Origin of the sequence: Paractinoplanes toevensis, assembly GCF_018332695.1 — a bacterium.
Classification (GTDB): Bacteria; Actinomycetota; Actinomycetes; order Mycobacteriales; family Micromonosporaceae; genus Actinoplanes; species Actinoplanes toevensis.
The window spans coordinates 1-215,539 of sequence record NZ_BOQN01000050.1 but is presented as its reverse complement, the minus strand read 5'-3'; the positions used below and the strand labels follow the sequence as shown (position 1 = coordinate 215,539).

The window sequence follows — 215,539 nt, the reverse complement described above, 5'->3', positions numbered from 1 at the left end:
CGGGTTTCACGTCGCGGTGCACGATGCCGTTCGCGTGCGCGGCCTGCAGCGCGTCGGCGGCCTGGGCGACCAGCGCCATCGTGCGGGCCGGGGTGAGCCGGCCGACCCGGCTCAGCGTGCGGGACAGGGCGTCGCCCTCGACGTGCTCCATCACCAGGAACGCGAGCTGCTGGTCACTGCCGTAGTCGTAGACCTCGACGACCCCGGGGTGGTTGATCGTGGCCATGGTGCGGGCCTCTCCGCGGAACCGCTCGGCGAAGCCGGGCTCGTCCAGCAGGTCCGGGAGCAGGATTTTGACAGCGACCTTCCGGCCCAGCACCTCGTCGGTGCCACGCCACATGTCGCTCATACCGCCCCTGGCGACGAGCTCGTCGAGCCGGTACCGGCCGCCGAGGGTCACTCCTGGGCCGACGACGGCCGGACCACGGGCCGGTCGTTCCGGCGCGGAGATGGCTTGGCGGGCGGCCGCGCCCATGGCCGAGGCGGACGGCCAGCGGTCGGCCGGGTCCTTGGCCAGCGCGCGGTCCACGACCGCGCGTACGGACGGCGGGACGGAGGTGGGCAGCGGAGGCGGTGTCTCCTGCACGTGTTTGATGGCGACCTCCACCGGCGACGAGCCTTCGAACGGTGGGCGCCCGGAAAGGCACTGGTAGGCCACCGTTCCGAGGGCGTAGATGTCGGAGGCGGGTGTCGCCACTCCACCCGAGGCCCGCTCCGGGGACAGGTGGGCGGCCGAGCCGGGCGGCTGTATCCCATTCGGCGGTGTGACCGTGTTGTACAACGTCGCCTGACCGAGGTTGAAGTCGGTCAGCACCAGCACATCGTCCGGGATCACGAAAACCGTTTGGGGATCCAGATCGCCATGCATGACGCCCTTGGCGTGTGCCGCCTGCAGTGCGCTCGCCGCCTGCTCGACCAGGTGCATGGTGCGTTCCGGAGTCAGCTTCCCGCCCTGGCCCAGGGTCTGGGACAGGGTCTCACCCACGGTGTACCTCGTGACCAGGAACGCGACCTGCTGGTCGATGCCGTAGTCGTAGACGGGCACGATGTACGGGTTCTCGATCGTGGACAGGATGCGCGCACCACCGACGAACCGCTCGGCGAAGCCGGGCTCGTCCACCAACCCCGGGGGCATGATCTTGACGGTGACGACCCGGTCCAGCACCAGGTCGGTGCTGCGCCAAAGGTCGCCCGTCCCGCCGCTCGCGAGACGCCACTCGAGGCGATACCGGTCGCCGACGGTCGTCCCGCGACCGATCTGGAGGGGAGCGGAAGAGGCGGCTTCGCCCGGGTCGGGAAGCGACGGCGACTGAGGTCCAGGATCCCGGACGGACGGGGCCAACCGCTGGATCAGCTCCATCGGCATCCAGGCGAACGGGCGGTCCGCGACCGCTACGTCCACGCCGCCGTCGACCGTGGCGATGGCCTCGAACGTCGCGTTGGCCAGGCCCGCGTTCTCGCCCAGGTAGTCGGAGACGGCTCGCAGGACCTGATGCATGTCCGATACCCGCAGCTCGTCCAGCAGCAGGTCGCGGACGCCGGGCCGGAAGTTGAAGCGGTACAGCGCGTTCGACTCGGCGCCGATCCGCAGCAGCAGCCCGGACAGCAGCACCTCGGCGACGTGGGCCGGGCCGGAGGACGGCACCATCGCTCGCTGGACCAGCTGGATCACCTGAAGGTCGATCGGTGTCGCGGCGAGGCACACGGCCAGCCGGCAGGCATCCGGTGAGGCGGTGGCGAAGAACTGCTCGACCAGCTTGTCGGCGCTGTCCGGCAGAAGATCCGGCGCCGGTGCCGGCTCGTCGCGTGACGTGGTGGAGATGATCGCGGCCGCCATCTCGACCCCGCCGTCGGTGGCCCCGGCCACCGACCTCGACCACGACGCGAACCAGGCGGCCTCGATCTCGACCACCGGCACCGGTATCTCGGCCTCGGCGAGTGCGCGTGGCCGCCGGCGCCGCTCGACGAAGGTCTGCTCGCTGGTGAACGTGCCGGGCCGGAACGACAGGAAGGTCCCGTTACGTACGCGGAGGCCGGTGCGGGGCCAGAGCCGCTCCGGCAGTGGCTGGACGATGGCCACGTATCCGCGCATGGCCCACGCGCTCAGCACCTTCGCCGCCGCACCGTTGCGCCAGGCCTCGGCGGTCGCGTCGGTCAGCACCAGGAACACCCGGCGGCCGGAGAAGTCGACCAGTTCACTGGGGCTGCGCAGCCCCTGATCGGACGCCCTTTCCGGGACGATGCCGAGCTCACCCGCCGGTCCCGCGAGCAGGCGCCAGAGCCGGACGTCACGGAACGCGCCGAGCTGCCGCAGGGTCAGCTGAAGCTCGGCGGCGACGTCGGTCCAGAGTCCCATCGACGGGGCCGAGTCGACGATCACCACGGCATCCAGCCAGCGTTCCTGAGCGGGGCGCAGCACCGGGACGAACGGCCCGCCGTCGGCGATCCGCTGCGCGGTCGCGTCCTCGTCGAGCACCTCCGGCCGGCCGGTGTCGATCCGGCGCTTCAAGGGTTTCAACGCCCGTAACAGCGTGCTTCGCGCCGGCAGGGCGGTGGCCCGCCGGACTGCCACGGCGTGGCCGGTCACCTCGAACGTCTCCGGCTCCCCGGCGGACGGAAGGTTGAGGGGTATCCCCTCGAACGCCGGTTCGGCCGCCGGTAGAGGTGCGTCGCCGGGTGGGGTCAGGTCAAGGGTGGGTTCGTCGCCGGGGGAGTCCGGGGGCAGGATCACCGGCGTGACCGGGGGAACGGCTACCAGCCCGTTCGTGCCCAGCGCGGTCAGCCCCTCGACGGTGGCCGCCAACCACAATGCATCGGCGATCTCCAGCGAGTCGACGGCCAGACCGGCGCCGTGCAGGGCCGCGATGAGACCGTCGGTACGCATCGTCACGTCGTGGAGGAGAGGCTGCGCAGGACGCTGTCGATCAGGCCACCGCGGTCCGGAACCTCGATATTCATGGTCAGGAACACGGCGTTCAGCAGCTGGTCGGTGGAGAGCTGGGCCGAGTCGCGCTGCGCCAGGAAATGCTCGATCAGGTCGGCCGAACGCTCCCGGTACGCCGGGCCGAGGTGGGACTCGACGATCTGGGCGAGCCGGTCGGCGGTCGGCACGGCCAGTTCGAGCCGGATGCACCGGCGGAGGAAGGCGGGCGGGAAGTCCCGCTCGCCGTTGCTGGTGAGCACGACGATCGGGAAAGTGCTGCAGCGTACGGTTCCGCCGGCGAGCGGCACCGGTTCCTCCTGGCCGTGCGCGAACACCCGCTCGCCCTGGGCGCCGCCGCGGATCAGCTCCGGAATCGGGTACTCACCTTCCTCCAGCACGTTGAGAAGGTCGTTCGGCAGGTCGATGTCGCTCTTGTCGATTTCATCGATGAGCAGCACCCGGGGCCGGTCGAACGGCAGAAGAGCGGTGCCGAGCGGTCCGAGCCGGATGTACTGCCCGACGGTGGCCGGTGTCTGGCGGGAACCGTCGGGCAGGTTGCTGTCCTGCAGGCGGCCGATGGCGTCGTACCGGTAAAGGCCCTCCTGCAGGGTCGATCGGCTGTTGATCGGCCAGCGCAGGACCGGCCCCAGACCCAGCTCGTAGGCGACGGCGTAGGGCAGCGTCGACTTCCCGGTTCCCGGCGGGCCGGTGATCAGCAGTGGCCGGCGCAGGAAGAACGCGACGTTGAGGGCCTCCAGCTCGCGCGCCTCGGGCTGGTACGTCCGGGCTCGCTCGAGGTCGATGGGGTTGCGGTCCCACCAGCCGTCCTCGTCCAGTTGCAGGCTGGACGCGGCACTGAAGTTCCGCCACGGCGGCGCGGGCGGGAGCTCCCAGTCGTGTGGTGTCCCGGTGCCGCGGAAGACGTGCCAGTCGGTCATCGGTGCTCCATTCCGTCACGCCAGTTCGATGAGGGGTGCATCGGGTTCGGGCCGGCGTTCCGGGTCGTCCCACAGAAGGACCACGTTGGCGCCGGACGGCTCCTTTCCGGCGGCTGCGGCGTTGCGCATCTGCTGGATGACGTCGGGCAGCTCGTCGAGCCGGCTGATCGCGAGAAATCGCGACACCGACTGGCGGAACCGGTCGCCGGAGCACTCGTCGGCGGCCTCACCGGATCGGTGTTCCGGGCAGGTGTCGCGGCTCCACACCGCGGCCGGCACGCCGGCGTAGAGCGCGACGCCCAGCGCGTCCTCGGTGAACTGCCGAGGTTGCTGGGCCAATCCGAGGAGCGCGATCTCGGGGCGCAGCCGCAGGCCGGCGTCGAATTCGTCGGAGGTCGACCGGTCGTCGCAGGTGATCCACTCCGCGCTGCCGGCCCCGTCGTGCAGCCGCCGCCAGCGCTCGTGCCACGAGTGCCAGGTCTCGTCGTCGGACAATCTCTCGAGGTCCCGGATGGCGACCGGATTGGTGCGGCCCAACCGGGAGAACCTGCCGACCAGGAGGTTTTCGAAGTCCTCGTCGAACAGGGCTTCCGGAACCACGAACTCGACGCCGGCGAAACCCTGCAGGCGTTTGAGGAGTGGTCGCAACAGCTGGGCGACGAGCGTGCGGGTGCCGGTCAGGTCGCGACCCTGACCGTCGTCGCAGTAGACCTTCATGCCGCGGTTGCCGTGCTCCTGCACCCAGACGGTGAGCAGGAACCGATGGCGGTCGAGGGCGGTGGGTTTGATCTGGACGATGATCGAGGGACGTTCGATCTCCCGGGGGCGCGTGCCGGCCAGGTCCCGCCGCCATCTTTCGAGATCCTCGTACTCGCCGCGCCGACCGGCTACGCGTACGGCCCACTCGCGCAACGACGCCTGAACCGGATTCCGCTCGCTCTCGGTGAGGCGGTGCACGAGGCGCAGCAGCGGGTGCGGCTGGCCCGGTCGGGCCAGGAGATCGGCCAGCTGATAGCAGAGCTGCCGGGGGTTGTTGATCGGCTCGGGCGGCAGGGCGGTGGACGGCGCCACCGCATCGGAATACAGGGAGAGCAGGTCGGGAGTGCTCTCCAGGTGGGTCATCAGTTCGAGCAGCTCGGCCTCCTCGCCCGCGTCCAGCGTGTTGGTTCTGGTGGTGGCCAGCCCGCGCCGCACGCCGATCCACGAACCCCGCGCGTGGTGCCGGTCGTGCGCACGCCACAGACCCGCCTGGTTCACCTCGGTCAGGCGCCGCAGCCCGCGAAGCGGAACGAGCAGCCCACCGCGTTCGCTGTCCACCTCCCGGCTCGTCTTGATCACCGCGCACACCGCGCCCCGGTCCAGGTCCAGGACCGGTCCACCGGACATGCCGGGCGCGATCTCGTCGCCGGTGAAGCGCCACAGCTCGTCGTCGTCGCCGTGCGGCCCCGCGTAACTTCCGTTCGCGGAGTGCGACTTCAGGTCCGCGCTGTAGATCGAGGAGTGCCCGAGCAGGAAGAGCGGGGTAGCGATCGGGATGCTCTGATCACTGAGCCAGACGCAGTCGTGGACGGTTGCCTGCGGAACCGTGATCAGTGCGAGATCCGGATAGGGCCACGGCTCGTCCGGGTGGCCGGCTTTGGCCGGTGCCGCCTCGCTGACCTCGCCGGGGAGGCGATTGCCCTGCCAGACCACCTCGACCTGTCCGCGTGGGGCCACATGGGCGCAGGTCAGGACCAAGTCGGGCCCGATCCAGAAGCCGCTGCCGATGGTGCCGTCGGCGGCGTCGATGCGAACGAGGGATCGCCGCAACTGCCGGATCGCCTCGCTGCGTGGCTCGATCATGTCGGCGGTTCGATCAGTTCCAGGATGAAGGTGCGGATGTCCATGCCCGGCTCGCTCCGGGGCCGCGCGCCCACATCCTGCGGGCCACCTCGGGCGCCCGGTGCGCCGGCCACCGCGGCCGCGCGTACGGCCTGAAGTTTGGTGTCGGCCTCGGCCGCTGCCACCCGTGCCGCGGCCGCCTGGGTGGCCTCCGTCTGCGCCTCCGTGCGAGCCTGATCGGCCGCCTGGTTGGCGGTGTCGGCTGCGGACTGCGCCGACTGCGCGGCCGAGCGGTGCACCTCGCGGCCGAAGAGCCAGCCGACCGCGGTGAACACGAGGGCCTCCACCGCGCCGAAGACGAAGACTCTTCGCTGCCAGACGGCGTCGTCCCCGTCGGCGATCCAGATCATCGTGACGACCAGGGCGGCAAAGCCGATCAGCAGGCCGGCGGTCACCCCGAACTGCCTGCCCCACCGTTTGGCCTGCTCGGCGACCGACGGATCTGACTGCTCTCCGACCACTGGCTCCTCTTCCTTCAAAGAGGACATGGTCGTCCTCGGAGCGGGAGGGGGCAGTCGGCTTGCCGACAAAGTCCCACAGCGGCTGCGGACCGCGCCTTACGGCGTACCCGAGGGGGGTGCCTGCCGCGACAACGGCAGCGTGACGGTGAAGGTGCTGCCGGCGCCGACCCGGCTGGTCGCGGTGACCCGGCCGTCGTGGGCCTCGGCCAGCTTCCGCACGATCGCCAGGCCGAGTCCGCTGCCACCGGTGGCCCGGCTGCGCGAGGCGTCCGTACGCCAGAAGCGGTCGAAGATCTTTTCCAGGTCTTCGGCCGCGATGCCCTCGCCGGTGTCGATGACCTCGATGACGAAGTCATCGGCGGTCACCGCGGTGCGGACGGTGACCTGGCCGCCCCGGTCGGTGTGCCGGACGGCGTTGGAGAGCAGGTTGCCGACGATCTGGCGCAGCCGGACCGGGTCCACCGACAGCTGCCGGTCGACGGTGAAATCGGCGGTCACCCCGCGGTGTGCCTCGACGACCGGGGCCAGGACGTCGTTGATGTAGACGAACTCGGGATGGATCCGCAGGGTTCCGGTGTCCGCGGCGGCCAGGTCGCGCAGGTCGTCCACGATGTGGTGCAGCACCACCGTCTCGTCGAGCAGCACCTCCAGCAGCCGCGGATCGGTCGGGGTCATCCCGTCCTGGGCGGCCTCGAGCCAGCCGCGGATGTTGGTCAGCGGCGTGCGGAGCTCGTGGGCCAGGTCGCTGACCAGGGCCTGACGCTGCGCCTCCAGGGTTTCCCGCCGTTCGAAGAGGTCGTTGAGGGCCATCGCCAGGTAGCCGATCTCGTCGCGGGTGCCGACCGGGACCCGGCTCTGCTGTTCGACCGGGCGGCGGACGGATTCGGTGAGCCGCCGCAGCGGGCGGACCAGGCGGGTTCCGACCAGGACGGTGACCGCGATCGCGACCACCAGGACGAGGCCGGTTCCGGCGGCGATCCGGAGCACGTTGCCGCGGGTGAGGCTGATCGACGGTGCTGTCGTGCCGCTCCCGGCGTCGGTGATGAAGAGCAGGGCCGGCGGCGCCACGTACGGGGTGAGCTGGGCCTGACGTGCGGAGAGCAGGCATTTCTGGAGGTCGGCCGGGGTGACGTCGCGGGGGAGCAGCCGGTCCAGGGGCGTCACGTCGAACAGCGGCCCGATGCTGACGTACGACGACGTCTTCAGACCGGTGCAGCTGTCCATCATCCCGGTCAGCGCGCTCAGCGCCTTCGCCTCGGTCGGCGTCGGCGCCAGGAGTTCCTTGGCCGCGCACACACCGTTCTCCACCGGCAGCGGGGACACGACGGGACGGCCGTTGGGCAGGTGGGTCAGCCGGATGTTGAGGTTTCCCTTCATGCATTTCAGAGCCTGCTGCGCGTACCCGTCCAGCGCGCGGCGTTCCGCGGTGGTGAGCCGGTACGGCCCGACCGCGCGGGAGTCGATGGCGCCGTTCTCCCGCAGCGGGTCGATGGTGGCGGAGGGCCGGGCGGGGCCGATGTCCGGCCCGGCCGGCGCCGAGTCGGCGATCATCTGCCGGTCCCGGGTCAGCAGGGTCACCCGGTGGCCGGTGCGCCGGCTCAGGTCGGCGACGGTGGGTGCGACGCCGTCCCACCGGGCGTGGGTGGCCGCGTACCCGATCAGGGTGTCGTGGATCAGGGCGTCGTCGGTGATCGAACGGCCCTGCTGCTGCTGGATGGCCTGGGTGGTGGTGTGCGCCGTCAACCAGGTGGCCGCGGTGATCGCCGCGACCGCGATCAGGATCGACGTGGCCAGCAGCCGCATGATCAGGCTGCGGTGGAACGGCAGGTCAGGAACTCTCATGGAGCGGATCCGTCAGCTTGTACCCGAGGCCGTACACCGACAGCAGCCGGCGCGGATGCCGCGGATCGGACTCGATCTTGCGCCGCAGGTTCAGCACGTGGGTGTCGACCGCCCGGTCGGCGGCGTCCCGGTCCAGCTGCTTGCGGGAGAAGACCCGGTCGGGCTGCCCGGCCAGCATCGCCAGGATCGCGAACTCGGCCGGCGTGCAGGCGACGCGGCTCTCCCCGACGGCGACGGTCCGCCGGGACAGGTCCACCGTCAGGTCACCGACGTGCAGGACGGTGTCGTCACCGCGGACCCGGTCCACCCGCCGCAGCAGCGTCCGCACCCGGGCCACCAGCTCCCGCGGGCTGTACGGCTTGGTCAGATAATCGTCGGCGCCGAGGTCCAGGCCCAGCAGCAGGTCCTCCTCGGCGGATCGGGCGGTGAGCATCAGGACCAGGACGGACGACTCCCGGCGCAGGATCCGGCACACGTTCAGCCCGTCCAGGCCCGGCATCATGACGTCGAGAACGACCAGGTCGGGGCGTTGCCGACGGGCCGCGGCGAGCGCCTGCTGCCCGTCGTGGACGACGACGAGGCGGTGGCCTTCCGAGCGCAGGTAGTTGCCCAGGAGCTCGGCCTGCCGGCGGTTGTCCTCCGCGACGAGAATGTGGGCGCACACCCGGCGGACTATAGGCCGCCACCTGCGGCGACCCGCAATTGTTCTTGACAGTTCCCCGACAATCGACCGGCAGCCTTCCGGCCATGCAGTCTTCCCGCCGGGCCGCCGTCGTCGCGGCTGCTCTCGCCGTTCCGGCCGCGGCCCTCGGTCTCCTGCGCTGGACCGGCCGAGCCGAGACTCCCGTCCCGGTTGCCTCTCCGGTCGCGACCACCACGGTCGAGAAAGGCGACATCTCGACGGTACGGACGATGCCGGGCACCCTGGGTCACGGGGCGGTCCGGGTCATCCGCGGTGCCCGGACCGGAGTGATCACCTGGCTGCCGGCCGCCGGGGCCACGATCACCCGCGGTAAACGGGTGTACGCGGTGAACGACCAGCCCGTGCCGCTGTTCTACGGCCGGACGCCGCTCTACCGCGACCTGGCGACGCCGGGCACGGTGGGGCGCGACGTGCGGGTGGTGCGCGACAACCTGCGGGCCCTCGGCTACTCCGTGGGCGCGCAGCCGTCGGTCGTGACCGAACCCGTTCCCGCTGGTTCCGCGGTGCCCGGCCAGACCGTCAAGCGCACGGTCCACGACGGCGAGGCCGCCCTGACCGCGACCCTGCTCAAGGCGATCAGGACATGGCAGGCGGATCTCCAGATTCCGGCCGGCCCGCTCACGGCGGGTTCCGTTCTCGTCCTGCCCGCCGCCGTCCGGGTCAGCGCGTTGTCGGCCCAGGTCGGCGACCCGGCCGCGGCCGAGCTGATGTCGGCCACCTCGACCAGCAAGGTGATCACCGTGCAGGCCGACGAGAGCGAGGCCGCCGCGATCGACAACGGCGACCGCGCCACCGTGGCCCTCTCCGACGGCAGCACCACGCCGGCCCGGGTCACCTCGGTGAGCACGGCGTTGCAGACCCCGGACGGCGGCTCCACCCCGAAACTCGCCATCACGCTCGCCCTCGACCAACCGGCCGTGCTGAAACGCGTCGACTCGGCCGACCTCCAGGTCTCCTTCGCGGCGCAGACGCACAAGCAGGTCCTGATCGTGGCGACCGGCGCGCTGCTCGCCCTGCGCGAGGGCGGATACGCGCTGCAGACCCCGGACGGCACCCTGATCGCCGTCCGGACCGGCATCTTCGCGGGCGGCCGGGTCGAGGTCAGCGGCGCCGGCGTCACCGCCGGCCTGACCGTGGTGACCACCGGATGAGCGTCGTGCTGGCGGTGCGCAACGCCACCATGCGGTACGCCGGGGCGGTCACCGCGCTCGACGACGTGTCCCTCGATATCGAGCGGGGCGAGATGCTGGCCATCGTCGGGCCGTCCGGCTCCGGCAAGTCGACTCTGCTGAACCTCATGGGCACCCTCGACCGGCCCACCTCCGGAACGATCGAGATCCTCGGCCAGGACGTCACCCGGTTGTCCGACCGGCGGCTGTCCGACCTGCGTGGCCGCTGGCTCGGCTTCGTCTTCCAGCAGTTCCACCTGACCGCCGGGTTGAGCGCGGCCGAGAACGTCGGCACCGGCCTGCTCTACGCCGGAGTGCCCCGCCGGCACCGCCGCCGGCTCGCCGAGGAGGCCCTCGACCGGGTCGGGCTCGGCCACCGCCGCACCCACCGGCCGCACCAGCTCTCCGGCGGCGAACGGCAGCGGGTGGCCATCGCCCGCGCCCTGGTCAACGGCCCGGCCCTGGTGCTGGCGGACGAGCCGACCGGCGCCCTGGACACCGCCAACGGCCAGGCCGTGATCGACCTGCTGACCCGGCTGAACGCGGAGGGCACGACCATCGCCGTCATCACCCACGACCGGGACATCGCGGCCCGGGCGCCGCGACAGGTACGGATGCTGGACGGCCGCCTGGTCGGTGCCGGGTGAGCCGCCTCGGCCCCCGCGACCTGCTCGGGGTCGGACTGGTCGGCATCCGGACCCGGAAGATGCGGGCCGCGCTGTCGTCGCTGGGCATCGCGATCGGCATCGCCACCATGCTGGTGGTGACCGGCATTCCGGCGTCCAGCCAGGCCGACCTGCTGCGCACGCTGTCGGCGCTGGGCACCAACACCCTGCAGGCGATGCCCGTACCGGACCGGAACCCGCCGGTGACGCTGCCGGAGGACGCACCGGCCATGGTGGCCCGGATCGGCCCGGTGCTGGCCGCCAGCGCCGTGGCCAACACCCACGCCGTGATCCGCCGCAACGACCGGACCGATCCCGCGGACGGGCTCGGGCTGACCGTGCTGGCCGGCCGGGCCGATCTGCTGACCACGCTGAACGGCCGGGTCCGGGCCGGCCGTTTCCTCGACGCCACCAGCGAGACCCTGCCGATGGTGGTGCTCGGCGCGGTGGCCGCGACCCGGCTCGGCATCACCGGCCTGCCGGTCGGCGGGGCCGGGCCCCAGGTGATGATCGGCGACCGCTGGGTGACCGTGATCGGCATCCTGGACAGCGTCCCGCTGTCGCCCGACATCGACCGGGCCGCGCTGATCGGATGGGAGGCCGCGCGCACCCTGACGCACTTCGACGGCCACCCCACGGTGATCTACCTGCAGGCCGAGGAGGACCAGATCGAGGCGGTCGGCGCCGTCCTGCCGGCCACCATCGATCCCGAGAGGCCGTCGAACGTCCAGGTCACCCGCCCGTCCGACGCCCTCGCCGCCAAGCGGGCCACGCAGAGCAGCTTTTCCGCCCTGTTCCTCGGCCTCGCCGCGATCGCCCTGCTGGTCGGCGGCATCGGCGTGGCCAACACCATGGTGATCTCGGTTCTCGAGCGGCGTTCCGAGATCGGGCTGCGCCGCGCGCTGGGCGCCCACCGCGGCCAGATCCGGGCCCAGTTCATCACCGAGTCCGTCGTGCTGTCCGCGATGGGCGGCCTGGCCGGCACTCTGCTCGGGACCGCAGCCGTCGCCGGTTACGCGTGGTACCAGCGGTGGCCGGTGGTCATCCCGGCCGGCGCGGCCCTGGCCGGCCTGGCCGGAGCGCTGCTGACCGGAGTGATCGCCGGTGCCTACCCGGCGATGCGCGCCGCCCGGCTGATGCCGACCGAGGCCCTCAGTTGAGCGTCGAGTAGTAGTCGGCGAACGCCTCGCGCTCGCAGTCGTCCAGCCAGTGGCCGTCGCTCCGGCCGGGCAGCCCGTTCACCAGAGCCGGCGCGTCGTTCTCGACGACGGCCTCGATGCCGTGCGATTTCAGGCACTTGACGTTTGCCTCGACGTGGTCGGCGTACTGCGGGTCGAGTCGCTTTGCCCGCTGGATCGGGAGTTCGGGTTCCTTGGGTCCGCAATTCTTCTTGATCTTGTCGACGACCCCGGCACTCAGATCGAAGTCCTCGAGGTCGGACGGATATCCGCCGTTCCGGCCCTTGACGGCCCCCTGCTTCGGGAAGCCGTTCGCCCGCAGGCAGTCGATGTAGACGTCCTGCAGCCGGGTTCGCTCCTCCTCGGAGGCGTCGGCCCGGATGAGCGGCCGCTCCGAGGGGGAGGCCGCCGCCGAGGCGGTGGCGGTGGGCTGCGCGATGCTGGCGACGCCGGGGGTGTCGGTCTTCTCGGCGCCGCCGCAGCCACCGAGCAGGCTGACGGTGGTGGCGAGGACCATCGCCCGGTTCTTCGTGATGAACATGCCGGAATCCTCGCCACTCAATGTCAGCGAACTGTCGAGAGCCAACCCCCTTTCGAAAACGTTTTCGGGAGGCATGGTGATAGACAAACATCAATCTCCAGTTCTCGGAGGAAACGATGCGCTCTCGACAAACCCGCAGCCTGCTGGCGTTAGCGACGGCGGCCGTCCTCGGTGCCACGGTCGCCGCCACCGCGACCGGAGCCGATGCTGCCGCGGCCGGTTGCCGGGTGTCCTACACGGTCGGTTCGCAGTGGCAGGGCGGCTTCGGCGCCGCCGTGGCCGTCACCAACCTCGGCGATCCGATCAGCGGTTGGACGCTGCGCTGGTCGTTCGGCGCCGGCCAGTCGGTCACCCAGGCGTGGAACGCCACGGTGGCCCAGAGCGGCGCCGCGGTGACCGCCGTCAACGTCGGTTACAACGGGGCGCTGGCCACCGGCGGCAGTGCCTCGTTCGGCTTCAACGGATCGTGGACCGGCAGCAACCCGGTGCCGTCCGCGTTCACCCTGAACGGCGTCACCTGCACCGGTTCGGTCACCCCGACGACGGCACCCACCACGCCGGCGACGACCGCTCCGACGACCAGCCCGACCCCGGCCCCGACGGCTCGGCGGTCCCCGGGACGGTCCGGGTGCTCTGGCTCAAACCCACCGACGTGGCGTACGACCAGCGTTACCCCGACGGGATCGCGGCCGTCGTGCGCGAGGCCCAGCGCTACTACAAGCAGGAGCTCGGCAAGACCTTCGCGCTCAACAACACCGTCGTCGAGGTGGTCAACGGCGAGCACGACTGGAACTGGTACATCACCACCAACTGCACTGGCAGCGACCACTACTGGTGCGTGGTCAGCAACATGCAGCAGGAACTGATGCGCCGGTTCGGCATCCGCAACCCGGACAGCCGATGGCTGTGCGTGGGTGAGATCAGCGCCGAGGAGCCCAACCAGTCCGGCGGCGGCGCCAGCCCCGGCTGGGTGCTGCTCAGCGGCCACGACGCGGACGGCGCGGCCGGCATCAACGGGGCGATGAACCGCTGGTACGGCGGCATGGTGCACGAGCTGGGCCACGGCTTCGGCCTGCCCGACTCCACGTCGACCGACGGCACCCCGATGTCCGCGTCGTTCTACGACTACCCGAACACCCACTTCGGCCAGGCCCAGAAGAACGCGATCCTGGCCGGCCCGTACGGCAGCTTCCTGTCCTGACCCGCGGACCGCCGGGGCCGGATCGGCCCCGGCGGTCAAGGCCGGTCAGCGCAGGGAGCGGAAAGCGGCGCGCAGTTCGGTGGCGAACAGGGCCGGCTCCTGCCAGGCGGCGAAGTGGTTGCCCCGGTCGAGTTCGTTGAAGTAGATGAGGTTCGGGTACGCCCGCTCGGCCCAACTGCGGGGGACCTGGTAGATCTCGTTCGCGAACGTGCTCACCGCGGCCGGCACGGTCACGTTCTTGACGTCGAAGAAGCCGGACGTGTTCTCCCAGTACAGCCGGGCCGAGGAGACCCCGGTGTTGGTCAGCCAGGTGTAGGTGATGTTGTCCAGCACCTCGTCGAGGGTCAGGCCGCCGACGGGATGACCGGTGACGGCGGCGGCGATGTCCCGGTAGCTGCCGGCGTCATGGTTGATCATCCAGGAGGCCAGGGCGACCGGCGAGTCGGCCAGGCCGTACATGGTCTGTGGGCGGGTCCCCATCTGCACCCCGTACCCGACGCCCTTCGCCATGAAGTAGTTCAGCTGGTCGAACGTACGGCTCTCCTCCTTGGAGAGATCGGCCGGCGGCGGGTCGCCGGCGCCGAGCACGTTGCGGGCCAGCGAGAGCCAGATGTCCGCCGGGACGACGCCGGCCATGTTGGTGTGGATGCCGGCCAGCCCCGGAGGTGCCTGCACACCCAGCAGGTCGGTGACGATCGCGCCCCAGTCGCCGCCCTGCGCCACGTATCGCGGGTAGCCGAGGCGGCCCATCAGCACGTCCCACGCCCGCGCGATCCGGACCGGGCTCCAGCCGAGGTCGCGCGGCTTGCCGGAGTAGCCGTAACCCGGCATCGAGGGGATCACCACGTCGAAGGCGTCGGCCGTGCTCGCGCCGTGGGCGGCCGGGTCGGTCAGTGGCCCGATGATGTTCAGCAGCTCGATGACCGAGCCGGGCCAGCCGTGCGTGATGATGACCGGCAGCGCGTTCGGGTGCGGCGAGCGGACGTGGATGAAGTGGATGTCCACGCCGTCGATCTCGGTGACGAAGTTCGGCAGGGCGCCCAGCCGCTGCTCGTGCCGGCGCAGGTCGTGCTCGGTGGCCCAGTAACGCGCCAGCTCCTGCATCACCGTCTGCTGCACGCCCTGCGAGAAGTCGGGGACGAGTTCGGGGTCGGGCCAGCGGGTGGCCGTGATGCGGGCGCGCAGCCCCTCGATGTCCGCCTCGCCGGCGACCGGGATCGGGAACGGCCGGATGGTGGTGTGTTCCGTCGTAGTCATGGGCGAAGCCTGCGCGCCAGGTCCCGCGCTTCGCCCCCGTGCGGCACGCGGGGTTGGCTACCGGGTTCACCGACCGGGTAGGACACCCGCCAGATCGCGCCGGGACCGGATGCCGAGCTTGGTGAACACGTTGCGCAGGTGCCACTCCACGGTCCGGGAGCTGAGGAAGAGCCGGGTGCCGATCTCCGGATTGGAGAGTCCGTCCCGGGCCAGCTGGGCGATCTGCCGCTCCTGGGCGGTCAGCTCGTCGTGGGTGCCCGCCGACCGCTTGCGCACGTGCTCACCGGTCGCCGCGAGCTCGGCGCGAGCGCGTTCCGCGAAGGCCTCCATCCCGATCGCGGTCAGCATCTCGTGGGCCGTGCGCAGCTGGTCGCGGGCGTCCGCCGGGCGGTTCTCGCGGCGCAGCCACTCGCCGTACAGCAGGCGCGCCCGGGCGGCCTCCGGGCGTAACGGGGTGCGGCTCAGCCGTTCGATCGCCTCGCGGTACAGCCCGTCGGCGGACGGCCCGCCGAGCAGAGCCCGGGACCGCGCCCGGATGCCGAGCGGGAAGTCGCCGTCGAAGGGCCGAGTCGCCTCGTCCAGCCGGCGGTAGGCGTCCCGGGCCAGGCCCAGGTCGCCGGCCCGGACGGCGGCCTCGACGAGCTCCGGCAGCATCCAGCCGAAGACCCAGTGGTTGAGGGCGGCCGCCGAGGCAGCCGGGCGGGCGGCCGACACCGCCTGCGGGTACCGGGCGAGGCCGTTGTTCAGGACGGCGATCGCCCACCGCACCCGGACGGCATCCCCGCCGAAGCCTTCGACCGCGGCGGCGACCTCGTCGTCCCGGCCCTGGAGGGCGCGCAGCCGCAGCAGGGCGTAGGGCGGCAGGCGGGCGCCGGTGGCGGCGGTCACGCCGTCGAGCTCGGCGATGAGCGACTCGGTGGCCGCGAAATCGCCGTTCCACGCGACCGCCATCGCCAGGTAGGTCAGGTGGCTGGGCAGGGCGGCCAGTTCGCCGGCATCGCGGGCGACCCGGAGATTACGCTCGGCGATCCGGTACCAGCCGTCGCCGTCCCACAGCGCCGCGCGGGCGCCGACGGCCATCCAGCCCCAGCGCAGGATGTCCTCCGCCGGCATGCCGGTGAGCGCGTCCGCCGCTCGCCGCAGCGCCGGTGCGGCGACCGTACAACCCTCGATGATCAGCTGGGCGAAACCGTCGAGGAGCAGGTCCCGCGGGTGCGCGGTGCCGGTCGGCGGGGGCAGCGATCGTACGCCCTGGCAGATCTCCACGATGACGTCCCGGGCGGCCAGGTCGTCGGCCATCCCGGCCGCGCCCCAGGCGGTCAGGTAGATCTCCCGCGCGAGTTCCACGTCGATCGGTGCCAGTCGCGCGGCGGCCTCCCGCAACAGCGGGAGCGCGTCGGTCCAACGGCCGGCGCTCAGCGCGACGTGGGCCCGGATCCGGCAGGCCACGGCGCTCTGGACGTCGGTGAGCGGTCCGGCCTCCGCCAGGGCGACCAGCCCGAGAGCCGCGTCGAGCTCATCGGCCTGGCAGCCCGCCTGCGCCGCGGCGAGAGCGCGATCCGCCCGCCGGTCCGGCTCGTTCGTCATCGCCACGGCGCGTACCAGGAACATCGCGGCGGCGGCGAGCCCGCCGCGCTCCCGGGCCCGGCCGGCGGCGCGTTCGAGTTCCGTCGCGACCTTCTCGTCCGGTCCGGCGGCCGCCGCGGCCAGGTGCCAGGCCCGGCGGTCCGGATCGACGTCGGGATCGGTCACCTCCGCCAGCACCCGATGGGCCGCGCGGCGATCCGCCGCCGCGGCCGACCGGTAGATCGCGGAGCGGGCCAGCGGGTGATGGAACGTCACCCGCTCACCGATCGTCAGCAGGCCTTCGGCCTGGGCGGTGTCCGCCGCGGCCGGTGCGATGCCGAGCCGCTCGGCCGCGCGCCACAGCAGCAGCGGATCGCCAGCCGGTTCCGCCGCCGCCACCAGCAGCAGGCGCCGCCCGGCATCGGACAGCAGTTCCAGGCGCCGGACGAAGCTCTCCTGGATGCGCCAGGTGAGCGCCTGCCCGCCCAGCACGTCGAAGCCACCGGCCAACTGGGCGGCGCTCAGCCCCTGCGGCAGCTGGAGCAGGGCCAGCGGATTTCCGCCGGTCTCGGCCACGATCCGGTCCTGGACGGCCTCGTCCAGCTTGACCCGCACCGCGGACCTGAGCAGCGCACGGGCGTCCGCGTCGCCGATGCCCCGCACCGCCAGCTCGGGCAGGTGCCCGAGCACGTCGCCGGACTCCCGGGCCGCGAACACCATCCCGACCGGCTCCGCCAGCAGTCGGCGGGCGACGAAGGCCAGGGTCAGTCCCGATGTCACGTCCAGCCATTGGGCGTCGTCGACGACGCACAGCAGCGGGCGCTGCTCGGCTACCGCCGTGAACAGGCTCAGCACCGCGAGCCCGATGAGGAACCGGTCGGGGGCCGGACCGGGCCGGAGGCCGAACACGATCTCCAGGGACTGCCGCTGCGGGTCGGGCAGCCGGTCGAGCCGGTCGAGCAGCGGCCCGCACAGCTGGTGCAGCCCGGCGTAGGCGAGTTCCATCTCCGACTCGACGCCGGCCGCCCGGACCACCAGCAGGTCGGACGCGGACTCGACCAGATGGCCCAGCAGGGCCGTCTTCCCGATGCCGGCCTCGCCGCGGACCACCAGGGACCGGCTCTCGCCACGGCGGGTCGACGAGACGAGGTCGTCGAGCACCGCGCACTCGTCCGCCCGGCCGCGAAGCCGCGTGCGCCTGCCCGCTCGCGAGCTCATCAGTGCCCCCTCACCGCAAGGGGGACCCTACGCTCCCGGCCCGGCCGGGGGAACGGCGTCAGACGGCGTCGGCCACCCGGCGGCCGGGGATGGCGTCGATCAGTTCGCGGGTGTACGCGCTCTTCGGGTCGGTGAAGACCTCGGCCACCGGGCCCTGCTCGACGACCCGGCCGTGGCTCATCACCGAGACGGTGTGCGCGAGTTCGGCGACGACGCCCAGGTCGTGCGAGACGAACAGGTAGGACAGGCCGAGCGCCGCCTGCAGGTCGGCCAAGAGTTGCAGGATCTGCTCCTGGACCAGCACGTCCAGGGCGGACACCGGCTCGTCCAGCATGATCAGGTCGGGGCGCAGGGCCAGGGCCCGGGCGATCGCGACCCGCTGCCGCTGCCCGCCGGACAGCTCGCTGGGCAACCGGTCCAGGTAGGACGCCGGCAGTGCGACCTGGTCGAGCAGTTCGCGGGCCCGTTCCAGGCGAGTTCTGCGGTTGCCGATCCGGAACGACACCAGCGGCTCGGTGATGGACTGGGCGATGGTGAACTTCGGGTCGAGGGTGGCGAACGGGTCCTGGTGCACGAGTTGGGCCTTGCGGCGCAGCGGCCGCAGCCGGTTCCAGGAGCGGCCGACGATCTCGTCGCCGTCCAGCTTGACCGAGCCGCTGGTGGCGGTCTCCAGGCCGAGCGCGATGCGCAGGGTGGTGGTCTTGCCGCAGCCGGACTCGCCGACCAGCGCGTGCGTCTGCCCGCGCGGCACGGTGACGCTGACCTTGTCGAGGGCGTTGAAGCCGCGTGCGCCGCGCCGCAGATCGCTGACCGCGAACGTCTTGCTGACGTCGGTGAGGGTGAGGATGGGTTCGGGCGGCTTCTGATCGCGGACGTCGAAACGCGGGGCGAGTCGCGGCACCGCGGCGATCAGCCGGCGGGTGTAGGTCTCCCGCGGCGTGCCCAGGATGGTCGCCGGGTCGCCCTCCTCGATCTTGCGGCCGTTCTGCATGACCACGATCCGGTCGGCCCGGTCGGCGGCGACGGCCAGATCGTGCGTGATGATCAGCAGCGAGATGCCCTGCTCGCGGACGAGGCCGCCGAGGTGGTCGAGGATCCGTTTCTGCACGGTGACGTCGAGGGCGCTGGTCGGCTCGTCCGCGATGATCAGCTTGGGCTTGCCGGCCAGGGCGATCGCGATGAGCACCCGCTGGCGCAGGCCGCCGGAGAGCTCGTGCGGGTATTGCCGGGCGCGCAGCTCGGGGTCGGGGACGCCGGCCTCCGCGAGGTGTTCGAAGACCTCGTCGGGAGATCCGCCGCGCAGCCGGACCGCCTCGGCGATCTGGGCGCCGACCCGCTTGGTCGGGTTGAGACCGACCATCGGGTCCTGCGGGATGAGCCCGACCACCGAACCGCGCAGCCGGCGCAGGGTGCGCTCGTTCGCCCCGGCGGTCTCGATGCCGTCCACCACGGCCGAGCCGGCGGTGATCCGCCCGTTGGCCGGGAGCAGGCCGATGATGGCGTTGGCGGTGGTGGTCTTGCCCGAGCCGGACTCGCCGACGATCGCGACGACCTCGGCCGGCGCGACGGTCAGGTCGAGGCCGGCGACGGCGGGCTGCACCCGGCGGTGCCGGAGGTAACCGACGTCGAGGCCCTTGATGTCGACGATCATCGGGTCAGCTCCTGGAGGGTCTTGGAGATGTGGTTGAGTCCGAGCACGAGCAGCGCCACGAACAGGCCGGGCAGCAGGCTCAGCCACCAGGCGGTGACCAGGTAGTTGCGGCCGTCGGCGATCAGGGTTCCCCACTCGGCGGCCGGTGGCGCGGCGCCGAAGCCGAGGAAGCTCAGCGACGCGATCGCGATGATCGCCACCCCGGCGTCGAGGACGGCCAGGACGGCGACCGGGCCCCACGAGTTGGGCAGGATGTGCCGCAGCAGCACCCGGCCCCAGGAGGCGCCGCCGGCGCGTGCGGCCTCGACGTACGGCAAGGTCTTGACCCTCAGCACTTCGGCCCGGGTGGTCCGGGCGAAGCCGGGGACGATGGCGACGCCGACGGCCACCGCGACCGGCACGGTGCCGTAGCCGAGCGCGGTGACGATCGACAGGGCGAGCAGCAGGCCGGGGATGGCCAGCAGCACGTCGATGCCGCGCATCAGCACCGCGTCGACGATGCCGCCGAAGAAGCCGGCGACGATGCCCAGCCCGAGCCCGGCGACCAGCGCGATGGCCAGGGCGATGAGGGTGGCCTTGATGGTCAGCGGGGAGCCGTAGAGCACCCGGGTCCACAGGTCGCGGCCGTAGATGTCGGTGCCGAACAGATGGTGCACGCCGGGCGCCTGCGCCGCCGCCTCGGGGTGCGTCTCGTACGGGTCCTGCGCGGTGAACAGCTTCGGCCGGAAGGCCGAGACGACCACGAACAGCACGTAGAGGCCGGCCAGCAGGAACACCGGTTTGCGGGCCAGCTGCACGAGGTTGGCGGCCAGGTTGGCCCGTCGCCCGCCGGGCTCGTCGGCCGGCAGCGCGTCCTCGACGACAACGTCGGCAACAGCTGTGCTCATGTCGCGGTCACCACTTCCGGTGCGGGGCGCACCCGGCCACGGGTGTGCGAGATCCTCGGATCGAGCAGGGGATACAAAAGATCGACAATCAGATTCACGAGTACGAACATGGCCGCCGCCACGGTCACCACGGCGAGCACGACGGGTACGTCCTGGGACAGCACCGACTCCTGGGCGAGCTTGCCGACGCCTTCCCGGGTGAAGACCGTCTCGACCACGATCGAGCTGGTCACGGTGAGCCCGACCAGGACACCGAGGATGGTCATGGCGGGCAGCGCCGCGTTGCGGAACGCGTGTTTCAGATGGACCGCGGACCGCGACAGGCCCTTGGCCCGTGCCGTGGCGATGTACGGCTGGCTGAGCGTCTCGTCAAAGCTCTTGATCAAGACCTGAGCGAGTACGGACGAGGTGAGCACGCTGATCGTGACCACCGGCATCACCAGCGACTTGCCGCCCTGGTTGCCGGTGGCCGGGAACCAGCCGAGCTGGAACGAGAAGAACTGGATGAGGAACAGCGCCACGAAGAACTGCGGGAACGAGGCGCCCAGGGCCGGCACCCGGGTCAAGAACACCCGCAGCGGGTTCCACCGGGCGAACGTGGCCAGGTAGGCGAGGGTCGAGCCGGCCACCAGCGACAGCAGCGCCGCGCTCACGCTGAGCGTCAGGGTCCCGCCGATCCGGGCGGTGATCAGGTCGCTGACCGGCACCTGCTGGCTGAGCGAGGTCCCGAAGTCGCCGTGCAGGACACCGGTCAGGTGATGCCAGTACTGGGCCCAGATCGACTGGTCGAGGCCGAACCGCTGCTTCATCGCGGCGAGCTGGTCCGGCGTCAGGCTGTCCTCCTGCACCCCGGCGGCGGCGAGCTGAAGTTCCATCGGGTCGCTCGGCAGCAGGTAGAGGATCGCGAAGGTGAGGGTGAACGCCGCCCACAGGACGGCGACCGCCTGGATGACGCGACCCACGATGTAGCGGGTCATGTCAGTCCTTCCAGACGTCGTTGAGCTTGAGGAAGCTCTCCGACGTGAACGCGAATCCGTGCACCTTGCTGGAGACGCCGACCTTCTGCACCCGCTCGGCGAGCGGGAACGTGATGCCCTCGTCGATCAGGTAGTCCTGCAGTTCGCCGTACGTCTTCTCGGCCTGCGCGGCGTCGGTGGTCTGCAGGGCCTTCTGGAACAGGGCCTTGATCTGGTCGGTCTGGGCCGGGGCCGCGGCCTGGGTGGCGAGTGCCTTCGAGTTGGCGACGTCCGGGTTGAGGATGAACTGGAGGGCGCCGGGGTCGGCCCGGGTGAAGTACGTCGAGGTGATGTCGTAGCTGCCCTCCTTGAGGTACGTCGCCGACTGGGCGGTGGTGAGCTGGCGCAGGGTGAGCGCGATGCCGACCTTCTTCAGCTGCGCCTGCAGCAGTTCGGCGCCGGAGTTGAAGCTGGTGAGCGGGTACTCGATGGTCAGCTTGGCGCCGTTCTTGGTGCGGATGCCGTCGGCCCCGAGGGTCCAGCCGGCCGCGTCGAGGAGCTTCCCGGCGCCGTCCGGGTCGTAGGCGAGCTTCGCGGCCTCCGACTTGAAGTACGGCGTGGTCGAGTTGAACGCGCCCTGCACGGCCGGGTAGTTCGCGCCGTACAGCGTGGTCGCGTACGTCTTGCCGTCGATCGCCTTGTAGAGCGCCTTGCGGATCTGCGGGTCGGCCAGCGGCCGGCCGGCGGTGGTGTTCGCGAACAGGGTGAGCGAGACGCCGGGCAGCGACCGGGCCTCGACCTTGTCACCGGACTTGGTGATCAGCTGCTCGTCCTGCGGGCTGAACGGGTTACGCGGCCAGGCGATGTCGGTGGCCCCGCTGATCAGGTTGCCGGTGCGGACGCTGTCCTCGGCGACGTAGTTGAAGATCACCTTCGCGAGCTTGGCCTCGCCGGTGTTGGTCGACAGCGACGAGCCCCACGCGTAGCCGGTCCGCCTGGTCAGCACCGTCTCCACCTTGGCGGTGTAGTGGTCGAGCACGAACAGGCCGGAGCCGACCACGCCCTTGCCGGTGCACCGGTCGGCCGGGCTGAGCGCGAACTCGGCCGGGTCGGTGATGGCCAGGTTGGTGGTCGAGGTGGCCTGCAGGAACGAGGAGTTCGGCTTGCTCAGGTGGAACACCACGGTGGCCGGGTCGGTCACCGTCGCGCCGGTCAGCCCCTGGATGTACGAGGACCCGTACGCCGCGCCGTTGGTGTCCTTGACCGTGGCGATCCAGCCGGTGGCGTTGTCGGCGACAGCTTGGGCGTCCAGCTTCTTGCCGTTCGCGAAGGTCACGTCGTCGCGCAGGTGGAACGTGTAGCTGAGGCCGTCCGGGCTGATCTCCCAGCTCTTCGCGAGCCACGGCACGATCTTGCCGGTCTGCGGGTCCTGGTCGGTGAGCGAGTCGGCGTAGTTGCGGATGATCGACCGGCTCTCGATCCAGTAGACCTGGAACGGGTCGATGCAGGAGAACGTCGGGTTGTCCGGCCAATAGGACACCTTCAGCGTGCCGCCGGCCTTGGCCGAGGCGTCGCCGCCGGAGTCGCCGTTGCCACCGCAGGCGGCCAGAGTGAGCAGGGCGGCCGCGGCGGCCACGATCGGGGTGAATCGCATGTCGAGGTTCCTTCGTTATCGGGGGGTCAGGACTCGGCGGCCGCCGGCCAGGAGGACGGCGTCCTCCTGCGGCGGGTGTACGCGGATGCAGAGGGCGTCCCGCAGGTGCCGTTCCAGCGGGTTGTGCCGGGTCAGGCCGGGGTTGCCGAGGGCGGCCACGGCGGTCTGGGTGGCGGCGATGACCGAGCGGGCGATGGCCACCTTGACGGCGGACAGCTCGGGGAGGAACGCGGTGTCGCCGGCTTCGAGGCGCAGCAGTGCGCCGTGCAGCAACGTCTCGGCCTGCACGATCTGCAGGTCGATCTCGCCGGCCACCGCCTGGATACGTTCGGTCTCGGCGATCGGCTTACCCAGCGACGACGGGATCCGGCTGCGGGCGAACGCGGCGAACGCCGCGCGGGCCGCCCGGGCGACCCCGACGTACTGCGCCGGGTGCCCGAAGCTGGCCGGACCGGCCATCGCGGCCGGGTCGCGGTAGACGCCGTCCGGGCCGCGCGGGATCTCGACGAACGCGTCGGCCGGCAGCCGAACGTCCTCATAGACCACGTCGTGCGTGTTGGAGGCGCGGAGTCCCAGGTGATCCCAGGTGTCGATCCAGGTGATGCCGGGCAGGTCAGCGGGCACGATGACGTGACCCACGCGTTCGTCCGCCACCGCCCACACCACGTGGTAGGCGAGGCCGGTGCCGCCGGTGGCGTACGCCTTGCGGCCGTTGAGCACCCAGCCGTCACCGGTCCGGGTGAGGGTGGTCTTCGGCAGCCCGCCGCGGGCCGGGGCACCCAGTTCGGGCTCGGCCCGGATCGCGTTGACCAGCGCCGGACCGTTCTTCGACCGCTCCAGCAGGTCGTCGTAGTAGGCCTTCGGCCAGTGCAGGCGGGCGGCCTGACCGGCGTGCGACATCAGCGAGTTCGAGGCGAGCAGGCCGACCGAGGCATCACCCTCGCCGATCGCGGTGAGGATCCGGACGACGTCGCGCGGGCCGAGGCCCGGTCCGCCGTACTGCTTGCCGACCGTGGCCGTGAGCAGGCCGGCCCGGTGCGCGACGTGCAGGCCCTTCCAGGGCAGGTCGCCGGACCGGTCGTACTCGGCGGCGGTCGACGCGATCTCGGCGGTCACCTCGGCCAGGGCGCCGGGGGAGAGGTCGGGGGTGCTCATTTCAGCGCTCCCAGGTGCGTGTCCTGCAGGGCGCCGCGCTGCCCGGTGGCCTCGCGATGGGCGAGTTCCTGGCGGACCAGCGGAAGAAGGTAGCGGCCGTAGTCGATCAGGTCGTTGAGGTTGTCGTAGCCGCGGATGGACACCAGGTCGGCGCCGAGGTCGACGTAGTCGAGGATCGCGGCGGCCACCGTCTCCGGGGTGCCGACCAGGGCGGTCGAGGCGCCGGCGGCGCCGGTGGCGGTGGCGGTCGGAGTCCACAGTGCCCGGTCGTGCACGTCCTTGCGGGCGGCGATCTCCAGCAGCCGCTGGGAGCCGACGTTCTGCGGGTTGCCGCCGCCGAGGGCGCCGCGCCACCAGCCCGCCCCGCTGCCCAGGACGTCGAGGATGCGGTGCGCCTTCTCCCAGGCCAGCTCCTCGGTGGCGGCGATGATCGGGCGGAACGTCACCCAGATCCGCGGGCGGTCGGTGCGTCCGGCCTTCGCGGCCTGGGCGTTCACCGCCTCGATCTGGTCCTTGGTGTCGGCGAGCGGCTCGCCCCACAGCCCGAAGATGTCGCCCTTGGCGCCGCCGACCCGGTAGGCCTCCGCGGACGAGCCGCCGACCGACACCGGGATGGTGCCGTGGGTGGGCCGGACCAGGCTGACGAAGTTGTCGAACTGGTAGAACTCGCCCTCGTGGTCGAACGGCTCGGTGTTCTGCCAGACCTTGCGGACGATGTCGATGTACTCGGCGGTCCGGGCGTACCGCTGCTGTTTGGTCAGGTAGTCACCCTCGCGGGCCTGTTCGGCATCGCTGCCGCCGGAGATGAAGTGGACCACCGCCCGCCCGCCGCCGAACTGGTCGAGCGTGGCGAGGGCCTTGCCCGCGACCGTTGGGTAGATCGTGTTCGGCCGCAGCGCGACGATCGGCGCGACCCGCTCGCTGCGGGCCACGATCTGGTTGGCGATCGCGAACTGGTCCTGGAACGCCGAGCCATAGGCGCAGAGGGTGTAATCGAAGCCGGCGTCCTCCAGCGCGTTCACGTAGCGGGTGAAGAACGGCACGTCGATGTCGGCGCGGCCGAGCCGGTTGAGCTCGTTGGCCGGGTTGACGTTGACGGCGCTGATGAACTCGACGGTCATGATGGGCCTTCCATACTCCTATAGTGCCTATCAAGTTAGTAGGTTATTGGCCGGCGGGTCCAAGGCGAATTCGTGATCGGCACCGATCGCGACGGCTTATCGATGCGGTCCGGGCCGTCTTGACTTGAAGAATTCTTCAAGTGCTAAATTCTTCGCATCCGCAACGAGACGACGGGATGTTGCCGTGGGTGCCCCCCTCCACCAGGTCAAGGCCGAGCTGTTCCGCACGCTCGGCCATCCCGTGCGCGTGCGGGTGCTCGAACTGCTCCAGGACGGACCACGGGCGGTCCGTGACCTGCTCACCGAGATCGACGTCGAACCGTCGAACCTGTCCCAGCAGCTCGCCGTGCTGCGCCGGGCCGGCCTGGTCGCCTCGAGCCGGGACGGCGCCCTGGTCATCTACATGCTCAGCACCCCCGACGTGGCCGATCTGCTCGCCGCGGGCCGCCGCATCCTCGCGTCCGTGCTCGACGACCGGGACGGCCTGCGTGAGCAGCTACGTCTCGAGGGCACCTCCCGGTGAGCCCATCGGCCACCCGTCTCCTCGAGTTGCTGCCCCAACGCTCCGACTGGACCGCGGCCCGTCGCTCGCCGCGCCGCGACATCCTGGCCGGCGTGACCGTCGCGATCGTGGCGCTGCCGCTGGCGCTGGCCTTCGGTGTCGCCTCCGGGATGGGCGCCCAGGCCGGTCTGATCACGGCCGTGGTCGCCGGTGCTCTCGCCGCCCTGTTCGGCGGGTCCAACCTGCAGGTCTCCGGCCCGACGGGGGCGATGACCGTCGTGCTGCTCCCGATCGTGCACCGCTTCGGCGGACCGGGCGTGCTGATGGTCGGCGCCATGGCCGGCCTCCTGCTGATCGCCCTGGCCGTCGCCCGCCTCGGCCGCTACGTGCGATATCTGCCCACCCCGGTCGTGGAGGGCTTCACCGCCGGTATCGCGGTGGTGATCGCCCTGCAGCAGGTGCCCGCGGCCTTGGGCGTCGGCGACGCACACGGTGACAAGGTGTGGGCCGTCGCCGGCGACGCGGCAGTCCGTTTCGTCCAGCAGCCGCACCCGGCCCCCGCCGTGCTGGCCGTTGTGGTCGCCGGCGTGATCCTCGCCGGTGCCCGGTGGCGCCCGGCCCTGCCGTTCTCGCTGTTCACGGTGGCCGCCGGCACCCTCGTCGCCGAACTGGCCCCGCTGCACCTGGCCCGCATCGGTGCCCTGCCATCCGGATTCCTGGCCCCGTCGGTGAGCTTCTGGCACTGGAACGCCGTGCCGGAGCTGTTCACCGCCGCGCTGGCGGTGACCGCGCTCGCCGCCCTGGAGAGTCTTCTGTCGGCCACGGTCGCGGACGGCATGACCGTCAACGAACGCCATCACCCCGACCGGGAGCTGTTCGGCCAGGGTCTGGCCAACATCGCCACTCCGATCATGGGTGGCGTTCCCGCCACCGCGGCGATCGCGCGCACCGCGGTGAACGTCCGGGCCGGCGCTCGCTCGAAGCTGGCCGCACTCACCCACGCCGTCGTCCTGGCCGGAGTCGTGCTGGCCGCCGCCCCGCTGGTCTCGCGGATCCCGCTCGCGGCGCTGGCCGGCGTCCTGATCGCCACCACGGTGCGGATGGTCGAGGCGGCATCCGTCCTCGCGTTGCTGCGCGCCACCCGCCGCGACGCCGTCGTGCTGGTCCTGACCTTCGCCGTCACCGTCGTCTTCGATCTGGTCACCGCCGTGGCGCTCGGCCTCGGCGTGGCCGTCCTGCTCGCTCTGCGGGCGGTGGCCCGGTCGGTCCGGATCGAACAGGTGCCGCTGGAGACCGGCGACTTCACCGCCGAGGAACAGGCCCTTCTCGCCCAGCACATCGTCGCGTACCGCCTCGACGGGCCGCTCTTCTTCGCCGCCGCACACGACTTCCTGATCCAGCTGACCGACGTCGCCGACATCAAGATCGTCATCCTGCGCATGTCCAGGGTCTCCACCATCGACGCCACCGGAGCCCACATCCTCGGCGACGCCATCACCCGCCTGCGGCACCGGGGAATCACCGTCCTGCTGTCCGGCATCGACCCGCGCCACGAGAAGGTGATGACAACGGTCACCGCCACCGCGTACCTGTACCGGAACGGGCTCGTCTTCCCCGACACCCCCACCGCGATCGACTTCGCCCGGCACACCACTGCCGGTGGAGCACTACCCGTGCAGGCGGTTTCCTGATGCGGCGCGACGGCACCGACTCGAATGGCTCGTTCGTCTCGGAGGATCTGACCGAGATCGTCGATCGGTACGCCAAGGAGGTCAGGATCAACCTCTCCGCCCCCGCCGTCGCACCCGCCGGGCCGGCCGGGTTGCGCCTCGACCATCGCCGCGTCGGCCAGGTCCGCATCTCCCGCTCCAGCGTCGCGGACAACCTGACCGTGACCGCCAGCAGCGCCGAGGTGTACGCGGTGACGACCGTCAGCGCCGGGGCGTTGCACGTCGACGAGGATCGACGGCGGTGGACACTCGGTCCCGGGGTCGGCGGACTGTACCGGCCTCCGCGTGCCCCACGGCGAAACCGGATCGCCGCCCACACCGCGATGACCTACCTGCATATCGGCCGCCACGAGCTGGAACGCCAGCTGGAAGTGCTGATCGAACAGTATGTCCAGGGCCCGGTCGACTTCAGCCCGCTGCTGCCGCTCGACGGTTCACCGGCGTGGCTGCGGATCTTCCGCGTGTTCACCGACGTCTTCGACGACCCGCACAGCGCGGTGCACCAGCCGATCGTCAACGAGCCGCTGCGCGAGGCGATGATCAACGCGTTGCTCTTCGCCGCCGACCATCCGTACCGGAAACTGTTGCGCCGGGAGGCCGCACCGGCCCGGCCCCGGCACATCCGGCTGGTCATCGATGCCGTTCGCGCCGAACCGGAACACGTTTACACCGTCGCGCTGCTCGCCGCCATCGCCGGGGTCAGCGTGCGGACATTGCAGCAGGGCTTCCGCGAACACGTCGGCATGACCCCGCTCGCCTTCCTGCGCCGCGTGCGCCTCGAACGCGCGCACGCCGACCTGCTCGCCGACCGCAGCGGCACCGTGGCGCAGGTGGCGCACCGATGGGGTTTCACCCATCTCGGCCGGTTCGCCGCCGCCTACGCCGCCGTCTACGGCGTCGCACCATCCCTCACCCGCTCGGCCCGGGCCGAACCGAACTAGGTCAGCGGGTGGCCGAAGCGGGCTGCGAGAGTGGCCAGGTCGGGCTCGCCGTACTCCTGAACCATGGCGGCGAAGCGGGCCGCGTGCCCGGGGCCGAAGCGCGCCACCCGGGTGGCGTAGGTGGCGGCGGTCAGGAAGACCGGGGGTGTGGTCTTGCTGTGGAACTTGTCGGCGTACATCACCAGGCGTTCCTCCGGTGTCTCGGCCAGGTAGTCGCCGGGCGGGATCGGCAGCTGCTGCCGTTCGACGTCGTCGCGGGTCAGGCCGACGCCGGTGTGGTGGCCGCAGAACCGGGCGATCGCCTCGGGGAAACCGCGCTCGCGCAGCAGTTGCTCGCCGAGCACGCCGTGCCGGATGTAGGCCGTGCCGTCGAGCAGGTGGACGCCGATGTCGTGCGCCAGGCAGCCGGCTCGCACCAGATCGGCGTCGACCGCAAGACGGCGATCGCGGATCAGTTGTTCCGCGATCGCCCAGACGATCTCGCAGTGGGTGTGGACGAATTCGAACGCCGCATCGTCCGGCGCGAGTTCCCGGTGCAGCGCCCGGATCCGCGTGATCATGCCGCTAGGATCTCAGTCGGAGCCGAGGCCGTGGCAGATTCACCGTTCGGCGTTGCGCTATGTTTCCGCTCATGCCGCCAACCGCCGTCGAGGAGCGTCACGCCTCCTGGCTCGAGCTCTTCTTCGACCTGGTCATCGTCGTGGCCGTGGCCCAGCTGGCCGGTCTCCTGCACGACGGCCCAGGGCTGCACGAGGTGTTCCTCTTCGTCGTCTGCTACTACGCGATGTGGAGCGTGTGGACGTCGTTCACCCTCTACGCCAACGTCTCCGGCGATCTCACCCGGGTCCGGTCGATGCTGCTGGCCATGTTCGGCATCGCCATCATGGCGGCGGCCGTGCCGCACGTGGCGCGGGGCGAGCCGAACTGGTTCATCCTGGCCTACGTCTACTGCCGCCTGATGGGCGCCGGTTCCTGGAAGCGCACCAGCCGCATCATGACCGAGTGGCCGGGCGTCCAGCAGGCGGCCGGCGTGATCCCGTGGATCGCGTCGCTGGGTTTCGAGCCGCCGGTGCGCTACTACCTGTGGGCGGCCGGCATCGTGCTCGACGTCGTGATCTCGCTGGTCGGCTCCCGCCACCCGGACCGGATGCTGGCCGAGGAGCAGCAGGAACGCGAGGAGACCCAGCGCAACCGAGAACGGCGACGGCGGATCCTGCACCGCCTGGTGCCGGTGCGGGACACTCCCGCCGATCCGGCCCTGACGCCGCTCCAGGAGGCCCGCCCCGACCGGCCGCACCTCGGCGAGCGACTCGGCCTCTTCGTGATCATCGTGCTGGGCGAGGCGGTGGCCCAGCTGATCGACGCCGCGGCCGAGGTCGAGCACTGGGCGCGGCCCCTGATGGCCACGCTGGTGGCGGGCTTCGGCCTGCTGGTCGCGCTGTGGTGGCTCACCCTCCGGTACGGCGCGGACGGCGCACCGACCTTCGGCACCCGGGTGTTCGCGCTACGCCTCACGATGCCCGCGCACTACCTGATGACCGGCTCGATCGTGCTGATCGCGGCCGGCCTGGGCGTGCTCGCCGACCACGGCGGGGAACCGGTGCCGACGGCCAACCGCTGGGTCCTGTGCAGCGGCGCCGCCCTCTACTTCCTGACCGTCAGCCTGCTCGGCGCCCGAGGCGGCGCACCGATCGCCTGGCTGGCCGGCTGGGGCCTGCCCGCCGTCCTGGCCTCGCTCCTGCTGGGCCTGTTCGGCGGCCCGCTCGAGGGCTGGGCGCTGGCCGCGATCCTGTTCGCCGTCGCGATGTGGCACGTCCTCTACCGCCGCCGAACCGACCAGCCGGTGCCGGCCCCGTCCACCGCGGAGGCTTGACCACGACTTCGGGCCGCGTTCACGGCTTGCCGGCCGGAACGAGGTCGGCCAGCAGCGCCTCGATCCGGGTCTTGATCTCGTCCCGGATCGGGCGGACGGCCTCGACGCCCTTACCGGCCGGGTCGTCCAGCTTCCAGTCCTCGTACCGCTTGCCGGGGAAGACCGGGCAGGCGTCACCGCAGCCCATGGTGACGATGACGTCGGAGTCCTGCGCGGTCTCGTACTCGAGCAGTTTCGGGGTTTGATCGGTGATGTCGATGCCGACCTCGGCCATCGCCTCGACCGCGGCGGGGTTGATGGTCCGGCCGGGGGCGGAGCCGGCCGAGCGGACCTCGACCCGGTCGCCGGCGAGGTGGCGCAGCCAGCCGGCGGCCATCTGGGAGCGGCCGGCGTTGTGCACGCAGACGAACAGGACGCTGGGCTTGTCACTCATGAGCTGAGCCTTTCGGTGGGGACGACGATGTCGTCGGCGCTCCGGCCGACGGTCGGGTAGAGGGCGAGCAGCAGCCCGACCCCGAGGATCAGGCCGAAGATCTGCGCGGCGACGAAGCCGGGGACCGAGCCGGGCGCGATGCCGGCGAAGGTGTCGGTGAAGGCGCGGCCGATGGTGACGGCCGGGTTCGCGAAGCTGGTCGACGAGGTGAACCAGTAGGCGGCACCGATGTACGCACCGACCGCGGCCGGGGCGACCGTGGCCCGGCCGGAGCGGGCCAGGGCGAAGATCAGCAGGAGCAGCCCGGCGGTGGCGATGGTCTCGCCGAGCCATAGGTGCCCGGCGGAGCGTTCCTTGGTGGAGAAGGTCACCGGCGCGAGGTCGAACATCAGGTTGGCCAGGATCGAGCCGAGGATCGCCCCGCCGGTCTGCGCGAAGGCGTAGCCGGCGAGTTGGGTGCCGGTCAGGCCGGTTCCGGTGCGCCGGCCGAGGAACCAGTCGGCGGCCGAGACGACGGGGTTGAAGTGTGCGCCGGAGACGGGGCCGAAGGTCAGGATCAGCGCGCCGAGGGCGAAGGCGGTGGCGACCGAGTTTTCCAGGAGCTGCAGGCCGATGTCGTCCGGCGACAGGGTGGTGGCCATGATGCCGGAGCCGACGACGGCGGTGACGAGCAGCGCGGTGCCGACGAACTCGGCCAGCAGGCGTCGCCATGCTGCGATGGGTTGCATGGGTGCGGTACTCCGGTCGTTGGCGGTCGGAACGTAGGTCAGGCGTCGCGGGAGATCGCCGGGGCGATGCGCTCGATCCGGCCGGCGATGTCGGTGTAGGCGGCCTCGAACGCGGCGTCGGTGCCGATCCGGACCGGATCGGGCACGGACCAGTGCAACCGGGGGCGGACCGGGCCGGTGAGGTCTTCGTGGGCGTTGTCGCAGACGGCGATCACCAGGTCTCCGTCGTGCACGACGTCGGAGACGTTCGCGGTGCCGGTGGGGTCGAGGTCGAGGCCGTGCCGGTGGGCGATCTTGATCGCGCGCGGGTGGACGCGGGCGGCCGGCTCGGTACCGGCCGAGGCCACCGGGCCGCCGACCCGGTCGCGCCACAGCGCCGCGGCCAGCTGCGAGCGGGCGGAGTTGTGCGTGCAGACGAACACCACGCGTTCCGCGTCCCGCAGTTGCGGCGGTGTCAGCGACGCCAGGACGTCCGGCTGCAGGCGCAGGTAGGTGCGGCGGCGGTCGCCCTCGGATCGGGTGCGGACGATGAGGCCGGCCTCTTGCAGGACCTTGAGGTGGTGCGCGACCAGATTCGTCGGCATCCCGAGCTCCTGGCCGATCTCGCCGGGCGAGGCATCGCCCAGAGTCAGCGCGTCGACGATCGCCAGTCGCGCCGGGTCGCCCAGGGCGGCATGGACCCGCGCCCGAGCCTGCAGAGAAGAACTGTCACCGCTCATTGAGTCAATAATTGCTGACCTTTATTGCGAGGTCAAGCCGCGCCGTCGCTCAGGCGTCGGGGTCGAGCAGGGCAGAGAGTTGGCGCATCAGGTCCGGCCGGGCGCGGTAGTAGACCCAGCTGGCCCGCCGTTCCGCGGTGACCAGGCCGGACTCCTTCAGCACCTTCAGGTGGTGGGAGATGGTCGTCCCGGAGATCTCGAACGCCGGTGTCAGGTCGCAGACGCAGATCTCCCCACCATCCGCAGAAGCGATCATCGACATCAGCTGCAGGCGGATCGGGTCACCCAGCGCTTTGAAAGCCTGCGACAGGCCGCTAACCGCCTCCTTGGGGATCCGGCTCTGCGCCAGCGGTGCGCAGCATGCCGCCGCATTCCTGTCGGCGACGGCGACCGGCGAACCTGATTTCGACATGCTTCGAGGTTGACAGATGTCGAAGCCGCGTGCAACTGTCGGCTTCGACACCGATCGAGTTCGACATTCGTCGAAACCGTTTCGCTTTCCCGGCCTGCATCGAGGAGGAACCATGAACGGTCAGCAGACGGGCGGCTTCGCCGGCGACCCGGCCGACGCCCTCGCCGTTGCCGGCACCGGTGGCTGTTGCGGCAATCCGCCGTCCAGCACGCTGCAACTCCCGCAGGCCGCGTCGTCGCCCTGCTGCGGCACCTCCACCGACGCGGCCGCGGCAAGTTCCTGCTGCGGCAATGCCGCCAAGTCCGAGGCCGTCACCTCCGGTCAGGGTTGCTGCGGATGACAACGCCCACGCTTCCGCGCGACGGCCTGCAAGAACTACTGGCCGCAGTCGACGGCCAGCGGATGACGGCCACCGTCGCCGCCCTGGCGGGTGAGTCGTTCGCCGGGCGGCGGACCGGCTCGGCGGGCGGCGCTGCCGCCCGCGCCTGGCTCGGTCGCCGCCTCGCGGAGTTGGGCGCCGAAGTACGGTTCGACGGCTTCACGGCACACTCGGTGCCCGAGACGTACGCGGCGCCCGAGGTGTGCTGGCACGACGAGACCGAGGCCCACGGATTGCGGTTCGGCCGGCAGGTGCTGCCGCACATGGCCTCCGCCGAGCAGCCGCTCGTCCGGCAAGGCGCCCTGGCCGTCGCGGGCGACGGCGATCCGAGTGGCCGATGGCTCGTGGTCCCTCAGCAGATGTCGTTGTTCGAGGCGTGCGGGCATGGCGACGGCGCCCTGGGCCTACTGATCCGCCGAGCCCCGGACGACGACGGCTGGCACTACACGATGCTCGCGGGCTCAGCCCCCGGCCCGGTTCCGGTTCTGACCATCGATCCCGCCACCCACGAGGCCCTCCGACGAGCCGCGGAGGACCGCCAAGGGTGGCTGGCCGGCAACGTGCCCATCCGGCGACTCGACGTGCCCGCCGCCAACGTGCACGCCCGGTGGAGGCCGCCCGGCATCCTGTTGACCGCCCACTACGACGGCGTCGGTGACCTGCCCGGCCTGCGCCAGCCGTCGGCGTCCGACAACGCCACCGGCGTTGCCGTCGTCCTGGAGGCCGCCCGGATCCTCGCCCCAGTGCTACCCGGCTTCGCGGTGACGCTGCTGGACGCCGAGGAGGTCGGTGCGCTCGGCTCCGCCCACGACGCCCGCCAACTCCGCACCGGCGGCGTCACGCCGCAGGTCATCAACGTCGACGGCGTCGGCGTCCTGCACGACGCCGTCTCCGTCGAGGCCGGCGGCCCGGCACACGCCCTGCTCGCCGCGCTCGATCAAGCGGGACGGCACACCGGCGTGCCGCTGAAGGCGGGCCCGGTCGCCTCGGACAACCGCCGCTACGCCGCCGCCGGGTTCGCGTCGATCGGCATCGGCGCCGGCATGGCCGGCTATCACAGCCCGGCCGACGCCCCGGACCGCGTCCAGACCGGCGCGTTCACGACCGTTACGCAGCTCGTCGTCGCGACCGTCTGGCTGGCGGCGGGTAAGCTTTCATCGTTGATCGGCGATTGACGATGAGGGTGAGAGATGAGCGAGTTGCTCGACCGCGGTACCGCGGAGGAGTACGCGTCCTGGTTCCGGGCCCTCGCGGATCCGAGCCGGGTACAGATCGTGGAGTACCTGGCCCGGCAAGCCCGGCCGATGAGCGTCGGCGAGATTGTGGCCGTCGCCGGACTGGCCCAGTCGACCGTCTCGCAGCACCTCAAGATCCTCACCGAGGTGCGGTTCGTGTTGGTCGAGCCGGTCGGCAATGCCCGGCACTACCGCATCAACACCCGCTGCATCGAGTGTTTCCCGTCGGCGGCCGACGTCGTGATGGGCCGGCCCGCACCCGGCATGACCGTGAGCTGCGGATGAGCACCGTCGCCGTCCGACCGATGCAGGCCACCGACGCCGAGGCGGTCCTGGCGATCTACCAGGCCGGAATGGACGGCGGCCAGGCCAGCTTCGAACACACCGCACCCGACTGGGCGGCGTTCGACGCCGGAAAACTGCCCGATCACCGGTTCGTCGCCGTCGACGACGACGGCACCGTCCTGGGCTGGGTGGCGATCTCCGCGGTGTCCGCCCGTGCCGTCTACGCCGGCGTGGTCGAGCACTCCGTCTACGTCGACCCCGCCGCTCGCCGCCGCGGCGTCGGCCGGGCCCTGCTCGACGCGCTGATCGCCGCTACCGAGGCGGCCGGCATCTGGACCATCCAATCCGGGATCTTCCCGGAGAACACCGCCAGCCTCGCCCTGCACCGCGCCGCCGGATTCCGCGCCGTCGGCGTCCGCGAACGGGTCGGCCGGCACCTGACCCAAGGCAACCGCTGGCGCGACGTCGTCCTCATCGAACGCCGCAGCCCGAAAATCACTTAGGAGCCCCACATGACGCAGCACGACGAGCTGCCCGTCGCCGTGATCGGCGCCGGCCCCGTAGGCCTGGCCGCCGCCGCCCACCTCGCCGAGCGTGGCATCGCCTTCACCGTCCTGGAGGCCGGGGACCATCCGGCCGCGGCCGTGCGTCGGTGGGGCCACATCCGGCTGTTCTCCCCGTGGCGGTACAACATCGATCCCGCCGCCGCCCGCCTGCTGACCGCCGCCGGCTGGGTGCGCCCGCAGGATGACAAGCTGCCGACCGGCGCCGAACTCGCCGCCGACTACCTCCAGCCGCTGGCCGACCTGCCCGCCCTCAAACCTCACGTCCGCTACGGAGCACGGGTCGCCGCCGTCACCCGGCTCGGCCTCGATCGCCTCCGCAGCGCCGGCCGCGCCGAAGCGCCGTACCTGATCCGCCTCGACAGCGGCGAGGACGTGCTCGCCCGCGCGGTGATCGACGCCTCCGGCACCTGGGACACTCCCAACGTGCTCGGCGCCGCGGGCATCCCCGCCCACGGCGAGACGGCCGCCCGGGCATACGTGGAAAGCGCCCTGCCCGACGTCCTGGGCCGCGACCGTGACCGGTTCGAAGGGCAGCGGGTCCTCGTGGTCGGCGCCGGCCACTCCGCCGCCAACACCCTGTTGAACCTCACCGAGCTGCCCGGCGCCACCGTCACCTGGGCCATCCGGGCCGATTCACCCGCACGCACCTACGGCGGCGAGTCCGCCGACGCCCTGCCCGCCCGCGGAGCGATCGGCACCCGGCTGCGCGAACACGTCGAGTCCGGCGCGATCACCCTGCTCACCGGCTTCAGCGTGCAGGCGGTCACGCCCGGCCCCGACGGCGCCCGAGTCTCCGACGGCACCCGGACGGTCACGGTGGACCGGATCGTGTCGGCCACCGGCTTCCGGCCCGACCACACGATCGTCTCCGAGCTGCGCCTCGACCTCGACCCGATCATGGGATCGACCCGAGCCCTCGCGCCGCTGATCGACCCGAACGAGCACTCCTGCGGCACCGTCCCGCCGCACGGCGTCGACGAACTCACCCACCCCGAGATCGGCTACTACGCCATCGGCGCCAAGTCCTACGGCCGCGCTCCGACCTTCCTGATGGCCACCGGATCCGAGCAGGCCCGCTCGGTCGTCGCCGCCCTCGCCGGCGACTGGCAGGCGGCCCGCGACGTCCAGCTCGACCTGCCCGAGACCGGAGTCTGCTCCAGCAACGTGCCGCCGGACGCCGACAGCATCACCGCCGAGACCACCGGCGGCTGCTGCGGCAGTCCGGCCGCCGTCGCCGAACCGATCGTGGTCGGCCTGGGCCTGGCGACCGGCATCGAGGGAGGCCTGCTGCGCACCCCGCTGACGGTGATCACCGCGCCATCCCAATCCGGCCAGCAGGGCGGCAGTTGCTGCAGCTGACCATGGCGACCGATCGCGCGGTGGCTGCCGACCAGACCGTCGGCAGCGCCAAGGCGATCGTCGCCGCCCTCGCGGTCACCCAGACCGTCGGCTACGGCACCCTGTACTACGCGTTCGCGGTCTTCCTCATCCCCCTCGCCCGGGACCTGAACACCTCCACCACCGCGGTCACCGGCAGCTTCACCGCCTCGGTGCTCGCCTCCGCCGCCCTCGCCGTGCCCGTCGGCCGATGGCTCGACCGGCACGGCGGCCGGGCCCTGATGACCACCGGATCCGCCACCGGCGCACTGCTGCTGGTCGCCTGGTCCCAGGTGCACAGCCTCGGGCAGCTCTACGCGGTGCAGATCGGCATCGGCATCGCCTCGGCCGCCTGCCTCTACGAGGCGGCCTTCGCCGTCATCATCGCCTGGCACACCCCGAAACAGCGATCGTCGGCCCTGCTGGCACTGACGGTCGTCGCCGGTTTCGCCAGCTCCATCTTCCTGCCGCTCACCGGCTGGCTCGTCGACCGCTACGACTGGCGCACCACCCTGATCGTCCTGGCGATCATCAACGCGCTGCTCACCGTCCCGCTGCACGCGACCGTCCTGCGCCCAAGCCCACGCCCGCACGCCGAAGAGGCCAAATCCCAAGAACACATCCTTCCCGTACGCCTGAGAGCGGTCCTCGCCGACCGCGGGTTCTGGCTCCTCACGCTCAGCTTCACCGCCCACACCGCCGCTGTCGCCGCCGTCGCCGTGCATCTGGTCGCGGCGCTGATCAGCTGGGGCCACCCGCCCGGATTCGCCGCGACCGTGGCGGGCCTGTTCGGGATCCTGTCCGTCACCGGCCGGCTGGTCACGACCGGGCTGCAACGACGCTTCCGCACCGCCACCGTGGTGGCCTGCATCTTCGCCCTGCAAGGCGTGGCCGTGGCCACGCTCGCCGCGGTGGGGCACGAGGCGATCCCCGCCGTGGCCGCCGTGATCGGCTTCGGGCTGGGCTTCGGCGTCGGCAGCATCGCCAAGCCGATGCTGCTGGCGGAACGCTACGACGTCCGCCGCTACGCCACCATCGCCGGCGTCATGGTCGTCCCGATGACCATCGCGAAGGCGGCCGCCCCGCTGGCCGTTGCCGCCCTGCACACCGCGACCGGCGGCTACGCACGGCCGTTCCTGGCCGTCGCCGCCACCTGCGCCGTCGCCGCCGTAGCGCTCGCCCGCGTCTCGCGCGGTCGATGATTCTCCGGCAGCCGGCGGAGGCTGTGCCGCCTCAGCGGATCGCGGTCGTCGAGTCCTGGATCAGGCGGGCCGCGTCGGCCTCGGGGACCGGGCGGGAGTAGAAGAAGCCCTGAGCCCGGTCGCACCCCAGGTCGCGGAGCAGGACCACCTGCTCGGCGGTCTCCACGCCCTCGGCGATGGTGCCCAGGTGCAGCCCGGCGGCCAGGTCGATGATCGTCTTGATCAGGGTCTGCGCGGCCGGGTCGGGGGAGCCGGGGGTGGGCATGAACGAGCGGTCGATCTTGAGGTTGTCGATCGGGAGGTCGCGCAGGTAGGCCAGCGACGAGTAACCGGTGCCGAAGTCGTCGATCGCCACCTTGATGCCGTGCGAGCGCAGCATGCCCAGGTGGCTGATCGCCTGCTCGGTGACCTTGCCCGAATTGACCAGCACGCCCTCGGTGATCTCCAGGATCAGGGCCTCAGGCGGCAGCCCGGAGGTGCGCAGCACGTCCAGCACCAGCAGCCCGAAGTCCGGTTCGCGCAGTTGCCGGGGCGACACGTTCACCGAGACCACGGTGCCGTGCCGGCGGTGCCAGCCGGACACCACCCGGCACGATTCGCGCAGCACCCAGGCGCCGATCGGGACGATCAGCCCGCTGTCCTCGGCGATGCCGATGAACCGGTCCGGCGGCACCATCGACTCCCCGGCCGGCTGCCACCGGATCAGCGCCTCCACGCCGATGATCCGTTCGTCGGCCAGCCGCACCAGGGGCTGGAAGTACACCAGGAACTCATCCCGGGTGATCGCCTCCCGCAGCCGGTGCACGGTCCGCGCGGCGGCCAGCCGTTTCGCCCGCAGCTCCTCGTCGAACAGGATCATCTGGTTGCGCCCGGCCTCCTTGGCCGCGTGCAGGGCGAGATAGGCGTCCCGGATGACGTCCGCCGGTTCGTCGTCGCCCAGATCGCGCAGGCCGATGCTGACCGTCGCGAACAGTTCGTGACCCTGCACCGGCAACGGGCGCCGCATCGCGGTGAGCAGCCGCTCGGTGGTGGCCCAGGCGTCGGTCAGGGCGACGCCCTCCAGCAGTACGGCGAACTCGTCGCTGTGCAGCCGGGCCACCAGGCCGTCGTCGACCAGGTCGCGCAGCCGCGTCGCCGCCTCCACCAGCAGGTCGTCGCCGACGGCGTGGCCGAACCGGTCGTTGATCTCCTTGAACTCGTCCAGGTCGAGCAGCAGCAACACACCGCCGCCGGCGTCCAGACATTCGGTGAGCCGATCGTGCAGCACCGACCGGTCGGGCAGCCCGGTGAGCATGTCGTGCGAGGCGCGGAACAGCACCTCCTGCTGGAGCTCCGCCTCGTGACCGAGGGCTTCCTCGAGGTCGGCGGCCCGTCGGGCGGAGATCCGGTTGAGCAGCCGCATCCGTTCGACGACCAGCGCCGAGGTGACCGCGGTGGCGGTCACCGGAACGGCCACGTCGAGGGTGTTCAGGGTGTCGGCCAGGCCTTCGCGGAGCAGGAAGGCGCCGGTGAGCACCGGGGTGGCCACCACGGTGCCGACCGAGAGCGGCGTCGAGGCCAGCCGGCCCCGGTCGTACTCGCCGGCCGGCAGCGGAACGGCCCGCTTCATCGACGGGTGCAGGGCGGCGACCGCGATCAGGCTGTTGCAGACCACCCAGCCGAGGATGCTGACCCGGGTCGGGTAGCCGGCGCCGGCGCCGACGGTCAGGTAGGCGGTGTCGGCCACGAGACGGGCGCCGCAGGACGCCGCGACCAGCCGGTAGGACACCGAGCCGGCGTCGCCGATCAACAGCAGGCGAACACCGAGACCGAACAGGATCAGATCGAGGAACGGTTCGACCAGCAGGTACGCGTGGGTGTGGATTTGGCCGGTGTCGATCAGGCTCGGGTCGACGAACGCCATCCACCAGATCACCGCGACGCACGACGTGATGATCGCGCAGTCCAGCATGCCGGCCCGCAGGGCACCCGGCCGGCCGTGGTTGGGCAGCAGCGCCACACCGACGCAGAGGATCGGATACGTGATCCCGTAGATGATGTTGATCGCGGCCGGGTCCTTCCCGACCGTCGTGGACAGCACCGTCGCCGCGATGACGTTGCCGGCCAGGGCCAGCCCGACCGAGGTGAAGATCAGCCACCAGGCGCGGGTGAACCGGGGCCGGTGCAGTCGGATCCCGGCGGCGATCGCGGCCATGACCAGGGTCGCGCTGCCCAGCATGAGCGTGGCCAGCCCGCCGAGCGTGGACACCGTGAACGCGAACGGGAGGAGCAGGATCGCAGCGGCCACACCGGCCCACAGAACGACTGCTGTCCGGTTTCGCACAGGCCTACGGTCCCATGACCGGCCCGGCGAAAAACCACGAACAACCAGGAAACGCATTGCCCGGGTACGGGCCGGGAGCGCACTTCCGGCTCCGGTCCCTCGAACTCGCCGGTTACCCGTGCCCGGTGCTCGACCCGCGGTAGAAGACGTAGTGGCCGAGCGCTCCGCGCCGGTGGCCACGGCCGTTCTCGGCGGCGTCGAGGCCGGCGTCCCGCATCAGCCCGACGATCCGGTCCGGTGCGTTGTCGGCGAGCCGCGGGTGCGCGCGACCGCCGGTGCTGTGCGCGTCGACCAGGTGCAGCTCGCCGCCCGGGCGCAGAACGCGACGGATCTCCTCCATCGCCCGTGGCTTATCGGGGCCGTCCAGGTGATGCAGCATGTAGGAGGACAGCACCCGATCCACGCTCGCGTCCGGCACCGGAAGGTCGTCGGCGAAGGCGAGCTCGAAACTGACCGGCAGGCCCCGGCGGGCGGCCTTCCGGCGGCCCCGGCGCAGGGCCGCCGGGTCCGGGTCGGTGCCCAGCACCTCGGCCCCGGGCGTGCGCCGGGCGAGCCTCAGCACCAGGTTCCCGGTGCCGCAGCCGATCTCCAGCACCCGGTGGCCGGGGCGGACGGCCGCCCGGTCCAGCAACTCGTCGTGCAGCCGGCCCACACCGGCCAGCCGGGTGCACGGGTCGTACAGGAACAGCAGCGAGTGCCGGCCCATCGCCGGCAGGTAGTCCCGTTCGGTCATCTCGATCGCCTCCGGATGCGACGAAGTTTCGGTCGTACCATCAGCTTCATGCCGCACGAGAGAAGGGGCATCGGTCGATCTGTGGGAGGGATACGACAATCTTCGGATCCACTGCTGGTCGGCTTCCCCCGGGTTCCGGGCGGTGTGCCGGTGATCGTCGCGCACCTGCCCGAGCAGGCCCGGCCGGCGGGAGGGCCGACCCTGCCGCCCGACGGGGCGCACAGCCACGACTTCCTCATCCTCGTCTACGCGCATCGGGCCGAGGGGACGTTCCGGCTCGACGGCCGCGAGTGGACGGTGCGCGACGGCGACCTGTTCGTCATCGCGCCGGGCCAGGTCGTGTCCTTCACCGGCCCGGCGCACGACTTCCTCCGGGACGCCTGGACGGTGTATTTCCCGGCCGACGTGATCCGCCCGGGTGCCCCCGGTGCGTACTCGTCCTGGCGGGCCCACCCGCTGCTGTTCCCGTTCGCCCGGGGTGCTGACCGGGCCCAGCGCCTGCGCGTCCCGGCGGCGGAGCGGGACGAGTGGGTCGCGCGCTACCGGGCCCTCGACGCCGAGCTGACCGGCCGCCGCGACGGTCACCCCGAGGCCGTTCTCGCTCACCTCACCCTGCTGCTGGTGGCCGTGGCCCGGCTGCCCACCGACGTCGCCGGCGAACTACGGGCGGCGCGGGAGCCGCTGCTGGCCGCGGTCTTCGACGTGATCGAGCGCCGCTACGCCGAGCCGATCTCGCTGGCCGACATCGCGGCCGAACTCGCGCTGACCACCGGCCACCTGACCACGGTGGTGCGCCGGCGCACCGGCCGCACCGCGCAGCAGTGGCTGACCGAGCGGCGCATGCAGCAGGCCCGCCTGCTGCTGACCCACACCGACCTGACCGTGGCCGCGATCAGCCGCCGTGTCGGTTACCCCGACGTCAGTTACTTCATCAAGCGCTTCCGGGCCGCCCACGGCCACACCCCGGCCCGGTGGCGAGACCCCGCGAGCACCGCGGGCCGGCGGTCACTCGAGCCCTTCGCGGGAGATCGGGTCGCCGATTTGGAGGTCCCGGAAGGTGACCTCGAGGCCGGCCCGTTCCGGTGAGCAGCACATGACGCCCACGTCGATCGTCTCCGGCAGGTCGAGGTGGCCCAGGCGGACCAACTCCCAGGAACCGGCTCCGTCGCCTCGGTGCACGCACACCGCGGAGCCGAAGCGGGTCAGCCGGAGCGTCAGCTCGCCCTGGTAGCCGGGCACCGGCACCACCGACAGGTCGGAGTGGTCCCTGGTCAGCACGGTGCTGAGCTGCACGGCGCCGGACGTGACCTCGAGGCCGGTCTTCAACCAGGTGCGCTCGTCGGCCCGCAGCATCAGGCCGGCCTGGTCGAACAGCGCCGAGTGGCCGGCCGACACCACCACCTCGGCGGTGAAGTCGCCGGTGACCGGGCGGTGGTAGAAGTGGCCGTTGTCGGTGATGTAGCCGTAGAACGTCCGGCGCCAGAAGTCGGTCTTCAAGCCGGTGCTGACCCGGATCACGCCCGCGTCGTCCGACCACTGGGGAGGCTCGTTGAGCCACGACATCGTCTGGGCCATCGCGTCAGCCTAAGGCAGGTTGTCCCATTTCTGCTGGGTCGAACATCTCAGGACCCCGTATCGCTGTCGCGGGCCGCGATGGCCAGCGCGATGAACTCGCGGAACTCGGCGAACTGGGCCGCGGTCATCTTCCACCGGCGGCCGCCGACGATGTCGTTCTCGCCGGATGCCCGGCCCAGGCGGACCTTGAAGCCGTCGCCGTGCGGCTGCCCGTCGATCCGGAGGAACGTCACGTGGTAGCGCACGCTCTCCTCGGTGTCCCGGTGGAAGATCTCCAGCACCCGGCCGTCCAGCACCAGGATCTGATTGTCGAACGCGAACTCCGTCGTCATGGCCTGCAATCCGGATCTTGGCGGTGGTGGCGCCTCCAGTCTTGATCCGGCCCGGTCGTCGCACCAGCGGACGTACGGCTGATGGTGCCCGTACGGAAAAGGGTCAAGGACGGCCGCGGTCGCGTGGGGGGACCGGGTCGTCGTAGGCGCCGATGGCGCCGCGATGGCGTTCGCCGTTCAGCATCGGCCACGGGTTGGCGGTGCAGCCGTGCAGGCCGAGGGTCTGCTGCTGCATGACCGGGGCGGGCTCGCCCTGGCCGGGGCAGAGTTCGTGGGCCTGGCCGAGGCGATGCCCGACTTCGTGGTTGACGACGTACTGCCGGTAGACGTCGAGGCTCGCGCCGTACCCGGGAACGCCCTTGACCCACCGGGCCACGTTGATCACGACGTCGTCGTGGCTGCGGCAGGAGGTGTAGCCGTCGGCGGCGCCGTCGCAGAGGTGGTCGCGGGTCTTCGGGGTGACCAGGCGGACCGTGAAGTCGGCGTGGTCGCCGGGGCCGACGCGCTGCAGGCGCCGGTCGCCGCTTCCGGTCCAGCTGCGGGCATCCCGCAGGGTGGCGGTGACGGCGGTGGCGAACTGGGCGGCGGTGATGCCGTGGATGTCCCGTTCCACCGCGACGTGGTAGCGCAGCAGGGTGCCCTTCCGGCCGGCCGGGGCGGCGGTCTCACCGGCGGCGACCGCGAACTGCCGGCGGCCGGCGGCGGGGTAGGTGATCCGGGCCGGTGGTTTCCGCGCCGGCGTCGGCGGGGTGGAAACCGCCGTGGTCGCCGGCGCGGGCGGGGTGCCCCGCGGCTCCGCCCGGACCGCCGTGCCGCAGCCGCCCAGGAGAACCAGGATCGCGGCGGCCAGTCGAGTTGATCTCACGTTCCCTGACGTCCGCGGCCCGGCCCGGGTTGCATCAGGCGGCCAGGCCCAGCTGCTGGATCCGCTGGATCTCGCTGCCCTGTTCGACCGCCATCTCGCCGGCCACCTCGCGCAGCCGCTCGTCGCTCCCGCCACCCAGGACGTCGCCGGCCATCCGGACGGCACCGCGGTGGTGGTCGGTCATCATCGCCGCGAACCGGCGGTCGAAGGCCGGCCCGCTCAGCCCGGCCAGGGCGGCCATGTCGGCGGCGCTCTGCATGCCCGGCATGGCGGCGTGGTCGTGCGCCGGGTCGCTCTCGGGCAGGCCGCGGTCGCGCAGCCAGCCGCGCAGCCACGCCACCTCGGGGGCCTGGCTCGCACCGATCCGGCCGGCGAGCGCGCGTAGTTGATCGTCGGCGGCGCGTTCGCCGGCCAGCGAGGCCATCGCGATCGCCTGCCCGTGGTGGACGATCATCATCTGCACGAACGTGGTGTCGATCGAGTTGTAGGTCGACCCATCCGGCGCCGCCACCTGGTCGGAGTCGCTCACCCGCGCCGATTCGCCGGGCCGGCCGGGCAGCACGACGCGTACGGCCGGACTTTTCTCGGCCCGCGGAGCCGCCGCCGATCCGCCTGAGCCGGCCCGCGCCGCGACCGCCAGGCCGGCGGCCGCCGCGACGACAAGACCGGCCAAGATGATCGATGATCTTCTAATCATTCCGCTACTGTATCGACTGGAGTGAATACTTACCGTATCCGGAAGGAGCTGTATGAAGCACACCGCCTCACGAGGGTGGATGCTCACCGGCGCAGCCATGCTGGTCGCGGCGCTGCTGTCGGCACCGGCGAACGGAGCAACCCCGACCATCCCGGGCGTCGACGAGATCGTCAGCAGCCCGAACCTGACCCAGGTCGCCCACCTCGACAAGACCGGCCCCTTCGCCGCCACCACCAACTCGGACTGGGCGTTCCAGGGCCACTACGCGTACGGCGGGAACTACAACGGCTTCGCCGTCTACGACATCCTGAACCCGAAGGCGCCGACCGTCGCGACCCAGGTGCTCTGCCCCGGCTCGCAGAACGACATCTCGATCAGCGGCAACCTGCTCTTCCTCGGCACCGACTCGCAGCGCACCAACGACTCCTGCGACAACGTGGCCTCGACCACGTCCGAGCCCGGCGAGCGCTGGGAAGGCATCAAGATCTTCGACATCAGTGACCCGCTGACCCCGCGGTACCTGAAGTCGGTCAAGACGGACTGCGGCTCGCACACCCAGACGCTGGTGCCCGGCAAACGGCACGACCCCAACCTGTACCTGTACATCTCGTCGTACAACCTGGCCGGGGCCGACCAGCCGAACTGCGCGCTCCCGCACGACAAGATCTCGATCATCAAGGTGCCCCGGCGGAACCCGGCCGCCGCGACGGTGGTCGCCGCGCCCGTGCTGTTCCCGGACGGCGGTTACGGCGGCGGCACCGGCCAGGCGCCGACGACCGGCTGCCACGACATCACCGTGTACGCCGAGAAGGACCTCGCGGCCGGCGCCTGCATGGGTGACGGCGTGCTCTTCGACATCTCGAAACGCACGGCGCCGCGGGTCGTCACGACCGTCCGGGACACCGTCAACTTCTCGTTCTGGCACTCCGCGACGTTCAACAACAGCGGCACGAAGGTGGTCTTCACCGACGAGCTGGGCGGCGGCGGGGCGGCGACCTGCAACCCGACCATCGGCCCCGAGCGCGGTGCCGACGCCGTCTACGACATCGTTCGCGGCAAGCTCGTCTTCGGCAGCTACTTCAAGATCCCGCGGACCAACGCGGACACCGAGAACTGCGTGGCCCACAACGGCTCGCTGATCCCGGTGCCGGGCCGCGACATCATGGTGCAGGCTTGGTACCAGGGCGGCATCTCGGTGTGGGACTTCACCAACTCGCGGCACCCGCGCGAGCTCGCCTACTGGGAACGCGGCCCGATCTCGGCGACCCAGTTCATCGGCGGCGGTTCCTGGTCGGCGTACTGGTACAACGGCTTCATCTACTCCAACGACATCGCCAAGGGCGTCGACGTGCTCGAGCTCAAGGACCCGCGCACGGCGGTCGCGAAATTCTTCCGGACGGACGTCTTCAACGCCCAGACCCAGGACAATTTCCTGCGCTGGTGACATGGCCGGGGGCCCGGTTTCCCGTACGGCGGGGGCCGGGCCTCAGGATTTGGCGGCCAGCGACATGACGTGCCGGCCGACGTTGACGGCACGATCGGCGTACCGCTCGTAGTAGCGGCCCAGCAGCGCGCCGTCGACGGCGGCCTCGACCCCCAGCGGCCAGTCCGAGCTGAGCATGACCTGGAACAGTTGCCGGTGCAGCTGGTCCATGGCGTCATCGTCGCCGTCGAGCTGACCGGCGAGAGCCTCGTCGCCGTGCGACAGCGCCACGACGATCTTCGCGGCCAGCTGGTCCGCCACCGTACTCATCGCCCGGAACAGATCGGCCAGCTCCGGGGCGGCCGCGGTGGCCGGGTACCGCCGCAGCGTGGCGCGGGCCACGTGCACGGCCAGGTCGCCCATCCGCTCGAGATCGGTGGCCGCCTGCAGCGCGGACAGCGCCGACCGCAGATCGCCGGTGATGGGCTGCCGGCGCAGGACGAGGTTGAAGACCCGGTCATCGACGACGCGATAGAGCACGTCGACCTGGGCGTCGTTGTCGGTCACCTGCTGGGCCAGGGTGTAATCGGCGGTCAGCAGGGCGGTGCTGGCCTGCCGCATCGCATCGCGCACGGCCTTGGCCATGGTGACCAGGGAACTGCTGACCGAGGCGAACTCGCTCTGGAAGTCCTGCCGCACGGTCGTTCCCACCTTCATCGATATCGGTCCGGCGATGCTATGCCGCCTATGTTGCGGCGGGGTTCAGCCGAGGTCCAGCAGGGGCAGGAACTCGGCCCGGCGGCACTCGGCCAGCAGCCGCCCCAGCCGGCCGTCGTCGTCGCGGTCGCCGCCCTCCAGCCGCGCGAAGTAGCGCACCAGGAAACCCTCGACGATCTCGCTCCGGATCCGGTCCCGGGCCGGGCTGACCACGTCGTCCGACTCGACCACCAGGAGCAGCAGGCCGGGCTGCCGCCCCGCGCCCGGCGCCAACTCGGGCATCAGGTAGGGGATCGGCAGGCGGCGGGCGCCGAACCCGGCGTAGAGCCGCAGCCGCGCGTCATCGTCGCCGTAGTCACCACCGTCGTCGTCCGCGACGGGCGCATCGGGGTCCTCGGCCTCGGCCAGCACGACGTGCGGCTTGAGCGTGGCCCGCCAGTGCGGCGCGGCGGCGGCGACCAGCCGGCGGCCGAGGCCCTGGCCACGCAGGTCGGGCCGGATGGCGAAGTAGCAGAGCAGCGCGGCCCCGATGTCGGCGAACCACTCCAGGAAGAGCGCACCCACCGGCTCGCCGTCCGGCGTCACCGCGATCGCCCCGCGCAGTTCGTCGGCGGCCAGCACCCGGCTGAGCTTCTCGACGGGTTCGCGCTCGGCGGGCAGGAAGCTCGGCGCGATCACCGTGTCGTAGAGCCGGCGTAGCGTGCCGGCGTCCGCCGCACCCTCGAGAAACCGCACCGAGACGTCATCCACGCGAGAACTCTACTGTGGACCATGCAGCAAGTTGACTACTGCCTACTAGGCATACGACAATAAAGAATGCCTTCCGCCAAGCACAGAAGGAGTAACCCATGAGCGGCCAGGTCCCCTCCGCCCGGCCGGCACCGCCCCGCGATTTCGACGGCATCTTCAAGGCGTTGCTGGACGCCGGTGGGAGGTTCCCTGGCGACCCAGCTGGTAGAAGCACTGCGAAGGAGAGGTATGAACAACATCCTTGAGCAGACCGAAACCGGCCGCGAGATCGCCCGCAAAAACCGCGAGGAAGGGCGCGAGGAGGGGCGCGAAGAAGGTCACGTCGACTTGATGCGGGCCGCCCTCCGAGCGGCATACGGCGACATCACCGACCTCGACGAGCTAGCCCGGCGCCTGGCCGACCGCGACCACAGCGGAAACATCGCCCGCATCGTCGCCGGCGCGACACTGGACGACCTACGCGCCTGACCAGCGGGGCTGCCGTGCGCCTGCCCTCGTGTCTCGCCGAGGGCAGGTCCCCGGAGCCTGCTGCATTTCGACTCACCGTGGTCAACGCCGGCCTTCCCTCCCCGAGGACCGCCCGGCCGCAGGTTGCCGCAGCTCTGTCGTCCTGGCCGTGGACAGACGTTCGGTCCCGGCTGTTGGCAATGACTCGATGATGGCCGGCGGTGCCGGCGGGCGCGGATCCCGGACGCTGCAGCTGCGGTTGCGCGGCCGGTGGCCGGCGATCGTGATCATCGCCCTCTTTCGTGGGCCGCGGCTCGAGCGACAGGCGGCGGCCAGGTTGGCACACCCGTCTATATAGATGTCTGTTGATATTAGGACACATGGGTGTAATGCTGCATGGGAGCGCTCCCATCCCCCGATGCGAAGAATGGAGGGCGAACCGTGCATCCCCACGAGTCCCATCGAGCCGCCCGGCCGCACCGCGCAGCCGGCCGACGCCCGGTCCTAGTGCTCGCCACGCTGCTCGCTATGGCGGTCAGCCTGCTGCCCGGAGCCGGCCCGGCCCAGGCACACGGCACCATCGTCAGCCCGGCAACCCGCGCCTACCACTGCTGGCAGGCCTGGGGCACCCAGCACACCAACCCGGCCATGCAGCAAGAGGACCCCATGTGCTGGCAGGCGTTCCAGGCCAACCCCGACACCATGTGGAACTGGATGAGTGCCCTACGGGACGGCCTCGCCGGTCAGTTCCAGGCCAAGACCCCCGACGGGCAGCTCTGCAGCAACGGGCTCACCCGCAACGACAGCCTGAACCAGCCCGGCGCCTGGAAGACCAGCACGATCGGCGGCAACTTCGCCGTCCAGCTGTACGACCAGGCGAGTCACGGCGCCGACTACTTCCGCGTCTACGTGAGCAAGCAGGGGTATGACCCGGCCACCCAGAAACTGGGCTGGGGCAACCTCGATTTCATCACGCAGACCGGCAAGTACGCGCCGGCACAGAACATCTCGTTCAACGTCTCGACCTCCGGCTACACCGGGAACCACATCGTCTTTGTCATCTGGCAGGCCTCACACCAGGACCAGACCTACATGTGGTGCAGCGACGTGACCTTCGCCTGACCGGCCCGATCGGCCACCGCTCCGGCCCGGGACCGACGTCCCGGGCCGGGGCCTCGACAGCGAGGTGAGAAGCGATCATGAGGGACCGTAGCCGCTACCTGTGGGCGGCGGTGATCCTGGCGGTGTCGGCCGGCGCGGCCGCGCTGATCCACTCCGACGACGGCCGAGCCGAGGCCGCGGGCGTGCCGGCCCGGATCGAGGCCCGGATGCGCAGCACGCTCGAACAGTCGGACCCGGGACAACACAACCACTCCGGGCATCAGCCGGCCGCTTCGGCCGCGGTGATCTGCGGGGTTCGCGTTTACGGGTACGAGCCGGCCCAGGCGACCACCGTGGCCGAGGTGCGCACGGTCTACGGCTTCCACCTCTGCGGCGTCGCCGAGCCCGGCAGCCCGTGGGACGTGGCCGTCAAGCTGGCCGGTCCGGTGATCCTGGACCTGTCCACCGATCCGCCCGGCATCCGCGTAGTGGAGGCCACCGAGGACGTCCGGTTCGTCGACCGGTTGCGGCAGATGTTCCCGGAGCGGTACGCGGAGATGGCCCTCAAGGAAGGCCTGACCCAGTCGGAGATGGCAGACCTGCGCCGTCGCTACGCCGCGGCCGCCCGCTAGCGTGGCGTGCCCGCTACCTCGGTGCTTATGGCCCTGCCGATGCCCTCGGCCAGCGTCGGCCGCCCGGAGCTCATCTCAGGCCGTCGAGCAGGAGGGTGCAGATGACGTCGAGCTCGTGCTCGATGCCCGGCTCCGTCCAGGCGCCGGCCAGGCCGGGGTGGTGGAAGCGGGTGGTGGCGGTGAAGACGGCTCGGGCGGTCTCGGTCAGGTCGGCCCGCCGGAACGAGCCGTCGGCCATGCCGTCGGTGAGGATCACTTTCAGCTGACCCAGGAGGTCGGCCACGTGGTCGATCGCCGCGACGCTGTTCTCGGTGACCAGGATTTTGTAGGCGGCGAAGAGTTCCGGATCGTCGTGGGCCTTCGCCCGCTTCGCGGCCAGCAGGGCCGCTAGCCAGGAGCGCAGCCGCTGCGGCGGCGGGATCCGCGTGTCGTTCGCGATGGCCGCCAAGGCATCACGATCGCGGTTCAGCCAGCGCCGGGAAACCGCTTCGCGTAGCGCGGCCTTGGAGGGGAAGTGTTTGTAGACGGCGGCATGGCTGACGCCGAGCTCCTTGCCCACATCGACCACCGTTGCCTTGGCCGGCCCGTAACGACGCAGGACATCCTCGGTGGCCGACAGGATCGACTCGGCATCCAGCGGACCGCTTGCCCGCATCAGGGGGTGCGGTTCGGCGAGGCGAGCATCGTCTGAGCGTACCGGTTCTCCCGACCGTATTACAGGTTTCAGATTATGTACTCTGTAACCGCAGGAGTACCTCCGACGGAAAGAGACCAGACGTGACCATTTTGGTGACCGGCGCCCGGGGGCATGTGGGAGCTGCGGTACTGGGCGAACTGGTGGCCGCCGGGGTGCGGGTCCGCGCGTCCAGCCGCGCCCCGCGTCCAGGCGACTTCCCGCAGGACGTCGACGTGGTGCGGGCGGATCTGACCGATCGGACGACGTGGCGGGATGCTCTGACCGGCGTACGCAAGATCTTTCTCTATGCCCACCCGGAGACGGCGGCGGAGTTCGCGGCGGCGGCCCGCAGTGCCGGCGTTGAGCATGTGGTCCTGCTGTCGTCCTACACGGTGATGGCTCCGGACGCCGCCTCCAATCCGATCGCGCTGCGGCACATCGCTGCGGAACGGGCGCTGACCGACGCCGGTTTCGCCCGGACCTTCGTGCGGCCGGGCTACTTCGCCACGAACTCGTTGCGCTGGCAGTCGATCCGGACGGACCGCGTGCTGCGCACCGCTTTCCCGGACGCGACGACCGCGCCGGTCCACGAACGCGACATCGCCGCGGTGGCAGCCCGAGCGTTGCTGGACGACGCGAGGGACGCCGCCCATCCGGTGCTGGGACCAGGCCCGGTGACCATTCGTGACCAGGTCACCGCGATAGCCGAGGCGCTCGGTGAGCCCGTCCGGTTGCAGGAGGTGGACGTCGACACCTACCGCGCCGACCTGCTGACCCAGCTCCCACCGCCGCTGGTCGACCTCTTGCTCCGGGCCGGCGGCAGCGTGCATCAGCTGCCGGCGGAGGTGGCCACGGACGTCGTGCCGGAGATGCTGGGGCGGCCCGCCCGGACATTCGCCGAGTGGGCGCGCGACCACGCCGCCGACTTCCGTTGAGGAAGCGTCGAGGCCGACCCGGACGGCAACAAGGTCTAGGGAACCGGCTGTGCGGCGGTGAAGGCCACGCTCAGCAGGCCCGCCCGGGTCTGCACCTGGTAGCGGGTGCGTCCCCGTTTCACCACGGTGCCGGCCAGCCCGGCGTACTTGCCGGTGCCGGTCAGCCGGATCCGCTCGCCGACCTGGACCGGCACGGGTGCGGGCGCCGGGGTCAGGTGGCCGGCCCGGATGCGGGCCAGCTCGGCGTCGTAGCGGGGGTCCATCGGCGCCGGCCGGCCGAGGTGTGACCAGGTGTAGATCGCGGCCGGGTCGAAGCCGCGGGAGCAGCTGCGGCACGATTTGACCCGGATCGGCCGGCGGTGGGCGGTGGTGCGGTGCCCGGCCGGGCAGACACCCACCCACGGCCCGTCGACGCTGGGTGCGTCGGCCGGCATGCATCGCTCGCCGGAGCAGCCGATCCGCCGCGCGGTGGCCCGCCAGACCCGGTCGTGGCCGTGCCGCGGCCCGGCCAGGGCGTGCGCGATCTCGTGCAGCACGATGTCGGTGACCTGGTCGGGCTCGTAGAGGGCGATGAGCGGGCGGGACAGCCCGATCTCCTTGCGGTCGTAGCGGCACACCCCGGCCCGGGTCTTGGCGTTGTCGAACACCAGGTGCCACCCGGTCAGCCGGTGCCGGGCCATCAGGCCGGCGGCGAGCTGCCTCGCTGTCGTCAGATCCAACCCCGCCGCTCCCCGTTGCCTCGCACCCGCCCGACAATGGTAAGCGGCGCCGCTCAGAAGCCGATGACCTGGCGGATCAGCACCAGGTGGACGCGGCCCGGCAGGTCGCCGTGCCGTGCGCCTCGAGCGGACGAGGGGGAGGAGAGCGAGGTCGCCGGCCGGCTGGCGCGCGGCTGGGAGGACCTCATCCGGCGAGTGTGCCGCTGAACCTGATCTCGGTGATCCGGGTGCCGGCGTCCAGGATCAGGTAGAGGTCGTGCACGCCGTCCGCCGTGGCCGTGCGCACCCCGGCTTCGCCGGGCGGTACGGTGGCCAGCGCGGGGCCGGCGTACGGGTCGTCCAGGCGCAGCACCACCGGCGGGCCGTCGCCGCCGACCGCCACCTCGCGGGCACCGGTCAGGTCGAGCCCGGCCATGCAGCACCAGGCGCCGTCCTCGGCCGCCCGCACCGCCTCACCGCGCACCGGATCGCCGGTGGCGACCAGGGTGATCCCGCTGTACTCGTCGTGGTCGACCGCGGCGATCGGGCGTTCCAGCGCGGGCCGCGACCCGATCCGGCTGCCGCGCACCGACAGCGTCGCGGTGAGCCGGATGTCGCTGGCCGACCGCCCCACCATGACCTTGTGCCGGGCCGTCTCGACCACGAACCGGTTCGACGTGACGTCCCAGAACCGGAGTTCGTCGACGGGCAACGAGAAGGAGACGAGGGACGATTGGCCGGGTTCCAGGGTGATCTTCTCGAAGCCGCGCAGCTGCCGCAGCGGCTGCTTCACCCGGGACAGCTGCTGGTGGGTGTAGAGCTGCACGACCTCGCTGCCCGGCCGGCTCCCGGTATTGGTCACCCAGACGGTGACGGTGACGGTGTCGCCCGGCGCGGCCGACGAGTGCGAGACGTCGAGGTTCGAGTAGTCGAACGTCGCGTAGGACAGGCCGTGCCCGAACGGGTAGAGCGGGGTGCCGCGGTAGTACTGATAGGTCGCGTCGTTGGTGATGATGTCGTAGTCGAGCAGGTCCGGCAGTTCGCAGGCGCTGCGGTACCAGGTCTGGGTGAGCCGCCCGCCCGGGTCGGCCCGGCCGGTGAGCACGTCGGTGAGCGCGTGCCCGAGTTCCTGGCCGCCGTGCGACATCCAGAGCACCGCGGGCAGGTGCACGTCGGCCCACTCCACCGCGTACGGATAGCTGGAGACCAGCACCAACGCGGTGTTGCGGTTGGCCGCGTACACCTCGCGCAGCAGCCGGTCCTGCGCCGGGGGCAGCTTGAGGTCGGCACGGTCCTCGGTCTCCCGGCCGTTGACCAGCGGGTGATTCCCGGCCACCACGATCACCGCGTCGGCGGTGGCGGCCAGGTCGGCGGCGTCCGCGACCCCGTCCACCAGGGTTTCCAGGCGAAGCCGGGCGGCCCGGGGGCCGAGGTCGAGCTGGGCGGTCAGCGAGCCGGGCTCGGTGTTGCCGGGGGAGGAGTGGGTGCGCAGCGCCACCGTGCCGTCGGCCCGGCGGTCGAGGCGGAACATCTCCCGCACCACCCACTCGGACGGGCCGTCCGAGTCGGCCACCAGGCCGGCGGCGCCGGCCCGCAGGAACTTCCCGTTCACCGTGGACCGGAGGGTGACGACGCCGCCGCCCCAGTCGAAAACATCAAAACCGGCAACCTCACCGACCAGGCGTACGCCGTCGGCGTCGGCCGCCAGATAGCGGTCGCCGAGCCGCAGCGCGATCCGGTCGACCCCTTCGACGTGCAGGATTCGGTCGGCGCCGAAGATCTCGGCGAGGCCGTCGCGCAGGGTGCAGGAGTAGGGGAGTGAGCCGGAGTACCAGTCGGTGTAGTTGCGCGCCGCGTGCGGGCCGACCACGGCCACCGTGCGGTGCCGGGCCGGGTCGAGGGGCAGCAGGCAGCACTCCGACTTGAGCAGCGTGATCGACTCCCGGGCGGCCTCCCGGGCCAGTTCCTGGTGCTCGGCGCAGTTGATCACTTCGGCGGACACGTTCGCGTACGGGTTGGCCTCGTCCGGGTCGAACTCGCCGAGCCGTACCCGTACGGTCAAAGCCCTTCGGACGGCCCGGTCGATGTCCGCCTCGGTGACCAGGCCCCGGCGCATCGCTTCGTCGATGCGCTCGATGGTCACCTCGGAGCGGTCGTCGGCGTCGGTGAAGCTGTCGATGCCGGCGCGCAGCGCGGCGGCGTGGCTCTCCGCGTGGTCCGGGAACCAGGCCTGCTGCTGCGGGTCGGCCAGGTTGCTCGGCGCGTACGCGTCGGACACCACGAAGATCTCGTCGTCGGTCCAGGTGCGCAGCTCGTCGTTCAGGTACGGCGTGACGTGCGCGGGCCGGCCGTTGACCAGGTTGTAGCTGGCCATCACGGCCACCGCCGAACCGCGCTCGATCGGCCCCCGGAAGGCGGGCAGTTCGTACTCGCGGAGCACCCGGGGGCTCAGGTTGCTCGACATCGTGCACCGGTCGGTCTCGCTGCTGTAGCCGAGGAAGTGCTTGAGGGTCGGCGCGGTCCGCAGCACGCGCGGGTGGTCACCGGCCAGCCCCCGCGCGTACGCGTCTCCGGCCAGCGCGGTGAGCAGCGGATCCTCGGCGTACCCCTCCTCGTTGCGCCCCCACCGGGGGTCGCGCAGCGGGTTGACCACCGGCGCCCAGACGTTGAGGCCGCAGCGCGTCGGGTCCTTGTGGTGCAGCCCGCGCACCTCGGTGCCGACGGCGGTGCCGACCCGGCCGATCAGCTCGAGGTTCCAGCTGGTGGCCAGGCCGACGGCCTGCGGGAAGACGGTGGCGTCGCCGAGCCAGGCGAGCCCGTGCAGCGCCTCGGTGCCGGTGCGGAACGCGGCGATGCCCAGCCGGTCGACGGCCGGTTGGTGCTGGTGCAGCATCGCCACCTTCTCGGGCAGCGTGAGCCGGCCCAGCAGGTCGTCGACGCGTTCGGCGAGGGGTGCTTCGGGCTGGCGGAAGAGCATGATCACATCCGTGTGAGGCGAGGCCGAAGCGGATGGTCAGTCGAAGCGCTTCGACGTGGGGCTGCGCATATGTCGAACGTGTTTCTGGGAATTGACGAGATGTCTACCGCAGGGCGATCAGGTCAGTCAAGCGAAGATGATCTATAAAGGTCAGAGATTTGGGAGCGCTCCCGCGTCGATCGCGTCCAGCACCTGGGTCGCGCCGCCGGCCGCCGCCGCGCTGGAGTCGAGGTCCGAGGCGATGATCCGGGTGCCGCCGCCGGCGCCGGCCACCGAACGGGCGAACAGCTCCCGCTCGGCGTCCGGGATCAGCCACGGCGCGAGCACGGTGAAGTAGCCGCCCAGCGCCACGAACTCCGGGTTGATCAGATTCGTCAGGATCGAGATGCCGTGGCCGAGATAGCGGCCGGTCGCGGCCAGCGCGCCCAGCACGTGGGCGTCGCCGCCCTTGGCCAGCCGGTGGATCTCGTCGACGTGCGGACCGAACTCGGCCGGCGAGACGACCGCCTCCGGCAACGCCCGGCGGATGACCGCGCCCAGCCCGGCGAGGGACTCGACGCAGCCGCGCCGGCCACAGGCGCACAGTGGCCCGGCGTCGTCGATCGGCAGGTGGCCGAACTCGCCGGCGAAGCCCTGGCCGCCCCGCAGCAGCCGGCCGTCGCAGATGATGCCGGCCCCGATGCCGGCCCCGCCGGACAGGTAGACCAGGTTGGCGGCACCGCCCTCGCCGCCGAACCGCTGCTCGGCCAGCACCGCGAGGTTGGCGTCGTTCTCCACCAGCACCGGATAGGCCGGTTCCTGCAGCGCGCTGAGCAGCGACTTGCGCAGATCGACCCGGTGCCAGCCGAGGTGCGGCGCCAGCTCGACCACGCCGTCCGGGTCGACCAGTCCGGGCACGCCCACGGTCAGGCCGAGCACCCGGCGTTCCTCGTGGGCCATCTTGGCGATCGCCCGCTTGGCCAGCGCGGCCAGCGAGGCGATCGCCGCGCCGGGGGCGGTGGAGGCGCCGGTGAACGAGCGGCGCCAGGACAGCAGGCGCTCGCCGGAGAGGTCCAGGGCCACCGCGGTGAGGTAGTCGGAGTTCACCTCGAGGCCGATCGCGGCGTACGGCGAGCCGTCCAGCACGAGCATCATCGCCGGGCGGCCGATGCGGTTCTCGGTCATCCCGACCTCGCGCACCAGGCGGCGCTCGATCAGGTCGGTGACCAGGCTCGACACGGTCGCCTTGTTCAGGCCGGTGGCGGCGGCGATCTCGGCGCGCGAGCAGGGCGCGTGCACCCGCAGATGACGCAGCACGACCTGCAGGTTGGTCGCGCGTACGTCCGCGAAATCCGAACGCTGCGGCCCGCCGTCCTTGGTGAACACCAATGGCTCCTGCCCCCGGTCCCATGCCCTCGCCGCCCATCATTCCGCACCCCCGCCGGGGGTTGTGAGGCCGGATGGCAGCGGCTACTTTGTTTGTTTAGCGACCCAACTAAAGTTTATCGATATCTTAGCGATCCCGGAAGGGAGTGAAGATAGTGACTTCTCTCGATCGCCGCCGCTTTCTCGAACTGGCCGGCCTCGGCGCCGTCTCCATTGCTGGAGGTGGTCTGCTCGCGGCCTGCGGTGACGCCAAAACCGGCGGCGGGCCGGGCACGACCGACCAGAGTCAGCTCAGCAAGATCCTGCCCGCCTTCGTCCCGTCCACCGCTCTCACCCCGGACATCCCCGGCGTCGCGGGCGCGAACGGCTTCACGTCGACCCCGGTCTTCCTCAAGTACCCGGCCAGCCCGGTCACCACCGTGACCGGCGTTCCGGGCAAGGGCGGCTCGTACACGACGATGACCCCGCTGTGGGGTTCCATCCCGTCGTCGAAGGGCAACAGCTACTACGAGACGGTCAACGCCGCGCTCGGCGCCGACATGAAGATGCAGCCGGCCGACGGGGTCAACTACGACAAGATCCTGCCGCCGCTGTTCGCCGGCAACAAGCTGCCCGACTGGCTGATGATCCCCAGCTGGAACATGGGCAACCTCGGCTTCGCCGACGCGGTCAACAAGTTCGTCGACCTCGGGCCCTACCTGTCCGGCGACGCCATCAAGGCGTACCCGAACCTCGCCGCGATCCCGACCGCCGCCTGGCAGTCCTGCATCTGGAACGGCAAGCTGTTCGGCCTGCCGACCTTCTACAGCGGCGCCACGGCCGGCGGTGCGCTCTTCTACCGCAAGGACATCTTCGACAGAGAAGGCATCAACGCCGACAGCATCAAGTCGCCGGCCGACCTCGAGGCGCTCGGCAAGCAGCTCACCAACCCCAAGGCGGGCCAGTGGGCGTTCGGCGACTTCTTCGACTACATGGCCCACGTCTTCCACTACCCGGGCGACCCGTACCGGTGGACCGTCGACGCGAGCGGCAAGGTCGTCAACCGGTACGAGATGCCCGAGTACCTCGAGGCCCTCAACTGGTTTGCCAAGCAGGCCAAGGCGGGTTACGTGCACCCGGACGCCCTGGCCGGCAAGAAGGAGGAGGGCAAGCAGCGCTTCTGGAGCGGCAAGGAGGTCATCACCGGCGACGGCACCGGCGCCTGGACCGGCGCGGACGAGGAGTCCGGCCGCGCGGCCAACCCCGCCTACGTCAAGGCCGCGTTCAAGATCCTGGCCAGCGACGGCAAGCCGGCCATGCCGATGAACCCGGCCGCCAGCATGTACTCCTTCCTCAACGGCAAGCTCAGCGCCGACCAGATCAAGGAATGCCTGGCGATCGCCAACTACCTGGCCGCGCCGTACGGCTCGACCGAGTGGCTCACGGTCAACTTCGGCAAGGAGGGCGTCGACTACACCATGAAGGACAGCAACCCCCAGCTGACCGAGAAGGGCAGCAAGGAGGTCGCCCAGACCTACCAGTTCCTGGTCACGCCGATCACCCCGGTCCCGGTCAACCCCGGGCACGAGCAGGTGGCCAAGGACTACGCGGCCTGGGAGGCCGACATGGTGCAGCACGCGGTGAAGCCGCCGTTCTACGGCATGAACATCACCGAGCCGGCCCAGTACGCGAACCTCAACCAGCCGATGGTCGACGTCTCCCAGGACGTGCGCTACGGCCGTAAGCCGATCTCCGCCTTCACCGATGCACTCGCCACCTGGAAGTCCTCCGGCGGTGAGGAACTGCGCAAGTTCTACGAGGACGTCAAGAACAAGTACGGGACCGGTCAGTGACAGCTCTTCGCGACGCACCAACCGCGGCCTCGGCGCGCCCCACCCGCGCCGAGGCCCGCACCCTGAAGAAAGCGGACCGGCGCCGCCGCTTCCTGCGCGACCGGGCCCTGGTCGTCATGACGCTGCCGGCGATCCTGCTGGTGCTCGTCTTCAACTACGCACCGATGTTCGGCACCCTCACCGCGTTCCAGACCTACAGCATCTACGCCGGCTTCTGGCACAGCCCGTGGAGCGGCCTGACCACGTTCCGGCGGCTCTTCAGCGACCCGCTGTTCTGGTCGGCGCTGGAGAACACCCTCACGCTCAGCCTCGTCCAGCTGGTGCTGTTCTTCCCGGTCCCGATCCTGCTGGCCCTGCTGCTGAACTCGGTGCTGAGCACCAAGGTGCGCACGTTCGTGCAGTCGATCGTCTACCTGCCGCACTTCTTCTCCTGGGTGCTGGCCATCACGATCTTCCAGCAGATGCTCGGCGGGGCCGGCGCGCTGAACCAGTTCCTGCGCTCGCACGACATCGGCACGTGGGACATCATGACCAACCCGGACACCTTCAAGCTCCTGGTCACGGCGCAGGTGGTCTGGAAGGAGGCGGGCTGGGGGATCATCGTCTTCCTGGCCGCCCTCGCCGCGATCGACCAGCAGCTCTACGAGGCGGCCGCGGCGGACGGGGCCGGCCGGTGGCGCCGGATGTGGCACATCACCCTGCCCGGCATCCGCAGCATCGTCGTGCTCATGCTGGTGCTCCAGCTCGGCAACGTGCTCACCGTCGGCTTCGAGCAGATGCTGATCCAGCGCTTCGCGGTCGGCCGGGACGCCTCGGAAGTGCTCGACACGTACGCCTATTACTACGGCGTCGTCAACGCGAACTTCAGCATCGGCGCGGCCGCGTCGCTGTTCAAGGGCGTACTCTCCCTGATCCTCATCTTGACCGCCAACAAGGTCGCCCACCTGTTCGGCGAGGACGGACTGTACCGACGATGACCGCTACCGCACTGGCCAAAGCGGCCGAGAAAACCCGCCGCAACCGCAACCGGCCCAGCTGGGAGGAGCCGCCGACCCCGGCCGGGCAGGCCGGCAAGGGCGCGGTCCTGGTCTTCATCTGCCTGGTCGTCCTCATCCCGATCTACATGGTCGTGCTGACCAGCCTCTCGACCCAGGGCTCGATCAACCTGGCCGGTGGGATGGTGCTGGTGCCGCACGGCATCACCATCGAGGCGTACCGGCAGATCTTCACCAACAACCTGGTGATCAGCTCGCTGATCGCGAGCCTCGGCATCACCGCCGTCGGCACGTTCATCTCGGTGGTGGTCACGGTCCTCTGCGCGTACGGCTTGTCGCGCTACCGCTCGTGGGGGCACCGGCCGCTCCTGATGCTGCTGGTCGTCACGATGTTCTTCAACGGCGGCCTGATCCCCACCTTCATGGTCGTCGCCGGACTCGGCGGTTACGACAACTTCTGGGCGCTGATCCTGCCCAGCGCGGTGAGCGTGTTCAACATCCTGGTGATGCGCGGATTCTTCGCCAACACGTCACGGGACCTGATCGACGCGGCCTACGTGGACGGCGCCGGCGAATGGCGGATCCTCACCCGGATCGTCCTGCCCACCTCACGGGCGGTCGTCGCGGTGATCGGGTTGTTCTACGCGGTCGGTTACTGGAACACCTTCTTCAACGCCCTGCTCTACCTGCCGGACAACCAGAAGTGGCCGCTGCAACTGGTCATCTACACCTACACGCTGCAGGGCAACCCGATGCCCGGCATGGGCGTGACCCAGACCGGCACGTACCTGGGTGCCCAGCAGATCGCGCCGCTGTCCATCCAGATGGCGGTGGTAACCCTGACCCTGATCCCGATCCTGATCATCTACCCGTTCGTGCAGCGGCACTTCGCCAAGGGCATGCTGCTCGGCGCGGTCAAGGGATGATCCACTTCGGCGGCGACTACAACCCGGAGCAATGGCCGCCGTCGGTCTGGGAGTCCGACGTCTCGCTCATGCTTCAGGCCGGGGTCAACCTGGTCACGGTCGGGGTGTTCAGCTGGTCGCGACTGCAGCCCGCGCCCGACCGGTTCGATTTCGGCTGGCTCGACCGGGCGCTCGACCTGCTGCAAGCAGCCGGGATCGGGGTCTGCCTGGCCACCCCGACGGCTTCGCCGCCGCCCTGGTTCACGCTTCAGAACCCCGATCAAATGCCGATCAACCAGGATGGCGTACGGCTGACGCACGGTTCCCGCGACACGTACTGCGTGAACGCCCCGGCCTACCGGGCTGCCTGTCTTTCGGTGGTGGGTGAGCTGGCCGCGCGCTACACCCCCCAGTTGTGGCACGTCCACAACGAATACGGCACGACCTGCTACTGCGATTTCTGCGCGGCGGCCTTCCGCCGCTGGCTTTCCGCACGGTACGGCGATGTGGCGACCCTCAACGACGCCTGGAGTACCGATTTCTGGTCCCAGCGGGTCACCTCGTTCGAGGAGGTGTTGCCGCCGCGCGCCACCCAGTACCTGGGCAACCCGGCCCACCTGCTGGACTACCGCCGGTTCGTCTCCGACGCGATGCTGGAGCACTACCGTTCGCAGCGCGCGCTGCTCACCGGCGCGCCGGTGACCACGAACTTCGCGCTGGGCGGCTGGGTGCCGGTCGACCACGCCCGCTGGGCCCGCGAGGTCGACATCGTGGCGATCGACGACTACCCCGCCACCCTGGAGGACCGCGCTTTCGCCGCCGACCTCGCCCGCGGCTGGTCCACCGACGGCCGGTGGATGCTGATCGAACACGCGCCCTCCGACCAGGCTCGCGTCGTCGCACAGCCCTACCTCTCCCGGGGCGCCACCGGCATCCTCTACTTCCAGTGGCGGGCGAGCCGGGGCGGCGCCGAGCAGTGGCACCCGGCGATGGTGCCGCACGAGGGCCCCGACACCCCCGTCTTCCGCGAGATCGCCGCACTCGGTTCCGCGCTGCGCGGCCGCGAACCGGTGACCGTGACGGCGTCGACCGCGCTGATCTACGACGAACAGACCATGTGGGCGCTGCAGGCACCCCACCTGCCGCCGCGCGACTCCGACTACGACGCCACCGCCCGCCGCTGGCACCGTGCCCTCGACGGCCCGGTCGACGTCGTGCCGCCCACCGCCCCGCTGGACGGATACGACCTGGTCGTGGCGCCGATGCTCTACCTGATGCCGGCGGCCGTGCACCGGGCGCTGCGCGACTACGCACGGGCCGGCGGCCGACTGGTGCTGACCGCCGGCAGCGGCCTGGTCGACGAGCACTGCCGGGTAACGCCCGGCGCCCTCGACGACCTGATCGGCGCCCGCCGCATCGGCTCCGAACTGCACGACGTGACGGCCACCGTGCTGCACCGCGGCCCCGACGGACTCCCGGCCCTGACCGAGAACCGCTACGGCACCGGCATCGTGCGCTATGCCACCACCGACGACGTGACCCAGACCGCATTCGAAGGCCTGGCTCGGGTCGCGGCCGGTGACCCGGCGGGAGATCTGGCGTAAGCCGCCGTCGGCGGCCGGGTTCTGGCCGTGGCTGGCGGTCTGGTTGGGGCCGTGGCTGGCGGTCCGGTTGGGGCCGTGGCCGGCGGTCTGGCTCGGGCCGTGGCCGGTGCCGGCTCAGGCCGTTGCCGATGACCCGGCTCAGGTCGTCGGTGCCACGGCGAAGCTCATGCCCGGTGCCTCCGCGTCCGGGGCGCAGCGCAGCGTGTAGGTGCCGGCCGCCGGGGCGGTGAAGGTGTCCGTCCAGGTGTAGACGGCGTCGTCCTCCTCCTTGGCGGTGTAGGTGACGGTCTCGTCCGGCACCGACATCGGCACGATGGCGCCGCCGGTGCCGGTGACGGCGCAGCGGTTCGCGCCGACCGTCGGGAAGCCGGTCGCCCAGATCGCGTACTCACCGGCGGCCGGGATCTCCACCGTGCCCGGCAGCGCGTAGGAGCCCGGAAAGTGGACCTCGAGGAAGCGCGGCGCCGCCGCGGGCGTGGAACAGGCGGCGAGCCCGAGGACCATCAGCGAGGCGGCCAGCCGCCGGGACACGCGGCCCGATGTGAGCATCCACCCATGATCGCGCGGCCCCGCCACCTCCAAGCCCGGCGTCGGTACGGTGTCCGGGTGCGCCTGAGCGATGCGACTCTGCTCGTGCTCGGGGGTGTCGGTGGCGGACTGACCGGGTCGATGGCCGGTCTCGCTTCCCTGGTGAGTTACCCGGCGCTGCTGGCGGTCGGCCTGGCCCCGGTCGCCGCCAACGTCACCAACACCGTGGCGCTGCTGTCCAACACCGTCGGCACCGCCGCCGGCGCCCGGCCGGAGTTGCGGGGCCACGGCCGCCGGCTGGCAAAGTTGTCCGCGGTGGCCGGGACCGGCGGGCTGGCCGGCGCGGTGCTGCTGCTGGCCACGCCGTCGTCGGCGTTCGAGCGGATCGTGCCGGTGCTGGTCGCACTGGGCGCGGCCCTGCTACTGCTGCGCGACCGGTTGCGACACTGGGCCGGCCACCGGACGCTGCCGTCGCCGATACTGGGCGGCGCGATCTTCCTGGTCGGCGTGTACGGCGGCTATTTCGGCGCGGCGGCCGGCGTACTCATGCTCGCAATCCTTTCGGCGGCCGCGACCGAACCGCTCCCGGTGACCAACGCCGTCAAGAGCATCGCCCTGGGCGCCGCCAACCTGGCAGCAGCCGTGATCTACGCCGCCGTGGCCCCGGTGAACTGGGCCGCCGCGGGCCTGATGGCGATCGGCTGCCTGCTCGGCAGCTGGCTGGGCCCGACGCTGGTGCGCCGCACCCCGGAGCGCTCTCTGCGAGTGGCAATCGCCGTGGCGTCCCTGGGGCTCGCCGCCTACCTGTGGTGGCGCGCCGGCCGCTAGTTCCACTTGGCGCAGCAGCATGATCGGCGTCCCACGGCCGGCCTCTGCCACCTGTCCGGATGTAGGTGCCCCGAAGGCGGTCGCGGATCCTTGGGCCGGCCGATGCCGCTTCGAGCAGCGGAATTCACAGCGTGGGCGCGGCCTACGCCACCGGCAATCCTCGCGGCTGTCCGGGTGGGTGCGGCTTTCCGGGTGCGCGCGGCTTCCCGGGTGCGTGCGGCGTTCCGGGTGCGCCCTGCTTTTCGGGGTAGGTGCGGCGTTCTGGGTGCGTGCGGCTTTCGGGGTGGGTGCGGGCTTCCGAGGTGCGTGCGGCTTTCGGGGTCCGTGCGGCTTTCCGGATGCTTGTGGCTTCCGGATAGTGGTCGCTGGTCTCGGATCCTGGGCCGGCGTCCCGCATCGCGGCGGCTGGTCCTGTCCCATGGACAGTGCTCCCACATCATGAGTTGCGCCTCGGCTGAAAGGCAGGACATGCCGCATAGGTCGGGCGAAGGCGCCTCGGCTCGGCCCGACCTTGCGGAGTTTCTGTGCGGACCGCGCAGCAAGTCCACAAGCTCTGTGGCGGAGGCGGCGAGACCCGTCATTTGGAACGGTATCGAGCAGCGTGGAAGGGCCGAAGCTTGCAAAACGCCCTCCCGGACGCGGCGGCCCGAGATCACGCGGACAGTCTTCGTGGCGGCGAAGATGAAGGGCTGGACCTGGGCGGCGGGAGTGGGCGCGCTTATTTCAGGGCGTTTGCGGACAATCTCAGGTCGGTGAAGGCCCTGTCCAGGTGGGTGTGCAGGTCGTCGGTGCGGTCGGTGGCCCAGCGGTGGATGGCGGCCGCGTACGTGTCTGTGCCTATCTGGGCGCACAGGGGCGCCAGCTGATCGGTGACGCCGCGGGCTCGCAGTGCGTCGGTCAGCGCGTCGATCAGCGCGGCGTTCTTGGCCAGTGCCCGCTCGCGCAGTGCCGGCGTCGCGGCGATCACCGGGTGGCGGCGCTCGGTGACCGGCAGGTTCTGCTCGATCAGCGGCACCGCCTGGTGGAAGGCGGCGCGCAGGGCGGGCAGCGGCCTGGTGCCGGCCGGCACCGCGGCGAGGGCTCCGGTCAGCAGCTCGATCAGCTCTGCCTGGCCGTCGAAGAAGACCTCGCGCTTGTCGGTGAAGTGGCGGAAGAACGTGCGCTCGGTGACGCCGGCGCGGGCGGCGATGTCGCCGGTGGTGGTCTTGTCGTAGCCGCGCTCCAGGTACAGCTCGAGGGCGGCCTCCTGCAGGCGCAATCTGACCTGTTCTCCGCTCCGGGGCACGGTTCGGAGCCTATCATGACTGTCAGTGACTGACGGAACATTGCGTCAGTTACTGACACACAATAACGTCAGTTACTGACGCCGGGCGTGCGGCCGGCCCACCTCTTCTGAAGGGAAATCCGATGCCAGGAATCACCGATGGGCTCGACCCGGAGCTCGCCGCCGCGTTCGCGGCCGTGCCGAAAGCCGCGAACGGCACCCTGCTCGACCTCTCCGACATCCCGGGGCTGCGCGCGCAGATGCGCGCGGCGGTGTCGACCAGTGCCCCGGATCCCCGGGTCGAGATCGAGACCCGGCACATCCCCCGGGAGGACGGGACCGAGCTCGAGGTGGTTCTCTATCGGCCGGCCGGCGCCACCCAGGTGCTCCCGGTCCTGCTCTGGTTCCACGCCGGTGCTCAGGTTCTCGGCGAGGACGCGCGCGCTGACGACGCGTACCACACGGGTCTGGCTCTTGATCTTGGTTGTGTTCTGGCGGCGGTCGTCTACCGGCTCGCCCCGGAGACTCCGGCCCCCGGTGCCGCCGAGGACGGCTATCTCGCGTACACCCATCTTGTCGCGCGGGCCGGCGCGTACCGGATCGACCCGGACCGGATCGGCCTGGCCGGCGCCAGCGGCGGTGGCGCGCCCGCCGCCGCCACCGCGCTGATGGTGCGTGACCGGAACGACCCGCGGCCCTGCCTGCTGGGCCTGCTCTATCCGATGCTGGACGACCGGCTCGAGACGCCGTCCAGTTTCGAGATCACCGCCGAGGTGGTCCTGGCCCGGCCGGACATCCAGCTCGCCTGGGCCGCGGTGCTGGGCGACCGGGTCGGCAAGGACGTGCACCCGTACGCCGCGCCCGGTCGCGCCACCGATCTGGCCGGGCTGCCGGACACCTTCGTCGCGGTCGCCCAGTTCGACGTGCTGCGGGACGAGGGCATGGAGTTCGCGCGCAGCCTGAACGCGGCGGGCGTACCGGCCGACCTGCACCTGTACGCCCGCGCCTTCCACGCCTGGGACCGCTTCGCGCCGGCGTCGGCGCTGTCCCGCGCGTTCGAGCAGACCTGGCGCGACTTCCTCCGCCGCAACCTGCACCGGTCCTAGGAGCAGGCCGGCTCGCCGTTCTGGGCCGGCACCGACACCGCGTCCCAGGCCGCCTTGACCGTGTCGAACTCGGCGCAGCTGCCCGCGAAGAGGGTCTTGGCCGCCTGCAGCGTCAGGACCCGGTACTGGGGGTACGACGAGTTCGAGTTCTTCAGCAGCATCGCGTTGAACATGATCTTGATGGCGTTCTCGATGCCCACGCCGGTCACCGTGCTGTTGTTGCAGGTCGGGCTCGCGCCCTGGCCATTGCCGCCGGTGCCCTGGGACAGCAGGAAGAACCAGTGGTTGCCCGGCCCGGCCGCGGCGTGCACCTCGTCCCGCTCGGTCTGGGCGGAGAAGCAGTTGTCGGCGCCGAGCGACGACGGGTCGCGCATGTCGCGGATCGGCCCGTCGCCGACCAGGTCGACCTCCTCGCCGACGGTGAAGTCGGGTGTGTCGTTCGGGCTGTTGATGAACGCCTCGGTGGCCGCGCCGATGGTGTCCGCGACGAACTCCGAGGTGTTGCCGCCCGAGATGCCGCCGGGCGTGGTGGCGTCGATGGCGTGCCCCAGCTCGTGGCCGACCACGTCGGCCGAGCCGAGGAACTCGCGCCGGGTGTTGAAGCCGATCTGCACCTGGCGGCCGTCGAAGAACGCGTTCTGGTCCTGCAGGCCGACCCGCAGCGGGAAGGAACCGCCCCGGCCGTCCTGGCCGTCCCGGTCGAGCCACTGGGCCAGCATCTCGTTCTGCTTCTGGGCCACGAAGAAGGAGTCGACGCAGCCGGTCTCCCGGTCGGTCCCGTCGCCGTTGCCGAACGTGTTGTCCGCGCTGGTGAACGTCTGGTTGTTCGCCGCGTCCTGGCAGACCAGCCGGGAGATCCGCGGGTCCTGCAGTGCGGACTGGGTGTTCTCGAACCGCACGTCGCCGTAGATGGCGCCCTGCCCGGACGCGGTGGCCTCGGTGATGTGCTCGGTGCGGCCCAGGACCTTGCCGGTGAAGGCGTCGACGATCACGGTGAGCCGGCTGCGGCCGTCGGCACCGGTGCCGTCCACGGTGGCCGACCAAGCCAGGCGCGCGGACTCGCCGGTCGCGTCCACCACCAGTGTGGTGTCCTCGACCTCGGTCACGGTCGTCAGCTGCGCCTTCGCGATCCGGGTCGCCTTCGCGGCGGTCAGCTTCGGGGTCACCGACAGTTCGCCGATCGGCGCCGACTGCGCCACCGAGGTCCAGATCGCCTGCCCCGCGGCGTCCGTCTGCACGACGAAGTCACCGCCCTTGACCGCCACGCCCTTGTAGGTGCGGGCGTAGGGCACGTAGTTCAGGCTGTTGTAGCTCACCACCGCCTGCTGCTGGAAGGCGTCGTATTTACCGGCGTGCAGCACCTGGGGCCGGCCCGCGACGACCCGTGCGGCGGTACTCCGGGCCAGATCGACCGGGTCGGCCGTCTGCTCGGCCGAGGCCGAGTGGGAGAGTACGGCCATGGTCAGCGACCCTGCCGTGGCGGTCGCCAGCACGACGATCAGGGGAATCTTCCGTTTCACGGTGGTGCTCCGTTCCCCGCCCCCGTGGGGAGAAGGCAGGATCGGAGCCCGGCGGCGGGCGATTTCCACCGGGCTGATCAGGCGCCAACGGTAGACATCGACAAACCTCGACGACCATAAAGAATCCCTTAAGTCGCCCGACGGGCCATTTGCTCTACAGCGTGTAGTCGCGCGGGTCGGCTACGTGACTGCCCCGACCTCGATCAGCGTGCGACGTTGTCCACCATGCACCGTCGACTGTGGTTGGTCCTTGTCCTCCTCCTGCTCCCCTTCGCCTTACCCAGCCCCGCGCACGCCGCGGTCACCGCCCTTGCCAAGGTCAACTTTCAGCCGGCCGCCAGCGCGGTCCCGAGCGGCTGGACCGCCGACACCGGCGCGGCCTTCTCCGACGCTCGCGGCTCCGGCTGGGTGCAACTGGGCACGGCCACCCCGCTCGACCTGACCCGCAACACCCGCGACCGGGCCCGCTCCGGCGTCGACCCGCGCCTCAACACGATGATCCACCTTCAGTACGGCGACACCGGCGGCACCAACGGCGTGCCGACCGCGGGCGCCTGGGAGTACGCCGTCGCCGCCGGGACTTACCAGGTCACGGTCTCCGCCGGCGACCAGGCGCCGTACGACAGCCGGAACACGGTCAACGTCGAGGGCATCCGGGCGATCGACGGCTTCGTGTCCACCGCCGCGGCCGAGTACCGAGCGGCCACCGTCACCGTCACGGTCACCGACGGGCGGCTCACCGTCGACCCGGCCGGCGGCACCAACACCAAGCTGAACTACGTGGAGATCAGCCGGGTCACCGCCGACTTCGCGCTGAAGGTCGACTTCTCCGACGCGGCCACCGCGCCGGCCGCCGGTTACGTCCGCGACTCCGGCGGGGCCTTCACCGCCGCCCGCGGCTACGGCTGGGTGGACCTCGGCGAGGGCACCCCGGTCGACCTGACCGGCAACGGCCGCAACCGCAACCCGGCCGCCGGGCAGGCCGACGCGCGGCTGGCCACGTTCATACACGCGCAACTGCCGGCCGGGTCGGCCGGTGTGGTCACCCCGGGCCGCTGGGAGGCCGCCGTGCCGGTCGGTCTCTACACCGTGACGGTCGCGGTGGGGGACGCGGGCACCGCCGTCGACAGTGTCAACTGGGTCAGCATCGAGGATCAGAACGCGATCGCCGCGTTCCGGCCGACCGCGTCCACCAGGTTCGCCACCGCCACCCGCACGGTCCGGGTGACCGACGGCCGGCTGACGATCAGCCCGGCCGGCGGCACCAACACCAAATTCGCGTACGCCGACATCGTCGAGGTGCCCGGCGGTGCCACGATCCCGGCGGTGCGCACCAGCACGCCGGCCAACGGCGCCACCGGCGTACCGCTGACGACGAGCATCGTGGAGGACCTGGTCCTGCCGAACGGCGGCGTCCGGACCGCCTCGCTCACCGGCTCCACGGTCACACTGACCCGGCTCGACACCGGCGCGGCGGTCCCGGCCACGGTGATCACCAGCGGCGGCGGGGACGTCATCAACCTTTCCCCGACCGCAGCCCTGGCCGCGAACACGGCGTACCGGTTCACCGTGACCGACGGCGTCACCGACGTGACCGACAAGCCGTTCGCGCCGTACTCGATGGTCTTCACCACCGGCAGCGGCGGCGGCACCGGGGGACCGGCGGCGTTCGACAAGGTGGTCGGTGTGGCCACCGGCGCGTCGTTCACCACCGTGGTCAAGGGACCGGACGGCCGGCTCTATGCGGGCACCCTGGACGGCCGGATCTTCCGCTTCCCGATCAACACCGACGGCACGCTCGGCACCGCGACGATCATCAACACCGTACGGTCCGACGCCACCGCCCTCGGCCTGCCCGGCGCCCCGGCCCGCACCGTCATCGGCATGGCGTTCGACCCGGCGTCGACCGCGGCCGCGCCGATCCTCTGGATCACCGACAACTACGAGTACGTCGGGCCGCTCGACGTACCCGACTGGTCCGGCCGGATCGGGCGGCTGTCCGGGCCCGACCTGAACACGTACACCTCGGTGGTGGTGAACCTGCCCCGCTCGGTGAAGGACCACGAGACCAACTCGCTGGCCTTCGGCCCGGACGGCGCGCTCTACCTCTCGCAGGGTGCCAACAACGCGATGGGCGGCGCCGACTCCACCTGGGGGAACCGCCCGGAACGGCTGCTCAGCGCGGCCGTCCTGCGCCTCGACCCGGCCCGGTTGCCGGCCACCCTGCCGCTGAACGTCAAGACCGAGGACGGCGGCACCTACGACCCGTACGCCGGGAGCGCCCCGCTGACGTTGTACGCCACCGGCGTACGCAATGCGTTTGATCTGGTCTGGCATCGCAACGGTCATCTCTATGCGCCGACCAACGGCTCGGCGGCGGGCGGCAACACCCCGGCCACCCCGGCCTCGCTGCCGGCGGCGTGCGCGCGCCGCGGTTGGACCGGACCGGCGGCGCCGGGCCTGACCGGCGTGCCGACCGCGGAGACCGACTACGTCTTCGACGTGAAGGCCGGTCGCTACTACGGCCATCCCAACCCGACGCGCTGCGAGTGGGTCCTGGCCGGCGGAAACCCAACCACCGGAATTGATCCGTACGAGGTGAGCGCCTACCCGGCCGGCACGCTCCCGGACGCCAACTTCGACCTGGCCGGCACCTACGACGCGGGCCTGCACGCCTCGGCCAACGGCGCGATCGAATACCGCGGCGGGGCATTGGACGGCAAGCTGCTGGTGGTCCGCTACTCGGCCGGCCAGGACATCGAGACCTTCGACGTCGCGGCGTCCGGCGCGCTGACCAACCGGACCACCGGCATCACCGGCCTGACCGGCTTCAGCCAGCCGCTCGACGTCACCGAGGATCAAAACACCGGTTTCCTGTACGTGACCGAGCTGGGCGCCTCCCGCATCACCCTGCTCAAGCCACGGCCATGACCGGGGGCGGGGCTGACGAGGTCAGCCCCGCCTCTCCGGCCTAGCAGCCCAACCGGTGGGTGGAGAGCGCGATGTCGTCCATCCAGAGGTCGAACTGGCTCGGGGTGGGGCCGGCCTGATACAGCTGCCAGCCGATCTTCACGGTGTCCACGGCCGGCAGGACGAACGGCACCGCGTTGCCGCCGTGCTCGGTGGTGGAGGCGGTCAGCTCCGGGTTGGCGACCCCGTCGATCCACACCGAGACGCGGTTGCCGGCCGGGTCGAGCGCCCACTCGAAGCACTGCCAGGCGTCCTCGGTGACCGGGGCGGACTCCCGCCAGTTCGTCCAGTCACCGGTCGGCCCGCCGTCGGCCCCGACACCCCAGAAAGTCCCCGGGACGGTCGGCGCGTACTGCCCGCCGATCGGCCGGACGACCTCGGCGCTGCCGCTGCCGGTGGCCTCGACCAGCGTGAAGTGCGCCCAGTCCGGCGCGGTGGGGAAGGCGTCGACGCGCAGCCGCAACCGGCCGTAGAAGCGGTTGCCCGGCGCGGCGAAGTCGTCGACCCGCAGGAAGGCACGCCCGTTGCCGACCGTGTGCAGGTGCAGGACCTTGCCGCGGCGGGCGCGCTCGACGGAGAGGGTGCCGTTCCGCGTGTCGACACCCCAGTCCAAGGTGCTGGGCCCGCCGGTGGGCAGCCGTTCGAAGTTCTCGCAGAAGAGCAGGTCACCCGCGCAGGAGTCGCGATGGGTGGTGGTGGCGGCGGCCGGCCCGGCCATCCCGAGCAGCAGGGCGGTGGTGAGAGCGGCGACGAGGCGCATGATTCTCCTTTGCATGTGGGAGCGCTCCCATTCTTGTATCGGCAGGCATCGATGTCCATGCTGCTTAGATGTGGCCTATGAGCGACCCATGGGACTTCACCCCCACGAGCGAAACCCGGAACACCCTGCGCTGGGCGGAGGCGCGGGGCGCGGCCACGCTGGGCGAGGCGTACGACATGCTCGAAGAGCTGGAGCTCAGCAACGACGTCCCCGAGGTGCTGGGCCACGACGGCAGAGTCGAGGACGTCCGCGACGAGCTGGAGTTCGCCATCGAGACCGCCGGCCCGGACACGCCGCTGAACGCCCTCTGAGATCATGCCGGTTGCGTGGCGAGGGTGCTCGAGTACCTGTTACGGCTCAGGACTTGCTGACCTGCCGGGGTTTCAACGGATGGTCGGTCCGAACATCTTGTTCCGCAGGATCGGTAGGCGGCTTCCGATGCGGAGCAGGGCGCGAAATGCCATTCGGTTGGCGGTGGTAGCGAGCGTGGCGTTGCGGGCGTTGCGGGTGGAGAGTCTGAGGGCCTCGTTGGCGTATTGGCGCATGGCGTTCTCGTAGCGCTCAACGGCGGGGAGGGTGCGGTGGTCGGTGCTGAGGGCTTGGCGGAGTTGGTCGGCGTCGCGTAGCGCGGTGTTGGCGCCGATGCCGGCCATGGGTGTCATGTTGTGGATGGCGTCGCCGAGCATGGTGACGGTTGAGGGTGTCCAGTGCGGCAGTTGAGGCATGGTGCGTAGTGGAACGGTGTTGACCGCCGCGGGGTCGGTGGCGGCGACGATCGCGCGCAGCGGGTCGGACCAGGTGCTGACCCGGTCGGTGACCAGACTCTTGAGATGGTTGCCGTCGTAGTCGTTGATGTCGGCCGGGTAGGAGGGTGTTGCGGCGGCCCAGGCCCAGACGATGTAGCGGTCGGCACCGTTGCTGAGGTCGGTGTTGTCGGGGTCGCCGGTAGCCCAGGTGGACAGGAACATCCATCCTTTGCCGGCGGGTACGACGTTGTTGATGCCGCCGTCGGTCAGGTCGGCCGGGAGGACGGCGGCGAGTTCACGGGTGAGGGGGGTCCGGCCGGCGATGTTGGTGATGCCGAGGTCGTGGCGTTGCAGTTCGGGTAGCCGTTGGCGGCGTACGCGGGAGTTGCTGCCGTCGGCGCCGACGAGGAGGTCGCCGTCGGCGTGGGTGCCGTCGGTGAAGTAGGCGCGCACACCTGTGCTGTTCTGTTCGTAGTGGTCGAAGGTTCTCTCCCAGTGCGTGATCGGCTCGGTAGTGGTGTCGGTGCCGAGCAGGAGGGCCTCACGGAGTTTGCCGCGGCTGATGGCGCGGCGTTTGGTGACCGGGTCGGTGGCGTGTTCGGGGAATCGTTTGTCGACGGTGGCCAGGATGCCGTGACGCGGGTCGCGAAAGCGAATGATCATCGGGGCGGTCACGGCGTCGGCGTCGATCTGTTTGAAGTTCTCGTCGGGCAGGCTGTTGTGCAGAGCGCGCAAGCCGTCGGCGTCGAGGTGAATTCCGTAACTGGCGGGCTGGCCGCCGTGACGCGGTGAGCGTTCGTAGACGTGGGCGTCGACGCCGGCGGTGCGCAGGCCGTGCAGCAAGGTGAGGCCACCGAGGCCGGCGCCGATGATCAGGACACGCATGAGAAGACCTTCCAGAGCTGATGAGGGCGCGCGGTACCCGCGGCCGGCACGGCTCGGCGCGGTCAGCGGGATGTTACGAACGCCGGGGAGGGGACGCTCAGCTTTCGGCCAGCAGGCGCAGCAGCAGATGCAACTGCTCGGCCTGCTGCGTGGTGAGCGATGAGGTGGCAGCGGCAGCGGCGGGCTTGGCGGCCTCGTAGGCGCGGGTGAACACGTCTCGGCCGTGCTCGGTCAACGTCACCGCCCGAAGCCGGCGGTCGCCGGGCACCAGCTGGCGGGAGGCCAGGTCGAGGCGCTCCAGGTCGTCGACGATCCGCACGATCGACGCCTTGTCGTGCTCGGTCCGGGCCACCAGGTCGCGCTGGGTGAGAGGCCCGTGAGCGTTCAGCAGCATCAGCGCCACCAAGTGGCGTCGTTCGAGACCGAACGGGGCCAGCGCCTGATCCATCGCGGAAGCCACGTGCTCGTGGGCCCGGCGCAGCAGCAGACCCAGGGCGAACGGTGATCCGTCGCGGGGATTGTCGGGCGTCTCCCCCGCCGACTGCGTCATGGACGGCACTGTATCAGTAGGCATGCCGCAATATTATCTCTCCAGAAACAGACTTGCAAGAGACAGTTTCGCGTGAAACCATTTCTCGCATGACTGACCGAGGAGCACTTCTCGCATCGGATGTACCCCTGTCTTCCCGCGCCGTTCCGCCGGGCGGTCAAGAAGCGTCGCATGCTCGGCCGCAGACCGGCTGGGCGGCGGTCAGGCAGACCTGGAGCGATCCGCGACGGTGGATCGGCGTGCTGCTGGCGGCCGCTCCGAGCCTGGTGTTCGTGGCGGGCAACGCCGTGGCTTCGCTGTATCCGGCGATCATCGCGGCCGCGGTGACGGCGGTGGCCGGTCTGGGCTACCACCTGGTGCGCCGGCAATCGCCGCGCTCGTCCCTGGTCGGTGTCCTGGTGGTGGCGGTCTGCGCCGCCGTCGCCGCCATCACCGGGCAGGCCCGCGGGTTCTTCCTGGTGCCGGCGATGATCCCGTTCGCCGTGATCCTGATCTGTGCGGCGACGATCGTCGCGCGGCGCCCGCTGACCGGGTTGATCCTCAATCGGGTCACCGGCGGCCCCGCCGACTGGTATCGCCACCGCGGTCTCCGGAGGGTCCACCTGATCGCTACCGGCACGGCGATCGGCATCAACGTGGTCAACGCCATCGTGCAGGTGATCTTCTACGGTCGCGGTGACACGGTGGTCCTGGCGGTGGCGCACGCCGCGACCGGACCGATCTTCGCCACGCTGGTCGCAGTCACCGTCGTCGCCGTCCGGCGCACCCTGACCCGGCAGCGATGAGCGCCGTCGGGCCCGGCCACGCATCGGTCGGCCAGTCGATGATCGTGACCAGCGTATTCGCCGCAACGACCGAACTGAGCCGGCCGACCCCGCCACCCAGGAACATCGGGCCGCCGCGCACAAGCTGGCCACCGCGCAGGTCTTCCGTTCGCACCACTTCGAAGGGTTCGAGGCGTCGTGAGTCTGACCCAGCAGCCGGCAGCCCCGACCGACCGCCCGTGCGGCAGCGGCGTCGGTGGCCGATCAGGCTGTTCCGGCTCACCACCACCGGCGCAGCCGTCCTGGCGTTCAACCAGGCGGTCTTCGCCGGGCAGTTCCTGGCCGGCACCTACGGCGCCCTGCGCCTGCATCGGGACATGGCCAACTACGTCGTCGCTGCGACCATGGCCGGCATCATCGCCGCACTCCTGTGGCGGCGGGCCGGCAGCGGGCCACGCTGGCCCATCCCGGCCACCATCGCCTTGTTCGCGCTGACCGCACTGCAGACCTACCTCGGCTACGCGCTGAACCTGGCCGCCCACATCCCGCTCGGCGTCGCCGTGATCATGCTGCTGACCGCCTTGACCATCACCGCGTGGAGGCGCCTCCGATGAGCACCCTCAGCCGCCGCGCCCTGCTGGGCGCCGCCGGACTCAGCGCCGCCGCCGGCATCGTGGTCCCCTTCGCCACCGGGATCCGCGGCTCCCACTCCACCGGGCAGCTGCTGCCGCGCGACGATCCGGCCCGGCCCGACCACAGCACTCTGGACATACAACGGCAGCTTCCCCGGCCCGACAATTCGCAGCACCCGCGGCCGCACCGTGAAGATCCGCCACACCCTTTGGTACCACGACCATCGCATGGACTTCACCGGCCCCAGCGTGTGGCGCGGCCTCGCCGGCTTCCACCTGCACCACGACGACCAGGAGGCCGCCCTGCAGCTGCCCGGCGCTGCCGCTGATGATCACCGACCGCAGTTTCGACACCGACGGCGCCCTGCTCTACCCAGCACCGATCTCACCCTGATCAATGAGCCTGGCGTCACCGGCGATTACGTCGCCGGAGTGCTGGGCGACGTGATGCTGGTCAACGGCGTCCCCTGGCCCGTCACCACCGTCGAGCGCGCCACCTACCGGCTACGACTGCTCAATGCCTGCAACGCCCGCCGTCTATCGCTACACCTCGACCCGCCACCCTCGCCCGGCATCGTGCAGATCGGCACGGACGGCGGCTTGCTTGCCGCCTGTACCACACGACCATCTCGAACTCGCGCCCGCGCAACGCTTCGACGTCCTCATCGACTTCTCGACCTACCCGCCGGGCACGCGCATCACCATGGCCAACGGCTTCGACACCGGAGCAATGGGCCAGGTCATGCAGTTTGTCGTTGCCGACAGCGGGCCCGAACCGTTCACCGTCCCCGCCGAACTCTCCACCATCACCGAGCTGCACGAACGCGACGCCGTCACCACCCGCAAATTCGACTTCCGCATCGGTGACGTGAACAACCACGACGGCTGGCTCATCTCCCACATGGCGTTCGACCCCGACACCATCGCCGCCCACGTCAGACTCGGCACCACCGAGATCTGGTAACTGCACTCCGACTTCCACCACCCCGTACACATCCATCTGAGCCCTTTCCAAGTCCTCGCCCGCGGCAGCGAAGGACCCGGCCCTTACGACACCGGCTGGAAAGACACCATCGACCTACGCCCCGGCGAACAAGCCGAAATCCTCATCAGGTTCGACGGATATCCCGGCAAATACGTCGTCCACTGCCACAATCTCGAACACGAAGACATGGCCATGATGGCCAACTTCGTCACCACCTGAGAACCGCTGACCGAGCTGGGGCGTTGGTGGCCGAGGCCCGGGAGCGGGGCTTGGAGCTGACCGGCCGGACGGGCGACCGCTACTGCCTGATGCCAGAAACACCGTTCGCGTTACGGACCCGAGTCGACACACCTCGCATAACCGGACAACTCGGTCGGCGAGTGGGTCCTGGCGAGCGGGTAGCGTTGTTTGGGTAACCGGCTCACGGGAGGACCGCGGCTATGGCATTGAGTGCGGACATGTTGTCTCCGGCCATGATCGGCGTGGCGGCGGGGATGGTGGGTGCGGTGGGCTTGGCCGCGCGGGCGCTGAAGGCTCGGGTGGTTCGGGTCGTGATGGTCGTCGACAAGAACGGCCGGGTGCATGAGCTGCCTGAGGACGATCCGCGAATTTCGTCGCGGCTCTAGTCAGGCTGGGGTCAGCAGGCAGAACTCGTTGCCTTCCGGGTCGGCCAGGACCGTCCACGGGATGTCGGCCCGGCGCAGGTCGACCGTGGTGGCGCCGAGCGTCTGCAGTCTGGTCGCCTCGGCCGCACGCCCGGTCCTTCGTTGGAGATTGCCCAGCCGAGCGCCTCCGCCCGGAAAGCGCCCAGCGCTGCGTCGTCCCTGGCCTTCATGTTGATCTGCACCAGCCGCGTTGCCATGCCGGCGATGCTAGACGGGGTTGGTGGTGGGCCGGCCGCCCAGCAGCAGGCCGAGCAGGGCGCCCACTGCGCAGAGGGCGGCCGTGACCAGGAAGATCTCTCGGTATTCGGTTTGCAGGGCGGCCTTCAGCGCCACCTCGTAGACGGCCAGCCGGTCGCGGTATTCGGCCGGGTCCACGCCGAACGGCAGCGGGGTGTTCAGGGTTGCGGTCAGTGCCTGGAAGCGGTGCAGGCCCCACGCGGTCAGCGCGGCGACGCCCAGCAGCATGCCGACCATCCGGGCGACGACCGCGGCCGCCGAGGCCACGCCGTGCCGGTCGGGGGGCGTCACGCGCAGCACCGCCGCGGCCAGCGGTGCGATGACCAGGCCCAGGCCGAGGCCGGCTATCGCCAGGTCGGTGTCGAGGCGGGGCAGGATTCCGGCGTAGCGGGCCGCGAGCACGTCGGCCGGCCAGTAGGCGATCAGCCCGTACCCGCAAGCGGCCGTCAGCAGGCCGATCAGGGTGACCAGACGCTCGCCCAGGCGGGCGAGCACCGCGCCGCCGAGCACGGCGCCGACCGGCAGGGCGATCAGGAAGCGGGTGAGCAGCAGCGTGCCGCCGAACGCGTCCCGGCCGAGCAGTGTCTGCGCGACCAGCTGGACGTCGACGAGCGTCACCATCAGGGCCGCGCCGGTGCAGAAACTCGCGCCGAGCGCGGCGACGAAAGGCACCATGCGTACGCCCGCCGGGTCGAACAGCTTGGTGCGGGACCGGCTTTCCCACAAACCAAAAATTACGAGTACGGCTACCGCCGCGCCGAGGGTCGAGGGGCCCCACGTCGGCAGCACCGCGCGTGCCGGATCCGGGTTGTAGAGGCCGACTACCAGCAGGGCCAGACCGGTGGCGAGCAGGATGCCGCCGAGGACGTCGACGCCGGGCCGGTGCGGTCGGGCGGCGGTTTCCCGGGGGAGCGCGAACAGCACGGCGACGGCGGCCAGCGCGGCCAGCGGAATGTTGATCCAGAAGATGCCCCGCCAGCCGATCAGCGCGGCCACCGCACCGCCGTAGATCGGGCCGAGCACGCTGCCCAACTCCTGCGCGGCGCCGACCGCGCCGAGGACGACCGCGCGGCGGTGCTGCGCCGTCCAGAGGTCGCCGGCCAGGGCCATCGTCACCGGCAGCAGCGCGCCGCCGACCAGCCCCTGCAACCCGCGGCCGACCACCAGCCAGTGGATCGACTCACCCGAGCCGGCCGTCATCGCCGAACCCGCGGCGAAGCCGCCCAGGCAGACCACGATGACCGTACGGCGGCCGAACCGATCGGAGAGCGAACCGAGCAGCGGCATGCCGGCCACGTAACCGAGCAGATAGCCGGTCACGATCGGGGTGGCGCGCTCGAGCCGGTTGAGCGGGATGTGCACGTCGGCCAGGATGTCGGTCAGAACGGTCACCACGACGTACGCGTCAAGCGCCGCAAGCAGGACGGTGGCGCCACCGACGCTGATCGCCAGGCGCCGCCGGGCCGAGGCCGGCGCGGCGGCCGTGGCGCTAGGGCGCACTGATCGTCACCGGTGCGTCGAACTCCTTGAACGTCACCGTGGCCGTGCCGCCGGACAGCGTGAAGGCGGCCTTGAGCAGGCGCTTGTCGGCATCGGCGATCCACAGTTTCGCCGGGATGCTGCCGGTCAGGCCGGGGATCAGCCCGGCCAGGTCGGTGCCGGTCGTGGTCACCGCGACGCGCCAGGCGTCCTTGCCGTCGACCTGTTCGGACGCCTCGGTGGTGGCGCCGGTGGCCGAGCCGAGCACCTTGGCGATGCCACGCTCGGGGTCGAGGATCGCCGACGGGTCGTAGACGTTGGCGGCGAGGGTGAGCGGCAGCGCCTGGTAACCGCCGGTCGGTCCCTTCAGGTAGAGCTTGTCGCCGACGATCACGAACTCCAGCTCGACGGCCGCGCCGGACTGCTCGACCTGCGCGGTGCCCTTCGCGCTGCCCTCCTTGGTCAGCGTGCCCTCGGCGCGGCGCAGGCTGAGCCCGGCGACCTCGCCCTCGGCGGTGATCAGGAACTGCGCGGTCCTGATCTCACGCATCGCCGTGGCGGACTCCTTCACCAGCGCGTCGCCCGCCGGCAGGTTCGCCGCCGGCGCCGTACTTCCGCTGGTCGTGGCCTTGTCAGGGGTGCACGCGACCAGCACGAACAGAACGGCGGACAGCGCGAGGACGGGGCGGAGTCGGGACATACCGCGAATGCTAGACCGGCACGCAAGTCGGCCATCCGCTCCCCGTCAGGCAGCGCCGAAGTGGTCCAGGGCGTCGATGACCACGTCGCCGACGCCGCGGGCGGTACCGTGGCCGGCCTCGTCGATCAGCTCCAACCGCACCCCGGGCCAGAGCTGGGCGAGCCGCCACGGGATGTCGGCGGGGCTGCCGAGGTCCAGCCGGCCGTGCACGAGCACGCCGGGAATGCCGGCGAGCCGGTGTGCGCCCGCCATCAGCTCGCCGTCGGCGAACCAGCCGTCGTGCGCCCAGTAGTGGGTGACCAGGCGGGTGAAGGTCATCCGGAACGCCGGGTCCTCGTACCGGGGGTCGGGCCGGCTGCCCGGCACGTTGGAGACCAGCGCGTCCTCCCAGGCGCACCAGGCTCGCGCGGCCCGGTCCCGTACGGTCTCGTCGGGGTCGGCCAGCAGCCGGGCGTAGGCGGCCGGCAGGTTGCCGTCGCGGTCCGCCGCCGGCACCGCGTCGCGGAACCGTTCCCACTGCTCGGGGAAGATCCGCCCGAGGTCGCGGGTGAGCCAGCGATGCTCGGCCGGGGTGCTCGTGACGACGCTGAACAGCACCACCTCGCTCACCCGGTCGGGGTGCCGCTGGGCGTAGCCGAGGCCGAGCGCGCTGCCCCACGACCCGCCGAGCAGCAACCAGCGGTCGATCTCCAGGTGAGTGCGCAACTTTTCGATGTCGGCCAGCAGATGCGGCATCGTGTTGGTCGACAGGTCGGTGCGCACGTCGCCCGCGTCGGGCGTGCTGCGCTCGCAGCCGCGCTGGTCGAACAGGACCACCCGGTAGATCGCCGGGTCGAAGAACCGCCGCCAAAAGGCACCGGCTCCCGAGCCGGGGCCACCATGCAGCACCAGCGCCGGTTTGCCGAGCGGGTTGCCGCAGCTCTCCCAGTAGACGGAGTGCCCGTCGCCGACGTCGAGCATGCCGTGCGCGAATGGTTCGATCTCGGGATAGAGGCGGCTCATTCCGATGATTCAACCGTAGATCACGGTCAGAGTCAGGGGTGCCAGTGCGCCTTCCGTGTTGCCGATGACCATCAGCATCAGCAGCAGACTGGCGACGGCCGACAGGACACCGGCGCACAGCATCAGCCGGACCGGTCGGCCGGTGGTGGACCGGCGGATGAGCGTTCGCCAGAGATACCCGGTGAGCGTCACGAATGCCACGAGCAGAACAGCGCAGATGACGGCCTTCGGTCGCTGCCACGCGAGACGGTCGTCGATCGCCAGCTGGAGCTGCGGTGAGATCTGAGCGCTGCCGGCCCGGATCCAGGCCTCGCCGAGCGGGGAGAAGGTCGTTCCGGAAAGCGTCTTACGAGGGTTGGCGACGCTGGTCACATTGGCCCAGAGGGCGACGGCCATAAACAGCAGCAGAAACAGGCTTGCCGTTCCGAAGGAGAGATAGGTGCGCCGCTCGAAGGTGCGGCGAGGAGCCCGTTTGAATCGCTTCCAGGAAAATACGCAGAGGAGCAGCAGAAGGAGTGTGAAAAGGCCGCCTACGACGAGGAATACGATGTGGTAATTCCGATCGTCGGCCAGGACCCGATCATAGGCGGCGTTCGCGGTGAATGGCATGAATACGAACGTACGGAAAGCGGATCGGGAAAACCTCGGGCCTCGGGATGGTCTCCTGCGGCGGAGTCTCCTCATAAAGGGGGAGACGAAGTTCAGCCCGGGGTCGGACGGATTCCGGCGGCCGGTTACCTAGGCTGGCCCACATGACGCTTCGGCACGTGCTGGCGTGGTGGCACGCCTGGTTGTCGGACGGTCCGCGCCCCACCGCGCCGAGCCGGGCCGCGAGCCGGGCCGCCGCGATGATCGGCCGGCACCCCCTGGCGGCCGATGTGGTGCTGGCGGTGGTCGCCGCGGCCGGGACGCTGCCTCAGATCTACTATCACGCCACCCACCCGGACCCGCAGTTCGGCCTGTTGGTGCTGTTCAGCGCCCTGCTGGTGGTCCCGCTGAGCTGGCGCCGCCGATTCCCGGTCACGACGTTCGCCTTCGCGGCGGCCGTCGCGCTGGCTCATTGGCTGGCCGGGGTGCAGGTGGCGGCCGACCTGACCCTGTTGATCTACCTCTACACCGTGGCGAGCCGTTGTCCGATGCGGGTGGCGATCGTCGCGGCCGGCGTGATCGAGGTGGGTGCTCTGCTGGTCGCCGTCCGCCGGCCGGAGACCGGGCTGTGGGCCGGGACCGCCTCGTGGGCCGGGACGTTCGTGCTGCTGTCCGCTCCGGTGGTCGCCGTCCTGACGCTGGGGCTCAGCGTGCGGTACAGGCGCAGTGCCCTGCACGCCCTCACCCAGCGGGCGGCCCAGCAGGCCATGATCGCCGCGGCCGCCGAGCGGGCCCGCATCGCCCGGGAGATGCACGACGTGGTCGCCCACAGCCTGTCGGTCATGGTGACGCTGTCCGAGGGGGCCGTCCGCAAGCAGGCGGCCGAACCGCACCGGGCCGGCGAGGCGATGCGCCAGGTGGCGGTCACCGGGCGCCAGGCCCTCGGCGAGATGCGCCGGCTGCTCGGCGTGCTGCACACCGAGGAGGCCCTGGCCGACCGCCGGCCGCAGCCCGGCCTCGCGCAGCTCGACGACCTGCTCGATCAGGTTCGGTCGACCGGCCTGACCGTCACATCGGCCGTCACCGGCGTGCCCACCGCCATGCCGCCGGGCGCCGAGTTGGCGGTCTACCGCATCGTGCAGGAAGCCCTGACCAACACGCTCAAGCACGCGATCGGCCCCCGCCGGGTCGGTGTCGCCATCGCCCACCGGCCCGGCTCGGTGACCGTCGAGGTGCATGACGACGGGGCTCCCGCGGTGGGCCGCCCGAACACCGGGCACGGGCTGGCCGGCATGCGCGAACGGGCCGCGGTCTACGCCGGCACGGTCAGCGCCGGACCGGATCCCAGCGGCGGATGGCGCGTCCGCGCCGACCTGGCCCTGCCGGTCGAGGCCGTGGCGGGCGGGACCGCCCGATGACGATCCGCCTGCTCCTGGCCGACGACCAGGCCCTGATCAGGACCGGTTTCCGGATGATTCTCGAGGAGACCGACGACATCGACATCGTCGGCGAGGCCCCGGACGGCGCCGAGGCGGTCCGGCTGGCCGCCGAACTACGCCCGGACGTGACGCTCATGGACGTCCGGATGCCCGGCGTCGACGGGATCGAGGCCACCCGCCGGATCGTGGCCCGCGAGCCGGCCGCCCGCGTGCTCATCCTGACCACCTTCGACCTCGACGAGTACGCCTTCGCGGCACTGCGGGCCGGCGCCAGCGGGTTCGTCCTCAAGGACGTGCCGGTCGACGAGCTGGCCCGGGCCATCCGCGCGGTGGCCGACGGCGACGCGGTCGTCTCACCGCGTATCACCCGGCGCCTGCTCGACGTCCACGCCGCCCACCTGCCGGGCCCGTCCACCGAGCATGTGCGCGCGGCTCTCGACCAGCTCACCCCGCGCGAGCGGGAGGTGCTGCGGGCGGTGGCGGCCGGATTGTCCAACGCCGAGATCGCCGACCAACTGGTGGTGTCGGACGCGACGGTCAAGACGCACGTCGGCAGCGTCCTGGCCAAACTGAACCTGCGTAACCGCGTGCACGCCGTCATTTTCGCGTACGACATCGGCCTCGTCCGATAAGGGTGTCAGCGTCATTGCTTCCCTGAGTCGATGCGGCCGGCCGCTCCGGCGGTGGCGATCGCGGCGTCCCACGCGGTGGTGTCGATGCCGAGCTCCGTCCGCAGGAACGCCGTCGAGGTGCGGCGGACCAGGTCGACGCGCTCCGGGCTCTCGTCGGTGGTGTCGGCGGCCTGATAGGCGTGGATGCCGCCGAGCGAGTGCCGGCCGCCGAACACCGTGACCAGGCTCCGCGCGCCGGGGCTGAGCCGGTAGACGTCGGTGAACCAGTCCGGGCCGCGGGTGGAGAGCGCCGACTGGTCGTCGTCGCCCGCGATGACCAGGGTCGGCGTCTTCAGCTGGGTGAAGTCCGGGCTCATGAACGCGAAGTTCTCCTTCGCGAACGGGACGAGATCGTCCCCGCCGAGCCCGGTCGTGGCCAGCAGGACGCCGGCCTTCACCCGGTGGTCGGTGCGGTCCTCGCCGGGCTGCCCGTCCGGGCCGATGACGCGGGCGCCGAGCAGCATGCCGACGGACTGGCCGCCCCAGGAGTGGCCGGCGACCGCGAGGCGTTCCGGGTCGACCCGGCCGGCCAGCCCAGGCACCGCGGCGACGATCGTGCCGAGGTCCTCAATGACGCGCTCGAGGTCGTCGATCCGGGTCCGCCAGATGGTGGGGTAACGCGGGTCGGCGGGGGTGAGGCCGAGCGTCGCGGAATCGAGGAAGGTCGGCTGGACGACGACGAAACCGTTCGCCGCCCAGTGGTCGACGAGCGGATCGTAGGAGTCCATCGCCTGGCCGTAGCCGTGCGCGAAGACGATGACCGGCAGACCGGAGCCGGCCGCCGGGGCGGAGACGCGGACCTGGAGGTCGTCACCACGGCCGGGCACGGCCAGGACAACGGGCTTGAGGGACAGGATCTGATCAGGCATGGGGTGTCCTCAGGGATTCGGAGCGGTGCTCCACTTCAACGTACGGAGCGCTGTTCCGTTTTTCAAGGGCGGATCGGAGCCTTGCTCCGTTTTTGACTGTGACGTGGCACAATCCCCGGATGGAGCCGAAGCGCCGGGCGGACGTCGAGCGGAACGAGCGGGCGCTGCTGGACGCCGCCGCCAGGGTGTTCGCCACCTCCGGGGTCGGTGCCACGGTCCGCGAGGTGGCCGCGGCCGCCGGGGTGGGCATGGGCACTCTCTACCGGCACTTCCCGACCCGGGCGGACCTGATGGTCGCGGTCTACCGGCATCAGATCGACGCGTGTGCGGAAGCCGGCCCCGCCCTGCTGGCCGCGGCGCCGTCGCCGTTCGCCGCGCTGCTCGACTGGGTCCACCTCTTCGTCGACTTCCTCGCCACCAAGCACGGCGTGGCCAAGGTGTGGCAGGGCGACGCCGCCGGTTACACCGCGCTGCATCAACTCTTCCTCGATCGCCTGGTCCCGGTCCTGTCCGATCTGCTGGCCGCGGCCACCGAATCCGGCGAGGTGGTGGCGGACATCCGGGCCTATGAGCTGATCCGGGCCGTCGGCGACCTGGTCGCCTGGGCTGTCCAGGACCCCAATTACGACGTACGCCGGATCGTCACGCTTTTGATCTCGGGTCTGCGTCAGCCTCAGCCCGAACGGCCGGCGGGCTAGGGCCGGTATTGTGCGGCGCCTAATAGCGCGACTATTATGTGTCACATGATAGACGGCGGGGAGGCGGACCGGCAGGCTCAGCTGCTGCGCGGTGCGCTCGACATGTGCCTGCTGGCGCTGCTCTCGGAGCGGCCGGCCCACGGCTATGAGCTGGTGCAGCGGGTCGGCGAGGCGGGCTTTCCGTCGGTCGGTTACGGCACGATCTATCCGCTGCTGACCCGCATGCGGCGGCTCGGCCTGGTCGCCCAGGAAGTGCAGGACAGCCCGCACGGCCCGGCCCGCAAGGTCTACGCGGTCTCCGACGCCGGGCATGCGCGGCTCACCGATTGGACCGCGCAATGGAACGAATTCGTCGACGTCGTGGGCAGCGTGCTGGCCGGCGGCGTTCCCAGCGAGGCGAGGAGCCAGCAATGACCATCGACGAGGCCATCACCGCCGCCGGCCAGGAGTGGCGCCGGCTGGGCGTGCCCGCGCGGGACCGTCAGGCACTCGCCGCCGACCTGCGGCTCGACCTCGAAGCCGCGGTGGCCGACGGCGTGCCCGCCGACCAGCTGATCGACGGTGACGTCACCGTCTTCGCCCGCCGGCTGGTCGAGGAGTCCGGGGTGCGGCATGTGCCGGCGCGCTACGGCCAGATCGCCGCGACCGCGCTGGCCGGTGCGGTGGTCGGAGTGCTTGTCGGGGTGCTCGTCGTGGCCGGGCTCTACATGATCCTGGTGCGGCTGTTCAACCTGCCGGGCGACTTCAACGCGCCCGTGGCGGTCGCGGCCGGCATCTACTACGGCGGCATCGGGCTGGTCGCCCTGGCCGGCGCGGTCATCGGCGTACTGATCCTGCTCCGCCACGTCCCCGCCATCGGCCGCACCGCGGCGGCGATCACCGTGCTGGTCCCGCTGAGCGCGATCGTCATGGTCCCGCTTCTCATGCTGTTCGCCCGCGCGACCGGCTACAGCACCGCGATCTCCATCGTCCTGATCGAGATCGCACTGTCGATCGCCGGCTTCGCCGCCGTGACCACCCTGGCCCGCCGCTGGTCACTCACCCGCCTTTTGAAAGGCTAGGAGGGCCTTCGGAGATCGCCCGCCGGTGAAACACCAGAGGGCGATCACCGGGTCACAGATGGCGCATCCGAATGACGAGTCGTGCACTGACGGGATCAACGGGTCGCCACGCCGGTGATGCAGGACGTCCCAGACGGTGTGCAGGAGCCAGCCGATACCGATGAAAGCCCACGATCGCAGTCCGATGTAGGCGACGGCGGTCATCAGCGCGGTGAAGGCGAGCTCGCCCAGACCAAAACTGCCACCACTGATGTACGCGGCTCCGGCACCCCCGACGACAACCGCGTTGAATCGGCGGCGATGCGGCTCGGGAATGAGCGAGCAGGCTCCGGCCCAGATGAGCCCAATGACTACCGGTACGACGTAACGCAACATGTCCACTCATCATCTCGCCGACGGGACGGTGCGCCTTGAACCTAGGAGCGCTGCGGAGCCGTCGACATGGGCGCGGGTGCCATGTTCCAACGGAATATCGCCAAGGCGGCGGGACATGCCTCATGCGGTTCAAGTACGACAGCGAGGCGAACGTCGCCCACATCGCCATCGAAGAGGACATGCCCGATGGATCGGCCGTCGAGAATCTCGTCGTAGAGCACCCGGGCCGCGGCGATATCGTTCTCGAATTCGACATCGAGGGACGGCTGCTGGGCGTGGAGATAGTGCGGCTGCCATGGCAGCAGCGGATCAGCCTCAGCGCTTACTTTGCCGTCGTCGCAACGAACGGACGATCATGTTCGAAGGGCGTTTCCTGGGCCCGGCTCGCTCCCCACGCCGCAAGCTATTTCCTGGCCGCTGTGATCGCCGACTTTGGTCATGGCGCACCACGGGCGGCACAAGCGTCACGAAACGCCACGGCCCGGCCGCTCAGTCGGTTGGCGGCGGTGCGGTGTGGGTGTTGACCGGAGTGCCGAGCTCGACCGTTCGCGAGACGGTGCAGAGCCGGTCGTGCGACATTTGCACCGCGCGCGGCAGCGCCTGCCGGGCCGCGTCGCCGGCGGCGCCTTCCGGGAACGTGATGCCTAGCTCGATGGCCAGGTTGATCAGCCGATTGCCGGCGGTCTCGTCGCGGATTTTGTCGCCGGTGACGTGGACGGAGAAGCTGTCCGGCTCCGCGCGCTTACTGGTGATGTAGTCGACATCGGCGCCGGTGCAGCCACCGAGCGCCGCGAGCAGCAGCTCGACCGGGGTGAAGTCGCTGCCGTCGCCGGTGCCGATCGTTATCGTGCCGCCGCGGGTGTTGCTTACCTCGTACTGGCCGAGGCCGGTGCGCTGCAGGGCCACGGAGCGCTGCGTCTTGTCCGCCATGCCGTTGAACCTATCTCACCATGATCGCGGCGCCCCTGGCTACTTGCTCGGCGGCGGTCATCGAATTCCCGGTATTGGCATGATCATCTGTTGGCGAATGGTCGTCCGGGTGCGGGATAATTTATTCATGAGGCAGCTGGAGTTCTTCACCAGAACTGAAGTTGCCGCTATGCGCGACCGCACAAAAGCACGTAATTATTGGGCGGGCAGAGAAGAATTTCGTTGTGAACATGAACGCCATCGGCGGTGGGGTCTATTACGGCGCCATGCGCGGAAACTGTGCCGGTCGCACGGCTGTTCCCGCGCCTGCGGAGAGTTGGGCCTGCACGATTCGGACGACCGTGTCCCACCGCTGATCTGGCCGGACCAGGCCACCCGCGAGCGCTCGCCGTCTCCCTCGGCAGCCGGCCTCGAAATCTCGACCGGCCAAGATCGGCCGCCGGGTCACGAGCGACCGTCCGGCCACACCCCGGGCCCGGGTGAGATCGAAGGCCCAGGCTTAGTTGAGGGCCCGGGTCGGACCGAAGGCCCAAGTTGGGCTGAGGGCCTAGGTCGGGCTGAGGGCCCAGGCCGGACCGGAGGCCCGGGTCGGGTTGAGGGCCCGGGCCGGGTTGAAGGCCCAGGCCGGGTTGAGGGCCTGGGTCGGGTTGAAGGCCCGGGCAGGGTTGAGGGCCTGGGTCGGGTTGAGGGCCCAGGTCGGGTTGAAGGCCCGGGCGGGGTTGAGGGCCCGGGTCGGACCGAAGGTCGAAGTCGAGCTGAGGGCCCGGGGCGGGCTGAGCGCCCAGGTCGGATCCAAGGCCCTGGCCGCAGCGATCTGGGCGGTCTGGCTGTGTCTGCGCTTCAGGCCACACCCACCGGTAGTCAGGGCGTCGACGACCACGCTGATCTCGCGGGCTGTCACCAAGGATTCCGCGAACCGGGCGGACTATGTCAACCCGTTCGAAGCCGTCGCGCAGCCGACCCCCGACGGCGATCTGAAGGCAACCTCGACCGGCATGCGCCGCCGGCCTCATCCGTTGCGGCGGCCCAGCGCCGGCGGCGGCTCCGGGCACGCCACGACAGAACAGCCATGGTCGGGAGCCGGCCGACACGCGCGAAGAACAGGCGCCGAGCCCCGAGTAATCGCCTTGGAAATAATGCCGTGACCCTCGCGCAATTGACCAGACCGAGCGTTGTCGGAATGCGCGGACCGCCCGTATCGGAAACAAAGTCGGGCGCCGCGAAAGCGTCCTCGACGACAGCGAAAACAAGCGCGGCCGCCTCCCGGCCTGCCCGAATTCGCTGCCCGTCGCAGTGCGGCAGGTGGGCCCTGCCGGATCATGGGCTCGTCAGGGACGGACCGAGTGGCTCGCGGCAGGATTTCGGGGCCTGAAGACCGGGCAGCAATCGTGCCCGGCCGGCCTGGGCGAGATCGGCCCACGCTGCGGAGCTGCGTCAGTCGAGTGGGGCTGTGGACTCCCGGGTGATCAGGCGGGGTGCGACGGTCTCTACGCCGGAGCCCAGGGTGCCGTCGATGGCTGCGAAAAGGCGTTGGGCGGCCAGTCGGCCCAGTGCCTCCAGGTTCATGTCGATGGTGGTCAGTGGTGGGCGGGCGTTGACGGCGAGGATGTTCCAGTTGTCGAAGCCGATCACCGCTACCTGGGTGGGGACCGCTAGTTTTTCCTGGTGCAGTACGTCCAGGACGCCTCGGGCTATCTCGTCGGAGCCGGCGAAGATGGCGTCGATGTCGGGGTCTCGTTGTAGCAGCATGCGGGTCGCGCCTCGGCCCCACGCCTCGGACCATGCGCCGAACCACACCTGGTCGCCGGCCAGCGGCAAGCCTTCCTCGGCCAGCCGGTCCAGGGCGCCCCTGGCCCTGTCCTGCGCGGCCCCGTAGGACGGGTCGCCGGTGATGTGGGCGATTCGCCGCCGGCCGTGCCGGATCAGGTGGTCTACGGCCATTCTGCCGCCGCCGACGTTGTCGGTTACCAGGGACAGGTCGGCCGGGTCGTCGGAGGGGGAGTAGGCGTAGATGACCGGCACCGGCAGGTCGCGGCCCAGGGAGGGCCGGGCGTCGGGGCGGGCGCCTACGACGATCAGCCCGTCGACCCGGCGGGACAGCAGCGCGCGCAGATGATGCCGTTCGCGCAGATTGTCGCCTCGCGCGTCGCAGAGGAACACTGACGTCTGGTCGGAGCCGAACGCGTCCTCGGCGCCCATCAGGATCGGAATCGAGAATCGGCCTTCCAGGTCGGAGGTCAGCAGGCCGACCGTTCCGCTGCGCTGTGTGATCAACCCCTGGGCGAGGGTGTTGGGCGAGAACGACAGCTGCTCCGCGGCCTGAAGGACCCTGGTCCGGGTCTCGGCGCGGACCTGCGGCTGGTTGTTGAGCGCCTTCGACGCGGTGGCGATGGAGACGCCGGCGAGCTTGGCGACGTCACGCAGCGTGGCCCGGCCGGTCTGTCGTGGACCGTCCGCGGTGGAGGGCTGCTCAGTCGAGCCTCTTGACAACGGTTTTTCCTCCGTATTACGTTCCTGAAAACCTTTTCGGTCTTCCGCAAACTCCCCCGGAAAACGCCCTTCAGCTGCTTTGTACTGCGCGGCACCGCAGGATCAGAGTACCTGGCGCGACGTCAACACCGAAACGGCCCGAAAATCTTCTTTCGGAGGACATCGTGCGGTTCGACATATCCACCACCATTCGTAGGGCGATCGCCGGGATCGCCGTGTCGGCACTTTCTCTGACCGCACTCACCGCCTGCGGCGGCGACGACGGCGACAAGGGCTCGGGCGCCGCCCCGGCCGCGGCCGGCGTCGATGGCGTCGACGACGGCTCGGAGCTGGCGCTGTGGACCCGTGCACCGCTGGAGCTGCAGGCCAAGGCTCTGGTCGAGGCGTACAACGCCAGTCACAAGAACCAGGTGAAGCTCACCATCGTGCCTAATGACGACTATGTCGCCAAGGTGGGTGCGGCGGCCGGCAGCGGTGATCTGCCCGACCTGTTCGCGGCGGACATCGTCTACGTGCCCAACTGGGCGAAGGCCGGACTGTTCGCCGACCTGACCGACAGCATCGCGGCGCTGCCGTACGCCGACAAAATCAACAAGGCCCATCTGGACGCCGGCACGTACGAGAGCAAGAAGTATGTCCTGCCCTTCGTTCTTGATCTTTCGGTGATGTTCTGGAACAAGGACCTCTACAAGCAGGCCGGCCTCGACCCGGAGAAGGGTCCGACGACCCTCGCGGAGTTCAAGGACCAGGCCATCGCCGTCCAGAAGCTCAACAAGCCGGGCGTCAACGGCACCTACTTCGGCGGCAACTGCGGCGGTTGCGGCGTCTTCACCTGGTTCCCGATGGTCTGGGCCAGTGGCGAGGAGGTCATGAACCCCGAGGGCACCACTTCGCTGCTCAACGGCACCGCGGCGAAGGAGGTCTACCGCACCTGGCACGAACTGCAGGCGGCCGGCGCGATCGCCCCGGGCTCCAAGGACGACACCGGCGCCACCTGGGTCGCGGCGTTCCAGCAGGGCAAGATCGGCGTGATGCCGTACCCGGCGACGCTGCTGCCCACCGCGGACAAGACCGTCAAGGTCGGCGTGACCGCGATCCCGGGGGTCAGCGGCGGTGCCTCCACCTTCGTCGGTGGCGACGGCATCGGCGTCTCCAAGGACTCGAAGAAGGGCCAGCAGGCCTGGAACTTCCTCTCCTGGATGATGTCCGAGAAGGGCCAGGTCGACGTGCTGGCCGCGAACAACACCTCGGTGGCGCGCAGCGACCTGACCAAGAACACCTACTCGGCCAAGGACCCGCGGGTGGCGCTGGTCAACGAGGTCGCCGCCAACCCGGCCAGCAAGGTCCCGGTGGCGATCAACTTCCAGCAGGCATTCAACGCGCCGGGCAGCCCGTGGGTCACCCTGTTCCGCAACCAGGTGTACGGCGACGGCGCCAACCTGGACAAGGACAACGAGGCCATCACCAAGGTTCTCGGCCAGCAGTGACCGTGCGCAGCCTCCCCGCGATCGCGGCGGAGTCCCACCCCAGCCGGCGGCGGCGCTGGACGTCGTCGCTGGCGGGGTGGGGGTACGCCGCCCCCACCGCCCTCTTCGTCCTGATCTTCTTCGTCGTCCCGATCGGGATCGTGGCCCGGATGTCGGTCTCCGACTGGAAGCTGTTCACCGGTGACCAGGGCTGGAACTCCGGGAAGAACTTCCGGTCCGCGCTGGACGACGGGCTGTTGTGGCCGGCGGTGTGGTTCACCGTCAAGTACACCGTGGTCACCACGGTCATCCTGCTGGTGCTGGCCCTCGGACTGGCGCTGCTGGTGCAGGAGTCGAGCCGCTGGACCGGTTTCCTGCGGACGTCGTTCCTGGTGCCGTCGGCCCTCGGCCTGGCCTCCGCGTCGCTGCTGTTCTACGCCCTCTACTCGCCGCAGAGCAGCCCGCTGCTCGGCTTCACCGACAAACCAATCTCCTTCCTGGGTACGCCGATATCGGCGCTCTGGTCCACGGTGGTGCTGATCGTCTGGCGGTACGCCGGCTTCTACATGCTCCTGCTGCTGGTCGGGCTGCAGAGCATCTCCGGCGACGTGTACGAGGCGGCGCTGCTGGACGGCGCCAACCGGTGGCAGACGTTCCGCCGGATCACCCTGCCGCTGCTGCGGCCGTCCCTGGCGCTCAGCACGATCATGTGCGTCACCGGTTCGCTGCTGGCCTTCGACCAGTTCTACATCCTCACCAAGGGCGGCCCGGACAACAGCACCATCACCATCGTCCAGCTGGTCTACAACTCCGCGTTCCAGGGCCGCAACGACCTCGGCCGGGCGGCCGCGCTGTCGATCCTGGTGCTGGGCGCCCTGCTGATCATCAATGTCGTGCAGTTCCGAGGCCTTCGCGGCAAGGAGAACTGATGCTGCGCACTGGATCGCGCGTCCTGACCGGCGCGCTGGCTCTGCTGTTCCTTTTTCCGCTCGTCTGGGCCGCGGTGGCGTCGGTCAGCCCGCAGGCCGGCACCGCCCAGGTGCACGGCTGGGGCTTCGGCAACTACCAGACCCTGGCCAACTACCAGGCCGGCATCGGGCAGTACCTGCTGAACTCGACCGCGGTGTCGCTGATGACCGTCGTGTTCACCCTCGCGGTGTCCGCGTTCGGTGGCTACGCGTTCGCGATGTTCACCTTCCCCGGCCGCAACGCGCTGTTCCTGGTCACCCTGGCCATCCTGATGGTTCCGTACGCGACCCTGCTGATTCCGCTGTACGTGCTGCTCAACGACCTCGGGCTGCAGAACTCGCTGGTCGGGCTGTCGCTGGTGCTGACCATGTTCCAGCTGCCGTTCGCGGTGTTCATGATGCGGATCTCGTTCGAGGCGATCCCGGGGGAGCTGCGCGAGTCGGCGCTGATCGACGGCTGCGGCAACTTCCGGGCCCTGCTGCACATCCTGCTGCCGGCCGTACGCCCGGGCCTGGTGACCGTGGGCATCTTCGCCTTCCTGGCCGCCTGGAACGACTTCATCACCCCGCTCGTGCTGATCAGCGACTCGGAGAAGGTGCCCTTGCCGCTGGCCGTGGCCAACATGCGCCAGCAGGTGATGGGGATCGTCGACTACGGCGCCACCGAGGCCGGTGTGGTCGTGCTGGCGCTGCCCTGCATCGTGCTCTTCCTCGCCCTCCAGCGGCATTACGTCCGCGGGTTCATGTCCGGCGCACTCAAGGGTTGACACACGTGAATGAGATTGCCACCCCCGCTGCCCCCAGTGCCGGCCGGCTGCGTCCGCTCGGACTGCGTGAGGTCAGCCTGAAGCCCGGTTTCTGGCAGCAGCGTCAGGAGACCAACCGGACGGCGTCCCTCGCCCACATCGAACAGTGGCTGGAGCGCGCCGGCTGGCTGCCCAACTTCGAGGTCGGCCCGCAGGACCGCCGCGGCCGCGAGTTCTCCGACACCGAGGTCTACAAGCTGCTCGAGGCGATGGCCTGGGAGTGCGGCCGCACCGGCGACGCCGACCTCGAGGTGCGGTTCAAGGGCATCGTTCGTCGGGTCGCCGCCGCCCAGGAGGCCGACGGTTACCTGAACACCAACTTCGGCCGGCCCGGCCAGGCCCCGCGCTACAGCGACCTGGAGTGGGGGCATGAGCTCTACTCGTTCGGCCACCTGATCCAGGCCGGCGTGGCCCGGGCCCGGGTCGCCGGCCTCGACGACGAGCTGGTCCGGGTGGCGACGCGCGCCGCCGACCACGTCTGCGCGACGTTCGGCCCGGACGGGATCACGTCGGTGTGCGGGCACCCGGAGATCGAGCCCGCGCTGGTCGAGCTGTACCGGGTCACCGGCGAGCGCCGGTACCTGGAGCAGGCCCGCCTGTTCGTGGAGCGCCGCGGCCACCAGGTGCTCGCCGACATCGAGTTCGGGCGCGCCTACTTCCAGGACGACGTACCCGTGCGGGAGGCGGAGGTTCTGCGCGGGCACGCCGTGCGGGCCACCTATCTGGCGGCCGGCGCGGTGGACGTGGCCGTGGAGACCGGGGACACCGAGCTGCTCGACGCCGTGACCCGGCAATGGCACGCGACGGTGGCCCGGCGCACGTACCTGACCGGCGGCATGGGGTCGCGGCATCAGGACGAGGCGTTCGGCGAGGACTTCATGCTGCCGCCCGACCGGGCGTACTCGGAGACCTGCGCCGCCATCGGGTCGGTGATGCTGAGCTGGCGGCTGCTGCTGGCAAACGGCGATGCAGCATACGGCGACCTGATCGAGCGGACCCTGTTCAACGTCATCGCCACCTCCCCGGCCGACGACGGCCGCGGCTTCTTCTACACCAACACCCTGCACCAGCGGACCCCCGGCACCGAACCGGAACCGGACGTGCTGGTCCCGCGGGCCGCCTCCAGCCTGCGCGCACCCTGGTTCGCGGTGTCCTGCTGCCCGACCAACCTGGCCCGCACCTACGCGAGCCTGGCCGCCTACCTGGCCACCGTCGACGACGACGGGCTCCAGATCCATCAGTACGCCCCCGCCTCGATCAGCACCGGCCGGTTCGGCTGCGAGATCGAAACCCAATACCCCGATCAAGGGCGCGTTTCCGTACGCATCACCGAAGCGCCCGCCGACCCGTGGACCCTCAGCCTCCGGGTCCCGCACTGGGCCACCGGTGCGACCCTCGACGGCCGGCCGGTCGAACCCGGCTGGGCCCGCCTGCACCGCCGGTTCGCACCGGGCGACGTGGTGGTGCTCGACCTTCCCGTGCAACCCCGCATCACCGCGCCCGACCCGCGCATCGATGCCATCCGCGGCTGTGTCGCCGTCGAACGCGGACCGATCGTGCTCTGCGCCGAGTCCGTGGACCTGCCCGAGGGCGTCGACCTGAACGCCCTGCGGGTACTCCCGCACCCCGAGGAACGCGACGGTGCCGTCGTCGTCACCGGCCGTACCGTCCAGCCGCCGGCACACGGCTGGCCGTACGGCATCGCGCTCGAACCCGCCATCACCGGGACCGTCGACGTCCCGCTGCGTCCTTACCACCGCTGGGCCCGCCGCGGCCCATCGACCATGCGCGTCTGGCTCCCTCTCGCCGACGGAAGGACCGAGTAAGTGAGATTCGCTCCCGTAGGGATCGTCGCGACCGTCCTCGCGACATTCCTGTTACCCCCGGCCGCCCAGGCCGCCCCCACCGCCGACACCCCGTACCCGACGTTCAAGGGCGACACCGACCCGGTGCCCGCCGAAGGCACCGGTTACCACGTCCGCAACCAGCTCCAGGCCATCTTCGACGCCGACGTCGCGGCCGGCGCCGGCTCGGGCACCGACAAGGACTTCTGGTTCGACAAGATGCTGGCCCGCACCGGCAACCAGCCGGGCGGCTCGAACGGCGACGCCAACCAGTACCTGTTCAGCCGGGGCCGGGCCGTGTTCATGAAGACGCACAGTCCCGGCGTGCTCGGCTTCGGCGGCGAGGTCGCCTACATCGAGTCGATCTCCGGCGGGCAGGGCGCCTACACGGTGACCGCCTCGGTCAACGGCGCGGACGTCACCCTCACCGAGGACGCCGCGTCCCGCAAGCAGACCCCCAGCTACTTCCGCGGGGTCTTCAACAACACGTCGGCCGGCCTGCGGATCGTCGAGACGAAGTTCATCACCGACGCCAACGTGGCGGTGACCAACCTCGACGTGTCCAGCACCAACGGCGCGGCCAAGAACGTCACGCTGACCGCCACCTCGGCGTTCGCCCGGACGGTGGCCGACGACAGCGGCGAGCTGACCGGTTCGGTGCGCGCGTTCAACCAGCTCACCACGATCTTCCCGCGCTTCTCCGGCGACGGCTTCGCACCGGTCGACGGCACCCTCAAGCAGACGATAGCGGTGCCGGCCACCGGAGCCGCGAAGACCAAGCTGCAGCTGGGCTTCACCACCAAGGAGCAGCCGGCCTCGACCACCGAGTACGCGGCGGTGAAGGGAAAGACGCCGGCGACGGCCTACACCGAGCACGTCACGGCGTACAACAAGTGGTGGGCCGACAACGTGCCCTACCTGGACACGCCCGAGAACAACATCGACAAGACGCTGTTCTACCGCTGGTGGCTGATGCGGTACAACTTCCTCGACGCCGACCTGCCGGGCAACGACTACCAGTTCCCGACGTCGATGGAGGGCGTGCTCGGCTACAACAACGCGATCGTGCTGACCGTCGGCATGTTCGTCGACGACCTCAAGTACTTCCGCGACCCGGTCTACTCCTACGGCCCGTGGGTGTCCGCCGGTGAGGTGGCCAAGAGCTCGAAGTACGTCGACAACCCGGGCGACCCGGCCAACTGGTCGAACAGCTACACCGAGTACATCTCCGAGGCGGCCTGGCGCTCCTACCAGCTGCACGGCGGGCCGGCGGCGATCGCGTCCAATTTGGCGACTTACGCGGAGCGCGACGTCAAGGGCCTCCAGCAGGCGTACGACACCAACGGCAACGGCCTCATCGAGTACAACTGGGGCGCGATGACCGGCAACGACGCCGACGCGGTCTCGTTCGACTGGAAGCCCGGCAACATGGACCGCGCCGAGAACGCGTACCTGTACTCCAACGCGAAGGCGTCGGCCGCTGCCTACCGGACGGCCGGCAACACCGCCAAGGCCGCCGAGATGGAGCAGTTCGCCGCGAACATCAAGGCCGCCGTGCTGCAGTACCTATGGGAGCCGGCCCAGCCCACACCGGACGCCATGGGCCTCAAGGGCAACCTGCTCAAGCACAGCCTCGTCAACGGCAACGAGAAGGTGCCGTGGAAAGAGATCAACAACTATTACCCGTACGCCGTGGGCCTGATGCCGAAGCCCGGCGACCCGGACTACACGCAGCCGTACGTCGAGGCCCTGCGCCTGTTCGCCGACGACACCCAGTACCCGATCTTCCCGTTCACCACGGCCAACCAGGCCGACAAGGCCGCGGCCGCGGCGGCGGGTGACCCGGGCAGCAACAACTTCTCGGTCATCAACTCGACGGTGACGTTCCGGATGCTCTCCTCGGCACTGCGGAACTATCCGTCGCCGTACCTCAACGCCGACTACTACAAGAAACTGCTGTACTGGAACGCCTTCGCGCACTACCAGGGCGGCGACAACCGCTACCCCGACCAGAACGAGTTCTGGGCCGACGGCACCACCGCCGGCGGCGGTGCGATCAACTACCGCTCGTGGATCCACCACACGATCCTCGGCGCCACCAACTTCACCGTCATCGAGGACGCGATGGGCCTGCGCCCCCGCGACGACGCGAAGGTGGAGCTCGACCCGATCGACATCGGCTGGGACCACTTCACCGCCAACAACATCCGTTACCGCGACAAGGACCTGACGGTCGTCTGGGACGCCCCGGGCGGCACGAAGTACTACGGCGCCGATGTGCCCGAGGGCTACTCGGTCTACCTCGACGGGCAGCTCGCGTTCACCGCGAACAAGCTCGGCAAGCTGGTGTACGACCCGGCGACCGGAACCGTCGATGCGGCGGCCGGCGTCACGGTCAGCACGGTCAACCCGGCGTCGCTCGACGCGCCGCAGGACGTCCGCTTCCCGGCCGACGCCCGGATCGTCGACGTGATGGCCAAGGCCGGCGCCGAGATCGTCACCGGCCGGCCCAACCTGGCGCAGGGCAAGGCCGCTACGGCGAGCTTCTCGGCGTCGGGCCGCGGCCCGGCCGGCGCGGTCGACGGCACCACCGTCAACGAGCCCTTCTGGGGTACGGCGGGGTCGCCCAACGCGTCCGACTCGATCGACATCGACCTCGGCGGTCAACGGAAGATCGATGACGTACGGGTGTATTTCTACAAGTCCTCGACGACCGCGACCGTCGCCGGTTACTCGGCACCGTCGCAGTTCACCGTCCAGTACGACAACGGGGACGGCTGGAAGACGATCCCGAGCCAGACCCGCGTGCCGGCCTACCCGCGCGGCAACCTCAACCAGGTGCGGTTCCCTTCGCTTGACGCCACCAAGCTGCGCGTCACGGTGCAGCACGCCCCGGGCTTCAAGACCGCCGTCAAGGAGGTCCAGGCCTTCGACACCGGCGTCGCCGCGCCGCCGGCCGTCAACGCCCCGCCGCTGGCCGACGCGTGGCTGGACTCGTCGTACAGCCAGGCCGGATCGGCCCGGCTGCTCGGCACCGCGCAGGACGACGGCAACCCGGGCACCGCGCTCACCTCGGCGTGGACCGTGGTGGACGCGCCGGACGGCGGTTCGGCCGCCTTCGACCCGGCCAACGCGCCGACCACCGTGGCCCGGTTCACCAAGTCGGGCCGGTACACGCTGCGGCTGACCGTCAGCAACGGCACCGCGACCGCGACCAAGGACGTCGTGGTGCAGGCGACCGCGCTGAGCGAGGGCGAGATCAACGTCGCCTCGACGGCGACCCCGACGGCCAGCTTCACGGCCGGCTGGAACGCGGTGGCCGCGGTCAACGACGGCAAGCCGCCGTTGTTCACCGGCGGTGCCCAGACCGACCTCTGGGGGACCTGGACCGGCAACGAGCCGGCCACCCGCTGGCTGCAATACGACTTCCCCTCGGCCGTACGGGTGGACAAGGCGTCGATCGATTTCTGGTCGGACTCCACCACCGGCGGCAGCGGGGTAGCCGTACCGAAATCCTGGAAGTTGCAGTACTGGGACGGGACCGCGTTCAAGGACGTGACCGGGGCTTCCGGTTTCGACCCGGCGGTTCGCGGGCGCACCAACCAGGTGACGTTCGACGCGGTCACCACGACCCGGCTGCGGGCCACCTTCAACGCGCTGCCCAACGCGGCCGGCACGGCGTACTCGGCAATGGGGGTTTCCGAATGGCGGGTTTTCGCCGCCGCGGCGAGCTCGATCCAGAGCGTGGACGCCCGCACCCAGGTCGGTGTTGCTCCGGCCCTGCCGGCGACGGTTCAGGTCACCTACGCGGACGGCAGCACGCTGCCGGTCGCGGTGGCCTGGGGCCAGATCGACCCGGCCAAGCTGGCGGCGGTCGGTGACTTCACGGTCTCCGGCTTCGTCAACGGCACCACGCTGAACGCGACCGCCCACGTGTGGGTCCGGGGCAGCGATCCGGTGCAGATCAACACGATCGACCCGGTCACCGTCACCACCAAGGTCGGCGTCGCACCGGCGCTGCCGGCCGGGGTCACGGTCGGCTACAACGACGGTTCCCGGCAGAGCGGCGTCGCCGTGACCTGGGCCGCCATCGACCCGGCGTCCCTCGAGAAAGCCGGCACGTTCGACGTGACCGGCCAGGTGGCCGGCACCGACAAGACCGCCACGGCCACCGTCGTGGTCGGCGACGGCGGTCCGAAGGACGAGGTCGCCCCGGTCCCGGTGCTGTCCACCGACCCAGCTCTGCCGACCGGCTGGACGTTCACCGACGTCAAGGTGACCGCCGCGGCCACCGACAACCAGGACGACCACCCGAAGATCGAGATCGCGGTCGGGCCGGGCGCGTTCGCGGCGTACACCGCACCGATCACCGTCTCGGCCGAGGGCGTCACCGTGGTCAAGGCCCGGGCCACCGACAAGGCCGGCAACGTCTCGCCGGTCACGTCGGTGGAGGTCGGCATCGACAGGACCGTGCCGACGGCGGCCGCGTCGCTCGTCGCGGCCAACCGTGAAGTGGTGATCACCGGGGCGGACACCGGATCCGGCGTGGCGGCGGTGCAGTACCGCCTCACCGTCGGCGGCGCCGTCACCCAGGACTGGACCACCGCCGCCGGCCCGGTGCCGATCGGATCGTCGGCCACCACGGTCGACTACCGATCGGTCGACAAGGCCGGCAACACGTCGGTGATCGGGACCCTCGAGGTCGCGGCCGGGCAGGCGCCGGTCAACGTGGCCCGCACCGGCACGGCGTCCGCGTCGTACACGCCGGGCTGGCTCACCGCCGACAACATCGCCGACGGGGTGCAGCCGACCGGGCCGGTCGGGCCGAACACCGACGTGTGGAACACCTGGCCGCAGGTCGGTGAGCAGTGGATCCAGCTGGACTGGCAGTCGCCGGTCACGGTCGACCGCAGTCGCGTCTGGTTCAGCCAGGACCTCGACGAATCCGGTGCCGGGGTTGCCCCGCCCGCGTCCTGGAAGCTGCAGTACTGGGACGGCAGTGCTTTCCAGGACGTGCGGAACCCCGGCGCTTACGGCACCTCGGCGACCGCGTGGAACACGGTGACCTTCGACAAGGTGACCACCACGAAATTGCGGGCGCTGCTCACCTCCAGCGGCACCGAGGAGGGCAAGGGCGCACCCGGTGTGCAGGAGTGGGAGGTCTACGACGTCCCGGGCACCCCGGAACCGGCCTTCGACGTCCAGGTCCAGGCCAAGACCCAGTGCGTCGGCGGCAAGGTCTACGTCGCCGTCAACGCGGTCAACGCCGACACCGTCCCGCTGGATCTCGAGCTCGTCACGCCGTACGGCTCGAAGAAGGTTTTGGCAGTTGCCCCTGGAAAGACCGCCTATCAGCAGTTCAACTCGCGGGCCACGCTCGTGGCCGCCGGCAGCGCGACCGTGAAGGTCACCGGCGGTTCGGTCACCACCGAGATCGAAGCGCCGTACGGCGCGGCCACCTGTAGCTGACCCGCCCCTGGTGGGGGTGCCCATGGCGGGGCACCCCCACCCCCCTTCTCGGTATTTAGGAGAACGGCACCTTGAGACTGCTCCGCTTCGCGGCGGTCTGCGGGATGGTCGTGGCCGGGCTGCTTGCTGTGCCCGCCTCGCCCGCCCTGGCTGCTGACCCGTACACCTTCACGCACGCCGGCAACCCGATCCTGGCCGACGGCACCTACTACTCGGCCGACCCGGCGCCGCTGGTCGCCGGCGACCAGCTGTACATCTACACCGGCCACGACGAGGCCGGGCCGACCACCAACGACTTCCAGATGAACGAGTGGGGCGCGTTCCGTACGTCGGACGTCGCCGCCGGCACCTGGACCCACTACCCGTCCCTGGCCCGGCCGGAGACCCTGTTCAGCTGGGCCACCGCCGGTCGCGCCTACGCCGGTCAGGTCGTCCAGGGCCCGGACGGCCGCTACTACTGGTACCTGCCGGTCAGCGAGCGGACCAGCACCGCCGCCGACAGGTTCGCCATCGGGCTGGCCGTCGCCGACAGCCCGACCGGACCGTGGACCGACTACCTCGGCGGGCCGCTGATCTCGCAGCGGGTCCCGAGCACCAACGACATCCAGAACATCGACCCGACCATCCTGGTCTCCGGCGACCGGGTGTTCGTCTACTGGGGAACGTTCGGCCAGCTGCGCTGGCTCGAGTACCAGCCGGACATGAAGACCCCGGTCGGCACCCAGAAGGCCATCACCGGGCTGACCGGGTTCTTCGAGGCTCCCTGGATCTTCGAAAGAAACGGCACCTACTACCTGGCGTACGCCGGTAACAACGCCGGCCCGGCCTCGGCGTGCACTCCCGCGAACTACCACGCCTGCATCGCGTACGCGACGGCGTCCGCGCCCGAGGGGCCGTGGACGTATCGCGGCACCGTGCTCACGCCGGTCTCGTCGACCACCTCGCACCCGGGAATCATCCAGTTCAAGGGCCAGTGGTACCTCACCTATCACACGGCCGATGCCGCCGGTGGCGGGCACTTCCGGCGGTCGGTGGCGATCGACCGGGTGGAGTGGGACGACACCCTGTCGCCGCCGCGGATGAAGCAGGTCGTGCAGACACCGGTCAAGCAGCGGGATCGCACGCCGCGAGCCAACATCGCCCAGGAAGCCAAGGTCACGGTCTCCAACGACCCGGTGCCCACGCAGTACTGGGTGAAGTCGTTGAACGACGAGATCGTCCGCGGCAACCCGCTGCCGCCGGACATGTGGGGCACCTGGACCGGCAGCAACCCGCCGCAGCAGTGGGTCCAGTACACCTGGGACCAGCCGATGCGTCTTTCCGGTTCGCAGATCGACTTCTGGAACGACCAGGCCCAGGGGACCGGTGTCGGGGTCGCTGCCCCGGCCAAGTGGAAGATCCAGTACTGGAACCTGGCCACCGGGCAGTGGGCCGACGTCGCCAATCCGAGCGGCTATCCGACCTCGACCTCCGGTTTCCAGAACACGACGTTCGACGCGGTGACGACCACCCAGGTCCGAGCCACGTTCGACGCGTCGACCAACGGCAGCACCTACTCGGCCGTCGCGGTCGAGGAGTGGAAGATCCTGGCCGCCCAGCCGGCCACCGTCGCCGCGCCCTCGCTGGTGGTGGAGACCGGCGAGACCGAGCTGCCAGGCACGATTCCGGTTGCCTTCGGCTCCGAGAGCTTGCAGGTGCCGGTCTACTGGGATCCGGTCGTCACCGACTCCCCGGGAACGTTCCAGGTGCAGGGGAGTGTGCTCGGTTACGCGGCCGGGAAGGTCACCGCGACCGTCACGGTCATCTCGCCCGGTGACACCGCGGGCGACGTGACGGCGCCGACGCTGACGCTCACCCCGAGCGGCAGCGCCGGGACCGGTGGTTGGTATCGGTCTTCGGTGAAGGTGCGGGCGGCGGCCGTGGACGATCGCGGCGGCCGGATGACTATCGCCGCTGCTGTTGATGGGGGTGCGGCCACCTCGGTGGATTCGGTGCGCTACACCGACGTGACCGTCAGCGGCGACGGGCAGCACACCGTTACCGCGACCGCCACCGACCGGGCCGGCAACAGGTCGGCCGTGGCCTCGCTGCCGGTAAAGATCGACGCCACCGTGCCGGTCAGTGCCGGGACCGTCGCGAACCGGGCCGTCTCGGTGGCCGCCACCGATGCCACCTCGGGCGTTCTCAAGATCGAGTTTTCGGTCGACGGTGGAGCCTGGACCGTTTACACCGGGCCGATCGCGGCGGCCGACTCGAACAAGCACACCGTGTCGTTCCGGGCCACCGACAACGCCGGCAACCTGGAGACCGCCAAGTCGGCGACCATCCCGGCCGACCTGTCCGGGCCGCTGACCGGCAACGTCGGGCCGATCGCGGTGCCGACCGCGTCGTACACCGCGGGGTGGAACAGCGTCACCGCGCTCAACGACAACGCCGACGCCGCCAACCCGGGCCAGGCCCAGCTCTGGGGCACCTGGTCGGGCACCCGGCCGGCCACCCAGTGGATCCAGTACGACTGGGCCCGGCCGATCCGGCTGACCGGGGCCGAGCTGAAGTTCTGGCGCGACTCCGCCAAGGGCACCGGCGACGGTGTCGCCGAACCGGACGGCTGGAAACTCCAGTACTGGGACGGCAGCGCGTTCCAGGACGTGCCGAATGCCAGCGCCTACGGCACCAGCTCAACCGCGTTCAACACGGTCACCTTCACGCCGGTCACCACGTCGCGGCTGCGCGCGACGATCACCGCGAACTCCAACGGGACCACCTACTCGGCGGTCGCGGTCACCGAATGGCGGGTCTTCGCCGACGACCCCGGAACGGTCGTCGTCCCGGTCACCGTCACCGTGGCGCCCCGGTGCATCGCGGGAAAGGCGTACCTCGCGGTGAACGCCCACAACTCCGGCGCGACCGCCGTGGACATCGCGGTCGGCACCCCGTACGGAAATCGGGTCTTCGTCGGGGTCACCGCCGACGCCTATCAGTCCTTTCCGGTGCGCGGCACCGCCATCCCGGCCGGCACGGTCACCGCGACCGTGTCCGGCGCGACCATCAACGCCCCCTACGGCGCTCTCACCTGCAATTGACTAGGAGTACGCATGAACATCCCGAAACGGCTGGTTGCCGTCGCGGCGCTGGCCGGCGTGGCCGCCTTCCCGACCGCGGCGATGGCCGACCCGGGCGACTCGGCCGACGTCGACGTCACCGTCGAGATCGCCCCGATCGTCGAACCCGGCGTGCTGGCCCTGACCGTGGCCGCCAGCGCGGCGACCCTGACCGAGAACGGCTCCACGCTGCTCGTCCGGCAGTTCACCGGCACCCTGCCGACGGTGACCGTCACCGACACCCGCACCGCCGCCGAGATCCCGGCCGGGTCGAGCTGGGCGGTGGTGGGTTCGTCGAGCGACTTCACCGGCAGCGCCGGCCAGGCCCCGATCACCGCCGACCACCTCGGCTGGAAGCCGCGCCTGGTCGACGCGGGCAACAGCGAGGGCCAGGTCAGCGAGGGTGAGGAGGTCGTCACCTCGCTCGACGAGCCGACCCAGCCCGGCAACAACGTCGGTCTGACCGACCAGGAACTGCTGGTGTCCACGTACGACTCGGCGTCGGTCACCGGCGACGCGTACTCGGTGAACGCCGACCTCTTCCTGCGCACCCCGGCCGACGTCGCGGCCGGTAGCTACCACGCCAAGCTGACGCTCTCCCTGTTCGAGTAGTCACGGTCCCGGCGGGCCGGTTGCGCAACCGGCCCGCCGCCCATTCGGAAAGGACCCCCCATGGTCTTTCGGGCACTCGCCGCCGCGCTCCTGGCCGTCCCGCTGCTTCCCGCCACCGCCGCGCACGCCGACGCGAGCGGCCCGAAGGTCACCTGGACGGTCCAGCCCGCCAACGCCACGGCCGCGGACGGGCGCCGATGGGTCGAGCGCACGGTCGACCCCGGCACTACCGTCACCGAGCACCTCGCGGTCCGCAACCTCGGCACCGTGTCCGCGGTGTTCGCGCTGACCGCGGCCGACGGCTACCTCACCGACAACGGGCATTTCAACATGCTGGCGTCGGACAAGAAGTCCAGCGACGCCGGCACCTGGATCGCCGTGCAGCCCAGCGTCACCGTCGGCCCGAACGAGACCCGGGTCCTCCCGTTCACCATCACCGTCCCGGCCGGTGCGACCCCGGGCGACCACCCGGCCGGGATCGCCGCGTCGGTGCTCAGCCGGTCCGGCACTCTGCAGGTGGAGAGCAGGGTCGGCTTCCGGGTCATGCTCCGCGCCAGCGGGGCCGCCCGGTCCTCGCTCGCCGCCCGGGGGGTGACCGTCCACTACGAACAGTCCTGGAACCCCTTCCGGGCCGGCACGATCCACGCCGGTTACACCGTCGCCAACACCGGAAACGTACGCGCCGACGCCCGCACCTCGCTCTCGGTGCGGGAGTTCTTCGGCCTGCACCACCGGGACGGCGGTGCGGCGACCGGCGAGCTGCTGCCCGGCGGCAACCGGCCGGCCGACGCCCGCGTCCACGGCGTCTGGGGTCTCGGCCCGGTCCACACGAAGATCCTGCTCACCCCGGCCGATCCGGCCGGTCCCACCGAGGTGACGGTCTGGATCGTTCCCTGGCCGCAGCTCATCGCGGTGGCCCTGCTCGTCGCTCTCCTCTTCGTCCTCCGCACGACTCGCCGCGCCTCCCGGCGCCGTCTGGCCCGACTGCTCGACGACGCCCGGCGGGAAGGGCAAGCCCTGAGAAAGGACAACCACCCGTGAACCGCCGCCACCTCCTGCAGCTCTCCGCACTCGGCGCCGCCTCCGCCGGCGTCTTCCCGCTGCTGCCCACCGGCACCGCCCTCGCCGCCGTCCCGCCCGGCCTCGGACCCGGCTCCACCGCGCCGGTCCGGCCGTTCCCGCTCAAGGACGTGCGCCTGGGCACCGGTGTGCTGCAGGCCAAGCGTGACCGCACCAAGGCGTTCCTGCGCGCCTACGACGAGCGCCGCTTCCTCGTGCTGTTCAACAACCAGGCCGGCCGCACCAACCCGGCCGGTGTCGCCGTGCCGGGCGGCTGGGAGGACGGCGGGCTGCTCAGCGGCCACTGGGCCGGGCACTACCTGACCGCCCTCGCACAGGCGTACGCCGACCAGGGCGAGGCCGTCTACAAGACCAAGCTCGACTGGATGGTCACCGAGCTGGCCGCGTGTCAGGCCGCTATCACGGCCCGGCTCGGTGGCGATGGCGGCGGCGGGGAGCAGCCGGCCCCGGTCATCGGCCGGGTGGCGGGCAAATTCGGCAGCGCCCTGCGGTTGAACGGCACGAGCACGGCGCAGTACTGCACGCTGCCCCAGGAGGCGATCAACCAGCTCACCAACTTCACCATCGCCACGTGGATCAACCTGGCCACCACCGCGAGCTGGACCCGGCTGTTCGACTTCGGGCAGTCCACCGGCATCAACATGTTCCTCACCCCGCGGGCCGGCGTGACCGGCAACGTGCCGCGGTTCGCCATCACCGTCGGCGGCTCCGGCGCCGAGCAGCGGATCGACGGCTCGTCGGCGCTGCCGGTCGGCCAGTGGGTGCACATCGCGGTGACGCTGTCCGGCAGCACCGGCACCCTGTACGTCAACGGGCAGCCGGCCGGCACCAACACCGCCATGACGCTGAACCCGTCGAACCTCGGCAACCCCGGCAACCGGTGGATCGGCCGCTCCCAGTACGGCGACCCGTTCCTGGACGCGACGATCGACGAGTTCCACATCTTCGACCGGGCGCTGTCCTCGGCGGAACTTTCCGCGCTGATCAACGGCGGCCCGGACGGTGGCAACATCGCCTGGTACCGGTTCGACGAGGAGGGCGGAACCGCGCTCAAGGACTCCTCGCCCAACGGCCGGGACGCCGGTGTGGTGGCCGCATCGACGGCCGGGCCGGCCGACTGGATCCCCACCCACCCCGGCTACCTCGGCGCCATTCCGGAGGACGCGGTGCTGCGCCTCGGGCCACCGCGCTGGGCGGTCTACGGCGGCAACGCCGACACCAACACGTGGGCGCCCTGGTACACCCAGCACAAGATCATGCGCGGGCTGCTCGACGCGTATTACCACACCGGCAACGCCCAGGCCCTCGACGTCGTCACCAAGATGGCCGACTGGGCGCACCTGGCGCTGACCGTCGGCGACAAGAACCACCCCGACTATCCCGGCCCGCTCACCCGCGACGACCTCAACTACATGTGGGACCTCTACATCGGCGGCGAGTTCGGCGGCGCCAACGAGAACTTCCCGGAGATCTACGCGCTCACCGGCGACCCGAAACACCTGGAGACCGCGAAGGCCTTCGACAACCGCGAGTCGCTGTTCGGCGCCACCGTCCAGAACCGCGACATCCTGGTGGTCACACCGGCCAACCGGCCCGGCCGCCGCCGCGCCGAACGGCTGCACGCCAACACCCATGTGCCGCAGTTCATCGGCTACCTGCGCATCTTCGAGCACGGCGGAGCCCAGGAGTACTTCACCGCGGCCAAGAACTTCTACGGCATGGTGGTGCCGCACCGGATGTTCGCCAACGGCGGCACCAGCGGCAACTACCCCGGCTCGAACAACAACCTCGAGCTGTTCCAGAACCGCGACAACATCGCCAACACGGTCGCCACCAGCGGTGCCGAGACCTGCACGACGTACAACCTGATGAAGTTGGCCTTGAATCTGTTCCTGCACGAGCACGATCCGGCCTACCTGGACTACTACGAGCGCGGCCTGCTCAACATGATCGCCGGCTCGCGGGCCGACACCACCTCGACCGGCGACCCGCAGGTCACCTACTTCCAGCCGCTCGGATCCGGCACCGTGCGCGGCTACGGGAACACCGGCACCTGCTGCGGTGGCACCGGCCTGGAGAACCACACGAAATACCAGGAGAGCATCTACCTTCATGCGGCCGACGACGGCACGCTCTGGGTCAATCTCTACGCGCCGTCCACGCTGACCTGGGCCGCGAAGGACTTCACCGTCACGCAGGAGACGTCGTTCCCGCGCGCGGACACCGTTTCGCTCAAGGTGGACGGCAGCGGGCCGCTCGACCTCAAACTGCGGGTGCCCGGCTGGGCGGTGCGCGGCTTCACCGTCACCGTCAACGGGGTCGCGCAGAACCTGCCGGCCCAGCCGTCCTCCTACGTCACGCTCAGCCGCACCTGGAGCCCCGGTGACGTGGTGGAGATCCGGATGCCGTTCAGCATCCGCATCGAACGGGCCATCGACCGCCCCGACACCCAGGCCATCTTCTGGGGCCCGGTGCTGCTGCAGATCCTCGGGACCGGCACCGCGTGGCGCGAGCTGACGCTCTATCGCCACCTCAAGCGCGACGGCGACTACTCGCGGGCCGCGATCGTCCCCGGCCCGGTCACCGCGGCCGGCGACCCGACCTTCACCGCCGGCGGGCTCACCCTGCGGCCGTACTACATCGGCGACAACCAGCCCACGACGTCGTACTTCCGCCGCACCGAACCGGCCGTGGTGTTCGGCTCCATCGACGCCGGGGTGCCCAACCGCAAACGCAACGATGGCCTGCCGCACTACGACGTGCCCGTCACCGGCGTCACCTCGCCCGGCACCGACGGCCCGACCTTCCTCGACCTGGTCTGGGACCGGGCGCCCTTCGCCACCCACGACCAGTTCGTCACGGCCGTCACCGGCATCGCCACCGATTTCGTCACGGCGGGCGTGTTCACCGCGGCGGAGAAGAACGCCATCGTCACGGCCGCCGTCGCGGCCCGCGCCGACCTGGCACCCCCGGCGACGTTGAAGGTCGAGGTCACGGCGAAGACCCAACGGATCGGCACGACGATGTACGTCGCGGTCAGCGCCCGCAACACCGACAGCGTCCCGCTGACGATCGAGCTGACCACGGCGTACGGCTCGAAGTCGGTCCCGGACGTGGCCCCCGGCCACACGGCCTACCAGTCCTTCAACACCCGAGCCGCCTCCATCCCGGCCGGCACCGCAACCGTCAAGGCCACCGCAACCATCGACGGCCAGACCGCAACCGCCACCTTCGACGCCGCGTACGGCTGATCGAGCGGCCGCCCTTCCCGATCGACCTATTCGATCGGGAAGGGTGGCAGTGTCTTGAGCCGGGGCGGGGGGACCCAGCGGACCGGTCCGCCGTCCCCGAGCGAGACGGTGATCTGGACCCAGAGGCCCGGGTCGAGCAGGGTGCCGCCCGGTGGGCTGACGGTGATCACCTTGCCCTCGGCGACGTGCACGTCGTAGAACTTGCTGACGCCGACGTTGTAGCCGGCGCTGTGGATGGCGTCGATCGCGCTCTGCTCGTCCCAGCCGGCCACGTCGGGCACGGTCGGCGGTGGGGGATCCGGCACCGGTGTCACCGGGTCGGCCCAGAACAGTGTCACCGGCTGTCCGACGATCGCCAGCTGGCCGACGGCCGGGATGCTGCCCTGGACGGTCGCCCCGGGCTGGGGTGGCGGGAAGTCCGGCAGCAGCACCGCGCCGAGGCCGAGCAGGGCCAGGGCGGCGGCCGCGTCCTCGAGCAGCGATCCGAACAGCGGCGGGACCTCGACGGCTTCTACGGTGCCCATGTCATGTCCTTTCCGATGGGAGGCCGGGGGCGTAGACCACGAACGGGCAGACCCGGCAGGCGTCCCGGCCGTTCTGCGCGTACCAGCGGCAGGTCGCCCGGATCGCGCAGTGCGGCAGGTGGGCCTCGGGCACGGATGCCTTGACCAGGTGGTCGGCCAGGCCGCACCGGCTGCCGGTCCACTGGTCGCAACCGGTCGTGATGCAGCGGTCGGCGAAGCGGACGCGGCGCAGCGGGTCGCCGCGCTCGTCCAGCTCGCGCTTCAGGGCGGCGTCGACCGGGATCGTCGGCCGCAGGTAGCCGAGCCGCCCGTCCGGGCCGATCAGTCCGATGACGACGGCGCCCTCCTGGCATGTCCAGCTGGGACAGGTCAGGTCGGCGCCGTCGCTCATTGCCCGATCACCCGCACGCCGATGCCGAAGCCGGGCTGCGTGAGGTCCTCGGGGCTGACCAGAACGACCCGGTAGTCCGGCACCTCCAGCTCGACCAGCTCGCGCAGGACGGCCGCCCGCACCGCGGCGTTGACCCGGTGGGCCTGCTCCTCGCTGAGCTCGATGCCGTCGAGCTGAACCTTGAACTCGTGCTTGCTGGAACCCATCTCGCGCCTCCGGAATGGTGTTTCCGTAAGTCCGGCATCGCAGAGCGTAATTGTCCGGGTGGGACGGTGAACCACCCGAGCGGGTCGTCTTCCCCGCCGATCTACCTGGATTCGAGCCGGGCGAGTGAACCGTCGACGATCTCCCGCGCGGCCGGCCAACTCTCCTCGTCGATGCCCAGCGTGGTGCGCAGATAGGCGGTCGTGAGCCGCTGGATCAGGGCGACGTGCGCGGGGTTCTCGTCGGTGGTCTCCGCGGCCTCGTAACCGGGGATGCCGCCGAGCGAGTGTTCCGCTCCGATCAGGGTGAGCAGGCTCTTGGCGCCGGGACTCAGGTGGTACGGCTCGGTCATCCAGTCCGGTCCGCGTACGGTCAGCTGGTGTTTGCGGGGGGTGTCGTCCTGATCCCCGACGACCACGAGGGCCGGCGTGCTCATGTGCGCGAAGGTCGGGTTCATGAACGGGAAGTGTTCGGCCGCGAAGGGCGTCAGGTTGGCGCCGCCCTCGCCCGCCGTGGCCAACAGGATGCCCGCCCGGACCCGTGGGTCGGACAGGTCGGCTTCCTCGCCGGTCTGCGGGTCGCGGACGCGCAGACCGAGCAGGGCGCCGGTGGTCTGGCCGCCGAACGAGTGACCGGCCGCGGCGATCCGGCTCCGGTCCAGCCGTCCGCCGAGGCCCGGCACCGCGGCTTCGAGCAGGTCGAGCTGGTCCAGGGTGCGCTTGGCGTCCTCGATGCGAAAACGCCAGATCCGGGGCGTACGCGGATCGTCGGCCGGAAGACGCACCGTCCGCGAGTCGAGGTAGGTGGGCTGGAGGACCACGAAGCCGTGCGCGGCCCAGTAGTCGGCCAGCGGGCCGTAGCCGTCCATCGACGAACCGAATCCGTGCGAGAGGACGATGATCGGCAGGTCCTGCCCGATCGCCGGCGCGGACACCTTCACCCGAAGGTCCTCGCCGCGGCCCGGCGCGGGCAGCACCACCGGCTTGACCGAGACAATCGCTGAAGTGGCCATGAGGTACCCGTTTCTGTCATGCTGATTAAGCGGGACGCTGTCCCGTTTGACGATATGGGACGTTGTCCCGTTTAGCCAGGGTGAAGGAGTGTGAGGTGACCCGGCCCCAGCGAGCGGACGCGCGCCGCAACCAGGAGGCGCTGCTCGACGCGGCCGCCGCGGTCTTCGTCGCGTCCGGCGTCGAGGCGCCGATCCGGGACATCGCGGCCCGCGCCGGCGTCGGGACGGCCACCATCTACCGGCATTTCCCGACCCGGGCCGACCTCATCGTCGCCGTCTACCGGCACCAGGTCGAAGAGTTGGCCGAGGCCGAATTCGCCCTCACCCCCTATGCGGCCCTGGCGCGGTGGTTCGACGACTTCGTCGACTTCGTCGTCACCAAGCAGGGGCTGGCCGCGGTGCTCCAGTCGGACGACCCGTGCTACGACCCGCTGCACTCCTACTTCGTCGAGCGGCTCGTGCCGGTGTGCACCCGCCTGCTCGAGGCGGCGGCCGAGTCCGGCGAGATCCAGCCCGGCCTGGACGCCTACGAGCTCATGCGCGGTGTCGGTGGCATCTGCGCGGGCGCCGGCAAGAACCTTCGCTACGACGCCCGCCGGCTGGTCGGTTTCCTGATCGCCGGGCTGCGCCGGCCGGGCTAGACCGCTCTTGAGGTCGATGCCACGTCGTGGCGCCCGGCATCGCAGATCTTGTGGAGTTGCCGCTCTGTCCGCGCGGTAGGTCCACAAGGTCGGGCGTAGCCAGGGGCGGGCCGGGCCCGCCCGTAGCGGGCGCGCGGAGGGTGAGATGCACCCGCGGGACCGCGTGCCACGGGACTGCGCCGGTCCGTACGGAAAAGATTTCGCTTGCGGTTGCTAATGTCCAAGGTCATCGACGGCTCCCGATATGTCGGGGTTTTGGCCGCGGTGACGAAACGGGGAGAAGCATGCGGAGAATTCTGAGTTTGTGGCGGTAGTCGTGGCCTTGGTGACGGGCGCGGCCACCCCGGCGTTCGCCGAGATCCCGAGCTACAGCCGCTGGTACCCGCTATGGGGGATCGGGCTCGCCTTCGTCCGACCATCTGTGTCTGGCTCTACTACGACGGCGGCCTGCCCACCCAGAGCAAGTGCCAGGGCGACGGCGTGTGGTTCATCCACAACGAAAAGTAGGCCCTAGCCGGCGAACAGGTTGACCAGCGCGTCCGGGGCGCCGTCGCCGAAGATCATTTCGACGGTCTCCCGGGCGGCGGGCGCCTCGGCCTCGCTGCGGCGGAACATCGCCTCCTCGAAGGCGGCCAGCGCGGCCTCGGTGTCGCCGGGGTGCGCGGCGATCGCCAGGCCGAGTTCGGCGCCGTCGAGCATCGCGTTGTTCGCTCCCTCGCCGCCGGGGACGGTCACGTGGGCGGCGTCGCCGAGCAGGGTGACGCCGGGCACCCGGGGCCACCGGTGGGTGTCGGGCAGTCGGTAGATGCTGCGCAGGACCGGTGCCTGGTCGCTGTCGGTGATCAGGGCGGTGAGTTCGGGCGCCCAGCCCTCGAACTCGGCGGCGATGCGCGCCTTCGTGACGCCCCCGGCGGCGAACCATTCGACCGGGCGGTTCAGCACGACGTAGGTGTGGATGATGTCGCCCGCCTCCCGGTGGGCGAGAAAACCCCGGCCGGGGATCAGGGCGTACATCGCGCCGTCGCCGACCGCCTTGGCCGAGGCCGGATGGCGTACGTCCACGTCGTGCAGGTAGGTGTCGAGGTAGCTCAGGCCGGCGTAGACCGGTGTCTCGTCCGAGAGCAGCGGCCGCACCCTGGACCAGGTGCCGTCGGCGCCCACCAGCACGTCGGTGGTGACCGTCGAGCCGTCCGCGAAGGTCAGCTCGTGCCGGCCCCGGCCGAGCGGGACGGCCGAGGTCAACTTCCGGCCCCACCGCACGGTGCCGGCCGGCAGGGACTCCAGCAGGATGCGCCGGATGTCCCCGCGAAGCGCCTCGGGACGGGTGAGGGAGCCATCGTCGGGAAGCTCGGCGAGCACCGTGCCCTGCCGGTCGAGGACCCGCTGCGCCCCGCCGCCCCGATGGATGATCGAGCGGAACTCGCCGGTCAGGCCGGCGATCTCCAGGGCGCGCTGGCCGTTGTGCTCGTGCAGGTCGAGCTGGCCGCCCTGGGTGCGGGCGTCGGCGGAGACCTCCGCGTCGTAGACGGTGACGGGAACGCCGTGCCGGTGCAGGACCCGAGCCAGGGTGAGCCCGCCGAGGCCCGCGCCGACGATGCTGATGGGAGTGGTCATGGTGTTCCTTCCGAAGTCGCTTGGACCGCTGGTCCATTCCTAGGTTGGACCGGCGGTCCAGCTGTGTCAAGATGGTGTGCATGACAAGGCGGACCGACGCGCTCTCCCGGGAGCGGATCGTCGAGGCGACCATCGAGATCCTCGACACGGCCGGCGAGAGCGCCCTGACCCTCCGCGCGCTGACCGCCCACCTGTCGACCGGTCGCGGCGCGCTCTACCACCACGTCGCCACCAAGGACGATCTGCTGGCCGCGGCGTCGGACGGCGTGATCGGCCGGGTGCTGGCCGAGGTCGGCGGCCACGAAGATCCGGCGTACGCCATCCGCGCGCTCGCGCTCGGCATCTTCACCGCGATCGACGGCCATCCGTGGGTCGGGTCCCAGCTCGCCCGGGACCCGGGCCAACCCGCCGTGCTGCAGATCTGGACGAGCGTCGGGTCGCAGCTCACCCGGCTCGGCGTCACCGGCCGGGCGCGGTCGGACGCCGGTTCGGCGCTGGTCAACTACGTTCTCGGCGCCGCCGCCCAGCACGCCGCGGGGGCTCGGCGCGCCCCCGACCAGGCGGCCCGGCAGGAATACCTCCAGGCCCTGGCCACGAAGTGGGCCGGCGAGGACCCCGACGCGGCGGAACTGCTGCGCGACCACGACGATCGCGCGCAGTTCCTCGCCGGCGTGGACATCTTCCTGGCCGGCGTCAGCGCCCTCCGAAAGCCTGCAGGATCAGGCTGACGATCAGGCTGCCGAGGATGTTGTAACCGCCCGAGATCGCCGCGTAGAGCAGCGGCCGCGGGAAGTTCGGGTTGATCGCGATGTTGACCGTGTTCGCCGCCAGATAGCCGGCGCCGACGGTCAGGCCGAACAGCAGGGCGTTGCCGTAGCCGGCGATGTTCTCAGCGTCCATCAGGATCGCGCTGGTGATCGTGATGACCAGGCAGGTGAGCGCCGGTCCGGCGAAGAACAGCGGCGAGGGCTCCGGCTTGGCGTCGGGGTCGCGGCCCAGAGAGCGGTTGTACGCCTTCGGGAAGAGCACCGCGAACCACACGCCACCGAGCACGGTGAAGGCGAGGAAGCCGACCAAGATTCCGATCCAGTTCATGGTGAGAGGCTCGCAGGGGTAGGTGCCAGGTTGTGGCACCTACTCCAGGCAGAATCAGGCCCATGCCGAAGACTTCCGCGCGCCTGCTGGCCCTGCTCTCGCTGCTGCAGACGCGCCGGGATTGGTCCGGCACGGCCCTTGCCGACCGGTTGGAGATCAGCCTGCGCACCGTGCGCCGCGACGTCGACCGGCTGCGCGAGCTCGGCTACCCGATCGCCGCCGCCAAAGGCCCCGACGGCGGTTACCGGCTCGGTGCCGGGACCGATCTGCCGCCGCTGCTCTTCGACGACGAGCAGGCCATCGCCCTGACCGTGGCCCTGCAGATCGCCGCCGGGCGAGACGAGGCCGCGGCCCGCGCCCTCAACACCATCCGGCAGGTCCTGCCGAGCCGGCTGCGACACCGGGTCGACGCCATCGACGTCACCGCGGTGGAACGACCCGCCACCCGGACACCCGCGCCGGTCGACGGCCGGCTGCTGCTGGCCGTCAGCGCCGCCGTGCGCGCCCGCGAGGTGCTGCGGTTCGACTACCCGACCGGCCCGTCCCGGCGGGCCGAACCGCACCACCTGATCACCTGGGACGGCCGCTGGTACGTCGTCGCCTGGGACCTCGACCGGGCCGACTGGCGCACCTTCCGCGCCGACCGGATGACGCTGCGGACACCCAACGGCCCCCGCTTCACCCCGCGCGAGCTGCCCGGGGGAGACGTCGCGGCCTTCGTGACCGGCACGTTCCAGGGCATCGCCTGCCGGGGCACGGTGATCCTCGGCAAGCCGGCCGCCACGGTGGCGCAATACACCCGGGACGGGCTGGTCGAGGAGCTCGACGCCGAACGCTGCAGACTGACCCTCGGCTCCTGGTCGTGGCCGAGCCTGGCCGCCGCGATCGCCCGCTACGACGCCGACATCGAGGTCGTCGAACCGGCCGAGCTGACCGCGGCCTTCGCGCAGCTGGCCGACCGTTTCCACCGGATCGCGGCGGCCCGGTGAATTCCGGTCGACCCGGCCGACGCGGCCGAGGCCCGGCAGAAGATTCGCCTGGCCTTCGTCGCCGCGCTGCAGCACCTGCCGGCCCGGCAGCGGGCCGTGCTGATCCTCCGGGACGTCGCCGACCTGCCGGCCTGACCGCGGAGCAGTTCCGGGCCGGCCTGCCGGACGCCCCGACGCCGGAGGCCGTCGGCCGGAGCATCGTTGCCGGATGAATCCTCAGTGGCCGTATTTCTCGTAGGCGACCGTCCAGTCGCCCAGGCCGTCCGAGACCGGCAGGGATTTCGGGCTGTTCTTGACCTCGACGACGTCGCCGACCAGGAAGTTCTCGTAGACCCACTTCGCGTCGGCGACGCCGAGGTTGACGCAGCCGTGCGAGATGTTCGCCGTGCCCAACGAGTGGTTCCACGGCGCCGCGTGCAGGAACTCGCCGGAGTACGAGATGCGGGTGCAGTACTCGACGATCTCGGGCGCGTAGTAGTTCGGGTTGGCCGGGTCACTCAGGCCGTAACTGGCCGAGCTCATCGAGTGCGTCCGCTCCTTGGAGAGCACCACGTGCGGGCCGTTCTGCGTCCAGAAGTGGATCTGGGTGCCGTCCGAGATCGTGGTGTAACCGCCCCGGCCGTTGCTGGAGGCCATGTCCCGCACCATCTTGCCGTCGACGTACACCTTGGTGCGGTGCGTGCTGTTGTCGCTGATCGCCACCAGCGCGCGGCCCACGGTGAAGTGCGTCGTCGCGTCGGTCCGGCCGTAGACGCCGTTGCCGAGATGCACGCCGAGGGCATTGACGCCGACCTTGACCGTGGTGCCCTTCGCCCAGTACTTCGCCGGCCGCCAGTGCACGATGGTCTTGCTGACCCAAAAGAATTTGCCGGGTACGGACGGGGAGGTCTCGACGGTGATCGCCTTCTCCGCCGCCGCTCTGTCCGTGACCGCCTTGCTGAAGGCCACGATGACCGGCTGACCCACTCCGTAGGTGCCTCCGGTCTGGAGAACGCCCATGCCGTTGGCCTGAAAGGTGATGCCGGCGGTCGCGCGCGGCTTGACCGTGGAGAACGTGGACGTCTTCTCGGTCGTCGCGCCCAGACTGTCGGCCACCGAGGCGGTCACCTGGTAAGTCGTGCCGTAGGCCAGGTTGCCGGTGGACCGCCAGGACAGCCCGTCGGCCTCCACCGCGCCGCTGATCTTCTTCGACCCGGCGACCACGGTGACCGACTTGAGGGTGCCGCCCTGGACGGCGACGACGACCGGCTCGGTCGGCAACACCTTGGCGGCACCAGCCCTGGGCGTCACGGTGAGGCTGACCGGCGCCGCGGACGGGGTGCTCCAGGTGCCGAGCGCCTTGCTGCGGGCGTGACCGGCCGTGGACCAGCCGGCCACCGCAAGACCGGCGGCACCGACGCCCACCGCGCCGAGAATGACATTACGTCGCCGAACCATAGCTCTCTCTCGGCTCGAGTGATGAGGGGTGCCGCGGGAAGAAGTACGACCCGGCGCACCCTATGGATCAATGGCCCGCCTGTCGACTCTTGACCTTGCCCTTGGGGCAGGGTCCAAGCTGGCCCACATGTCATCGAAGTTGATGCGGTCCGGCGAGTTCGGCGCGGCGGCCCGGCTGTCCCCCAAGGCCCTCCGGCTCTATGCCGAGCAGGGCCTGCTGCTGCCCGCAGAGGTCGACCCGGCCACCGGTTATCGGCTCTACGACCCGGCCCAGCTGCGCCGGGCGCGGCTGATCGGGCGGCTGCGTGCGTTGGGGCTGCCGCTCGCCCGGATCGGCTACCTGGCCGAGCTGAGCCCGGCCGCCCGCGCGCTGGAGCTGCGCGGCTGGTTGCGCGCCGAGCGGGACCGCCTCGACGAGCGGGCGGCGGTGGCCGAGGCGGTCGGCGACGTTCCGGAGCCGGGCCTGGTCGCGGCGGTCCGGCTGCGCGACGTGCCGGAGCGCAAGGCGATGAGCCGCTCCCGCCGGATCGACTCGACCGGGCTGCGCGAGCACGTGAGCACGGCCCAGCGTGACATCCGTGCCCACCTCGGCCCGTCCGGCGAGCCGCGCCTGGTCTTCTTCGAAGACCTGATCACTCCCGACTCCGACGGGGTGGTCGAGGTGGCCATCCCTTTCTCCGGAACCATCGATCCCGTCGCCGACCTGCACGTGCGGCTGATCCCGGCGCACACGGCGGCCTGGCTCGCGGTCCCGCCGGAGTTCGAGGACATGCCGTTGATCCTGCGGGTCTACGACGCCATCGAGGCCTGGATCGACAACCAACCCGGGCTGCGCGCGTGCGGCCACCCTTACGAGACCGGACCGGGCACCGGGGCGCTGTTCGACGTCTCGTACCCGATTGTGGAGGTGAAGTGATGCACGTTCCCTATGTCGGCAACGGGCCCTACTGCTACGCGAACTCGTTCGCCATGCTGCTGGGCACGCGATCCCCGTCGACCGCGGTCATCGAGGTGGCCACCGGCGGACCGTTCGGGATGCAACTCATCGGTGGCGAGACGGTCTTCTTCGACGCCTACGGCTGGAACCCGGAAATGGGCTTCGACAGTGTCCTGACCGCCATCGGCTGGACGTCGACGGCGACGAGCGGCGGCAGCCCGGCCGAAGCGCTCGACCGCTTGCGCACCGCGGTGGCGCGCGGCCCGGTCTGGGTGGGTCCGCTGGAGATGGGCTATCTGCGGCACCATCCGGAGATGACCGGCCCGATCGGCGCCGACCACTTCGTCGTGGCCCTCGACGTGAACGACGAGCGGGTGCTGGTCCACGATCCGCACGGATACCCGTACGCGGAGGTGCCGGTCGCCGACTTCCTGACCGCCTGGCGGGCCGACACGCTGACCTACGGCACCCCCTACACGATGCGCACCGGCTTCGAACAGGTCGCCGAGGTGTCCGACGCCGACGCGATCCGCTCGATCGTCCCCGCCGCACGCGACTACCTGGCCATGGTGACCGACGAGAAGATGCCGCCCGGCAGTCTGGGTAACGCCGACGCCGCGCACCGGGTGGCCGAGATGGTGGAGGCGGGCGCGGAGAAAGGGTTGCGCGAGCATTTCATCTACTTCGCCGTGCGGGTCGGCGCGCGCCGCCTCGACGACACCGCCACCTGCCTCGAGCTGGCCGGCTATCCGCACGCGGCGGCGATCGCGGCCGAACAGGCGCGGCTGGTCGGTTCCCTGCAGCATCCGCTGGTGACCCGGGACTTTCCGAGGGCGGCGGCCGCGCTGCGTGAGCTGGCACCGACCTACGAGCGGCTGCGCGCGGCGCTGACCTGACCAGCACGGCGCGGCGCGGTTGCGGGCGGCTGGTTAGATCTGGCGATGGATACGTGGGAAGCGGTTCTTCTCGTCATCGCCACGATCGGGTCGGTCGCGGCGGCGGCCGGGGCCTGGTTTCAGGAGCGGCGCAGCTCGGCGATCCAGCTGGCGGCGATCCAGCGCAAGCTCGACCTGGTGATGGACCATCTGGGTCTGGCCGCGCCCGAGCAGCCGGAGGTGGTCCGGCACCTCGAGAACGGACGGATGGTCGAGGCCGTCCGTGCCTACCGCGAGCAGACCGGCGCGAGTCTCCTCGAGGCCAAGCAGGCAGTGGACCGCATCGCCGCCGAGCGCCGCTAGACACCCTTGCCGGTACGGGCAACACCGTCAACAACCGCAACCACCCCCGACCGCCGCCACCCCGCCACCAGCGCGCAACACCGGCACGTGCCGCGACTCTCGCGCAACCACAGCCCTACGCGGCCGCGCTTTGCCCCGCTCACCCCTCTGCGCTGTTCTGCCCGGGTATCCGGCCCGTGGTGACGCGGTCGATGCCCTGCCGTGGCGCCGGGCATCGCAGATCTTGGGGACTTGCCGCTCTGTGCGCACGTGAAGTCCACAAGGTCGGGCGTGGGCAGGGCCGCGCGGCAGATCTTGGGGACTTGCCGCTCTGTGCGCACGTCAAGTCCACAAGGTCGGGTGTGGGCAGGGCCGCGCGGGTCCGCCCGTGGCGGGCGCGCGGAGGGTGAGGTGCGCCTGCCAGGACGGCGTGCCACGGGACTGAGCCGCCCGTACGGAAAGATTGGAAGCGCGAGGAAATCTGGGTCCCGTTCTGGGGAAGGGCGGGACCCGACTCGGAAGATGTCTAGTTTACCGGGGGTGCCCAGGACGGGCGTCTGATCAGGCAGAACGGGTGACCGGCGGGATCGGCGTACACGTGGTCGCCGGGCAGCTGACGCGCGCCTAGGGCGAGCACCTGGCGGCCGGCTGCCTCCTGGTCGTCGACCATCACGTCGAGATGCATCTGCTGTGGTATCGCCGGCTCCGGCCAGGTGGGGGCGGTCAGCCCGGGCGCGCGCTGGAACGCCAGCCCGGACGTCGTCGCGTCGGCCGCGACGACCACGAAGTCGTCGTCGGCGTAGGTGATCGGGTCGCCTAGAACCGCGCTCCAGAATCGCGCCTCGTCCATCGGCTCCGGGCAGTCGACGATCAGATGGTGCAACCGGCCGACCGGCATCTCGCGCCGGCCCTCTAGGCCGTCGTCCAGAAGGGATCGCGGCCGATGAAGCCGAGCAATCTCGTCTGGGCGTCGGCGCCGGCCGGGACGGGCACCCGCGGGCCGTACTGGCCCGAGGACCGGATGATGTCCTCCATCGGTTCCATGCCGCCCACCAGCGCGGCGCTGAAGCCCTCGTCGAGGCGGTCGTCCTGGCCGGTGGCCCGGGACAGGTCCCAGGTGTGCATGAAGACGTCGGACGTGTAGAACTGGTCGATCGCCCGGTCCAGCGGCACCTCGCCGAGGTGCGGGTTGCTCAGCACCAACTGCTCGGTGGCCGGGTCGTCCAGCAGTGCCTGCACGGTGTCGTACTGGTTCTGCCAGGCGGCCACCGGGTCGTCGTCGGCGGTCGGGCCGGTGGGCAGCGTGATGCCGGTGCCGCCGGCCAGGAAACCGGGGAACCACTCGACGAGGTGGCGCACCACGTCGCGAGCCGTCCAGCCGGCCACCGGGGCGGGCGCCTCCCAGTCCTTCGTGCCGCGGACCCGGTCGGCGAACGTCGCCCCGACGGTGCGGTGCCGCTCGGCGGGGGTGAGGTCAGACAGTGCCATCGGTGAGCATCCTTTCGAGCTTTGCGTAGCCGTCCTCGAGGCCGGTCTCCATGCCGCTCTTCAGCCATGCGTCGCGGGCCTCGAAGCTTTCCACCAGCGACTGCGTGTGCAGCCGGGTGCGACCGTCGCCGAGGTCTTCGAACCGGAGGGTCTCCAGCAGCACGTCGTCGGGGCTGCCCTCGTAGGTGAAGGTCTGCACGATGCGGTCCGGCCGGATCTCGTGGAAGCAGCCGTGGAAGGCGAACTCCTCGCCGTCGCGGACCGAAACGTACCGGTAGCTGCCGCCGGAGCGGGCATCCCACTCGTCGATGCGGGTCCGCAGGGAGTCGGGGCCGATCCACCGGGCGAAGAGCTCCGGGTCGGTGTGCGCCCGCAGGAGCTGGGTGGGCGTGGCCCGGAAGTCGCGGCTGACCCGGATGATCGGAACGGCCGGATCCGCTTCCACTGTGGTCATGTCGGCTGCTCCTCGTTCATCTCGGCCAGCACCCGGTCGAGACGCTGGTAGCGGTCGTCGGCCTGGCGGCGGTAGCGCTCGATCCACTCGTCCATGCCGTCCAGTGAGCCGGCCTCGAAGTGCACCGGCCGCGGCTGGGGCCCGGCGGCTCGGCTCACCACGCCCGCCTCCTCCAGGACCCGCAGGTGTTTGTAGACCGCTTGCAGGCTCATCCCGTACGGCTCGGCGAGCTGGTTGACGGTGGCGTCGGCGAGCGAGAGCCGGGCCACGATGTCGCGGCGGGTCGGGTCGGCGAGCGCCGCGAAGACCTTCGACAGGGTGTCGACCGGCATCGCCGTCCTCGTTTCAACTTATCGGTTGAAAGCCAAGCTAGTCGCCCTGCGTGTGGCCCGTCAAGGAGACACTCCGGGCCACCCGGCGCGATTCGAGCGCCAGCTGCCGGAGCATTCCGCCCAGGGTCACGTCGTACCCCATGAAGAACAGGCCCGGTCGGGCCGGCGCACCCCCATGGACCAGCGGTACGCCGGTGTCGTCGAACAAGGACGGGTCGTCGAACAGTTCGCCCAGGCCGGTTCCGTACCCGGTGGCGGCGATGACCGCGTCCGGCTGGATGCTCGTGCCGTCCGCCAGCAGTACCGACGTCGCGGTGAAGCCTTGCACGGCGGCGACCGGCCGGACCCGCCCGGACACGACGTCCCGGACGATCCCGACGTCCTGCAACGGCACGTAGCGCCGGGTCCGCAGGCGCGTCATCAGTCCCTCGGCCGGGCGCGCGATGCCGTACGGCCGGAGGTCCGGCATCTCCACCCGGGCCATCGTGGCGGCCATCGTGTTGAAGGCCCGCTCCGGCAGACGGCCGAGCAGCAGGCCGTTCAACTGGGCCGGCCAGCCCGCTGTCTCCCGCCGGACGATGTGCGGCGGGGTGCGGATGGCGAGACTCACCGCCGCGGCGCCGCCCTCGGCCAGGTCGGTGGCGATCTCGGCGCCGCTGTTGCCGGGGCCGACCACGAGGACGTCCTGACCGCGGAACGGCTCCGCGTTGCGGTAGGACGCCGAGTGGATCAGCGTGCCGGTCCACGTCTGGAGGCCGGGCCACTGCGGCACCACCGGCGTGTGGAGATAGCCGGTGGCGACGATCAGGGTGCGGGCCGACTGCTCGGAACCGTCACCCAGTCGCAGCGACCAGCCGTCGGCGCCGGGCTTGACCCGCTCCACGGTCGTCCCGGTCCGGACGTCGAGGGCGAAGCGCTCCGCGTAGGCCTCCAGGTAGCGGACCAGGTCGTCGCGTCGGACCCAGCGGCCGTACTCGCGGGGGATGGGGAAACCCGGCAGTCCGGACAGGCTGCGGATGGTGTGCAGGCGCAGCCGGTCGTACCGGCCGCGCCAACTGGTGGCCACCCCGGGACCGCGCTCCAGGACGACACAGTCCACGCCGTTCGCCTTGAGTCGAGCCGCCACGGCGAGTCCGGCCGCACCGGCGCCGAGCACCGTTACATCCCGCGTCGGGAGAGTCATGCCGAGAGTGTGCCGGATGGAGTCGCATCCGTGGCCGCCGAGTCTGGGGGCAGCGGCCACGGATGCCGCCTCTCGGTGCAGGGCAGGTCGCCCGTCGCTCAAGGTTTCACCCTCGCGTCCCGATTCCCCCGTTACGCTGCGCCAACCGGGCGAGGGCGACCTGTTCCCTGCAACGAGATCAATGGTCGTCGTCGTACCTTGCGGGAAGCATGCAACACTTGGCGCGCTCCTTGTGGATATCTTGAATGTCCTGGTGAGCACGTCTGGCGATGAGTGTGCGGAGGTCCGTTGACGGCGCGGTTCGGGGTGCTCGGCGCGGTGGAGGCCCAGATCAGCGGCCACCCGGTCGGCCTCGGGCATGCCCGGCAGTGCAGCGTCCTGGCGGTGCTTCTGGTCGAGGCCGGGCGCCCGGTCTCGATCGATCAACTGATCGACCGGGTCTGGGGTGACGAGGCCCCCCAGCGGGCCGACGGCGCGCTCTACAGCTACCTGTCGCGGTTGCGGCGGGCGGTCGCCGAGGCCGCCGAGGTGGGCATCGAGCGCCGGCCCGGCGGTTACGTCCTGACCGTCGACCCGCAGACGGTGGATCTGCACCTTTTCCGCAGGCTCATCTCGCAGGCGCGGTCGGCCGAGGACCGGTCCGCCGCCGAACTGCTCACCCAGGCTCTCGGCCTGTGGCGCGGCGAGCCGTTCGCCGGCCTGGACACCCCGTGGCTCGTGTCGATGCGGCAGTCGCTGCTCAGCGAACGGTTCGCCGCCGAGCTGGACCACCACGACGTGCTGCTGCGGCTCGGCCGGCACGCCGAGCTGCTGCCGTCGCTGTCCGCCGCGGTGGCCGAGCACCCGCTCGACGAACGGCTGACCGAGCAGCTGATGCTCGCCCTCTACCGGTGCGGCCGGCAGGCCGACGCCGACGAGCAGTACCGGCGGATCCGCCGCAGCCTCGCCGACGAGCTCGGTAGCGACCCGGGCGCCGGGCTGCGCCGGATCCACGAGCGGATCCTGGCCGCCGATCCCACCCTGGTCGCGACGAAGCCGGCCGCACCGCTGGCCCGGCCGAACGTGCCCACCCAACTGCCGGCCGACGTGCGCGCCTTCACCGGGCGGGACCGGGAGCTCGACGCGCTGGACCGGTCGCTGGCACCACCCGACGGCGACGAGCCGCCGCTGACCGTGGTGCTGCTGTCCGGCACGGCCGGGGTGGGCAAGTCCGCCCTCGCGGTGCGCTGGGCGCACCGCGTCCGGGAGGCGTTTCCCGACGGCCAGCTGTACGTGAACCTGCGCGGCTACGACACCGAGCAGCCGGTGGCGGTCGGTGACGCCCTGGCCGGCTTCCTGACCGCGCTGGGGGTGGGCGGGCCGGAGATCCCGCCGGGCGTCGAGGAGCGCGCCGGGCGGTACCGGTCCGAGCTGACCGGCCGCCGGATGCTCGTGCTGCTGGACAACGCGTCCTCGGTGGAACAGGTCCGGCCGCTGCTGCCCGGCACCGGGTCCTGCCTGGTGCTGATCACCAGCCGCGACTCGCTGCCCGGCATGGTGGCGATCCACGGCGCCGAACGGATCAACCTGGATCTGCTGCCGCTGGCCGACGCCGTGGTGCTGCTGCGCCGCCTGATCGGTGGCCGGGTGGACCGCGAGACGTCGGTCGCCGAGGACCTGGCCGCGGCGTGCGCCCGGCTGCCGCTCGCGCTGCGGATCGCCGCCGAGCTGGCCGCGGCCCGCACCGATGTCTCGCTCGCCGAGCTGGTCGACGAGCTGGGTGACCACCGGATGCGGCTGGACCTGCTCGACGCGGGCGACCCGCGGGCCGAGGTCCGGGCCGTGTTCTCCTGGTCCTACCAGAACCTGCCCGCCGACGCGGCCCGGATGTTCCGGCTGCTCGGCCTGCACCCGGGCGACAGCGTGCACGTCGAGGCCGTGGCGGCGCTGACCGGCACCGATGTCGGCGAGGCCCGGCGGCTGCTCGCCGTCCTGGTCCGGGCCAGCCTGGTGCACGCCGGCCGGGGCGGCCGGTACGGCATGCACGACCTGCTCCGGGCGTACGCCGCGGAGCTCGCCGCCGCGCAGGACCCGGCACCGGAGCGGAAGGCCGCGCTGACCCGGCTTTTCGACCACTACCTGGCCGGTTCGGTCGCGGCGATGAGCACGCTGTACCCGGACGGGACGGAAGGCGCCGGCGATCCGGACGCGGCCCGGAGCTGGATCGAGGCGGAGCGGCCCAACCTGGCCGCCGCCTGCATCTACGGTGCCGCGCACGGCTGGTACCGGTTCGCGATCGCGCTGGCCGGCACCCTGTTCCGCTACCTCGACGCCGGTGGGCCGGTGGCCGAGGCGGTCACCGTCACCGCGTCCGCCGTGTCGGCCGCCCGGGCCGTCGGCGACCGGGAGGCGCAGGCCCGCGCTCTGTCCGATCTGGGCAGATTGCACCGGCGGCAGGGCCGCCTCGACGAGGCCGCCGACACCTACCAGCAGGCCCTTATCCTGTACGCGGACCTGGGTGAACACGCGGCCGAGGCGGTGGCGTTGCGCAACCTGGGAAGCGTCCACTGGCGACTGGGCGACTACCGGCAGGCCGCGGATCACTACCGGCGGGCCTCGGCGCACTACGAGCGGCTGGGCGACATCGCCGGGCAGGCCGACGCGTCGGTCCAGCTCGGCCGGGTCGATGCCCGGCTCGGCGACGAGGCGCAGGCCGTGACCCGCCTCCGATCGGCCCTCGAACTGGTCACCAAGCTCGGCGACTGGTACAGCGAGGCGTACGTTTTGTCGCTTCTGGCCAGGCTCTCGCACGAGCCGGCCGACCTCGAACAGGCCGGCATCCACCTGGAGCGGAGCCTCGCCGCGATCCGGCAGGCCGGCGACCGGACCGCCGAGGCGTACGCGCTGACCGATCTCGCCGCGGTGTACGCGCACGGCGGCCGGCTCACCGAGGCGGCCGGTCACCTGGGCCGCGCGCTGCTGCTGCACCGGCGGATCGGGGACCGCGCCAGCGAGGCCGAGGCCCTCAACGACCTCGGTCAGGTGCTGCGGGCCGCGGGCGACGCGACCGAGGCCCGCGCCCAGCACGAGCAGGCGCTGATCCTGGCCCGGGAGATCGGCGACCGGTACGAACAGGCACGCGCCCACGACGGCATCGCCGCCACGCTCGACCGCGACGACGGCGGCCCGCACCGGGACCTCGCCCGGCGGCTCTTCGCCGACCTCGCCGTACCCTCCGCGCCGGACCTCGCGGCACGGTGATCAGGTCCGGAGTACGCCCTCCACCCACAGCACGGTGACCGGGCGACCGCGGGCTCTCGCGTACGCGACGATGTCCGCGGTGCCGCCCAGTCCGCGGGCCGGACGGCCGTCCCACACCGCGAACAGATGGTCGCAGCGATCCACCAGGGCCTGGCCGGCGGCGAGGAACGCCTGATCGCTCGGCTCGGGGTAGGGCATGGTGATCACCTTTGCCGCGGCCCGCCGGAGGTCCTCGAACCGGCTCCGGCTCTCGTCCGCGTGCAGCGAGCCGGTGAAGCCCTCGTACGGCAGCACCGCCTCCAGCGTGCCGCCGGCCGCCAGCACGTGCGAGGCGAACAGTTGGTCGGCGCCGTCGGCGAGGTTCGACACCCCGTGCGGCTGCGAACCGACCGGTAACACTCTGCTCCAATGCCGCACCGCACAGTCGACGATGCTCGGCGGGAGGATCTGATGACCAGTGACACCGAACCGCACATCGACCTCCGTACCGGGCCTGTCAAGGTGGCAACGATCAGAGACGATACGATCTCTCGCCTTTTCTCGTGGGGCGCAGGCATGCACAATCTGACGTCGCGGGACGTGCCGACTGCCGGGGGACATGCCATGAACTTCGATGGGTTCATTTCGTACAGCCATGCTGCCGACGGGCGTCTCGCGCCCGCCGTACAGCGTGGTCTGCACCGTCTCGCGAAGCCCTGGCACCGGCGGCGCGCCCTGTGGATCTTCCGGGATCAGACCGGCCTGGCGGTGACCCCGGGGCTCTGGTCCTCGATCCAGACCGCGATGGACGGATCGGAATACTTCGTGCTGCTCGCCTCGCCCGAGGCGGCCGAATCACCATGGGTGAATCGGGAGATCGAGCACTGGATCGCCACGAAGTCCGCGAATCGGATCCTCCCGGTGGTGACCGATGGGGAGTGGACCTGGGACGAGGCCCGCGGGGACTTCTCCGAGGGATCGACGGCGGTGCCGGCAGCGCTCCGCGGAGTGTTCGCCGAGGAGCCGTTCTTCCTCGATCTGCGGTGGGCGCGCGGCAGCGAGCACCTGAGCCTGCACCACTCCCGCTTCCGGGACGCGATCGCCCAGCTGGCCGCCCCGATGCACGGGATGAGCAAGGACGACCTGGAGGGCGAGGACGTCCGGCAGCACCGCCGGGCGAAGCGGCTGCGTTCCGGCGCCGTGGTGACCCTGGTGGTCCTGGCGCTGCTGGCGTCGTTCACCGGGATGTCGGCGGTCCGCAACGCCGAGCGGGCGAAGGCCGCGGCGGCGGAGGCCCTCCGGCAGAAGGCGGTGGCGGACGACCAGCGCGACAACGCCGAACGGTCCGCCGAGGAGGCGCGCCGGCAACAGGAGCTGGCCGACCAGCAGCAGGCTCGGGCGACCCTGGCGCAGCAGCGGGCGGATCAGGCGAAGACCAAGGCGGAGCAGGCCGAGAAGCAGGCGGGTCAGGCCCGGACCAAGGCGGAGCAGGCCGAGCAGGACGCCCGGGAGCAGCAGCGGCTCGCCGACAAGGCGGCGGCCGAGGCGAAACGCCAGCGCGGGCTCGCCGACGAGGCGACGGCCCGCAAGCGGGAACAGCAGCGGCTGGCGAAGGAGGCGGCCGAGCGGGCCGAGAAGCTGCAGCAGGAGGCGGAGCGGCAGGAACAGATCGCGGCCGAGCAGCGCCGGCTCGCCGACGAGGCGGCTGCGGAGGCCGCGAAGCAGCAGGCCAAGGCCGACCAGCAGCAGCGCATCGCGGTCAGCCGGCGCTTGATGAACCAGGCCAACGCGGCGCTCGTCGACAATCCGCAGACCGCCCTGATGCTGGGGTCGGCGGCGCAGAGCATCAACCCCGACGCGACCACCCTCCGCCAGCTCACCGGGGTCGTCGCCGCGACCCACTACGCCGGCGCGGTGGAGGGCGTGATCGAGGCGACCTATGCGCGGGACGGCGTCATGGCGGTGATCGGCAGCGATCGCAGCGTCGCGCTGTGGAACGTGGCCGACCCGCGCGAACCGGTACGGCTGGCCGTGCTCCCGGTGAAGGCCACCGCCACCGGCACCGGCTTCCTGGAGAGCACCCTGGTGTTCAGCCCGGACGCGACGACCCTGGCCTACGTGAACGCGCAGGGCGCGGCGGTCCTGTGGGACGTCGCCGTCCGCTCCCGGCCGGCCCTGATCGCCACCCTGCCGAGCGACAGCGCCATCAACGCGGTCGCGTTCAGCGGGGACGGGAGAACCTTCGTCACCGGTGACGCGACGCCGCTGTCGATCCTGTACGACCTCACCGACCGCACGCATCCCGCCCAGCTCACCCGGATCGAGGGCGACGAATACCATCCGGTGGAGCGGTTCGCCTTCAGCCCGGACGGCAGCATGCTGGTCGTGGACGAGGGGCGGTACGCCCCGGTCTACGACCTGACCGACCGGCGGAACCCGGCGATGATGAACGACATCCTCAGCAAAGGCGGCGGCCCGATCACGTTCAGCCCGGACGGCCAGGTGCTGGCGGTCGGGCGCACCGACGGGATCCTGGACTTCTACTCGATGGAGGGCCGCTACCCCGGTGAGGCCCCGATGCCCACGGCCTCGCCGACGCGGGAGGAGCCGGTGCCGCCGGGAAATCCGCCCGCACCGGCCGCGACGACGGCGGGCCTGGCGGCCAAGGCGCTGGCGGACGGCGACGACACGTTGAGCCCGCCGCCGATGCCGTCCTTCCCCCCGGACGAGGATTTTCCGGACGATGACCCGACCGACGACGACCACACGCCGAGCCCGCCGCCGACGATGCCCGACCTGCCGGACGAAGTCGGGTTCTGGCAGATCGAGGGCCTGACCGGCCGGGTCCGCGCGCTCGCCTACAGCCCGGACGGAACGATGGTGGCGGCCGGCGACTCGACCGGGACGGTGCTGGTCTGGGACACGACGGCGACCGCGAGTCCCGACCCGATCGCCACCCTGAAGACGCGCGGCCTGGTCAGCACGTTGTCCTTCCGGAACGCCACGACGCTGGTCACCACCGACACGTCGGCCACCGCGACGACATGGAATCTGGCCCAGGCCGGGGCCGGCACCAGCCTGGCCACGGTCGGCCTATCCGGCGGGAGCGCCGAGGACACCCTGTTCAGCCCGGACGGCAACGCGCTGATCGCCGCCGCCTCGGACGGCGTGGCGCGCACCTGGAACGTCCAGGACCCCAGCCACCCCGTCCGCGGTGCCGATCTGGACCTGGGCCACGGCGTCCTGCAGGCGGTGGCGTTCAGCCGGGACCGCCGCACGGTGGCGACCGCCGTCACCGGGCGGGCGATGGTGACGCTGGCGGACGGCGCGCAGCCGGCCCGGACGACGAACCTCGACGTGCAGGCCCGGGCGCGGGCGCTGGAGTTCAGCCCGGACGGGCGCACCCTGGCCGTCGTCACCGACAATGGGCTGATGCTGTGGGACGTGGCCAACCGGTTGCGTCCCGTCCTGCTCGGCAAGTTCAGCGGAAGCTTCAGCGGGGCGGTGGCCTTCAGCGCCGACGGGCGCACCGTCGCCACGGGTGGTTACGGCGAACCCACGGTCACGCTGTGGAACCTGGCCGACCGGGCCGCCCCGGCCCGGCTCGCCGTGCTGACCGGGCACAGCGACGACGTGGGCGCACTGGCCTTCAGCCCCGACGGTCACATCCTGGCCAGCGGAAGCGACGACCACGCCGTGGTGCTGTGGAACGTCACGAACCGGGTCCGGCCGGTTCGGCTCGCCACGCTCTACGGCCACAGCCTGAAGCTGACCTCGGTGGCCTTCAGCGCCGACAGCCACACCCTGGCCACCGGCGGGGACGACTACGCGACGATCCTGTGGGACATCACCAGCCCGGCCGAACCGGTCCGGATGGTCCGGCTGCGAACCGACAACGGCAAGGCGGTGAAGTCGGTGGTGTTCCGGCCGGACGGGCGCACGCTCGCGGTCACCGCGGTGATCGGTTACGGCGTGCCGTCCGTCACGATGTGGAGCTACAGCCAGCTCAACAACCTGCGCGCGAACCCGGCGAAGTACGCCTGCGCCATCACCGGCCGTGGACTCGACGCCGACGAGTGGGCCGGCTTCATCCCGGAGCTGAAGTATCGACGCACCTGCCCCAAGTGACCGGAACCGGCCGGGCCGCCGGTCTCAGCTCGCCAGCCGGCGGCTGAACTCGGCCCGGCCGGTCTGCACGATCTCGTCGAACTGCCGCGCCTCGTCCTCGGTCAGCACCCGCTGAAGCTCGAAATCGACGGTGAAGTCGCCGCCACCGACCCGCACGTCGAACCGTTCGAGCAGGCCGTCCGGCATCCGGGACAGCACGAAGTCCTGGAACCCCCGCTCGACCTCGGCCCGCAGCCGGGCGCAGTCACACTCCCGCTCGTCGAGGAGCGCCACCAGGTGGGCGCGCGCCGCACCCGCGGCGTCGTCGCGTGGCTCCAGGACGGACAGGCTCTCCTCGAGGGCCGCGCGGGCCTCGGCCGGCCGGCCCAGATGCTGCAGACAGATCCCGTGCACGGCGGAGATGTGCCCGATCAGGACCGGGTCGTCGCCGCCCCGGGCCGCGGCGGCCGCCTCGCCGAGCCGGTCGGCGGCCTCCTCCGGCTGGTCCACGGCCTGCAGGGCGAGGCCCCAGTCGAACAGCGCCTGGCTGACCAGATCGGCCCGCCCGATCCGCTCGGCCCGGGCGGCGGCATCCGCGTACCGCAGAAGGCTTTTCGGGGTTTCCCCGGCCGCACCGAGGGCCTCGGCGATGGCGAGCGCGGCGGCCAGGCCCTCCTCGGCCCGATCCTGGCGGTCGTAGGCGGCGAGGATCCGGCGCAGGGCCGCGATGCGGCCGTTGTGATCGCCGCGGTCGACGGCCTGGACGGCCATGGCGGTGTATGCCTCGATCGTGGCCGGATGGTCCGGTCCGAGCCGTTCCCGCAGGGCGTTGGCCAGGTGGGCGACGAGAAGGTAGGCGGAATCCGGGCCGAGACCCTGCCGGGCCCGGGTCGCTGCGATCGTGGCGACCTGCTCCACGACGTGGTCGGGCAGCTCCTTCAGCCCCGGGAAGAGCGGCCCGGTGTGCCCGCGGGCCTGCAGGATCACCCCGCGCAGAGCGACCGAACTGGCGACCCGCTGGTGCCCGGCGGCCTGGAAGATCGGCAGAGCTTCCTCGATCGCCGCGAGCGCGCCCTCGATGTCGCCCAGCCGCAGCAGGATGTCGGCGACCGGTTCCAGCCCGGCGGCGTAGCCCACGTGCTCGGCGCCGTAGTGCTCGAGCCGGCCGGCCCGCGACTCCCACAGCACCTTGGCGGCCTCGTCGAGCCGGTCGGTCAGCGCCAGCGCGATCCCGAGGTTGAGCTGATAGCCCAGCCAGCGCGCCCGATCGTCGCCGGGCGGCACGGACGCCGCGGCCCGGAAGCACTCGGCCGCCCAGGCCGGCTGCTGCGCGCGCAGCAGCAGGTTGCCCATGTCCGACTGGGCGTCCGCCCAGGCGGCACTCTGCTCACCGTGCTGCTCGGCGGCCCGCCGCACGGCCCGTTTCATCAGCTCCTCGGCGCCGGCCGTTCGGCCGTCCCGCAGCAGCGCCAGGGCCTCGTCGAGCAGGCCGGCGGAGGCGGAGGAAGCGTTCATGGCCGCGGAGTGTAGCCGCAGTCGTCATGGCGACACATCAGCCGCCGGTCGCCGTCCGGCGGCAAGGATGGCAACGGATGCGAAGGAGTCGCCGCATGACCGTGCATGTCCGGGGGCACACCGCGGTCGCCGAGCGGACGGGTGACGGGCCGCTGGACCATCTGCGCACGCTCATCCGGGCGCTGCCGGTGCCCACCGCGCCGATGACGTTCCCCAGCCGGGAGGCGGCGCTCGGACTGGCGCTGATGGACCTGTCGTTCCGGCTCGACCATCTGGCGCGGCTGTCGGAGCACCTCACGCTGATGGACCGCGGGCACATGAGCCGGGCGATCAGCGTCGACGTCGACCTCGACCTGATCTCCGGGCGGCTGCGGGACACGCTCATCGTGCCGGGCGACACGGCGCTGTGGGTGCCGGTGTCCCGGTACAGCCGGCGGGACCTGGCGCCGGTGGTCATCCGCGACTCGAACGGCGAGGTGGTGCCGCGGCTGTCGCACCGCGACGCCAACCGGGTCACCGCCGCCGCGTTCGTGAAGCTGCTCTTCATGCTGATCAACGCCCACGACGACGTGTCCGCGCCGGCCGGCCCGATCCATCAGCTGCGGCACACCCACCAGCGGTCGCGGTGGCTGATCGAGGCGGCGATCACCGAGCTCATCATGGTCGGGTCACCGGTGGGGCAGCCGCTGCACACCCCGCTCGACCACGCCGAGCTGCCGGTGCGGGAGGGCAACTCCCAGTCCGTACGGGATCTGGCGCTTCTCGGTCTTGACGCTCTTTTCCCGGCCGAGGGCGGGGACCGGTTGCTGATCCCGTTCGCCCGTCTCCTGCAGCTGGCCACCCGGCAGTACATCCTGGTCGCCCAGCTCGGCCTCGATCGGCCGCGGCGGTTCCTGACCTGGGACGCTCCGCTGCTGCCGGCCCAGCATCGCCCGTCGCCGCTGCAGACCCTGGCCAAGAACGTGCTGCCGGTGAACCGCGAGTTCGTGGTGGAGTACGAGACCGAGATCCCGCGCTCGGTCAAGGCGTACCACCTGACCCTGGAGGTCCGGCAGGAGATCAGCGTCCGGCGGTTCCTGATGGCCAGCGACGCCGACGAGGAGTTCGTCGAGGTGCTCGCCCAGGACCTGGAGTCGGTGGCCCGGCGCGCGGCCCGGCTGGGTGACCACCACAAGCTGCTCGAGCTGGAGATGCAGGGCATCGCGTCGCGGCTGGCCGAACTGGGCCGGCGCCGGCTGGTCGACCTGGCGAGTTACGAGGCCTACCTGGCCCGACTGCCGATTCCGGTCGGCCCCGGCTCGGCGCCCCCGCCACCCCGGCTGACCGCCGACGAGGTCATCGCGGCGCTGTCGGCGGGGGACTGCTCGCTCGACGTGCTCGCGGCGTTCTGCGCGCACTACGCCGCCGACGGCATGCAGCACCTCGCCCGAAGCGGGCTGCCCGGGCCGGCCCTGCTGAACATCGCCGCCGGGCTGCGGGCCACACAGGTGGGCCGGGACGTCACCACCGACAACGACCCCCGCGAACACGGTGCCCACGCGCACTGGCGGCGGCCCTCGGTGGAGCTGAGCCCGAAGTCCACCGAGCCGGTCCGGGTCTTCGCCTTCATGGCCCTCGCCGACGAGGCGCCGGCCCTGATCGAGAGCATCACCCGGATGGTGGCCGGCCTGGCCCTGGTGGTGCTGGGCATCGGGACGCTGCTGTCCGGCGGGATCGCCTGGCTGTACTCGTCGGCGGTGTCCGAGGACTTCGCGCCCGACCAGGCCGATGCCGTCGTCGCGGTGCTGCTGCTGGTGCCCGGCTTGCTGCTGGCCCGGCTCGACCTGCCGAGCACCAAATCGGTGCTGGGCCAGCTGCACAAGTTCCAGCGCACGCTGGCCGCGGCCTCGGTGGTGGTGACCACCGCCCTGGCGATCGTGGTCGGCACCGTGCACTCCGACCGCGAGATGACCCGGTTGTTCCAGCTCGCTCTCGGCGTACTGATCCTGATCCTGATCTGTTGTCTGTGTGAGTTCTACGCCCGGCGGATCCATCGCAGCAGCTCGGTGCCCCGGTCGGCGCGGGTGCCACGCTGGCTGCGGGACGCGCGCGGGGCCGCCCGGCGCACCGTCGAGCCGGACGATTTCTTCGACGCACGCGGTGAGGTGTGAGGTGACGTCACCGGCGAACTCCACGAAGTCCTCCGAGCTGGCCCGGATCGCGGCGGAGGCGGCCGGCACGTACTTCTCCTCGGTGCGGTTCAGCCTGACCCACGGGTCGTCCGCGGCCGGGGTCATCACCGGGTCCGACCCGGACGTCGGCCTGGACAAGGAGGATCCGAGCGCCTGGCCGACCGACTTCTGCCACTTCTCCGCCGCCGGTCTGTCGGTGTCGACGTCGACGTGGCCGTCGGCGATGTCGGCGTTCAGCGGCCGGGTGCAGATCGGCCCGGTGGAGCCGGCCGGGCGGGACACGTACTCGTACACCGGGTACGCCGTGCCCAATCCCGGCTTCCTCAACCAGTCCACCCGCAAGGTCGAGGTGCTCATCACGCTGGGCAACACCCACTGGTCCCCGACCTACCGGGAATCGCTCATGCAGGCGCTGGTCATCGAGAAGCTCACCGCGCTGGCCGCCGAGCGCGGCGCGCCGGTGCTGCACCTGCACACCCCGGTCGCGCCGGTCCCGCGGACCCACCGGTCCGAGCGCGGCGACGGCTCCAACGAGCGGTTGCGCGACGCGATCGGGCCGTGCCTGCGGTTCTCGATCGGGGTGGACCCCAAGATGTCCGAGGCCCGGCTGGACTTCGAGACGGAATTGGCCGCGCTCGCCGAGGAGTACGGTTTCGGCCTCAAATTGGACGATCAACGGCTCAATCGGGTACGCGGTGAATGGTTCACCATCCGCGGGTTCGACCGGGAGCGCTACCGGCAGGCCCGGAACCGCTTGTTTCCGGACGCACCCGCGCTGACCCCGCGGACCGCGGTCATCGCGAGCATCATCGGCCCGTCCCGGACCGGGACGACCGCGGCGGCCGTGGCGGCGCTGCGGGCCCGGGGCATCGGGGTGCTGGCCGCCTCCATCTCCAGCATGCACCGCACCACATTCATCAACCTCGTGCTGCCGGTGGCCGCCGACGCCCCGGAGGCATCCCAGCAGTGGACCGGCGGCTGGCTCGACGCGCTGTCCCGGCTGGGCGGCGATGCCGACGCCGAACCCGACGACAGCCTGATCGCCGACTGGAAGGTGGCGGTGAGCCCGGCGATGCGCTGCACCTATCCGCCGTCGAGCCAGCAGACCGGGGCCACCACGACCGGCCGGGTGCCGTACCCGATCTGGTTGTGGTGGCAGCTTCCGCACCGCACGGTCGACACCCCGGCGCTGCTGACCGAGGTGCAGGCCGCGCTGCGGCCGTACGCCCGGCGCTGCGAGGTCGCCTACGCCCAGTCCCGGCTGTGCCGGGGCGACCTGGTCCGCGGCCGGGCCAAGCTGATCGTGATGCTGTCCCAGGAGCACCGCGACCACGAGACGGTGCAGCGCCTACTGGCCGACGCCACCGAGGCGGCCCAGCTGCGCATCCGGGAGTGGCTGCCGGCCCTCGGCCGGGTCGACCCGAGCAAGGTGCGGCTGCGGTTGTCACCCCGCGAGCGCTGGCTGACCTACGCGGACATCTCCGGCTGATGCGCGCCGCCGCCTGAGGCGCCGGTGCCGCCGGATCTACCGAACCAGGAGCAGCACGTCGCGCGGTGCCACCAGGAGCGGGTCACCCTCACGCACGGGTACGCCGGTGAGCAGGTTCCGGGCGTCGGCGTGCGCGGCCACCGAGACCGGCTCGGCTCCGTGGTTCAGCAGGAACGTCACCCGCCCGCGGTGGGCGGCCTCCAGACCGGGCACCCCGGCGTACGGGCCGCGCAGCCCGTGCCGGTCCAGCACCCGGCCCACCACCCGTTCGACGCCGGCCCGGTCGAGCGCGGTCGCCACGTACCAGCCCTCGCCGGCGCCGAACGCGTTGCGGGTCACCGCGGGCGTCCCGGCGTAGAAGTCGTCCCGGTAGGTCGCGATCGGCTCCGCCCCGCACGGAACGACGATCTCGAACACCAGGCGGCCGGCCGTCTGCAGGTCGCCGAAGTCCACCGGGTTGACCACGTCGGCCGCTCGGGCGTCCCACTCGTCGACGCGGACGCCCATCAGATCGCCGAGCGGCCCCGGCACGTCGGTGCGGAACGCGTTGTCGTCCTCGTCGACCCGGCCGGACAGGAACGTCGTCAGCACCGTGCCGCCGCGCCGCGCGACCTCCTCGAGCCGGCCGGCCAGCTCACCCTTGACCATGTGCAGGACCGGTGCGAGCACCACGTCGTACGGCGAGAGGTCGGCCGTCACCGGCACCACGTCGACGCCGGCCCCGGCCGCCCAGACCGCGCGGTGGTATTCGCGCACCACCTCCTGGTAGCGCACCAGGCGGGACGGCCCGTCCGAGATCTCCAGGGCCCACCAGCTGTCCCAGTCGAACAGGATCGCCACCCGGGCCGCCGTCCGGCCGCCGAGCACCGCGTCGCCGGCCCGCTCCAGTTCCGCGCCGAGCTCGGCCACCTCGCGGAACACCCGGGTATCGGCGCGCCCTGCGTGCCCGATGACCGCGCCGTGGTATTTCTCGCTCGCGCCGCGTCCGGCCCGCATCTGGAAGAACAGCACCGCGTCCGCGCCGTGCGCCACCGCCTGCCAGCTCCACAGCCGCAGGATCCCGGGCCGCTTCAGCGGGTTGACGTCCCGGCAGGCGGTCACGCTGGGCGTCTGTTCCATCAGCCAGAACGGCTGCCCGCCCCGGATGCCGCGCATCAGGTCGTGGGTGAACGCCATCCAGTCCGGATGCTCGTCGTCGGGCGGGTAGCAGTCCCAGGAGACGAGGTCGAGGTCGGCGGCCCAGCGGTGGTAGTCGATCGGCCGGTACGCGCCCATGAAGTTGGTGGTCACCGGCGTACCCGGATCGGATTCTCGGATTGCGGCTTTCTCGTCGCGGAAGTTGGCGAGCATGGCGTCCGACATGAACCGCAGGTAGTCGAGGGTGATGCCCTGGAAGGCGGTGTGGTCGGGCCCGCGCCAGTGCTCGGTCAGCGCGGACGGCGGCTCGATCTCGTCCCACGCGGTGAAGGTGTGCGACCAGAACGTGGTGTACCAGGCGTCGTTGAGCCGATCCAGGGTGCCGTACCGGTCCCGCAGCCAGTGCCGGAAGCCGGCCGCGCGGTGGTCGCAGTAACAGGCTCCGCCGTACTCGTTGCCGACGTGCCAGGCGACGATCGCCGGGTTGCCCGCGTAACGCCGGCCCAGCCGGCCGGCCATCTCGGTGGACAGCCGCCGGAAGACCGGGGAACTGGGGCAGGAGTTGTGCCGCTGGCCGAATCGGTGCCGGCGGCCCTCGAAGTCGACCCGGGTCACCTCGGGATGCTTGCGGGCCAGCCAGGCCGGGTGCGCGGCGGTGCCGGTGGCCAGGCAGATCGCCCGGCCCTCGGCGGCGGCCCGCTCGACGATCCGGTCGAGCACGGCGAAGTCGTAGGTGTCCTCGGCGGGCTGGGTGAGCGCCCAGGTGAAGACGCCGACGGTGAGCGTGTCGATCCGGGCCGCGTCGAACAGCCGGTAGTCGTCGTCCCACACCTTCTCCGGCCACTGCTCCGGGTTGTAGTCACCGCCGTACCGCAGCTTGGTCATTGAATGAATTTCTCCTCGATCTCGGCGCGCAACGGCCCGGCGGTCCGTAGCAACGCCGCGGCGAAGCCCACGGCCGCCAGGGCCAGCACGGCCTCGGACCAGAGCACGACGACCAGTACGGCGAGCGCCACCAGCCCGGCCGTCCCGAGCGCCGTGCGCACCAGGAAGTAGGCGGCCAGCCGGGCCGTGTCCCGGGTCCGGAACGCGAACAGCGACGCGATCACCAGCGCGTTCGCCTGCCACAGCGTGGCCACCACGGCCACCACGGCCACCGGGATCGGCCACCAGCCGTGCCCGAAGTTCAATCCGAGCACGGTCATCCAGGCCAGCCACGGCACCCACAGCTTCAGAACCCCGGCCGCGTTCGACCGGTAGCCGCGGAGGAACGCCCGGGCCGGTTCGAGGTCGGCCAGGTCGTCGCTGCGCCACCGCAGCGCGTAGAGCGCGGCGGACAGCGCCGGCCCGACCGGGATCGCGCAGGCCGCGGCGAGCGGTATGTTGCTGGCGTCCCGGTCGAGCAGCACCAGCAGCACGAGGCCGGGCGCGCCGGTGAGCAGCAGGAGCACTTCGACCACGAGCAGGGTGTGTACTCCGGAGGCGACCCGGCCGAGCGTCGCGATCAATTCACTTCTTCTCCTTGAACCGGTCGTAAGCCTTGTTGGCCAGGTCGATGTACTTGTCGCCGCCCTTGGCCTTCAACTCGGCGACGTACGCGTCCCACTCGCTCAGCGGCCGCTTGCCCAGGATGAAGGCCAGCGTCGACTGGTTGACGTGGTCGGCGATGGCGGCCTCCCAGAGGCCGGCCTGCTCGCGTTCCTCCGGGCTGAACGGGTGCGGCGGGCCCACCTCGCGGGTCGTCCGCTTGTTCATCTCGGCCTGGAACGCCTTCTCCTCGTCCGAGAACTGCGAATTCAAAATCTTGGTGCTTCCGCCGTACGCGAAGACGCCGTTGAAGTAGCCGTAGTCGACCTGGAGGTTCTTGGGCGCCGACGGGTTGAGGCCGGCCCACTTGATCTGCGGGTTGAGCTTGAACGAGCCGTCGTCGAGGCTGCCGGTGTAGGTCTCGCCCTCGATGCCCCACTTGCTGAACATCAGCCCGGCGTCCGAATACCAGAGCCAGTCGATGAACTGGAGCATCGCGACGAAATTCTTGCTCTCCAGGGCCTTCTTGCCGAGCATGATGCCGTTCTCCAGCCGCGCCTCGCCGGACAGCGTCGCGCCCATCGGCCCGGTCGGCAGCGGGATCTTCGCGACCTTCGCGCCGGGGACCTTCGCGATGTCCAGCCGGGCCTCGTTGACCACGGTCTGCGCGTTGACGCTGAGCACGAACGACTTGCCGGAGGCGAACTTCTGCCGGGCCGCGTCGTCGGTCTGGGTGAAGCTCTCCGGGTCCATCAGCTTCTCGCTGACCAGGATCTGCAGGTACTGCACGACCTGCTTGTACTGCTCCATCGCGCCGCTGAGGACGAACTTTCCGGCGCCGCCGTCCCAGTAGGCGGTCTGGTAGGTCCAGCCGGCGTACGTGCCGTAGGACGCGGCGAGCAGGCCGAGAAGGTTGTTGGCGCCCGGGCCGGGTTTCTGCGTGCTCCACCGGTCCGAGAACGGATAGCGGTCCGGGTACGCCTTCCGCAGCCCGCGCAGCGTGGTGGTCAGGTCGTCCCAGGTGGCCGGCACGGCCAGGCCGTGCTTCTCCAGGATGTCGGTGCGCATGCCCAGCGAGTAGTCCTGCCAGACCGCCTCGTGCAGGCCGGGCAGCAGGTAGTACTTCCCGTCCTGCTGGCTGATCGCCGCGAGGTTGCCCTGCAGGTTCCAGCGCTGCACCTTCTCGGTGAAGTGCGGCATGAGGTGGACGTAGTCGCTCACCGGGAGGATCGCGCCGCCGGCGATGAACGCCTCCTCGGCCGGATGGTAGGTCTTCGGGATGATCTGCGGGGCGTTGCCCGCGCTCACCACCACGCTGACCTTCTGGTTGTAGTCGCTGCCCGGCACCGCGGTCGGCTCGAACGAGACGTTGGTGCGCTTGGTGAGCTCGGTCAGCATCGGCCAGTCCGGCTTGAACGGGTAGTTCTGGTTGCTGAGCATCATTATCGAGAACTTGAGCGGCTCGGTTGCCTTGAACTGGTCGCCGACCTTGAAGCCGTCCATCGAGCCGGCCTTCTTGTCGTTCACATCGGCGGAGTCGGCACCGTCGCCGCTGTCGCAGCCGGCGAGCGAGGCGACCGTGGCGGCACCGGCCGCGGCCAGTAGCTGTCGTCGGGAGAGCTGAACCATGGGGGAACTCCAATGTGGGGGACGGGCCTAGCCCTTCACGGCGCCGAGCATCACGCCGGAGACGAAATACCGCTGGATGAAGGGGTAGACGAGCAGGATCGGGAGCATGGTGAGCACGATGGTGACGGCCTGGATGCTGGCCGCGATCTGCAGCGCGGAGTCGCTGGCCGCGGTCTGGTCGACGCCGGCGGTGGCACCGGCGATCAGGTTGCGCAGGTAGACGGTGACCGGGAAGAGCTCCTGCCGGTCCATGTAGAGGAAGCCGGCGAACCACGAGTTCCAGAACGACACCGCGTAGAACAGCAGCATCGTGGCCAGGATCGCCTTGGACAGCGGCAGCACGATCCGCCACAGCGTGCCGTACTGGGAGGCGCCGTCGACCGCGGCCGCCTCCTCCAGCTCGACCGGCAGGCTCTCGAAGAACGCCTTCATCACCAGCAGGTTGAAGACGCTGATCGCGTTCGGCAGCACGATCGCCCACAGCGTGTTGCGCAGTCCGAGCGAGCTGACCAGCACGTAGTTGGGGATCAGGCCGCCGTTGAAGAACATCGTGAAAATCGCGATGCCGACCAGCACGCCGCGGCCCTTCAGCCGGCGCTTCGAGAGGACGTACGCGTAGCAGGTGGTCAGCACGATCGAGATGAGCGTCGCCACGACCGTGTAGACCACGGTGTTGCGATAGTTCGTCCAGAACATCGAGTCGGACATGACGTGCCGGTACGTCTCGGCGGTGAAGCCCCGCGGGATCAGGCTGACCTGGCCCGACCGGATCTCCCGCTCACCGCTGAACGAGCGGGCCAGGATGTTGACGAACGGGAAGAGGGTGACCACCACGACCACGGTGAGGACGGCCGCGTTGACCGCCTGGAACGCGCGGTAACCGCGGGTCACCACAGGCTCGTCCCGACCAGGCGGCGGGAGAGCCGGTTCGCGCCGAGCACCAGGGTCAGCCCGATGACCGATTCGAACAGGCCGATCGCGGCGGCGTAGCTGAAGCTGCCCGAGACGATGCCGACCCGGTACAGGTACGTCGAGATGACGTCCGCGGTCGGGTAGGTCAGCGGGTTGGCGAGCAGCAGGATCTTCTCGAACCCGACCGCCAGGAACGTGCCGATGTTGAGCACCAGCAGCGTCATCATCGTCGGCCGGATGCCGGGCAGGGTCACGTGCCAGGTCTGCCGCCACCGGTTCGCGCCGTCCACCCGGGCCGCCTGGTAGAGGTCGTCGTCGATGGTGGTGAGCGCGGCCAGGTAGAGGATCGTGCCCCAGCCGACCGTCTGCCACACCTCGGACGAGACGTAGATGGTGCGGAACCAGCCGGGCTCCTGGATGAACGAGATCGCGTCGTGCCCCACCGCGCGCAGGCCCTGATTGACCACCCCGTCGACCGAGACGACCTGTAGGACGATGCCGGCCACCACCACGATCGACAGGAAGTGCGGCAGGTAGGAGATGGTCTGGACGAAGCCCTTGAGCCAGCGGGTGCGCACCTCGTTGAGCAGCAGGGCGAGCACGATCGGCAGCGGGAAGCAGAACAGCAGGGTGAGCCCGCCGATGATCAGGGTGTTCGTGAAGACCTGCCAGAACGAGGGATCGTTCAGGAACATCTTGAAATAGCGCAGCCCGACCCAGTACTCGCCGAACAGGTCACCGCCGGGGGAGTACCGCCGGAAGGCGATCACGTTGCCGAGCATCGGCAGGTAGCGGAAGACCACGAAGAACAGCAGCGGAAGTACGGCCAGCGAGTAGAGCTGCCAGTCCCGGCGAAGTGCGGCCCGCCAGGTGCGCCGGCGCGGGACGGGAGACGTCAACGCCATTCCTCCCGCTGCTCGGCCCCGGAAGTTTCGGTGGCATCGGCTATGTTTTCGAAAACTAGATGTAACATTGACGCATGTCAACCCCTCAATGTGATCGACTTCCCTCGATCGATCGAGGCGCTGATGAGGCCGCGGGTTTCCGGAAACTTGCCGGGTGATGCCGGAACTTGCGGGCCACCTGGCCAGATGGTTCGACCTGGTCGCCCGTTCGGCCGATGTGGCATAGCCCGAAAGGCCCAGTGACCGTCCGTGAGTACGCCGTCGGGCCTGGGGTTCCTTCTTCGGCACCCAGGTAAGCGCCGTCCTATGCGGATCGTCAGAGCGGGTGGCGGTGAAGATCCACGGGATTGACCGTTGAATCGAACGCGATCTAATTTCATCTCGCTCGATCAGAGTTTCGAGATCACGGGGGAAACGTGGCGTCTCGTCGTCGATTCATGCTGTCCAAAATCGGTTTGGTGGTCGCCGTCGTCGGGGCCGCCTTCGTCGTGGTTCCCGCCGCCGAGCCCGCCGTCGCGGCGCCCGTCGCGAAGGTGCCCTGCGTGGCCGAGAAACCCGACCTGGCCGCCGCCGTCGCCGCGCAGAAGACCTGCGACGGCCCGATCGAGCTTCTCGATCAGCGCGACGAGATGACCCAGACGTTCCTCAACGACGACGGCTCGCAGACCCTCGAGGTCTCGATGGAGCCGGAGCGCGTGCGCAAGGGCAAGGGCTGGACCCCGGTCGACACCAACCTGGTGGCCGGCCAGGACGGCGTCGCGCCGCGCGCCGCGGTCCTGCCGGTGCGGCTGTCGGCCGGCGGCACCGGGCCGCTGCTCGAGCTGAAGCAGGGCGCGCACGAGCTGCGCCTGACCTGGCCGGGCACGCTGCCCAAGCCGCTGATCGACGGCGACACCGCGGTCTACCGCGAGGTGCTGCCCGGCGTCGACCTGCGGGTCACCGCCGCGGCGCTCGGCTTCTCCGAGGTGCTGGTGGTCAAGACGCCGGCCGCCGCGAAGAACCCGAAGCTGGCGGCGCTGAAGTTCGGCGTCGACACCGACAAACTGAAGATGACCAAGCAGGCCGGTGGCGGCGTGGTCGCGGCCGACGCCGGCGACGGCTCGCCGGTCTTCACCGCGCCGGCCCCGATGATGTGGGACTCGTCGGAGTCGCTGGAGTCGACCGTCGCGGAGAAGAAGCAGGCCCCCGAGGTCAAGAACGGCGACGAGCCGGAGCGCGGCGCCCGCCAGGCCGTCATGGGTGTGAAGGTCGCCAAGGACGCCCTGACGCTGTCCCCGGACCGGAAGCTGCTGGCCGACCCGACCGCGAAGTTCCCGCTCTACATCGACCCCTCGTTCACCGGTGCCATCTCCGGCAACGCCTGGGCGATCGTGATGAGCAAGCACCCCGGCTCCTCGTTCTGGCAGAACTCGGGCGCGCTCACCGACGGCAAGGTGTTCGGCTCGGCCGGCGCCGGCCGCACCGAGGACTGCAGCAGCTGTGCCGACCACATCGTCCGCTCGTTCTTCCGGATGGACGTGGCCAAGGCCAAGGGCAAGATCGTCACGGACGCGAAGTTCCGCATCGAGCAGCGGCACTCCTGGACGTGCAGCCCCAAGTCGAACGCCAAGGTCTGGCTGACCGGCGCGATCACCAACAAGACCACCTGGAACAAGCAGCCGGCCTGGAACAGCGGCAAGACCGCGACCACCGCGGCGAACCGCAAGAACGGCGCCGTACACGGCTGCAGCGGTCCCGGCACCGACGAGTTCAACGTCACCTCGATCATCAAGTACGTCGTGGAGACGCAGAAGTCGACGACGGCCACCCTGGGCCTGCGCGCCATCGACGAGGGCACCAAGAACCAGTGGAAGCGGTTCAACCACGCCTCCCCGAAGCTCTCGGTCACGTACAACTCGAAGCCGAACGCCCCCACCGACCGCAAGTCGGACGGCAAGGTCTGCGCCACCGGAGCGTCCCGCCCGTACGTGCTGAGCGCGACGCCGTTCCTCGCCGCCAAGCACTCCGACCCGGACACCGACCAGCAGTCGCTGACCACCAGCTTCTACTGGTGGCAGCTGGGTGGCGCGAAGTCAGAGAGCAACAAGATCACGTTCGCCAGCGGCAACCCGGCCAGCGCGTCCAAGGCCATCCCGAGCGGCCGGCTCACCGATGGTGCCACGTACGCCTGGAACGCCGTGACCAGCGACGGGAAGGTCTCCGGCCCATCGTCGGGCACCTGCGAGTTCACCGTCGACGCGACCCCACCGGCACCACCCTCGAAAGTGCTGTCCACCGACTATCCGGCCGGTAGCACCCCGTCCGGCGGGGTCGGCATCAACGGCAAGTTCGTGGTCTCGGCGCCGACCACCCGGCCGCACGAGGTGAAGTCGTACGCCTACAGCCTCGACTCCGGCGTGCTCACCAACTCGCGCACCCAGACCGCGAAGGCCGACTACAGCGCCGAGATCACCGTGCCGCCGCTGCACGACGGCAGCAACGTGCTCTACGTCTGGTCGCGGGACGCGGCCGGCCGGTACTCGACGCCGGTTCTCTACACGTTCACGGTGAAGACCGGTGACGGGCCGGCCGCCGAGTGGAACTTCGACGAGGAGTCGGGCAACCCCGCCGACGTCAGCACGCACGGCAACACCGCGACGCTGACCGGCACGACGGCCCGGGTCGCCGGTCGCTCGAACGTCGGCAAGGCGCTCAACCTGACCGGGACCGGCGCCGCCACCCGCACCGGCGCGCTGACCGTGCCGCACCCGACCACCGGCGTGGCCACCCCGATCCGCACCGACGCGTCGTTCACCGTCTCGGCCCGGGTGAAGCTCAGCGCGCTGGGCGGCACCGGCAAGCCGACGGCGGTCGCCGCCAACGGCACCCGCACCTCCGCGTACCAGCTCGGCTACTCGCGCGAGGACAACAAGTGGCGGTTCACGCTCGGCGGCTCGGACATCGACAACGCCGCGCAGTACTCGGTGCTGTCCAACGCCGCGCCGACGGTCAACAAGTGGACCTACGTCACCGGCGTCTACAACGCCACGACCAAGGCCATGACGCTGTACGTGGACGGGGTCCTGCAGACCGCCACCACCACCGCCACGGCGACCTTCAACGCCACCAACACGGTCACCATCGGTAAGCGGCTGTGGAACGGCGCCGACGCCGACTTCTGGACCGGTGGCATCGACGACGTGCGGGTCACCGCGTTCGGTGAGGCCGCCGCGAAGATCTTTGACCAGGCCAAGCCGCTGCCGGCGACGGTCACGCTCGGCGCGACCGAGATCGCCGCCGGGGGCAAGCTGCCGGTCACCTTCAGCTCGGGCACCGACCTGAACGTCACCAAGTTCAAGTACAGCGTGGACAGCCAGGCCTTCGACAAGGAGGTCGCGGTCGCGGCCGGCGCGAACGCCGCGTTCGACGTCACCGTCGGCACCTCGGCCGGCGACCACATCCTCTATGTGGTGGCGGTCGACACCGGCAGCCGGGTCAGCATCGTGAGCCAGGAGGCGTTCGAGATCTCCTCGCCCGCCGGGGTCGCCGGTACCGCGATCGACCTGGACCTGTTCGAGGGGGTCGCCGGGGTGACGGTCACCCTCAACCCGGGCGGTCTCACCCAGACCACCGGCACCGACGGCGGATTCAGCTTCACCGGCCTCGCCGCCGGCATCTACACGGTCAAGGGCGCCAAGGGCGGACCTTGCGGCATCTCCGACTCGTTCGAGATCGAGATCGGGACCGTCCTGATCCGCCGTGACCTCTATCTGATGAAGCGGTCCGACGACATCGGGCACACCTGCACCGCGGCCACCGCGGCGCTGACCGCCGGCACCACCGCCCTGTCGCTGACCGGCGACGACGCGGTCACCGCGGTCGACCTGCCGTTCGCCTTCCCGTACTACGGCCAGACCTACCGCAAGGCCTGGGTGGACACCAACGGCGTGGTCAGCTTCGACGACCCGGCCGGCTCGCACCCGGACAACGGCGGCGCGCTGCCCGCCCCTCTCGACCCGAATGCGCTGGTCGCGCCGTTCTGGGACGACCTGGTGGTGGACTCGTCGGCGAGCGTCAAGACCAAGACGGCCACCGGTGCCTTCACGATCCAGTGGAACAACGTGGCCCTGAAGGCCGACACCAGCAAGCGCGTCTCGTTCGAGGCCGTCCTGGCCGAGGCCGGCGACGTGACCTTCAACTACGACGGCCTGGACACCGACGCCGAGAAGGGCTCCGGTGCGGCGATCGGCATCGAGGCGCCGGACGGCGGCGACGGCCTGCCCTACTCGGTGGACAGCCCGCAGCTCGCCAGCGGCATGTCGATCGTGTTCGCGCTGCCGGTCGAGACCGACCCGCTGCAGAAGTTCGACCTCTCCGGCACGTTGAAGAACGCCGCCGGTGCGGTCGCCGCCAACGTCACGGTCACCCTCGACCCGTCCGGGCTGACCACGAAGACCGCGGCCGACGGCACCTGGAGCTTCGCCGACCTGGTCGGCGACGCCTACACGGTGTCGGCGGCGCCGGCCGGCCGCTGCGTGCACGCCGCCTCGGCCCAGGTGGAGCTCTTCGCCGACACGGTGAAGGACCTCCAGCTCGGGCCGGACTACGGCGCGCTCGGCTACGCCTGCAGCATCGGCACCGGCGGGTTCGAGGCCGCTGACACGGCGGTCGCGCTGACCGGCGACGACTTCTCCACCGCGGTGACCACGCCGTTCCCGATCCAGCTGCACGGCCTGTCGTTCAGCTCGGTCTACGTCAGCACCAACGGCTACCTCACCTTCGGCACCAACTCCACCGGCACCACCAAGTCGGTGAACCCGGCGATGCCCACCGCGGACCTGCCCAACTCGGTGGTCGCCCCGTTCTGGGACGACCTCGAGGTGGACGCCTCGGCGAGCGTGCTGACCAAGGTCACCGGCACGGCACCGAACCGGACCTGGATCGTCGAGTGGCGCAACGTCAAGTTCCGCCCGAGCGGCCCGGACCGGATCACCTTCGAGGCGAAGTTCGCCGAGAGCGGGCCGATCAGCTTCCACTACGGCACCCTGACCACCTCGCTGCAGCAGGGCGCGGCGGCCACGGTCGGCATCGAGAGCGCCTCCGGCACGGTGGCGAACCAGTACTCGTACCTGACCGCCGCGGTGGGCAGCAACAGCTCGATCACCTGGACGCCGGCTCCGCTCGGCACGATCAGCGGCACCGTCTCGGTCGCGGTGACCGGCACGGCCGCGGCCGGCCTCACGGTCACGCTGAACCCGGGCAACAAGACGGCGGTCGCCGCGGCCGACGGCTCCTACCAGTTCACCGGCCTGCCGGTCGGTGAGTACACGGTGGCCGCCCTGACCGGCGACAACCGGTGCGCGGGGCAGTCGGCCAAGGAGGTCGTCCCGTACGCCGGCGGGGTCGCCGACATCGACCTGTCGGTGATGACCGAGGGCGACGAGTTCGGCTACAAGTGCACCACCGGAACCACGACGTTCGTGCCCGGCACGGTCACCGAGGACTGGACCGGTGACGAGGTCACCTGGCAGAAGAACCCGCCGTTCCCGATCAAGCTGTACGGCGAGTCCTACACCTCGGCGTGGATCAACTCGAACGGCCTGATCAGCTTCAAGGACCCGATGTACTTCGGCTGGATCGGGTCGGCGTCCAGCCCGCTGCCGTCGCTCGCGGCCGAGGGCATCCCGAACGCCGCGGTCTACGTCCAGTGGAGTGACTGGGTCCTCGACGCCAACTCGAAGATCGCCACCAAGACCAGCGGCACGGCCCCGAACCGGCAGTGGGTGGTCGAGTGGCGCAACGTGGTCCAGTTCGGTTACCCGAACTCCCGGGCCAGCTTCGAGGTCATCTTCAACGAGTCCGGTGAGATCACCCTGGCGTACGCCGACATCACCGGCACCGAGCCGCGTGAGCGGGGCAGCACGGCGACGATCGGCATCGAGAACGCGTCCGGGACGATCGCCTTCCAGTACTCGGCCAAGGAGCAGGTGCTCAGCTCCGGCACGGGCATCACGTTCAAGCCCAACCCGCCCGGCCAGGGCGTGGTGACCGGCACGGTGTCCTGCGCCGGCACCCCGGTCGCCGGGGCGGGCGTCAAGGTGGCCGGGCTCAGCGCGACCACCGCGGCGGACGGCACCTACCGGATCGAGGCGGTCCCGGCCGGCAACTACGCGGTCATCGCCACCCAGGCGAGCGGCGACTGCGCCGGCTCGGCGGTCAACCAGGTCACGGTCGGCACCAACACCACCGGGGTGATCGACTTCGCGGCCACCGCGACGCCGGCCAACTCCGGTTACCGGATCACCGAACAAGCCGTGGCCTACACCCCGGCCGACACCACGGTGTTGCCGGTCACCGGCGACGAGGCGATCACCCAGATCACCCTGCCGTTCGCAGTGAAGCACTACGGCAACACGTACACCTCGGCCTGGATCGACAGCAACGGCCTGCTCACCTACGAGAACCCGGGCACGCCGTCCTCGGACGCCTGGCCGATCCCGTCGCTGAAGTTCCCCGAGGAGCCGAACAACGCGGTCTACCCGTTCTGGCACGACTGGGTCGTGGACTCCTCGGCCAGCGTGCGGACGGCGACCCGGGGCACGGCACCCAACCGGCAGTTCGTCGTCGAGTGGCGCAACGTCTCCTCCTACGAGGACCCGAACACCCGGGTGACGTTCCAGGCCATCCTCGACGAGGCCGGCGGCTACAGCTTCGCCTACACCGACATCGACGGCACGTTCCTGGAGAAGGGCGGCGCCGCCACCATCGGCATCGAGAACGCCGAGGGGACCGTCGCGCTCCAGTACACGTACCGGCAGCCGGTACTCCGCCCCGGAATCGGATTGCGCCTCGACGCGCCGACCAGCTGACCCCGCCCCCTGTCTGTCCTTCTCCGGAGGTACCCGGTGCACTTGACCCTGCCCAGAAAACTTCTGGCACTGACCATCACGGCCGTCACGGGGGCGGCGCTGCTCAGCGCCCCCGCGTACGCCGGACCCGACGGCGGCGCGCCCAAACCCGGCAAGCCGGCCACCGAGAAGATCAAGGACGTGCCCACCAAGCTGGTCGACGTGGCCGCCCGGGTGGCCACGAAGGTGCCGTCCGCCCTGGACAAGCCGGCGCCGGTATGGCCGGCTGCGGGCGCAAGCTACCTCGACCTGAAGCCGGCCGAGACGGCCGTTGGCGGGCTTTCCGTCCAGGCGGAGAAGAAGGTCGCGAACGACCCCGGCCGGGTGCGGCTCGAGGTCTTCGATCGCGCGGCCACCGAGAAGGCAGCCGTGCGTGGCGTGCTGATGCGGATGGATCGGGCCGACGGGCGGGCCGGCGCCGGCAACGTCCAGCTCACGGTCGACTACGCGCCGTACGCCACGGCGTACGGCGCCGACTGGGCCTCCCGGCTGAGGTTGGTGCAGCTGCCGACCTGTGCGCTGGATCGGCCGGAAGCGGCCGAGTGCGCCGGAAAACCGCTGGCCACGAAGAACGACACCAAGGCCAAGACGGTGTCCGCACTGGCCACCACCGGAAGCCTGGTGGCGGTCGCCGCCGGCAAGTCCGGCCCGGCCGGTGACTACTCGGCGACCTCGCTGCAGGCGTCGTCGACCTGGACGGCCGGCGGCAACACCGGCGCGTTCACCTGGTCGTACCCGATGCGGGTGCCGCCGTCGCTGGGCGGGCCGACCCCGACGGTCGACCTGAGCTACTCGTCGCAGTCGGTGGACGGGCGGCACGCGGCCAGCAACAACCAGCCGTCCTGGGTCGGCGAGGGCTTCGAGGCCTGGCCGGGCGGGTACATCGAGCGCACCTACACGTCCTGCGGCGACGACCGGGACGGCGACCAGAACAACAACGACGACGAGACCGGCGACAACTGCTGGGAGACCGACAACGCCACGCTGTCGCTCAACGGCAGCTCCGGTGAGTTGCTCTACAACTCCACCGAGAAGCGCTGGCACCTGCGCTCCGAGGACGGCTCGAAGATCGAGCGGCGCACCGGCGCCACCAACGGCGACAACGACGGGGAATGGTGGGTCGTCACCACCACCGACGGCACCGAGTACTGGTTCGGCCGCAACCGGCTGCCGGGCTGGACCACCAACGCCGCCGAGACCAACTCGGCGTGGACCGTGCCGGTCTTCGGCAACGAGCCGAACGAGCCCTGCCACGCCACCAAGTTCGCCGACTCCGACTGCCTGCAGGCCTGGCGGTGGAACCTCGACTACGTCGTCGACCTGCACGGCAACTCGATGTCGTACTGGTACCAGAACGAGCAGAACCGCTACCTGCGCAACGTCGACAAGGACGACAAAGCGGTCTACGACCGGGGCGGCTGGCTCGACCACGTCGACTACGGCACCCGCCGGATCTCCGGGGCCGACAACTACTTCAGCGGCACCCCGCCGATGCGGGTCGACTTCGCGGTCGCCGACCGCTGCCTGTCGAGCTGCACGACCAAGGACGAGACGCACTGGCCGGACGTGCCCTGGGACCAGGAGTGCACGGCGGCCCAGACCGACTGCGACAACTACGCGCCGACGTTCTGGTCGACCAAGCGGCTGTCCACCATCACCACCCAGGTCCGCAAGAGCGGCGCGTTGTCCAACGTCGACCGCTGGACGCTGACCCAGAGCTTCCCCGACCCGGGTGACACCACCCGCGCCGGTCTGTGGCTCGACAAGATCCAGCAGGCCGGCCTGGTCGGCGGCACCGCGACGCTGCCCGAGGTCACCTTCACCGGAGTACAGCTGGCCAACCGGGTCGACACCATCGACTTCGCGGCCGCGATGAACTGGTGGCGGATCGCGAAGATCGAGAACGAGTCGGGCGGCACGGTCAACGTCACCTACAAGCCGCAGGACTGCAAGGCCAACGACAAGCCGTCGCCGGCCACCAACACCCGGCTCTGCTACCCGGTGCTGTGGAAGCCCGAGGGCTACGCCAACTACGTCACCGACTGGTTCAACAAGTGGGTCGTCGACACCGTCTACAACGACGACCACACCGGCGGCGTCCAGCCGCAGGGCAGCCCCCGCGTCGTCTACAAGTACAGCTACCTCGACGGCGCGGCCTGGCACTACGCCGACGACGACGGCCTGGTCAAGGCGAAGGTCAAGACCTGGTCGGGCTTCCGCGGCTTCGCCCGGGTGGGCGTCACCGTCGGCGACCCCGGCGAGCAGACCTACTCGGAGACCCGCTACTTCCGCGGCATGCACGGTGACCGGCTCAATGCCTCCGGCGGCACCCGCAGCGTCCAGATCGACGGGATCAACGACGAGGACTGGTACGGGGGGATGGAGCGCGAGTCGAAGACGTTCAACGGGCCGGGCGGCGCGGTGGTCTCCCGCCACGTCAGCGATCCGTGGGCGTCCGCGGCGACGGCCACCCGCACGTTCAACGGCGACACCGTCACCGCCCGCTTCGTCCGCACGGCGACCACGCGCGACTACACCACCCTCGACAACAACCGGGGCGAGCGGGTCACCCGCAGCACGACCACGTACGACAAGTACGGCCTCGCCGAGAAGATCGACGACTACGGCGTGGAGAGCATCACCGGTGACGAGCGGTGCACGGTCAACGACTACACCCCGCGCAACGAGGACAAATGGCTCCTCGCGAACCTGCACCGGGTGCAGAACTACGCCGTGAAGTGTGCCGATACCGGCGGGACACTCACCGACGCGGATGTGATCGGCGAGACCCGCACGTCCTTCGACGGGCTCGCGTTCGAGGCCACGCCCACGGTCGGCGACCCGACCAAGATCGAGACCATGTCGGCCTGGAACGCCGGCGCACCCACTTTCGTCACCACCGGCACCAGCACCTTCGACGAGCATGGCCGCACCCTCGTCAGCACCGTCGAGGGCGGCGCGACCACCACCACCGAATATCTGCCGAAGCTGGACGGCCCGGTCACCCAGAGCACGATCACCAACGCGCTCGGCCACCAGACGGTCAGCATCCTCGACCCGGCCTGGGGTCACGCGACGGCGACCATCGACCCCAACCTCAAGCGCACCGACCTGCAGCACGACCCGATGGGCCGACTCACCTCGGTGTGGGGGCCCGGCTCGGTCAAGGGCACTGATCCGGCCGAGGCCAAGTTCGCCTACTACGTACGCAAGGACGCGGCCACCGCGATCTCCACCTCGAAGCTCAACATCGACGGCACGTACACGACCGCCTGGGCGCTCAGCGACGGACTGATGCGCACCCGGCAGACCCAGGCATCGTCGCCGTCCGGGGGGCGCCTGGTCACCGAGATGTTCTACGACTCAGCCGGGCGGGCCAGCAAGACGTTCGCCGCCTACCACACCGGCGGCACGCCGAGCGGCGATCTGATCACCACCACCGAGCGGGCCTTCGTGCCGGACCAGACCCGGACGGTGTTTGATGGCGCCGGCCGCAAGGTCGCCGAGATCTTCCAGCCGTACGACAAGGAACGGTGGCGGACCAGCACCTACTACGCCGGTGACCGCACTGACACCACCCCAGCCAACGGCGGCACCGCCACCTCGACCGTGATCAACGCCCGAGGGGACAACACCGAGCTGCGGGAGTACACGGCCGGCGGCACGCCCACCCCGGGTACGGCCGGCAGCTGGCAGACCACCCTCTACAAGCGGGACCGCAAGGGGCAGCTCACCGACGTCGTCGACGCGTCCGGCAACACGTGGACCTACCAGTACGACATCCGCGGCCGGGAGACCACCTTCACCGACCCGGACAAGGGCAAGGTGACGACCACCTACGACGACGCGAACCGAATCAAGACCAAGACCGACGCCCGGCAGAAGACGCTGGCCTTCTCCTACGACGCGCTCAACCGCAAGCGGGTGATGTTCGAGGGGGCGATCGGCGGCACCGTGCGCGCGAGCTGGACCTACGACACTCTCGCGAAGGGTCAGCTGACCCAGAGCAGCCGGATGGTCGGCTCGGCGCCGTACGTCATCAAGCAGCTCGGCTACACCGACGGCTACCAGAGCCTCGGCTCTGAATACACCATCCCGGTCAGCGAGACCGGCGTCGCCGGCACCTACACCTTCCGGAACAGCTACAACAAGGACGACTCGCTCGCTACCAGCAGCTACGCTCCGGCCGGCGGCCTGCCGCTGGAGACCATGAAGTACGGGTGGAGCAAGTTCGACCGGGCCACGTCGCTGACCTCGACGTACGGCGAGAACACGGCGCTGACGTACGTGGGCGAGACCGTCTACAACGCGCTCAACCTGCTCGACCAGTACAAGCTGACCACCGGCACCGGCAACGTGGTGTGGCAGTCGTTCCGGCGCGAGCTGGAGACCGGCCGCCTGACCGGGGTGCGGATCCAGCGTGACAAGGCGGCGCCCTACCTGCTGGCCGACAAGACCTTCACCTACGACGACTACGGCAACGTCACCAGCGCCACCGACGTCAGCGACGCGGCCGTCACCGACACCCAGTGCTTCACCTACGACCGGCTGCAGCGCCTCACCGAGGCGTGGACGCCGAACACGGCCGGGAACTGCTCGGCCGCCCCGGCGGCCAACACTCTCGGCGGGCCGGCGGCGTACTGGAACAGCTGGACGTTCGACGCGGTCGGCAACCGCAAGACGATGACCGCGCACTCGGCGTTCGGCGACTCGACCACCAACTACGCCTACCCGGCGGCCGGGACGGCCCGGCCGCACGCGATCACCGGCACCACCGGCGCCACCACCGGGTCGTACACCTACGACGAAATGGGCAACACGCTCACCCGGCCCACCTCGGCGTCCGGCACTCAGACCCTCACCTGGGATATCGAGGGCGAGGTGGAGTCGGCCTCGGACACCACCGGCAAGACCACCTTCCTGTACGACGCGGACGGCAACCGGCTGATCCGGGTCGACCCCAAGGGCAAGACGCTGTACCTGCCGGGCCAGGAGGTCCGGTACGACAGCACCACCAAGCAGACGTCCTGCACGCGCTACTACACGTTCGGCAACTCGACCGTGGCGTCACGCACCGAGAAGGGCCTGACCTGGCTGGGCGTCGACCACCAGGGCACCGCACAGGTGCAGATCGACGCGGCCACCCAGGACTACAGCATCCGGCGGCAGAACCCGTACGGTTCGCCGCGCGGCACCAACCCGGCGTGGGCCAATGACAAGGGCTTCGTCGGCGGCACGAACGACAACACTGGCCTGACCCACCTGGGCGCCCGGCTCTACGACCAGCTGCACGGGGTGTTCCTCTCGGTCGACCCGCTGATCGAGATGAACGAGCCACGGTCGCTCAACCCGTACACCTATTCGTGGAGCAACCCGCTCACCTTCTCCGATCCGGACGGCCAGTGGCCGGGCTGGATGAAGAAGGCGTCCAACGCGGTCACCGGCGCGGTCAAGGCGACTGGCAACTACCTCTACAAGAACGCGGGCACGATCTCGACGATCACCGGTGTGCTCGCCATCGTGACCGCGCCGATCCCCGGCGTCGGTGCCGGTCTTGGCCTGATCTCAGCGGGATTCGGTGCCCTGGAAACCGGTAAGAGCTGCTACGGCGGGCAGCTGGTCGACTGCGGTCTCGGTGTCGCCGGTCTGGTTCCCGGCATCGGGACCGCCGCCCGGAGTGGCAAGGCGGTCCTCAGCGCTCTCAAGACGACCGCTTCCTTGAAGAAAGCCAAGCGCGCGTTCAACACGTTCGACGCGGGGGCGAGCAAGCTTGCCGACGGTGCTTGGAACAGCCTCATGAAATCGAGTGACCCCGGCGACTACAAGAGGCTCGTCGACAAGTTCAACATGGCGGACGGGTTCCGGCAGTCCAACATCGACTACTACCGGCAAATCACGAGCAGATACAAGGGCCTCTATCCGACAACCGGACCTCAGTTCTGGCAGATCAAACAGATGGACCAGTTCGACCGTTGGGGCAACATGCTTCAACTGGAGAACGCCAGCTGGAACACCGTCGCCTGCTTCAAATACAACGACTGCGGCAAGAACCGGCACGAAGTGATCTTCGGGGGCGGCGGCGGCAGCAGCGGCCCGAGCAACCGCGGCGGCGGCAGCGGCAGCGGTGGCGGCAACAACCGCGGCAACGGCGGCGACGGCGGGAGTTCGAGCCCCGGTTCGCCACCGTCCACGGCACCCAGCTACAACTTCCCGATCCCCGGATCCCCGGGGTACGGCGGGTGCCAGAACATCAAGGTGCCGGGCGGGACGCTAGTGTGCTGACACCTACGGACAGGAGCGTGGCGGTGGTACAGCGACGGATGCACGATCTCGGGGCGTTCGCCCTGCTGGCCGTCGCCCCGCTCCTGGCCGGGGGCTTCCGGTCCCGCAGATACTCGTACGCCAAGGCCGTGCGTGAGTTGCGGTCCTGGGCGCGGGACTTCCCGGACCTGTCGGAGACCGTCTCCATCATGAACATCACGCGGGCCTTCGCCTGGCTGACGCTGATGCTCGGCACGCTGTTGGTCTACGTCGGTGCGTCGCTCGCCCGGGCGGCCACCTCCGCCCCGGCGGCGTTCGCCGTCCTGGAGGGCGTGATGACCGTCTTCGCGCTGCTCTGGACGGCTTGCCTGGGCATGATGGCGACGAGTGTGTGGCGGTTCGGGCTGTCCCGGGCGCTCGACCGCCTGGTGGCCGCCCGACTCGACTTCAAGACCGACCCGAAGCTGGGCCTGGTCGGCTGGCTGACCCTGCCGAACAGCATCGACCTGCTGCCCGCGTTGCTGTTCGTGGCCTGCTTCGCACCGCCGGTGATTCCCTGACCGCACGCCTGTCGAAACCCGACTGACACGGCCGATCGTCCGGAGTGGACTGACCAGGTCCGCTTCGGACGGGAGGAGAAACCGTGCACCGACGTACGTTTCTATCCGTTCTCGGCACCGGCCTGGCCGTAACCGCCGCCGGCAGCCCCGCCGCCGCGGCGGAGGCCGAGCAGTACCCGCCGACCATCACGATGCCGCCCGGTGTGCAACCGGACGGCATCGTCATGAGCGGCCAGTCCCCGCACGCCTTCGTCAGCTCCCGGCACGACGGCGCCATCTACCAGGCCGACCTGCAGTTCGGCACGGTGACCCCGGTCCGGCCCGGGCGGTTCGGCCAACAGGCGCGCGGCCTGGCGCTGGGCCGGCACGGACCGCTCTTCGTCGCCGGCGGCACCGGCCATCACATGATCGAGGTGCTCGACTACTCGACCGGCGAGCTGCTGGCGTCCTACCCGAGATTCCACCACCGGTCCGACGTCAACGACGTCGTGGCCGGCACCAGCGCCGCGTACTTCATCGACGCGATCAACCCGGAGCTCTACCGCCTCCAGCTCGGCCACGACGACCCGCTTCCCGTTGCCGCCACCCGGGTGCCGATCACCGGCGACCTCCGATACCGCTGGGGCACCAACGCGAACGGCATCACCGGCACCCCGGACGGATCAGCGTTCCTGGTGGTCCAGGCCGTGACCGGCAACCTCTACCGGGTGACCACCGACGGCGCGAGCACGCGGGTCGACCTGGGCGGCGAGCGAATTCCCGGCGGCGATGGTCTGCACCTGCGATACAGCACCCTGTACGTGGCGCAGTCCCGCACCGGCACGGTAACGAAGATCGAACTCAACGAGGCGGGCACCACCGGCCAGGTCGCGGCCCACATCACCGACCCACGCTTCGTCGCCCCCACCGCCCTGACGGAACACCACAACATCCTTTACCTGACCAACGGCGGCCGGCCGTTCCATCCCGGCACGATCGAGAACATCGGCCTGCCCTGACACCTCACCGGCGGGCCCGGCTGACGAGCCGGCCGGTCAGTGCCGCGGCGCCGACGGCGGTTGTGAGCAACGCGGCGGTGCCGGCCACGTCGAGCACGTAGTGGTTGCCGGTGGTGAGCACGACGGCCGTCATCAGCAGTGGGAATCCCCAGGCCAGCACGGCCGCCCGGGGGTGGGTGGCACGTAGCGCGGCCCATACCGCGTAGGCGCACCAGGCCGACCAGCCCACGTGCATGCTGGGCATGGCGGTGAAGTTCTGGCCGGCGCCGATGTCGCGCGACGCGGTGCTGCCGAACAGGTCGTGCTCGGCGATGATGTCGACGATGCCGGGCAGCGCGAACCGGGGCGGCGACATCGGCACCGCCCAGTAGATCGGCAGCACCAGCAAGGCCATGGCCAGCAGGGTCCGGCGGGCCTGGCGGTAGACCTCCGGGTGCCGGAGGTAGACCCATCCGAGTACGCCGAGCAGCACGACGTAGTACAACCGGTAGCAGTACACCGCGGGCGGGATGAGCAGTGGATGCTCGACCAGCCACCGGTTGGCCGCCAGTTCGACGTTCAGGTGCAGGGCGTTCTCCGCGGACTGCAGGTGCTGCGCGTTGGCGGTGGCGACCGAGCGGCTCGTGGCCACCACCGCGTGCAGCCGGGAGAAGAGCAGGAACCCGGCCGCCAGCACGACCACCTCGACCAGCACGGCTGGACGTTTGACCGGGTCTGCCATCGTGTCGGGGTGCATACGTCCATTGTCGAACTTCTCCGCCGGCATGCCGCTGAGCGACCCGGCCACATCGCGTTCGCGGCCGGTGGGCAGCAGGTCACCTTCGCCGAGTTGGAGGAGCGGACGCGGCGTTTCGCCTCGGGGCTCGCGGCGCTCGGCGTCGGGCGCGGTGAAGCGGTGCTCGTGTGTCTGCCGGCGGGGCTCGACGCGGTGGTGGCGGTGCTGGGGGCCGTGCGGGCCGCGGCGATCGGCGTACCCGTCAATCCCCGGTCCTCGACCGCGGAGCTGGCGGCGTTCGTCGCGGACTGCCGGCCCGCGCTGGTGGTGACCGACGACGCGCACGTCGTCGCGGACGCGGCGGTGGCCGGCGTCGGCGCCGTCCTCGGCGCCGCGACCGGGCCGGCCCGCGACGACCTCGGCCCGGACCAGGACGCCTGGATCCACTACACGTCGGGCAGCACCGGCCGGCCGAAGGGTGTCGTGTCGAGTCAGGCCCGCTGGCTCGGCCCGCTGGCCGCGGTGCTGGACCGGCTGGGCCTGGGTGCGGACGACCGGCTGCTGTGGCCGCTGCCGCTGCACCACGCGCTCGGTCACGCCCGCTGCGTCCTGGGTGTGCTGCTGACCGGGGCGACCGCGACGATCCTGGACCACCCGTCGGACGCCGAGCTGATCGAGGCTCTGGAGGGGACCGCACCGACCGTCCTCACCGGCGTGCCGACCACCTACCACCGCCTGCTGGCCACGCTCGGCGAGCGGCGGCCGCACGTGCCGTCGCTGCGGGTGTGTGTCACCGGTGGCGCGCCCTGCCCGGCCGAGATGCGGCGCGGTGTGCGGGCGGCGCTCGGCGTCCCGCTGGTGAACAGTTACGGCAGCACCGAGACGTGCGGTGCGATCGCGGTGGAGACCCCGGGCGCCGACCCGGTCGAGGGATCGGTCGGCCGGATCACCGCGTTCGAGGCGCGGATCGTCCGGCCACGCACCGGTGAGCCGCTGCCGCCCGGCGCCGAGGGCGAGCTGTGGCTGCGCGGTCCCGGCGTGATGCGCGGCTACCACAACCAGCCCGGGGCGACCGCCGAGGTGCTCACCGACGGCTGGTACCACACCGGCGACCTGGCTCGCCTGGTCGACGGTGACCTGCTCGTGCTGACCGGGCGGGCCGGTGACCTGATCATCCGGGGCGGTGCCAACGTGCACCCGGCCGAGATCGAGAAGGTGCTGCTCGGGCTGCCCGGCGTGGCCGACGCCATGGTGGCCGGCCGCCCGCACCACCGGCTCGGGCAGGTGGCCGTCGGCTACGTGGTCCCGGCCGGCGCGGACGTGGATCCGGTGGCGCTGCTGGCCGCCTGCCGCAGCCGCCTGTCGGCCGGCCGGGCACCGGACGAGATCCGCCTCGTCACCGCCATCCCACGCACCGACACCGGCAAGGTGATCCGGAACGCCCCGGTGGAGACGCCGGGCGACGACGACCCGATCGCCATCGTGGCCATGGCCTGTCGTTACCCCGGGGGCGTCCGCTCACCGGAGGACCTGTGGGATCTGGTCGTCCGGGAGACCGACGCGATCACCGGCTTCCCGGACGACCGCGGCTGGGATCCCGGCCTGTACGACCCGGACCCGGACCGGGCCGGCCGCTCGTACGCCCGGGACGGCGGCTTCCTGCACGACGCGACCGGCTTCGACCCGGCGCCGTTCGGCATCGGCCCGGCCGAGGCGCTGGCCATGGACCCGCAGCAGCGAATTCTGCTGGAGACCGCCTGGGAGCTGTGGGAACGGGCCGGCATCGATCCGGCCATCGTGCGGGGCAGCGACACCGGCACCTACGTGGGCCTGATGTACCGCGACTACGCCAGCTCCGCCGCGGACCCGTCGGCCGAGCTGGAGGCCCATCTGGGGCTGGGCTCGGCGGGCAGCGTCGCGTCCGGCCGGATCGCCTACACGTTCGGGCTCACCGGCCCGGCCGTCACCGTCGACACCGCCTGCTCGTCGTCGCTGGTCGCGCTGCACTGGGCGGCGAAGGCGCTGCGCTCCGGCGAGTGCGCGCTGGCGATCGCGGGCGGCGCCACGGTGATGTCCACCCCCGGCCCGTTCGTGGGCTTCAGCCGGTTGCGCGGGCTCGCCCCCGACGGCCGGGTCAAGGCGTTCGCGGCCGGCGCCGACGGCACCAGCTGGGCCGAGGGGGCGGGCCTGCTGCTGCTGGAACGGCTCGCCGACGCGCGCCGCCACGGTCACCCCGTGGTCGGCCTGCTCCGCGGCTCGGCGGTCGGGTCGGACGGCGCCTCCAACGGGCTCGCCGCCCCGCACGGCCCGGCCCAGCAGCGGGTCCTGCGGGCCGCCCTGGCCGACGCGCGGCTGGCCCCGGCCGACGTCGACCTGGCCGAGGCGCACGGCACCGGCACCCCGCTCGGCGACCCGATCGAGGCGCAGGCGCTGCTCGCCGTGTACGGGCGGGACCGCCCGGCCGGCCGCCCCCTGTGGCTGGGCACGGTGAAGTCGAACATCGGCCACTCCCAGGCGGCGGCCGGCGTGGCCGGCGTCATCAAGATGGTCGAGGCGATGCGGCACGGCCGGATGCCCCGGACCCTGCACGCCGACCAGCCCACCGACAAGGTCGACTGGAGCGCCGGCGACGTCACGCTGCTCACCGCCGCCCGCGACTGGCCGGACACCGGCCGCCCACGCCGGTCCGCGGTCTCGTCGTTCGGCATCTCCGGCACGAACGCCCACGTCATCCTCGAACAGGCGCCACCGCTGCCACCGGCGCCTTCGTCTTCCGAGGCCGGGACCGGGCTTCCGCTGCTGCTATCGGCGGCGGACGAGCCGGCCTTGCGCGCCCAGGCCGCGCGGTTGCTGGAACACGGCCCGCTGGACGCGGCCGCGCTCGGCACCCGCGCGGTCCAGCGCCGCCGCGCCGCGGTCCTCGGCGACGGCGCCCTGGCCGCCCTCGCCGCCGGCGACGCACATCCGCGTCTGGTGCTGGGCGACGGCCGCCCGGCCGGCAAGGTCGCCTTCCTCTTCCCCGGCCAGGGCGCGCAACGGCCGGGCATGGCGGAGGCGCTGCCGGATCCGCTGTTCCGTGCGGCGTACGACGAGGTGCTGGCGGAGTTCGACGTGCCCGCCGACGCCGATCTCGACCGCACCGAATACGCCCAGCCGTCGCTGTTCGCGTTCGGCGTGGCCGCGTACCGTTTGCTGCGGTCCTGGGGTGTCCGCCCTGACGTCCTCATCGGACACTCGGTCGGCGAGCTGGCCGCCGCCCACGTCGCCGGCATCCTGTCGCTGCCCGACGCGGTCCGCCTGGTGGCCGCCCGGGCCCGGCTGATGGGTGCGCTGCCGCCCGGCGGCGCTATGGTCGCCGTCGACGCCGCCGAGGACGAGGTGCGGCCGCTGCTGAGGGAGCGGGCCGGCCTGGCCGCCGTCAACGGGCCGCGCTCGGTCACCCTCTCCGGCGATGATTCCGCCGTCGCGGCCATCGCCGCGACGCTGCGCGACCGCGGCCACCGGACGACGGCACTGCGGGTCAGTCACGCTTTCCATTCCGTACGGATGGAGCCGATGCTCGCGGAGTTCGCCGAGGTCGCCCGCTCGGTGACGTATCAGGCCCCGGCGATCCCGATCGTCTCCACCCTCACCGGCCGGCCCGCCACCGGGGACGACCTGCGCAGCGCCGGCTACTGGGTGCGGCAGGTCCGCGAGCCGGTGCGGTTCGCCGCCGCGGCCGGCACCCTGACCGGGGTAACCGTCGAGCTGGGACCCCGCCCCGCGCTGACCCACCTGGTCCCCGGCCACGCCGTGCCGATGTCCGGCGACACGGCCGCGCTGCTCTGGGCGGCCGGCGTCCGCCTGGACCGCACCGCGGTGCTCGGCCGAGCCGACCCGCGGCGGGCCGCGACCCTGCCCACGTACGCGTTCCAGCACCGCCGGTTCTGGCTCACCGACACCGTCCGAGCGCCCCGCATCCTGACCACGGCCACCGCGGGCCGGCTGTCCCTGCGCTCCCACCCGTGGCTGCGCGACCACGCGCTGGGCGGCACCCCGCTGGTGCCGGGAACGCTCCTCGCCGAGCTGGCGGTCACGGCCGGGGAGCAGGCCGGCGTCCCGGTGATCGCGGAACTGGTCGCCGAGCGCCCCCTCGAACTACCCGACGACGAGCCGGTCGACGTGCGCGTGCTGCTGGGCGAACCGGCCGCCGACGGCGCCCGCCCCCTGGAGATCCAGGCCGGCCGCGACGGCACCTGGACCCGGCACGCGACCGGCACCGCCTACCCAGCGCCGTCGGTTGCTTCGCCGTCGGCTGGTGAGCGTCTTGGGGCCGGGTCTCCTGTTGGACCTTCGGCGGCCGGGCCGTGGTCCTGGGCGCAGACCTGGCCACCGCCGGGCGCCGAATCGGCCGACATCGGCGACCTCTACGTGGCCGGCGATTACGGACCCGCCTTCCGCGGCGTTACCGCTGCCTGGCGGGCCGGCGACACCGTCTACGCCGAACTGCGCCTGCCCGTCTCCGTGGCCGGCGCCGGCACCGACCTGCACGCGGCCCTGACCGACGCCGCGCTGCATCCGGCGCGGCTGTTCGAGGCGGGCGCGCGGGATCCGCGCCTGCCGTTCGTCTTCACCGGTGTCCGCCGGTGGGCCGGCGGTACCGGCCGAGCTCGGGTCCGCCTCACCCGAGATCCGCATCGCCGCGACCGGATCGCGGTGCAGATGTCCGGCGAGGACGGCACTCCGCTGCTGGAGATCGAGTCGCTGACCTTGCGAGCGGTGCCGCGCGCCCTGTTCATCCCAACCGTGGTGCCCGTGCCGATCCCAGCCGCCGGCTCATTCCCAGCCGCCGGCTCGTCCCCGGCCGCCGGCTCGTCCCCGGCCGCCGGCTCGTCCCCGGCCGTTGGCCTGGCCCCAGCCGCCGGAGCGGGCCCGGCCGCCGGAGCGGGCCCGGCTGTGCTCGACCTCGACGCTGTGGATCCGGTCGGGCCGGCGGACGTTCGCGAGCAGGTGTGGAACGCGGTTGTCGCCCTGCGCGGGCGGCTTCCGGGACCGGATCGGCTCGTCGTCACCACCGGCTCGGCGGCCGTGGCCGGGCTGGTGCGGGTCGCCGCCGCCGAATATCCCGGCCGGGTGGGGCTGGTCGCGCATGACGGCACTCCGGAGTCGCGGCGTGTTCTGCCCGGCGCGATCCGGGTGGCCGGCACCGAGGTCGAAATCGCCGTTCGCCGGGGTGAGGTCGGCGTGCCCCGGCTCGTCCGCGCCGCTGTCGCCGAGCCGCGGGCTGACCGGGGCGAGACCTCGTTCGGCTCGGGCAGCGTGCTGATCACCGGCGGGACCGGGGCGCTGGCCGGGGTGATCGCGCGGCATCTCGTCGCGGTGCACGGCGTTCGGCATCTGCTGCTGGTCAGCCGCCAGGGTGAGCGGGCGGCGCGGGCGGCGGGGCTGCGCGCGGAACTGGGCTCCGCCGTCACGATCGTGGCCGCCGACGTCACCCACCGGCCCGACGTCGCCGAGCTGCTGGCCAAGGCCGATCCGCCGGTCTCCGCGGTGGTGCACGCGGCCGGGGTGCTCAGCGACGGCACCATCGAGGGACTCACCCGGGACCGGGTCGACGACGTGCTGCGGCCCAAGGTCGACGCCGCCTGGCACCTGCACGATCTGACCGGCGACCTGGCCGCGTTCGTGCTGTTCTCGTCGGCGTCCGGGCTGCTCGGCAATGCCGGGCAGGGGCCGTACGCGGCCGGCAACTCCTTCCTCGACGATCTGGCCCGACGCCGCCATGCTGCCGGTCAGCCGGCGCTGTCGGTGGCCTGGGGCCCGCTCGACCTGGACGGCGGTATGCCGGTGACGGCCCGCTCCCGGCTGCGCCCGCTGAGCCCGGCCGAGGTGACGGCCGCGTTCGACGCCGCGCTGCGGACCGCCGAGCCGGTGGTCGCCCCGCTGCCGCCCGGTAGCCCGCGGCCCGCCGCCACCGAGGAGCCCCCGCCGAGCGGGCCGGCCGGTGTGCTGAACGGCCTCACCGGCGAGGAACTGGTCATCGCCGCCGAGACGCTGATCCGCACCGAGGTGGCCGGCGAACTGGGCTACCCGGACGCGGCCATGGTGGACCTCGGCGCCGCCTTCACCGACCAGGGCCTGGACTCGGTCGGCTCCATCCAGCTGCGCACCCGGCTGGTGGCCGCGACCGGGATCACCATGCCGGCCACGGTGGTCTTCGACCACCCCACCCCGGCCGCGCTGGCCCGCTGGATCGCCGCGGAACACAACGCCGGTCCAGCCCGGCCGGGCGCTCAAGCCACGCCGGCCGAGCCGACCGCGCCAGCCGTGCCGACCACCCCAACCGCGCCAACCGCGCCGACCACCCCAACCGCGCCGACCGAGTCGGCCGCACCGACCGCGCCCGCCGCGGATGTGGCCGCGGGCGTTCCGGCGCTGTTCTACGCGGTCCTCGGCGCCGGCCGGCCCGAGCTGGCCGTGAACCTGCTGATCAGCGCCTCCGCCGCGCCGCTGGGGGAATGCGACGCACCGGGGCCCGATCCGATCCCGCTGGCCGTGGCGGACGACGGGCCGGTGCTGGTGTGCCTGCCCTCGTACGGTCCGTTTCCACATCTCGAGTTCCAGGCGTTCGCGCGGGCCGCCGGGGGCGCCGTCACGGTCGTACCGTTGCCGGGCTTCGAATCTTTGGCCTCTCGCCCCTCCTCGCTGTCGGCGCTGGTCGCCGCCCTGGCCGAGCGGACCGTCCAGGCCGCCGGCCAACGACCGTTCGTCCTGGTCGGACGGTCCAGCGGCGGCCATCTGGCCCATCTGGTCGCCGAGCGCCTGGAGCACGACGGAAACCCGGCGGCCGCCGTCGTGCTGCTGGACACCTACGAGAACGACCGCGGCCACGACGATCTGCGGGCCGTCCTGGTGGCGACCGGCCTGACCCGGATGCGGGCGCGGCTGGAGCCGGACGCCGAGCGGAACCTGATGCTCTCCGCCGGCACCTACATCCGGCTGCTGCACGACTGGCGACCCGAGCCGCTGGCCACCCCCAGCCTGCTGGTCGCCGCGGCCGACCCGCTACCGGAGCTGCCCGCCACCTGGCGTGCGGCCCGCTCGGTGCCGCACACCCGGATCGAGGTCCCCGGCGACCACTTCAGCATGCTCAACGTCCACGCCCGGACCACCGCCGCCACGATGCGCTCGTGGCTGCGCGGCGAGGGCCAGCCGGGTGGCGCTGCGGGTGGCCCGCTCGGCGGCCACGTCGTCGGGCAGCTCGAACGGTGAGCGGAACGGGAAGTAGCGCGGCAGGAAATCGGCCATGATGGCCAGCTGCTCGGCCTGGGCGACGGTGGCGGAGTCGGTGTCGTTCAGGCAGAAGACGTCGGTGCCGCGCCGGGCCAGCAGGAACGCCAGTCGCGCGGGCGTGGAGGGATGGGCCAGATCGGCGTACGTGTATTTGATGGTTCCGGGCACCGCCCGGCCGGTCAGATAGGCCCAATAGTGCTGGAGTGAGGACGGGATGGACAGGTCCTCGGGATGCCGGAACGGGTGCTGCGCGGTGCGCAGCACCTCCTCCGGGATGGTCCGTTCGATCTCCGCCAGCACGCTGCGCTGCAGGGGGTACGGCACGTGCTGCATCTTCTGGGTGATGCCGCGGCCGAATCGGGCGAGGACGTGCTGCCGGTTGTTCTTGCCGGCCGCGGTGACCGGCGCGTCGAAAGCGGTGGCCGGGCCGGCTTCGAGCTGTGCCGACGACAGGAAGAACTTGGCGATCCCGTTGGCGTGGAAGAAGGCGGTCGGCGGCACCGGCCGGCCGAGGAACATGTCGTCGTTGAAATAGATGAAGTGCTCGGCCAGTCCGGGGATCAGGTGCAGCCGGGACTCGATCGCGTGCGAGTTGAAGGTGGGCAACGCGCCGGTGCCGCCGAACAGTTCGCGATGGCTGATCACGGTGAGCCGCGGGTGCGAGTCGTCCAGCCACGGCGGGAGCTGGTCGTCGGTGACCACGTGGATCCGCCGGATCCAGGGGGCGAACGCGACGATCGAGCGCAGCGCGTACTTGAGCTCGTCGCGGCTGGTGAACCGGGACTGGTTGGCGGCGACCGCGTTGATCTGCTGCGCCCCGATCGCGGCCAGGGTCGCGTTCTTGCGTTCGAGCCAGTCCGGGTCGTCGCCGTCGACCCAGGTGAAGACCGCGTCGATGGGGAAGCGGACGTCGTCGGGCGCGTCGTCGGCGAACTCGGACCGGGTGCGGTAGCGGGGTTCGTCGCCGGTCGGCGGCATCATCCGGTTGATCGCCGCGGCGCCGACCCGGACGACCGAGCCCTCGGCCGGCAGCGCGGCGGCGACCCGGTTCCGGCGCGGGCCGACCAGCATCGCCGGCGCGCCGTCCTCGCCCGGCATCTCGTGCCAGAACTCGATCTCGCAGGCCGAACCGCTGCCCAGGACGGTGGTGCCGCGCGGATCGGTCAGCGGGAAGAAGACCTGCGCGCCGGTGGTCGCCCGGCCGGCCCGGAACCCGGCCTCGGCGATTCGTCCGATTCGGACCTGCGCCCCGGCCAGCTCGGCGGCCGACCGGAGCGCGTCCACCGTGCGCGCCCGATCCCGGCGGTGCACGGCGACCACGCTGTGCGCGTCGTCGACCGGGCGGACGCAGAAGTAGTCGACGCCCGCCCGGTCGAGCACGGCGGTCACCGCGTCGAGGTTCTGCTGCCAGGCCCGCGCCGCGGTCATCTCGGTCACGACCCGGGCCCGCAGGGAACGTCCCCGGTCCCGTACCCGGATCAGCGTGCCCGGCTCGGCCGCCCGGGGCAGCGACCGCTGCCGGGTGAGCTGCCGGACCAGCCACAGCTGCCGGTGCGGCGGCAGCAGCTGGATCAGCCGCAGCCGATAGCGTTTGGGAAGTAGTCGGTACAGCCGGACGGCGATCACACGGTGCTCCTGCCAGGGGTTGTCTTCCCTACTCAGCAGCGTGGGACCGTAGTGAGCACTTCTATGTTTGAGCTGTGCTCAAGCCATGATCATGCCGCCTGCCCGCCGGGATTCGGGCCGAGCGGGTGGGTTCCCGCATCGGGCGGCCGGTCCGGAACACGGCGAGTGCCGATTCGCCGGGTTTCAGATTCAAACGGCCTTCGAGGGTACGGGCGGTCGCCGCGCAGTCCAGGATCTGGCTGAGCGGGTGGACGGCGAGACCGCGCTCGGACAGGCTCAGCCACACTCGCAGCAACTCGCGGCCCTGCTCGACCACCCGGTCGGCGGTGGCCGCGCGGCCGACCAGCACCAGCACGCTGCCGTCGTAGCGGAGCAGACTCCGGGAACTCGCCGCGAGCATTGCCGGCAGGCCGAGCGGGCGGGCGATGGCGTACGCGGTGGGGGAGAGCGCGGCGGCGAGCCCGGCCGCCTCGATCCGGCCCAGCCCGAGCGCGCGGTCGGTCAGGCCGTCCATCTCGTACCGCGGATGGCGGGGCGAAAGGCGTAGCCATTGCCGCAGCTCGCGGGCGACGGCCGGGGTGCCGAACATCCGGCGGTCGGCGGCCGACAGCATCGCGGCCAGCTCGCGACCGGGCAGGTGGCGGAGCCCGGCACCCAGCTCGGCGACGGTCTGCCGGGACAGGCGGCCGGGCCGGTAGCGGCCGCGCGCGCAGCGGCGACGCTCGACGGCCCCGGCGGAGAACGGCGTGCGGTACGGGGTGTCCGCCGCGACGATCCGGGCCGCCCGGTGGTCGGCCTCGTCGACCGTGACGTCCGCGCGCACGGCGAGCCCGGCGTCGGTGGCGACGATGAGGCACGTCTCGACGAAGGCACCGAGCGACAGGAACAGGTCACGTCCGGTCGGGTCGGAGTCCGGCAGGGCGCGATCCGGATCCCAGTGGACGGTGACCTCGTCCTCGGCGTACCGCAGAAGCCAGGGTTGGGTGTTGTGGGCGCTCGGCGCCCGGCGGCAGAGGTCCTCGCGGCGGCGCAGCTCGTCGACCCAGCTCATCGTGTCTCCCGCTGGTAGAAGGTGTAGCCGTGCAGCGGGCGGCCGCCCATCCGCGGGTACTGCGCCGCCGAGGCCGGGTTGTCCCGTTCCACGAACGTGCTGCGCAACGTGCGGTAGCCGCCGGCGGCGAGGTTGCGGAAGAGTTCGCGGGAGAGCAGCGTCAGGTAGCCCTTGCCCTGCTCGCCGGGGACGGTCCCCTTGATGATCAGCACCGCCTCGTCGCGGTAGCGGGCCCGGGTCGCGAGCAGGCGGAGCTGGTTGACCAGGCCGAGGTCGCCCCGTCGGGCCATCAGGAAACGGGAGACGTCGGGGACGGCGACCACGAAGGCGACTGGGCGGCCGTCCTTCTCCAGCCACATCAGCAGCTTCTCGTCGAGGAGGTGGGCCAGGCCGTCGGTCTGCGCCGCGAGCTCGGCGGCGTCGATCTCGGTGTAATACCTTCGCTGGGCGAAGCTGGCGTTCAGCATGCTCCGCAGGATCGGCAGCTGCTCGGCGAAGCGGCGGCGCGAGCCGTACCGCAGCACCAGGCGCTCGGCGGCCAGGCGCTCGTCGTCGAACGGGAACAGGACGTCCGGGTCGGCCGTGGCGGGCAGGTCGCACCGCCAGGTGTCCGCCTCGAAACGGCGTACAAAATCATGGTTTTCGAAAATCTTGGGGTAGTAAGCGGGGTTCCACGCCGAGTCGATGAAGCCACGCTCGCCGAAGCCCGACGTGATGACGCCGCCGGTCTGGTTCGGCAGCAGGCCGACCGGCCCGAACAGCGCGTCGGTGTCCCGGCCGCGCTCGCCGATCAGCCGGAAGAGGGCGCCGGCCACCGCGTCGTCGTCGGTGAACTCGGTGAGACCGAACAGCTGCAGGCGCCGGCCGAGCTTGGCGTCCAGCCGGGGATCGCGGTGCACGCAGGTCCGGCCCACCACCGCACCGGTGGCGTCGCGCGCGAGGTACAGCTCGACGCCCGCCTGCCACCAGCCGGTGATCATCGCGTCGGCCGGCGGCACGTAGCGGTCGGCCGGGTGCAGCCGCAGCGGCAGCGCGCGGAACTCCCGCAGCTCCGCGCGGTTCGAGACCCGGTCCAGGCGGATGGTCATCGCGCCGGCTTCCGGTGTACGGGCGGGCCGGCCTGCTCGGATGGCAGTGGAGAAAAGTTGTCGATGTGGGCCATGGCGTCGTCCTCGGCCCGCCACACCCCGTTGGTGTAGCCGTTCGGGTCGGCGGTGTAGAGCCGGATGTACCCGCCGGTGGCGTGCCGGGTGCCGTGGTCGGTGACCCAGCACATGAGGGCGCGATGATGCTTGCTGCGGGCGAACTTCAGCATCGCGTCGCGGTCGGCGAAGAACGCGATCGTGCCGAGGGTGAACGGCCATTGCCAATAGACCCGGTGCCAGCAGTAACCCCGCATCCGCCGCATCTGCCGGACCAGGCGGAACCAGGTCAAACTCAGAACGAAGATGGAGTACGGGCTCCGATAGCGGGTCGCGCCCACGAACATGGCGGTGGCCCGGCCCAGCGGTGGCGTGCTGGTGAAGTCGTCGGTCCTCATACGGCGTCGCTCCTGGCGAGGTAGACGTTCTTGATCTTTCCGGTGGCGCCGGCGAACGGCCCGCTTTGGTGCCGGTGGATGCGGATCCGCAGATCGGCGGCGGACGGATCCTCGGCCAGCGACTCGGCGAAGTCCCGGCTCACCTGGGCAAGGTGTCGCAGCACCCCGTCCCGGCAGCGGTCGGCCAACTCCTCGCGCTCGGCCTCGGACAGCCGGGCCTCGGCGCGCAGTTGCACGTCGACGGTGGGCCGGGCCTCCAGGTCGGCGCGCTCCTCCAGCGACAACCGGAAGCTCTCGATGAGATGCGCGGACGGGTTGCCGGTGTACAGGCCGTACTCGACGTCCTGCGGATAGAGGTTCGCGCCCATGTAGGAGACCGTGCTGTCCCTGCGGCCGAACAGGAACAGCAGCGGCAGCCGCATCCGGTCGACCCGCCACGCCGCCTCGGCCGCCGGGCCCGCGGCCAGCATCACCGTGTCGAACGACATCAGCCGGCCCTCGTCGCCGATGTTGTAGCGGACCTTCGGGTTCAGTACGGCGGTGGTGTTGAGGGTGCAGAGGATCTCCTGGTCCGGGGTGGTCTCCAGGTAGGTTTCCAGCGGGTTGTACTGGAAGATCATCGGCAGCCGCTGCTCGTCCGGCCCGAGCAGTGCGGCCCGCAGCCCGGCGTCCGTCCGCAGCCGGCGCCGCAGCCAGACGGTGAGGTCGGTCTCCCCGGCCATGCCGATCGTCAGATCGCTCGCGCCGTAACCCGACCGCACCTTGACGAACCGCTGCTCCAGATAGTCGCGCAGCGCCTCGGTCATCCCCTCGCCGCCGACCAGCGCCGACAACCGGTACTCCGGCCACGGGAAGCCGTCCGCGTCCATCCGGTCCAGCAGATGCTTCAGAAACGGCGGGTACGCCGTGATCACGTAGTCGAAGCCCGGCCCGAAGTGCCGCAACGTGTCGATGATCTTGTCGAGGTCGGGCCCGGTGTTCTTCACCATCGCCACCCGGGCCATCGCGATGCCGGTGTTGGTGCCGGTCGCCCACGCACCCATCGAGTACGCGTTGATGACGAACCGCCGCCGGGACGGGAAGACCAGCGTGGTGTAGCCGGCCAGGTTCTTGTGGACGGTCCGCAGCTCCCGGCGGCTCCGGACCCAGTTGAACGGCCGTCCCGACGAGCCGGAGGACTCGTCGACCACACTGCCCGCGATCGCCAGCCGGCCGTTCCAGCACCGTTCCGCCTCCGGGTAGGCCGCGACGTACGACGACTTGTCGGTCGGCGGGTAGGAGGACAGCGCGAACCAGCGGAACCGCCAGTCGTGCCGGCGCAGGAAATCGGCGTACGCGGGCACGTCGATCGCCGCGAACTGGCAGGTCATCCACGCGTGCAGCCGCCCGAACGAGGCCATCCAGGGCCGGTAGTTGCGGGCCATGACCCGCCAGGCGACCGGGTGCACACGGTAGAGGCCGTAGATCCAGCTCAATGTCGTGCTGGCGAAGCGCAGCAGCCATTGCCGCACGAAAGTCATCGGGTCCCACCCTTCCGCTTGAGTTCCTCCACTCTTGCGGCTCGGCGGTGGGCGGGAATGAGTACCGATACTCGACTGCCCCGGGGCGAGCGGCTCAGTCGCGCGGCAGGGTGCCCATGATCGCCGTGATGATGGCCAGCCGCAGCGAAGGTTGCAGGTCCAGGTGGATCGCGGCCAGCGCGGGCTCGGCCTGGTAGGCGGCGAGCACGCTGGGCGGCGGCGAGCAGTACGCCGACAGCGCACCCGCCATGATCGTGGCCTGCAGGCAGACCGTCTGGGCGCCGTCGCCGACCTCCGGCAGGTAGCGCCGGACGAGGCCGACCATCTCCGCGAGGCTGCCGAGCACGGCGTGCTTGTGCCGCATGACAACCTCGACCGAGACGTTGTGCTCCAGGACGCCGCCTTGTGCCCCGAGCAGATCGCACAGCGCCACCCGGCCGGCCAGCGAACGACTGAAGACCTCGGCCAGTTGCTCGGCCCGCTCGGCCGCGGGCCGTTCGGCGTCGACGCCGGCGGCGAGCTCACCGGTCAGCTCGGCCAGCCAGTTGTCGAGGAAGTAGTCGAGCAGTTCGAGCAGCACCGCCTCGCGGGACTCGAAATAGCGCAGCACGTTCGACTTGGCCAGGCCGACGCGCCGGCTGAGCTCGTTGAGGCTCAGGTCGGCCACCGGCATCTCGTCGAGCATTGCCGCCGCTGTGTCCAGGATCGCCCGGCGACGGAGTTCCCGCTGCTCATCACTGCGGGCTCGCTGGAAGGTCATGCCGCCAGCCTAGCTTAAAGACCGTCGGTCTCTTGACAAAAGACCACCGGTCTCTTAGCGTTCTCGCCATAACAGACCGGCGGTACTTTAGGAGGACGACATGAGCGAGAAGTGGACCGAGCAGGACACCCCCGACCAGCGGGGCCGAGTGGCGATCGTGACCGGCGCCAACACCGGCCTGGGCTTCGCGACGGCTCAGGCGCTGGCCGGGCGCGGCGCGACGGTGGTGCTGGCGGTGCGAAACGTGGCGAAGGGCAAACAGGCCGCCGCCCGGATCGCCGGCGACGTGGCCGTGCAGGAACTGGATCTGACCTCACTGGAGTCGATCCGGGCCGCGGCGGCCGACCTGCGCGCCGCCCACCCGCGCATCGACCTGCTGATCAACAACGCCGGGGTGATGTACACGCCGAAGCAGACCACCCGGGACGGCTTCGAGATGCAGTTCGGCACCAACCATCTCGGCCACTTCGCGCTCACCGGCCTGCTGCTCGACCGGCTCCTGCCGGTGCCCGGTTCCCGGGTGGTGACGGTCAGCAGTGTCGGCCACCGCATCCGGGCCGCGATCCACTTCGACGACCTGCAGTGGGAGCACTCGTACGGGCGGGTCGCCGCCTACGGCCAGTCCAAGCTGGCCAACCTCATGTTCACCTACGAACTGCAGCGCCGCCTGACGGCACACGGCACGACGGTCGCCGTGGCCGCACACCCCGGCGTGTCCAACACCGAACTGGCCCGCAACTCACCGGCGTTCCTCCGCCTGCCGCTCACCTGGCTCGCGCCCCTGATCACCCAGAACCCGGCGATGGGCGCCCTGCCCACCCTGCGAGCCGCCACCGACCCGGCCGTCCAGGGCGGGCAGTACTACGGCCCCGGCGGCGTCGGCGAGGTTCGCGGCCACCCCCGGCTGGTCTCCTCCAGCCCTCAGTCGCACGACGTGGCTGTCCAGCAGCGCCTGTGGACGGTCTCCGAGCAGCTCACGGGCGTCGAGTTCCCGATCGGAGCGCAGCCGCGGCAGCCCGCCGCGCGACCGTAACCCCGTGCCGCCCGCGTGGCGCGGTCCCGCGTTGTGCCTGAGGGCAGCTCTCTCGCCCGCTGGTGGGAGAGGGCGCCGGCGGGGCGAGCCGGCGCCGACGCGCGCCTACGTCGTCCGGCCACGCCCCGCCATAGGTGATCTCCGGTTGGCGGTCATGGCGATTGCTTCGACTTGCCGGACCTGAGGGCGCGTGCCACTTCGGCCATTGCCTTGATCGCCTCAACGCACTTTTCTCTCGGCGCGCGGATCAATGCAACAACGAACATGATCACTATTGCTGTGAGCGGGGCACAGACGACCAAAACGATGGTCAACTGAGCGTTTTCCGCGAGGGGCTGTAGGACCGCAGGGACCATTGCGAGAGGCCTCGTCTAAGGTGCGGGTCACGGTCAGCGCCGCGGCAGTACTGACGGTATCAGCTTCGTCGCTCCGTGTGAGCAATGTGGACGAAGGGCGTAGTCATATCCGCAGGCCAAATGGCTGAATTCAGCCGTTGACCGCAGGTACGGCGACGACGTTCCGTACACAAGCTCGGGTGGCGCCCCCTCCGGAGAGGTCGTGCGTGACGACGTGCTCCGCAAGAAGGTGACCCGCGCTTGGGCGACAGGCTAGCCCATGAGCCCAAGTTTCTCGGTCCGACGTGAACATCGACGTTCGGGCCGGGAAATCCGCCACGTGGTGGTGAAGGCCACGCTGATGCGGGGCCAGCCCAGTCTCGATGTGGTAGCTGTACGGCTCCGTTTGACGACGGTGTGGCCAGACTCGCGGCGGTGGGCTCCGGCACCCGCCAACTCGCAAACGCCGCGCGATCCGGCCATTTCCGCCGCTTCGGCGAGCCGGCCGACACCGGCTCTCAGGCGTCCCGTGAGTGGAAGGCGGCGGCCGCGACCGACGTGATCAGTGCGGTCCAGATGAGTAGGACGGCGGCGCCGGTGGCCGGTCCGAGCACCGGGTCGGCGCCCGGGCGGTAGAGGAGGCTTCCGGCGCGGTCGGGCAGCCAGCGGGCGTGCTCGGTGAAGCCGGACAGCAGCGGTGAGACGACGAGCACGAGAGCGAGCATGCCCGCCAGTGACGGGACGAGTGATCGGAGAAGGACGGCCAAACCGAGGGCGAGCAGGCCGATCAGGACGAGATAGACCACCGCACCGGCCGCCGCCCACCCGCCGCCGGCCGCCGCCCACCCGTCGAGCTCCCGTGCCGGGCCGTCGCCTCGGACCGCGCGGGTCAGCCAGGCCGCCGCGAGCCCGGCACCGATTGTCGCGACGCTGGTGGCCGCGGCCACCAGCAGGTAGGCGACGGCCTTCCCGGCCAGGAGCCGGAGCCGATTCGGCGTCGCGGCCAGCGTGGTGGCGATCTGGCGGCCGGCGTACTCGCTGGCGGCGGTGAGGATGCCGATGAGGATTGGTCCGGCCTGGAGCAACGGGACCGCTTGGGTCACCACCCGCCCGGCGTCCGGGCCGGCCGGGGCGGAGGATGCGAGGGCCGCGGCGAGGAGGGCTCCGGCGGCAACCGTGCCGGCCACGGCGCCGCGCGCTGCGGGAAGACCGCCGAGTTTGATGAGTTCGGCGGTGGCCGTGCGGGCGAGGGTCCTGGTCATGCGTCGCGCCGGGTGAAGACGGTGGCCGACACCGCGAGGAGTCCGAGCGTCCAGGCGGCCATGACCAGTCCGCCGGGGAGCGGGTCGAGTGCGCCGGGGAACATGTCCAGCGGGTCGTCGCCGTGCAGGCGCAGGCCGGCCAGGTCGGGGAGGTAGTAGGCCAGCGACGTGAGGTGCGTCAGCAGGATCGAGACCGACACCACGGAGCTGTTCACGATGCCGGCGATGAGCGGGATGATGCCGCTGCGGGTCAGGACCGTGATCGCCAGGACGATGAGCCCGGTCAGCATCCAGTAGAGAGCCGTGCCCGCGGCGCGGGCCGCCGTTTCGCCGAGCGTGGCGGCGGGGAACGGGGTGCCGATGATGAGGTGCGCCAGGGCGAGGCACGCGGGGATCGTGATCGCGGCCGTGGCCAGGACGAGGACCGCGGCGGCGGCGACCTTCGCGGTGAGCAGGGCGAGCCGGCCGGGTGTCGCCGTGAGGGTCGCGGTGATCTGCCGGCCGCCGCCCGCGTCGGGGCTGTTCGCGGTGTATTCACTGCTGATCACGACGACGCCGAGGATGACCGCGCCGACCGTGCCGAGCGGGAAGGCGGAGAACGCCGCCTCGACCGGGGAGGTGTAGCCGACCTGCTCCGGCTGCCCAGACCGGAGGGCGTTGCGGACGCTGACGGCGTTGAGCACGGTGATGCCGAGCGAGCCGAGCATCGCGACCGCCAGTGCGCCGCGGCTGGCCGGGAGGGTGGCGGTCTTGCGCAGCTCGGCGGCGACCGCGCGGACGAGGGTCGTCGCGGGCTCGTGGGAGCCGGTCGTCGCGGGCTCGCGGGAGCCGGTCATTGCGCGCCCGTGAGAGCGAAGAAGGCCTCCTCGAGCGAGGCGTGCCCCGCGATCACCCGGTCGAGCGGGCCCGCTGCCACGACGCGCCCGCCGGCGATGACCACCAGGTCGTCGGAGATCTCGGCGACCTCGCTCATCAGGTGACTGGAGAGCAGGACGGTGCCGCCCGCGTCCGCGTGCCCGCGCAGCAGGCCGCGCATCCACCGGATGCCCTCCGGGTCGAGGCCGTTCACCGGCTCGTCGAGCACCAGGGCCGCCGGCTCGCCCAGGAGCGCGGCGGCGAGCCCGAGCCGCTGCCCCATGCCGAGGGAGAACCGGCCGACCCGGGTGCGCCCGGCGCCCGCGAGGCCCACCTGGTCGAGCACCTCGCGCACGCGATGCCGGGGGATGCCGGCCGCGCGGGCGACCCAGGCGAGATGGTTGCGGGCGGTGCGGGAGCGGTGGGCTCCGGAGCCGTCGAGCGTGGACCCCACCGTCCGCATCGGGTCGGGCAGGTCCCGATAGTGCTTTCCGTCGATCAGCGCGGTGCCGGAGGTGGGCCGGTCCAGCCCGAGCAGGATGCGCAGGGTCGAGGACTTGCCCGCCCCGTTGGGCCCGACGAACCCGGTGACGCGGCCGGGCAGCGCCTGGAACGTGACGTCGGAGAGCACGGTGCGGGAGCCGTGGCGCTTGCTGAGGCGGGTGATGGAAAGCATGGATCCATGCCACCAGGCGGCCGCGCCGAATTCATCGGACCGTGGGCCGGTCCTCGGCCGGCTTCCTCCGTCCCTGGTCCCTCCGACCCAGGTCGGATCCGCCCGGACGCCGGCGAATCTAGACTCGCCCGATGGAAACCGACCGGCCGGCCTGGCGCTCACGAGTGTGGATCGTCGCCGTCACCGTGCTGGTTCTCCTCGGGCTCGCCCTCACCACCACCGGCTTCGCCACGCCCGCGTCCGCCTGGGCGACGCTCGCGGCCGTCGCCGGCTTCACCGTCGCGGTGGTCGGCTGGGCCCTCATCCGCACCAATGCGCAGCGCCGCCGCTATGAGGACGAGTTGGCGGCCTGGGCGGCGGAGCGGGCGGCGCAGGGTGAGCGGCTGCGCATCGCCCGCGAGCTGCACGACCTCGCCTCGCACGGCCTCGGCCTGATCACCGTCCGGGCCGCCGCCGCGGGCGCCGTGACCGGGCCGGCCGGCGAGGCCGAGCGGGTGGCCGCGCTGTCCGACATCGAGCGGGTCAGCCGGCAGGCCACCACCGAGCTGCGGCGCATGCTCGCCGTCCTGCGCACCTCCGGCCCCGCACCGCTGCGGCCCGGCGACACCCTCGACGATCTGCCGGCGATCGTCGAGGCCGCGGGGATGACCGCCACCCTCGAGGTCGAGAAGCTGGGTGACGTGTCGCCCGGCGTGCAGCTCACGGTCTGTGCCATCGTCCGCGAGGCTCTGCACAACACTCTCCGGCACGCCGGCCCGGTCGGCGCCCGCGTCGCGGTCCACCGCGACGGCGACACCATCATCGTGAGCGCCCGGGACGACGGCCCCCGCCCCGGGTGGCGGCCACAACCGGGGGCCGGCCACGGCCTGCACGGGTTGCGTGAGCGCGTGCAGGCCCTCGACGGCACCCTCCGGGCCGGGCCGGCCGACGACGGCTGGCTGCTCGCCGCGCGCATCCCCGACCGGGGCACGGCATGATCCGGGTGATCATCGCGGACGATCTGGCCCTCCTGCGGCACAGCCTCGCCGTCCTCATCGACGAGGCCCCCGACCTGGCGATGGTCGGGGAGGCCGCCACCGGTGACGAGGCGGTGGCTCTCACCCGGACGCTGAAACCGGATGTCGTGCTGATGGACATCCGCATGCCGAGCATGGACGGCATCGAGGCCACCCGCCGCATCCTGGCCGGCGACGAGGCGCCCCGGGTGCTGGTGCTGAGCATGTTCGAGCTCGACGAGTACGTCTACGGGGCCCTCCGCGCCGGAGCGTCCGGTTTCCTGCTCAAGGACGCCCGCCCCGATCAGCTGCTCGACGCGATCCGCCGCACCCACGCCGGTGAGTCGTTGTTCGCCCCGGCGATCCTGGCTCGCCTCGTCGAGCACTACGTGCAGCGGCCCGCCGTCGGGCCGGCCCGCGGGCCGGACGTCCTCACCGATCGGGAGACCGAGGTGCTCACCCTCGTCGGGCGGGGACTGTCCAACGACGAGATCGCCGCCGACCTGATCATCGCCGTCCGGACCGTCAAGACCCACATCGGCAACCTGCTCGCCAAGCTCCCGGCCCGCGACCGCGCCCACCTGGTCATCGCGGCCTACGAGCACGGGCTGGTGGCGCCGAAGCCCGGCGAGTTCAGGAGGGGGTGACGAGGCGGGTCTCGTAAGCGACGACCACGGCCTGGACCCGGTCGCGGAGGCCGAGCTTGGCCAGCACCCGGGCCACGTGCGTCTTCACGGTCGCCTCGGACAGGAAGAGCCGGCCGGCGATCTCGACGTTGCTCAGGCCCTGGGCGATCAGGGTCAGCACCTCGCGTTCACGGGGTGTCAGCGTGGCGAGGTCGCGGTGCAGGGGCGATTCGCGCGGCTGGGCCGTGGTGAAGCGCTCGACCAGGCGGCGGGTGATGCTCGGGGCGAGCAGGGCGTCGCCGTCGCGGACGATGCGGACGGCGGCGACCAGATATTCCGGGGTGACGTCCTTGAGCAGGAAGCCGCTGGCGCCCAGCCCGAGGGCCGCGTAGACGTAGTTGTCCAGGTCGAACGTGGTCAGCATGATGACGCGGGGCGGTTCGGTGCCGGCCAGGATGCGGCGGGTGGCCTCGATGCCGTCCATGTTCGGCATGCGGATGTCCATCAGCACCACGTCGGGGGCGGTGCGCCGGACCGCGTCGACCGCCTCGGCGCCGCTCTCGGCCTCGCCGACCACGTCGATGCCGTCGGCCATGAGGATCATCCGGAAACCGGCGCGCACCAGCGCCTGATCGTCGGCGATCACGACCCGCACCGCAGGCACGCCGTTCATCGGGTCTCCAGGGGAAGCTGGGCCTGGACCCGGTAGCCGCCGGTGAGGCGCGCGGCGGCCTGCAGGGTCCCGCCGTAGACGGCGATTCTCTCGCGCAGGCCGGCCAGGCCGCGGCCCGTCGAGGTGGCGGAGTCCGGGGTCGGCAGGCCGCCGGTGTCGGTGACGGTGATGCGCAGCCCGTCCGGCGAGTATGCGACGTCGACCGTGGCCCGGGCGCCGGAGGCGTGTTTCACGGTGTTGGTGAGGGCCTCCTGCACCACCCGGTAGGCGGCGAGTTCCAGGCCGGCCGGCAGGGGGTACCGCTCGCCGCTCGTGGTGACGGTGACGTCGATGCCGGCGTCGCGGACCCGGTCGACCAGTGGGGGCAGCTGGGCCAGGCCGGGTTGCGGGGCGAGTGTGTCGTCCTCCGCCGCGGCCAGCAGGCCCATCACGCCGCGTAGCTCGCCGAGGGCCGCCCGGCCGCCCTCCTCGACCGCCAGCAGGGCGTCGCGGGCGGCTTCGGGCGCGGTGTCGAGGACCTTGCGGGCGGCGCCGGCCTGGATGACCATCATGGACACGTTGTGGGTGACGATGTCGTGCAGTTCGCGGGCGATCCGGGCGCGTTCCTGCCGGGTGGCGTCGCGCAGGGCGTCGGCCCGTTCGGAGCGGAGCCGGTCGGCCCGCTGGCGCCAGGTGCGCATGCCGTTGACGGCCAGCCCGATCGGCAGCAGCACCAGGAACGGCACCCAGGCGACCGGCACGATCGGAACGGCCAGGTCGGGGAAGGAGCTGAACAGCAGCGCGGCCAGCGGCAGCGCGGCCAGGGCCCACATCCGGTAGGGGCTGTACGCGGCGGCGCTGTACCCGGCGATCACGCAGGCGTAGAAGGAGACGCGCAGGATGTCGGTGCTCGGTTCCACGCCGTGCAGCGACAGCACCGTGATGCCGAGGATGCCCATCAGGGTGGCGAGGGGATAGCGGCGTCGCAGCAGCAGCGGGAGGATCGCGGCGATGGCGATCCAGCCCGGCCCCTGCGGATCGCTGAGATCGTTCTGGTAGCGGTCGATGGGCGTCGGCAGGCGGGGGAGATCAGGGCCTCCCGGCGGATCCGGCATATCGGGGAGATCGGGCAGATCGGGGAGCTGCACGATCGTCACCGCGTCGTTGGTGGTGTCGAACAGGTGGTCGGTGATGTCGGTGCCGCTGAGCGCCACCACGATGAACACCGCGACGAGCAGCGCGTCGAAGGCCCAGTTGCGGCGGGTCATCCGCGGCTGCGGCCCGGAGCGGCGCAGCGCCCGCCCGACCGGTGGCAGCGCCCGGAAGCGGCGCCACCGGGTGAGCGGCGGATCAGCGGTCATCGGCTCATTGTGTCCGGCCGGGCAAACCGCACGCATCCATCGCTCGACTACGCCGCAAGGATGACCCCGGCCGGCGAAGGCGCTCTCCCGGCCGACGACGGGGGTGCCCGGGTGTCCCTAGCGTCCCCAACCATGATTGACGTCGTAGATGTGAGCCGCCGCTACGAGGGTGACCAGGCCGCCCTCGACCATCTGAGCCTGCATGTCGCCGAAGGTGAATGCCTGGCGCTGCTCGGCCCGTCCGGCAGCGGCAAGTCGACCCTGCTCAACCTCATCGCCGGCCTGGATCGCCCGACCGAGGGCACCGTCACGGTCGGCGGCACCCGGGTGGACCGGCTGGGTGAGGCCGCCGCGGCCCGCTACCGTCGCGCCACCATCGGCCTGGTCTTCCAGTTCTTCAACCTGCTCGACGACCTGACCGTCGCGGACAACGTGCTGCTGCCCGCGCAGATCGCCGGCCGCCCGGCCGCCGGTTCGCGCCGCCGCGCCGCCGAACTTCTGGAGACGCTCGGCATCGACCGGCACGCTCAGGCCTACCCGGGCCGGCTCTCCGGCGGGGAACGGCAGCGGGTCGCGGTGGCGCGGGCGCTGATGAACCGGCCGCCGCTGCTGCTGGCGGACGAGCCGACCGGCGCGCTCGACACGGCGTCCGGCGCGGAGGTGCGCAAACTGCTGGTCGACCTGCACGCCGAGGGCCAGACCATCGTCCTGGTCACCCACGACGAGGTCCTCGCGGCCGCGGTCGCCACCCGGACCGTACGCCTGGTCGACGGGCAGGTGGCGGCGTGAGCGCCATCCGGACCGTGGTGCGCGGTGCGCAGCGCCGCCGCGTCTCCACGATCGTGATCGTCGCGGCGACGGCGATGGCGGTCACCGCGACCGTCCTCGCCGGCCTGTTGCTGGCCGCATCGTCGGCGCCGTTCGCCAACGCGTTCGCCGCGCAGCACGGTGCCCACCTGACCGCGCTCTTCGACGCCGCGAAGACCACCGAGCAGCAGGTCGCGGCCACCGCCTCGCAGGCCGGGCAGGCGGCCGGCCCGTTCCCGGTGGCCACTGTCGCCCCGAAGCAGGACGGCGGCCCCGGCCCCGGCCTCCCACCGCTGACGGTGGCCGGCCGGGCGGACCCGGGCAGCGGCCCGATCGACCGGGTCACCCTGCTGTCCGGGCGCTGGGCCCGCGCCGCGGACGAGATCGTGATCGCCCGGACCAATCTGCGGCTCCCGGCCGGGACCACCCTGACGGTGGCGAACGGGTCCACGCTGAAGGTCGTCGGCGAGGGCCGGTCGATCAGCCGGACCGCGCAGGGCTGGATGACCCCGGGCGGGGTCGCCGCGCTGGGTCAGACCGGCTGGCAGATGCTCTACCGCTATGCCGACGCGGGCACCGAGGCCGCGATGACCGCCCACCGGACCGCGCTCGGTGGGGGCGCGCAGACCCAGAGCTGGCTGGGCGTACGCGATGACGCCGCGCACCGCACCCAGCTGTTCGTGCCGTTGCTGAGCGCGTTCGGGCTGATCGGCCTGGCCCTGGCCGCGCTGGTCATCGGGAACGTCACGGCGGGCACGGTCGCCTCGGCCACCCGCCGTATCGGTGTCATGAAGGCGCTCGGCCTGACCCCGGCGCAGGTGGTGCGGGCCTGCCTGGCCCAGGCCCTGATCCCGGGCCTGATCGGCGCGGTCCTCGGCATCGTCGCCGGCGATCTGCTCGCGGTGCCGTTGACGGCGGACGTCGCCGAGCTGTTCGGCACCGTCCCGATGTCGGTCACCCCGTGGGTCGACGCCGCCGCGATCGTCGCCGCGGTGCTGGTCATCGCCGCGACCGCGGCACCGGCCGGGTGGCGGGCGGCCCGGCTGCGCACGGTCGACGCACTCGCCGTCGGCCGCACCCCGGCCCACGGCCGGGGCCGCCTCGCCGCCCGCCTGGCCGCCCGTTCCCGGCTGCCGAGGCCGTTCAGCCTCGGGCTCGCCCAGCCGTTCACCCGGCCGGCCCGGCTGCTGGCCATGCTGGTGACGATCGGACTCGGGACGGCGGCCGCGACGTTCGCGATCGGCCTGGCCGTCTCGCTGCGGCACGTGCAGGCCGCCGACCAGAAACCGAACACCTCGGCCGACGTGCTGGTCCTGCCGCCGATGGACGCCGCCGACCGCACCGACCCGCGCGCCGTCCTCGACGCCACGCCGGGGACCGGGAGCTACTACGGTCGCGGACCGGCCGAGGTCGCCGTGGACGGGCTGCGCGAGACGGCCCGCGGCACGGTCACCACGGGCGACGCCCGGGCGGCCGGGTACGAGATGCTCGACGGCCGCTGGTACACCGCACCGGGCGAGGCGGTCGTGACGACCGGTTTCCTCACCGCGACCGGCAAGCACGTCGGCGACACCGTCACCGGGACCGGCCACGGGCCGCTGACCCTGGTCGGCGAGGTGTTCGACGGCAGCGCCAACAACCACCTCTACACCGATGCCGCCAGCCTGCCCGGCCCGCAACCGGCGCTGGAGTGGTACATCAAGCTCGCCCCCGGGACCGATCGCACCGCCTACCTGGTGGCGCTGCAGGGCCGGAACCTGCAGGCCGAGGCCACCCAGGCCGAGGGCGCCGACGGGACGCTGGTCATCCTCGACTCGCTGACCGCCCTGCTCACCGCACTGCTGGTGTCGGTGGCCGGGCTCGGCGTACTCAACGCGGTCGTCCTCGAATCGCGTGACCGGGTGCATGACATCGGCGTACACAAGTCGGTGGGAATGACCCCGAAGCAGACCGCCGTGATGGTCGTCGCGTCCGTCGGCATTCCCGGCCTGGTCGGCGGCGTAGCCGGCGTCCCGGCCGGCTGGCTGCTGCACCACTGGGCGGTGCCGGCCATGGCGCACGGCGCCGGCATCCGGCTTCCGCAGAGCACCATCGACGTGTACGCGCCGGGCCTGCTCGCCGTGCTGGCGCTGGCCGGCCTGGTGCTCGCGGCCGGCGGTGCCCTGCTGCCGGCCGGGTGGGCCGCCCGGACCCGGACGGCGGTGGCGCTGCGCACCGAATGACGGTCAGAGCCAGCCGGCGCGGCGCAACACCCAATAGAGGACGCCGGCGCTGACCAGCATGACCAACATGATGGCCGGGTAGCCGTAGCGCCAGGTCAACTCGGGCATGTGTGCGAAGTTCATGCCGTAGACGCCGGCGATCGCGGTGGTCAGCGCCGCGATCGCCGCCCACGAGGCGATCTTGCGCAGGTCGTTGTTCTGGTCCACGGTCAGCTGGGTGAGCCGGGCCTGCAGGAGGGTGTTGACCACGTCGTCGAAAGCGATGACCTGCTCCACGGCGGCGGCGTGGTGATCGGCGGCGTCGCTGAAGTAGCGGCGGATCTCCTTGGGCAGGTCGGCGAACTGCTTGCCGGACAGGGCGGCGAGCGGGCGCTGGAGCGGCAGCACGGCCGCCTTGAACTTCATCAGCTGGCGTTTGAGCTGGTAGATCTGCTCGACCGTGACCGGTGTCCCGGGCGCGAACACGGCCGCCTCGGTCAGGTCGAGGTCGGTCTGCATGGCGGCCGCGATGTCGACGTAGCCGTCGACGAGCCGGTCCAGGATCCCGTGCACCACCGCCCACGGGCCCTGGGCCAGCATCTCCGGATCCGCGCTCAGATCGGTGCGCAGCGTGCTGAGCTCCATCACGGTGCCCTGCCGCACGGTGATGACGAACTGCGGGCCGATCAGGATGCGGACGAAACCGGTGCTGACCATCTCGCTGGTGGCGGTGATCCGCTCGTGCTCGACGTACTGGGCGGCCCGGACGACGAGGAACACCATGTCCTCGTAGCGTTCGATCTTCACCCGCTGCTCGCGGTGCAGGATGTCCTCGACCACCAGCGGGTGCAGGGCGAACACCTCGGCGACGCGGGTGAGCGCGGCCTCGGTGGGCTCGTGCAGGCCGAGCCACACGAACGCGCCGTCCTGAGCGCGGGCCCGCTCGTGCAGCCGGGCCAGGTCGGCGGCCGAGCCGGGGCTCTCGACGGCGACCCCGTCGACGAACAGGTCGCAACCCACGATCGCGGTGTGATCGGCCCGGCGCCGGACGGCGGGCCGGGGCGGCTCCCAAGCCGGTCGAACATCCACCGGGTCAGCGCCAGCTGTGCTGCGGTTCGTAGCCGAGAAGCCGCCGGGCCTTGTCGATCGAGAGCAGGGTCTCGTGCTCGCCGAGCTCCCTGGTCACCGGCACGCCCGGATAGACCTCGGCGGCGAGGCTCGCCGACGAGCGACTCATCACGGTGTCCGCGTTCGCGATGATGAAGATCTCCACGCCGGGCACATCAAAGGCCAGCGCTTTGCGTACGGCCTGAGCACCGTCCCGGGCATCGATGTAACCCCACAGGTTCCATTTACGCAGGGTCGCGTCGGCGTCGAACGAGGGGAACTCGGCGTAGTCGGCCGGCTCCATGACGTTGGAGAACCGCAGCCCGACCATCTTGAGCGCCGGGTCCCACCGGCAGAACTCCGCCGCCATGGTCTCCTCGAGGTGCTTGACCAGCGCGTACCGGGACTCGGGGCGGGCTGGGTACTCCTCGTCGAGCGGGATGTACGGCGGCGGGGTGTCGAACGGGATGCCGAGCAGCGTCTCGCTGGAGGCCCAGACGACGTTGGTGATCCGGGCCGCCTTCGCCGCCGCGAAGACGTTGTAGGTGGCGGTGATGTTGTTGTGGAAGGTGGCGGCGTTGGCCGTCACGCCCGGCGCGGGGATCGCCGCGAGGTGCACCACCGCGTCGATCCGGTCGTACCGGTCGTCGATCGCGGTGAGCGCCTCGAGCGTCTGCCCGTAGTCGGTGAGGTCGATCCGGATGTCCGGTCGCTGCGCGGCCGCGTCCAGGTTGATCACCTCGTGGCCGTGGTCCCGGAGATCGGTGACCACGGCCCGGCCGAGCTTGCCAGTGCCTCCGGTGACGGCAATTCGCATCCTGACCTCCTGTGAAGTGATCTCACCAAGAGTCTGCTCTACGGTGCCGGCAGCGGCGCGAGCACCCAGGTCACGGTAACGGTGGCGGTCAGCCGCTGGCGGCCCGGTTCGATCGGGACCCGGGCGTACGCCGCCGCGGCCATGCTGTCCATGGCGACCGGCACCGGGTAGTACCCGCCCGACGCCTCGGTCACCGTGACGACCCGGCCGACCTGCCGGTCCGCCTCCCGGGCGTACAGCACCGCCTTGGTGCGGGCGTCGGCGAACGCCTTCTTCCGGGCCTCGGCCAGCAGCGCGGTGTTGTCCTCGATCGCGAACGACACGCCGTTCAGCCGGGCCGCGTCGCCGCCGGCGGCGATGGCCGCGGACAGTACCGCCCCGGCGCGCGGCAGCTTCCGGATCTTCGCGGTGAGCCCCTGGTTCACCGTGTAGCCGGTGATCTGCTGCTTGTCGTCGGTGCGCGAGCTGATGCCGACGTTCGACGTCTGGAGGTCGGCGCGGGCGATGCCGGCCCGGACGAGCGCGTCGCGCATCCGGGTGGCCGCCGTCCCGGCGCTGTCGAGGGCTTCGCCGACGGTGGCCGCGGTGGTCTCCACCGCGAAGTCGGCGGTGAGGGTGTCGGGTTCACCGAACACCTCACCGGTGCCGGTGACCTGCACGCTGTCGCGGAGTGGATCGCCGGGCGGGAAGGGCGTCGTGGCGGCCGCCGGCCGGGCGCTGACCAGCGTGGCGAAGGTGGCCAGCACGGCGAGTACGGGCGTGGTGCGGCGTAACGCGTTCATGTTTCCCCTTAAACAGACATTTCCCCTATTCAAGGCGGTGGGTCGCCGGACGGTGCGGCATGCCCGTACATCTAGATCGTCAGAGTGAAAGGCCCCGCAGGGGGCCGAACGCGGCCCGCAACTCCGCCGCGAACAGCTCCGGCTCCTCCAAGGCCGCGAAGTGGCCGCCCCGGGCGGCCTCGCCGAAGTAACTGAGCGTGGGGTAGGCCTGCTCGGCCCAGCTGCGCGGCGTCCGCCAGATCTCGCCCGGGAACGCGCTGAAACCGACCGGGATCCGCGGCGGCGGGAGCGGTTGACCACCGGCGGCGGGCGCATCCGGTCCGTAGGCCTCCCAGTACGAGCGGGCCGCGGACGCGCCGGTGCCGGTCAGCCAGTAGGCCGTGATGTTGTCGAGGATGTGGTCGCGGGTGAGGTTGCCCGAGGGCTGCCCGTCGACGAACGCACGGGCGATCTTGTAGTACGCGTCGGTGTCGTGGTCGATCATCCAGGCGGCCAGAGCGGACGGCGAGTCCAGCAACGCGTACCCGATCGTCTGCGGCCGGGTGGCCATCTCCACGAAGTAGCCGTTCCCGCTGGTCTGAAAGGTCTTGATGGCGGCCAGTGCCGCGCGCTCCGCCTCGGTGGCGCTCGGCAGCGTCGCCGGATCGTTGAGGGCCGGCACGAGCAGGTTGGTGTGGATGCCGGCCAGCCCGTCCGGACCCAGCCGCCCCATCGTGTCGGTGACGCCGGCGCCGACGTCACCGCCCTGCGCCACGTACCGGTCGTAGCCGAGCCGGCGCATCAGCTCCGCCCACGCCTTCGCGGTGCGGGCGAGATCCCACCCGACCTCGGCCGGCTCGCCGGAGAAGCCGTACCCCGGCAGGGACGGCAGGACAAGGTGGAAGGCGTCCGCGGCGGTACCGCCGTGCGCGGTGGGGTCGGTCAGCGGGCCGACCGAGTCGAGCATCTCGATGACCGAGCCCGGCCAGCCATGCGTCATGATCAGTGGCAGGGCGTCGTCGTGCCCGGACCGGACGTGCACGAAGTGGATGTCGACACCGTCGATCTCGGTGGTGAACTGCGGCAGCGCGTTCAGCCGGGACTCGACCCGCCGCCCGTCGTACTCCGTCGCCCAGTACCGGCTCAACTCCCGCATGGTGGCCAGCTGCACGCCCTGCGAACGGTCGCCGACGATCTCCCGCGTGGGCCAGCGGGTCGCCGCCAGCCGGCGCCGCAGGTCGTCGAGCGCGTCCTTGTCGATCTGCACGGTGAACGGTCGGATGTCGCTGCCGGCCTGCTGCTCATGGATGGTCATGTCAGGCACTGCCTCTCGGTCGAACCGGTTCGGCTTTCCGGACATTCATCAGCCTGGTCCGCCCGGGCGCGGCTCGCGCCCGTCAGACACCCTGGTGTCGCGCGCTCAGGAGAGCCGGCTGACGACCCTCGGGGAACGTGGAGCGACCGGCCGCTGGCACGCCAGCAGGCGGGACACGCCGTCCGGGGTCATCGGCTCGGCCAGGTAGAAGCCCTGGCCGACGGTGTAGCCGAGCTCCCGGAGCACGGCCACCTGCTCGGCGCTCTCCACCCCCTCGGCCACCGTGGCCAGGCCGAGGGCCTGGGCGAGCTGGCTCACCGCGCGGGCCACCGCCTGCCGGGCGTCGGCGGCGGCGGGCTGACCATCGTCGATCTCGATGCCGTCCACGAACGACTTGTCCAGCTTGATGATCGCGGCCGGGAAGGCCCGCAGCAGGCTCAGCGACGACTCGCCGGTGCCGAAGTCGTCCAGGGCCAGGCGGATGCCCATCCGGTCGAGTTCGTACAGTGCCCGGGAGACCTGCTGGCCGCGCAGCACCGCCGACTCGGTCACCTCGAGCACCAGCCGCTCGCACGGCAGGCCGCTGTCGGCGAGCGCGGTGGTCACGTCGGACACGAAGTCGGGATCGTGCAGCTGCCGCGCGGACACGTTCAGCCCGGCCTCCTGCAGCGCGTCCGGCCCGAACTCGGCCAGCCACGCCGCCGCCTGGCGGCAGGTCTCGCGCAGCACGAACCGGCCCAGCGGCACGATCAGGCCGGTCCGCTCGGCGGCCGGGATGAACTCGGCCGGGCCGACCAGGCCGCGGGTCGGGTGATGCCACCGGACCAGCGCCTCCACGCCGATCAGGCGGTTGTCGTCCAGCCCGATGAGCGGCTGGTAGACCACCCGGAACTCGTCGTTCTCCAGGGCCCGCCGCAGCTCGCCGCCGAGCTGCATGTGCGCCAGCACCGGTTCCCGCATGCCGTCCGCGTAACGCACGAAGCCGGCCTTGCCGCGCTGCTTGGCGGTGTACATCGCGACGTCGGCGTTCAGCAGCACCGAGTCGACGGTGGCGCCGGGCGCGGCGACGGCGATCCCGATGCTGGCCTGCACCAGCAGGCGGTGCTCGCTGATCGGGTGGGTGAGGGCGGTCAGCAACCGCTCGGCCAGTTCCTCGGGATCCGGGCCGGCGGTCAGCAGAACGGCGAACTCGTCGCCACCGACCCGCACCGGCAGAGCCCCGTCACCTACCTCGGCGTGCAGCAGCCGCGCGACCGAGACCAGCAACCGGTCGCCGACCTCGTGGCCGAGCAGGTCGTTGACGGTCTTGAAGTCGTCCAGGTCGACCAGCAGCACGGCCGCCGGACCGGGGCCGGCCAGGGCGGCGGCGAGCCGGTCGCGGAGCAGCGCCCGGTTGGCCAGCCCGGTCAGGCCGTCGTGGCTGACCTCGTACTGCAGCCGCTCCTCCTGGGCGCGGGTGTTCCGCAACAGCCGGGCGTTCTCCCGGTGCGCGATGTACTGCCGGAGCGTGACCAGCGCGGTCACCGCGACCGTGGCGATCAGGGCGACCCGGACCGGCCAGCGCAGGGGCGCGCCGACCGCGACCGCGATCAGCGGCACGTCGGCCGCCACCATGGCCAGGTAGGGCAGCAGGACGCCGGTGCGGGCCGGATTGCGCAGCAGCCCGCGGTCGGCGCGGCCCTGAGCCGCGACGCCGAGCGTGATCAGCACCGGGGCCAGCGGCATCACGATCGCCTGGGCCGGCACCGTCGCGATGTACCCGAAGTGCACCGCGAGCACGGCGACGGCCCCGGCCGGGACCCCGCCACTGGCCGCGATCAGCCGCATCGCCAGGCGGTCGACCGGGCCGCCCACGACGTACGACACCTTCGTCGCGGCGCCGGCCGCGACCAGGAAACCCAGCCCGACCAGCAGCGTCGCCTGCGTGCTCCACGGCTCACGGGCGGACAGCATCGGGGCCAGCCCCAAATACCACAACAGGGCCGCGCAGCCGAGGAACGCGATCGTCCGGTCCAGCAGCGCGCGCCACCGCTCGACCCCGTCGGTGGCGGCGACCGGCACCCGGGCCAGGGCCCGGATGGCGATCAGGAAGCCGACGGCCACCAAGGCCGCCGCCGGGATCGGCATGCTGCGGGTGCGGGCCAGGGCCGCGTGGGTCAGCATGTCCACGGCCAGCCAGGCGTAACCGATCGTCATCACGCCGACGGAGAGCAGGACATCGCGCCAGAACCGCCGGGCGACCGGATCGAGGGCGGCGCGGTAGACGTCGTGGACGGCGGCGGCCGTGAGCGCGCCACCGACCGGGACGAAGACGTACGCGAACGCCTCGGTCCCGGCGCCGGTCGTCAGGTAGGCCACGCACCAGGCGCTGCCGAGCACGGCGACGACGGTGGTGGCCTGCACGTACCACCGGGCCGTCCACCGCTGCGCTGTCCGCGTCACGGCCCGACACTATCGACCTTGATATCCAGCCGATCTCCCCCGAACGTCCAGTGGAGACACGGCCTCAGTTCAGCCGGAGCGCGGCCGTCATCCTCGACCGGAACTCGTCGAGCGTGACGACCGAGGTGTTGCGCTCCTCGACCGGGAAGATCGAGATGCCGGCGTCATCGTCCGCGAGCTGCGGCAACCACTCCGCCAGGAACACCTCGAGCGGGATCCGGATGGCGTGCTCGCCGTCGACCTCACCCTCGTTCTCCAACCGGGCCACCGTCGCGTAGGGCCAGATCGGCAGCAGCGTGGTGCGCCGGGCGTCCTCGGTGAACAGGATCTCGTCCTCGTCGCCCCAGACCCACAGGGCGCCGCGGTCGGCGAGCACCTCGAAAGTCCTGGCCACCCGGGCATCCTCGGCCAGCCCGCGAAGGCGTTCCGCCTCCCGGCGCGAGATGTCGTCCGGTGCCACGCGACCTCCATGTGTCCGACTACCTGGTTGCGTGGCGATGGTATCCGCCGTCAGGGTGCATCTGCCGGCCGGACTCGCAGCGAACAACGGTCAGGACCGGTTTGGAAAGGAGGTCGATGGACTCCGACGACGAGCTCGCCGAACGCCTGCGCGACGGCGACGAGAAGGCCCTCCGGGTGGCCTACGACCGGCACGGCGCGACGGTGCTGTACCTGGCTCAACGCCTGCTGGGCAACCGGGCCGACGCCGAGGACGTCACCCAGTTGACGTTCGTGGCGGCCTGGACCGGGCGCGACGGTTACGACCCGCAGCGCGGCACGATGCTGGGCTGGCTGCTCGGCATCGCGAAGCGCAAGGCCGTCGACCGGCTGCGGTCGGCCGCCCGCGACCAGCGGGTGGCCGAGACGGTCCGCGCCCAGGTGCCCGCGCCGGACGAGGCCGAGCCTCCGGAGCGGATCATCGACCGGCTGATCGTCGCCGACGAGCTGAGCCGCCTGCCCACCGAGCAGCGCCGCACGCTGGAGCTGGCCTTCTTCGACGACCTCACGCATCCCCAGATAGCGGCGGTCACCGGGCTGCCGCTCGGCACGGTCAAGAGCCATATCCGCCGCGGAATGGCTAATCTGCGACGTCGTTGGGAGGTGGACGGTGCAGCATCTGGATCCCGATCGGCTCGTGCTTCTCGCGCTCTCTGAACCGCAGGACCCGGCCGAGGCCGACCACCTGGCGGAATGCCCCGCCTGCCGGCAGGACCTCGACGCGCTGCGGCACGTCGCCGAGCTCGGCGCCGAGGGGCAGGACCTCGGCCGGCTGCCGGCCCCGCCCGAGCGGGTCTGGCTGGGCATCGAGGCGCACCTGGCCGCCGCGGAAAGCCCCGCACCGGTACGGCCGATCCGATCGGGCCGGACCCGGCCGCGGTGGCTGACGCCCGTGCTGGCCGCGGCCGCCGCCGCGGTCCTGGCGGTGGCCGGCACCGTCGTGGCCGACCGGATCGGGCAGCGCGCCCCGGCCGAGACGGTGACCGCGCGGGCCACGCTCCGGCCCCTGGCCACGGTGCCGGCCGATGCGAACGGCACCGTCCGGGTGCTGTCCGACGGGCTGATGCGGGTCGACGTCCGCAACCTGCCGCTGACCACCGGTTTCCACGAGGTGTGGCTGATCGACCCGGACCATCCCACCCGGATGATCGCGATCGGCAACCTGGCCGACGTGCCGGACGCGACGCTGCCGGTGCCGCCCGGCGTCGACATGAACCGGTACCGGCTGGTCGACATCAGCGACGAACCGCACGACGGCGACGCCACCCACTCCGGCCGCAGCCTGCTCCGCGGAACCCTGACGTCCTGACTGCATCCATCGAGGGCGATGCGGTCGAAGTACGGGGTGGTGGCACCGACGCCACCACCCCGTACCCGGAAGGACACGCCACGATGAGGTTCATCCGAACCGTCGCCGTCACGGCCACCGCTGTGGTGCTCTCCGCGCTGGCCTCGGCGCCGGCCGAAGCGCACACCAAGCCGCTGGGCACCCGGTCGCTGGCTGCGGTGCTCACCGCCCACGGCAGCGGCTTCGACCGCAACGGCCGCGACTACGACATCCTGACCGCCGCGGTGCTCGCCGTGCTCAAGGCCAAGCCGGCCAGCCCGGTCGGCGTCCTCACCGACGGCCGGACGGCGCTGACCGCGTTCCTGCCGAACGACCGCGCGTTCGAGACGCTGGTCGCCGACCTGCAGCACACCCGGCGGCTGCCGGGCGAGAAGGCCGCCTTCACCGCGGTGGCCGGCCTCGGCATCGACACCGTCGAAGCCGTCCTGCTCTACCACGTCGTGCCGGGCGCCACCGTGACCCGCACGGCGGCGTTCAAGTCCGACGGCGCCCGCCTCACCACGGCCGCCGGATCGAAGATCAAGGTCGATGTGTACGGCTACCGCCACCGGAAGATCCGGCTGATCGACGCCGACACCAGCGACCGCAACCCGCGAGTCATCTCCTTCAACATCAACAAGGGCAACCGGCAGATCGCCCACGGCATCGATCGCGTCCTGCGCCCGATCGACCTGCCCTGATCTCATTCGGTGCGCGGCCCTGCTGCGGCCAGTGGTGGCAGCAGGGCCGCGATCGCCGCGTGCCCGGCCGCGTCGGGATGGTCGCCGTCCGGGGCCAGCAGGCCGGTCGGATCCCGGTCGCCGCCGGGCCCGTGGAAAGCGGCGAGCGTGGCGACGAACCTGGCGCCGGACGCGTCGGCCGCGGCTTGCAACGCCCGGTTGAGCTCGGCGGTCGCCCGCGCCGCCGCGGCGACACCGGCCGGACCGTACGCGGCGGCACCGACCCGGCCGTCGCGCACCACGTTCCAGTAACCCAGGATGATCACCGGGACCCGGTGGATCCGCTCGATCGCGGCCACCGCCGCGACCACGTCCGCCTCGACGCCCGCCGTCACCGGTCCGTATCGCGCCGGGTCGTCGAAGGAGCCGGCCAGGTCGTTGGCGCCGGTCATGATGACCACCTCGGTGGCGGCCGCCAGCACGTCCCGCTCGCCCGGTACTGCCGCGCGCAGGTCGGCGGCCGTCGAACCGGGTTCGGCCAGGTTGACGTCGATCGCGTGCTGGGCCTGGGCGTACCGGGCGGGGAAGGGATCGCAGCCGCAGGCGGTGCCGGCCGGAACCGAGTCGCCCAGGGTGACCACCGACGGCCGGGGAATCGGGGCGCAGCCGGTGAGAAGCAGCGCCACCAGCGCCGGCAGGCATCTCACGACAGCGGCCGGGCCAGGTGGGCGGAGAGCCAGTCGAAGGCGGGCGGCTCCATCCGGGTCCAGACCGCGTCGCTGTGGCCGCCGTGCGCCACCACCGCCGTGGTCACCGCCAGCGGCGGGCGCCGCAGGGCGGCCAGGCGCCGGGAGTCGCGGGCGGACTGCCGGTCGTCGCCGGCCCAGCCCAGCCACAGGGCGATGGCCGGCTGGGGCAGGTGGCGCAACCGCCAGCCGGGGTTGTTCAGGGTCTTCTCCGAGCCGTCGCCGATGGTGATGCCGGGCGAGGAGTACCCGGAGAGCGAGGCGGCCGCGGCGAACTGGCCGGGGTGCCGCAGCGCCAGGTTGATCGCGCAGAACGCGCCGGCCGAGTAGCCGGTCAGGCCCCACCCGGCCCGGTCGGTGCGGACGCGGTAGTGGGCGCGGGCGAAGGCCGGCACGTCGACCGTCAGGAACGTCTCGGCCTGGGGGCCGCCGCGCAGGTTGGTGCATTCGGTGTCGAGCAGCCGCCTCGGGGTCTGCCAGGGGAACAGCACCACGGTGGGTGCCATCCGGCCGGCCGCGATCTCCTGGTCCAGATAGGACTGGACGTCCAGCCGGCGCAGCCACGTCTGCGGCGAGCCGGGATAGCCGTGCAGCGCCTCGATCACCGGGAACCGGCCCCGCCCGGTGCGGTAGGCGGCCGGCAGATAGACGTACATCCCAAGAGTGAGACGGCCCGGCACCAGCACGCTGAGCATGCGGCTCCCGGTGGCCGCGGTGGCGGCCGGCGTGCCGCCGGTGGGATAGGCCTGGACCAGCCGGTTGACCTGGACGGCAGTGGCCGCGACGACGCTGAGCGCGGCGGCGACGAGCAGGGCGGAGCGGCCGAGCGCGCGCAGCCGGTCCCAGCGGACGGCGAGCAGCCCGGCGGTCCCGGCCACCGCGGCGAGGGCGAGTCCGAGGATCATGACGTGGGCAGCCGGAGCGGAGCGGCCAGCGCGGGCGGCAGGTCGGCGGGGGAGTGGTCGCGGGTGCCGACGCCGGCCGCGACGAGGGCGTCACCGAGCGGGCCGCCACCGACGATGTCCCACCCGGTGGCGGTTACCCGCAGGTCCCGCCGGAGCGAGGCCGGCAGATCGGACAACACCGAGCGGGCGGTGGGTGCGATGGTCACGGTCACCGCCGCCGAGACGTGCGGAGCCGCCGCACCGAACGTCAGCACCACCGGAAACTCCACGTCCGGCCGGGACCGGTAGTCGGCCGGAAGGGAGATCAGGGGCGGCTCGGCCAGATGCCACTGCGCGAGCCCGGCCGGCCGCCAGCGAAACGTGGTGGCCGGCCGGTCGTCGAGCCGGCCGGCGACGACCGGCGCGGCCACCGCGACGGTGCCGGTGTCGCCGCGCAGCGCCCGCCAGGACGGATAGAACTGCTCGTGCCGGTTGACGGCCAGCCCGGCCGTGCCCACGACGAGCGCTTCGAGGAGCAGCACCCCGGCGACGCGGGCGGCGATCCCGGCGCGCGACCACCGCCGCACGGTGACCGCGCCGGCCGCGACGCAAGCGACCGCCACGAGCCCGATCAGCGGCAGGCCGGTGAGTGTCATGCCCGCACCTCGACCGCCCGGCGCACACGCGGCAACCGCGGCTCGGGCAGGAACGCCTCGGCGGTCAGTGCCGCGACCGCGATCCGCGGCAGGTCCCGGGCGGTCGGGAAGCACAGGTAGCGCGGTTGCCAGGCCGGCTGGTACTTCGCGTTCGACCGGTACAGCGACTCGATCTGCCACAGCCGCGACGCCGCCTTCAGCAGCCGGTGCCACAGCCGCAGGACCGGACCGGCGCCGAGTTCCTCGGCGCGCGCGAAGACCGACCGCAACACCGCGAAATTCAACGAGACCCGGCGTACGCCCAGCGCGCCGGCCTCCTCGAGAACCGTGGCGATCATCAACTCGGTGAGTCCGTTGTCGGCGGTGCGGTCACCCCGCATCAGATCGAGCGACAGCCCGTCGGTGCCCCACGGCACGAACTGCAGCAGCCCGCGCAGCGTCGCGTGCTCGTCGTGGCAGAGCACGAGCAGGCAGTCGGCGTCCCCGGGCTCGCCGAGCCGGGACAGCGCCATCGAGAAGCCGCGCTCCACCGGCCCGTCGCGGAACAGATCGGCGGCCGCGACCGCGCCGGCCAGCTCGCCGGCGCTGAGGTCGCGCTGCCGGGCGACCCGGCAGGTGTACCCCGCCCGCCGCATCCGGTTGACCGCCTGCCGCACGCCCCGCATCGGCCGCCCGGTCAGCGAGAACGCGGCGGTGTCGACCACCGCCTCGTCACCGAGTTCGACAACGTCCAAACCCGTTTTCCGGTACGCCCGGCCCGCCGCGTTTCCACAGCCCAACACCGCCGGGGTCCAGCCGTGCCGCTCGGCGTCGGCCAGCCATCCGCCGATCGCCTCGGGCCAGGCCGACTCCGGTCCGATCGGGTCGCCGGCCGCCAGACTCACCCCGTTGACCACCCGGTAGGCGACCGCCGCGGCCCGGTTCGGCGCCCAGAACAGCGACTTGTCGGCCCGTAACGCGAAGTAGCCGAGCGAGTCGGCACCGCCGTACCGTCCGAGGAGCTCACGCAGGCGCACCTCGCCGTCGCCGTCGCGCTGTGGCCGGCGGGATCCCGGCCGCAGCAGGATCACCAGCGCCACCCCGGCCGCGAGCAGCCCGCAGGCGCCGGTGGTCCAGGCGACCGCCTCGGCGCCGAAGCGGTAGCGGAACTCGACCGGCCCGTCCAGGCCGACCAGGCCGAGCGCCGCCTCCCGCGCCCAGTCGGCCACCCCCGGCGCCCCGACCAGCCGGTTCGCCCGGATTGCGATCTCCAGAAAGCCGAGCAGGAACCCGGCACCGGCGAACCCGGCCAGCGCGGTCAGGGCCCGCCAGCGGTTCTCCGGGTCGGCGACCGCGGTGAACCGGTCCCGGGTGACCAGCAGCATCACCAGCAGCACCGCGGCAACCGCGGCGGCACCGAAGTCGAGGCCCTTGACCAGGTGCAACGCGATGGAGAGCGCGGCCAGGGCGACGGTCACCTGCCAGGCTCGGCGCTTGCCGCGGCGCAGGCCGGCCCCGAGGTAGATCAGCAGGAGCCCGACCAGGAGGGTGCCGGCGCGGGCCGAGAGCACCCCGGCGGCCGGCACGAACTCCATCAGGGTGACCATCCGGCCGTGGCGGGGTGGTGCGATCGCGGTGACGACGTCGAACAGGCCGGTCAACTGGACCAGCCGGGCGATCGTCCGCCGGGAGAGCGGCGGCCGGGCGGGCCGGGAGTGCATCATCCGGCCATCTTCTGTGCGCCGGCTTTGGATAACCGGACAACTTGCTGCTGACTTCCTGTGGCCTTCTTTGCTGCGGGGCCTAGACGCGGAACGCGCCGACCAGGCTCTGCAGGTCGCTGGACATGCGGGCCAGCTCGGCGGCGGCTCGCTGCGAGTCGTTGACGCTCTCGGTGGTCAGCTGGGCAGTGGAGGCCAGGGTGTCGACGCCGGTGGCGATCTCGCCGACCCCGGCGGCGGCCTGGCCGACCCCGCGGTTCATCTCGCCGGTGGTGGCGGTCTGCTCCTCGACCGCGGCGGCGATCGTGGTCTGGAAGTCGCTGATCCGGCCGATGATCTCGCCGATCTCCCCGATCGCGGTGATGGCGGTGTCGGTGTCGGCCTGAATGGCGCTGACCCGGTTGCTGATGTCCTCGGTGGCCTTCGCCGTCTCCTGCGCGAGGTCCTTGACCTCGGAGGCGACCACTGCGAAGCCCTTGCCGGCGTCGCCCGCCCGGGCTGCCTCGATGGTGGCGTTCAGGGCGAGCAGGTTGGTCTGCTCGGCGATCGCGGTGATCAGCTTGATGACGTCGCCGATCTCCGCCGACGACTCGCCCAGCTTGGTGACCGTCCGGTTGGTGCTGGTCGCCATGGCGACCGCCTGGCCGGCGACCTGGGCGGCCTGGTTGGCGTTCTCGGCGATCTCGCGGATCGAGGCGCCCATCTCCTCGGAGCCGGCCGAGACCGTGTCGACGTTGCTGCGGATCTGCTCGGTGGCCGCGGCGACCGCGGCGGCCTGGCTGCTGGCCTCCTCGGCGCTGCCGGCGATCTGATTGCTGGTGGCCGACAGTTCCTCCGCGGCGGCGGCCAGCGAGTGGGAGGCGGTGCCGAGAGTCTGCACCGTGTCCCGCATCGTCGTGGTGGCCAGGTTCAGCGAGGCCGCCATGGTGCCGACCTCGTCGCGGGACCGGGCGGTCACCGTCACGGTGAGGTCCTTGTCGGCCATCCGGGCCAGGCTCTGGTTGACCTCACCGAGCGGCACGGTGATCTTCCGTACCGTCATCAGCCCGGTCCCCCCGGCGATCAGGATGCCGGCGGCCAGGCAGGACAGCATGATGACCCGGCTGGTGTCGTAACTGTGCCGGGTCTGCGCGGCGGCGGTCGCGGCGCTGGCCGTCTCGAACGCGGTCAGCTCGTCGAAGGCGCTGTTGACCTGGTCGACCAGCGGTTCCGCGGCAGCGGTGTAAGCGTCTTCGAAGGCGCCGCTGTCGCTGCCGGTGGCGGCCGGGATGAGCTGTTTGTCGCGCACTGTGGCCAACGCGGTCAGACCGTTCCGCAGCTGCGTCACCGGTTCCTGCTGGGCGGCCTCCAGGCCGAGAGCCTCGTACCCGCTGAGGCCGGAGTCGACCAGGTCGGCGGCCGCCAGCACGGCGGTGCGGCGCTGCTCGGTCGCCGACGGGGTGTCGGCGATCTCCATCATCGTCAGGTTGAAGACCTCGTCGTCGAACGAGCCCTGCGCGCTGGCCAGCGCCCCGGCCGGCTTGAGGTTCTCCTCGTAGATGGCGGTGGCGTTGGCGTTCGCCGTGCGCAACGCGAGCATCCCCGCGACGGCCACCACCGCCCCCGCGAGCAACGCCAGACTCAGTGCCAACCCGATCTTGACGCCCACCCGGAGATTGTCGAACCATGCCATCTGCGCAGTCTGGCGCACACCGATTACCCCACGAGGCGGTTTCGCCGCAAGCTGACATGCCGGGATGATGGGGCCGTGCTGATCTCCGTCGTGGTACCGGTCTACAACGAGGAACAGTTCATCCGGCCCTGTCTCGACGCGGTGTTCGGCCAGGACGAGCCGGTGCACGAGGTCATCGTGGTCGACAACGGCTCCGGCGACGGCACCCTCCGGGTGCTGGACGACTACGCGGACCGGGTGACGCTGCTGCACGAGTCCCGGCGGGGTGTCCAGCACGCGCGGAACCGGGGTCTGGACGCGGCGAGCGGTGACGTGATCGGCCGGATCGACGCCGACACCCGGCTCGCGCCGGGCTGGTCGCGAGGGGTGCGGGAGACGTTCGAGGACCCGGTGGTGCAGGCCGCGACCGGCCCGGTGGGGTACTACGACGTGGCGCTGGCCCGGCTGATCGACGGCGGCGACGCGCTCTTCCGGCGGGTGTGGGGCGGCGGGCGGCTCGACTGGCTGCTCGGCGCCAACATGGCGATCCGCGGGTCGGCGTGGCGGCGGGTCCGGCCGGCCCTGTGCACCGACGCGGGCGTGCACGAGGACATCGACCTCGGCATCCACCTGCACGGTGAAGGGTCGGCGGCGGTGTTCGCGGCCGGGATGCGCGCGGGCACGTCGGCCCGGCGGATCGCCAACCGGTTCGGCGACTACCGCGCGTACGTCCTGATGACCGAGCAGACCTACCGGCGGCATCCCGGCCGGCCACGCCGGCACGCGTACGCCCGGGCCTGGCTCACCGGCCGCGTCCAGCTTCTGCTGTTTCCATCGCTGCGCCTGGTGTACGCCCTGGCCCAGCCCCGCCGGTGGGCGACCCTGCGCGGTGGCGGCGGCCGAAAGAATCCCATGCTGCCCGGCCGCTGAACCAGCCGATCCAGCCCAGCCCGGCGAACAACGCGACCCGTTCGAGCAGCCCGCTCGGGTTGTCCGGGAGCACCCCGCCGGCGTCGAGCACCACCAGCACGCTGGCCGCCACGAACGTCACCGTCATGACCGCCGCGAGCGGCCACGCCACCCGTCGCGGCCCGATCCGGGCCACCGCCCCGATCCCGGCGATGCCCAGCGTGATGGCGATCAGCTGATGGATCAGCCCGCGGGTGGTGTGCTCGGTCGGCACGCCCGGCGGGAAGCCCAGCCCGGCGTCGGTCCGGATGACGGCCAGGGCCACGAGGCAGAGCCCGCACCAGAAAACCAGGACGGCCGCCCGCCGGTGCAGCCCGAGCGCGGCGAGGATCAGCCAGAGGCCGCAGGTGGCCAGGTTGACGGTGCCGTGCCAGCCGCCCGGCCCGAGCGACAGCTGGCTGATCCAGTTGCGCGCCTGGTCGTAGCCGGGCCGGGTCAGACCGTCCACTGTGCTCGCTACGATCATCTGAACCGCGGCGAGCACACCGAAGGCCGGCAGCAGACGCGTCGCCCCGTTCATCCGTCAAGCTTAGGAGTCGCCATGCTGAGGGTGTTCTCGGTGGCGTTCTGGGCGTTCATCGTGCTGACCTGCCCGGTGTTCTTCGCCGGTGCGGTGCTGGTGTGGCTGGTGACACTGCCGTTCGACCGCCGCCGGGTGGTGCTGCACCTCTACTCGTCGGCCTGGGCGGCGTTCTACGTCTACGTCAATCCGCTGTGGCGGCTGCGGATCACCGGCCGCGACCGGTTGCCCTGGCGCGGCGCCGCGGTGCTGGTCGCCAACCACGCCTCGCTGATCGACATCCTGGTGCTGTTCGCGCTGTTCCGGCCGTTCAAATGGGTCTCCAAACAGGAGATCTTCCGGGTGCCGGTGATCGGCTGGAACATGCGGCTCAACGGGTACGTGCCGGTGGTCCGGGGCAGCGGGGCGTCGGTGCGGCGGATGATGGACCGCTGCGACCGGCTGCTCGCCGCCGGATCGCCGCTGATGATGTTCCCGGAGGGCCGGCGCACCTCGGACGGCGAGTTGCAGCCGTTCAAGGACGGCGCGTTCGACCTGGCGGTCCGGCACGACGTGCCGATCTTCCCGATCGCGGTGCACGGCACCCGGGCGGCCCTGCCCCGAAAGGGCCTCATCCTGCGGGAACACATCCGGGCGCGGATCGAGGTGCTGCCACCGCTCGCGCCGGGTGATTTCCCCGACGCGTACGCCCTCCGGGACGCGGCGCGGGCCTCGATCGCGAAGGCGCTGTGAGGATCGCCCACTTCTGCGACAGCCAGCCCGGCCGGCCGGACGGTGTCGCCCGGTCGGTGGAGATGACCGTGCGGCTGCTGCGCGCGGCCGGGCACGAGGTCGACCTGTACCGCCCCGGCCCGCTGCTGGGCCCCGACGTGCGCTCGGTGCCGGTGCCGTTCCGCCAGGTCCGGGTCGGGCTGCCGTTCACACCCCGGCTGGCCGACGTGGTCCACGTGCACAGCACCGGCCCGATCGGGATGACCGGGTTCCGGGCGGCCGCAGACTGGGCGGTGCCGCTCGTGGCGACCTGGCACACCGACGTGGTGGCGTACGCCGACATGTGGGTCGAGGTCCCGATCGGAGCCGCCTGGTGCGCCCTCCAGTTGAAGCTGGGCTGGTCGCCGCGTGAGTTCCTGGAGCTGACCCGGCCCGGTGCGGTTCGCCGCGGCCGGCTGATCGAGCTGGGCAAGGGCATGTTCGCGCGGATGGCGGTGGCCATCGCGCCGTCGGAGAAGACGGCGGCGGGTTTCGCCGAGTTCGAGCCGGCCGCCGAGATCTGCGTGCTGCCCACCCCCGTCCCCGCCGCCGCGCCCGCCCCGTCGCGCACCGGCGGGAACGTGGTGCTGTCGGTCGGCCGGGCCACCGCCGAGAAGAACCCGGAACTGCTGCTGCGGGCATTCGCCCAGGTGCGCACGGCCCGCCCGGACGCCCGGCTGGTCCTGCTCGGGGTCGTGCAGCAGCGCCGCCACCTGATCCGCCGGATCGCCGAGCTCGGCCTCGCCGGGTACGTCCGGATCCACCCACCCGTCCCGCACGACCAGGTCCCCGGCTTCTACCGGGCCGCCGACGTGCTCGCGTTCGCCTCCACCACCGACACCCAGAGCCTGGTGCTGGCCGAGGCGGAGGCGGCCGGCCTGCCGGTGGTGGTCGCCGATCCGGGCCTCGCCGCCCGGCCCGGTGCCGCCGGGGCCGGCCGGTTCACCTGCGAGCCGACGCCGGACGCGTTCGCGGCCGCGCTGCTGCGGATGCTGGACGACGATGCCTTGCGGGCCCGGGTGACGGAGGAGGGGCGGGCGGCCGTGGCGGCGTACACCCCGGAGGTTTTCCGGCGCCGCCTGGAGGAGGTCTACGACCGGGCCGGGAAGGTACGCCACCCCTCCGGGTGATCGCGGTGGAGGCCGTCGGGGCGGGAGCATGGTGGCGATGGCGGAGAGATACGACGCGTTCATCTCGTACAGCCAGTCGGCCGACGGGCGGATGGCGCCCGCCGTGCAGCGCGGGCTCCAGCAGCTCGCCAGGCCCTGGTACGGGCGGCGGGCCCTGTGGATCTTCCGGGACGACACCGGGCTGGCGGTCAACGCCGCGCTCTGGCCCGCCATCCAGGACGCGCTCGACCAGTCCGCGTACTTCATCCTGCTCGTCTCGCCGGCGGCCGCCCGCTCGCAGTGGGTCAACAAGGAGATCGCCCACTGGCGGGCGACGAAGGACCCGCGGCGGATCCTGCCGGTGCTGACCGAGGGCGAGTGGCGCTGGGACGAGTCGGCGGCCGACTTCGGCGAGTCCTCGGCGATGCCGCCGGCGCTGCGTGGCGCCTTCGTAACCGAGCCCCGCTACCTGGACCTGCGGTGGGCGCGCAGCGAGACCGACCTCAACCTGCGCAACGGCCGTTTCCGCCTGGCGATCGCCTCGCTGGCCGCACCGCTGCACGGCAAGCCAACGGAGGATCTGGAGAGCGAGGACATCCGGCAGTTCCGTCGCTTCGCCCGGATCCGGGCGACCGTGCTGGCCGGGCTGACGATCCTGGCCGTGGTCGCGTCGACACTGGGCGTGGCGGCCTACGCCAACGGACGGCGCGCCCGGCAGGAGGCCGACCGGGCCGTCCGCGAGGCGCGGGTGGCCGTCTCCCGCCAGCTGGCCGCCGACGCCAAGAGCCTGGCCGGCACCGACCTCGACCTGGCGTTGCTGCTGAGTGCCGAGGCCTACCGCACCGAGCCCACCCTGCAGGCGGTGGACGGCCTGGTGTCGGTGTCGATGAACGAACCCCAGCTGGCTTCCTACCTGCACGGTCACCGGTCCGCGGTCCTCGCTCTGCACTTCACCGGCCCGGCCACGCTGCTCTCGGCCGACGCCGACGGCGTGGTCATGTCGTGGGACGTCCGGAGCGGCCGCGGCCGTCGCCTCGCGCAGCTGAGGGAGGCGGCCGAGGTGGTCGCCTTCAGCAATGACGGCACGCTGCTGGCCGCCGACGAGACGGACACCGCCCAGGTGCGGATCCTCCCGGTGAACGGCGGCCCGGAACGCGGCTTCACCGGCGACGACGAGGGGGCGAGGGCGCTCGTTTTCGGTCCTGGCGACGACGTTCTCTTCAGCGGAGGAGCGTCCGGCTCGCTCCGGGAGTGGAACGTCAGGACGGGGTCGAGCACGTCGACCGCGCTGGGTGACAACGGCATCCACGGCCTGGCGGTGACCCCCGACGGCCGATACCTGGCGGCGGGCGACATCGACGGGCATGTCCGAGGGTACGACCGGGAGCGCCGCCGCCGGGAGGACATCCAGTCGGTGCGGGGTGCTTCGAACGGGCTCGCCTTCGACCGGACCGGCACCAGACTCGCCATCCGCGACTCGGTCAACAGCCTCTGGCTGTGGGATCGCAAGCAGCACAAGATCTCCGCCGTCGCGCCCGGCGAGAAGGTGCTGGACGCCGAGACGCGCGAATACCTGACCGCCACGGCAGCGGTCGTCTTCAGCCCGGACGGACGTTCCGTCGCGGCGACCGCCGGTCGGGACGCCGCCCTTTACCAGTTGGGTTCGCCACGGGTGTTCCCGGGACAGAACGGCCGTTCGCGGAGCATCACGTTCGATCCGACCGGCCGGACGGTGGCCGTCGGTAGCGAGGACGGCACGATCACCCTTTGGTCGGGCACCGGAGACCCGCCGCTGGCCCGGCGGATGCCGGGTGCCGTCTCGCACCTGCGGGCCATCGCGGCGTCGAGCGACGGGCGGGTCGTCGCGGCGACCGGATGCTCGCCCGCCGCCTTCGAGGATCTGGACGAGCAGGGCTTCGAATGCGGCGCCGGAACGGTGACGGTGTGGTCGGACGGCAAGCCCCGCTCGCTGCCCTCACCCCATCGCAACTTTGTCGATGCACTGAGCGTCTCACCGGACGGCCGCTTCCTCACCTCCGGTGACAGCGACGGCCTGATGGTCCGCTGGGATCTCGGCACGGGCCGGTACGAAAGACTCGACCTCGGAACCGACGGTGTGGAGAGCCTCGCGACCGCACCGGATGGCCTCGCGATCGTGGCGGGAGACCTGAACGGTGGTGTCCTTGTCTGGGACACACAGCGCCGCGTACGACAGGTGATACGAGCCGGGATCGACATCTCCGACCCGTCCGCGTCGGTCGACGCCACGTTTTCCTTTTCCATGACCCTGTCCGGTGACGGATCCAAGGTGTTCACCGCCGAGAGCGACGGCCTCCTGCACGCCTGGGATCGCCGGACCGGGGCCGAACGCTCGATCGAGCCCGGCCTGTCCGAGGACGTCTTCAGCATCGCGGCCGATCCGACCCGCCCCCGCGTCTACGCCGGCTTCCGGGGCGGGCGGGTGCAGCTCTGGGAAGGCCTGCTGGACCGGCTGGTGTCGACGATCATCGTGCCCGACTCGACCGGCTACATCGCGGTGAGCGGGGACGGCACCATCCTTGCCGTCGGCACCGAGGCCGGTGTCCAGCTCTGGGAGATCGCCACCGGACGCCGGCTCGGCACCCGGGCGACGATGGACGACTCCGCCATCGAGGCCGTCACGTTCGCCGGCCCCCGGGCGCCCCAGCAGCTCTTCACCGCCTCCAGCGATCGCCTGCTCGCCTGGGATCTGACCCCCGAGTCGCTGATCGCGCACGCCTGCGGCACCGCGAACCGCAATCTGACGCCCGCCGAACGCGCCGCCTACCTGCCGGCGACCAGCACCCTGCCGACCTGCCCCGGGCGATGACCACGAATTGTCGTACCGGGGCCGTAGGTTGTGGGCATGACCGACGCCGCCCTCACCGAGACCGGTTTCGCCGCCGCCGTCGACCAGGCGCAGGCCGCCGCGAAGTCGTATTACGACACCGGCGACGTGCTGATGACCGACGCCGACTACGACGTGCTGCTCGACCGCATCGCCGAGGCGAAGCGGGTGCACCCGGAGTGGGACGACCGGGGGGTCACCACCCGGGTCGCGGCGGGGGTGTCCGGCGGCGGCGACGTGCGGCACCCGGTGCCGATGATGTCGCTCGGCAAGGTCACCGGCCAGGACGAGGTCCGGGCGTTCGTGACGAGTCTCGGCGGCGACCCCTGCCTGGTCGAGGTCAAGCTGGACGGGCTCGCGATCCGGGTGGAATACGTGTCGGGCCGGCTCGTCCTGGCCGCGTTGCGGGGCGACGGCAGCACCGGGGAGAACGTCACCGCCCAGGTGCTGCGGGGCATCGCCGGCCTGCCCGCCCGGCTCGGCACCCCGTGGACGGGTGAGGTTCGCGGCGAGGTCTACATGACCGTCGCCGACTTCGAGGCGGCCGGGGCCAACCGGGTCGCCGCCGGTGGCAAGGCCTTCATCAACTCGCGCGGCGCGGTCGCCGGGTCGATCCGCAGCGTCGACCGCACCTACGAGACGCCGATGACCTTCGCGGCGTACGACATCTCCGGCGAGTTCACCGCCCACCGCGAGCGGATGGCCCGCGCGGCCGAGCTCGGGTTCCCGGTGGCCGGTCGGCTCGCCGCCGGCGAGATCCAGGTCGCCGCCGACGCCGAGACGGCGCTCGCCGCCATCGCCCGCATCGGCGAGTTGCGCCGCGACCTGGAGTTCCCGATCGACGGCGCGGTGCTCACCGCCGACCTGGAGTCGACGCGCCGGCGGCTCGGCTCCGGCAGCCGCACGCCGCACTGGGCCGCCGCGTTCAAATACCCCGCCGACACCGGGTCGACGGTGCTGCGCGACATCGAGGTCCGGGTCGGGCGCACCGGCCGCATCACGTTGCGCGCGGTGCTCGACCCGGTCTTCGTCGACGGCACCACGATCACCTACGCGACGCTGCACAACCCCAAGTTCGTCGAGGACCAGGGGCTCGCCATCGGCCAGACCGTCGCCGTGTGGCGGGCCGGTGACGTCATTCCGCGGGTCACCGCGCCGATCGGCGAGCAGCCGCACGGCCTCACCCCGTGGACGGCGCCCGAGACCTGCCCGCAGTGCGGCGAGCCGTGGGACAAGTCCAGCCTGCTCTGGCGCTGCCACACCGCGTCGTGCAGCGCCACCAACGCGCTCGAGTACTGGTGCAGCCGCGAGGCGATGGACGTCGAGGGCGCGGGCGAGGCGCTCTGCGTCGCCCTGGTCAACGCGGGCCTGGCCAACGACGTGGCCGATCTTTATTCGCTCACCGCGGAACAGCTGGCCGAGCTGCCGGTCGGCAACACCAAGGCCGGCGGCGTCGTCCTGCTCGGGAAGCTCAACGCGGCCAAGGTCGTCGCGTCGCTGGAGCACAGCAAGACCCAGCCGTTCAACCGGGTCATCACCGGCCTCGGCATCCGGATGACCGGCCGGAGTGTGGGCCGCTGGCTCGCCGCCCGCTTCAAGACCATGGACGCGTTGCGCGCCGCCACGGTCGAGGAGATCGCCGAGATCGACAAGATGGGCCTGATCAAGGCGCAGCACGTCGTCGACGGCCTCGCCGCCATGGCCGGCGTGATCGACCGGCTCGCCGCGGCCGGCGTCACCATGAGCGTTCCGGAGACCACCGGCGACAAGCCGCTGGACGGCAAGACGTACGTGGTCAGCGGCAGCGTCCCCGGCTACACGCGCACCACGGTGAGCGAGCGCATCGAGGAGTTGGGCGGCCGGGCTAGCGGCAGCGTCTCGGCGAACACCACGGCCCTCGTCACGTCCGAGACGACGACGGCCAAGGCAACAAAAGCCGCCAAGCTCGGCATCCCGATCATCGACCCGGCCGAGTTCGCGGAACTGCTCGCGGATTGATCGCCGAATCTGTCCAAGAACGTTTCATGGAAGCCGACGTGGACGATCCCGACATGCGCATCAGCTGTCTGGATGACGCGCGCCAGAAATAGCCGCGCAGTGGTTTCTGCCGACCGGAGGGCGTGCTAAACCGGCAAAGAATGCACCACCCGGGAGGTGGCATGCGGATCGAGTACTACGCCGGTGGCCGGAAGCGTCGCGTCGCGCTCGAAGCCGGCCCGCTCGCGGTCTCCGGGCGGCGTTCGCTGCGCGATGATGATCCGATCCGGATGGTGCGGGCGGAGGCCGGGGAAACGTCGGTCATCGCCACCGGCACGTTGTCCGTCAGCGACGCGCCCGCCGAGGAGATCGTCTGGTTGCGCCGCCGGTTCGGCATGACGCCGGTGGCCGAGGGCAGCCACGGCAAGGTGCTCCTGAGCGCGCCGCTGGACGCCGGTGATCCGGTCCGGCTGGTCGCCCGGGCCGCCGTCGCGATATTCGAGCGGGGCACGGTCGGGTCGGCCCAGCCGAACTTCCTCCGGCTGATGGCCGAGCCCGAACCCGAGCCGGTCGAGGCGGCCGAGTCGACCGAGGGGGAGGCGGACGGCCAGTGGGCGCTCGACAACCTCGGCCGGCCCGGCGTGATCGGCGCCGACGTCGCGGCCCGGGCGGCGTGGACGATCACGAGGGGCGACCCGGACGTCCGGGTCGCGGTGCTCGACGACGGCGTCGACACCGCCCACCCCTACCTGAAATCCGGGGTCGTGGCCGAGCGCGACTTCCGCGATGCCGACGACGTGGCGGCGCCGCGGGGCAACGACGCCCACGGCACGGCCTGCGCCGGGATCATCTGCAGCCGGGACGACGACCTGCGCGGGCTCGCACCGGACGTGTCCCTGGTGGTGTGTCGGATCGGCGGGCGGTCGCCGGCCGGGTGGCTGGCCGACGACTTCGCGGTCGCGGACGCCGTCGACTGGTGCTGGGACACCGCCGGGTCGGCCGTCCTGTCCAACTCGTGGGGCGGCGGACCGCCGAGCGACCTGGTCCTGCTGGCCTTCGACCGGGCCCGCACCAGGGGCCGCGGTGGCCTGGGATCGGTCGTCGTGGCGGCCGCCGGCAACAGCCAGGCCTCGTCGGTCCTCTACCCGGGCGACGCCGCGGACGTGCTGACCGTCGGCGCCTCGAACCAGTGGGACGAGCGCAAGACGCGCAGCTCGCGGGACGGCGAGACGAACTGGGGCAGCAACTCCGGTCCGGGCCTCGACCTGATGGCTCCCGGTGTGCGGATCCGCACCACCGACGTGGCCGGCCCGGCCGGATCGTCGCCGGGACTCTCGACCGGCCGGTTCAACGGCACCTCGGCGGCCACGCCGTTCGTCGCCGCGGCGGCGGCCATGGTGCTGTCGGTCGCCCCGGAGCTGACCGAGGCGGCGGTCCGGACCACGCTGACCGGCACGGCCGACAGCATGGGTCCCTCCGGATGGGACCCGGCGGTCGGCTTCGGCCGGCTGAACGTGTTCCGTGCGCTGCGTGCGGCCCGGCGGGGATGATCCGCATGGCCTATTACTGGGCCCGGCAGCGGAGGGTGCCGCTCGACGACACCGCGCTGGTCGCGGTGGACGTCGCCGTGGCGCGGCGTGCCCGGCTCTGGGACGGCGCCCCGGCCGGGACGCCGGCCGGCGCCGGAATGGTCCTGGTCCCGGCCGCCGATCTGTCCCCGGAGTTGCACGAGCGGCTGCGAGCCGCCGGGGCCGAGCAGCCCGTCCTGCGGCACGGCGACACGCTGCTCGTCGTCCTTCCCGAGGTCCGGGTCGAGTCGGCCGACCCCGGCAGGGCGGCCACCGTCGAGTCGGCGGTGGCGGATTACCCGGAGAGCATCTCGGTCGAGCGGCCCGAACCCGGGCGGCTCATCCTGCGGCCGGGCAGCGGCCTCGGCGGCGACGCCCTCGACCTCGCCAACTATCTCCACGAGCACGCGGGACCGGACGCCGCGCAGGCCCGGTTCCTCCGCATTGTCGACCATCCCCTCTGATCGGGAGGCGTCACCATGCCCACCTTTGTCCGCCATGACATCGTGAAACTCGAACAGCAGCAGGCCGGTCACCCGGTGACCCGGGCGTACGCCGTCGCGATCGCCGCGATGAAGGCCTTGCCCCGCGACGACCCGCGCAGCCTCGTCTACCAGTGCGCTGTCCACGGCGGCGCGGTCGAGGACCGCTTCCTGAACCAGTGCCAGCACTTCACCTGGTACTTCCTGCCCTGGCACCGCATGTACCTGTACTGGTTCGAACAGATCGCCCGGAAGTTCATCCAGGACTCCGCCGCCGTCGACGACGAGACGAAGGCGACCTGGGCCCTCCCGTACTGGAACTACACCGACAACCGCCCGGCCGGCACCGTGCTGCAGCCCGGAGCCCTGCCGTTCCGGGATGTCCTGCCGGAACCGTTCCGGATCCCCGGCAACAGCGGCAACGCGCTTTTCGTGCCCGGCCGCAACGTCAGCCTCAGCAGGGGCGGCCGCATCGACCCGCGAAGCACCTCGACCCAGCGCGCACTGAGCGAGACCGATTTCTCCCGGCCGCCGATGCCCGGCATCCCGCCCGGCTTCGGCGGGCCGTCGGTCGGCCTGCACCACGACTTCAGCGGCAGCCAGGGCGCCCTGGAGTCGTCCCCGCACGGCGGGGTGCACGTCGCCGTCGGTGGTCTGATGGGACGGCAGAACCAGGCCGCCCTCGACCCCATCTTCTGGCTGCACCACGCCAACATCGACCGCCTGTGGGAGACGTGGCGGACCCAGTTCAAGGGGGAGAACCCGACCGGCGCCGACTGGCTCGACACCGACACGTTCTTCTTCCACGACGCGGACGGCAACGAGGTCCACCAGACCGTGCGCGAGGTCGTCGAGACGCTCGACCTGAATTACGAGTACGAGGACGTGTCAGCACCGGCCGGCCCGCTGGAGGCGATCACCGTGCAGTCAAGCCCCGGACACCCACCCGAACTGGTCGGCGCCACCGGCGACGCCACCCGGCTCACCGGTGACATCACCAGCACGCGGTTCCCGCTCAGCCCACCGGCCGGGCCGCTGCGGGCGGCGGCGGCGGAACCCAGCCACGTCTACCTGAACGTCGAGGACATCCGGGCGGCCGGCGTACCGGACCTGTCCTACGCGGTCTACCTGAACGTGCCCGACACCGATCTCGACCCGGAGAACGACGCGCACTACGTCGGCAACATCACCTTCTTCGGCATCGAGCTCTCCCAGGACCTGGACCACGACCACCCGGGCGGCCACAGCGAGTTCCGGGAGGCCTTCGACATCACCGACCTGTACACGCGACTGCGCGCCGACGGCCGGTGGAACGAGGACGAGGTCACCGTGACGTTCGTACCGCTGGGGGTGCTGCCTCCGCCGGAGGCCGGACCGGCCGACCCGCCGCCGGCGGCGAGCACGCCGATCACGCTCGGCCGCGTCAGCCTCTTCTATCAGTGACGCCAGTGACGGCGGCCTCGGCCACCACCCTTCCCGGCCGACTCCGCCGGGCGCGGTGGTACCACCCCGAGTGGACGGTTGCGGTAGTGGCCGCGGCGGCCTGGACGCTCACGATCGTGGCGCCCGGCCACGGCGGCGCCGGCTGGGCGGTGATGGCGGCGGCGATGATGCTGCCGCCGGCCCTGCCGGCCGTCCGCCGGGTCGCGATGAGCGGCAAGTGGGCCCGGCGCGGGCGGGCCGCCGCCGGCTTCGCCGCCGCCTACCTCGCGGTCTGGGCGCTCTACGGGACGGTCCTTCTTGCTTGCGTACGGTGGTCGCAGGTGCCGGCGCACGCGGACGGGCCGCTGGTCGCCGCCTTGCTGACGGCGGCGCTCTGGGAACTCACCCCCTACAAACGCCGATGGGTACGGGCCGGCCACCGCACCCCGCCGCTGCCGCCGGATGGGTGGCGGGCCGACCGGGCGTGCCTGCTCGCCGGTCTTCGCCACGGCGGAGCGAGTGTCGGCGCGTGCTGGGCCCTGATGCTGCCGATGACCGTCACCGCCCACCTCCACCTGCCCCTGATGATCCTCCTGACGGCCATCGCGGTGGCCGAGGAATCACTGGTTAAGGGCACCCGCCTGACCCATGCGAGCGCCACCGCCCTGCTTCTCGCCGCGCTCGTCATCGCCGTCTGACCGGAACAGGAGAACCCGTCATGGAGGTCGCCGAGCTCGCCGGAACGTACACGTACCGCCGCCCTGGCCAAGGCCGGCCAGACCGCCAGCTTCCTGGCGGTGCAGCGGGACGCTTGATCGGGCGTTGCCTGGTCAGCTGCCGGTCGGGTAGGGACGCGCGGCCGCGGTGGCCAGCGTCATGAAGGCGGGCAGATTCAAATTCCAGAACGAGGTCATGCAGGAGTACGCCGGGAAGAAGCCACTGCATCCGGACGCGTTCGGGCCGACCTCGATGGTGTAGCCGGGAACGCCCAGCGTGCCGTAGATCCAGTCGTCGGTCGCACCCGGCGCGAAGTAGTTCAGGCCGCCGTCACCGTGCACCACGTCGTACTTGTTGGACTTCGCCATGGCCGTGGCGATCGCCTTGAGATCGGTGTTGTTCGGCGCGAGCGCGTTGGTCCAGCCGTACGGATAGATGTCGAGCGCGGCGTAACTGTGCAGGGTGAGGAACGTGCCGGTGGTCGCGGTGGTGGCCGGCGAGAAGTCGGCGCTGGGCTTGGTGTCGCGGTAGATCTTGCTCAGGAAGCCCTGGATGCCCTGGGTCTCCGGCTCGCTGGCCGCACCGGTGCCGGGGTAGGTCTCGCTGCACTTGGTGCCCTGGTTGACGTCCCAGTGGTAGCTCGAGTTGCGGTTGAGGTCGACCCCGAGTCCGGTGCCCGAGCACCCGTTGTCGTGGGCGTTCTTGCGCTGCGAGACCGGCCGGGTCGAGTTCGACGAGACGATGTCGACACCGTCCGGGTTGGCGATCGGGATGACCCACAGCTCGGTGGTGTTCATCAGGTTCGTCACGGCGGTGTTGGTGCCGTAGTTGTTCACCAGATAGTCGATCCACTTGTAGGCGAGCTCACCGGTGGAGAGTTCCCGGGCGTGCATCTGCGCCATCAGGGTGAACTTCGGCTTCGATCCGGTGGTGGTCAGCGCGCAGTCACCGGACACGATCTTGGTGATGCACAGTGCCTGGACGTCGTGGCCGCCGCGGCTCTGGGTCTTCAGCCAGGACTGGCCGATGGTGCGCAGGACCGCCAGGTCGGGGTGGGCCGTGGCGACGCTCTGGTTGTGCACCTCGTGCCCGGCCGCGGTGTGATAGCCGCCGTAGTAGGTATCCGCCGCCGCCACGAACGACTCCGGCACGGGCTGGTAGAGCGGGCCGGCGTAGCGCACGGTCAGCCCGCGGTGCCGCAGCCGCTGGGCGTCGGCCTCGGTCGCCAGGATCGGCACGGCCGTGGTCAGCGGGCCTTCCAGGACGTCGTAGCCGCGCTGGGCCAGGTCGGCGGCGAGGCCGCCGGTGCCGGTGGACGGCGACGTGACGTCGTAGTAAGCCAGGTCGGTGGTGCTCGGGACGGCCGCGACGGCGCTGCCGGGCATCGTGAGCCCAGCACCGAGCAGAACGAGCAGTACGCCTGCTCCGGCGGCGATCAGCCGCCGGAGACGCGCCTGCGGGAAGAGCGAGAACCCGGTCATCGGTACCTCGATCGTGGGTGGCCCGGCGTCACCATGCACCGAGCCGTGAGCCATCCACGATCTTCGATATGAACGGTTCCGTCAACTGCTCATGCGTAGCAGACCTGAGTAGGGTGGGTGGGTCGAAGGGGGACGACGGATGACCAGTTGGTCCAGCCTCCACGAAGGCACGCCCGGCGGGCCCTCGGTTCTCGCGGTCGACTTCGAGCCGGGGCGGCACGACGCCGGCTTTCCCGACATGGTCCCGCACCTGCCCGGCGACCTGACCGTGCTGGCCACCGAGGCCCCGCGGCGCTCCGCCGTCGACGATGCCCTCACCGAGTGGCTCGCCGGGGCTGACGCGGGCGACGGCCGGGTCGCGGCGGTGCTCGGGTTCTGCGCGGGGGCGACGGTGGCCGCCTGGCTTGCGTACGAGATCGGGAGTGTCGCCCCGGCGCCCGCCCTGGTTCTGCTCGATCCCAGCCGGGCCGACGCCGCGCTGCTGCGCGCCGAGTTCGGAAAGGCCGCGTCGGGGCTGCTGCGGGCCGCGGGCGAGCCCGCCGTCGAGCCCGACGCGGACGAGGCCGACCTGCCGGCCCTGGCCGACCACCTCTCGGCGGAGTACGCGGGGATCGTCCGCCGGGTCGCGCCGATTCTCGAGGTGGACGACGATCTGGCCGACGATCTGGCTGAGCGCTTCGCCGACTACCTGCGGTACCTCGCGGTCGCGGGCGGCACCGCCTGGCCGCCGCTGACCGACGAGGAGCGCACGCTCACGCTGGTGTCGGCGCACTTCGACGGCGACACCCCGATGCCCGGCCGCCGGGTGCGGATGGACGTCGAGCGGGCCGACTTCCTCGCCGACCGCGGCGTCGCGCTGGCGGTCACCGCGTCGATCGGCCGGTGACGCTCTCGGCCGGCTCGGCCTCCGCCGGCCGGCCGAAGCGGTGCTCCAGCCAGGCGCCGGCCGCCTGCGAGGTCACGATCGACAGCATCACCAGTACGGTGTAGAGGTCCTCGGTGATCACCCCGGCCGCGTAGGTGACCGAGGCCAGCACGATGCCGGGCCCGCCGCGGGCGTTGAGGGCGGCGGCCAGGTCGGTGGCCGCCGACCGGCTGTGCCCGGACAATCGCGCGCCGAGCCAGACGCTGCCACCCTTGACGACGCACGCGAAGGCCAGGAACCAGACGAAGAACCACACGTCGAAGTGGCGCACGAGGTCGAGCTTGAGACCGACCGACACGAAGTAGATCGGGATGAACAGCGAGGTGGCGACCCGCTGGATCGCGTCCCAGGCCGGCCCCTCGCGGGCATCGTCGCCGGATCCGCCGCGGGCCACGCTGATCCCGGCCAGCAGCGCCCCGAAGATCGGGTCGACCCCGATGACGGTAGCCCCGAGCACCATGAGCAGCAGGAAAGTGACCCGGAACGCGGTCGGGTCGCGGCGTTCCAGCACGTTGACCCGGCTGGCCGCGAGCACCCGGAACAACCAACCGCCCAGGGCCAGAAAAACCCCGAAATACAAGACATTGACCAACACGTACGCCGTCGCGGTGACCGCCGCGGGTCCGTCGCCCAACTCGCTGAGCAGCCCGTACGCGTCCTTCGTGCCGGCTTGGGCGAGCCCGAGGATCACCGCGAGCACCGCATAGAGAACGACGTCCTCCAGCACCGCGACGGCGAGCACCATCCGCGCGAACCGGGTGTCGAGGATGCCCAGGTCCAGCATGATCCGGGAGATCACCGGGATGCTCGCGACCCCCACCGCGATGCCCAGGACCAGGGCGAACGTGACCGCCGACCCGCGCGGGCCGGAGAGCCCGTCGTGGTCGAGGAGGCCGCCCAGCCCGATGCCCGCGGCTACCGGGATCACCAGGCCGGCGACCGCCACGACGGCGACGGCGCGGCGCTGCCCCTCCAGCCGGCCCCGGGCCACCTCCCGGCCGGACAGGAACATCAGCAGGATCAGGCCCAGCTGGGACAGCGCGGCCAGCACGTCGGGGGTGATCCCCGGCCCGGGGATCAGCCGGTCGCCGAAGCCCGGGATCAGCCAGCCGAGCAGGGTCGGGCCGAGCACGATGCCGGCCAGGATCTCGCCGATCACCGGCGGCTGCCGCATCCAGCGGAACAGTTCGCGCAGCAGGTGGGCGGCGATCACGATCAGGGTGAGGGCGGTGAACAGCTGAGCGATCTCAGCGGCTTTCACGGCGGCCCGCCAGGTCGGTCACGGTCGTGTCCGGCGCGGCCACGGCCGCGCTCAGCAGCCCGGCGAAGTCGCCGGCCACGCCCGCGGCGGTGGACCGGTCGAACAGCTCGTCGGCGTATTCGAGGATGCCGTGCAGGGTGTCGTCGCCGGTGCGGATCAGGTAGAGGGCCATGTCGAACTTGGACGTGCCGGGGTCGACGAACAGCCGGGTCGCCTCGATTCCGGGCAGGTCGACCGGCACCCGCGGCGCGTCGTCGATGACCAGGGAGAACTGGACCAGCGGCGGCTTGCCATCGTACGAGCTGCGGCCGATCGTGCGCAGCAGCGCGGCGTACGGGATGTCGCGGTCGGCCATCGCCGCGGTGAGTGCCTGTTTGGTGGTGGCGACCAGTTCCAGGAACGACCGCTCCGGGCGCAGGCGCAGGCGGACCGGCATCTGGTCGGTGAGGCAGCCGATCAGCGGGTCGAGGGCGGCCGCGCCCCGGCGGGAGACCGGCACCCCGATCAGCAGATCGGACTCGCCGGTGTAACCGTGCAGGGTCGCGAAGATGGCGGCGGCGTAGACCGTGAACGGGGTGGACCGCGCGGCGCGAGCGACCCGGCGCACCCCGGCGGTCAGGTCGGCGGGAACGTCGAACCCGAGCTGCTCACCGGTCTGCCGCGGTTCCTCGGGGCGCGGGCGGTCGAGCGGCAGCAGGTCGCGCTCGGACACCCCGGCCAGCGTCGCGCGCCACCGGTCCAGCATGGCCGGGTCGAGCCCGGCCGCGCGCCGGCGGACCGCGAAGTCGCCCAGGTGGCCGGTCAGTGGTGCGAGGTCGGGCGCCCGGCCCTCGACGCGCGCCCGGTAGAACTCGGTCAGCTCCCGGTTGAGCACCAGGTAGGACCAGTCGTCGACGGCGGTGTGGTGGAACTCGATGGCGAGCACGAAGTCGTCGGCGGCCAACTCGAACAGCGTGGCCCGGAACGGCGCCTCGGCCAGGTCGAGCTGCGTCCGGACGACCCGGCGCAACTCGGCGTCCAGCTCGTCGGGCCGGCACGAACGGTGGGCGAGCACCGGGCCGGGCTCGTCGGCCGGCACCTGGACCAGGGCGTCGTCGTCGAACAGCAGCCGGGTGCGCAGCGTCGGCTGCCGGCGCACCACCTCGGTGAGCGCCCACTCCAAGGCGGCCACGTCGAGCGCGCCGCGCAGCCGGTGCACCCAGGCCTCCAGCAGCACCGAATCGCCCTCGGTGGCCTGCTCCTGCAGCCACATCGCCTCCTGCTCGAAGGTCATCGGGTAGGTCATCGGTCCGCCTTCCGCGCCGGGCCGCGCAACAGGGCGGCGGTATCGCGCTTGCCGTTGGCGGTCATCGGGAAGCGCTCGACGGCCCAGATCGTGGTCGGCACCAGGTAGGCGGGCAGGACACGGCGGAGGTGTCCGCGCACGTCGAGCGGGTCGGGCCGGTCGCCGCCGGTCGTCGCGAGGTAGCACAGGGAGAGTCGCCCGACCCGGCCGTCCGGTCCGGTGATCGGGAGCACCACGCAGTCGCGGACCCCCGGCACCGCCCGGGCCGCGGTCTCGATCTCGTCCGGCTCGATCCGCTGGCCGCTGATCTTGAGTTGCCGGTCGCCGCGACCGCGGAAGTGCAGCACCCCCTCGTCGTCGAGGACCGCGAGGTCGCCGCTGCGGTAGAGGCGGCGGGGCCGGCCGTCGATCGGCACCGGCACGAACCGTTCGGTGGTCTGCTCGGGCCGGCCGAGATAACCGATCGCGAGACCGTCGCCGCCCAGGTAGATCTCGCCGATCTCGCCGGGTGCGCACCGGGCCCGATCGGAACCCAGCAGGAACACCTCCGTGCCCGGGGCCGCGCGGCCGATCGGGATGCCGCCGGCCAGGTCGCAGTCGGCCGGGCGGATCCGGTGCCAGACCGCGACCATGCAGCTCTCGGCCGGGCCGAGCGTGTTGTAGACCGGGGTCCGCGGGTGCGCCCGCAGGAACCGCCGCAGGTGACCGGGGGAGACCCGCTCGCCGCCGATGTAGATCTGCCGGACCCCGTCGAAGCACTCCGGTGCCTCGTCGACGAACAGGTTGAACAGCGTGGTGGTCAGCCAGACGGTGTCCACGCCCGCGGTCCGCACCAGGTCGCGCAGCGCGCCGGGGAGCAGGAAGTCGCCGTCGATCAGGACGCTCGTGCCGCCCGTGCTGAGCTGGCCCCACAGCTCGAACGCGTACATGTCCCAGGGCAGCGCCGCGGCCAGCGGCGTGGCGTGCCCGGGGCCGAAGCCCGGGAATCCGCCGGGCCGGAACAGCCGGGCCACCGCCCGGTGCGGCGAGACCACGCCCTTGGCGCCGCCGGTCGTGCCGGAGGTGAAGAACACCGTGGCGGCCGCGGCCGGGCCGGGATCGACCACGTCGGCGCCGGCGGTGGTGCGCCGGGCGGCGAGGTCGGCCAGCGGCTCGGCCGGCAGCTCCGCCGGCCCGGCCGCGCCGATCTGGTCGAGAATGGACTGCCGCCGGGCCGGCGGCCAGGCCGGGTTGAGATTGGTGTACGCCGCGCCGCGCTTGAGCACCGCCAGCTCGGTCGCCACCAGGTGGGCCGAGCGCGGCAGCAGCAACGGCACGATGTCGCCCGGCCCGACCCCGCGGCGGGCCAGCACACCGGCGAGCACGTCGGCCGCGGCGTCGAGCGTGGCGTAGCTGACCCGCTCGTCGCCGTGGATCAGCGCGGTCGCCGCCGGCCGCTCGGCGGCGTGCTCGGCGACCAGGCCGTGCAGCGTCTCAGCCGGCATCGCTCGCTCGGCCGGTATCGCTGTCTCAGCCGGCATCGCTGCTCTCTCAGCCGGCATCGCTCGCCTCGACCCGGGCCGCGAAGTCGGCCAGCACGTCGTGCTCCAGCAGCCAGCCCGGCTGGACCCGGCGGCCGGTCTCGGCCTCGATCCGGGCGCAGACGCGAATCGCCTGCAGGGAGGTGCCGCCGAAATCGTAGAAACTGTCCGTGCGGCCGAACCTGTCGATCTCCAGGACCTCGGCCAGGATTCGCGCGACGGACGCCTCCAGCGGCGTCCGGGCCGCTTCGAATGGCGAGTCCACAGACAATTCGCGGGCAGTGGTCATGCGGCGATCTCCTTTTGGATATTGGGAGAGGCGACGAGACTGTTCCCGCCACGGTAGTGCTTTTGCCGGCCGCGGTGGGGGCGCACGGTCGTCAATTGATCAATTTCTCGCGAGCCTTGTTCGCCCGATCTGGCCGGGGCTACTGTGGCCCACAGGTCCAACCCACGGGGGTGTTTGTGTTGTGATCAAGAATTGTGCATTTCGTGGTGACCCGCCGAGATGAGCGGGCCTCCGGAGACAGATATCGAAAAAGCAATCTGTGCGACGTGGAGCGAAATTCTCGGCCGCACCGTCGACGACACCACGGTGAGCTGGACGAGTCTGGGCGGCGATTCGGTCGGCGCGGTCCGGGTCGCCTCGCGCATCCGGGCCCGGCTGGGCGTCCAGCTCAACCTCGCGACCGTGCTCCGCTGCCGCACGGTCGGCGCGCTCGCCACGGCGGTCGAGGCGGCCCGCCCGGTGACGGTCACCGAGCCGGACGGCCCGGCGCTCGTGCCGCGCACCGGCGCCGCCGCCCCGCCGATGTCGTTCTTCCAGGACTGGCGGTTCCGCGCCGACCAGGGCGTCACCGCGCCGCTCTACAACCTGACCCTGGGCTTCGCGCTCGACGGCGAGCTCGACACCGCGGCGCTCGGCACCGCCCTCACCGAGGTGGCGCGCCGGCACGAGCCGCTGCGCACCAACTACGCGATCGTCGAGGGCCGGCCGATCCAGCGCATCCACCCGCCGTCCACTCTCGACCTGCCTGTCTTCGACCTGCGCAAACTGCCCGAGGAAGAGCAACGGCCGGAGGCGCTGCGGCAGTTCGGGCTGGCCTCGGCCCACCCGCTCGACCGCGAACGGGAGGCGCTGTTCCAGCCGTTCCTGGCCCGGATGAGCGGCGACCGCCACCTGCTGATGCTGCTCACCGACCGGATGGCGGTCGACGGCACCTCGCTGCGGCTGATCGTCGAGGAGCTGTCGATGCTCTACACCTGCGCCCGCACCGGCGACCGGCCCGCACCGGCGCCGGCCGTCCAGCAGGCCGACTGGGCGATCTGGCAGCGCGGGCGGCTGCAGGGCGAGCGGCTCGACCGCCTTACCGCTTACTGGGAGCGGAAACTCGACGCCGACCGGCCGCTCATCGAGCAGCCGATGCCACCCGGGCTGTCCACTCCCGCCCGCGGCCCCGACGGCCGGTTCGCCCAGGTGCCGCTGGGTGCCGGGCTGAGCCGCGAGGTCGGCCGCCGGCTCACCGACCTCGACGTCACCCTTTACATGTACGCCCTGGCGGCCCTGCAACTGCTCACCTCCCGGCTGTCCGGGCGGGACGAGACCACGGTCCTCACCCCGTTCGCGAACCGCACCCGGCAGGCGGTCGAGCGCACCATCGGGTGCTTCTCGCACGGCGTCATCTACCGCACCGACGTCAGCGGCGACCCGTCCTTCGCCGAGCTGGTCGGCCGGGTCCGGGACGTCTGCCTGGACGCCTGGGAGCACCAGGAGCTACCGATCAGCGAGGTGGCTCGGCACGTGCGCCCGCACTCCGCGCTCAAGCTGTTCGATGAGTTCCACGTGTTCTTCGACGTCACCCACGACCAGCCCGGCCTGACCCTCGACGGCGTGCGGGTCGGCCCCACCCCGGTCGGGCCCAGCAGCGCCCACCCGTCGCTCGCCGTCTTCCTGCACGACGGCGCCGAGGGGCTCACCCTCACCCTGCGCGGCGAGGCCGACCGCTTCCCGGCCGACGCGCTCGACTGGCTGGCGGCCGAGCTGGTCGGGGTGCTGCGCGAGGGGACCGCAACCCCGGCCACCCGAGTGTCGCGGCTCGGGCCGTCGCGGGATTCCATCGACCGGCGTTTCGGGTCGTGAGCGACGCGACCGCCGGGTCGAAGACCGGCGGACTGTGGCGGCACGGCAACTTCATGCGCCTGTGGACCGGGCAGGCGGTTTCCGACTTCGGCGGCGAGATCACCCAGCTGGCCCTGCCGCTCACCGCGATCTTCGTGCTGAACGCCCCGGTCTGGCAGGTCGGGCTGCTGCGCGCCGCCACGGCCGCGCCGCTGCTGCTGTTCAGCATCCCGGCCGGAATGCTCGCCGACCGGCTCCGCCGCCGCCCGATTCTGATCGTCTCCGACCTGGCCCGCGCGGTCGTGCTCGCGGTGGTGCCGCTGGCCGCGGTGCTGCATGTGCTCAGCATCGGGCTGCTGGTCGTGGTCGGGCTCGTAGCGGGCACCTTCAACGTCCTGTTCCTGGTGACCTACCAGGCCTTCCTGCCCACCGTGGTGACCCCCGACGCGCTCGTCGAGGGCAACAGCAAGCTGCAGACCACCGGCGCGATCGCCGAGGTGGCCGCGCCCAGCGCCGGCGGAGCGCTGATCCAGTGGCTGACCGCGCCGATCGTGGTCCTGCTCGACGCGCTGTCGTTCCTCTTCTCCGCCTTCATGATCAGCCGGGTGCGCGTGGAGGAGACGGTGGTGGCGGCGCCGCGCCGGGCCCTGCTCGCCGACCTGCTCGTGGGCTGGCGACATCTGGTCGCGCACCCGCTGCTGCGGGCCATCGCGGTCGGCTCCACCATCATGGGCATCTTCTTCGGCGTACAGCAGACGGTCCTGATTCTCTTCATGACCCGCACCCTGCACTACAGCGCGCTGGCGATCGGCCTGATCCTGGCGGTCGGCAGCGTCGGCGCGATCGTCGGCGCGGTGGCGTCCGGCCGCGTCGGGCGCAACGCGCTGGGCCCCACGCTGATCGCCGCGACCCTGCTGAACGCGATCGGCGGCACGCTGCTCGGCACCACCACGGGCGCCCTGGCGGTACCGGTGCTGGTGCTCGGGCAGTTCCTGGTAGGCGCGTCCTTCCCGATGTATTTCGTGCAGCAGACCAGCCTGCGCCAGGCCGTCTCGCCCCCCGAATACCTGGGCCGCATCACCGCCGCCTTCGCCATGATCACGTGGGGCATGATCCCGATCGGCGCGCTGATCGGCGGCCTGCTGCCGTCGTTCCTGGGCTTACAGGCCACGCTGCTGCTAGGCGGCCTGGGCAAACTACTGGCGGTGGCCTGGCTGTGGTTCTCCCCGGTGCGCCAGGTCCGCTCGATCGAAACCTAGACCGCCCTTCCGAGCCGCCGCGTCTCCAGATCTTGTGGACTTGCTACTCGGTCCGCACGGCAGTTCCACAAGATCGAGGCGTGCCAGTTTCTTTCGGCCGTGGCCTCGGGGCCCTTCTTCGCCGTCGCTGCTGCTGCTTCAGACCTTGTGAACTTGACGTTCGCTCAGCACCAAATTTCACAAGATCGAGCCGTCCTGGAGTGACGCTGCCGGATATAAGCGGCTTATCGTTCTCTTTTAACTGAGCCTGTCCCGCTTGTGGAGGAGCCTTCCACCAAATGGGACCGCTCTCCGCGGTGCGTGCGCGTATCAGGGGACTGTGCCACGAACGGT

Annotated in this window: 177 protein-coding genes and 7 pseudogenes; 86 read left to right on the top strand and 98 right to left on the bottom strand. The window is 71.3% G+C overall.

Annotated elements, in window-relative coordinates:
• From Ato02nite_RS18980 to Ato02nite_RS18950, 7 genes and pseudogenes are all read right to left on the bottom strand, one after another.
• Positions 1-475, bottom strand: a 475-nt coding sequence (locus Ato02nite_RS18980) for a protein kinase domain-containing protein (protein WP_213007901.1), incomplete at its 3' end; no start/stop codon positions are given.
• A gap of 63 nt (positions 476-538) precedes the next feature.
• Positions 539-2,884 (bottom strand): annotated as a pseudogene (locus tag Ato02nite_RS52535) (SAV_2336 N-terminal domain-related protein); the annotation flags it as partial.
• 2 nt (positions 2,885-2,886) lie between these two features.
• On the bottom strand, positions 2,887-3,861 hold the full coding sequence (locus Ato02nite_RS18970; RefSeq protein WP_213007881.1) for an AAA family ATPase: 975 nt from the start codon (positions 3,859-3,861) through the stop codon (positions 2,887-2,889).
• Positions 3,862-3,876: 15 nt separating this feature from the next.
• The gene (locus Ato02nite_RS18965; RefSeq protein WP_213007880.1) at positions 3,877-5,703 is read right to left on the bottom strand and encodes a VMAP-C domain-containing protein; all 1,827 of its coding nucleotides are present in this window, start codon (positions 5,701-5,703) and stop codon (positions 3,877-3,879) included.
• Positions 5,700-6,230: a hypothetical protein gene (locus Ato02nite_RS18960; RefSeq protein ID WP_213007879.1), complete on the bottom strand. Its 531-nt coding sequence runs from the start codon at positions 6,228-6,230 to the stop codon at positions 5,700-5,702. The genes Ato02nite_RS18965 and Ato02nite_RS18960 overlap by 4 nt, the downstream gene beginning before the upstream one ends.
• A 69-nt stretch (positions 6,231-6,299) precedes the next feature.
• Positions 6,300-8,045, bottom strand: coding sequence for a sensor histidine kinase (locus Ato02nite_RS18955; protein WP_246607195.1), 1,746 nt, complete (start codon positions 8,043-8,045; stop codon positions 6,300-6,302).
• A complete protein-coding gene (locus tag Ato02nite_RS18950) occupies positions 8,032-8,709 on the bottom strand; it encodes a response regulator (protein WP_213007878.1) in 678 nt (225 codons plus the stop codon). Before Ato02nite_RS18950 ends, Ato02nite_RS18955 begins: the two co-directional genes overlap by 14 nt.
• Positions 8,710-8,792: 83 nt before the next feature.
• Between Ato02nite_RS18950 and Ato02nite_RS18945 the strand changes: the two genes are divergently transcribed.
• The 3 genes from Ato02nite_RS18945 to Ato02nite_RS18935 are packed head-to-tail and all read left to right on the top strand — an operon-like array spanning position 8,793 to position 11,742.
• A complete protein-coding gene (locus Ato02nite_RS18945) occupies positions 8,793-9,899 on the top strand; it encodes an efflux RND transporter periplasmic adaptor subunit (protein WP_213007877.1) in 1,107 nt (368 codons plus the stop codon).
• On the top strand, positions 9,896-10,564 hold the full coding sequence (locus Ato02nite_RS18940; RefSeq protein ID WP_213007876.1) for an ABC transporter ATP-binding protein: 669 nt from the start codon (positions 9,896-9,898) through the stop codon (positions 10,562-10,564). The genes Ato02nite_RS18945 and Ato02nite_RS18940 overlap by 4 nt, the downstream gene beginning before the upstream one ends.
• Complete coding sequence (locus tag Ato02nite_RS18935) at positions 10,561-11,742, top strand: ABC transporter permease (RefSeq protein WP_246607194.1); 1,182 nt, start codon at positions 10,561-10,563, stop codon at positions 11,740-11,742. The genes Ato02nite_RS18940 and Ato02nite_RS18935 overlap by 4 nt, the downstream gene beginning before the upstream one ends.
• On the opposite strand, the gene Ato02nite_RS18930 is transcribed toward Ato02nite_RS18935, so the two are convergent.
• Positions 11,735-12,301 (bottom strand): hypothetical protein, encoded by a 567-nt coding sequence (locus Ato02nite_RS18930; RefSeq protein ID WP_213007875.1) that lies wholly within the window; start codon positions 12,299-12,301, stop codon positions 11,735-11,737. The genes Ato02nite_RS18935 and Ato02nite_RS18930 overlap by 8 nt on opposite strands.
• Positions 12,302-12,417: 116 nt before the next feature.
• Between Ato02nite_RS18930 and Ato02nite_RS51675 the strand changes: the two are divergent.
• Both Ato02nite_RS51675 and Ato02nite_RS53295 read left to right on the top strand, forming a co-directional pair.
• Positions 12,418-12,762: pseudogene (locus Ato02nite_RS51675) on the top strand (cellulose binding domain-containing protein); the annotation flags it as partial.
• 5 nt (positions 12,763-12,767) lie between these two features.
• Positions 12,768-13,502: a hypothetical protein gene (locus Ato02nite_RS53295; protein ID WP_438873055.1), complete on the top strand. Its 735-nt coding sequence runs from the start codon at positions 12,768-12,770 to the stop codon at positions 13,500-13,502.
• 45 nt (positions 13,503-13,547) lie between these two features.
• On the opposite strand, the gene Ato02nite_RS18915 is transcribed toward Ato02nite_RS53295, so the two are convergent.
• From Ato02nite_RS18915 to Ato02nite_RS18880, 8 genes are all read right to left on the bottom strand, one after another.
• Entirely contained in the window at positions 13,548-14,759 is a 1,212-nt protein-coding gene (locus tag Ato02nite_RS18915) for an epoxide hydrolase family protein (RefSeq protein ID WP_213007872.1), read from the bottom strand.
• A gap of 66 nt (positions 14,760-14,825) precedes the next feature.
• Positions 14,826-17,543 carry a helix-turn-helix transcriptional regulator gene (locus Ato02nite_RS18910; RefSeq protein WP_213007871.1) on the bottom strand — a complete coding sequence of 906 codons (2,718 nt, stop codon included), beginning with the start codon at positions 17,541-17,543 and terminating at the stop codon, positions 14,826-14,828.
• Positions 17,544-17,601: 58 nt separating this feature from the next.
• The gene (locus Ato02nite_RS18905) at positions 17,602-19,194 is read right to left on the bottom strand and encodes a dipeptide ABC transporter ATP-binding protein (protein ID WP_213007870.1); all 1,593 of its coding nucleotides are present in this window, start codon (positions 19,192-19,194) and stop codon (positions 17,602-17,604) included.
• Positions 19,191-20,081 (bottom strand): ABC transporter permease, encoded by an 891-nt coding sequence (locus tag Ato02nite_RS18900; protein ID WP_213007869.1) that lies wholly within the window; start codon positions 20,079-20,081, stop codon positions 19,191-19,193. Before Ato02nite_RS18900 ends, Ato02nite_RS18905 begins: the two co-directional genes overlap by 4 nt.
• Positions 20,078-21,058, bottom strand: coding sequence for an ABC transporter permease (locus Ato02nite_RS18895; protein ID WP_213007868.1), 981 nt, complete (start codon positions 21,056-21,058; stop codon positions 20,078-20,080). Before Ato02nite_RS18895 ends, Ato02nite_RS18900 begins: the two co-directional genes overlap by 4 nt.
• Before the next feature lies 1 nt (position 21,059).
• Positions 21,060-22,691, bottom strand: coding sequence for an ABC transporter substrate-binding protein (locus tag Ato02nite_RS18890; protein WP_213007867.1), 1,632 nt, complete (start codon positions 22,689-22,691; stop codon positions 21,060-21,062).
• Between the two features lie 15 nt (positions 22,692-22,706).
• Positions 22,707-23,846: an acyl-CoA dehydrogenase family protein gene (locus tag Ato02nite_RS18885; RefSeq protein ID WP_213007866.1), complete on the bottom strand. Its 1,140-nt coding sequence runs from the start codon at positions 23,844-23,846 to the stop codon at positions 22,707-22,709.
• The gene (locus Ato02nite_RS18880; RefSeq protein WP_213007865.1) at positions 23,843-24,967 is read right to left on the bottom strand and encodes an LLM class flavin-dependent oxidoreductase; all 1,125 of its coding nucleotides are present in this window, start codon (positions 24,965-24,967) and stop codon (positions 23,843-23,845) included. The genes Ato02nite_RS18885 and Ato02nite_RS18880 overlap by 4 nt, the downstream gene beginning before the upstream one ends.
• Before the next feature lie 184 nt (positions 24,968-25,151).
• On the opposite strand from Ato02nite_RS18880, the gene Ato02nite_RS18875 reads away from it, so the two are divergent.
• Genes Ato02nite_RS18875 through Ato02nite_RS18865 form a run of 3 tightly spaced genes read left to right on the top strand, consistent with a single transcriptional unit; the run spans position 25,152 to position 28,140 of the window.
• On the top strand, positions 25,152-25,490 hold the full coding sequence (locus Ato02nite_RS18875; protein ID WP_213007864.1) for an ArsR/SmtB family transcription factor: 339 nt from the start codon (positions 25,152-25,154) through the stop codon (positions 25,488-25,490).
• Positions 25,487-27,160, top strand: a complete 1,674-nt coding sequence (locus tag Ato02nite_RS18870) for a SulP family inorganic anion transporter (RefSeq protein WP_213007863.1) — start codon at positions 25,487-25,489, stop codon at positions 27,158-27,160. Before Ato02nite_RS18875 ends, Ato02nite_RS18870 begins: the two co-directional genes overlap by 4 nt.
• On the top strand, positions 27,160-28,140 hold the full coding sequence (locus Ato02nite_RS18865) for an AraC family transcriptional regulator (RefSeq protein ID WP_213007862.1): 981 nt from the start codon (positions 27,160-27,162) through the stop codon (positions 28,138-28,140). The genes Ato02nite_RS18870 and Ato02nite_RS18865 overlap by 1 nt, the downstream gene beginning before the upstream one ends.
• Here Ato02nite_RS18865 and Ato02nite_RS18860 read toward each other — a convergent pair.
• Positions 28,137-28,700, bottom strand: a complete 564-nt coding sequence (locus Ato02nite_RS18860; RefSeq protein ID WP_213007861.1) for an HD domain-containing protein — start codon at positions 28,698-28,700, stop codon at positions 28,137-28,139. The two genes, Ato02nite_RS18865 and Ato02nite_RS18860, sit on opposite strands and share 4 nt — an antisense overlap.
• Positions 28,701-28,771: 71 nt before the next feature.
• Here Ato02nite_RS18860 and Ato02nite_RS18855 point away from each other — a divergent pair, with 71 nt between their 5' ends.
• A complete protein-coding gene (locus Ato02nite_RS18855) occupies positions 28,772-30,013 on the top strand; it encodes a low temperature requirement protein A (protein ID WP_213007860.1) in 1,242 nt (413 codons plus the stop codon).
• Positions 30,014-30,032: 19 nt separating this feature from the next.
• Here Ato02nite_RS18855 and Ato02nite_RS18850 read toward each other — a convergent pair whose 3' ends face one another.
• From Ato02nite_RS18850 to Ato02nite_RS18835, 4 genes are read right to left on the bottom strand one after another with little or no spacing between them, the layout of a single operon-like run.
• Positions 30,033-30,446 (bottom strand): arsenate reductase ArsC, encoded by a 414-nt coding sequence (locus Ato02nite_RS18850; RefSeq protein WP_213007859.1) that lies wholly within the window; start codon positions 30,444-30,446, stop codon positions 30,033-30,035.
• On the bottom strand, positions 30,443-31,174 hold the full coding sequence (locus Ato02nite_RS18845; protein WP_213007858.1) for an aquaporin: 732 nt from the start codon (positions 31,172-31,174) through the stop codon (positions 30,443-30,445). The genes Ato02nite_RS18850 and Ato02nite_RS18845 overlap by 4 nt, the downstream gene beginning before the upstream one ends.
• Before the next feature lie 38 nt (positions 31,175-31,212).
• Entirely contained in the window at positions 31,213-31,893 is a 681-nt protein-coding gene (locus tag Ato02nite_RS18840; protein WP_213007857.1) for an arsenate reductase/protein-tyrosine-phosphatase family protein, read from the bottom strand.
• Positions 31,894-31,942: 49 nt separating this feature from the next.
• The gene (locus Ato02nite_RS18835) at positions 31,943-32,305 is read right to left on the bottom strand and encodes an ArsR/SmtB family transcription factor (RefSeq protein ID WP_213007856.1); all 363 of its coding nucleotides are present in this window, start codon (positions 32,303-32,305) and stop codon (positions 31,943-31,945) included.
• A 112-nt stretch (positions 32,306-32,417) separates the two neighbouring features.
• Here Ato02nite_RS18835 and Ato02nite_RS18830 point away from each other — a divergent pair, with 112 nt between their 5' ends.
• From Ato02nite_RS18830 to Ato02nite_RS18805, 6 genes are read left to right on the top strand one after another with little or no spacing between them, the layout of a single operon-like run.
• Positions 32,418-32,645: a hypothetical protein gene (locus tag Ato02nite_RS18830; RefSeq protein WP_213007855.1), complete on the top strand. Its 228-nt coding sequence runs from the start codon at positions 32,418-32,420 to the stop codon at positions 32,643-32,645.
• The gene (locus Ato02nite_RS18825; RefSeq protein WP_213007854.1) at positions 32,642-33,859 is read left to right on the top strand and encodes a M28 family metallopeptidase; all 1,218 of its coding nucleotides are present in this window, start codon (positions 32,642-32,644) and stop codon (positions 33,857-33,859) included. Before Ato02nite_RS18830 ends, Ato02nite_RS18825 begins: the two co-directional genes overlap by 4 nt.
• A 15-nt stretch (positions 33,860-33,874) precedes the next feature.
• Entirely contained in the window at positions 33,875-34,204 is a 330-nt protein-coding gene (locus Ato02nite_RS18820) for an ArsR/SmtB family transcription factor (RefSeq protein WP_213007853.1), read from the top strand.
• Positions 34,201-34,707, top strand: a complete 507-nt coding sequence (locus Ato02nite_RS18815; RefSeq protein WP_213007852.1) for a GNAT family N-acetyltransferase — start codon at positions 34,201-34,203, stop codon at positions 34,705-34,707. The genes Ato02nite_RS18820 and Ato02nite_RS18815 overlap by 4 nt, the downstream gene beginning before the upstream one ends.
• Before the next feature lie 9 nt (positions 34,708-34,716).
• Positions 34,717-36,129 (top strand): FAD-dependent oxidoreductase, encoded by a 1,413-nt coding sequence (locus Ato02nite_RS18810; RefSeq protein ID WP_213007851.1) that lies wholly within the window; start codon positions 34,717-34,719, stop codon positions 36,127-36,129.
• Positions 36,130-36,131: 2 nt separating this feature from the next.
• A complete protein-coding gene (locus tag Ato02nite_RS18805; protein WP_213007850.1) occupies positions 36,132-37,349 on the top strand; it encodes an MFS transporter in 1,218 nt (405 codons plus the stop codon).
• 31 nt (positions 37,350-37,380) lie between these two features.
• On the opposite strand, the gene Ato02nite_RS18800 is transcribed toward Ato02nite_RS18805, so the two are convergent.
• The gene (locus tag Ato02nite_RS18800; RefSeq protein ID WP_213007849.1) at positions 37,381-39,636 is read right to left on the bottom strand and encodes a putative bifunctional diguanylate cyclase/phosphodiesterase; all 2,256 of its coding nucleotides are present in this window, start codon (positions 39,634-39,636) and stop codon (positions 37,381-37,383) included.
• Positions 39,637-39,784: 148 nt separating this feature from the next.
• Positions 39,785-40,405 carry a class I SAM-dependent methyltransferase gene (locus tag Ato02nite_RS18795; protein WP_213007848.1) on the bottom strand — a complete coding sequence of 207 codons (621 nt, stop codon included), beginning with the start codon at positions 40,403-40,405 and terminating at the stop codon, positions 39,785-39,787.
• A 15-nt stretch (positions 40,406-40,420) separates the two neighbouring features.
• Here Ato02nite_RS18795 and Ato02nite_RS18790 point away from each other — a divergent pair, with 15 nt between their 5' ends.
• Complete coding sequence (locus tag Ato02nite_RS18790; RefSeq protein ID WP_438873053.1) at positions 40,421-41,491, top strand: helix-turn-helix transcriptional regulator; 1,071 nt, start codon at positions 40,421-40,423, stop codon at positions 41,489-41,491.
• Here the strand turns inward: Ato02nite_RS18790 and Ato02nite_RS18785 are convergent.
• The 4 genes from Ato02nite_RS18785 to Ato02nite_RS18770 form a co-directional block, all read right to left on the bottom strand.
• Positions 41,411-41,980, bottom strand: a complete 570-nt coding sequence (locus Ato02nite_RS18785; RefSeq protein WP_213007846.1) for a DUF1349 domain-containing protein — start codon at positions 41,978-41,980, stop codon at positions 41,411-41,413. The genes Ato02nite_RS18790 and Ato02nite_RS18785 overlap by 81 nt on opposite strands.
• A 47-nt stretch (positions 41,981-42,027) precedes the next feature.
• Positions 42,028-42,312: a hypothetical protein gene (locus Ato02nite_RS18780; RefSeq protein ID WP_213007845.1), complete on the bottom strand. Its 285-nt coding sequence runs from the start codon at positions 42,310-42,312 to the stop codon at positions 42,028-42,030.
• 103 nt (positions 42,313-42,415) lie between these two features.
• Positions 42,416-43,177, bottom strand: coding sequence for a DUF3152 domain-containing protein (locus Ato02nite_RS18775; protein WP_246607193.1), 762 nt, complete (start codon positions 43,175-43,177; stop codon positions 42,416-42,418).
• Between the two features lie 34 nt (positions 43,178-43,211).
• Entirely contained in the window at positions 43,212-43,874 is a 663-nt protein-coding gene (locus Ato02nite_RS18770) for a DUF305 domain-containing protein (RefSeq protein ID WP_213007844.1), read from the bottom strand.
• Between the two features lie 79 nt (positions 43,875-43,953).
• On the opposite strand from Ato02nite_RS18770, the gene Ato02nite_RS18765 reads away from it, so the two are divergent.
• Positions 43,954-45,318: an LVIVD repeat-containing protein gene (locus Ato02nite_RS18765; RefSeq protein WP_438873054.1), complete on the top strand. Its 1,365-nt coding sequence runs from the start codon at positions 43,954-43,956 to the stop codon at positions 45,316-45,318.
• A 42-nt stretch (positions 45,319-45,360) separates the two neighbouring features.
• Here the strand turns inward: Ato02nite_RS18765 and phoU are convergent, their stop codons facing one another.
• Together phoU and Ato02nite_RS18755 are read right to left on the bottom strand one after the other, a co-directional pair.
• Positions 45,361-45,996 carry a phosphate signaling complex protein PhoU gene (gene phoU, locus Ato02nite_RS18760; RefSeq protein ID WP_213007842.1) on the bottom strand — a complete coding sequence of 212 codons (636 nt, stop codon included), beginning with the start codon at positions 45,994-45,996 and terminating at the stop codon, positions 45,361-45,363.
• Positions 45,997-46,059: 63 nt separating this feature from the next.
• A complete protein-coding gene (locus Ato02nite_RS18755; protein WP_213007841.1) occupies positions 46,060-46,764 on the bottom strand; it encodes a GNAT family N-acetyltransferase in 705 nt (234 codons plus the stop codon).
• Between the two features lie 228 nt (positions 46,765-46,992).
• Here Ato02nite_RS18755 and Ato02nite_RS18750 point away from each other — a divergent pair, with 228 nt between their 5' ends.
• The 3 genes from Ato02nite_RS18750 (at position 46,993) to Ato02nite_RS18740 (ending at position 48,944) form a co-directional block, all read left to right on the top strand.
• Positions 46,993-47,232 (top strand): hypothetical protein, encoded by a 240-nt coding sequence (locus tag Ato02nite_RS18750; protein WP_213007840.1) that lies wholly within the window; start codon positions 46,993-46,995, stop codon positions 47,230-47,232.
• Positions 47,233-47,739: 507 nt separating this feature from the next.
• Positions 47,740-48,333, top strand: a complete 594-nt coding sequence (locus Ato02nite_RS18745; RefSeq protein WP_246607191.1) for a lytic polysaccharide monooxygenase auxiliary activity family 9 protein — start codon at positions 47,740-47,742, stop codon at positions 48,331-48,333.
• A gap of 77 nt (positions 48,334-48,410) precedes the next feature.
• Positions 48,411-48,944, top strand: coding sequence for a hypothetical protein (locus Ato02nite_RS18740; protein WP_213007838.1), 534 nt, complete (start codon positions 48,411-48,413; stop codon positions 48,942-48,944).
• A gap of 70 nt (positions 48,945-49,014) precedes the next feature.
• Here the strand turns inward: Ato02nite_RS18740 and Ato02nite_RS18735 are convergent, their stop codons facing one another.
• Positions 49,015-49,599, bottom strand: a complete 585-nt coding sequence (locus Ato02nite_RS18735; RefSeq protein ID WP_213007837.1) for a TetR/AcrR family transcriptional regulator — start codon at positions 49,597-49,599, stop codon at positions 49,015-49,017.
• A 122-nt stretch (positions 49,600-49,721) separates the two neighbouring features.
• Between Ato02nite_RS18735 and Ato02nite_RS18730 the strand changes: the two genes are divergently transcribed.
• Positions 49,722-50,555: an SDR family oxidoreductase gene (locus Ato02nite_RS18730; protein WP_213007836.1), complete on the top strand. Its 834-nt coding sequence runs from the start codon at positions 49,722-49,724 to the stop codon at positions 50,553-50,555.
• A gap of 35 nt (positions 50,556-50,590) precedes the next feature.
• Here the strand turns inward: Ato02nite_RS18730 and Ato02nite_RS18725 are convergent, their stop codons facing one another.
• From Ato02nite_RS18725 to Ato02nite_RS18715, 4 genes are all read right to left on the bottom strand, one after another.
• Positions 50,591-51,274 (bottom strand): SprT-like domain-containing protein, encoded by a 684-nt coding sequence (locus tag Ato02nite_RS18725; protein WP_246607189.1) that lies wholly within the window; start codon positions 51,272-51,274, stop codon positions 50,591-50,593.
• A 53-nt stretch (positions 51,275-51,327) separates the two neighbouring features.
• Positions 51,328-51,462, bottom strand: a complete 135-nt coding sequence (locus Ato02nite_RS52530) for a hypothetical protein (protein WP_281419758.1) — start codon at positions 51,460-51,462, stop codon at positions 51,328-51,330.
• Positions 51,459-54,230, bottom strand: coding sequence for a glycoside hydrolase family 3 protein (locus tag Ato02nite_RS18720; protein ID WP_213007835.1), 2,772 nt, complete (start codon positions 54,228-54,230; stop codon positions 51,459-51,461). Before Ato02nite_RS18720 ends, Ato02nite_RS52530 begins: the two co-directional genes overlap by 4 nt.
• Before the next feature lie 150 nt (positions 54,231-54,380).
• On the bottom strand, positions 54,381-55,595 hold the full coding sequence (locus tag Ato02nite_RS18715; RefSeq protein ID WP_213007834.1) for an ROK family transcriptional regulator: 1,215 nt from the start codon (positions 55,593-55,595) through the stop codon (positions 54,381-54,383).
• A gap of 155 nt (positions 55,596-55,750) precedes the next feature.
• Here Ato02nite_RS18715 and Ato02nite_RS18710 point away from each other — a divergent pair, with 155 nt between their 5' ends.
• From Ato02nite_RS18710 to Ato02nite_RS18695, 4 genes are read left to right on the top strand one after another with little or no spacing between them, the layout of a single operon-like run.
• A complete protein-coding gene (locus Ato02nite_RS18710; RefSeq protein ID WP_213007833.1) occupies positions 55,751-57,427 on the top strand; it encodes a type 2 periplasmic-binding domain-containing protein in 1,677 nt (558 codons plus the stop codon).
• Positions 57,424-58,404, top strand: coding sequence for an ABC transporter permease (locus Ato02nite_RS18705; RefSeq protein WP_246607188.1), 981 nt, complete (start codon positions 57,424-57,426; stop codon positions 58,402-58,404). The genes Ato02nite_RS18710 and Ato02nite_RS18705 overlap by 4 nt, the downstream gene beginning before the upstream one ends.
• Positions 58,401-59,348: a carbohydrate ABC transporter permease gene (locus Ato02nite_RS18700; protein ID WP_213007832.1), complete on the top strand. Its 948-nt coding sequence runs from the start codon at positions 58,401-58,403 to the stop codon at positions 59,346-59,348. The genes Ato02nite_RS18705 and Ato02nite_RS18700 overlap by 4 nt, the downstream gene beginning before the upstream one ends.
• The gene (locus tag Ato02nite_RS18695; protein WP_213007831.1) at positions 59,345-60,931 is read left to right on the top strand and encodes a beta-galactosidase; all 1,587 of its coding nucleotides are present in this window, start codon (positions 59,345-59,347) and stop codon (positions 60,929-60,931) included. The genes Ato02nite_RS18700 and Ato02nite_RS18695 overlap by 4 nt, the downstream gene beginning before the upstream one ends.
• Before the next feature lie 138 nt (positions 60,932-61,069).
• Here the strand turns inward: Ato02nite_RS18695 and Ato02nite_RS18690 are convergent, their stop codons facing one another.
• Positions 61,070-61,480, bottom strand: a complete 411-nt coding sequence (locus Ato02nite_RS18690; RefSeq protein WP_213007830.1) for a hypothetical protein — start codon at positions 61,478-61,480, stop codon at positions 61,070-61,072.
• 57 nt (positions 61,481-61,537) lie between these two features.
• Here Ato02nite_RS18690 and Ato02nite_RS18685 point away from each other — a divergent pair, with 57 nt between their 5' ends.
• A complete protein-coding gene (locus Ato02nite_RS18685) occupies positions 61,538-62,287 on the top strand; it encodes a sulfite exporter TauE/SafE family protein (RefSeq protein ID WP_213007829.1) in 750 nt (249 codons plus the stop codon).
• Between the two features lie 718 nt (positions 62,288-63,005).
• Here Ato02nite_RS18685 and Ato02nite_RS18680 read toward each other — a convergent pair.
• Positions 63,006-63,572, bottom strand: a complete 567-nt coding sequence (locus tag Ato02nite_RS18680) for a TetR/AcrR family transcriptional regulator (protein ID WP_213007828.1) — start codon at positions 63,570-63,572, stop codon at positions 63,006-63,008.
• Between the two features lie 122 nt (positions 63,573-63,694).
• Between Ato02nite_RS18680 and Ato02nite_RS18675 the strand changes: the two genes are divergently transcribed.
• On the top strand, positions 63,695-64,657 hold the full coding sequence (locus tag Ato02nite_RS18675) for an alpha/beta hydrolase fold domain-containing protein (RefSeq protein WP_213007827.1): 963 nt from the start codon (positions 63,695-63,697) through the stop codon (positions 64,655-64,657).
• Here Ato02nite_RS18675 and Ato02nite_RS18670 read toward each other — a convergent pair.
• On the bottom strand, positions 64,654-66,177 hold the full coding sequence (locus Ato02nite_RS18670; RefSeq protein WP_246607187.1) for a M4 family metallopeptidase: 1,524 nt from the start codon (positions 66,175-66,177) through the stop codon (positions 64,654-64,656). The genes Ato02nite_RS18675 and Ato02nite_RS18670 overlap by 4 nt on opposite strands.
• A gap of 225 nt (positions 66,178-66,402) precedes the next feature.
• Here Ato02nite_RS18670 and Ato02nite_RS18665 point away from each other — a divergent pair, with 225 nt between their 5' ends.
• Entirely contained in the window at positions 66,403-69,108 is a 2,706-nt protein-coding gene (locus Ato02nite_RS18665) for a PQQ-dependent sugar dehydrogenase (protein ID WP_213007826.1), read from the top strand.
• A gap of 40 nt (positions 69,109-69,148) precedes the next feature.
• Here Ato02nite_RS18665 and Ato02nite_RS18660 read toward each other — a convergent pair whose 3' ends face one another.
• Positions 69,149-69,907 carry a hypothetical protein gene (locus Ato02nite_RS18660; protein WP_213007825.1) on the bottom strand — a complete coding sequence of 253 codons (759 nt, stop codon included), beginning with the start codon at positions 69,905-69,907 and terminating at the stop codon, positions 69,149-69,151.
• 77 nt (positions 69,908-69,984) lie between these two features.
• On the opposite strand from Ato02nite_RS18660, the gene Ato02nite_RS18655 reads away from it, so the two are divergent.
• Complete coding sequence (locus Ato02nite_RS18655) at positions 69,985-70,218, top strand: hypothetical protein (protein WP_246607184.1); 234 nt, start codon at positions 69,985-69,987, stop codon at positions 70,216-70,218.
• A 72-nt stretch (positions 70,219-70,290) separates the two neighbouring features.
• Here the strand turns inward: Ato02nite_RS18655 and Ato02nite_RS52525 are convergent, their stop codons facing one another.
• Together Ato02nite_RS52525 and Ato02nite_RS18645 are read right to left on the bottom strand one after the other, a co-directional pair.
• Positions 70,291-71,538, bottom strand: coding sequence for an FAD-dependent oxidoreductase (locus tag Ato02nite_RS52525; RefSeq protein ID WP_213007823.1), 1,248 nt, complete (start codon positions 71,536-71,538; stop codon positions 70,291-70,293).
• 97 nt (positions 71,539-71,635) lie between these two features.
• Positions 71,636-72,088 carry a MarR family winged helix-turn-helix transcriptional regulator gene (locus Ato02nite_RS18645; protein WP_213007822.1) on the bottom strand — a complete coding sequence of 151 codons (453 nt, stop codon included), beginning with the start codon at positions 72,086-72,088 and terminating at the stop codon, positions 71,636-71,638.
• Positions 72,089-72,177: 89 nt separating this feature from the next.
• On the opposite strand from Ato02nite_RS18645, the gene Ato02nite_RS18640 reads away from it, so the two are divergent.
• The 6 genes and pseudogenes from Ato02nite_RS18640 (at position 72,178) to Ato02nite_RS18620 (ending at position 75,095) form a co-directional block, all read left to right on the top strand.
• Complete coding sequence (locus tag Ato02nite_RS18640) at positions 72,178-72,873, top strand: DUF3159 domain-containing protein (protein ID WP_213007821.1); 696 nt, start codon at positions 72,178-72,180, stop codon at positions 72,871-72,873.
• Between the two features lie 218 nt (positions 72,874-73,091).
• Positions 73,092-73,466: a hypothetical protein gene (locus Ato02nite_RS18635; RefSeq protein WP_213007820.1), complete on the top strand. Its 375-nt coding sequence runs from the start codon at positions 73,092-73,094 to the stop codon at positions 73,464-73,466.
• Between the two features lie 123 nt (positions 73,467-73,589).
• Positions 73,590-73,643: pseudogene (locus Ato02nite_RS53020) on the top strand (hypothetical protein); the annotation flags it as partial.
• Between the two features lie 445 nt (positions 73,644-74,088).
• Entirely contained in the window at positions 74,089-74,448 is a 360-nt protein-coding gene (locus Ato02nite_RS51660; RefSeq protein ID WP_246607183.1) for a cupredoxin domain-containing protein, read from the top strand.
• A complete protein-coding gene (locus Ato02nite_RS53015; protein ID WP_213007893.1) occupies positions 74,449-74,688 on the top strand; it encodes a multicopper oxidase domain-containing protein in 240 nt (79 codons plus the stop codon).
• A 221-nt stretch (positions 74,689-74,909) separates the two neighbouring features.
• The gene (locus tag Ato02nite_RS18620; RefSeq protein WP_213007819.1) at positions 74,910-75,095 is read left to right on the top strand and encodes a hypothetical protein; all 186 of its coding nucleotides are present in this window, start codon (positions 74,910-74,912) and stop codon (positions 75,093-75,095) included.
• Here Ato02nite_RS18620 and Ato02nite_RS52845 read toward each other — a convergent pair whose 3' ends face one another.
• The 5 genes from Ato02nite_RS52845 to Ato02nite_RS18595 all read right to left on the bottom strand — a co-directional run bounded on the left by Ato02nite_RS52845 (position 75,096) and on the right by Ato02nite_RS18595 (position 79,161).
• Positions 75,096-75,173 (bottom strand): hypothetical protein, encoded by a 78-nt coding sequence (locus tag Ato02nite_RS52845; RefSeq protein ID WP_307853833.1) that lies wholly within the window; start codon positions 75,171-75,173, stop codon positions 75,096-75,098.
• Between the two features lie 168 nt (positions 75,174-75,341).
• Positions 75,342-76,871 (bottom strand): MFS transporter, encoded by a 1,530-nt coding sequence (locus Ato02nite_RS18610; RefSeq protein WP_213007818.1) that lies wholly within the window; start codon positions 76,869-76,871, stop codon positions 75,342-75,344.
• The gene (locus Ato02nite_RS18605; RefSeq protein ID WP_213007817.1) at positions 76,861-77,550 is read right to left on the bottom strand and encodes an LppX_LprAFG lipoprotein; all 690 of its coding nucleotides are present in this window, start codon (positions 77,548-77,550) and stop codon (positions 76,861-76,863) included. The genes Ato02nite_RS18610 and Ato02nite_RS18605 overlap by 11 nt, the downstream gene beginning before the upstream one ends.
• Positions 77,551-77,595: 45 nt before the next feature.
• On the bottom strand, positions 77,596-78,552 hold the full coding sequence (gene pip / locus Ato02nite_RS18600; RefSeq protein WP_213007816.1) for a prolyl aminopeptidase: 957 nt from the start codon (positions 78,550-78,552) through the stop codon (positions 77,596-77,598).
• A gap of 9 nt (positions 78,553-78,561) precedes the next feature.
• A complete protein-coding gene (locus tag Ato02nite_RS18595; protein WP_213007815.1) occupies positions 78,562-79,161 on the bottom strand; it encodes a hypothetical protein in 600 nt (199 codons plus the stop codon).
• A gap of 143 nt (positions 79,162-79,304) precedes the next feature.
• Here Ato02nite_RS18595 and Ato02nite_RS18590 point away from each other — a divergent pair, with 143 nt between their 5' ends.
• Both Ato02nite_RS18590 and Ato02nite_RS18585 read left to right on the top strand, forming a co-directional pair.
• Positions 79,305-80,558, top strand: a complete 1,254-nt coding sequence (locus Ato02nite_RS18590) for a sensor histidine kinase (RefSeq protein ID WP_213007814.1) — start codon at positions 79,305-79,307, stop codon at positions 80,556-80,558.
• Positions 80,555-81,211 (top strand): response regulator, encoded by a 657-nt coding sequence (locus tag Ato02nite_RS18585; protein ID WP_213007813.1) that lies wholly within the window; start codon positions 80,555-80,557, stop codon positions 81,209-81,211. Before Ato02nite_RS18590 ends, Ato02nite_RS18585 begins: the two co-directional genes overlap by 4 nt.
• Before the next feature lie 11 nt (positions 81,212-81,222).
• On the opposite strand, the gene Ato02nite_RS18580 is transcribed toward Ato02nite_RS18585, so the two are convergent.
• Positions 81,223-82,119: an alpha/beta hydrolase family protein gene (locus Ato02nite_RS18580; RefSeq protein ID WP_213007812.1), complete on the bottom strand. Its 897-nt coding sequence runs from the start codon at positions 82,117-82,119 to the stop codon at positions 81,223-81,225.
• A gap of 119 nt (positions 82,120-82,238) precedes the next feature.
• Here Ato02nite_RS18580 and Ato02nite_RS18575 point away from each other — a divergent pair, with 119 nt between their 5' ends.
• Genes Ato02nite_RS18575 through Ato02nite_RS18565 form a run of 3 tightly spaced genes read left to right on the top strand, consistent with a single transcriptional unit; the run spans position 82,239 to position 83,878 of the window.
• A complete protein-coding gene (locus Ato02nite_RS18575) occupies positions 82,239-82,817 on the top strand; it encodes a TetR/AcrR family transcriptional regulator (RefSeq protein WP_213007811.1) in 579 nt (192 codons plus the stop codon).
• A gap of 45 nt (positions 82,818-82,862) precedes the next feature.
• On the top strand, positions 82,863-83,231 hold the full coding sequence (locus tag Ato02nite_RS18570) for a PadR family transcriptional regulator (protein WP_213007810.1): 369 nt from the start codon (positions 82,863-82,865) through the stop codon (positions 83,229-83,231).
• Positions 83,228-83,878, top strand: coding sequence for a hypothetical protein (locus Ato02nite_RS18565; RefSeq protein ID WP_213007809.1), 651 nt, complete (start codon positions 83,228-83,230; stop codon positions 83,876-83,878). Before Ato02nite_RS18570 ends, Ato02nite_RS18565 begins: the two co-directional genes overlap by 4 nt.
• Here Ato02nite_RS18565 and Ato02nite_RS18560 read toward each other — a convergent pair.
• On the bottom strand, positions 83,852-84,253 hold the full coding sequence (locus Ato02nite_RS18560; protein WP_246607182.1) for a DUF6010 family protein: 402 nt from the start codon (positions 84,251-84,253) through the stop codon (positions 83,852-83,854). The genes Ato02nite_RS18565 and Ato02nite_RS18560 overlap by 27 nt on opposite strands.
• Positions 84,254-84,375: 122 nt before the next feature.
• Between Ato02nite_RS18560 and Ato02nite_RS18555 the strand changes: the two genes are divergently transcribed.
• Positions 84,376-84,777: a DUF2283 domain-containing protein gene (locus Ato02nite_RS18555; RefSeq protein WP_213007808.1), complete on the top strand. Its 402-nt coding sequence runs from the start codon at positions 84,376-84,378 to the stop codon at positions 84,775-84,777.
• Here Ato02nite_RS18555 and Ato02nite_RS18550 read toward each other — a convergent pair.
• The 3 genes from Ato02nite_RS18550 to Ato02nite_RS18540 all read right to left on the bottom strand — a co-directional run bounded on the left by Ato02nite_RS18550 (position 84,743) and on the right by Ato02nite_RS18540 (position 87,607).
• Positions 84,743-85,183: an OsmC family protein gene (locus Ato02nite_RS18550; protein ID WP_213007807.1), complete on the bottom strand. Its 441-nt coding sequence runs from the start codon at positions 85,181-85,183 to the stop codon at positions 84,743-84,745. The genes Ato02nite_RS18555 and Ato02nite_RS18550 overlap by 35 nt on opposite strands.
• Positions 85,184-85,730: 547 nt before the next feature.
• Positions 85,731-86,084, bottom strand: a complete 354-nt coding sequence (locus Ato02nite_RS18545) for a hypothetical protein (RefSeq protein WP_213007806.1) — start codon at positions 86,082-86,084, stop codon at positions 85,731-85,733.
• A 533-nt stretch (positions 86,085-86,617) separates the two neighbouring features.
• Positions 86,618-87,607 carry a LacI family DNA-binding transcriptional regulator gene (locus tag Ato02nite_RS18540; protein ID WP_213007891.1) on the bottom strand — a complete coding sequence of 330 codons (990 nt, stop codon included), beginning with the start codon at positions 87,605-87,607 and terminating at the stop codon, positions 86,618-86,620.
• A gap of 230 nt (positions 87,608-87,837) precedes the next feature.
• On the opposite strand from Ato02nite_RS18540, the gene Ato02nite_RS18535 reads away from it, so the two are divergent.
• From Ato02nite_RS18535 to Ato02nite_RS18495, 9 genes are all read left to right on the top strand, one after another.
• Positions 87,838-89,160 carry an ABC transporter substrate-binding protein gene (locus Ato02nite_RS18535; RefSeq protein ID WP_246607179.1) on the top strand — a complete coding sequence of 441 codons (1,323 nt, stop codon included), beginning with the start codon at positions 87,838-87,840 and terminating at the stop codon, positions 89,158-89,160.
• Entirely contained in the window at positions 89,157-90,068 is a 912-nt protein-coding gene (locus Ato02nite_RS18530) for a carbohydrate ABC transporter permease (RefSeq protein ID WP_213007805.1), read from the top strand. The genes Ato02nite_RS18535 and Ato02nite_RS18530 overlap by 4 nt, the downstream gene beginning before the upstream one ends.
• A complete protein-coding gene (locus tag Ato02nite_RS18525) occupies positions 90,068-90,874 on the top strand; it encodes a carbohydrate ABC transporter permease (protein WP_213007804.1) in 807 nt (268 codons plus the stop codon). The genes Ato02nite_RS18530 and Ato02nite_RS18525 overlap by 1 nt, the downstream gene beginning before the upstream one ends.
• 5 nt (positions 90,875-90,879) lie before the next feature.
• On the top strand, positions 90,880-92,739 hold the full coding sequence (locus Ato02nite_RS18520; RefSeq protein WP_246607176.1) for a glycoside hydrolase family 127 protein: 1,860 nt from the start codon (positions 90,880-90,882) through the stop codon (positions 92,737-92,739).
• Positions 92,740-98,226, top strand: coding sequence for an OmpL47-type beta-barrel domain-containing protein (locus Ato02nite_RS18515; RefSeq protein WP_213007803.1), 5,487 nt, complete (start codon positions 92,740-92,742; stop codon positions 98,224-98,226).
• 71 nt (positions 98,227-98,297) lie between these two features.
• Positions 98,298-101,309, top strand: coding sequence for a family 43 glycosylhydrolase (locus Ato02nite_RS18510; protein WP_246607175.1), 3,012 nt, complete (start codon positions 98,298-98,300; stop codon positions 101,307-101,309).
• 12 nt (positions 101,310-101,321) lie between these two features.
• A complete protein-coding gene (locus Ato02nite_RS18505) occupies positions 101,322-101,939 on the top strand; it encodes a hypothetical protein (RefSeq protein WP_213007802.1) in 618 nt (205 codons plus the stop codon).
• A gap of 60 nt (positions 101,940-101,999) precedes the next feature.
• Positions 102,000-102,980: a COG1470 family protein gene (locus Ato02nite_RS18500; protein WP_213007801.1), complete on the top strand. Its 981-nt coding sequence runs from the start codon at positions 102,000-102,002 to the stop codon at positions 102,978-102,980.
• The gene (locus Ato02nite_RS18495) at positions 102,977-106,270 is read left to right on the top strand and encodes a beta-L-arabinofuranosidase domain-containing protein (protein WP_213007800.1); all 3,294 of its coding nucleotides are present in this window, start codon (positions 102,977-102,979) and stop codon (positions 106,268-106,270) included. The genes Ato02nite_RS18500 and Ato02nite_RS18495 overlap by 4 nt, the downstream gene beginning before the upstream one ends.
• 26 nt (positions 106,271-106,296) lie before the next feature.
• Here the strand turns inward: Ato02nite_RS18495 and Ato02nite_RS18490 are convergent, their stop codons facing one another.
• The 4 genes from Ato02nite_RS18490 to Ato02nite_RS18475 all read right to left on the bottom strand — a co-directional run bounded on the left by Ato02nite_RS18490 (position 106,297) and on the right by Ato02nite_RS18475 (position 108,401).
• The gene (locus Ato02nite_RS18490; protein WP_213007799.1) at positions 106,297-106,794 is read right to left on the bottom strand and encodes a PASTA domain-containing protein; all 498 of its coding nucleotides are present in this window, start codon (positions 106,792-106,794) and stop codon (positions 106,297-106,299) included.
• A gap of 1 nt (position 106,795) precedes the next feature.
• Positions 106,796-107,185 carry a calponin homology domain-containing protein gene (locus Ato02nite_RS18485; protein ID WP_213007798.1) on the bottom strand — a complete coding sequence of 130 codons (390 nt, stop codon included), beginning with the start codon at positions 107,183-107,185 and terminating at the stop codon, positions 106,796-106,798.
• Positions 107,182-107,391, bottom strand: a complete 210-nt coding sequence (locus Ato02nite_RS18480; protein WP_213007797.1) for a class I SAM-dependent methyltransferase — start codon at positions 107,389-107,391, stop codon at positions 107,182-107,184. The genes Ato02nite_RS18485 and Ato02nite_RS18480 overlap by 4 nt, the downstream gene beginning before the upstream one ends.
• Before the next feature lie 101 nt (positions 107,392-107,492).
• Positions 107,493-108,401 (bottom strand): alpha/beta hydrolase family protein, encoded by a 909-nt coding sequence (locus Ato02nite_RS18475; RefSeq protein WP_213007796.1) that lies wholly within the window; start codon positions 108,399-108,401, stop codon positions 107,493-107,495.
• Between the two features lie 95 nt (positions 108,402-108,496).
• On the opposite strand from Ato02nite_RS18475, the gene Ato02nite_RS18470 reads away from it, so the two are divergent.
• Positions 108,497-109,042 (top strand): TetR/AcrR family transcriptional regulator, encoded by a 546-nt coding sequence (locus tag Ato02nite_RS18470; protein WP_246607172.1) that lies wholly within the window; start codon positions 108,497-108,499, stop codon positions 109,040-109,042.
• 510 nt (positions 109,043-109,552) lie between these two features.
• On the opposite strand, the gene Ato02nite_RS18465 is transcribed toward Ato02nite_RS18470, so the two are convergent.
• A complete protein-coding gene (locus Ato02nite_RS18465) occupies positions 109,553-110,656 on the bottom strand; it encodes an FAD-dependent oxidoreductase (protein ID WP_213007794.1) in 1,104 nt (367 codons plus the stop codon).
• 80 nt (positions 110,657-110,736) lie between these two features.
• On the opposite strand from Ato02nite_RS18465, the gene Ato02nite_RS18460 reads away from it, so the two are divergent.
• On the top strand, positions 110,737-111,384 hold the full coding sequence (locus Ato02nite_RS18460) for a TetR/AcrR family transcriptional regulator (RefSeq protein ID WP_246607170.1): 648 nt from the start codon (positions 110,737-110,739) through the stop codon (positions 111,382-111,384).
• Here the strand turns inward: Ato02nite_RS18460 and Ato02nite_RS18455 are convergent.
• A complete protein-coding gene (locus Ato02nite_RS18455) occupies positions 111,350-111,751 on the bottom strand; it encodes a DUF1761 domain-containing protein (protein ID WP_213007792.1) in 402 nt (133 codons plus the stop codon). The two genes, Ato02nite_RS18460 and Ato02nite_RS18455, sit on opposite strands and share 35 nt — an antisense overlap.
• Positions 111,752-111,813: 62 nt before the next feature.
• Between Ato02nite_RS18455 and Ato02nite_RS18450 the strand changes: the two genes are divergently transcribed.
• Together Ato02nite_RS18450 and Ato02nite_RS53010 are read left to right on the top strand one after the other, a co-directional pair.
• The gene (locus Ato02nite_RS18450) at positions 111,814-112,740 is read left to right on the top strand and encodes a helix-turn-helix transcriptional regulator (protein ID WP_213007791.1); all 927 of its coding nucleotides are present in this window, start codon (positions 111,814-111,816) and stop codon (positions 112,738-112,740) included.
• A gap of 9 nt (positions 112,741-112,749) precedes the next feature.
• Positions 112,750-112,857: pseudogene (locus Ato02nite_RS53010) on the top strand (RNA polymerase subunit sigma-70); the annotation flags it as partial.
• A 99-nt stretch (positions 112,858-112,956) separates the two neighbouring features.
• Here the strand turns inward: Ato02nite_RS53010 and Ato02nite_RS18445 are convergent.
• On the bottom strand, positions 112,957-114,144 hold the full coding sequence (locus Ato02nite_RS18445; RefSeq protein WP_246607168.1) for a L,D-transpeptidase: 1,188 nt from the start codon (positions 114,142-114,144) through the stop codon (positions 112,957-112,959).
• A 175-nt stretch (positions 114,145-114,319) separates the two neighbouring features.
• On the opposite strand from Ato02nite_RS18445, the pseudogene Ato02nite_RS53290 reads away from it, so the two are divergent.
• The 3 genes and pseudogenes from Ato02nite_RS53290 to Ato02nite_RS18430 all read left to right on the top strand — a co-directional run.
• Positions 114,320-114,512 (top strand): annotated as a pseudogene (locus tag Ato02nite_RS53290) (MerR family transcriptional regulator); the annotation flags it as partial.
• A 580-nt stretch (positions 114,513-115,092) separates the two neighbouring features.
• On the top strand, positions 115,093-116,010 hold the full coding sequence (locus Ato02nite_RS18435; RefSeq protein WP_213007788.1) for a YobF C-terminal domain-containing protein: 918 nt from the start codon (positions 115,093-115,095) through the stop codon (positions 116,008-116,010).
• A gap of 45 nt (positions 116,011-116,055) precedes the next feature.
• Complete coding sequence (locus tag Ato02nite_RS18430; protein ID WP_213007787.1) at positions 116,056-116,352, top strand: hypothetical protein; 297 nt, start codon at positions 116,056-116,058, stop codon at positions 116,350-116,352.
• Positions 116,353-116,857: 505 nt separating this feature from the next.
• Here Ato02nite_RS18430 and Ato02nite_RS18425 read toward each other — a convergent pair.
• Genes Ato02nite_RS18425 through Ato02nite_RS18405 form a run of 5 tightly spaced genes read right to left on the bottom strand, consistent with a single transcriptional unit; the run spans position 116,858 to position 119,788 of the window.
• Positions 116,858-117,229, bottom strand: a complete 372-nt coding sequence (locus tag Ato02nite_RS18425) for a VOC family protein (protein ID WP_213007786.1) — start codon at positions 117,227-117,229, stop codon at positions 116,858-116,860.
• 14 nt (positions 117,230-117,243) lie between these two features.
• Positions 117,244-117,819, bottom strand: a complete 576-nt coding sequence (locus Ato02nite_RS18420) for a TIGR03086 family metal-binding protein (RefSeq protein WP_213007785.1) — start codon at positions 117,817-117,819, stop codon at positions 117,244-117,246.
• Complete coding sequence (locus tag Ato02nite_RS18415) at positions 117,806-118,273, bottom strand: SRPBCC family protein (RefSeq protein WP_213007784.1); 468 nt, start codon at positions 118,271-118,273, stop codon at positions 117,806-117,808. The genes Ato02nite_RS18420 and Ato02nite_RS18415 overlap by 14 nt, the downstream gene beginning before the upstream one ends.
• Positions 118,270-118,605, bottom strand: coding sequence for an ArsR/SmtB family transcription factor (locus Ato02nite_RS18410; protein ID WP_213007783.1), 336 nt, complete (start codon positions 118,603-118,605; stop codon positions 118,270-118,272). Before Ato02nite_RS18410 ends, Ato02nite_RS18415 begins: the two co-directional genes overlap by 4 nt.
• Positions 118,606-118,642: 37 nt before the next feature.
• On the bottom strand, positions 118,643-119,788 hold the full coding sequence (locus Ato02nite_RS18405; RefSeq protein ID WP_246607165.1) for a flavin-containing monooxygenase: 1,146 nt from the start codon (positions 119,786-119,788) through the stop codon (positions 118,643-118,645).
• Positions 119,789-120,076: 288 nt separating this feature from the next.
• Between Ato02nite_RS18405 and Ato02nite_RS18400 the strand changes: the two genes are divergently transcribed.
• Positions 120,077-123,028, top strand: a complete 2,952-nt coding sequence (locus tag Ato02nite_RS18400; RefSeq protein WP_213007782.1) for an AfsR/SARP family transcriptional regulator — start codon at positions 120,077-120,079, stop codon at positions 123,026-123,028.
• Here the strand turns inward: Ato02nite_RS18400 and Ato02nite_RS18395 are convergent, their stop codons facing one another.
• The gene (locus Ato02nite_RS18395) at positions 123,029-123,397 is read right to left on the bottom strand and encodes a hypothetical protein (RefSeq protein ID WP_246607163.1); all 369 of its coding nucleotides are present in this window, start codon (positions 123,395-123,397) and stop codon (positions 123,029-123,031) included.
• Between the two features lie 234 nt (positions 123,398-123,631).
• Here Ato02nite_RS18395 and Ato02nite_RS18390 point away from each other — a divergent pair, with 234 nt between their 5' ends.
• Complete coding sequence (locus Ato02nite_RS18390; protein WP_213007780.1) at positions 123,632-127,135, top strand: TIR domain-containing protein; 3,504 nt, start codon at positions 123,632-123,634, stop codon at positions 127,133-127,135.
• A 24-nt stretch (positions 127,136-127,159) separates the two neighbouring features.
• Here the strand turns inward: Ato02nite_RS18390 and Ato02nite_RS18385 are convergent, their stop codons facing one another.
• The gene (locus Ato02nite_RS18385; RefSeq protein WP_213007779.1) at positions 127,160-128,629 is read right to left on the bottom strand and encodes a hypothetical protein; all 1,470 of its coding nucleotides are present in this window, start codon (positions 128,627-128,629) and stop codon (positions 127,160-127,162) included.
• 95 nt (positions 128,630-128,724) lie between these two features.
• Between Ato02nite_RS18385 and Ato02nite_RS18380 the strand changes: the two genes are divergently transcribed.
• Both Ato02nite_RS18380 and Ato02nite_RS18375 read left to right on the top strand, forming a co-directional pair.
• Positions 128,725-130,779 carry a hypothetical protein gene (locus Ato02nite_RS18380; protein ID WP_213007778.1) on the top strand — a complete coding sequence of 685 codons (2,055 nt, stop codon included), beginning with the start codon at positions 128,725-128,727 and terminating at the stop codon, positions 130,777-130,779.
• 1 nt (position 130,780) lies between these two features.
• On the top strand, positions 130,781-132,289 hold the full coding sequence (locus Ato02nite_RS18375) for a hypothetical protein (protein ID WP_213007777.1): 1,509 nt from the start codon (positions 130,781-130,783) through the stop codon (positions 132,287-132,289).
• A gap of 36 nt (positions 132,290-132,325) precedes the next feature.
• Here Ato02nite_RS18375 and Ato02nite_RS18370 read toward each other — a convergent pair whose 3' ends face one another.
• Genes Ato02nite_RS18370 through Ato02nite_RS18350 form a run of 5 tightly spaced genes read right to left on the bottom strand, consistent with a single transcriptional unit; the run spans position 132,326 to position 138,393 of the window.
• A complete protein-coding gene (locus tag Ato02nite_RS18370; RefSeq protein WP_213007776.1) occupies positions 132,326-134,311 on the bottom strand; it encodes a beta-galactosidase in 1,986 nt (661 codons plus the stop codon).
• Entirely contained in the window at positions 134,308-134,934 is a 627-nt protein-coding gene (locus tag Ato02nite_RS18365; RefSeq protein ID WP_213007775.1) for a hypothetical protein, read from the bottom strand. The genes Ato02nite_RS18370 and Ato02nite_RS18365 overlap by 4 nt, the downstream gene beginning before the upstream one ends.
• Position 134,935: 1 nt before the next feature.
• Entirely contained in the window at positions 134,936-136,582 is a 1,647-nt protein-coding gene (locus Ato02nite_RS18360) for an ABC transporter substrate-binding protein (protein ID WP_213007774.1), read from the bottom strand.
• A gap of 27 nt (positions 136,583-136,609) precedes the next feature.
• On the bottom strand, positions 136,610-137,473 hold the full coding sequence (locus Ato02nite_RS18355) for a carbohydrate ABC transporter permease (RefSeq protein ID WP_246607162.1): 864 nt from the start codon (positions 137,471-137,473) through the stop codon (positions 136,610-136,612).
• Complete coding sequence (locus Ato02nite_RS18350) at positions 137,470-138,393, bottom strand: ABC transporter permease (protein ID WP_438873052.1); 924 nt, start codon at positions 138,391-138,393, stop codon at positions 137,470-137,472. Before Ato02nite_RS18350 ends, Ato02nite_RS18355 begins: the two co-directional genes overlap by 4 nt.
• Before the next feature lie 443 nt (positions 138,394-138,836).
• On the opposite strand from Ato02nite_RS18350, the gene Ato02nite_RS18345 reads away from it, so the two are divergent.
• From Ato02nite_RS18345 to Ato02nite_RS18330, 4 genes are all read left to right on the top strand, one after another.
• Complete coding sequence (locus tag Ato02nite_RS18345; protein WP_246607159.1) at positions 138,837-145,247, top strand: NIDO-like domain-containing protein; 6,411 nt, start codon at positions 138,837-138,839, stop codon at positions 145,245-145,247.
• A gap of 42 nt (positions 145,248-145,289) precedes the next feature.
• Complete coding sequence (locus Ato02nite_RS18340; RefSeq protein WP_246607158.1) at positions 145,290-151,568, top strand: RHS repeat-associated core domain-containing protein; 6,279 nt, start codon at positions 145,290-145,292, stop codon at positions 151,566-151,568.
• Between the two features lie 23 nt (positions 151,569-151,591).
• Complete coding sequence (locus Ato02nite_RS18335; protein ID WP_213007772.1) at positions 151,592-152,107, top strand: hypothetical protein; 516 nt, start codon at positions 151,592-151,594, stop codon at positions 152,105-152,107.
• 83 nt (positions 152,108-152,190) lie between these two features.
• Positions 152,191-153,105, top strand: a complete 915-nt coding sequence (locus Ato02nite_RS18330; RefSeq protein ID WP_213007771.1) for an SMP-30/gluconolactonase/LRE family protein — start codon at positions 152,191-152,193, stop codon at positions 153,103-153,105.
• Positions 153,106-153,109: 4 nt separating this feature from the next.
• Here the strand turns inward: Ato02nite_RS18330 and Ato02nite_RS18325 are convergent, their stop codons facing one another.
• The gene (locus Ato02nite_RS18325; RefSeq protein ID WP_213007770.1) at positions 153,110-153,841 is read right to left on the bottom strand and encodes a phosphatase PAP2 family protein; all 732 of its coding nucleotides are present in this window, start codon (positions 153,839-153,841) and stop codon (positions 153,110-153,112) included.
• A gap of 30 nt (positions 153,842-153,871) precedes the next feature.
• Here Ato02nite_RS18325 and Ato02nite_RS18320 point away from each other — a divergent pair.
• Positions 153,872-160,906: pseudogene (locus tag Ato02nite_RS18320) on the top strand (SDR family NAD(P)-dependent oxidoreductase); the annotation flags it as partial.
• Here Ato02nite_RS18320 and Ato02nite_RS51655 read toward each other — a convergent pair.
• The 6 genes from Ato02nite_RS51655 to Ato02nite_RS18295 all read right to left on the bottom strand — a co-directional run bounded on the left by Ato02nite_RS51655 (position 160,865) and on the right by Ato02nite_RS18295 (position 167,589).
• Entirely contained in the window at positions 160,865-162,718 is a 1,854-nt protein-coding gene (locus Ato02nite_RS51655) for a stealth family protein (RefSeq protein WP_246607156.1), read from the bottom strand. The pseudogene Ato02nite_RS18320 and the gene Ato02nite_RS51655 overlap by 42 nt on opposite strands.
• Before the next feature lie 61 nt (positions 162,719-162,779).
• Positions 162,780-163,769, bottom strand: coding sequence for a nitroreductase family protein (locus tag Ato02nite_RS18315; RefSeq protein WP_246607155.1), 990 nt, complete (start codon positions 163,767-163,769; stop codon positions 162,780-162,782).
• On the bottom strand, positions 163,766-164,857 hold the full coding sequence (locus tag Ato02nite_RS18310; RefSeq protein WP_213007768.1) for a GNAT family N-acetyltransferase: 1,092 nt from the start codon (positions 164,855-164,857) through the stop codon (positions 163,766-163,768). Before Ato02nite_RS18310 ends, Ato02nite_RS18315 begins: the two co-directional genes overlap by 4 nt.
• The gene (locus Ato02nite_RS18305) at positions 164,854-165,309 is read right to left on the bottom strand and encodes a DUF4188 domain-containing protein (RefSeq protein ID WP_213007767.1); all 456 of its coding nucleotides are present in this window, start codon (positions 165,307-165,309) and stop codon (positions 164,854-164,856) included. The genes Ato02nite_RS18310 and Ato02nite_RS18305 overlap by 4 nt, the downstream gene beginning before the upstream one ends.
• A complete protein-coding gene (locus Ato02nite_RS18300) occupies positions 165,306-166,829 on the bottom strand; it encodes a phenylacetate--CoA ligase family protein (RefSeq protein WP_213007766.1) in 1,524 nt (507 codons plus the stop codon). The genes Ato02nite_RS18305 and Ato02nite_RS18300 overlap by 4 nt, the downstream gene beginning before the upstream one ends.
• A 94-nt stretch (positions 166,830-166,923) precedes the next feature.
• On the bottom strand, positions 166,924-167,589 hold the full coding sequence (locus Ato02nite_RS18295) for a TetR/AcrR family transcriptional regulator (RefSeq protein ID WP_213007765.1): 666 nt from the start codon (positions 167,587-167,589) through the stop codon (positions 166,924-166,926).
• Between the two features lie 100 nt (positions 167,590-167,689).
• Here Ato02nite_RS18295 and Ato02nite_RS18290 point away from each other — a divergent pair, with 100 nt between their 5' ends.
• Positions 167,690-168,622, top strand: coding sequence for an SDR family NAD(P)-dependent oxidoreductase (locus tag Ato02nite_RS18290; protein WP_213007764.1), 933 nt, complete (start codon positions 167,690-167,692; stop codon positions 168,620-168,622).
• Between the two features lie 853 nt (positions 168,623-169,475).
• On the opposite strand, the gene Ato02nite_RS18285 is transcribed toward Ato02nite_RS18290, so the two are convergent.
• From Ato02nite_RS18285 to Ato02nite_RS18275, 3 genes are read right to left on the bottom strand one after another with little or no spacing between them, the layout of a single operon-like run.
• Complete coding sequence (locus tag Ato02nite_RS18285) at positions 169,476-170,219, bottom strand: hypothetical protein (RefSeq protein ID WP_213007763.1); 744 nt, start codon at positions 170,217-170,219, stop codon at positions 169,476-169,478.
• On the bottom strand, positions 170,216-171,055 hold the full coding sequence (locus Ato02nite_RS18280) for a hypothetical protein (protein WP_213007762.1): 840 nt from the start codon (positions 171,053-171,055) through the stop codon (positions 170,216-170,218). The genes Ato02nite_RS18285 and Ato02nite_RS18280 overlap by 4 nt, the downstream gene beginning before the upstream one ends.
• On the bottom strand, positions 171,052-171,750 hold the full coding sequence (locus tag Ato02nite_RS18275; protein ID WP_213007761.1) for an ABC transporter ATP-binding protein: 699 nt from the start codon (positions 171,748-171,750) through the stop codon (positions 171,052-171,054). Before Ato02nite_RS18275 ends, Ato02nite_RS18280 begins: the two co-directional genes overlap by 4 nt.
• A gap of 131 nt (positions 171,751-171,881) precedes the next feature.
• Between Ato02nite_RS18275 and Ato02nite_RS18270 the strand changes: the two genes are divergently transcribed.
• Positions 171,882-172,727, top strand: a complete 846-nt coding sequence (locus tag Ato02nite_RS18270) for a sensor histidine kinase (protein WP_213007760.1) — start codon at positions 171,882-171,884, stop codon at positions 172,725-172,727.
• On the top strand, positions 172,724-173,392 hold the full coding sequence (locus Ato02nite_RS18265; RefSeq protein ID WP_213007759.1) for a response regulator transcription factor: 669 nt from the start codon (positions 172,724-172,726) through the stop codon (positions 173,390-173,392). Before Ato02nite_RS18270 ends, Ato02nite_RS18265 begins: the two co-directional genes overlap by 4 nt.
• Here the strand turns inward: Ato02nite_RS18265 and Ato02nite_RS18260 are convergent.
• A complete protein-coding gene (locus tag Ato02nite_RS18260; protein ID WP_438873051.1) occupies positions 173,379-174,044 on the bottom strand; it encodes a response regulator in 666 nt (221 codons plus the stop codon). The genes Ato02nite_RS18265 and Ato02nite_RS18260 overlap by 14 nt on opposite strands.
• Positions 174,041-175,384, bottom strand: coding sequence for a sensor histidine kinase (locus tag Ato02nite_RS18255; protein ID WP_213007758.1), 1,344 nt, complete (start codon positions 175,382-175,384; stop codon positions 174,041-174,043). Before Ato02nite_RS18255 ends, Ato02nite_RS18260 begins: the two co-directional genes overlap by 4 nt.
• 132 nt (positions 175,385-175,516) lie before the next feature.
• Here Ato02nite_RS18255 and Ato02nite_RS18250 point away from each other — a divergent pair, with 132 nt between their 5' ends.
• Both Ato02nite_RS18250 and Ato02nite_RS18245 read left to right on the top strand, forming a co-directional pair.
• Positions 175,517-176,173: an ABC transporter ATP-binding protein gene (locus Ato02nite_RS18250; RefSeq protein WP_213007757.1), complete on the top strand. Its 657-nt coding sequence runs from the start codon at positions 175,517-175,519 to the stop codon at positions 176,171-176,173.
• On the top strand, positions 176,170-178,413 hold the full coding sequence (locus tag Ato02nite_RS18245; protein ID WP_213007756.1) for an ABC transporter permease: 2,244 nt from the start codon (positions 176,170-176,172) through the stop codon (positions 178,411-178,413). The genes Ato02nite_RS18250 and Ato02nite_RS18245 overlap by 4 nt, the downstream gene beginning before the upstream one ends.
• A 3-nt stretch (positions 178,414-178,416) precedes the next feature.
• Here Ato02nite_RS18245 and Ato02nite_RS18240 read toward each other — a convergent pair whose 3' ends face one another.
• The 6 genes from Ato02nite_RS18240 to Ato02nite_RS18215 all read right to left on the bottom strand — a co-directional run bounded on the left by Ato02nite_RS18240 (position 178,417) and on the right by Ato02nite_RS18215 (position 185,294).
• On the bottom strand, positions 178,417-179,481 hold the full coding sequence (locus Ato02nite_RS18240) for a magnesium and cobalt transport protein CorA (protein ID WP_213007755.1): 1,065 nt from the start codon (positions 179,479-179,481) through the stop codon (positions 178,417-178,419).
• 4 nt (positions 179,482-179,485) lie between these two features.
• Positions 179,486-180,316, bottom strand: a complete 831-nt coding sequence (locus Ato02nite_RS18235; protein ID WP_213007754.1) for an NAD-dependent epimerase/dehydratase family protein — start codon at positions 180,314-180,316, stop codon at positions 179,486-179,488.
• Positions 180,317-180,354: 38 nt separating this feature from the next.
• The gene (locus Ato02nite_RS18230) at positions 180,355-181,098 is read right to left on the bottom strand and encodes an SIMPL domain-containing protein (RefSeq protein ID WP_213007753.1); all 744 of its coding nucleotides are present in this window, start codon (positions 181,096-181,098) and stop codon (positions 180,355-180,357) included.
• Positions 181,099-181,177: 79 nt separating this feature from the next.
• A complete protein-coding gene (locus tag Ato02nite_RS18225) occupies positions 181,178-182,392 on the bottom strand; it encodes an epoxide hydrolase family protein (protein ID WP_213007752.1) in 1,215 nt (404 codons plus the stop codon).
• Between the two features lie 105 nt (positions 182,393-182,497).
• On the bottom strand, positions 182,498-184,834 hold the full coding sequence (locus tag Ato02nite_RS18220) for a putative bifunctional diguanylate cyclase/phosphodiesterase (RefSeq protein ID WP_213007751.1): 2,337 nt from the start codon (positions 184,832-184,834) through the stop codon (positions 182,498-182,500).
• 64 nt (positions 184,835-184,898) lie between these two features.
• Complete coding sequence (locus tag Ato02nite_RS18215; RefSeq protein WP_213007750.1) at positions 184,899-185,294, bottom strand: DUF2750 domain-containing protein; 396 nt, start codon at positions 185,292-185,294, stop codon at positions 184,899-184,901.
• 116 nt (positions 185,295-185,410) lie between these two features.
• Between Ato02nite_RS18215 and Ato02nite_RS18210 the strand changes: the two genes are divergently transcribed.
• The 3 genes from Ato02nite_RS18210 (at position 185,411) to Ato02nite_RS18200 (ending at position 187,360) form a co-directional block, all read left to right on the top strand.
• Positions 185,411-185,989, top strand: coding sequence for an RNA polymerase sigma factor (locus Ato02nite_RS18210; RefSeq protein ID WP_213007749.1), 579 nt, complete (start codon positions 185,411-185,413; stop codon positions 185,987-185,989).
• Entirely contained in the window at positions 185,970-186,641 is a 672-nt protein-coding gene (locus Ato02nite_RS18205; RefSeq protein WP_246607154.1) for an anti-sigma factor, read from the top strand. The genes Ato02nite_RS18210 and Ato02nite_RS18205 overlap by 20 nt, the downstream gene beginning before the upstream one ends.
• An 83-nt stretch (positions 186,642-186,724) precedes the next feature.
• Entirely contained in the window at positions 186,725-187,360 is a 636-nt protein-coding gene (locus Ato02nite_RS18200; protein ID WP_213007747.1) for a fasciclin domain-containing protein, read from the top strand.
• A 2-nt stretch (positions 187,361-187,362) separates the two neighbouring features.
• On the opposite strand, the gene Ato02nite_RS18195 is transcribed toward Ato02nite_RS18200, so the two are convergent.
• The 5 genes from Ato02nite_RS18195 to Ato02nite_RS18175 all read right to left on the bottom strand — a co-directional run bounded on the left by Ato02nite_RS18195 (position 187,363) and on the right by Ato02nite_RS18175 (position 192,997).
• On the bottom strand, positions 187,363-188,046 hold the full coding sequence (locus tag Ato02nite_RS18195) for an SGNH/GDSL hydrolase family protein (RefSeq protein WP_213007746.1): 684 nt from the start codon (positions 188,044-188,046) through the stop codon (positions 187,363-187,365).
• The gene (locus tag Ato02nite_RS18190) at positions 188,043-188,990 is read right to left on the bottom strand and encodes an alpha/beta hydrolase (protein WP_213007745.1); all 948 of its coding nucleotides are present in this window, start codon (positions 188,988-188,990) and stop codon (positions 188,043-188,045) included. The genes Ato02nite_RS18195 and Ato02nite_RS18190 overlap by 4 nt, the downstream gene beginning before the upstream one ends.
• A complete protein-coding gene (locus tag Ato02nite_RS18185) occupies positions 188,987-189,625 on the bottom strand; it encodes a hypothetical protein (RefSeq protein ID WP_213007744.1) in 639 nt (212 codons plus the stop codon). The genes Ato02nite_RS18190 and Ato02nite_RS18185 overlap by 4 nt, the downstream gene beginning before the upstream one ends.
• A complete protein-coding gene (locus tag Ato02nite_RS18180) occupies positions 189,622-191,328 on the bottom strand; it encodes a phosphatidylglycerol lysyltransferase domain-containing protein (RefSeq protein ID WP_213007743.1) in 1,707 nt (568 codons plus the stop codon). The genes Ato02nite_RS18185 and Ato02nite_RS18180 overlap by 4 nt, the downstream gene beginning before the upstream one ends.
• A gap of 79 nt (positions 191,329-191,407) precedes the next feature.
• On the bottom strand, positions 191,408-192,997 hold the full coding sequence (locus Ato02nite_RS18175) for a methyl-accepting chemotaxis protein (protein ID WP_213007742.1): 1,590 nt from the start codon (positions 192,995-192,997) through the stop codon (positions 191,408-191,410).
• A 75-nt stretch (positions 192,998-193,072) separates the two neighbouring features.
• Here Ato02nite_RS18175 and Ato02nite_RS18170 point away from each other — a divergent pair.
• Positions 193,073-193,762: pseudogene (locus Ato02nite_RS18170) on the top strand (glycosyltransferase family 2 protein); the annotation flags it as partial.
• Between the two features lie 16 nt (positions 193,763-193,778).
• Here Ato02nite_RS18170 and Ato02nite_RS51650 read toward each other — a convergent pair.
• The gene (locus Ato02nite_RS51650; RefSeq protein WP_246607152.1) at positions 193,779-194,465 is read right to left on the bottom strand and encodes a DUF998 domain-containing protein; all 687 of its coding nucleotides are present in this window, start codon (positions 194,463-194,465) and stop codon (positions 193,779-193,781) included.
• 21 nt (positions 194,466-194,486) lie between these two features.
• Between Ato02nite_RS51650 and Ato02nite_RS18165 the strand changes: the two genes are divergently transcribed.
• The 8 genes from Ato02nite_RS18165 to Ato02nite_RS18130 all read left to right on the top strand — a co-directional run bounded on the left by Ato02nite_RS18165 (position 194,487) and on the right by Ato02nite_RS18130 (position 205,337).
• Positions 194,487-195,197: a lysophospholipid acyltransferase family protein gene (locus Ato02nite_RS18165; RefSeq protein WP_213007740.1), complete on the top strand. Its 711-nt coding sequence runs from the start codon at positions 194,487-194,489 to the stop codon at positions 195,195-195,197.
• Positions 195,194-196,345 (top strand): glycosyltransferase, encoded by a 1,152-nt coding sequence (locus Ato02nite_RS18160; RefSeq protein ID WP_213007739.1) that lies wholly within the window; start codon positions 195,194-195,196, stop codon positions 196,343-196,345. Before Ato02nite_RS18165 ends, Ato02nite_RS18160 begins: the two co-directional genes overlap by 4 nt.
• 37 nt (positions 196,346-196,382) lie before the next feature.
• Positions 196,383-199,172 (top strand): TIR domain-containing protein, encoded by a 2,790-nt coding sequence (locus Ato02nite_RS18155; protein WP_213007738.1) that lies wholly within the window; start codon positions 196,383-196,385, stop codon positions 199,170-199,172.
• Positions 199,173-199,208: 36 nt separating this feature from the next.
• Positions 199,209-201,188, top strand: coding sequence for an NAD-dependent DNA ligase LigA (gene ligA / locus Ato02nite_RS18150; protein WP_213007737.1), 1,980 nt, complete (start codon positions 199,209-199,211; stop codon positions 201,186-201,188).
• A 161-nt stretch (positions 201,189-201,349) separates the two neighbouring features.
• Positions 201,350-202,717, top strand: coding sequence for a S8 family serine peptidase (locus tag Ato02nite_RS18145; protein WP_213007736.1), 1,368 nt, complete (start codon positions 201,350-201,352; stop codon positions 202,715-202,717).
• Between the two features lie 5 nt (positions 202,718-202,722).
• Positions 202,723-203,199, top strand: coding sequence for a hypothetical protein (locus tag Ato02nite_RS18140; RefSeq protein WP_213007735.1), 477 nt, complete (start codon positions 202,723-202,725; stop codon positions 203,197-203,199).
• A 15-nt stretch (positions 203,200-203,214) separates the two neighbouring features.
• Positions 203,215-204,660 carry a tyrosinase family protein gene (locus Ato02nite_RS18135; protein WP_213007734.1) on the top strand — a complete coding sequence of 482 codons (1,446 nt, stop codon included), beginning with the start codon at positions 203,215-203,217 and terminating at the stop codon, positions 204,658-204,660.
• On the top strand, positions 204,657-205,337 hold the full coding sequence (locus Ato02nite_RS18130) for a copper chaperone (RefSeq protein WP_213007733.1): 681 nt from the start codon (positions 204,657-204,659) through the stop codon (positions 205,335-205,337). The genes Ato02nite_RS18135 and Ato02nite_RS18130 overlap by 4 nt, the downstream gene beginning before the upstream one ends.
• Positions 205,338-205,469: 132 nt before the next feature.
• Here the strand turns inward: Ato02nite_RS18130 and Ato02nite_RS18125 are convergent, their stop codons facing one another.
• Positions 205,470-206,837, bottom strand: a complete 1,368-nt coding sequence (locus Ato02nite_RS18125; protein WP_213007732.1) for a M14 family zinc carboxypeptidase — start codon at positions 206,835-206,837, stop codon at positions 205,470-205,472.
• Between the two features lie 139 nt (positions 206,838-206,976).
• Between Ato02nite_RS18125 and Ato02nite_RS18120 the strand changes: the two genes are divergently transcribed.
• Positions 206,977-207,723, top strand: coding sequence for a hypothetical protein (locus Ato02nite_RS18120; RefSeq protein ID WP_213007731.1), 747 nt, complete (start codon positions 206,977-206,979; stop codon positions 207,721-207,723).
• Here Ato02nite_RS18120 and Ato02nite_RS18115 read toward each other — a convergent pair.
• From Ato02nite_RS18115 to Ato02nite_RS18100, 4 genes are read right to left on the bottom strand one after another with little or no spacing between them, the layout of a single operon-like run.
• Positions 207,701-209,023 (bottom strand): cation:proton antiporter, encoded by a 1,323-nt coding sequence (locus Ato02nite_RS18115; RefSeq protein WP_213007730.1) that lies wholly within the window; start codon positions 209,021-209,023, stop codon positions 207,701-207,703. The two genes, Ato02nite_RS18120 and Ato02nite_RS18115, sit on opposite strands and share 23 nt — an antisense overlap.
• Entirely contained in the window at positions 209,010-210,308 is a 1,299-nt protein-coding gene (locus tag Ato02nite_RS18110) for a condensation domain-containing protein (RefSeq protein ID WP_213007729.1), read from the bottom strand. Before Ato02nite_RS18110 ends, Ato02nite_RS18115 begins: the two co-directional genes overlap by 14 nt.
• Entirely contained in the window at positions 210,305-211,792 is a 1,488-nt protein-coding gene (locus Ato02nite_RS18105) for an AMP-binding protein (protein ID WP_213007728.1), read from the bottom strand. The genes Ato02nite_RS18110 and Ato02nite_RS18105 overlap by 4 nt, the downstream gene beginning before the upstream one ends.
• Positions 211,793-211,838: 46 nt before the next feature.
• Positions 211,839-212,117, bottom strand: coding sequence for a phosphopantetheine-binding protein (locus Ato02nite_RS18100; protein ID WP_213007727.1), 279 nt, complete (start codon positions 212,115-212,117; stop codon positions 211,839-211,841).
• Between the two features lie 219 nt (positions 212,118-212,336).
• Here Ato02nite_RS18100 and Ato02nite_RS18095 point away from each other — a divergent pair, with 219 nt between their 5' ends.
• Together Ato02nite_RS18095 and Ato02nite_RS18090 are read left to right on the top strand one after the other, a co-directional pair.
• Positions 212,337-213,968: a condensation domain-containing protein gene (locus tag Ato02nite_RS18095; protein ID WP_213007726.1), complete on the top strand. Its 1,632-nt coding sequence runs from the start codon at positions 212,337-212,339 to the stop codon at positions 213,966-213,968.
• Positions 213,965-215,206: an MFS transporter gene (locus tag Ato02nite_RS18090; protein ID WP_213007725.1), complete on the top strand. Its 1,242-nt coding sequence runs from the start codon at positions 213,965-213,967 to the stop codon at positions 215,204-215,206. Before Ato02nite_RS18095 ends, Ato02nite_RS18090 begins: the two co-directional genes overlap by 4 nt.
• The last annotated feature ends 333 nt before the right edge of the window (positions 215,207-215,539 follow it).

What these genes read in the sequence shown, in the direction of transcription:
- Ato02nite_RS18910 (WP_213007871.1), bottom strand. Translation starts at nt 17,543, where the DNA reads ATGAGCTCGCGAGCGGGCAGGCGCACGCGGCTTCGCGGCCGGGCGGAC.
- Ato02nite_RS18290 (WP_213007764.1), top strand. Translation starts at nt 167,690, where the DNA reads ATGAGCGAGAAGTGGACCGAGCAGGACACCCCCGACCAGCGGGGCCGA.
- Ato02nite_RS18770 (WP_213007844.1), bottom strand. Translation starts at nt 43,874, where the DNA reads ATGATTAGAAGATCATCGATCATCTTGGCCGGTCTTGTCGTCGCGGCG.
- Ato02nite_RS18280 (WP_213007762.1), bottom strand. Translation starts at nt 171,055, where the DNA reads ATGACCGGCTCCCGCGAGCCCGCGACGACCGGCTCCCACGAGCCCGCG.
- Ato02nite_RS18475 (WP_213007796.1), bottom strand. Translation starts at nt 108,401, where the DNA reads ATGGCCACTTCAGCGATTGTCTCGGTCAAGCCGGTGGTGCTGCCCGCG.
- Ato02nite_RS18555 (WP_213007808.1), top strand. Translation starts at nt 84,376, where the DNA reads ATGCGGTTCAAGTACGACAGCGAGGCGAACGTCGCCCACATCGCCATC.
- pip (WP_213007816.1), bottom strand. Translation starts at nt 78,552, where the DNA reads ATGAGCCGCCTCTATCCCGAGATCGAACCATTCGCGCACGGCATGCTC.
- Ato02nite_RS18860 (WP_213007861.1), bottom strand. Translation starts at nt 28,700, where the DNA reads ATGATCACGCGGATCCGGGCGCTGCACCGGGAACTCGCGCCGGACGAT.
- Ato02nite_RS18645 (WP_213007822.1), bottom strand. Translation starts at nt 72,088, where the DNA reads ATGACGCAGTCGGCGGGGGAGACGCCCGACAATCCCCGCGACGGATCA.
- Ato02nite_RS18270 (WP_213007760.1), top strand. Translation starts at nt 171,882, where the DNA reads ATGGAAACCGACCGGCCGGCCTGGCGCTCACGAGTGTGGATCGTCGCC.
- Ato02nite_RS18250 (WP_213007757.1), top strand. Translation starts at nt 175,517, where the DNA reads ATGATTGACGTCGTAGATGTGAGCCGCCGCTACGAGGGTGACCAGGCC.
- Ato02nite_RS18505 (WP_213007802.1), top strand. Translation starts at nt 101,322, where the DNA reads ATGAACATCCCGAAACGGCTGGTTGCCGTCGCGGCGCTGGCCGGCGTG.
- Ato02nite_RS18570 (WP_213007810.1), top strand. Translation starts at nt 82,863, where the DNA reads ATGATAGACGGCGGGGAGGCGGACCGGCAGGCTCAGCTGCTGCGCGGT.
- Ato02nite_RS18850 (WP_213007859.1), bottom strand. Translation starts at nt 30,446, where the DNA reads ATGAGTGACAAGCCCAGCGTCCTGTTCGTCTGCGTGCACAACGCCGGC.
- Ato02nite_RS18390 (WP_213007780.1), top strand. Translation starts at nt 123,632, where the DNA reads ATGAACTTCGATGGGTTCATTTCGTACAGCCATGCTGCCGACGGGCGT.
- Ato02nite_RS18560 (WP_246607182.1), bottom strand. Translation starts at nt 84,253, where the DNA reads ATGTTGCGTTACGTCGTACCGGTAGTCATTGGGCTCATCTGGGCCGGA.
- Ato02nite_RS18810 (WP_213007851.1), top strand. Translation starts at nt 34,717, where the DNA reads ATGACGCAGCACGACGAGCTGCCCGTCGCCGTGATCGGCGCCGGCCCC.
- Ato02nite_RS18855 (WP_213007860.1), top strand. Translation starts at nt 28,772, where the DNA reads ATGCCGCCAACCGCCGTCGAGGAGCGTCACGCCTCCTGGCTCGAGCTC.
- Ato02nite_RS18190 (WP_213007745.1), bottom strand. Translation starts at nt 188,990, where the DNA reads ATGATCCTCGGACTCGCCCTCGCCGCGGTGGCCGGGACCGCCGGGCTG.
- Ato02nite_RS18125 (WP_213007732.1), bottom strand. Translation starts at nt 206,837, where the DNA reads ATGACCGGGTTCTCGCTCTTCCCGCAGGCGCGTCTCCGGCGGCTGATC.
- Ato02nite_RS18140 (WP_213007735.1), top strand. Translation starts at nt 202,723, where the DNA reads ATGGCCTATTACTGGGCCCGGCAGCGGAGGGTGCCGCTCGACGACACC.
- Ato02nite_RS18735 (WP_213007837.1), bottom strand. Translation starts at nt 49,599, where the DNA reads ATGCGGGCAAGCGGTCCGCTGGATGCCGAGTCGATCCTGTCGGCCACC.
- Ato02nite_RS18885 (WP_213007866.1), bottom strand. Translation starts at nt 23,846, where the DNA reads ATGAGCACCCCCGACCTCTCCCCCGGCGCCCTGGCCGAGGTGACCGCC.
- Ato02nite_RS18605 (WP_213007817.1), bottom strand. Translation starts at nt 77,550, where the DNA reads ATGTCCCGACTCCGCCCCGTCCTCGCGCTGTCCGCCGTTCTGTTCGTG.
- Ato02nite_RS18385 (WP_213007779.1), bottom strand. Translation starts at nt 128,629, where the DNA reads ATGAACGCTTCCTCCGCCTCCGCCGGCCTGCTCGACGAGGCCCTGGCG.
- Ato02nite_RS18455 (WP_213007792.1), bottom strand. Translation starts at nt 111,751, where the DNA reads ATGAACTGGATCGGAATCTTGGTCGGCTTCCTCGCCTTCACCGTGCTC.
- Ato02nite_RS18225 (WP_213007752.1), bottom strand. Translation starts at nt 182,392, where the DNA reads ATGACCATCCATGAGCAGCAGGCCGGCAGCGACATCCGACCGTTCACC.
- Ato02nite_RS18425 (WP_213007786.1), bottom strand. Translation starts at nt 117,229, where the DNA reads ATGCCGGTCGGCCGGTTGCACCATCTGATCGTCGACTGCCCGGAGCCG.
- Ato02nite_RS18200 (WP_213007747.1), top strand. Translation starts at nt 186,725, where the DNA reads ATGAGGTTCATCCGAACCGTCGCCGTCACGGCCACCGCTGTGGTGCTC.
- Ato02nite_RS18105 (WP_213007728.1), bottom strand. Translation starts at nt 211,792, where the DNA reads ATGCCGGCTGAGACGCTGCACGGCCTGGTCGCCGAGCACGCCGCCGAG.
- Ato02nite_RS18960 (WP_213007879.1), bottom strand. Translation starts at nt 6,230, where the DNA reads ATGTCCTCTTTGAAGGAAGAGGAGCCAGTGGTCGGAGAGCAGTCAGAT.
- Ato02nite_RS18500 (WP_213007801.1), top strand. Translation starts at nt 102,000, where the DNA reads ATGGTCTTTCGGGCACTCGCCGCCGCGCTCCTGGCCGTCCCGCTGCTT.
- Ato02nite_RS18580 (WP_213007812.1), bottom strand. Translation starts at nt 82,119, where the DNA reads ATGCCTGATCAGATCCTGTCCCTCAAGCCCGTTGTCCTGGCCGTGCCC.
- Ato02nite_RS18465 (WP_213007794.1), bottom strand. Translation starts at nt 110,656, where the DNA reads ATGACCACTCCCATCAGCATCGTCGGCGCGGGCCTCGGCGGGCTCACC.
- Ato02nite_RS18865 (WP_213007862.1), top strand. Translation starts at nt 27,160, where the DNA reads ATGCGGCGCGACGGCACCGACTCGAATGGCTCGTTCGTCTCGGAGGAT.
- Ato02nite_RS18185 (WP_213007744.1), bottom strand. Translation starts at nt 189,625, where the DNA reads ATGACACTCACCGGCCTGCCGCTGATCGGGCTCGTGGCGGTCGCTTGC.
- Ato02nite_RS52525 (WP_213007823.1), bottom strand. Translation starts at nt 71,538, where the DNA reads ATGCGTGTCCTGATCATCGGCGCCGGCCTCGGTGGCCTCACCTTGCTG.
- Ato02nite_RS18565 (WP_213007809.1), top strand. Translation starts at nt 83,228, where the DNA reads ATGACCATCGACGAGGCCATCACCGCCGCCGGCCAGGAGTGGCGCCGG.
- Ato02nite_RS18640 (WP_213007821.1), top strand. Translation starts at nt 72,178, where the DNA reads ATGACTGACCGAGGAGCACTTCTCGCATCGGATGTACCCCTGTCTTCC.
- Ato02nite_RS18435 (WP_213007788.1), top strand. Translation starts at nt 115,093, where the DNA reads ATGCACGTTCCCTATGTCGGCAACGGGCCCTACTGCTACGCGAACTCG.
- Ato02nite_RS18420 (WP_213007785.1), bottom strand. Translation starts at nt 117,819, where the DNA reads ATGGCACTGTCTGACCTCACCCCCGCCGAGCGGCACCGCACCGTCGGG.
- Ato02nite_RS18700 (WP_213007832.1), top strand. Translation starts at nt 58,401, where the DNA reads ATGACCGCTACCGCACTGGCCAAAGCGGCCGAGAAAACCCGCCGCAAC.
- Ato02nite_RS18260 (WP_438873051.1), bottom strand. Translation starts at nt 174,044, where the DNA reads ATGAACGGCGTGCCTGCGGTGCGGGTCGTGATCGCCGACGATCAGGCG.
- Ato02nite_RS18785 (WP_213007846.1), bottom strand. Translation starts at nt 41,980, where the DNA reads ATGGCCCAGACGATGTCGTGGCTCAACGAGCCTCCCCAGTGGTCGGAC.
- Ato02nite_RS18805 (WP_213007850.1), top strand. Translation starts at nt 36,132, where the DNA reads ATGGCGACCGATCGCGCGGTGGCTGCCGACCAGACCGTCGGCAGCGCC.
- Ato02nite_RS18750 (WP_213007840.1), top strand. Translation starts at nt 46,993, where the DNA reads ATGAACAACATCCTTGAGCAGACCGAAACCGGCCGCGAGATCGCCCGC.
- Ato02nite_RS18945 (WP_213007877.1), top strand. Translation starts at nt 8,793, where the DNA reads ATGCAGTCTTCCCGCCGGGCCGCCGTCGTCGCGGCTGCTCTCGCCGTT.
- Ato02nite_RS18285 (WP_213007763.1), bottom strand. Translation starts at nt 170,219, where the DNA reads ATGACCAGGACCCTCGCCCGCACGGCCACCGCCGAACTCATCAAACTC.
- Ato02nite_RS18890 (WP_213007867.1), bottom strand. Translation starts at nt 22,691, where the DNA reads ATGCGATTCACCCCGATCGTGGCCGCCGCGGCCGCCCTGCTCACTCTG.
- Ato02nite_RS18315 (WP_246607155.1), bottom strand. Translation starts at nt 163,769, where the DNA reads ATGAGCTGGGTCGACGAGCTGCGCCGCCGCGAGGACCTCTGCCGCCGG.
- Ato02nite_RS18830 (WP_213007855.1), top strand. Translation starts at nt 32,418, where the DNA reads ATGAACGGTCAGCAGACGGGCGGCTTCGCCGGCGACCCGGCCGACGCC.
- Ato02nite_RS18845 (WP_213007858.1), bottom strand. Translation starts at nt 31,174, where the DNA reads ATGCAACCCATCGCAGCATGGCGACGCCTGCTGGCCGAGTTCGTCGGC.
- Ato02nite_RS18490 (WP_213007799.1), bottom strand. Translation starts at nt 106,794, where the DNA reads ATGGGCACCGTAGAAGCCGTCGAGGTCCCGCCGCTGTTCGGATCGCTG.
- Ato02nite_RS18525 (WP_213007804.1), top strand. Translation starts at nt 90,068, where the DNA reads ATGCTGCGCACTGGATCGCGCGTCCTGACCGGCGCGCTGGCTCTGCTG.
- Ato02nite_RS18970 (WP_213007881.1), bottom strand. Translation starts at nt 3,861, where the DNA reads ATGACCGACTGGCACGTCTTCCGCGGCACCGGGACACCACACGACTGG.
- Ato02nite_RS18825 (WP_213007854.1), top strand. Translation starts at nt 32,642, where the DNA reads ATGACAACGCCCACGCTTCCGCGCGACGGCCTGCAAGAACTACTGGCC.
- Ato02nite_RS18095 (WP_213007726.1), top strand. Translation starts at nt 212,337, where the DNA reads ATGAGCGGGCCTCCGGAGACAGATATCGAAAAAGCAATCTGTGCGACG.
- Ato02nite_RS18575 (WP_213007811.1), top strand. Translation starts at nt 82,239, where the DNA reads ATGGAGCCGAAGCGCCGGGCGGACGTCGAGCGGAACGAGCGGGCGCTG.
- Ato02nite_RS18110 (WP_213007729.1), bottom strand. Translation starts at nt 210,308, where the DNA reads ATGACCTACCCGATGACCTTCGAGCAGGAGGCGATGTGGCTGCAGGAG.
- Ato02nite_RS18660 (WP_213007825.1), bottom strand. Translation starts at nt 69,907, where the DNA reads ATGCGCCTCGTCGCCGCTCTCACCACCGCCCTGCTGCTCGGGATGGCC.
- Ato02nite_RS18595 (WP_213007815.1), bottom strand. Translation starts at nt 79,161, where the DNA reads ATGCCATTCACCGCGAACGCCGCCTATGATCGGGTCCTGGCCGACGAT.
- Ato02nite_RS18955 (WP_246607195.1), bottom strand. Translation starts at nt 8,045, where the DNA reads ATGAGAGTTCCTGACCTGCCGTTCCACCGCAGCCTGATCATGCGGCTG.
- Ato02nite_RS18165 (WP_213007740.1), top strand. Translation starts at nt 194,487, where the DNA reads ATGCTGAGGGTGTTCTCGGTGGCGTTCTGGGCGTTCATCGTGCTGACC.
- Ato02nite_RS52530 (WP_281419758.1), bottom strand. Translation starts at nt 51,462, where the DNA reads ATGAGGTCCTCCCAGCCGCGCGCCAGCCGGCCGGCGACCTCGCTCTCC.
- Ato02nite_RS18795 (WP_213007848.1), bottom strand. Translation starts at nt 40,405, where the DNA reads ATGACCGAACGGGACTACCTGCCGGCGATGGGCCGGCACTCGCTGCTG.
- Ato02nite_RS18230 (WP_213007753.1), bottom strand. Translation starts at nt 181,098, where the DNA reads ATGAACGCGTTACGCCGCACCACGCCCGTACTCGCCGTGCTGGCCACC.
- Ato02nite_RS18675 (WP_213007827.1), top strand. Translation starts at nt 63,695, where the DNA reads ATGCCAGGAATCACCGATGGGCTCGACCCGGAGCTCGCCGCCGCGTTC.
- Ato02nite_RS18175 (WP_213007742.1), bottom strand. Translation starts at nt 192,997, where the DNA reads ATGGCATGGTTCGACAATCTCCGGGTGGGCGTCAAGATCGGGTTGGCA.
- Ato02nite_RS18620 (WP_213007819.1), top strand. Translation starts at nt 74,910, where the DNA reads ATGGCATTGAGTGCGGACATGTTGTCTCCGGCCATGATCGGCGTGGCG.
- Ato02nite_RS18745 (WP_246607191.1), top strand. Translation starts at nt 47,740, where the DNA reads ATGGCGGTCAGCCTGCTGCCCGGAGCCGGCCCGGCCCAGGCACACGGC.
- Ato02nite_RS18450 (WP_213007791.1), top strand. Translation starts at nt 111,814, where the DNA reads ATGCCGAAGACTTCCGCGCGCCTGCTGGCCCTGCTCTCGCTGCTGCAG.
- Ato02nite_RS18405 (WP_246607165.1), bottom strand. Translation starts at nt 119,788, where the DNA reads ATGACTCTCCCGACGCGGGATGTAACGGTGCTCGGCGCCGGTGCGGCC.
- Ato02nite_RS18485 (WP_213007798.1), bottom strand. Translation starts at nt 107,185, where the DNA reads ATGAGCGACGGCGCCGACCTGACCTGTCCCAGCTGGACATGCCAGGAG.
- Ato02nite_RS18145 (WP_213007736.1), top strand. Translation starts at nt 201,350, where the DNA reads ATGCGGATCGAGTACTACGCCGGTGGCCGGAAGCGTCGCGTCGCGCTC.
- Ato02nite_RS18120 (WP_213007731.1), top strand. Translation starts at nt 206,977, where the DNA reads ATGACCAGTTGGTCCAGCCTCCACGAAGGCACGCCCGGCGGGCCCTCG.
- Ato02nite_RS18345 (WP_246607159.1), top strand. Translation starts at nt 138,837, where the DNA reads ATGCTGTCCAAAATCGGTTTGGTGGTCGCCGTCGTCGGGGCCGCCTTC.
- Ato02nite_RS18835 (WP_213007856.1), bottom strand. Translation starts at nt 32,305, where the DNA reads ATGTCGAAATCAGGTTCGCCGGTCGCCGTCGCCGACAGGAATGCGGCG.
- Ato02nite_RS18430 (WP_213007787.1), top strand. Translation starts at nt 116,056, where the DNA reads ATGGATACGTGGGAAGCGGTTCTTCTCGTCATCGCCACGATCGGGTCG.
- Ato02nite_RS18255 (WP_213007758.1), bottom strand. Translation starts at nt 175,384, where the DNA reads ATGACCGCTGATCCGCCGCTCACCCGGTGGCGCCGCTTCCGGGCGCTG.
- Ato02nite_RS18235 (WP_213007754.1), bottom strand. Translation starts at nt 180,316, where the DNA reads ATGCGAATTGCCGTCACCGGAGGCACTGGCAAGCTCGGCCGGGCCGTG.
- Ato02nite_RS18880 (WP_213007865.1), bottom strand. Translation starts at nt 24,967, where the DNA reads ATGACCGTCGAGTTCATCAGCGCCGTCAACGTCAACCCGGCCAACGAG.
- Ato02nite_RS18180 (WP_213007743.1), bottom strand. Translation starts at nt 191,328, where the DNA reads ATGATGCACTCCCGGCCCGCCCGGCCGCCGCTCTCCCGGCGGACGATC.
- Ato02nite_RS18325 (WP_213007770.1), bottom strand. Translation starts at nt 153,841, where the DNA reads ATGCACCCCGACACGATGGCAGACCCGGTCAAACGTCCAGCCGTGCTG.
- Ato02nite_RS18765 (WP_438873054.1), top strand. Translation starts at nt 43,954, where the DNA reads ATGCTCACCGGCGCAGCCATGCTGGTCGCGGCGCTGCTGTCGGCACCG.
- Ato02nite_RS18295 (WP_213007765.1), bottom strand. Translation starts at nt 167,589, where the DNA reads ATGACCTTCCAGCGAGCCCGCAGTGATGAGCAGCGGGAACTCCGTCGC.
- Ato02nite_RS18655 (WP_246607184.1), top strand. Translation starts at nt 69,985, where the DNA reads ATGAGCGACCCATGGGACTTCACCCCCACGAGCGAAACCCGGAACACC.
- Ato02nite_RS18695 (WP_213007831.1), top strand. Translation starts at nt 59,345, where the DNA reads ATGATCCACTTCGGCGGCGACTACAACCCGGAGCAATGGCCGCCGTCG.
- Ato02nite_RS18815 (WP_213007852.1), top strand. Translation starts at nt 34,201, where the DNA reads ATGAGCACCGTCGCCGTCCGACCGATGCAGGCCACCGACGCCGAGGCG.
- Ato02nite_RS18690 (WP_213007830.1), bottom strand. Translation starts at nt 61,480, where the DNA reads ATGCTCACATCGGGCCGCGTGTCCCGGCGGCTGGCCGCCTCGCTGATG.
- Ato02nite_RS18965 (WP_213007880.1), bottom strand. Translation starts at nt 5,703, where the DNA reads ATGATCGAGCCACGCAGCGAGGCGATCCGGCAGTTGCGGCGATCCCTC.
- Ato02nite_RS18900 (WP_213007869.1), bottom strand. Translation starts at nt 20,081, where the DNA reads ATGAGCACAGCTGTTGCCGACGTTGTCGTCGAGGACGCGCTGCCGGCC.
- Ato02nite_RS18720 (WP_213007835.1), bottom strand. Translation starts at nt 54,230, where the DNA reads ATGCTCTTCCGCCAGCCCGAAGCACCCCTCGCCGAACGCGTCGACGAC.
- Ato02nite_RS18135 (WP_213007734.1), top strand. Translation starts at nt 203,215, where the DNA reads ATGCCCACCTTTGTCCGCCATGACATCGTGAAACTCGAACAGCAGCAG.
- Ato02nite_RS18415 (WP_213007784.1), bottom strand. Translation starts at nt 118,273, where the DNA reads ATGACCACAGTGGAAGCGGATCCGGCCGTTCCGATCATCCGGGTCAGC.
- Ato02nite_RS18360 (WP_213007774.1), bottom strand. Translation starts at nt 136,582, where the DNA reads ATGGTTCAGCTCTCCCGACGACAGCTACTGGCCGCGGCCGGTGCCGCC.
- Ato02nite_RS18915 (WP_213007872.1), bottom strand. Translation starts at nt 14,759, where the DNA reads ATGACTACGACGGAACACACCACCATCCGGCCGTTCCCGATCCCGGTC.
- ligA (WP_213007737.1), top strand. Translation starts at nt 199,209, where the DNA reads ATGACCGACGCCGCCCTCACCGAGACCGGTTTCGCCGCCGCCGTCGAC.
- Ato02nite_RS18210 (WP_213007749.1), top strand. Translation starts at nt 185,411, where the DNA reads ATGGACTCCGACGACGAGCTCGCCGAACGCCTGCGCGACGGCGACGAG.
- Ato02nite_RS18275 (WP_213007761.1), bottom strand. Translation starts at nt 171,750, where the DNA reads ATGCTTTCCATCACCCGCCTCAGCAAGCGCCACGGCTCCCGCACCGTG.
- Ato02nite_RS18905 (WP_213007870.1), bottom strand. Translation starts at nt 19,194, where the DNA reads ATGATCGTCGACATCAAGGGCCTCGACGTCGGTTACCTCCGGCACCGC.
- Ato02nite_RS18740 (WP_213007838.1), top strand. Translation starts at nt 48,411, where the DNA reads ATGAGGGACCGTAGCCGCTACCTGTGGGCGGCGGTGATCCTGGCGGTG.
- Ato02nite_RS18300 (WP_213007766.1), bottom strand. Translation starts at nt 166,829, where the DNA reads ATGACTTTCGTGCGGCAATGGCTGCTGCGCTTCGCCAGCACGACATTG.
- Ato02nite_RS18930 (WP_213007875.1), bottom strand. Translation starts at nt 12,301, where the DNA reads ATGTTCATCACGAAGAACCGGGCGATGGTCCTCGCCACCACCGTCAGC.
- Ato02nite_RS18310 (WP_213007768.1), bottom strand. Translation starts at nt 164,857, where the DNA reads ATGACCATCCGCCTGGACCGGGTCTCGAACCGCGCGGAGCTGCGGGAG.
- Ato02nite_RS18480 (WP_213007797.1), bottom strand. Translation starts at nt 107,391, where the DNA reads ATGGGTTCCAGCAAGCACGAGTTCAAGGTTCAGCTCGACGGCATCGAG.
- Ato02nite_RS18100 (WP_213007727.1), bottom strand. Translation starts at nt 212,117, where the DNA reads ATGACCACTGCCCGCGAATTGTCTGTGGACTCGCCATTCGAAGCGGCC.
- Ato02nite_RS18780 (WP_213007845.1), bottom strand. Translation starts at nt 42,312, where the DNA reads ATGACGACGGAGTTCGCGTTCGACAATCAGATCCTGGTGCTGGACGGC.
- Ato02nite_RS18820 (WP_213007853.1), top strand. Translation starts at nt 33,875, where the DNA reads ATGAGCGAGTTGCTCGACCGCGGTACCGCGGAGGAGTACGCGTCCTGG.
- Ato02nite_RS18895 (WP_213007868.1), bottom strand. Translation starts at nt 21,058, where the DNA reads ATGACCCGCTACATCGTGGGTCGCGTCATCCAGGCGGTCGCCGTCCTG.
- Ato02nite_RS18410 (WP_213007783.1), bottom strand. Translation starts at nt 118,605, where the DNA reads ATGCCGGTCGACACCCTGTCGAAGGTCTTCGCGGCGCTCGCCGACCCG.
- Ato02nite_RS18940 (WP_213007876.1), top strand. Translation starts at nt 9,896, where the DNA reads ATGAGCGTCGTGCTGGCGGTGCGCAACGCCACCATGCGGTACGCCGGG.
- Ato02nite_RS18590 (WP_213007814.1), top strand. Translation starts at nt 79,305, where the DNA reads ATGACGCTTCGGCACGTGCTGGCGTGGTGGCACGCCTGGTTGTCGGAC.
- Ato02nite_RS18585 (WP_213007813.1), top strand. Translation starts at nt 80,555, where the DNA reads ATGACGATCCGCCTGCTCCTGGCCGACGACCAGGCCCTGATCAGGACC.
- Ato02nite_RS18155 (WP_213007738.1), top strand. Translation starts at nt 196,383, where the DNA reads ATGGCGGAGAGATACGACGCGTTCATCTCGTACAGCCAGTCGGCCGAC.
- Ato02nite_RS18840 (WP_213007857.1), bottom strand. Translation starts at nt 31,893, where the DNA reads ATGAGCGGTGACAGTTCTTCTCTGCAGGCTCGGGCGCGGGTCCATGCC.
- Ato02nite_RS51650 (WP_246607152.1), bottom strand. Translation starts at nt 194,465, where the DNA reads ATGAACGGGGCGACGCGTCTGCTGCCGGCCTTCGGTGTGCTCGCCGCG.
- Ato02nite_RS18460 (WP_246607170.1), top strand. Translation starts at nt 110,737, where the DNA reads ATGACAAGGCGGACCGACGCGCTCTCCCGGGAGCGGATCGTCGAGGCG.
- Ato02nite_RS18550 (WP_213007807.1), bottom strand. Translation starts at nt 85,183, where the DNA reads ATGGCGGACAAGACGCAGCGCTCCGTGGCCCTGCAGCGCACCGGCCTC.
- Ato02nite_RS18265 (WP_213007759.1), top strand. Translation starts at nt 172,724, where the DNA reads ATGATCCGGGTGATCATCGCGGACGATCTGGCCCTCCTGCGGCACAGC.
- Ato02nite_RS18370 (WP_213007776.1), bottom strand. Translation starts at nt 134,311, where the DNA reads ATGACCAAGCTGCGGTACGGCGGTGACTACAACCCGGAGCAGTGGCCG.
- Ato02nite_RS18380 (WP_213007778.1), top strand. Translation starts at nt 128,725, where the DNA reads ATGACCGTGCATGTCCGGGGGCACACCGCGGTCGCCGAGCGGACGGGT.
- Ato02nite_RS18790 (WP_438873053.1), top strand. Translation starts at nt 40,421, where the DNA reads ATGCGACGAAGTTTCGGTCGTACCATCAGCTTCATGCCGCACGAGAGA.
- Ato02nite_RS18305 (WP_213007767.1), bottom strand. Translation starts at nt 165,309, where the DNA reads ATGAGGACCGACGACTTCACCAGCACGCCACCGCTGGGCCGGGCCACC.
- Ato02nite_RS18665 (WP_213007826.1), top strand. Translation starts at nt 66,403, where the DNA reads ATGCACCGTCGACTGTGGTTGGTCCTTGTCCTCCTCCTGCTCCCCTTC.